The organism is Streptomyces sp. NPDC048462 (genome assembly GCF_043200175.1).
Taxonomy (GTDB): Bacteria; Actinomycetota; Actinomycetes; order Streptomycetales; family Streptomycetaceae; genus Streptomyces.
Genome location: NZ_JBICXG010000009.1, coordinates 1 through 227,648, shown reverse-complemented (window position 1 = coordinate 227,648; position 227,648 = coordinate 1). Strand labels below are relative to the sequence as shown.

Here is a 227,648-nt window from a genome sequence, read left to right as displayed (position 1 = left end):
GGCGAGCACCTCGATGCCCTCCTCCTCCAGGAACGCGGTGAAGCGCGCGGCGATCTCCTCGGGGTACGTCGCGGCCACGGCGACCCGGGCGGCGCCCAGCTTCCGTACCGCGTGGACGTAGCCGATGGAGGTGCTGGAGACGGGTACGCCCAGCGCCCGGGCCACGCCCGCGGCCTGGTCGCGGGCGCCCTGCGGGCCGTACAGGAAGCTGCCGGCGTCGCAGGCCCAGACGACGGACTCGACCCCGGAGCGCTGCAGCTCCTCGGCGCCGGCCGCGAGCCGCCCGGGGGTGCCCAGGGCCCGCAGGGCGTCCTCGCGGTAGGCGTCGTCGGGGCTCTCGGTGTGGTTGATGACGAGTCTGATGGTGCTGTCGAGCAGGATTTCCATCCGCGGGAAGTCGTCCGCGGCGAAATGGCCCGGGTAGAGGAATCCGACGGTCGTCATGTCCACCCTTCCTGTGTGCCGGCTGCTGTCCGGCTGCCTTGCGACTGCCGTCCGGCTGTCTTCTGGAGCTCCCCCGTCTCCGTTCAAGTATTCCCCCATCCGCCCCGGTCATCGCCCCGACCTGTTGACGGGGCCCGGGGCGGCTGCGAGCGTGGGGACGGAGCCCGCCCAGGGCCTCTCGGCCGACGCGGGAGGAATCGTCCCCCATGCCGGAGCCCGTGCTGCTCGTACTGGACGCCGATCCACCGCCCCGGCTCGGCCGGCTGGCCGGACGGGTCCGGGTACGGCACGCCGACGCGGCCGGACTGGCCGCACAGCTCCCCCACGCCGACGTCCTGCTGGTCTGGGACTTCACCTCCGACGCGGTGCGGGAGGCCTGGCCGGGTGACGGGCCGCGACCGGCCTGGGTGCACACGGCGAGCGCGGGCGTGGACCGGCTGCTCTGCCCGGAGCTGGCGGACAGCGACACCGTGGTGACCAACGCGCGGGGCGTCTTCGAGCAGCCGATCGCCGAGTACGTGGCGGGGCTGGTGCTGGCGTTCGCGAAGGACCTGCCCGAGACCCTGGAGCTCCAGCGCGCGCGGCGGTGGCGGCACCGCGAGAGCGTTCCGGTCGCGGGCTCACGTGCCGTGGTCGTCGGCGCCGGGCCGGTCGGGCGGGCGATCACCCGGCTGCTGATGGCGCTGGGCGTCGAGGTGGCGCTGGTGGGCCGCACGGCCCGGCGCACGATCCACGGGGCGGAGGATCTGGACCCGCTGGCGGCGCGGGCCGACTGGGTGATCTGCGCGGCGCCGCTGACCCCTCGGACGCACGGGATGTTCGACAGCCGGTTCTTCGGGCTGATGCAGCCGTCGGCCCGGTTCATCAACGTGGGGCGCGGCCCGATGGTCGTCGAGGACGATCTGGTGGACGCGCTGCGCAGGCGGTGGATCGCCGGTGCGGCGCTCGACGTCTTCGCGACGGAACCCCTCGGCCCGCAGAGCCCGCTGTGGGACGTGCCCGGTCTGGTCGTGTCGCCCCACATGAGCGGCGACACGGTGGGCTGGCGGGACCGGCTGGGCGAACAGTTCGTCACGATGTACGAACTGCGCTCCGCCGGGCAGCCGTTGCCGAACGTGGTGGACAAAAGCCTCGGATACATCCCCGGAACGGATCTCGACGGGTGACCCCAACCCGGCCCGTTCAATGCCGACTTCATCACCCCATTGCGGACATCTGCTGATAACACCCCGTCATCCGTCGCATCCCGCAAGGAAGTACACCCTGCACACATCTCGTCGCGCTCCGCCCAACTTCGGACACGGGAAGGTCACCCTCCGGCCACCGTTCGGTTACATGCGATCTCCTGCTGCATAGACGTACGGGAGCGGGCAGGCGTTCACCCTGTCCGGACTGTTCGACCTTCCAGGAGACTGCGAACCATGGCTGATTTCCCGAACCTGTCCCGCCGGGGCTTTCTCAACCGATCGGCAGCCGTGGGCGGTCTGCTCGTCGTCCCCGGCCTGCTCACCGCTTGCAGCAAGACCGGCGCCGACTCCGCGGACGGCGAGGGAGCCCTCGACAAGCTCCGCAAGCAGGGCTTCGTCCGGGTGGCGTACGCCGACGAGGCCCCGTACGGCTACATGGAGGGCAAGGAGCTCAAGGGCGAGGCGCCCACCCTGCACCGGGAGATCTTCAAGGCCCTGGGTGTCGACGAGCTGCGTCCCACTCTCTCCGAGTGGGACGGACTGATCCCCGGTCTGCAGGCCAGCAAGTACGACGTGGTCAGCGCCGGCATGGCGATCACCCCGGAGCGCTGCGCCAACGCGCTTTTCTCGGAGCCCGAGTTCATCTCGCCGACCGCGATGATGGTGAAGAAGGGCAACCCGAAGAAGATCACCGACCTGGCCTCCGCGAAGGCGGCCGGGATCACCATCGGCGTGATGGCGGGTGCGGTCGAGGGCTCGTACGCCGAGGGCGCGGGCATATCCAAGGACAAGATCAAGACCCTGCAGAAGCCGCAGGACGGCGCGGACGCGGTCAAGGGCGGCCGGGTCGACGCGTTTCTGCTCACCGGCATCTCGCTGCGCTGGCTCGCCAAGACCAACGCGGGCACCGAGGTCACCGACGCCTTCCTGCCGGAGCTCAAGGGGAAGAAGCAGTACAGCCCCGGCGGCGCGGTCTTCCGCAAGGGCAACGAGGAGCTGCGGGACGCCTTCAACCGCGAGCTGAAGAAGATCGTCGCGGACAAGTCACGCTATGTGGAGCTGCTGCGGGACTACGGCTTCGGGGCCTCCGAGCTGCCGCCGACGACGCTGAAGACGGCCGATCTGTGCAAGGGCTGACAGGGACGGAACCCACCGCATGAGTGATTTCTTCTCCGCCTTCATGGACGACCTCCCACAGGTGCGCTCGGGCCTGTGGGTGACGCTGGAGGCCACCGTCTTCGGCGCACTGCTGGCCCTGCTGCTGTCGTTCGTCCTCGGCCTGATGTCGATGAGCCGGCTGCTGCTGTCGCGCGGTGTCTCCCGCGTGGTCGTGGAGTTCTTCCGCGGCACCTCGCTGTACGTCCAGCTGTTCTGGTTCTACTACGCGATGCCGTCGCTGACCGGGTACGAGTTGTCCCCGCTGTTCTGCGGTGTCCTCGCCTTCGGCCTCAACTACGGTGCGTACGGCGCCGAGGTGGTGCGCGGGGCGATCAACTCCGTGCCGCGCGCCCAGTACGAGGCGACGATCGCGCTCAACATGACGCCGCTGCACCGGATGCGCAAGGTGATCCTGCCGCAGGCGTGGGTACAGATGCTCCCCTCCCTCACCAACCTACTGATCCAGCTGCTCAAGTGCACGCCGCTGCTGTGGCTCATCTCGGCGGCCGACCTGATGACCGCCATCGAGAAGCTGCGCAGCCGCACCGGTGAGACCCTCACCGCGTACGTGACGCTGCTGGCCTGCTACTTCGTGCTGGCCTATGCGATGACCCTGCTGATGAACCTGCTGGAGCGGTCCGCCAAACGGCGCCTCGGCCTGGAGACCGGCGGGGGCAGCCTGTTCAAGTCCCGCAGCGCCGTGACCGCCGCAGCCGCCGGAGGTGCCCGGTGAACGAGGGATTCAAGTGGGACGCCGTCGGCGAGGCCCTGCCCCTGCTCCTCCAGGGGTTCAAGATCACTCTGCTGGCCACCCTGCTGGGCACGGTGGTCGCCGCGGTGCTCGGGCTGGTGATCGCGGTCGCCGGACGGGCCCCGAGCCGGCTGGTGACCGTGCCGGTGAAGGTGGTGATGGAGTTCATCCGTTCCACCCCGCTGCTGATCCAGCTCGTCGGCGCCGCCACCGTGTTCAGCTCGGTGGAGCCGCTGTACATCGGCATCGTGGTGCTGGGCATCCACTACGCCACGTACACCTCCGAGGTGTACCGCGCCGGGATCGACAGCGTGCCGAAGGGCCAGTGGGAGGCATGCCGGGCGCTGTCCATGTCGTCCCGGCGGACCTGGCAGGCCGTGATCCTGCCGCAGGCGGTGCGCAACGTGCTGCCCGCCCTCGGGAACTACGCGATCCTGATGTTCAAGGAGACCCCGTTCCTCGCCGTGATCACGGTTCAGGAGATGGTCTTCAAAGCCCGTGAGTACGGGGCCGAGCACTTCGTGTACACCGAGGTGTTCACGCTCGCCGGCCTGATCTTCCTGGTCGCGAGCTACCCGACCTCACTGCTGATGAGAAAGCTGGAGAAGCGCCTTGGCCACTGAACCTCTCCCCCTGCAGAAGACCGCGGCCACGGCCCCCGAGGACGTCGTGCCGGTCTCCACCTCCAAGGACACCGGGCATCCGCTGGTCCGCTTCGACAAGGTGGTCAAGCAGTACGGCGACCATGTCGTCCTCGATCAGCTGGACTTCACGGTCGAGCGCGGCGAGCACGTCACCCTGATCGGGCCCAGCGGTTCGGGCAAGACCACGATCCTGCGGCTGCTGATGACGCTGGAAAAGGTCAGTGACGGCGTGATCCGGATCAACGGCGATCCGCTGACGCACATGACGGCGGCGGACGGTTCACTGAAGCCGGCCTCCGAGAAGCACCTGCGCGAGGCGCGGAAGAAGATCGGGATGGTCTTCCAGCAGTTCAACCTCTTCCCGAACATGAAGGTGCTGCAGAACATCACCGAGGCGCCGGTCAACGTCCTGGGCATGGACCGCGACAAGGCGGAGACCCGGGCCCGGGAGCTGCTCGACCTGGTCGGGCTCTCCGCGAAGGTCGACGCCCACCCCTCCCAGCTCTCCGGCGGCCAGCAGCAGCGGGTCGCGATCGCGCGGGCGCTGGCGATGGAGCCGGAGATCCTGCTCCTGGACGAGGTGACGTCGGCGCTCGACCCGGAGCTGGTGGCCGGTGTCCTGGAACTGCTGAGCGACATCGCGCGCAACACCGACATCACCATGCTCTGTGTGACCCACGAGATGAACTTCGCCCGGGACGTCTCGGAGAAGGTGCTGATGTTCGACGCCGGACGGGTCGTGGAGTCCGGTTCGCCGGAAAAAATCTTCACGGATCCAGAGCACGAACGCACGCGCGAATTCCTCAACGCGGTGCTGTGACCTCGGCATCCGTCGTTCGCCATTGACTCTGGCATATGCCAAGCGAGTGCGCCCCAGTTCGCAGCGCCGGGGCGCACCGCCGAGTCGTCAACACCAGCCCCTGAACAGGGCTTTGGCGGCTATCGTGAGGGCAGAGCTTGCGGTCACAACCTGGTAGGGGGAAACCGTGGCGTTGAAGCCCGAACCGACCGCGCCGTTCCATTCGGTGCAGTACGCCCTTCGTGTTCTCGAAACCGTCTCCAAACACGGCAACGGTGTGACGGACACCCAGATCGCCCGGGAGACGGGGCTGCCCGTCGGGCACCTCGCCTCCCTGCTGCTGATGCTGCGCCGCGAGGGGTACGTCGAGCAGATCGCCGACGGCGCGTACGTGATCGGCGCCTCGCTGCTGCTGCTCGGCTCCGGCGCGGCCCGCAGACAGGCCGTGGAGGTCCGGCTCCAGCAGGCCCTGGTGCAGCTGCGCGACTCGGTCGGCGCGGCGGTCTACATAAGCCGGTACGTGGACGGCGAGATCCGGGTCACCCAGTACGCGGACGGGCCGCGCACCCCGGCGGTCAACGAGTGGGTGGACTTCCGGTCCGCGGCGCACGCCTCGGCGATCGGCAAGTGCCTGCTGACCCAGCTGGACCAGAACGGCCGCCGCGACCACATCTCGCGGCACAAGACCGCACGGCTGACCTCGCGGACGATCACCAGCGAGCAGGTCCTCTTCTCCAAGCTGGACAGCCAGCCCGCGACGGTCCCGGTGCTCGACCTCCAGGAGTACGCGGTCGGCACGGTGTGCGCGGCGGTGCCGCTGACCGCCGGGGCGTCGGCGGGATGCCTGGCGCTCTCGCTGCCCGTCGAGGACGCGCACCGGCTGCGCGAGGCGGCGGACACCCTGAACCGGCGCGCGGCACCGGTGCTGCTGTCCCTGGCCCTCTAGTGCCGCGGCAGCCAAGGTCCGCCCCGTCGCGACGCCCGGCACGCACTCTCGGCGTGCCGGCCGAAAACCCAAGTACATCCAGTACAAGGGCTTCCGGCCGGCACGCCGAGAGCACGCACCTGACGCCGCTCCTTGACGGGCAAACCTTGACTGACGCGGCACTAGGTTCCGTCCGGCGGATCAGGTGACTGCCGGATTTCCGGCTCGTTGTGTCTGGCATGGGGCGGGGTGCGCGGGCACCACCGTGAGTGAGACGGCGGTGCGCTTCGCGCTGCACCGGGGTATTCGGGTGATCGCCACAGCCGGGCCGACCCGGGCCACCGCCCTGGAAGAGATCGGCGCCCAGGTGACCGCCTACGGCGAGGGCATGGCCGAACGCGTCAGCGCCCTGGCCCCGGGCCCCGTGGACCGCGCTCTGGACACCACGCCGGCCGGGGGCCGGATCGACCGCGCCGACCAGCCCAGTCCGGCCGGCGGCTCGCTACCGACCCTGATCGGACTGACCGGGGATCCCGACCGTGTCCTCACTGTCTCGGACTTCGCCGCCGCAGCCGAGCTGGGCGTCCGGATCACCACCGAGATCCGCTACGACCAGATGAACGAGTTCGCCAGGCTCGCCGGCGAAGGCATCCTGGCCGTACCGGTCGCCCGCACCTACACCCTCGACCAGATCCAGGAAGCGGCCAAGCTCAGCCAGTCCCGCCGCCCCGGCGGCAAGCTCATGCTCGTCCTGTGATCACCTTGCCGGCCTGGTCGGGCGAAAGGAGCCCACCCACTCCGATGATCACGCGGTGACCGCACCCGTTGCCGACCAGGGTCCCTGCAAGATCGCGAAATCACACTGGAGTACCAGGCCTGTCCGGCTGGGGGCCTGCGGCCCGGGTCCGCCGGGGGTTGTCATTCGCACCCCTGAGGACCAGGTATTATTTTCGTGTCAGCAGGCGCCGCTAGCTCAGTTGGTTAGAGCAGCTGACTCTTAATCAGCGGGTCCGGGGTTCGAGTCCCTGGCGGCGCACAGACAACGCACGAGGCGGTCTCCGTTCAACGGGGCCGCCTCGTGCGTTTCCGGCGTGCTCCGAGCCCGCCTGTGGACATCTCCTCGGCACAAGATCCGTACTTTCCGTAGTAGCGGACAGGCTCTGTCCGCTATCTCCGCCATCGTGACGTACGCACCGGTCATGTACAGCAGCTCACGGAAGCGGGTCACCATGCGGAAGCGGAAGCCTGAGAACACCACGACCGTCCTCGACAGCCGCGCTCTCAACCGCGCCACCCTCGCCCGTCAGCACCTGCTCACCCGCAGCGACGCGTCCGTGCCCGAGGCGGTGGCCCACCTGTGCGGGCTGCAGGCGCAGGAGCCCCAAGCGCCCTTCACCGGGCTGTGGTCCCGGCTGGCCGGGTTCAGGCCGGAACAGCTGGACGACGCGCTGACCGGCCGCGCGGTGGTGCGCACCCACCTGATGCGCCGCACCGTCCACCTCATCTCCCGCGACGACGCCCTCGCCTGGCGGGCCCGCCACGACGCCATGCTGCGCGGGCGGATGCTGGGCACCTACCGGAGCGAGCTGGCCGGGATCGACCTGGAGGAGCTCGCCGCCGCCGGCCGCGCCGTGATGGCCGACCGGCAGCCCCGCACCATGGCCGAAATCGTTCAGGAGGTTCAGGACCGCTGGCCCGGCCCACCGCGCCGCGTCCTGGGCGAACTGCTCGTCGCCGCGCTCCTCCCGATGGCCCAGCTCCCGCCCCGGGGCCTGTGGCACCGGACCTCCGGGGTGCGCAACCTGCCGCTGGCCGCCTGGCTGGAGCAGGACATCGCCCCGCTGCCGGCCGGGGACACCGGGGACGGCGACCCCGTGGGGCAGCAGCTGCTGCGCCGCTACCTCGCCGCCCACGGGCCCGCCGCGAGCGCGGACCTGCGTGCCTGGTGCGGCCTCGCCGGCCTGCCCGCCGCCGTCAAGGCCATCCGGGAGGAGCTCGTCGCCTTCCGGGACGAGCGCGGCCGCGAGCTGCTCGACCTGCCGGACGCGCCCCGGCCCGACCCCGACACCCCGGCCCCCGTCCGCTTCCTGCCCGCCTTCGACAACGCGATCCTCGGGTACCACGACCGCAGCCGCATCATCGACGCCCCTCACCTCGGCCTGTCCGTCGCGGGCCACCGCGCGGTCCTCGTCGACGGCCGCGTCGCCGCCACCTGGTCCGTGCGCGAGCACCGGCTCCACATCAGCCCGTTCCGCGCCCTCACCACTCAGGAGCGGGAGGCGGTCCACGCCGAGGCGCAGGACCTGTCCGTCTTCCTGGACGAGGGCATCGAGCAGGTACGGCTCGACACCGCCGGCTGACGAGCGCGGCGCGACCGCCAGCCCCACCGATCAGCCCCACCGATCCCGCCCAACCGGCTTCCTCCGAGGCCGGTTTCGTGCTGCCCACGACGATGTACAAATGTTTTACACATCCGTACTAGACAAGCGTTTCATACGCTTGTACATTTCCTGGCATGACAACACCTCCGAGCACCACCACGGCACCCGGCGAGCGCGCCGGCCGCAAGGAGTGGACCGCTTTCGTGGTCCTGCTGCTCCCCCTCCTGCTCGTCTCGATGGACGTCTCCGTCCTCTTCTTCGCGATCCCCTCCATCGACCGGGACCTCGCGCCCAGCGCCACCCAGCAGCTCTGGATCTTCGACGTCTACGGCTTCGCGCTCTCCGGCCTGCTCATCACGATGGGCTCGCTCGGCGACCGGATCGGCCGCCGCAAGCTGCTGATGATCGGCGCCCTCGCCTTCAGCACGGCCTCGGTGGGCGCCGCCTACGCCAGCACCCCGGAGATGCTCATCGCGGCCCGCGCCCTGCTGGGCATCGGTGGTGCGACGCTGATGCCGTCGACGATGGGCCTGGTGCGGAACATGTTCCGCGACGCCGGGCAGCGCAGCCGGGCCGTCGGCATCTGGTCCGGGGCCATGGCGGGCGGGATCGCGCTGGGCTCGGTGCTCAGCGGCGTCATGCTGGAGCACTTCTGGTGGGGCTCGGTCTTCCTGATCAACGTGCCGGCGATGGTGCTGCTGCTGATCCTGGTCCCGGTGCTGGTCCCGGAGTTCAAGGACCCGAAGCCGGGCCGCTTCGACTTCCTCAGCGTGCCGCTGTCGATGGGCTCGGTGCTGCCGGTCATCTACGGGATCAAGGAGACCGCCGCCCACGGCATGGACACACGTAACGCACTGCTCATCGTCGCCGGGCTCGTCATCGGCTGGTTCTTCGTCCGCCGGCAGCGCGGCCGCGACGACGCGATGATCAGCCGGGAGCTGTTCCGGGGCCGAGGCTTCGCCGCCGGGATCGGCCTGAACGCGCTGGCTTCCTTCGCGATGATGGGTTCCGCCTTCTTCACCACCCAGTACCTCCAGTCGGTGCTCGGCATGAGCACGATGGAGGCCTCGCTGTGGAGCCTGGCCCCGTCGCTGGCGGTCGGCGCGGCCGCACCCACCGCCACGGCCGTCGCCCAGCGGGTCGAGCGGAGCCGGGTCATCTGCGCCGGCTTCGTCATCGCGGCGGCCGGCTTCGGCATCCTCGCCCTGTCCGGCACCGACTCCCTGTGGCTGCTGCTCGTCGGATCGGCCGTGATGAGCAGTGGCATCGTGACCGTCATGGCGCTCGTCTCGGACCTGGCGCTGTCCACCAGCCCTCCGGAGAAGGCGAGTTCGGCCGCCTCCCTGCTGGAGACCGGGCAGGAGTTCGGCGGAGCGATGGGGATGGCCCTCCTGGGCGCGGTGGCGACCGCGGTGTACGCCGCCCAGATGCCGGACTCCGCGCCGGACGTGGCCCGCAAGACGCTGCCGGGGGCGCTGTCCACCGGTGACGGTCCGCTGATCTCGCTCGGCCGGGAGGCCTTCGTGCACAGCATGAGTTACGCCTCGGCGGCGGGGGCGCTGCTCCTGCTGGCGGGGGCCGTCCTCGCGGTGACGCGGCTGCGGCAGTCGGTCCTCTCAGACCCCTCCGGCGTCCGATGACAGCAGTCCGGCCCGGCCGTGCTCCTCGAACTCAGCTGTGAGGGAGTTCAGTTGTTTCTCCCCGAACGGTACGTAGGCACCCTCCCGGTCCCGGCACCACACATCGGTCCCGGCCCGAAACCCTTCCAGGCGCAGCCCGACCCGGTGCACCTTGTTCGTCGCGGTCACGGGCATCGTGGGCACGATCCGTACGAACCGGGGCGCCATCTTGGTACCGAGGTCGGGCTGGTCGCGGAGGAAGGCGGCGAAGGCCACCGGATCGAACCGGGCCCCCTCGCGCAGCGCCAGCGCCGCCATGACCTGGTCCCCCGCGACCGGGTCGGGCACCGCGTAGACCGCCACGGCCGCCGCGTCCGCCCAGCGGGCGAGGATGTTCTCGATCATCGCGGCGGCCAGGTTCTCGCTGTCGACCCGGAGCCGGTCCTCGGTGCGGCCGGCGAAGTAGAGGAAGCCGTCGGGGTCGCGGAAGAAGAGGTCGCCGGTCCAGTACCAGCCGCCGCGCACCCGGGCGGCGTCCGCCTCCTCGTTGCGCCAGTAGCCCTCGAAGGGGGTCCGGCCCCGGTTGACGAGCTCCCCTATCGCGGCGGCGCCGTTGAGCAGCTTCCCGCCCTCGTCGAAGACCGCGGCGACCCGCTCCCGGCCGGTCGAGGGGTCGACGACCGCGAGATCGTCCCGGTCCGCGGCCCGGCCGATCGCGCCGGACGGGGTGTCCGGGGTCCGCTGGATCGCGGCGCCGCCCTCCGAGGAGCCGTAGCCCTCGACCAGCCGCACCCCGAACCGCTCCCGGAACCGGGCCGCGTCGACCGCGCCCGCCTCGGTGCCGAAGCCGATCCGCAGCGGGTGATCCCGGTCGTCGGGGCGCTCGGGGGTGGCCAGCAGGTACTGCACGGCGCGGCCGACATAGGTGAAGTAGGTGGCGCCGTGAGCGCGTACGTCGGCGAGGAAGGCGGATGCCGAGAAGCGGCGGCGCAGGGCCACGGCGGCTCCCCCGGCCAGTGCGGGTGCCCAGTCGGCGATCACCGCGTTGCCGTGGAACATCGGCATGCAGATGTAGTGGACGTCCTCGCGGCCGGTCCCGAAGTGCTCGACGAGCGACTGACCGGCCGCGGCGAGGCGCCCCTGGGTGCAGAGCGCGGCCTTGGGCGCACCGGTGGAGCCCGAGGTGAAGTAGAGCAGCATCCGGGTTCCGGGCCCGGGGCGGGCGATGACCGTGTCGCCCGGCTCGGCCCCGGCGTAGGGGGCGAGCAGCGCGGCGTACGCCTCGGTGTCGGTGACCAGCACCCGTACGCCCGGCAGTTCCAGGCCGTCGAGCAGCGGGAGGCGGGAGCGCTCGGTGATCAGCACCCGGCATTCGGTGTGCGTGATGTCGCGGGCCAGTTCGGCGCCGCGACGGGTGGGGTTGATGCCGGCGACGGCGGCCCCGGCCAGGGCCGCCGCGCTCAGCCAGAGCGGGAATTCCGGGGTGTTGTCGAGCAGCACCCCGAGGTGCGGTTCGCTGCCCGCCGGCAGCAGATCCGCCAGGAGCGCGGCCCGTGCGGCAGCGCCCGAGGCGACCTGATGATGACTGAGGACGGTGTCCTCATGTCTCAGTCCCGGCCGGTGGTCGCCCCATTGGCGCTGTACGAGCTCCGCGACGGTGCCTGCGCTCCTCATGGCGCCGCACGGTAACTGACTAAGCGTCAGAACTGAACATCGGAGCACGAGTAGAACGCGTTGGCCGTGTCCGCGATGTTCCAGACGCTCAGGATGATGTGCTTTCCGGTCTTCTGGGTGGGGATGGTGCCCTGCTGGGTCAGCGTGGCGGGCGGCTGCTGGTTGTTGTACGGCACCGTCATGAACGGCTGCGACTCCAGGTCGGAGCGCTTGAGCGGCTTGGTGGGGTCCCAGCCGTTCTTGGTGATGTAGTAGCGGAAGTCCGTGGTGGCGTGGCGGGCGGTGAACTGCCAGCGGAAGCTGAAGCCCTGCCCCGCGGTGACGTTGGTGGCGGGCCAGTTGCCGCCGCGCGGGTCGTCGAGCTGCGCGAACTCGCCGTGACCACCGGAACAGATCGCACCGTCGGCGGGGCCGGCCGCCGGGAAGCCCTTGGGGCCCTCGACGCTCTGCGGCTCCCACTGGATGTTGCCGCAGCCGGTCACCGTGCCGTTGGCACAGAGCTTCTGACGGCTGATGGGGTTGTCGGTGTAGCCGTGGCTGCTGGCACTGCTCGTCGCGAACATCGAGACGCCCGCCACCGCAAGGCCCACCAGGGCCGCACCTGTCTTCTTACGCATTGCTGACGCTCCTCGGATACGTGGGGGAGGTTCCATGAGCACTGCTGCGCGCGTGTCGTGCGGTCTAGACCAAGGCCTAGATTATTGACGGATCATGAACATGTCCAGACCAATGGGAGTCGGATTCCGGTTCACTCCGCACCGGCCTTCCGGACCGTTTCAGGCGCTGTCCCCACCACCGCGTCCGGTGTAGAAGGCAACGGTCAAGTCCTTCACCAGTGACTTCCGTTCGTAGTCGTCGAGCTCCACGAGACCCCGGGCGGTCAGCCGGCTGACGGTGTCGTCCACCGCGTCCACCACCGAAGTCAGCACGCTGTCGCGGTGTTTGGCGTCGATGGCCGCGATCCGGCGCCGCTGCATGGCCGCGGCCACCTCCGGCGCGTACTCGATCCCGGTCGGCTGCGCCGAGTACACCTCGATGCCGACCGGCTCGCAGTCCGCCTTCAGCATCCGGGTCAGCGCGTCCCCGACGGCCTCGGCGTTGCGCAGGGTGTGGGCGTCCTCGTGGAAGGCGTCGGCGGGGAGCTGGGACAGCACCCGGGCCATCGCCGCCTCGACCTGCTCCCGCAGGTACTCCTCGTGGTCCGCGATGCCCAGGGTCGCCCGCACGGTGTCCTCGACCCGCCACACGACGAGGACGACGACCCGCAGGGCCGTGCCGTTCGCGTCCACCGCGGGCAGCGGTTCACTGCGCCAGTGCCGCAGTCGTACGTCGACCCGGCGGCGCAGCAGCAGCGGGCTGACCCACATCAGCCCGGTGCGCCGCACACTGCCCCGGTACTGGCCGAAGAGGGTGAGCACCCAGGCGTACCCGACCCGGCCCCGGGTCAGCCCGCCGAGCGCGAAGAGCACCCCGGTCAGCAGCAGCGCGAGCGCCGCCCAGGCGCCGAGGCCGATGCCGTCGTAGGGGCGCGGGCCGAGCCCGAACCGGGACAGCACCCCGCCCGGCAGCGCACCCGCCCACCACAGGACCCCGCCCGCCGCGGCGAGTGCGCCGAGGGCGGCGAGCAGCGCGGCCCAGCCCGGCAGCGCGGGGCCGGGCCGTTCGTTCAGCCTCGGGTCCGCGACCGGCGCGGGCCTGGTGGAGGGCCGCACCTGCGGGGACCTGGGCACCGGCGGCCGCCGGACACCGGCCGGCTGCTCGCTCCCGGCCGCCCTGCGCACGACGGTGGCGGGCAGTGCGGCGGCGTCCGAGGCGGCCTCGGGGTCGTCGCGGAAGAGCAGGTGCACGGGGATGGAGGCGGTGCGCTCGTTGGCGATAACCGAGTGCCGGCGCCCGGTGTCCACCCGCACCTCGGTGCGCAGTTCGCCCGTGTCGCCGTCGCCGAAGGACAGCGAGAGGGAGGGCCCGAGGTCCCGGCGGGCCGGGGCGAGCCCGGGGCCGGGGAGGAACGGGCCCGCCGCCAGGGCCGGTTGCCCGGAGTCCTGCTGATCGCGTACGCCCCCGCGCGCGTCCTCGCGCGGCTCCGGACCTGCGGCCGCCCCGGAAGGCGGCGCCGGGGCCGCGCCCGGAACCGACACCGATGCCGAGGTCGCGCCGAAGGCGGAGCCCCCGCGTTCGCCCGCGCCGGGCGTCAGGTCGAGCACCAGGTCGACCACGGAGTCCGGCCCGGACCGCGCGACAGGACCGGTCCGGCCGTCCGCCCCCTCTCCCTCTCCCGCTCGCGGAGCCGGTTCCGGCGCCGGCCGGCCGCAGGGCCCGGCCCGGCCCGGCGTCCCGTCCGGCGCGGCCCACTCCCGCACCGGGAGCGCCCCGTACCTCTCCTCGCCGTGCTCCGGGCTGTCCGGGGCCCCGTTCTGTCCGTTCCGTCCGTTCTCCTGGTTCCCGGAGCTGTCCGACACCGTGGATCGCATTCCCGCCTCCGTCATGTGCGTCGTGTCACGCGAAGAGTCGCCGCCAGGTCTCCGGACCCGGATAGCCGTCGGCCTCCGCACCCCGCCAGCCCTGGGCCTTCTGGAAGGCCTCGGCATTGCGCCGGTCCGCCTCGGTCCACCGGGGTCCGGGGCCCGACAGGTAGTACTTGCCGTATCCCTTCTTCACCAACTGTTTCCCGAGCCTGTCGACATGGCTGTTGGACTGACCCGACCGGAAATAGCCCCGGCCGGGGAAGGCGGGCACCCCCTTCGAGCCGCCCTGGCCGCTTCCGCCCGCCGCGGGGATGTCATGGCCGGTACCGCTGGTCAGCAGGCGCCAGGTGTCGGGGCCCGGGATGCCGTCGGCCTCCTTGCCCTTCCAGCCCTGGGCCTTCTGGAACGCCTCGGTCGCCTGCCGGTCGGCGCTGCCCCAGGCGGGCCCGGGGCCGACCTCGTAGAAGCGCTTGCCGCCCCGGGCGACGAGCAGTCTGCCCAGCTGGGTGACGTAGGCGTTGTCGGCACCCGGGCCGAACTTCCCGGCCCCCGGGAACGTCGTCGTCGAGCCGCTGCCGCCGGTCCCGGTGCTGAGCCCCTTGTACCGGTAGGCGACGTAGCTGCCCGAGTTGGTCCAGTACGCCATGGGCGTCGTCTGCTTGCGCGTGTGCGGCGTGGTCTGCTCGTACGCCGTGTAATGGGTGTGGGTGTAGTCCGTCCAGCCGCCGAAGATCGTGACGTGCGAGCCCTTCGAGGGGTCGGCCGGGTTGTGGAAGAGCAGGATGTCGCCGGGCTGGAGATCCTCCCGGGCGATCCGCGTCCCGTACGAGGCGAGGCTGCCGGTCCACTCGTTGCCCGGCAGGTTCCAGGCCATCGACACATAGCCGGAACAGTCCTGCCGGTACCCGTCCGACCAGTACTTGCTCATGCTGTACGGGACCTGAGCGGTGATCCACTTCTTCGCGCGGTTGATGATGTCGGCCCGGCTGGTCTTGCGCAGCGTGGGCGTGTCCGTCTGCGAGGCGGGCGGGCCGGAGGCCCCCGCACCCTGCAACGGGCCGGGCCCGCCCTGCGGACTCTCCGGTCCGGGGTCGGCCGGATCGGCCGCGTCCCCCGGCTCGGCCAGGACCGCCTCCACCGGTACCGCCCCGGCGGCCGGGGCCGGGCCGGCCCCCGGTTCCGGGTCGGCCGGCAGGGCCGGATCGGTCACCGGGGCGGGGTCGGCCGCCGCCGTCGCCGCCTCCGCCAGACCGGCGCTCAGCACCACCCCGGCGGCGGTGACCAGCACCAGCGCGCGCCGCGCGCCGTGCGCGGCCGGATGTCCTCCCTGCCGCGTCGGCAGTGCCGAGGCCGCGGTTCGCCGTTGTACGGCACACCCCGCACAGGTGCAGTCGATGGCGGGCACGTACTCCTCGAAGGCCGGCACAGTCATGCGATTCCCTCCGCAGTTGTCAAGATCTTTGGGAGCATCTGTACGGGCGTCAGTGTCTCAACTCTCCTGACATATCGCATTTTGACGGATAGAAGAGAAAAAACGACCATCCGACAGGCCGGGACGGGCCGGAAATGGTCCGGAGCACCACCCCGGATCGGGTAGAGTTCTCCAGGTCAGCAGGCGCCGCTAGCTCAGTTGGTTAGAGCAGCTGACTCTTAATCAGCGGGTCCGGGGTTCGAGTCCCTGGCGGCGCACGCAAAGTCAAGGCCCCCTCACCACGCGTGAGGGGGCCTTGACTGCTTTCCGGCCCAGCCCCCGGCCCGTTCTCCGGCATCCCGCACAGGTGCCGCACAGCGAATTCTTTGCTCACGCACAGTCTGCCCACGCCCGACGCACAGTAACCAGTTGGTCACCGGGAGGCGCGGGCCCCCTTTGCGGGCACCCCAATTGCCTCCTGTTACGCCTCGGCGTCCTCTCGCCGCAGGGGCCCCTCAAATCGTGCGTATGAGCGGTTAATAGTCCGTTCCACCCTTGCGGTCACGAGCCGAACCGGCCAACCTGTCCGAGGTTCGCCGGTGCCAACCACACCGGCGAACCGGGCAGTTGGGGGCATTAGAGGGGGATGTTCCGGTTGTGTGCGATGCGAGGTGGGGGCCTCGCACATGAGCAAATGCCGAGCAGGCATCATGCAACCGAAGGGCGCCGTTCCGTGTCTCTGGAAGGGTGGCCCACCACTGAGCCGTCGGTCGCGTTCCAGGGGGGTACGCGGCAGGCGAAAGGAACGACCGACCACGCAGCCCCGCCTGCGTGCAGGGGGATGACCCATGACGTCGACGCCGCCAGGCGCCCGGCCGAACAACGACGACCCTTCCCGGACCACGGAGCTTCGGATACCCCCGAAGCTCCGGACCGGGGGCCACGGCCGGCGTCCGAAGAAGGCGCTGCCACGCTACGACTACGAGCACTACAGCCGGCTCGCCGGGCCACTGACCCAGCCCGATCCGGCCAAGCCGTACACCGTTCGCTACCGCTCGCTCCTCTCCCAGGAGCCGCACCGGATACGCGCGGCGCTCCTGCTGGGCGCCGCACCGCTCGTCTCGCTCGGCCTGTTCGCCTGGCTGATGCAGCCCGAGCACTGGACGCAGCGCGACCCGAACCTCAGAGACAACACGCTCCTGATCCTCGACATCGTGATGCTGGTGTCGATCGGCCTGATCGAGCTGTTCCGCACCCTGAACGTGCTGTCCAACGCGCACGCCACCCTGGTCGCGCGCGATCCGGTGCCGGTCGTGCCGGAGAACGGCACCAGGGTCGCCTTCCTCACCTCCTTCGTCCCGGGCAAGGAACCCCTGGAGATGGTGACGAAGACACTGGAGGCAGCCGTCCGCATCCGCCACCGCGGCCTGATGCACGTCTGGCTGCTCGACGAGGGCGACGACCCGGCCGTCAAGGAGGTCTGCCGGCGCCTCGGTGTGCACCACTTCTCCCGCAAGGGCGTGGCGCACTGGAACCAGGCCAAGGGCCCGCACCGGGCGAAGACCAAGCACGGCAACTACAACGCCTGGCTCGACGCGCACGGCGACCGTTACGACTTCTTCGCATCGGTCGACACCGACCACGTCCCGATGCCCAACTACCTGGAGCGGATGCTCGGCTACTTCCGCGACCCGGACGTCGGCTTCGTCATCGGCCCGCAGGTGTACGGCAACTACGACACCTTCGTCACCAAGGCCGCCGAGTCGCAGCAGTTCCTCTTCCACGCGCTGATCCAGCGCGCGGGCAACCGCTACGGTGCCCCGATGTTCGTCGGCACCAGCAACGCGGTGCGGATCTCGGCCCTCAAGCAGATCGGCGGCCTGTACGACTCGATCACCGAGGACATGGCGACCGGCTTCGAGATGCACCGCGCCCGCAACCCGCGCACCGGCCGCAAGTGGCGCTCGGTGTACACCCCGGACGTACTGGCCGTGGGCGAGGGCCCGACCGCGTGGACCGACTTCTTCACCCAGCAGCTGCGCTGGTCGCGCGGGACGTACGAGACGATCCTCAAGCAGTACTGGAAGGGCTTCTTCTCGATGCCCGCGGGCAAGCTCTTCAACTACACCATGATGATCATCTTCTACCCGATGTCCGCCATGAACTGGATCCTGGCGGCCCTCAGTTGCGCCCTGTTCCTGGGCATGGGCGCCTCGGGCGTGCAGATCGACCCGGTCGTCTGGATGATGCTGTACGGCAACGCCTCCGCGCTCCAGATCGGCCTGTACATCTGGAACCGCCGCCACAACGTCTCGCCGCACGAGCCCGAGGGCTCCGGCGGGCTGGCCGGCATGATGATGTCCGCGCTCTCCGCGCCCATCTACGCCCGCTCGCTGATGGACGCCGTGCTGCGCCGCAAGAGCTCGTTCGTGGTCACGCCCAAGGGCGACTCCTCCAGCCCGGACACCCTCTTCGGGACCTTCCGCATCCACCTCTTCTTCATCCTGGTCTTCGCCGGCTCGATCGTGGCCTCGTATCTCCTCGGGCACAGCCATCCCGCGATGCTCACCTGGGCCGCGCTGGCGCTGCTGATCACCTCGGCGCCGGTCTTCGGCTGGCGGTACACCGTGCGGGCGGAGAAGAAGAAGCGCCGCGCGGGGCCACCGCCACCGAGCGGCCCGCCCGCCGGGCAGCAGGACGCCCGGCAGGAGAACACCGGCTGGGCCGGGAACGAACAGACCATGCAGATCGCCCTTGGGGGACGTAAACCATGAAGTACCGTCCGAGCCGCCGTACCCGCCGCATGGCGATCAGTACGGCGGTCGTCCTCGCGCTCGCGGGAGCGAACGGGCCGTGGCTGTACCGCTTCAGCACCGAGCGCTACCACGACTACAAGATCAACCAAGCCGGGTACAAGGCCACCAACGGCCACTGGGACTTCCTGGACATCCCGTCCGAGTACAAGATCAACACGATTCACGCGGCGCTGCTGCACACCGGCAAGGTGCTGCTGGTCGCGGGCTCGGGCAACAACCAGAAGAACTTCGACGCGAAGAGCTTCCGTTCGGTGCTGTGGGACCCGAAGACCAACGGGTTCAAGAACATACCCACGCCCAAGGACATGTTCTGCGCCGGTCACACCCAGCTGCCGGACGGCAAGCTGCTCATAGCCGGCGGCACGAAGCAGTACGAGAAGCTCAAGGGCGACGTCACCAAGGCCGGCGGCCTGATGATCGTCCACAACGAGGACCCGGACAAGCCGATCACGCTTCCGGCGGGCACCAGATTCACCGGCAAGACCAACGGCAGGACCTTCGTCACCAAGGACCCCGTGCTGGTGGAGAAGGCCAAGAAGGTCTTCGACAAGAACACCGGCGCCTTCCTGCGCAACGACCCCGGGCTCGGCCGGATCTACGTCGAGGCGCAGAAGTCCGGTACGAAGTACGAGACGGGCACCGAGGACAACTACCGGATAGCCGGCCTGTCCGGCTCGGACACCCGCAACGTGTACGGGATCGCCCAGAAGCTCGCCCTGGACAAGAAGGACTTCCAGGGCATCCGGGAGGCCTTCGAGTTCGATCCGGTGGCGGAGAAGTACATCACCGTCGACCCGATGAACGAGGCCCGCTGGTACCCGACGCTGACCACGCTCAAGGACGGCAAGGTCCTCGCCATGTCCGGCCTGGACGAGATCGGCCAGATCGTGCCCGGCAAGGACGAGGTCTACGACCCGAAGACCAGGAAGTGGACGTACACCGGCATCGTCCGGAAGTTCCCCACCTATCCGGCGGTCTTCCTCCTCAACGACGGCAAGCTCTTCTACTCCGGCTCGAACGCGGGCTACGGCCCCGCCACCGTCGGCCGCGCGCCCGGTGTCTGGGACCTGGCGACGAACAAGTTCACCAAGATCCCCGGCCTGAGCGACCCGGATCAGATGGAGACCTCGGCGACCGTGCGGCTGCCCCCGGCCCAGGACGAGAAGTTCATGGTGATCGGCGGCGGCGGCGTCGGTGAGTCCGACAAGTCCAGCGAGAAGTCCCGGCTGGTCGACCTCCAGGACGCCGACCCGAAGTTCAAGGACGGCGCGTCCCTGGACGAGGGCACCCGCTATCCCAGCGCGTCCCTGCTCCCGGACGACTCCCTGCTGGTCACCGGCGGCTCCAACGACTACCGGGGCCGCGGCGCCTCCAACGTCCTCCAGGCGCGGCTCTATGACGCGAAGACGGACACGTACGAGCGGGTCGCGGACCCGGCGGTGGGCCGCAACTACCACTCGGGCTCGGTGCTCCTGCCCGACGGCCGGGTGATGATCTTCGGCTCGGACTCGCTCTACTCCGACAAGGCGAACACCCGGCCCGGCGTCTTCGAGCAGCGCATCGAGATCTACACCCCGCCCTACCTCTACCGCGACTCGCGGCCCGAACTGACCGCCGGGCCGAAGGAGATCAAGCGCGGCGGCACGGCGGTGTTCACCACCAACCAGGCGGCGGACATCAAGTCCGCGAAGCTGATGCGGCCGAGCGCGGTCACCCACGTCACGGACACGGACCAGCGCTCCGTGGCCCTGGACCTGAAGAAGACGGACGGCGAGATCTCGGTGACGGTGCCGAAGAACCGGGCGCTGGTGCCGTCCGGCTGGTACATGCTCTTCGTCACCGACGGCAAGGGCACGCCGTCCGAGGGGACGTGGGTCGAGGTGCCGTAGGGCCTACGCGGCAGCGGACGGGGGCTGACCGCCCCTATCCGGTGCCGCGGGCCAGGCCCAGCGCGTACTCGGGCCACCAGTCGCCGGCCTTCGGGCCGCCCCGGCAGTCGCCGTCGGACTCCCCCGGGCGCTTGATCCAGAGGTAGGCGTCGACCAGTTCGTCGCCCGTGGACGTCGTCGGTGTCTCGCCCAGGGCCCGTCCCGGCGGGTTGCACCAGGTCTTCGCGGGATCGCCGCCGGTGTACGGGCCGTTGCCGTTGCGGCTGGTGTCGATGACGAACGGCTTGCCGCCCACCTTCGCGGACAGCCGCTTGCCGAAGTCCTTGCTGACGTCGTTGGTCTGGAAGTTGGAGACGTTCACCGCGAAACCGTCGGCCCTGTCGATGCCCGCCTGGCGCAGGGGCTGGAAGAGCGCGTCCGGCGTGTGCCAGCCCGCGTTGCCCGCGTCCAGGTAGACCTTGGTGCCGGGCAGCTCCTTCAGCCTCTCCACCGCGCCCTTGAGCAGGTCGTAGCGCTCCTCGTGGAACTCCTGCGGGGTGCACCCGTCGACCAGGTGCAGCACCGCGTCCGGCTCCAGGATCACCGTGGCGCCCCGGTCGCCGATGCCCTTGGCGACGCCCTCCAGCCAGGCCCGGTAGGCGTCGCCGTCGGCGGCACCGCCCTTGGAGAACTGTCCGCAGTCGCGGTGCGGGATGTTGTAGAGGACCAGCAGCGCCTCGCGGTCGGCCTTCGCCGCGGCCTCCGTGAAGCCCTTGGCCTCGGCCTCCGGACTGTCCGGGCCGATCCACTCGCCGACCGGCTGCCCCGCGATCTTCCGGACCAGACCGGCGTCCTTCGCGTTGCCGTCCCCGGTGTACCGGGCGACCTGCCGGGCGGCGTTCCCGTCGGGGTTGACCCAGTACGGGTCGGTGCCCTTGGGCTGCTGCCCGATGGCCGCGGGGTTCTTCCCGCCGGAACCCCCCTCGTCCCCGCCGTCACCGGAAGACGAACATCCGGCGAGCAGCAGCACCGCGCCGAGCACGGCCGCACCCGCTCCCCGCATACCGAACCGGCCGTTGTGGCTGGCGTACATCCACTCCCCCTCGGGTGCGACGGCGGTGCACTGTCGCATCGCCGCCCATCCTGGCACAGCGCCTGGCAGCGCCCCGGCCCCTCACCACATCACCGACGAGCCGTTACGGCGGGTTCACCACGCTCTGCCCGACTTGGCCGGGCGCGGAGAGTGACTGGTTATCGACGTACCGTCAGAAAGCAGGTGGGCTTGTCGAGTTCGGCGTCCTACAGTGGGCGTGCGGCGGACGTGGACGCCACCGACCTCCCGTGTCCGCGCCGGGCCACTCCCGCGGCCCGCGCCCCGCGGTCGAGGACCGGCCCGGCCGGCGCCCGGAACACCGGGCGGCCGGCCGGGCCGTGTACACCCGGGGCCGAGGCCGGGCACCGCCCCCGCTACGCCGGCTCCCTGGCCGCCTGCCCGGTCTCGTCGGCCGCCTTCTCCGCGGCCTTCTCCGCCGACTCCTCGCCGGTCAGATACGCCGAGACGACCACGTTCGCGGTGTACGAGTGCGAGGCGCGGTCGTACGTGCCGCCGCAGGTGATCAGCCGGAGCTCGGCCCGGCCGTCCTTGCGGGGCCCGTACGCCTTCTGGGCGTTGAAGCGGGCCCGGGTGAAGACCTGGACGTCGTCGATGGTGAACTCCGCGACGGTGCCGTCGGTCCGGGTCACCTCGACCTTGGCGCCGGGGCGGGCCGCGCTGAGCCCGTAGAAGACGGCCGGCTTGGTCTCGGTGTCGACGTGGCCGACGAACAGCGCCGGCCCCTTGGCGCCGGGCTCGGTGCCGCTGCCGTACCAGCCGACGGTCTGGGGCGTGTCGAAGGACGGCGGTTCGATCGCCCCGTCCCCGTCCAGGCCCCGGGACACGACGGGGGCCCGGATGCCGATCGACGGAATCTCCACGCTCCGCGGCGTCACGCCCTCGATCGGGTCGTGCGCGGGGGGCAGCGGCACGCCGAGCGGGCGTCCGACCGCGGCGACGTCCCCGGTGGTCGGGGCGGAGCCGATGCCGGAGCCGTCGGTGATGCCTCGGCCCCAGAGCCACAGGCCCAGCAGCAGTACGGCCCAGGCCACTCCGGTGAGCAGCCTGCCGTGCCCCGTCGAGCGGTCCGAGGACGACATGTCAGTCGACGGCCGGGCGGCGGCGGCGCGCGCTGCGGAAGGCGACCGCCACGGCGGCCACGGCGGCCAGGGCGAGGCCGACCAACGCGTGGACGGTGCCGGGGCCCTCCTGCCGGGCGGCCTGGTCGGCGAGTACGGCGGTGCCGCCGCCACCCGCGCGGACGGGGGCGACCGGCATGGGCCGGTTGCGGTGGACGACGGTGACGACGCCGGACACCTTGGTGTGCCGGTCGTCCTTGCACACCACCTGGATGTCGTAGTCGCCGGGCTCGGCGTCGGAGCGGATCCGGGCCTCCGCGAAGAGCGTCCGGTCGTCACCGGGCGAGAAGCGCGCCTCGGAGACGAAGGCATCGGAGTTCCCCTTGGCCTCCTTGCCCTTGCAGCCGCCGACCTCCAGGTCGACCTCGCCGCCCGGAGCGATGGAGGACGGGGAGACCGAGAGGGTGGCCCGGGACCGCGAGTCCTGGTCGTGGTCCGAACCGGAATTGGCCAGTGCGACGGAAGCGGGCATCAGGGTCGCCGCAGCCGCTGCGGCGGCACAGAACGTGAGGGGTATTGAACGCATCGTGAACCTCCTTATGGAAGGTTCACGCGTGCGGCGTGTTTCCGCATCCGCAGAGGCCCGGGTACTGGGCCGGTGGAGTGGGCGGGGAGACGGCGCCGGAGCGCCGCTCCCCCGCCCGTGATCAGCCCAGGTCGACGAGGTTCACCAGGTCGGCGATGGAGTCGACCACGGTGGACGGCCGGAACGGGTACCTGTCGATGTCCGCGACCGTGGTGAGCCCGGTGAGCACCAGGAACGTCTGCATGCCCGCCTCCAGGCCGGCCAGCACGTCGGTGTCCATCCGGTCGCCGATCATGGCGCTGGACTCGGAGTGGGCGCCGATCGCGTTGAGCCCGGTGCGCATCATCAGCGGGTTGGGCTTGCCCGCGAAGTACGGGGCCTTGCCGGTCGCCTTGGTGATGAGGGCGGCGACGGACCCGGTGGCGGGCAGCGGGCCCTCGGCGGACGGGCCGGTCTCGTCCGGGTTGGTGCAGATGAAGCGGGCGCCGCCGTTGATCAGCCGGATCGCCTTGGTGAGCGCCTCGAAGGAGTACGTACGGGTCTCCCCGAGCACCACGTAGTCGGGCTCGTGGTCGGTGAGGACGTAGCCGATGTCGTGCAGTGCGGTGGTCAGCCCGGCCTCACCGATGACGTACGCCGTGCCGCCGGGCCGCTGGTCGTCCAGGAACTGGGCGGTGGCCAGCGCGGAGGTCCAGATGTTCTCGACGGGCACGTCGAGGCCCATCCGGTTGAGCCGGGCGTGCAGGTCGCGCGCGGTGTAGATGGAGTTGTTGGTGAGGACCAGGAAGGGCAGCCCGGACTCCCGCAGCCGCTTGATGAAGGCGTCGGCGCCGGGGATCGGGGTCCCCTCGTGGATGAGGACTCCGTCCATGTCGGTGAGCCAGGACGAGATCGGCTTGCGCTCTGCCATGCGGGACTCCTGATGTGCCGTACGCCGGGTGCGGGACGCCGGCGGCACCGCGTTGTGCAGCGCCGGCGTACCCGATTTTAGGGGGTCCTTCCACAGCGGTCCGGCCGCGGCGGTGGATCAGCCGGACGTGATCCTCACACCGTCGACCGCCCAGAACCAGTTGTTGCCCCCTGTGTACCGGAATCGGACCTGGGCGGTGGAGACTCCGGCCGGGACCTGGAGGGCGAGCGACTCGCTCCTGGAGACGGTGTCCGAGGTGTATGTCTTCACGGGGACGGGTGCGGCGCCGTCGTAGGAGACGAGGACCTCGCCCTTCTGCGGGGCCTCCTGGCGGTAGTGGGTGGTGTAGGCGAGGGTGGCGGTGCGGCCGCCGGTGACCGGCCAGGCGGGGCTGATCAGGGTGGAGTCGAAGGTGCCGGTGTAGCTCTTGTCGACCCATTCGTCGCCGTCGGCGACCGCGAAGACGTTCCGGGCCCGGACGTTGTTCTCGCGCCACTGGCCGCGTTCGGCGGCGGTCCAGAACTCGTCGGTGGTGAAGGTCCAGCCGCGCCATTCGGTGACGCCGCCGGTGCCCATCGCGCTGTTGTCGATCGTCCACCCGGCGGGCGGGGTGTGGGTGAAGCCGAGGACCGAGGCTCCGATGCCCGTCTCGTCGGCCCGGGTCCGCAGCTTCGGGCGCAGTGCGTCGAAGGCGTCGGGGGACGGCTGCTGGAGCGGCCGCCCGTCTAGCCCCCAGGCCGGGTCGACGGCTATGCCGAGGTGGGCGAGGGCGGAGACCGCGACGTCGGGCATCTTGATGTCGTAGCGGGTCGAGCCCGCGGTGATGGCGCCGCCGCTCGCGATGAGGAAGGTCTGCCGTTCGGCCGCGCTCGCCCCGCCGTGGCCGCCGGCGTCGGTGTGCCCGTGGTCGGCGGTGATCATGATGAGCCAGTCCTCGGAGCCATAGCCGGCCCGGCCCTTCACCGCCGCGACGAGTTGGCCGACCTGGGTGTCGACGCCGTGGATCGCGTCCAGGTACTGGGTGCTGGCGGCGCCGTAGCTGTGGCCCGCGTGGTCGACGTTGTCGAGGTGGACGAAGACCGCGTCCCGGTTGCCGCCGGCGAGTTCGGCGGCGGCCCGGCTGGTGGTGCCGGTGTCGTACTCGGCGTCCGGGGTGGAGACGCGGGTGTCGACCTTCGCGGAGAAGATCGTGTCGGTGACCGGGTTCCAGGAGGCGACGGCGTACGTGGAGAGCGCGGGCTTGGCCGTCTCGATCCGGGTGAGGAAGTCGGGGTAGCGCGCGAAGTCGTTGCCGGTGAAGGCGTTGTCCTTGACGTGGTGTTTGTCGGGCCAGACGCCCGTGATGATCGTGGACCAGCCGGGGCCGGACAGGGTGGGTGCCATCGGGTCGGCGTAGAGCGGGCTGACGGAGGTGAGGCCGGCCGCCATCAGTGCGTCGAGGTGGGGTGCGTCGGCATCCTTGATCCTGTTCAGCAGGGCTCCGTCCAGGCCGATGACCAGGACCTTGGGGGTGCGGGCCGCGGCGCGGGCGGTCGCCGCGGTGACGAGCGGCGCTGCGGCGGCGATGGCGGCCGCGCTCATGAGGAGCGTGCGGCGGGACATGGCTGAGCTCACGGGAATCCTCCGTCGAAGTGATGGGGGCACACGGGAAGGCGTTCAACTCCCCGCCGGAGTGCGCGGAGTTGAACCTGGGTCCAGACCCGTTATCTTTTCGCGATAATCCGCCGGAGGTCCAGACCCCCGGAGTGAACCGTCCGGGAACGGTCAGCTGCCGGTGGCCGACTTCCACGCGTCCACGTACGAGTCGAGGTTGGCCGCGATGTCCGACCAGTCCGGCTCGAAGACCTCGACCCCCGCCATCAGCTTCGTCAGCGCGACCGCGTTGGCGTCGGCCGCCTCGATGTCCTTGCGGGCGGAGAAGCCGCCGCCGACCGCGCTGACGTCCTTCTGGGCCCGCTCGGCGAGCATGAAGTCGAGCAGCTTCTTGCCGTTGGCACTGTGCGGGGCCTTGCTGACCAGTCCGGCGGCGTAGGGAAGGGCGAAGGTGGTGGGCTTTGAACCGGCCTTCGCGGGGAACCAGATGCCGAGGTTCGGCATGTCCTTGGACTGGGCGTAGTTCATCTGGACGTCGCCGTTGGCGGCCAGCAGTTCGCCCTTGTCGACCTTGGGCGCGAGCTTGCCGGTGGAGGCGGACGGGCCGACGTTGTTGGCCTGGAGCTTCTTCAGGTAGGCCATCGCCTGCTCCTTGCCGCCGAAGTCGTGCATGGCCTTGATGAGTACGGCGGTGCCGTCACCGGCGACTCCGGGGGTGGAGTACTGGACCTTCTCCTTGTACTTCCCGTCCAGCAGGTCCTCCCAGGTGGCGGGCGGGGTCTTCAGCTCCTTCGTGTTGCGGATGAAGCCGAAGTAGTTGTTGACGACGGAGGTCCACTTGGCGTCGGCCGCCTTGTCGGCGCTCTCCACCTGGTCGGAACCGGCCGGTTCGTAGGCCTGGAGGAGGCCCTTGGAGTCGGCCTGCTGGATGAACGGCGGGAGGGTGATCAGTACGTCGGCCTGGGTGTTGGTCTTCTCGCGGACGGCGCGCTGCACCATCTCGCCGGAGCCGCCCTCCACGTACTCGACCTTGATGCCGGTCTTCTTCTCGAAGTCCTTGAAGACCTTGTCGTACCAGCCGTCGCCGTTCTCGCCCTTGAGGCCGTCGGCGCTGTAGACGGTGACGGTCTTCTCGTCGGACGCGGCCGACGAGCCGCCGCAGGCGGACAGCGAGGCGGTGAGGGCGAGCGCGATGGCGCCGGCGGCTGTCGGCTTGAGGTGCTTCTTGCGCATGGGAGTCGTATCTCCTGGAAGAGGTGTCAGACGGGGGAGGTCAGCGGTAGGAGGCTCTGGTGCGGATGCGGGAGACCGCGAACAGCACGAGCAGCGTCGTCGCCATCAGGACCACGGCGACGGCGGCGCCGGTGAAGAGCGAGCCCCGGTCGGTGGCCGCGAAGATCTGCACCGGAAGGGGTGTCCAGTCCGGCGGGTAGAGCATCATCGTGGCGCTCAGCTCGCCCATGGACAGGGCGAAGCAGAGCCCGGCGGCCGCCGTGAGGGACGGCAGCAGGAGCGGCAGCCTGATGCGCCACAGGACGTATCCGGGGCGGGCGCCGAGACTGGCGGCCGCCTGTTCGTACATCGGGTCGAGACGTACTGTCGCGGCCGAAACCGACGCATAGGCGAACGCCGTGACAAGAACGGTGTGCGCCAGGATCACGATCCAGCGCGTGCCGTTGAGCAGCATCGGCGGCTTGCTGAAGGCGACGAGCACGGCGAGCCCGACGACGACGGACGGGACGGCGACCGGCAGCATGAACAGCGCGTCCAGGAACCGCTTCCCGCGCCGCCCGAGCGAGGCCGCGGCGAGCGCCGCCCAGGAGCCGACGATCAGCGCGAGGAGGCTCGCGGTGACGGCGGTGACCAGGCTGGTGGTGAGGGCCTGGAGGGAGTCGCCCGCGGTGGCCGCGTCGTAGTGCTCCAGGGTCGGCCCGGAGGGGAGGGCGCCGGACCAGTTCGTGGCGAACGAGGCGGCGAGCACGACCAGCAGGGGCACCGCGAACAGCGGGACGAACAGCAGCAGGAAGACGGCCCGGACAGCCCATTTCCCGGTACGGCTATGCACCAGCACGGCGGCTCACCACCCGGTACAGGCTGTAGAGGCCGACGGAGATCGCGATGTTGACGACGGCCACGACGCAGGCGGCCGGGTAGTCGGACTCCAGGATCGCCTTGCTGTAGACGAGCATCGGCAGGGTGGTGACGCCCTTCGCGCCGGTGAACAGCACGATGCCGAACTCGTTGAGGCACATCACCAGGACGAGGCTGCCGCCCGCCGCGAGCGCCGGGAGCGCCTCGGGGAGGATCACCTGCCGCACGATGCGAGCCGGTCCGGCGCCCAGCGAGGACGCCACCTCCAGTTGCGCGGTGTCGAGCTGGGAGAACGCGGCGAGCAGCGGGCGCATCACGAACGGGGTGAAGTAGGTGATCTCGGCGAGCAGGACACCCCACGGGGTGGTGAGGAAGTGGAAGGGCCCCTCGGCCGCCCCGGTGGCCCCGGTCCACAGGCCGTTGGCCATCCCGGCGTTGCCGTAGATGAACAGCAGGGCCAGCGTGATCAGGAAGGACGGGAAGGACAGGAAGACGTCGACGAACCGGGCGACGGCCCTGCCGCCGGGGAACGGTACGAAGGCGATGACCATCGCGAGGACGAATCCGAGCACGAGGCAGCCGGCCGTCGCGCCGGCCGCGAGCCAGACGGTGGTGGTGAGCGCCGAGCGGAAGGACGCGGAGGCGAAGACCTCGGTGTACGGGGCGGTGGAGGTACCGCCCTCGTCGGGGCTGAAGGACTGCTGGACGACGAGGAGCAGCGGGTAGAGGAAGACGACGGCGAGCACGGCGACGGGGGGCAGGGCCCAGAGGTTCCGGCCCGTCCGGCGTCCGGAGGCGGCGCCCCTGCCGGAGACGGCCGGCCTGATGTCCCCGGTGACGGCACTAGCCATGGGAGGCCCCCGCCCCGGCGGACACGCCATGTGACGCCCCCGCCCCGGCGGGCAGCAGCACCGCGTCCTCGGCGGCGAAGTGCAGCGTCGCCGTGTCCCCCAGTACGGGCGTCTCCCGCAGCTCACGGACGTCCGCCTTGATGCGGTGCCCGTCGACATCGACGTACAGCCGGTGGGTGGAGCCGCGCCACTGGACCTCGGAGATCGTGCCGGTCAGCGCGTTGGGCCCGGCACCGAGCCCGACCAGGTGCGGCCGGACGCAGAGCGTGGCGGTGACGCCCCCGGCCACCTGGCCGGTCGGTACGGCGAGTGCGTGCCCGGCGAAGTCCACCGTGTCGGCGGGCCCGGCGACGGTGACCGGCAGCAGGTTGGCGTTGCCGACGAACGAGGCGGTGAACTCGGTGCGCGGGCGCCGGTAGAGCTCCTGCGGGGTGTCGCAGTCCCGCAGCCGGGCCCGGTCCATGACGGCGATCCGGTCCGCGAGGGTGAGCGCCTCGACCTGGTCGTGGGTGACGTACAGGATGGAGACGTCGGGCAGTTCCCGGTGCAGCCTGGCCAGTTCGGTGAGCATCCCGGAGCGCAGCTGGGCGTCGAGCGCGGAGAGCGGTTCGTCGAGCAGCAGGACGCCGGGGCGGATGGCCAGCGCGCGGGCGATGGCGACGCGTTGCTGCTGGCCGCCGGAGAGCTCGCGCGGGTAGCGGCGGGCGAAGGCGGCCATGCCGACGAGTTCGAGCGCCTCGGCGACCCGGCCCGGTATCCCGGCCCTGTCGGCCTTCTGCGCCTTCAGGCCGAAGGCCACGTTGTCCTGGACCCGCAGGTGCGGGAAGAGGGCGTAGCTCTGGACGACCATGCCGATGCCGCGCTTGTGCGGCGGCAGGGCGGTGACGTCGCGGTCGCCGATGAAGACCCGTCCGGAGGCGGGCCGGACGAATCCGGCGACGGCGCGCAGGGCGGTCGTCTTGCCGGATCCGGAGGGCCCGAGCAGAGCCATGACCTCGCCGGGTTCCACGGTGAGATCGAGCCCGTCCAGGACGGTGTTCCCGCCGTAGGCGACGCTGACCCGGTCGAACCTGATGCCGCTGCGGACGGCCGGGGCCCCGCCCGTCATGCCTCGGCCCGCGCGATCAGGGCGGGCAGTTCGGCGACGGAGCCCAGCACGTGGGTGGCGCCGCTGCGGGTGAGCCGGTCCTTGTCGTGAGCACCGGTGAGGACGCCCGCGACGATCCCGGCCCCGGAGCGCACGCCGCTGAGCATGTCGTACGAGGTGTCCCCCGCGACGACGGTCCGGCGGACGTCGTCCACCGCGCCGGTGCGCAGGAGTGCGGCCAGGACCATGTCCGGGTAGGGGCGGCCCCGGCCGCCCGCGTCGGCGGGGCAGAGGGTCAGTTCGACGAGGTCCTGCCAGCCGAGCGCGGTGAGGATCGCGTCCTGGGTGGTGCGGGCGAACCCGGTGGACAGGACGACGGTGCGGCCCTCGGCCCGGAGCTGCTCGATGGCCTCGCGGGCGCCCGGGACGGGGGCGATGAGGCCGCCGTCGACCAGTTGTCCGTACGCCTCCTCGAAGGCGGTGTTGGCCCGCTGGGCGAGGGCCTCTCCGTCGAAGAGGTGGCGGAATACGGTGATCTTGGACTCGCCCATGGTGGCGCGGACGTAGTCGAGCTTCTCGGCGTGGCCGGCGGTGCCGGGCCGTACGCCGAGGTGTCCGGCGGCGGCGGAGAAGGCCCGCTCGACGAGGCCGCCGTCGGCGACGGTGGTGCCGGCCATGTCGAGGACGATCAGGTTGTGGGTGTTGTCCGTGGTCAACTTCTTCACCAGCCCAGTTCGTTGGCGGTCGTCTCGGCGATTGCGGGCGAGCAGGTCATGCCTCGGCCGCCTGGTCCGGTGACCAGCCAGACGCCGTCGCGCACCTGCTGGCGGTGGACGACGCGGCCGGTGTCGGTGCACTGGGCGTAGACCCCGGCCCAGCGGTGGCGGATGCGTGGCAGCGGGCGGCCGAGGAGGGTTTCGACGACGCCGGCCAGGTGCTCGTACGGCTCCTCGACGGTGTCGAAGGAGAAGGGGTGCTCGTACTCGTGGGTGTCGCCGATGGTCAGTCCGCCGTCTCGGCGCTGCACCATCAGGAGCTGCATCCGGTGTTCCGAGGCGGTGGCGGCCTGCGGCTGCCCGGCGTTGAGGGCGTCGAGCGCCTCGCCCCGGTAGGCGGGGTAGTAGCGGAAGCTGTCGGCGTCCGCGACGGACGTGGTGAGCTTCTCCCCGAGCGCGTCGGTCTGCATCATCTGAAGGCGGACCCGGCGCACCGGCAGGTCGGGCCCGGCCAGTTCGCGGACGAGCCCGCCGAGCCAGGCGCCGGTGGCCAGGACGACGGCGTCGCCCGTGTGCACGTCGCCGTGGTCGTCGCGGACGGACGCGGCGCCGACCACCTCGCGCACCTCGCGGCCGCCGAGGTAGGTGTACCGGCCGGAGGCCAGCAGCTCCCGCTTCAGGGCAAGTTGGGCGATGCGTGGCTCCACGGCCGCGTCCCGCTCGCACCACAGGGCCGCGCGGAAGCCGCCGCGCAGCGCCGGGTTGACCGCTCGGGCCTCGGCGGCGGTGAGCAGCTTGTAGCCGCGGGCCGCCGCGTCGGGGCGGGCGACGGCCGATTCGGCGACCGCGATCTCCCGTTCGGTCCGCAGCGGGGTGAGCGAACCGCAGGCGCGGAAGCTCAGGTCCGGCACCCGCTCGCCGATGGACTCCCACAGCTCACGGGCGCGGAGTGCGGTCTCCAGCTCCTCGCCACCGGCCCGGCCGCTGACCCATATCTGTCCGAAATTTCGGAGTGACGCTCCGCGTGCCTCGCTCTCGCGCTCGATCTGTACGACCTCGTGGCCGCGGTTCACTGCGTGCCAGGCGTGCATGGTTCCCACCACGCCGGCTCCTACGACGATGACTCTCACGAGGGCAACGCTCCTCGGGACGGGTGACCCGCACGGATCGGTACGGCAACGGGAGGGTGAACTGGACCCCAAACCTGGACTAGACCCGTTGCGCTTCCGTAACCGGAGCTCGCCCGCGCGAGTCCGGTTACGGGCCACCTGGACCGAGGGGGTCAGGCGGGCTGCGGGGCCCGTGGGACCGCCGGCGCGACGGCGGCCCCACGGGTCTCACGCAACACCAGCAGGCCGTTGACCACCATCAGCGTCGCGGTCAGGCAGTGGATGCCGAACGCGATGGCCACGGAGCCGTGGTGGGCCAGCACGGTGGCCATGTCGCCGTACGCGGCGAAGGCCTCCACCAGCAGTGCCCAGCCCAGCGCCCGGCGGTGGCCCGTCAGCAGCAGGATGCCCAGGACCAGCGCCAGGACGATGTCCCGGATCCCCTTGACGATCAGGAAGCCGCCACCGTCGCCGGACGGCCAGCTCGGCAGGCCGAACGTCGGCGCCGTCGCCGCCGGGCTCAGGACGAACTCCGTCCCGAACCAGAGGATGAAGAGGATGAAGGCGGCGGCCAGGACGGTGTTGATCTTCTTCAGCGACATCGTTCGTCTCCCTGGGAGTCGTGGTGAGCCGGGCAAGCCGTGAGCCGTACGGCTCAGACGTCGATCTGCTCGAAGATGTGCGGGTACGACACGACGCCGTCGGGGAACCCGGCCGCCATGCGCTGGAACTCCGGGTTGCCGAAAGCCCTGGCGAGCGCCTCGGTCGACTCCCAGGCCGCGATGTTCATCAGCAGCCGGCTGCCCGCCGTCCCCCTGTGCATCCGCAGGGACACGAATCCCGGCTGAGCCGCCATGAACTCCGCCTGCCGCCGGAAGCGGTCCAGGAACGCCTCGGTGCCGTCCTCCGGGACGAGGAAGGTATTGGCCAGGACGATGGGCCCGGTCGCCTCCTTGAACTGCGCGAACAACGGCGTACTCGGGTCAAGGCTCTGCAGCTCGGTCATCTTCGATACTTCCTCTCGCTGTCGGTTCTCCCGCGGCACCGCGGTCGCCATCGGCCCACGCTTCGAGTCAACGCTTGTTGGCAAACGCTTGTTGGCAAACATAGAGTCGCGCTTCTGTACTGTCAACACGTGTTGGCATATGTTTGTCGGCATGACCGGCACCACGGAGAACCAGCAGGCCGCACGGCGTTCCGACGCCACCCGCGCCGCGATCCTCGCCGCGGCCCGTGAGCGGTTCGCGGCGGACGGCTACGAGAAGGCGACCATCCGGGCCATCGCGCGCGACGCGAAGATCGACCCGTCGATGGTGATGCGCTACTACGGCAACAAGGCGGGTCTGTTCGCGGAGGCCGTCGCGATCGACCCCGGGCTGCCGGACCTGCCCGTCGAACCGGGCGAGACGATCGGCCGCACCCTGGTGCGCCACTTCCTCACCCTGTGGGAGGAGAACGGAGAGCTCACCGCGCTGCTGCGGGTCGGCGCCACCGACCCGGCCGCCGCCGAACGCATGCAGAGCGTGCTGCGCGAGCAGCTGATCCCGATGGCACGCCGGCTGGGCCCCGAGCCGGACCAGGCGCCGTCGCGGGCGGCCCTGTGCTCCTCGACCATGCTGGGGCTCGCGCTGACGCGCTACGTGCTGCGGTTCCCGGCGAGCATGGCGCTCGACCCCGAGGAGATCGTGGACTGGCTCGGACCCACGATCCAGCGGTATCTCACCGCACCCACTCCCTGAAGGACGCCTGGTCCGGCGCGGTGGGGTGAACCGCGCCGGCGCCCCGTCGGTCCCGGGGCCGGCAACGACCGGCTCAGCCGCGGCCGCTCAGGTGGGCGGTGAACGAGAACCGGTCACCCCGGAACAGGGTCCGCACCCGCTCCAGCGGCCGCCCGCCCGCGTCCCGCGAGACCCGGTGGATCAGCAGCATGGGCAGCGCGGGCGGCGTACCGATGAGCAGCGCCTCGCGCGGGGTGGCCAGCACGGTCTCGATGCGCTCGTCCGCGTCGCCGAAGGAGATCCCGAGCCGGTCGCGCAGATAGGCGTAGAACGAGGAGTCGGGGTCGAACTCCCCCGCCAGGTCCGGCGCCCGGGCCACGCTGACGTACGTGCTCTCCAGGCCGACCCGGTCGTCGTCGGCGAGCAGCACCCGCTCCAGGTGCCAGACCGGCTCCCCCCGCTCGGCCCCGATCTCGGCGGCGAGCGCCTCGGGGCAGGGGAAGCGTTCCAGCCCGATGAGATGACGCCCCGGGGTGCGCCCCTGCCTGCGTACGCCCTCCGTGTAGCTGGCGAGGGAGAGCGGCTGCTCCAGCTTGGGGCCCGCGACCACCGTGCCGCGGCCCTGCCGGGCGAGGCGCCCCTCCAGGAGCAGTTCGCGCAGCGCCTGGCGCACGGTCTCGCGCGACACCTCGTAGCGCAGGGCGAGGTCCCGTTCCGGCGGGAGCATGCCGCCCTCGCCCAACTCCTCGATGAGGACGGAGACATGGGCCTTCACGGCGTAGTACTTGGGAATACGGCCGTGCTCCGGGATGCCGGAGCGGATCGGTGCGCCAGGTGCCTGGTCGTGCGGGTAGTCCACGGCCCGATGGTGGCAGACGGACATGAACACGGGTGGACGCCCCGGTGCGCGGTCGGCCGGAAATCAGCGGCGCGCGCGGCGGGTCGGATGGGAGGCCGGCGGCGCACGACGCGTCCCTCCGGACGTCAACGGCGGGCGCGGCGCGTCCGGCGGGACCAGACCACCACGGCTCCGCCGCCGATCAGGAAGCCCGAGACGGTCAGGACCGGCCGGGGCAGCGGCACGGGGATGCCGGTCCTCGCCAGCTCCGGGAGCCCGGCCGGATCCCGGCCCGGTGCGACGGGGCGCGGGGTTCCGGTGGCCCTGCCGCTGGGCCGGGCGCCGTCGGAGAGGCGGCCCGGCCGCTCGGCCGTGCCGTCGCTCTCCCGGCCGGTGCCGTCGCTCTCCCGGCCGGTGCCGTCGCTCTCCCGGCCGGTGCCGTCGCTCTCCCGGCCGGTGCCGTCGCTCTCGCGGCCGGTGCCTCCGGTCTCGTGGCCCTTGCCGACCTCGCCGGTGCCCATCTCGTTCTCCTTGCCGGTCCCGTCACCGTCCAGGCGTGCCCCGCCGTCGTCCTCGACCACGGTGAACAGATAGTCCTCGGACTCGCCGACCCACTCCCCGTCGCTGCCCTTCGGCGCCGTACCGCTGTCGCTCCTGCCTGTGCCGCCCACCGGGTGCTTGCGCTGGACGATCGCGGCGTTGGCGGTGATCCGGCCGGGGCTGGTGTCGGAGGTGAACGCGAGCCTGACCTGGACGGTGACCGTACGTCCCGCGGGCACGGTGAAGCCCGCGAAGGCCTCGTCGCCGGTGCCGCCGAAGACGCCGATGTGCTCGTCCCGGTCGGTCGTCTCCCAGGTGACGCGGTGCTCCACGTCCGGATGGGCGCGCTCGGAGAACTTCAGCTGGATCTGGTCCGAGGTCAGCTGACGGTCCTCGTCGGTGAGGACCAGGACCGGGTGGATGGACCGGCAGGCCTGAGAGGTGGTGTTGGTCAGGTCCAGGAACCAGGTGCCGTAACCGCCGCCGGACGCGTAGGTGCCGGGGCCGCCGTGGATCCGGGTGTCGATCGGGAACTCGGCCGCCTCCGGGTCACCGCAGGCGGGCTGCTGCTCGGCGCCGACGGCGAGCGGTGCGGACACCGCCACCGGCACCGACGACACCGCCGAAGCGGAAGCCGCCAGGGCCGAGGTCGTCGGGGCGGCCGGAGTGGCGGCCGGATTGCGCTGCGGCGCCGCCGACGCGTTCGCCGCCCCGCCGAGCACGACGGCCGGAACGACGCTGGCGGCGGCCAGCCCGAGCGCGAGCCCGTGCCGGGGCCGCCCGGCGAGTGCGGGCGGGGGTGGCGGCGCGGGGTGTTCCGGGGGTGTGGCGGGCGGGGACGGTGTGGGGGGCATGAGGGCGGCCTTCGCTGCTCGCGGAAACGGTCGGCTCGCCCCGGACCCGGAGTTCACCGGTATGAACCCGCGACGCTGCCACGCGCCCCGGACCACTCGCGCGCAGACATGCCGTGAGGCCGCCCGGCCGGCGGCGCGGAACCCCTCGATCAGCCGAGCCGTGACGCGGACACCCGGGGCCGCTGCCCGCGTCCCGTACCTGCTCCTGCTCCTGCTCCTGCTCCTGCTCCTGCTCCTGCTCCTGCTCGGCCGTATCGCCGGTGCCGCCCCGGTCAGGGGCCCCAGCCCCCGTCCCGGTCCGCGTCGTTGCCGCCGACGCGGCCGAACAGGGGGGCCAGGACCAGCTGCGCCGCCCCTTCGGCCACCGGCCGGTCGCCGCCGCCGCCGGCGGTGACGTCCACCGCCGGCACCCCGCCCGCGCCCCCGCGCCGGGCCCGCTCGTCAAGCACCGCGCGCACCCCGCGCACGTATGCGCCCGGGTCGGCCGCGACGGTGCGCCCGCCCAGCACCACCCGGTCGATGTCGAGCAGCGCGACCAGGTTCGCGGCACCGGTGCCGAGCACCCGCGCGGCCTCGGCCACATCGCCCCGGGCCACCGCCGCCAGGCAGAGCGCCTCCAGGCAGCCGCGCCCGCCGCAGCCGCACCGGACCCCGTCCAGCTGCACGGTCTGATGGCCGAACTCACCGGCTCCGGTACGGGCCCCGCGGTGCAGCGCCCCGCCGAGGACCAGCCCCGCACCGAGCCCGGTCCCGAGGTGGAGATAGGCGAAGTCGGCCGGACCCGGCGTCTGGAGGGCGAGCCCGAGGGCGGCGGCGTTGGTGTCCTTGTCGATGGCGACGGGCAGCCCGGTCCGTGCGGCGAGCGCGTCCCCGAGCCGGTAGCCGTCCCACTGCGGGAATCCGGTGACGCGGTGCAGCACCCCGTCCCGGTGGTCGAGCGGCCCCGGCACCGCCGCGCCCACGCCGAGCACGGGCCGGGCCTCGTCGCCGCGCACCTCCGCCACCGCACCGGCGGCGGCCGCGACCACCTCACCGGCCGGGGCGCCGAAGTCCAGCGGAGCCGTACGGCTGCTGACCACCGTGCCCGCGAGGTCGACGAGCACCACGGTCAGCCCGTCGCGGTCCAGGTGGAGCCCCACCGCGTGGCCGGCGTCCGGTACCAGCCGCAGCACGGTCCGGGGCTTGCCGCCCGTGGAGGCGCGGTGGCCCGCCTCGGCGGCCAGCCCCTCGGCCCGCAGCCGGGCGGTGATCTTGCTGACGGCCTGCGGGGTGAGCCCCGTCCGCTCGGCCAGTTCGATGCGGCTGATCCCGCGCTCACCCGCGACCCGCAGCAGGTCCAGCACGAGGGCCGCGTTGTGGCCACGCAGCGTCGGCAGATTGGCGCCGCTATTACTCCTGTTCACGGACCCATTGTCGCTGCCGCTTGCACTTTGGCAACAGCGTTGCCAAAGTGGAGTGCATGACTGCCCACGCGACTCACGAGACCTCCGGCCCGTCCGGGACCCCCCTGCGCGTCGGACTCGTCGGCTACGGCCTGGCGGGTTCCGTCTTCCACGCCCCGCTGATCTCCGCGACCGACGGCCTCGTCCTGGACACGGTCGTCACCTCGAACGAGGAGCGGCGCGAGCAGGCCCGCGCCGAATTCCCCGGCGTACGGTTCGCCGCATCGCCGGACGAGCTGTGGCAGCGCGCGGACGAGCTCGATCTGATCGTGATCGCGTCACCGAACAAGACGCACGTGCCGATCGCCGCCGCCGCGATCAGGGCCGGTCTGCCGGTGGTCGTGGACAAGCCGATCGCCGGTTCGGCCGCCGAGGCCCGGGAGCTGGCGGCGCTGGCCGAGGAGCACGGGGTGCTGCTCTCGGTCTTCCAGAACCGCCGCTGGGACAACGACTTCCTCACCCTGCGCTCGCTGATCGCGGACGGCGAGCTGGGCGAGGTGCAGCGCTTCGAGTCCCGCTTCGAGCGGTGGCGCCCGCAGCCGAAGGGCGGCTGGCGCGAGTCGGGCGACCCGCAGGAGATCGGTGGGCTGCTGTTCGACCTGGGCAGCCATGTCGTCGACCAGGCGCTGGTCCTGTTCGGTCCGGCGGTGCGGGTGTACGCGGAGTCGGACGTGCGCCGGCCGGGCGCGGCGGCCGACGACGACACGTTCCTGGCGATCACCCACGAGAGCGGGGTCCGCTCGCACCTGTACGTCAGCGCGACGACGGCCCAGCTCGGCCCGCGTTTCCGGGTGCTCGGCTCCACCGCCGGCTATGTGAAGTACGGCCTCGACCCCCAGGAGGCCGCCCTGCGCGAGGGTGCCCGCCCCTCGAAGGGCGAGCCGTGGGGCGAGGAGGCCGAGGAGCTGTGGGGCCGGCTCGGCTCGGGTGAGTCCCCGCTCACCGGAGGTGGCGCCCCGGTCCGTACCCGGCCGGGCGACTACCCCGCGTACTACGCGGCAGTCGTCGACGCACTGCGCGGAAAGGGCGAGAACCCGGTGACCGCCCTGCAGGCCGCGGCCGCCCTGGACGTCCTGGAGGCCGCCCGCCGCTCGGCCCGCGAGGGCGTTACGGTCACCCTGCCCACGACTCCCGCACCCGCCACCGAGGAGCAGCCCGCATGAACCCCACCGCTCCGACCATCTCCGAGCTGATCGCTCAGGAGCGCCGGCTGACGCTGCCGCATTTCGGCTACGACGACGCGTACGCGCTCGGCGGACTGCTCGTCACCCTGGCCCGGGAGCGGCACGCACCGGTGGCGATCGACATCCGGCGCGGCACGCAGCAGTTGTTCCACGCCGCGCTGCCCGGTTCGAGCGCGGACAACGACGCCTGGATCGACCGCAAGCGCAGGGTCGTCGAGCGCTACGGAGAGAGCTCCTACCTGGTCGGGACCAGGTTCCGGGCCAAGGGGACGACGTTCGAGGAGGCCTCGCGCCTCAACCTGGACAGGTACGCCGCGCACGGCGGTTCGTTCCCGGTCTCGGTCGAGGGCGCGGGTGTCATCGGCTCGGTCACGGTCTCGGGCCTGCCCCAGGCGGAGGACCACGCGCTGGTGGTCGAGGCCCTGGAACAGTTCGCGACGATGATCGACAACTGACACACCGGAGGGGTGGGCCCCGTCACCGACAGGGCCCACCCCTCCGATCTTTATCCGCGCGCATCAGGCCGACCACACCAGGCCCGTCCGGCGCTTGAGGCCGCCCCTCCAGCCCGTCCGGCGCTTGAGGCCAAAGCGGCCACCCGGGCGCACCCGGACCCCGGGCCCCAACGGCCTAGGCCCCCTTCAGCTCCTGCCGCTGCCGCCCCAGCCCCTCGATCTCGAGCTCGACGACATCCCCCGCCCGGAGGTAGGGCTTCGGCTCGGGCTGCCCCATCGCCACGCCGGCCGGCGTACCGGTGTTGATGACGTCGCCCGGGTACAGGGTCATGAAGTGGCTCAGGTAGCGCACGACCTCGCCGACCGGGAAGATCTGCTCGGCCGTCGTGCCGTCCTGCTTCAGCTCGCCGTTCACCCAGAGCTTCAGCGGCAGCGCCTGCGGGTCGGCCACCTCGTCGGCCGTCACCAGCCACGGCCCCAGCGGGTTGAACGTCTCGCAGTTCTTGCCCTTGTCCCAGGTGCCGCCGCGCTCGATCTGGAACTCGCGCTCGGAGACATCGTGCGCGACCGCGTACCCGGCGACGTGGGCGAGGCCCTCCTCGGCCGAGTCCAGGTACCGGGCGGTGCGGCCGATGACGACCGCGAGCTCGACCTCCCAGTCGGTCTTCACGCTGCCGCGCGGCACGAGCACGGTGTCCTCGGGCCCGACGACGGTGTCGGGAGCCTTGAAGAACAGGATCGGCTCCGCCGGTATCTGCGCGCCGGTCTCCGTGGCGTGGTCGTGGTAGTTCAGCCCGATGCACACGATCTTGCCGATCCGGGCGAGCGGCGGACCCACCCGCAGCCCCTCGGCGTCGAGCACCGGCAGCTCGCCGGGCGCGGCGGCGGCGGCCCGGACCCGGGCCAGCGCGTCCTCGTCGGCGAGCAGTGCGCTGTCGATGTCGGTGACGACTCCCGACAGGTCACGCAGGGTCCCGTCATCGCCCAGCAGTGCCGGACGTTCCGCGCCTGCCGTACCCACACGAAGCAACTTCAACGGTCTGTCTCCCTCGGTCGAGATCGGGCCCGTCGGATGGGTTGCGGCCATCGCAGGCTTGTCCGATCCTCCAAGACATCCGATCACTCCGCAAGACCCTGTTCACACACTGGACCGGCGCACTCGCGCCCCCGATTACGCCGCGGTGGCCATGGCGGCACCGGCGGCCGGCATGTCGCGGTACAGGTAGGCCCGCTCGATCGCGGTCCAGGTGGTGCTGGTGACGACGTACAGCGCGGCGGCCAGCGGCACGAAGGCGACGGTGAAGAGGGTGAAGAAGGACATCAGCGGCATCACCTTGTTCATCGCGCCCATGCCGGGTACCGGCTGTCCGTCCGGACCGGCGGCCGGCGTGACGGGGTTGGCGGCCATCTGCCGCTTCGTCCGCCCGTAGTTGAACGTGGCGACCGCGGCGACGATGACGAACAGTCCCACGTACACGATGCCCTGCGACCCGAACATCCCGCCGTGCGCGATCGCGTCGTGCCAGCGCTCCCCGAGCGGGGCGCCGAACAGCTGGTGGCCGAGGAGTTCGTTCGCGTCGTCGCCGATCTTCTGGCTGGAGAAGACGTGGTAGAGCAGGAAGAAGGCCGGCATCTGGAGCAGGCTGGGCAGGCAGCCGGAGAGCGGCGAGACCTTCTCCTCCTTGTGCAGCTCCATGATCGCCTTCTGCATCCGCTCGGGGTTCTTCTTGTGCTTCTTGCGCAGTTCGGCGATCTGCGGCTGGAGCCGGCGCTGCGCCTTCTGCCCCCGCGCCGCGGCGCGTGACAGGGGGTGCACGGCGAGCCGTACGAGCGCGGTGAACAGCACGATCGCGGCGGCGGTGGACGCGTTCTGGAAGAACGGGTGCAGCAGATCGGCGAAGGCGCCGACCAGGCTGGCGAAAGCGGACATCAGGGCGGACATGGATGAGCCCTCCGGGGGTCTCGTCGTGCCGGGAAGTGGATCAGCTTCGGCATGACGATCCGCGCGGGGCGCCCGCACGTACGCACACGGCGTACGCACCTGGACGAAAGAGGGAGGAGAGGGAGCCCTACGCGGCCGTCAGGAGGACACGGCCGGGGGCTCGGGGCCGCCTGCGCCCCTTGGCGTCGGGGTCTCGTTGCGGCAGGAACGCGGTGCGTTTCTCCCGGTCGCGCATGGCGGTGCGGACCCTGGTCCGGGGCACCGGAACGGCGCAGCGGGCACTGATCACCGAGCAGGCGACGAGCGCCGTACCGGCGGCCGCGGTGGCGGCGAGCGCGACGGCGGCGGAGAGGCTGCCGCCCTCCGCGAGCAGGACCTCGGTGAGGAAGAAGAGCAGCAGCCCGGCGGGGCGGAGCAGCCGGGCGAGGCCACCGCGCACGCGGTTCATGGCACGTGCGTCCATGGGTCCTCCCCCTCTCGCGCTCCTGCGGCCGCATCGTAGAGCGGCACTTCAACCTTTAACCGTTATACACGATCGTTGTCGCCCGGCCCCATACCCGATGAGCGGGACACCGGGCACCCCCTCCCACACCGCCGCCCGCTCTCACCCCACCGCCGCCGGGGACACCACCTCGTCGCTCTCGATCTCGTCGCGCGCCAGCACGTCCTCGTCCGGCCGCTCGTCGCGCTCGCGCGGACCCGCGTACGTCACGGCCAGCGCGACGGCCAGGTTCGCGCCGAGGGCGACGATGCCGGCGTTCACGCCCCACACCGGATCGTTCTCCGTGAAGACGAACCCGCACACCACGGCCACCCCGACGACCAGCCCGCTCATCGCCCCGAGCAGCGTGAGGCGCCGCCACATCAACCCCAGCAGCACCATGGGGAGCAGCTGCGCCATCCCCTCGTACGAGATCAGCGAGAGCCGGACCAGGGTGTTCGGGGCCGTGTACGTGAGCAGCAGGGCCAGGCCGCCCGCGATGACGACGACCACCTGGGCCGCCCCCTTCTGCCGCTGTTCCCAGCGCGGCACGAGCGAGAGCACGCTGCGTCCCCACATCGTGCCGATGACCAGCATGAAGACGGCCATCGGCACGATCGAGGAGAGCGCGGCGGCGACGCCGATGACGCCGACCGACCAGGCCGGCAGCGAGTCCACGACCAGCTTGAAGAGGGCCAGGTTCGACTCGGCCCCGACCAGGCCCGGGACGACGAACAGGGCCGCCATGCCGAGCAGCATCGGGACGAACAGCAGGACGTTGTAGGCGGGCAGCCACATCGCGTTGCGCCGCAGCACGTCAGCGTTCTTCGCGCCGAGGTAGCCGGCGACGGTCGTCGGGAAGATCACGACGGTGAGGGAGTTGAGGAAGGAGGTGGTGATGAACCAGGCCTGCCCGAGGCCGCTGTCCCCGTGCCCGGGGAAGGTCAGCCACTCGCTCTTGTCGGTGACGAGCCGGTCGAGGAAGGGCCCGTAGCCGTCGAAGTAGTGCATCGGTACGTAGACGGCGAGGAAGCCGAGCGTCGCGATCACCATGACGTCCTTCAGCACCGACACCCACGCGCTGCCGCGCAGCCCGCTGACGACGACGAATCCGGTGGTGACGGCGAAGGCGATGAAGTAGGCCCAGTTCAGGCTGATGGCGCCGTAGGAGATGGTCGAGACGACCACGCCCATGCCGGTGATCTGGAGCTGGATGTAGGGGAGCAGGAAGACGGTCGCGAGGACGGCGACGAGCGCGCCGAGCCAGGGCCGGCCGAAGCGGTGGGCCACCATATCGGTGATCCCCACGAGGCCGTGCTTGCGCGCGTAGGCCCAGAGCATCGGCCCGACGACGTAGCCGACGGCGTAGCCGCAGGACATGTACGCCACCACGTACAGGACCGGCGCCCCGTAGTTGTAGCCCCAGCCCGCGGCGCCGAGGTAGCTGAAGCTGGTGTAGCCCTCGCCGGCCATCAGGACCCAGATGAAGACGGTGCCGAGGCTGCGCCCGCCCACCGACCACTCGGCGAGCCCACCGCCCTCGCCGCCGCCCCGGCCGCGCCGCCCGCGTACGGCGAACAGTCCGAGGGCCACCGTGGCGACCATGAAGACCCCGAAGACGGAGGTCGCGACGGCGGCGTTCACCGGCGGTCCCCCCGCCGGGCCAGCCAGACGGCGACGGGGGTCAGGACGGTCGCCCCGAGCAGCCAGAAGAAGAGGAACGGCAGTCCGAGAACGACGGGACGGACCCGGTTCACGAACGGCAGCGCCCCCAGGTAGAGCACGTAGGGAACCAGCAACCACAGCAACTGCGGACGTCGTCTGAGCACGTCAGCGACCCTAGTGACACGGCCCGCCCCGGACACCATCGCCCCGGCGGCCCTCCCGGTATCCCCTCTCCCTCTACCTCCCCCGCACATCCGTCAGCTTCCCCCACACCACCAGCCGGTAGCGGGAGGTGAACTCGGGCGTGCACGTCGTCAACGTCACGTAGGAACCGGCGGCCCGGTACCCGACGTACGGCCTCACGTTGCTGCGGGGGACGGCGGCCACCACCCCGCCGTCCCCCGCACCGGTCTGCGGGAGGGTCTTGTCGACGGTGTACGTGTAGACGGTGTCCCGGGTCTCGACGGTGACGCGGTCGCCGCGGCGCAGCCGGTTGATGTAGCGGAACGGTTCGCCGTGGGTGTTGCGGTGGGCGGCGAGCGCGAAGTTCCCGGCGCCGCCGGGCTGCGCGGTGCCGGGGTAGTGGCCGACGTACCCCTTGTCCAGGACGCCGCTCCGGCTGATGCCCTGGGCGACGGGCGCGGTGAGCCCGATGCGCGGGATCCGGATGACGGCGTAGGCCTGGGACCGGCGGGGCGCGGGGGCATCGGTGGCGGGGGCCGCGCCGCCCGGCTCGTCCTTCCCGTCCCCCGTCTCCCCCGCGTCCCCCGTGGACACCGCTGGGCTGTCCTCCGCAGGCTGCTCCGGCGGGTCCGACGGGGCGGGCGCCGGGTCCGCCCAGTCCTGCTGGAGGGCCTGCACGGTGTGCGCGGCGCCGGCGCGGGCCTGCCGGTTGGTCCACCACAGCTGATGGGCGACGAGCAGCAGCAGGACGACGCCGAGGGTGACCACCACTTCGGCGCTCGTCCACAGCCCGCGCACAGCGGCCCGCCGCCCCCGCGAGTTCCGCTGCACCACCACAGGTATCCGCTTGACCACGGCCCGCACGATAGGGCCAAGCCCCGTAACTCTCCAGAGCTCGAACAACTCTCCGCCTCGCCGCCCTACCGCAGTACGGTGTGGTTCATGCGCCCCGACACGCCTGCCGACCACATCACCGAAGCCGAGCGCCTGCTGCGCACCGCGGCGCGGTACCCCGAGGACCACGAGCCGCTGCTCCTCCAGGCCGCAGCCCATCTGGAGCTGGCCGGTGAGCGCGCCCGCGCCACGACGCTCTACGACGAACTGCTCAGCGCACCCGGAACCGAGCACCCGCACCTGGTCAAGGCACTCAACGCCGCCAACCTGTGGGAGTACGGCCACGAGGCCGAGGCCCGCGCGATCATCGACGGCATCCGCACGGCGGGCCCGCTGGAGGCGGCTCCCTGGGAGATCGCGGCGGAGACCCTGGAGGCCCACGACGAGCTGGAGGCGGCCCACGACTTCTTCTCCACGGCCCTCACCCTGCTCATCGCACCGGGCGAGGAAGTCCCGTACGCCACGCAGTCGTTGCTGACCGGCCGCCACCGGGTCCGCCGGCTGATGGGGGTGCGGCACGACGCCTGGGACGAGCTGGCCGACACCCTGCACACGGCGGCCGTCCCGCTGGACGAGCTCCACGACCCGAAGCGGCTGTGGGCCCTGGGCTCCTCGGACCCGGGCGAGCTGCGCGCCGAGATCACCCGCCTGCGCGCCGAGCTCGGCACCTACCGCACCGCGCTCTCCCGCCCCTTCCCGGTGGCGGTGCTGCACTGGCCGCAGGCCGAACTGGACGAGCTCCTCACCGCGTACCCGGGCCTCGGCAGCGAGTACGCCTCCCACCCGGACCACCTGGCCCGCCTGGAGGCGGCCCTGCGCGACCTCCACGCGACGGGCACCCCGAACCTCGGCATCGTGACGGGCACGGTCCCGTCGTACGAGGCGTTCGCCGCCTCCGAGGCCGCCTCCCCGGCCGACCCGGACCTGCTCCCCCAGTACGCCACCACCCTCGCCGCCCGGGGCCGCGCCGTCCCCTGGCCCCCGGCGCGGAGCGCGGCCTGCTGGTGCGGCACGGGCCGCCCGTACCGGGACTGCCACGGGGGCGCTCTGTAGGGGCGCGCCGCCTGCCCGCTCTGCCTGCCGGGCCGGGGCCCGGCAGGCAGGGGGCGCGACCGGCTGGGTACGATCCCGCCATGCCTGAACTGCAGCGTCTGCGCGCGGACCACGCCCCGGCGCTCCTCGCGTTCGAGCAGGAGAACCGCGCCTTCTTCGCCGCCTCGATCTCGGACCGCGGCGACGACTACTTCGCCCGCTTCGCCGCCCGCCACGAGGCCCTGCTGACCGCACAGGCGGCCGGCACCGACCACTTCCACCTCCTGGTGGCAAAGGACGGCGAGGTGCTGGGCCGCTTCAACCTGATGGACGTGTCGGACGGCACCGCGGACCTGGGCTTCCGCCTGGCGGAGAGGGCGACGGGCCGCGGCCTGGCCACGGCGGCGGTCCACCAGATCTTCGAGCTGAGCGCGACGACGTACGCCCTGACCTCGCTCCGCGCGTCGGCCGCGGTCACCAACACGGCCTCCCGCGCGGTCCTGACCCGGACGGGCTTCGTCCCCACGGGCGAGGAGGTGCTGCTGAGCGGGAAGCGGGGGGTGAGGTACGTACGGACGCTCTCCGGCGAGCCGACCGCCGGCTGCGGCGCACGGTAGCGGAACGGAACCGGCGCACCGGACCGTTCAGGACAGGCTAGGCAGGACCTCTCCGAGCACCGCCACGCCCTCGCTGATGGCGGCGGGCGTGCTCGCCGCGTAGCCGAGGACCACCCCGGGCAGTCGTGCGCCCTGGCTGTGCCATGAGAGCGGGTGGACCTTGACGCCGCACGCGAGCGCGGCGGCGGCGAGCTCGGTGTCGTCGAACTCGGCGTCGAAGGTGATCATCAGGTGCAGGCCCGCCGCGGCCCCGTGCACGACCGCGCCCGGAAGGTGGGCCGTGATCGCGTCGACCATGGCGTCCCGGCGGCGGCAGTGCCGTGTGCGCAGCAGCCTCAATTGGCGTTCCATCTGCCCCGACTCCATGAGCCGGGCCAGCACCTGCTGCGGCAGCGCGGCGTTGCCCAGGTCGGCGAACCGCTTGGCGTCGACGAGGGCGTCCCGGTACTTCGGCGGCGCCAGGACCCAGCCGATCCGCAGCGCGGGGGCGAGGAGCTTGGAAACGCTTCCGGCGTAGCAGACGTGGTGCGGGAGCACGGAGCGCAGGGCGGGGACCGGAGGCCGGTCGTAGCGGTGCTCGGCGTCGTAGTCGTCCTCGATGATCAGTCCGTCGCTCTCCGAAGCCCAGGACATCAGTTCACGGCGCCGTGCACCGCTGAGCACCACGCCGGTCGGGAACTGGTGCGCGGGGGTCAGCAGGACCGCTCGGGCGGCCATGTCGCGCAGTACGTCGATGCGCGCGCCCTGCGAGTCCACCGGCACCGGCGGGGTGTCCAGCCCCTGGTGGCGCAGGTGCTGCCGCGCCCCGAGCGACCCAGGGTCCTCCACGGCGACCGCCGGAACCCCGTCGTCGCGCAGCACCCGTCCGAGCAGGCTCAGTGTCTGCGCGGTGCCGGAGACGATGAGGATGCCGTCGGGGTCCGCCCTGATCGCGCGGTAGCGGGCGAGCCAGTTGGCGATGGCGTGCCGCAGCGCGGGGGTTCCGCGCGGGTCTCCGTACCCGAGGCCGGACGTGGAGAGGCTCGCCAGGGCCGCGCGCTCGGCACGCATCCAGGCCGCTCGCGGAAACGCGGCGAGGTCCGGGGTGCCGGGCGACAGGTCGATGCGGGCGGGTGCCGCCCGCATCCGGTCGAAGACGTCCGGGCCGGGCAGTGCGGCGAACAGCCCACCCGGCGAAGGAGCAGCGGCCGAGGGCGCCTGGGCGGGCGCGGTGGGAGCTGTGGGAGCGGCGACGACGATCGTTCCGTTGCGCCTGTGTCCCGCCGCGTGCCCGTCCTCGATCAGCCGCTGGTACGCCTCCGTGACCACGCCGCGGGACACCCGCAGCTCGGCGGCCAGCACGCGGGTGGCCGGCAGCTTGCTCCCGATCGGCAGCCTGCGGTCCTCGATCGCGAGCCTGAGCTGCTGGGCCAGCCAGGCGGACCGGCCGCCGACCGGCGCGTCGAGGATGTTCAGCTGCAGGAAATCCGACCCGGCAACTATGGACCTGTCAACGGGGTCTCGATTGGACCTGTTCATCGGACCATAATCACAGCAGGGTTTGGTGCATGAACAGAGCGATGTCATCTTCTTCCGCTGTCGGAGCAGCCGACTACGTGCACGGCTACTCCGAACGCGAGGCGGCCCGGCTCGGCGACCAGGCGGACACCCTGGCGGCACTGCTGCACGCGGGCACCGCCTATCCGGCCGGCAGCCGGGTACTGGAGATGGGCTGCGGGGTCGGCGCCCAGACGGTCCACCTCGCCCAGTCCGGCCCGGGGGCCCGGATCACCGCCGTCGACCACAGCGCGGACTCCCTTGCGCAGGCCCGCGCCCGGATCGCGGCCCACGCACCGGAGGCGGACGTGGAGTGGTGCCACGCCGATCTGTTCGACCTCCCCTTCTCCCCCGCGGAGTTCGACCACGTCTTCGTCTGCTTCGTCCTGGAACACCTGCCGGACCCTCGACGGGCACTGGCCGTACTGCGCCGTGTCCTGCGACCCGGTGGCACCATCACCGTGGTCGAAGGGGATCACGGCTCCGCACTCTTCCACCCCGCCAGCGCCCTGGCCCGAGCAGTGATCGACTGCCAGGTCCAACTGCAGTCGGCCGCCGGCGGAGACGCGTTGATCGGCCGGCAGTTACATCCACTGCTGGTTCGCGCCGGATACGACGACATCGCGGTCCGCCCCCGCACGGTGTACGCCGACCGGTCCCGCCCGACGCTGGTCGACGGCTTCACCCGCAACACGTTCATCGCCATGGTCGAAGCGGTCCGCGACGAGGCACTGGCCGCCGGGCTGATGACCGAGGCCGACTGGGACCGGGGAATCACGGACCTGCACCGCACGGCACTGGCCGAGGGGACCTTCCATTACACGTTCTTCAAGGCGGTCGCGGTGAACCGGCCCGACACGGGCCTGCCCGCGCCCGGACGGTAGCCACGGCGCCACGTCCTGCCGGAGAGCCGGAGTGGTTCAGCGGGCAGGAAGTCTGGCTTGGGCCGCATGATCAGGATTTGTCAGTCCTCCTTGATACAACTGCGTAGATAGGTATGGCGATGAGGGGGGCTCGGTCATGTCCAGCCAAGCTGCGCGGGAAGCGGCACCAGTTGCCGGGCTGTACGAAACGTTGATCACCCAACGTCTCGAAGAGCGTATGAAACAGCTCGATGCCGCGGGCTGGCACGCCATCGACGAAGTAGTAGGGGGCGAGTCCACGCCTCACGTCCTCTCCCGCCACATCGCAAGCACAGTGCGCCGAGTACTTCAGGGGCTCACACCGGCGGAGCAGGTACTCACCGCCAACCACATCCTGGAGTCGCTCAACACGCTTGAAGGTGCATCCGAGTGGGTCGACCTGGTCGTCGAAGGACCGCGACAGCTTCTCGCAGTCGCGGAACAGGAAGCTCCTGGCGTCTACGCCATCCGTCCCGCCACTCCGCTCTCTGAGACCGCGCTCATCACCAACTCACCCGAAGATCCAAGCTTGGGTTTCGAGCTACGGGCCGAACTGGCGACGGCGGACCATGTAGACCTGCTGTGCGCCTTCGTGAAGTGGCATGGTCTGCGTGTACTCGAACAGTCGTTGATGTCCGCTCGCGACCGCGGCGTCCCGATCAGAGTTCTGACGACAACATATATCGGTGCCACAGAGCGTCGTGCGCTCGACCGGCTGGTTCGCGAGTTTGGCGCTGAAGTAAAGGTCAACTACGAGCTCCGCTCGACGCGCCTGCACGCCAAGGCATGGCTCTTCCGCCGCGAGAGCGGCTTCGACACCGCGTACGTCGGCAGCTCCAACCTGTCGAAAGCTGCACTCCTCGACGGGCTCGAATGGAACGTACGCCTGTCGTCGGTCGCGACCCCGTCGGTCCTTCGCAAGTTCGAGGCGACCTTCGACGCCTACTGGAGCGAGCGCTCCTTCGAAACGTACGACCCCGACAATGACGCACAGCGACTGGACGAAGCCCTCTCCCACGCCAGCGGGTCCTCCGGTCCGCAGGGGCGCAACGTCATCACCCTCTCTGGCTTGGACGTCCGTCCATACCCCCACCAGCGCGACATGCTGGAACGTCTTGAAGTCGAGCGCACTGTCCACGGGCGGAATCGCAATCTGCTCGTCGCGGCCACCGGAACGGGCAAGACGGTGATGGCCGCCTTGGACTACAAGCACTTGCGGCAGAAGCTCGGACGGGACCCGCGGCTACTCTTCGTGGCTCATCGCAAGGAGATCCTGGAGCAATCACTTCGCGTCTACCAGAATGTACTGGTCGACGCGAACTTCGGTGAGCTCTTCTACAGCGGCGAGGTCCCTGCGGATTGGAACCACGTGTTCGCGAGCGTCCAGTCACTCAACGCGCGCGCTCTGGAGCGCCTCGCCCCGGACCACTTCGACGTCATCGTGATCGATGAGTTCCATCACAGCACGTCCCCGACCTATCGACGCATTGTGGACCACTTCACCCCGCAAGAACTACTCGGCCTCACTGCCACCCCTGAGCGGATGGACGGGCTTAACGTTCAGGATGAGTTCTTTGACGGCCGAATCGCAGCAGAGATGCGACTCTGGGAGGCTCTTGAGAACGAGCTATTGAGCCCGTTCCACTACTTCGGCATCACAGATAACACGGATATGAGCGCAGTCACTTGGAAGCGGGGCGCGTACGACGTTGGCGCTCTCAGCAACCTCTTCACGGGCAACGACGCGCGTGCCCGGCTTGTCGTCAAAGCCGTGAAGGACAAGGTCACCGACCCTGGGACGATGCGCGCCTTGGGCTTCTGCGTCTCGGTGGCGCACGCCCAGTTCATGGCCGGCATCTTCCGCCGCGCTGGACTCAACGCCGCAGCCCTGTCCGGTGAGTCCCCCGCGCACGAGCGCAAGTCCGCGCTCGACGACCTTCGCGCCGGAACACTTCAAGTCATCTTCTCCGTCGACTTGTTTAACGAAGGGCTCGACATCCCGGATGTCGACACCTTGCTCCTACTCCGGCCGACATCAAGCGCCACGGTCTTCCTTCAGCAGCTGGGACGCGGCCTCCGCCGTACAGAGGGCAAGGCTGTACTCACGGTTCTCGACTTCATTGGCCAACACCGCAAGGAATTTCGCTTCGAGGAGCAGTTCCGCGCCCTGACCAACCTGACACGAAACCGTCTCCTGTCAAACATTGAGCGCGACTTCCCCCAGCTGCCTTCTGGCTGCCAGATCATTCTTGAGCCCAAAGCCAAGGCTCTGATCATCGACAACATCCGCAACCAGATCGGCGTTAACGTCACCCAGCTCGCCCGCGAGGTAGCCGCGTATGCGGAGCCTCGACTTGCGGACTATCTCAGGGAGAGCGGTCGAGAGCTTAAGGAGCTCTACCGCGGCAACGGAAACTCATGGACCGGCCTTCTCCGCCGGGCCGGGCTCCTCGACTCGACAGCACCCGACGGCGAGGCAGCGCTATTGAAGCGGGTATCGGCGTTCCTCCACGTCAACGACCCCACCCGCGTGTCGACGTACACCAAGCTGCTCAGCGACGACGCCTCCAGCTACGACAAGCTCAACGTCCAGGAACAGGCTTACGCCCGCATGCTGTTCTTTACCCTCTGGCCCCTGGGGGGCGGCTTCTCGAGCTGCGAAGAAGGCCTTCAGAATCTGGGCAATCAGCGGATGTTTCGGGATGAAGTACGCCAGGTATTGGCATACTCCGTCGGCCTGGCTGACCACCTGCCCATCCCCCTCATCGGCCCACACCGCGGACTCCCATTGGTAGTCCATGCCTCGTACAGCCGTGAAGAGATCCTCACGGCACTGAACGAGTCTTCGTTGGACAACTTCCTGCCCGGGAACTTTCAAGAAGGGGTGAGATGGTGCAAGAACATCCAGACGGATGCTCTCTTCATCACCCTAGAAAAGGACGAAAAGGACTTCTCGCCTGAGACTCGCTACAAGGACTACGCCTTGAACGAGGCTGAATTTCACTGGGAGTCCCAGGGCAGGATCCCTGATACCTCACCAACGGGCATTCGCTACCAGACCCACAAGGAGAGTGGGACGCATGTCCTACTCTTCGTTCGACGCTACAAGAAGACAGACATCGGCGGACCCCACCCATGGATGCTGCTTGGCCCTGCCCAGTACATCAAGCACGCGGGGAGTAAGCCTATGGGGATCACTTGGAGACTCGCGCAAGAGATGCCCGCTGACGTTTTGACATACTCGGCGATCACAGCATGACCACTCAACCGCTCAGAATCCACATCGACTAAAAAGGGTAAAATACATGACAGACCCCACCAGCAATGACGGAAACGGCTACGACGACCTTGACGGCGAAGAGAACGAGTCTTCGGACGACGTCTCCTCAAGTGACGTTCAGAGAGCGGTCGTCACCGACACAGACTGGACAACCGAGACGATCCTCAGCCAATTGCGTCGAGGAAACATCCAGCTCAATCCAAGGTTTCAACGACGTGACGCATGGGACAAGGCCAGAAAAAGTAAATTCATTGAATCACTCATTCTAGGTCTCCCGATCCCCCAAATCGTTCTCGCGGAAGACAAGAAGCGACGGGGGAAGTTCATCGTCCTTGATGGAAAACAACGACTTCTCGCCCTTCGGCAGTTCGCGGCAGGGTCCACTCTTGCCGCATCAGACGAGGAAGAATCGTTCAAGGGTTTCGCTCTTACAAGTGTCAACGTTAGGCATGACCTAGCACGTAAGACTCTAGCTAAAATGGAAACCGACAGCGAACTCGATGACGACCTCAATGCCTTTCTTAACGAAACAATCCGGACCGTCGTTGTCCGCCGGTGGCCGAATGAAGAGTTCTTGAATCTCGTCTTCCTACGCCTCAACACAGGAAGCGTAAAGCTATCCCCTCAAGAGTTGCGTCAGGCGCTTCACCCAGGTGAGTTCACAGACTTCTTGGACGATGCGGCTTCTGATAGCGAGTGGCTACGCAGGGCACTGCGGATCCAGAAGCCTGATTTCCGGATGCGTGATGTCGAAATAATGCTGAGGTATTTCGCATTCCGATACCGACTCAACGAATACACAGGGAACCTGAAGGCATTTCTCGACGGCACAGTAAACCACTTGAACGATGAGTGGGAGAGCGGCCATGAATATATCAAAAAGAGCGCACTAGATTGCGAAGCGGCAATCAAGGTGACCTTCGATATTTTCAGAGAGAACGCATTTTACCGCTGGTCATCAGGAGGATACGAGGGGCGATTCAATCGTGCCGTCTTTGATATCATGACTTACTATTTCTCGAACGCGAAGATCGCCGACGCCGCCCTCCAGCAAAAGAGTGTCGTCGAAACAGCGTTCAAGGAACTCTGCGAAGAGAATCGCCAGTTCGTGGAGTCGATCCAGACGACAACAAAGACGCCAATTGCAACGAGCAGGAGGTTGACGCTGTGGGGAGAGCGACTCCAATCAGCGGTTGGCGAGCCAGTAAAGACACCTAATTTCAACGAAAATCGATTCTTCGCGTAAGGAGATCACAATGTCATCCTTGCGCTATAAGACACTTTCACGAAGAGTCTCCGAGCTGAGAGAGAACCTTCTCCCTCGCGCATTCGACGAGCTCGGCTTGTACTCTGATCGGGTGTACGAACGAACCCGCGGATTCAGGGTCCTCGCGCACGCAGAATTCGAATCGTACGTCGAAGACCGTGCAATCGAAGTTGTGAATAACGCTCACATATCATGGAAGAAAAAGGGTGAAATTCGCCCCTGTCTGCTGGCGTTGATGTCTCACCGAGAATCTAAAATGAGTATCCCAGATTCGATCGCAGACCTTACTGACAGGACGTCCTCAAAGTTCCCGACGCTCAACGCTCGAATCGAGGACGCAAAAGGCATTTACACCACATACGCCAAGAAAAAGAACCACGGAATTAAAGAACGTAATCTACTGCAACTACTCCTGCCTCTTGGTGTAACGAAAGGTGAGATAAGTACTTCTTGGCTAAGCACCACCGAAAGTTGGGCGTCCGAAAGAGGGGAGATCGCACACACCTCTGCCAAGATGCAGGTTCAAATAAACCCTCGAACTGAATTGAATACCGTTCGAGAGATCCTTAGAGGATTCAGAAAAATAGACGATATCCTCAACACTAAATAGTCACCCGAGAACTTACAGGAATGTAGGTTTTCCTAGATTCCCACAGGACCCAGCCGGCTTGACCCGCGGCCATGAGTCGACCTGCGGTTCCCAGCCGAAACGCTCGGGGCCGAGTCTTGGAACCCTCTCCACAAACCCCATTAACGGCCAGATTCGTTGAAACCCTGCGAGTTTAGATAGGCACGGGCACGCCTCGGCTCCATAGTTCCTCTGCATGTTCAGCGAACCGGTCGAACATTCCACCGTCGCCCTGACGGCGAAGGTGGAGCAGCGGCGAATCGTGGCCGACGAGCCGCGCAAGGTGCGGAGTGACCAGCGCCTGCTGGTCGAAGCGGAACACAGACAGAGACACGTGGTTAACGGCATCCTCATGGCTGCTGAACCGGGCTTCCACGTCACCTGAAGCACCCAGGCGGTTCAAGTGCTCAAGGGTGATCCGGACGCGCGTGGAAACGCTCAGAGCAACATCCTCAACCATCTCCCGCTGGCGGGTTACCTCACCGTCCGGATCCCCGAGCAGGAACCTGACGCGGCAGCCCGTATCGGTCTTCCTGCGAAGGGTCTCGACGAAGGCGGGCTGCTCAAGCCAGAGAAAGTAGTTCGTGTAACCGGCCAGGAAGATTTGGTCTGCCGCCCCATCGACCAGGTCACCCCACACGGTCGACGGACACGCGGACCGATAAGGGTAGGACTGAACGAGCTCCCGGTCATGGCCCAACTTCACCCGGTCCTGCACAGCCTTCGGCCAGATCATCTGTTCATCCACCTTCAGCGCCTGACAGGCGTCAGTACGGTTCCTTGCGTGGGGCACCAACTCAGCGTCAGCCAGCCATCGTTCTACTGTTTTCGGCGCCACCCCGATGCAAGCCGCAAGCTTGCGAGGAGACAACCGGGCATCCGACATAGCTGATCGTAGTGCGATGTTCAAGGCATCCCCCTGCGACGTTTGGGCCTTCTTGGAACGTAGCGACAGGACACCCAACTGTTCAGTCACTTCCCCGAGATACGTCCCAAAGGGGCGGCCATCCTTGCGGCCATGAAGAACCCGGAGACAGTGATCACTCAACCCCTCGAGCTCCCCATCCCGCCTGCACCACCGGCGCCGTCCGCCAACTGCGGCGTCTGCTCCGATCTGGCCGAGCAACGGCGAGCAGCCAGGGCCGCAGGCGACTACTCGCGTGCCACCGACGCCTCAGTAGAGATCCGCAGGCACCCTCACGCAGCCCAAGTCGCCCGGTGACCGACGTCGGCCTCCTGCAGTGGCGCAAGGGCTATGCAGCCGCCCTTGCGGCGAGTGATGGGTTGCGGGCAGCCCTGGCAGGGCTGGGCATCCCGGAACGCAACTACCGCAGCATCCGGCCTGCGATGACCTCCGGCGGCAGACCGTACGTCTACCTCGGCATCGTGAACGCAGGAGCCGTCGAAGCAATCACCGCGGCGCTGCTGCACCAACCTGCCAGCACCGGCGAGGAAACGGCATCCGACCAGGACGCGGCCTCGTCACCGCACCCCGGTGCCACCTCCCCGCCCCTTGATCCACCTCGCCGTCGCGCGCTGAGGGAAGAACGCATGGGACCGGCTCAGCAGTAGTGGCAACGCGCCATGGATCGCCTCCTGAGCGAGCCGCCCACGGAGCAGTTGCCCCAAACCTTGACACTGCTCTCTCGCCAAGCGGGAGAGCAGTTGAACTGGTCGTCGGGGAGGGGGAATCCGCCGGCGTGACACGGAGTTCGCCGGTCACGCGCTTGCGGGTGCACCTGCGCGTGAGCCAGTGCCCTCTCTCAACTACGCCCCACAGACGCCGTGATTCCTGAGGCCTTCCCCAGCTGCCCGGATGTCTCACCACCTGATAGCCACCGGTGGCCGCATGCGAAGTCGAGACATCATCACGAAATATCGAGATCGACTACACAGAACCCTCACAACCGCCTTAGGATCTCACCGGCCAGGCGCTCCGAGCAGCACACGCCTCGGAGGCCGACGCGCATCCATGGCGCCGTACACAGTCACGGGCGTCAGGAGCGATCGAGAACAGGAAACAGGGGGTGGCATGTCTCTTCGGGATGCGCCGGGGGCTTCGATATCCAGCGGTGCTCAGGGCATGAAGAGCAGAGGGCCGGCACGCAGGGCGTACGGGGCCCTGGTGGTCGGGCTCATAGCCCTTTCCGTCAGCATCTCGGGGTGCTCCGGTGGAGGCCAAGACACGGTTTCGACCTCGGCTTCCGTTTCGGCTTCTGCGAGCGCTTCGGCATCGGTGTCGCCGTCCGCGACGGCTTCGGCCTCCCCCTCGGAGACTGCCTCGGCGTCTCCGTCCGCCACCGTCGCGGCGTCCCCGTCCGCGACGCCCTCGAAGAAGCCCGTCGTCAGGGCGACTGTGGGCGCCTATGCCGGGTGGAACCTCGGGAAGGCGGTGGCGGACGCTCGCGGGCACCGCGTCAAGTCCGTCTCGTACGTGGACGCGAGTGAGCTGCGGCGTTCCGTGGTGCACACCTCCAACTGGAAGGTGTGCACGCAGCGCCCGTCCGCCGGCACCTACAGCACCTCCACCAAGCTCTCGTTCAAGATCGTGGAGGCGAACGAGTCGTGTGTGCACCCGCCGCGCGCCGCCTCCAGCAGTGCGTCCAGCAGCGGCGGGTCGTCCTCGTCCGGCGGCGGCAGCGGCAGCTCCAGCTCGGGCGGGAGTACGGCGTCGGGCGGCGGTGGCTCCACCACGACGCAGGTGTGCGGCATTCGGTCCAACGCCGACAATTGCTACCGTGCCGGGCAGTTCTGCAGGAACGCCGATGTCGGGGCGACAACCACTGACGCGGCCGGGCGGAAGATCACGTGTGGCTATCAGGCCAGTGCGAACCGGTGGCACTACTGAGGTACCCGCGCGGTACGCCCGGGATCCGGGGGATCATCAGCGTGCCCCGCTCCGAGCTGACCGCGCTCAGCCTGCCATGTGACGCTGCCAGTTCCGGCTGGTCACAGCTGGCTCTGTTGATGAGAACGGGCAGCAGACGTGCGCCACTTCGGGGGAACGGTCTGTGCCCGTTCGGTTCGGGGAGCACCAGGCGAGCGGATCGGGCTCGTAAGGAACCCCGGCCGTTGGCGACACGCCACCAGATGATCTTGCCGCGTACGCCAACGGCGCCGGTCTCGCCCCTGCGGCCCCTCCCTGGGAGGTGCCAGGCGCTCCGCCCCGGGTCCTGTGCGGTGGGGCTGAGCTCTCCGGGTCGACTGCGCCGGGCGGGGCGGGATACGGATCGCGGTTGCTGCCGGCCCCCACCGGCCGGCCGGCCGGCAGACAGGCGAGCAGGGGCCGGCCGCCCGGTGGACATCGAGGTGGGAACCCTCAGCTCAGGCCGTTACCGCAGCCGCAACAGAACCTGGAAGCAGACGGGTTGACGGTGGCGCAGGAGCCGCACGTCTTCTCCTGCCGCAGCGAGGAACCGCACTCGCCGCAGAAGCTCCCGCCGAGCGCCTGCGCCCCGCAGGACGGGCACCGAGGCTGCGCCTGCTGACCGACATTGAGGCCCTGCGTGAGATTCGTGGTCTGGAGCTGGTCCGCGATCTGGCGCCGCCGGGCCTCGGCCTGGAGCTGGGCGATCTCCTCCGTGGCAATGGGGGAGCAGCGGGCACACTGGCCGACCTGGCCGTTCCAGCAGATCTCTCCGCAGACCCAGTCGCCGCACCCTCGGCACTGGTTGAAGCGGTCGGCTATCTCGTTGACGGCGGTGCGCATCGCCTTGTCCTTGGCGGCCGAGTTGGTACCGCGGTCCAGCAATCGGTCAGCGGCGTTGGTGATGTTGGAGAGCGACCCGCCGAAGAGATTGCTCACACCACGCACGAGATTCTGGCCGGTCTCGCGGATGTCACGCTCGAAGGCGGAGCGGTAGCCGTTGCCGCAGCGCTCGCAGTGGAACTCGAACTGGTAGCCCTGCGTGTTGGAGAGGTCGCGGATATTGTCGGTGAACGGAACGGCTTCAGACACGTCTTGTCCCCATTTCTACTTCTACTCTCTGTCTCGATCAACGGGTCGACCGGCGTCGACCCTGCGCAAGCCTCGGCGTCGCCCCGGGCGTCGGCGTCGCGACGGATCGCTGTCAGGGGTCGAGAACCAGCCCCGTGAGCGGTTCGAAGCCGTGCCGGGCGGCGTAGCGGGGACCTTCCATGAGCAGCAGTGTGTTGATCAGCATCCCGCGGCCCATGAATCCGGCGATCTCCGGCTCCGTCGCGCCCGAGGAAGCCAGAAGCTGGTGGATCTCGCCGAACAGGCGTCGCGATTCCTCCCCGATCACCGGCTCACCGGCTGCCGCGGAGAACGCGTGCGCGAAGACGAGCACGGCGGGCCCCTGCCGCAGGACTAGTTCCCGGTAGGCCGAGCCGATGCGGGACGGGTCGAAACCCCCGTCCGCGAGACCGGCACGGAAGGCGCGCAGGACCTTCTCGCCCGAGAACCGGTGGGTCAGTACGAAGAGGTTCCGCTTCGAACGGAACGCCTGCATGACGTACGGCTGCGACACCCCCATCTCAGCAGCCACTTCGGACGTCGAGGTCCCGAAGTAACCACGCCTCGCGAACGCGCGCTCCGCTGCCGCGAGGAGCTCGTCCGAGCGTGCCGGCAACCGCGCCGCACCTCTCACGCCGCCACCCACCCTGCCTCTTCAATCTGGTGGAATATTATCAGCCAATAAGCTCGGACGTCCTGCCTCATGAGTGACCGGATGGACCTGGTGAGCTCTCGTGACCGCCGGCGGCGACGCAACACCGCGAACGCCGCCGACCGGTTGACGGGGAGGTCTCCGCCGTCGGCACGCTCGATCAGCCGCCGACTACTGGACCGGCCTGAAGGACGTGCTCGCCGGACAGGAGCACTACGTCGTCATCGACGTCGGCAACGGGCCCTGGGGCAACTCCGACCCGCCGGCTGGACCGCGCCCACGGCCGCCGCGATCCAGAAGCCGCGCGCCGCCGGATTTGCCTGCACGATCATGGTGGACGCGGCCGGCTGGGGCCAGGACCGACAGGGCGTCATGCGGACAACGCGCAGACGGTCTACGTCGCCGAGGCCACCGGCAAACCTGTTCTTCTCGATCCACATGCACAGCGTCCACCACACCTCCGAGAAGGTCACGGACTACCTCTACGCCTTCGTGAACGCCGGACTACCGCTGGTCGTTGGTGTGTTCGCCGGCCCGGCCGATCCGTAGGGGGATCCGGACGAGGACACCGTGATGGCCACCGCCGAGCGGCTGGGGCTCGGATACATCGCATGGTCGTGGAGCGGCAACACTGACCCGGTCCGCGATCTCCCGATCGGCTTCGACCCTACGCGGCTCAGCTCCTGGGGCGAGCGCGTCTTCCACGGGGCCGACTGCATCGCACGAACTCCCCCGAGGCCACCGTCCACGGAGACGCCACGGGGGACGGCTCCGGGGCCCCGACACGCCCGGCGCTCCGACCGCCTCCGCAGTGACGGACACCTCCGCGACCCTCGGCTGGGCTGCCGCCGCCGACAACGTCGCTGTCACCGGCTAGGAAGTCGTCCGCGTCAGCGGTGGCACGGAGACCGCCGTCGCCTCCATGATCTGATCGGGGCTCGGGGCTCGGGCTGGAGGGATCCCTGTGACGAACGACGGATGCCCTGATCTCCGGGTTCCTGGCCGGAATCGGCTGAGGAGCGGGGTCAGCCCCTCAGTCCGTGACTGAGATGGTCACAATCGTGGTGGCGCGGTCGTACGTCAGGAACAACGCCCCGCTCGCCAGGACCTGGTGATCCGTGAGCGTCCACGCGTTCGGGTCGAACGTGGCCTTGCCGGAGAAGAGCGGAATGCCGGCGCCGAGGGTCATCGGGCTCAGTTTGACGATCAGCGTGTCGATCTCGGAGTACAGGGCGCCCGCGAGCTCACCGCCGCCGACCAGCCAGATGGCCTTGCCCTCCTCCCGCTTCAGCTCCCTGACCCGCGCCACCGGGTCGTCCGCCACGACCTCCACCGAGGGGTCGGGGCTCTCGCCGAGCGTCCGGGAGAACACGAGGTGCCGCAGATGCGGATAGGCGTCGGTCACCCCTGCCCGGAGGCCGACCTCGTAGGACCTGCGCCCTTCCAGGACGGTGTCGAAGTGCCTGCCCGGAGCCGAGATGGACAGCGCGGTACGGGCGGGCCCCGGCAGGGTCTCCGGGTACTCCGCGATCACGTGCGCGATGTAGTCGTCCGGGATCGGCCAGAACCCGTCCGGACCGGTGGGGTCGGCACCGTCCGGGCCGGCAATGAAACCGTCCAGGGTTGAGGCGATGTAGTACACGAGCTTGCGCACGGAGTCCCCTTCGTCCACGGTGGCCGCCACGGGACGGGCGAACCTGCGAGTTCATGATCAAACAGGCCCACCCGTCACGCAACGGGAATCGCGGCTTCCGTGCTCACCCGCGTCGCGGGACGCGGGACGCCGTCAGCAGTGCGGGAGACCGGGCGCCGGGTCCACGTCGGTGAAGACGCGGGACGCCGGGATGTAGCCGTAACTCCCTTGGTCGTCAACGTTGGTGTAGTACCAGACGGTGTTGCCGCCGGCCGCCGGGGATCCGAGTTCTGCGGGGCGGGCCGCGAGCTCCGCACGGATGCCGGTTCGGTACGTGTTCCCCACGCCCGCGTGACGCGCCCGGGATCGAATCGCGTCCCGCAGGCGTGGCCGCTTCGGGCCCGTCCTGGGTGTTTCACGCCCGGCGCGGGCCTCGGCCGCGCAGAGTAGGGCGTATGACGACACCCGCAGAGCTGCTCCGTTCCTTCGCCCGCACCCGCGCCTCGCTCGACGGCGAGGAGGTCACGTACTGGTGGTCCGGCGACGTGTACGCCTGGTCCCCCGACGAGCCCTACCAGCGCGTCTTCGGCTTCGAGGGGCTCAACGTCTCCCGGCTGGTCCAGGATGCCGAGGCCGGTCCTGACGCCTACCAACTGCTCACCCGCGAGGCCGCGTTCTACCTGGACCCCGCCAGCCGCGAGATCCTGGAGACCTGGCAGGACCAGCCCGTGGTGCACGTCTGGAACGACCCGGCGAACCAGAAGTGGCGCCCCTTCCCGATCCCGACGACCGAACTCGGCGGGCAGGTCTGCTTCAGCCTGGAGATCCCGCTCGCCTACCCCTCACCGCTGCCGGTGGCCCAGTACCCCCTCCACTCGGCCGGTGACACGTACAAAGCCCTGGAGCTCTTCCAGTTCTTCGCCGACCGGGCCGACCTGGCCGGCCCGGCGCCCAGCGTCCCGGCCACCATGTCGTGGACCCGTATGTCCCCGTGGCTCCCGTGGATGGCACGCGGTCAGCGGCCGGGCGGGCTCACCTTCCACTGCCGGGGCCGCAAGCTCGGCTCCTACGACGAGGTCCCCGAGCGCACCCGCGCCTACATCGCCGCCCACCAGCCGGAGTTCGCCCACGCCCCGGAGAAGTGGAGCGAGCCGAACGAGACCAGCTGGACGTACTTCCGCAAGCTCAACCCGCCGGAGTAGCCGCCGTCCCGGACCCGGACCCGGAGCCGGAGCCGGAGCCGGATTCGGATTCGGAGCCGGAGCCGGAGCGGACCCGGGCATGGAGGTGCACGTCGTGCCGGCCGTCCGCGTGCAGCCACGCCCCGCGCCGGATGCCCTCCGCCTCGAATCCGGCCTTGACCGCCACCCGGCAGGACGCGTGGTTGGCGGTGGCGTGCTCCAGTTCGACGCGGTGGAAACCGCGCTCGTACAGCGCCCAGCGGGTGGCCACCGATGCCGCCCGGGGACACAGGCCCCGGCCGCGCGCCGACGGAACGATCCAGTAGGCGAGTTCGGCCGTGCCGCCCTGGAGGTCGAAGGACTTCAGGGCGACCCTGCCCAGGAGTGAGTCGCTCTCCGCGTCGGCCAACGCCCAGTGGGCGCCCCTCTCGGAGGGCCATGCGCTCCGCCACTCCTCGATCCAGCCCCGCGCCTCCGCCACCGAGTCGGCCCGCCGCAGGTGCCAGTGCTGGATCGCCGGGTCCAGGAACGCCTCCCGTACCGCTGCGGCGTCGGTGGGCAGCCACGGACGCAGCAGTGCCTCGGCGGTGACGGGCAGGGTGGGCTGGCCGGTCGCGGCCAGTACACCGGCGGGCATCGCGGGAGCAACCAGGTACGGCATGAGGCGAATTGTCACAGACGCGGTTCCGCCGCACCGGCCCGCCCCGGAAGCTCCGGCGCCACCCGGCCCGGATTTGGATAAGGTGCCGTTTCGACAGCAGCGCTCTGCGGGGGAGATACGAGTTCATGAGCGGTCAGCAGCCAAGCGGGGGCAGCGCCTCCCAGGTCTTTCAGCCACTAACCGCCGACGACCCGGCCACCATCGCCGGGTACCGGCTGGCCGCCAAGCTCGGTGCGGGCGGCATGGGCAAGGTGTACCTGTCGTACACGCCCGGCGGGCGGCCCGTGGCCATCAAGGTGATCCGGCCCGAGTTCGGTGAGGACCCCGAGTTCCGGCGGCGGTTCGCCCAGGAGGTGCAGTCCGCACAGCGCGTGCAGGGGCTGTTCACCGCGCCGGTCATCGACGCGGACACCAAGGGCGCCCAGCCGTGGCTGGCCACCGCCTACGTGCCCGGCCCCTCGCTCGCCGACTCGGTCGTCGCGCACGGGGCGCTGCCGGTCGAGGCCGTCCTGCTGCTGATCGCCGGCATGGCCGAGGCGCTCCACGTCATCCACGGCGCGGGCATCGTGCACCGCGACCTCAAGCCGTCCAACGTGCTGCTCGCCGCGGACGGCCCCCGCGTCATCGACTTCGGCATCGCGTACGCGGCCGACGCGACCTCGCTCACCGGCAGCGGCGTCACCATCGGCACCCCGTCGTTCATGGCACCGGAGCAGGCCGCCGGGCGCCGGGTCACCCCGGCCACCGACATCTTCGCCCTCGGGCAGGTCGCGGCGTTCGCGGCGGCGGGGGCGCCCGCCTTCGGTGAAGGGACCTCGCACGGGGTGCTCTACCGGATCGTCCACGAGGAGCCCGACCTCAGCCGAGTTCCGGAACGGCTGATGGAGCTGGTCAGCCGGTGCCTGGCCAAGGACCCGGAGGCCCGGCCGTCGGTCGCCGAGGTGATCGAGCTCTGCCAGACCGCGAACGCGGAAACGGTGCTGCGGCGCCCCGAGGACTGGCTGCCGAGCCCGGTCGCCGCCGACATCACCGTACGAGCGGCGGCCCCGGCCCCCGCCCAGACACCGCCGCCTCCGACCACCGCGCCGACCGCGGCTCCCGGCCCGGCCGCGTACTCGCCGACCACTCCGGCGGCACCGAGCACCCCGCCTCCGGGCTTCGGTCCGGCGCCGACCCCGCCGCCGGGCCAGTACGCCGATACGTCCCAGACCGGCTACCCCCTCCAGGCACCGCACTCGCAGCCGACCCAGCCCACCCACCCGGGCCGGCCGGGTCCGCAGGGCCACCCCGGGCAGCAGTACCCCTCGGGGCCTCAGCCGCATCTCCAGCACCAGAACCCGGCCCACACGTCCGGCCAGTTCCCCGCCCAGGCGCAGACCCACCCCGGGCACGTGCCGCCGCAGGGGCAGCAGACCCACCTCACTCCCCCGCCTCCGAAGCGCCGCGGCGGCCGGATCGCCGTCATCGCCATCGCCGCCGCGCTGGTCTTCGCCATCGCGGGTGCCGGAGCCGCGTACTACGTGCTCAAGGACGACGGGAAGGAGACGCAGAACAACGCCTCCCCGTCGAACAGCACCTCCCCCAAGGCCGAATCCTCGCCGGACGCCGCCGATACGCCGTCGGGCGATGACAAGGCCGGCGAGCCCGATGCCGAGCCGACCCCGCAGGCCGACCCCGAACCCGCCGAGTACAAGTCCATCAACCTCACCGAGGGCTACCACCTGACGCTCGGCGACGAGGACCTCCGGCCGCAGGACGGCGAGGACCAGGGGTACGAACTGTCCTACGACAGCGGCGGTTACCTCGACGCGGAGAGCGAAGGGGGCAAGCTGGTCCTGCTCGATCCGGGACAGGTGGGCTCGCTGGCCGCCTGCCGCGCGGAGACCCGGTTCGCGCAGAACATCCCCGTGGACAAGCTCTCCAAGGGGCGCCAGGTCTGCATCACCACGGGCACGGGCCACATGGGCCTCCTGACGTACCAGGGCCACTCGTCCGAGGACTCACCCAGTACGTACATGACGGTGGACGTGACCGTCTGGCGCAACGCGACGGGCTGAGCGGCCGGGCCCGGCTCAGGGTGTGCGGCGGGTACGGGGAGCGTGACGCGGGGGGACCGGGCCCAGGCCCGGGAGACGGCTACAAGATCGAGTACGTGGAGAAGACGCGCTCCGGGGAGTGGGACTGGCCACGCCCCGGCACGGCGCTGAAGGACGGACCTGGGCGGAGCAGTCCGGAAGGCGCATGAACTCCGGACGGAACAGAAATGAACTGGGCGAGCCGGTCCCCCCGAACGGACTGAGTGAAAGGCCGCAGCACGTGCGCAACGGAAAGCGCAAGAAGAAATGACCACGATTGAACGGCTGTGGGAGGACGAGCACGAGCTTCCCGCCGAGGACGGCCTCTACTTCGCCGACGGGCGTTCCTACGATGTCGCCCTCACCTCCGGAACGCCTGCGGGCCTCACGGTGCTCGAGCCCTTCGACGTCGACGCGATACTGGCGGATGCCCCGTCCTGGGTCTCCGCGGTGAGCGGGCTCGCCGTCGCGGAACTGGGAGACGGGGGGCTCCTGTGGGGCGGCGAGGGCTCGATGGGTGCGGATGGATTCCTCGCCAGGCTGACTGCTGACCGAAAGCTGATCTGGGCGGTCTTCTTCTCGGACTCGAACCCGTTCGACCGGATCCGGGTGTCGGGGCACGTCGCTACGTTCCACTCGACCGCGGAGTTCGAGCTCGCGGTCGACATCGACGATCCCCGGACTCCGGTGGCACGAGAGCCCGTGATCAGCCACTGAAGGCCCGGCCCGTGTCCCGTCCAGGGCGCAGACCTGTCCCGGGCCCTTCCGCCCAGGCGCAGCAGAGCCACCTCACGCCCCCGCCCCGAGGCGCCGCGGCAGCCGGATCGCCGTCATCGTCATCGCGGGCGCCGGAGCCGCGTTCCACCCCGTACGTGCATGACGGTGGACGCGACCTTCTGGCGCGACGCGGGCCAGTGAGGGTGAAGTTGCGCGGGTGAGGGGCGACAGAGCGGATGCTCCCTCTCGGCCCTCACCTGCGGCGCCGGCTACCTCCGCGCCTGCGCCCCGCCCAACAGAGCCCGCTCCACATGGGCCGACACCACCCAGTTCGGCGCGTCCACGATCTCGGAGATCTTCAGGTCCGCCGCCACACTCGCCAGCAGGTAGGCGTCCTCCGGGACGAGGCCCGTCCGGGCCGAGATCTCGTCGATCAGCGCGCGGACCGCGTCCTTCGCCGCCGCCATCAGATGCGGCCCGATGCCCGTCGTGGCCAGGGCGGCGCCGGTCCTGGCGCTGACCGGGTCCGTCTCGATCACCGGGGTGCGGGGCGCCGCGCCCTTGCGGACGTCCACCCGCAGCCGCACCGTCGCCGCCGTCTCCACGCCCGTACCGCAGACCTCGCCGTCGCCCATCGCGGCGTGCGCGTCGCCCGCCGAGAGCAGGGCGCCCGCCACCCCGACGGGCAGGATGAGCCGGGCGCCGGGGCCGATGTGGCGGATGTCCATGTTGCCGCCCCAGCGGCGGGGCGGGATGACCGAGTGCGGTCCCGGCTCGGGCGGCGCGACGCCGATCGTCCCGATCATCGGCACCACCGGGATGCGCAGGCCCGGCAGCAGTTCGGCGTACCCGTCGGCGATCGTCGAGATGCGCAGGTACGGGTCGGGGAAGTCGTCCGTGAGCAGTCCGAATCCGGGCAGGCAGGCCGTCCAGCCCCACTCCCCGACCTGTACGTCGAGGATGTCGACGACCAGCGCGTCACCGGGCTCGGCCCCGGTCACGTACAGGGGGCCGGTGACGGGATTGAGGGTGCCGAAGTCGAGCTCGGCGAGGTCTGCGGCGGTCGACGAGGCGGTCAGCTGACCGCCACCCGCGTCCTGGAACTCCAGGACCGCCTCGTCGCCGGGGGCGAGCGTGGCGACGGGCTTGACCGTCCGGTCCCAGGCGTGGTGCACCTGTCCGCGGTGGATGCTGAAATCACTCATGAACGGCGGGGCCTCCAGGTCGGGTTCGGTGTGGCGTGCGCGGTTGCTGCGGCTCCGCCGATCCTGGCGCGGCCGTGCGGGTTGCACAACACGGCCGGGCTCACGGGCCGGGCTCACGGGCCGGGCTCACGGGCCGGCCGCCGTGGAGCGTGACCCGGATGGCCGTCGGCGAACCGATTCGGCGGTTCCCGTTCGGGTGAGCCGTACAGCGACCGAGTGAACCGGCGGCCCGGCGGGGCCGGTGCCGGGACAGACTCGGGCGGAACGATCTTGCTTCGTTCCGCCCCGGCCTCGAAACGGCCCGAACGGCCCGAACAGCCCGTGCGGCTCGAACGAACCGCACGGCGAACCCCACAAGGAGTGCCCCCACCATGCGACTTCGTACCACTGCGGCCGCCGCCCTCGGCGCCCTCGCGCTCGTCGTCAGTCTCCCCGGCTCCGCGAGCGCGGCCGAAGGCGAGTTCGCCTACACGTACACCACCCCGCTCGGACACCGGCAGGCGGTCGCCCTGCTCGCGCCGCCCAGCCGGGACTGCGTCACCCTGCCCGGAGTCGCGGACCCGAACACCTCGGACCCGGCCGACAAGCCCTGGAACAACACCGATGCGACCGCGACGGTCTTCACCGGCCCGGACTGCACCGGCGACCACTACACCCTGCGCCCCAACGGGGGCAACGCCTCCAGCCGGCTCAAGCTCCGGTCGGTCGTCTTCAGCTGATCCGGCTCCGGGCGGGGCGGGGCGGGGGCGGTGCGGCCGATATCGGCAGGTGCCCGGCCGGCCGCGCAGGTAGGTTGCGGGGATGTCCTCCTCGCCCCGCCTCACCACCGTCACCTCGGACAACGTCGAGGAGGCCTGCGCCCTGCGGGTCCGCCCCGAACAGGACGGGCTCGTGAAACCGGTCGCCTGGTCACTCGCCCAGGCCTACGCCTCGCCCGAGACGGCGTGGCCCCGGCTGATCGTGGACGGTGAGCGGATCGTCGGCTTCGTGATGGCCTTCCTCGACGTGCGTTTCCACCCCGGGCAGCCGGGCGACCGGCCCCGCTCCGGGCTGTGGCGGCTGAACATCGACGCCGGACAACAGACCCGGGGCTACGGCCGGTTCGCGGTGGAGGCCGTCAACGACGAGCTGCGGCGCCGCGGGCAGACACGTACGACCGTCACGTACGTGCCCGGCGCGCACGGGCCCGAGGAGTTCTACCGGAAGCTGGGATTCCGGTCGACCGGTGAGCTGAGCGGCGACCAGGTGGTCGCCGAACTGGAGCTGGAGCCGCTCCCGGCCCCGGTCCCGGCTCGGTGACCTCAGGCCGGGACCGGCCCGCGCAGGGACGGGAATGAGCGGCCGGGTCCGGCGGGTTGTCGGGGCATGTCGACGCCACGCGTGATCCTTCTGCTGTCCGGAAGCCTGCGGTCCGGTTCCTCCAACGAGACGGTGCTGCGCACCGCGCGGGCGGTGACGCCCACTGGGGTGCGGGCCGTGCTCCACGAGGGGCCCGCGGCCCTTCCGCACTTCAACCCCGATGACGACGTCGAGCCGCTGCCGGAACCTGTGGCCCGGCTGCGCGCGGCGATCGACGCGGCCGACGCCCTGCTGATCTGCACCCCGGAGTACGCGGGGACCCTGCCGGGGGCGTTCAAGAACCTCCTCGACTGGACGGTGGGCGGTAGCGAGATCTGCGACAAGCCGGTCGCCTGGGTCAGCGCGGCCGCACCGGGTCGCGGCCTGGGCGCGGAGGCGACGCTGCGCACCGTGCTCGGCTACACGGGCGCCGTCGTCGTCGAGGACGCCTGCGTACGGGTTCCGGTGGACCGGCAGGCGGTCGGCCCGGACGGGATCATCACGGAGGCGGGCGCCCGGGAGCGGCTCGCGAAGGTGCTCGCGGTGCTGGCGGAATCCGCTTCGGACGCGGACGCGGATACGGGGACGGGGACGAAGTAGTCGTCAGCCGTCAGGCCGATTGCGGGCGGCCGGGGTTGTCGGCCAGCAGCGGAAACAGCCTGGTGACCACCGCCACGGCCTCGGCGCCTGCGGGGCGGGCCCCGGGGTGGTCCTCGCGGTCGCGATAGGCAGCCAGCAAGTCACGCACGGAGGAGGCGAGTTCGGCCGTCTCCGCCGGGGTGAGGTGGACGACGGCACTGAAGGACGCGCCCTGCCGCCACCCGGCCGGCGCCCGGTCGCGGTGGCTCAGCCAGTGCTGGTGGCTCTCGTCCTCCAGTCCGCGTGCGAGCGCGTCGAACTCCGCGCCCCTCCCCCGGTCCTGCTGCTCGCCCGAGGGTTCCCAGCGCAGCCGCCACGGCCGCACCCGGCCGCCCTTGTGCGGCGCTTCCTCGATGAGGCCGTGCGCGGCGAGCTGGCGCAGGTGGAACGAGCAGAGTCCGGAGCTGTGGCCGAGGCGGGTGGCGGCCTCGGTGGACGTCACCGTGCCGGCCTCCGCGAGCAGATCGAGCAGGGCTACGCGGACGGGGTGGTCCGGGAGCGGTTTGCGGGCCCGGTACGGCAGGGGCCCCGTGGACTCGGCTTGACGCTTTTCATCGCTCATTTTGCAAAGAGTGCTACTTTGCAAAGCATTCGGTCAAACCGGCCGTCCCGGCCGCCACGCGGCCGACTCCCCTGTGTGCGGAAGGCGTTGGTCATTCCCATGGCCGCTCGGTTCGACGACATCTCGCGGGAACGCCGGGTACACGTGCAGGGCGTACCCGTCGACGCCTTCCCCCGGTTCGCGCCGGAGGCCGAGCGGGGCTCGGTGCGCCGGATCACCGTCGTCGGGGAGGAGGCCCTGCGCCGCCCGTGCCGGGAGGTCACCGAGTTCGGCTCCGCCGGACTCTCGCGGCTGGTCGACGACATGTTCGCCACCAACCAGGTCGCGGAGGGAGCCGGGCTCGCCGCCAACCAGGTCGATGTGGACCTGCGGCTGTTCATGTGGGACATCACGGACGACTGGGGGGTGCGCCATGTCGGGCACATCGCCAATCCGGTCCTGGACGAGGTGCCGCCCGAGGAGCGCAGGCTGGTCGAGGAGTCCGAGGGGTGCCTGTCCGTCCCCGGCCCCTACCGGATGGTGGCCCGGCTGGACCGTACCGTCGCACGCGGCCGGGACAAGGACGGCAATCCGCTGGTGATCGAGGGCCGAGGCTACTTCGCCCGCTGCCTCCAGCACGAGACGGACCACCTGCGCGGCCATCTCTATCTGGACCGGCTGGCGCAGCGGGAGCGGAAGACGGCCCTGCGCGAGATGGCCGCCGCCAAGGACGAGACGTTCGCCCGGCGCGCCGCACTGGCCGCGAAGCTGGGCAAGTGACCGCCCGGCCCGGGGTCAGGGCCGGTCAGCGGTAGTCCTCCGGGTGGCCCTGCATCCAGGTGTTGACGCGGTCGCGGGTGCCGACCAGGTCCTTGAAGTGCTTCTCCAGGTTGGCCGTTGAGGTGTCGCCGGCCAGCGTGGTGCGGAGCTTCGCCGTCCACTCCAGGGGCTCCTTGAAGTGGCCGGGGCCCTGCGGGTCCACCTTCATCGAGGCGTCCAGGCCGGTCAGTTCCTCGTTCACCCGGCCCAGGAAGTAGTCGCAGTCCCCGGTGCCCGGGGTGCAGGTGTCGTTGAGGGTGGCCTGGAGGCCGGCGAAGGCGTCCCGCACCAGCTCGGGTCCGGGCGTCACGTCCGCCGCCGGCACCGCGTCCCCCTCGGCCTCGCCCGTTCCGGCCGGTTGAGCGGCGGCTTCGGCCGATTCCGCCCGGTCGGCCGACTCGTACACCGACGGGGCCACCTGCGGGACGTCACTCCCGGGCCCCTGCGACGTGGTCGCTTCGGTGCAGCCCGCCAGCGCTGTCACCAGGGCCGCCGCCACGGCCAGTGCCGAGGCATGTCTGTGGGCGTGCTTACGGTCTGACACAAGAGGCCCCCTCGTCGGATGGCCCAGACCTTACCTCGGGCCCCGGGCCGCCCAGCCCGTGATCAGCTTCTGGAGCGCGGGGGCGTAGAGGTCGGCGATGTGTTCCGGGGTGGCCAGGGCGCCGGCTCCCTCGCGGTGCAGGCTGAGGGTGGCGCCGAGGCCGAGCAGGTGTCCGGCCAGGAGCTCGGCGCGCAGGGACCGGTCCGGGCCGGAGAGCCGGGCGGTCAGGGCGTCGGTGACCTGTTCGTGGAACCGGTCGCGCAGCAGTGAGCGTTCGTCCTGGTTGCCGAGGGAGAACACCACACGCAGGAGCGGGTCGGACTTGAGCTCGCGGCGCCGGACCACCAGCGTGACGACCATGTGGCGGCCCAGCAGGGCGAGCGGGGCGTCGAACAGTTCGGCGGCGGCCGGGCCGAAGTCGGCCACGGTGTTGAACAGCTCCTCCTTGCGGCCGAAGTGCTTGACCACCAGGGCCGGGCTCACCCCGGCGTCCGCGGCGATCTGGCGGATCGTCACCTCGGCGTACGGGCGCTGCGTGAACGCCCGCCGGGCCGCGCGCAGGATCGCACCCCGTCCGGTGCCCGCGTCCGCGGACCCGGTGGCCGGTGCGGTGGCCTGGCCGCCGGTCATGCGCCCTCCTGGATCTGTGTTGGCCGTACACCGCCTTCGCGGATGTCCGGCGCCTTGCGGCTCTCCTTGACCGTACCCGCCCCGGCCTGCTTGTGGCCCGGCAGGAACAGGGTGACGACCAGGGCGGCGAGCGCCGCCCCCGCCGCGATCACGAAGACCAGCTGGTACGCGTGCAGGGTCGGAGCCGTACGTCCTCCCGCCTGGAACGTGATGTTGGCCAGGACCGCGGCGACCGTCGCACTGCAGAAGGCCTGTCCGATCGACCGCATGAGGGTGTTGAGCCCGTTGGCCGCCCCGGTCTCGCTGACCGGGACTCCGCGCATCACCAGGGCGGGCAGGGCCGAGTAGGCGATCGCCGTGCCCGAGGCGACGACGGTGGCCCCGGCGACGATCAGCCACAGGCTGTGGCTGGTGAAGTAGCGCACCCCGTAGCCGACGGCGATGATCCCGGCCGCCAGCGCGAGGCTGACCTTCGGGCCGCGCCTGGCCGATATCCGGGCCGAGACGGGCGAGAGCGCCACCATCGCCACACCCCCGGGCAGCAGGCACAGCCCGCTGACGACGAGGGAGGCGCCGAGCCCGTAACCGGTGGCCTTCGGCTCCTGCACCATCTGGGCGGTGACCAGCGAGTTCGCGTAGAACGCGAAGCCGATCAGCAGGGCGGCGATGTTGGTGAGCAGCACGGCCGGGCGGGCGGAGACCCGCAGGTCGACCATGGGCGTCGCGACGCGGAGCTCGTACGCGCCCCAGAGCAGCGCCACCACGACGGCCGTCACGAGCAGGCCCACCGTACGGACCGAACCCCAGCCCCAGTCGGCGCCCTGGGTGACCGCGAGCAGCAGGCAGACCAGCGCGGCGGACAGGCCGAGCGCGCCGACGGCGTCGAAGCGGCCCCGGCTGCGCAGCGGGGATTCCGGCACACAGCGCAGGACCAGCGCGATGTCGATGAGTCCGATCACGCCGGAGACCCAGAACATCGTGTGCCATTCGAAGTTCTCGATGACGACGGCGGCGACCGGCAGCCCGACGGCGGCGCCGATCCCGAGCGTGGAGCTCATCAGCGCGACGGCGGACAGGACGCGCTCGGGCGGCAGCTCGTCGCGCAGGATGCTGATGCCCAGTGGTACGACGGCGATCGCCGCACCCTGGAGGGCGCGGCCGGTGATCAGGACCCCGATGTGCGAACTGACCGCGCAGAGCACCGAGCCCACCACCAGCACCGCGAGCGAGGCGACGAGCACCCGCCGCTTGCCGTACATGTCACCGACCCGGCCCAGGACCGGGGTGAAGACCGCGCCGGTGAGGAGCGTGACGGTGACCAGCCAGCTCGCCGCGGCGGGGGTGGCGCCGGTCAGCGCGGGGATGTGCGGGAGCAGCGGGACGACGATCGTCTGCATGACCGCGACCACGACACCGCAGAACGCCAGCACGCCGACGGCGAAGCGGGGGTGCGGGGCCTGGACTGCGGGGGGCGCGGCATCGGCTGGGACGGGTATGTCCGCGGGCATGGCTCTCCGTACGGTGCTCGGCGGCAAGGCGGGGGTGTACGTGCGTTCACCCCCCGGAGTACTAGGGTAAACGCACGTACACCCCCTCGGCGACGGGTCGCCCGAAAGCCGCGTTAGCCTCGGTTCCGGTATCCGGGCCCGAGAAGCGGTACCGGACGACGGACGCGAAGGTGGAGGTGGCCGCGATGGCGAGGATTCCGGCAACGGCAGTGGCGGCGGGCGGACTGGTCGGCGGGTACGCCGTCGCGCGGTGGACCAGGAAGCGTCCGCTGGGCGGGGTCGCCCTCGCCGCCGCGGGCACCGCGGCGGCGTACGAGTGGAACCGGCAGGCCGGGGCGCGGGCCGCCGTCGGGCTGACCACCGCCTACGTCGCCGCCTTCGCGGGATCGCACCCGCTCGCCAAGCGGATCGGGGCGTGGCCCGCGGTCTTCACCGTGGCGGGCACGGTGGCCGCCGCGTCCTGGGCGGTCACGCGGCGCGCGGCCTGATCCCGGGGTGCGGGTGCGCCCGGGGGCGCCCGCACCGGGCGAGGCGCGGGTGCACCCCGGGGGGCGGTTGTCCTCAATCGCCGGACGGGCTTGGAATTGCCGGATCGCCCGGGTCAGCCTCCCAGCGCTCGCGACACCGTGTAGATCGCCAGCCCGGCCAGCGCGCCCACCACCGTGCCGTTGATGCGGATGAACTGCAGGTCGCGGCCGATGTGGGCCTCGATCTTCTTCGAGGTCTGCTCCGCGTCCCAGCCGGCCACCGTGTCGCTGATCAGCGACGTGATCTCCGTCCGGTACGTCGTCACGACGTACACCGCCGCGTCCTCCAGCCAGCCCTCCAGCTTCGCCTGGAGACGGCCGTCCGTCGCCAGCCTGGCGCCCAGGGACATCAGGGAGGCGCGGGCGCGCAGGCGCAGTTCGCTCTGCTCGTCCTCGGCCGCCGCGATGACCATCGTGCGGACCGAGGACCAGGCGGACGCGATGACGTCCTGCACCTCGCCGCGCCCCAGCACCTCCGACTTCAGCCGCTCCACCCGGGCCCGGGTCTCCGAGTCGGTCTGCAGGTCGGCCGCGAAGTCCGTCAGGAACGTGTCGATCGAGCCGCGCGCCGGGTGCCCCGGCATGTCGCGCATCTCCGTGAGGAAGCGCAGCAGTTCCTTGTAGACCCGCTCCCCCACCCGCTTGTCCACGAACCGGGGCGTCCAGCCCGGCGCACCGCCCTGCACCGCGTCCATCACCGAGTCGCCGTGCATCACCAGCCAGTCGTGAGCCCGGACACACACCAGGTCCACCACCTTGCGGTGGCCGCCGTCGGCGACGACCGTCTCCAGCATCTTGCCGAGGCTCGGGCCGACCTCCGCCGCGTTCGCCCGCCGGGTGATCGCCTCACCCACCACGGCCTGCACATCCGAGTCGCGCAGCACGGTCAGCGCACCGCGCAGCGCGGTCGCCAGCTCGGCCGTGACCCGGTCCGCGTGCTCGGGTTCCGCGAGCCACGCCCCGACCTTGCCGCCGATGCCCAGGGAGTGAATCCGCTCCCGTACGACATCGCCCGACAGAAAGTTCTCGCCCACGAAGGAACCGAGAGAGGCCCCGAGCTGGTCCTTCTTGGTGGGAATGATGGCGGTGTGCGGAATCGGCAGGCCGAGCGGACGCTTGAAGAGTGCCGTGACGGCGAACCAGTCGGCCAGCGCACCCACCATGCCCGCCTCGGCGGCCGCGGCGACGAAGCCCGGCCAGCCGCCCACCCCCTCGTTCTTCGCCCAGGTGGCGAGGACGTACACGAGCGCGACCAGCAGAAGGAGGCCCGTGGCCGTGGTCTTCATACGGCGTACGCCGCGACGCTTCTCCTCGTCCGCCGCCGTGTACGCGAACGAGGCCAGGGAGGCGGGGCGGCGGGTCCCCGCGCTCCTGCCGCCCGTGCCCGAAGCCGCGCCTTCGGCCGCCGCCGTACCGGTGTCCCGCTCGCCGGTTCCGGTGTCTTCGATCCGTTCCATCCGCTCCACCCGTCCGCGTACGCATCGTCCCCCGACGCCCCGTACGCATTGTCCTTACCCGACCTACTCCCGGGCCGCACGTTGAGTTCCCCGCGCCCTGCCGCATCATGGAACCGGCCCGCCAACAAAGGAGACACACCGCACATGCCCAGGCGCCAGGGGTACGCCCTGCTCATAGCTCTCGTGACCGGCACCGCCGCGCTCGCCGCCGTCGTGGCGTTCGCCGGCTCGATGCTGTTCTCCGGGCCCCGGGCGAAGGCCTCCGCGTCCGCCGCACCGCAGAGCACGGCCCGGCCGCCGGCGGCTCCGGCGCACTCCACCGGACTCTGGCTCGCCACCTGGGCGGCCGCACCCGTCCTCGGAGCCACCGACCCGAACCACGACCAGGACCTGACCCACCGCACCATCCGCAACGTCGTGCACACCAGCGTCGGCGGCAACGCCGCCCGCATCACCCTCTCCAACCTCTTCGGTACGCGGCCGCTGCTGGTCGACGACGTCACCGTGAACACCCGCCCGGTGACGTTCCGCGGGGCCCCGGCCACCACCATCGGCGTGGGCGGGAAAATCGTCAGCGACCCCGTCGTCGTCCCGGTCGCCGCCGACTCCGACCTCGTCGTCACCCTGCGCACCCCGACCGCCCGGGGCCCGATCACCGTGCACCCCAACAGCCACCAGAGCTCCTACGTGGAGACCGAGCAGGGCACCTGGCGCAGCACCGTCTGGCGCTACCTGACCGCCGTGGACGTGCGCAGCACGACAGCCGCCGGGACCGTCGTCGCGCTCGGTGACTCGCTCACCGCCGGCACCGGGTCCACCACCGACGCGAACAGCCGCTGGCCCGACGTCCTGGCCGACCGGATGAACGGCCGGTACGCGGTGGTGAACCAGGGCATCGGCGGCAACCGCATCCTGCACGACGGCATCGGGCCGCGCGCCCTCGACCGCTTCCGGCGCGATGTGCTGGACGTCAGCGGCGCGAAGACCGTCATCATCGCCCTCGGCATCAACGACGTGCAGGGCTTCCCCCAGCAGACCGACCCGCAGCGGATCACAGACGCCCTGCGCACCATGACGCGGCAGGCCCACGCGCACGGGATGCGGGTCGTCGGCGCGACCCTGATGCCGTACGACGGCTACCGCAGCTGGACCCCCGCGCAGGACGCCGTGCGCAACCGGGTCAACGAGACGATCCGGGCCGGCGGGGTCTTCGACCAGTTCCTGGACTTCGACCGCGAGATGCGCGACCCGGGCCACCCGTACCGGCTGAACCCCGCCTACGACTGCGGTGACCACCTCCACCTGAACGACGCGGGCTACCAGCGTCTGGGCTCCCTGGTGAACCCGGCCGACCTGGTACGCGTCCGGCCGTCGTCCGACGCGCTCTGAGGAACGCCGGGGCGGCGGGGCGGCGACAGGGGGAGAGGGCGGCGAGGCGGGGGCTACCGGCCGACCGCCCCCGTCCCCCCGTCGCCCTTCTCCAGCCGGCCGCGTGAGCGCTCCGCGTCCCGCAGCCGCTGCTTCTCCGCCCTGCTCCGCTTGCGCTCCACGCCCACGCCGCCCATCAGCGCGAAGCCGGTGACCCGCACCCGGGGGGAGTCCGGGGCCGGGACGCCCTCGTCCTTCGTGCTCTCCCCGAAGCCGCCCATGACTCCGATGCCCCGGACCTCGACGTTCAGGTCCGACGGAACCGTCACCTGCATACCGCCCATGATCGCGAAGCAACGGATGACCACCTCACGGTCCTCGAAGTTCGCCTCGCGCAGATCGATCTCACCGCCGCCCCACATCGCGAAGGCGGTGAACTTCCGGCCGACGGTCCAGTTGCCCCGGCGGCGGAACCCGCCCCAGAACGCGAAGGCACCGCCCGACGTCGCGGGCTTGCCCACCCGGTCCGGCCAGCGCGCCATCGAACCGGTCAGGACCTGCCCCGCGGGCGCCACCGGCGCCACCGCCGCGCCGACGGCCGGGAGGTCGCGGACGATCGGCTCCAACTCCCCGTGCGTGCGGGCCTTGTAGGTGGCTTCGAGGCGCTGCTCGAACTCCTCCATCTCCAGCCGGCCCTCGGCCACCGCCTCGCGCAGAGTCTCGGCGATACGTTCACGCTCGGCGTCGGAGGCACGCATGTCCGGAAGTTCGCTAGTCATAGGGCGCAGCCTATTGAAAGCCCGGACTTCCGTCACCGGACCACCTGCCCGCATCCGGCCCCCGCGGCCGAACCGGCGGCCGGTCTACGCGGCCGGCCCCGCATCCGGCCCAGTGGTCGACTGCTTGGCCGGCTGCTTGGTCGACGCGTACATCTTCGCGATCACGGCCTCGATGTCGGGCTCCCGCACCGAGAGATCCACCATCGGGTACTCCGCGGCGATCCGCGCCACCAGGGGCGCCGCCGACGCGGACGCCGGGAACGCCAGCCACTGCCGCGGCCCCTCCACCTTCACCGTGCGCACTGTGGGCTCCGACTCCAGCCGGATCGGCGGGAGTTCGCGCTCCAGATCGACCACCAGCGTCCGCTCGCTCTCCCCCACCTCGTGCAGCCCGGACAACGCCCCGTCGTACATCAGACGGCCGTGGTCGATCACCATCACCCGCCTGCACAACTGCTCGATGTCCGTCAGATCGTGAGTGGTGAGCAGCACCGTCGTACCGCGCTCCGCGTTCAGGTCCCGCAGGAATCCACGCACCTTGGCCTTCGACACCACGTCGAGACCGATCGTCGGCTCGTCGAGGTACAGCACCTCCGGATCGTGCAGCAGGGCCGCCGCGATGTCGCCGCGCATCCGCTGCCCCAGCGAGAGCTGCCGCACCGGGACGTCCAACAGCTCCTCCAGGTCGAGGAGTTCGACGCAGCGCTCCAGGTTGGCCCGGAAGCGGGCGTCGGGCACCCGGTACATCCGGTGGACCAGCCGGTACGAGTCGCGCAGCGGCAGGTCCCACCAGAGCGTGGTGCGCTGCCCGAAGACCACCCCGATCCGGTGCGCCAGCCTCGTACGCTCACGGGAGGGGTCGATGCCCGCCACCCGCAGCGAGCCGCCGCTCGGGGTGAGGATGCCCGTCAGCATCTTGATCGTCGTCGACTTCCCCGCCCCGTTGGGGCCGATGTAGCCGACCATCTCACCGCGCGCCACCCGGAAGCTGATGCCGTCGACGGCCCGCACCTCGCGGCGTTCGCTGCGCAGGAAGCCCGTGCGGCGGCGGACGTCGAAGACCTTCTCCAGACCGTCCAGTTCGATGAAGCTCTCGCCGGTGTCACTGCCGATGCCGGTGTCACTGTCGATGCCCGTGTCACTGTCGATGCCGGTGTCCGTACCCATGTCCGATGCCCCGCCCCGCTCGATGTCCGTCAACTTCCCGTACTCCGGTACGCCCGCAGACCCGCGCGCCAGGCCAGGCCCGCGACCGCCCAGCACAGCGCCGCCACCACCGGCGGCAGGAACGCCACCCAGTCCGGCAGGTCCAGCGGATAGTCCCGGCCCAGCACATACAGGGCCGGCAGCCAGTTCACGAACGCCAGCGGCACGACGAACGTGACCCCGCGCACCAGATCCTGCGCGAAGACCGTCGGCGGGTACTGGAGCAGCGTGTTGCCCCCGTACGTGAAGGAGTTCTGCACCTCCGAGGCGTCCTGCGCGAAGAACTGGAACGCCGCCCCGGCCACGAACACCGCCCCGAAGATCGCCGCCCCGCTCAGCAGCATCAGGGGCACCATCAGCACCCTCGCAACGGTCCAGTCGATGTCCAGGGTCACCAGCGCGTAGCCCAGCACCAGCGCCCCCTGTGTGATCCGCCCCAGCCTGCGCAGCGCGAAGCGGTCCGCCGCCACCTGCGCGATCACCGGAACCGGTCGCACCAGCAGCGTGTCCAGCGTCCCGTCCCGGACCCGCCGGCCCAGCCGGTCCATCGACCCCATCACCAGGTCCGCCAGTCCGAACGCCGTACCCGCTGCCCCGTACAGCAGGGCGATCTCCGGCAGCGTGTAACCGCCCAGCACGTCCACGTGCGAGAACATCAGCATGATCGCGACGAAGTCGAACGCCGTCGCCGCGAAGTTGCCGAACGCCGTCATCACGAACGACGCCCGGTACGCCATCGTCGAGCGCAGCCACATCGCGGCGATCAGCCCGTACGCCCTGACCCCCTCGACCACCCGCGACCGGGACTCGAACACCGCGGCGGGCGCCTCCGCCACGACCGCCTCCAGCGCCTCAGCCACCCTGGACCACCACCCTCCGTGTCGCCGCCGACTGCAACAGCCGCCCCGCCAGCAACAACGCGAGCGCCCAGCCGGCCTGGAACCCGTACGCCTGCACCAGACCCCACCCCGTGCGCTTGCCCAGGAAGACATCCGCGGGCACCTGGAGCAGCGCCGACCACGGCAACGCCCGCGCCACCTCGCCCAGCAGCCCGGGGAACAGGTTCAGCGGCAGCAGCAGCCCGGAGAAGAACATCCCCGCCAGGGACGCGATCTGCGCCACCCCCGCCCCGTCCAGCAGCCAGAACGCGGACAGCGCCACCAGATAGCGGATCGAGAAGCTCACCACGACCCCCAGTCCCACCGAGACCAGGAACGCCGGCCAGATCCCCGGCGAGGTGGGCAGCGCCAGATCGAAGGCCATCGACCCCAGCAGCATCGGCACGATGCCGCGCCCCAGCAGATGGAACGAGGCACGCCCCAGATCGCCTGCCAGCCACCACAGTTGAAGATCGATCGGCCGGTAGAGATCGACCGCGACATCCCCGGTACGGATCCGCTCCACCAGCTCTTCCTCGAAACCGCCGCCCATCATCGCGCACGTCATCAGCAGCGCCTGGCCCAGCCACACGTACGTGAGCGCCTGCGGCATGTCGTAGCCGCCGAGCTGCGGCCGCTCGTCCCACAGCGCCACGTAGGTGTACGCCATGATGAATCCGAAGACGGTGTTGGTGAAGATCCCCGCGACCGTCGCGATCCGATACGTGGCATAGCGCCGGAACCCACCCGCCGCCACCACCGCATAGAGCCGCACCGCACCCCACCCCCCGGTAACGAACGCCGCCCGCGAGCGGCACCAAAGCGCACGAGCCTAGTCCAGCCGGGGCAGCCGCCGCGACCGCTTTTCGGGGCAGATCCGGTGGTTATACCGGAGAAAAGGGCACTATGGGGGAACTGACCGCGGCCGAGGAGTCTGCACCGACATGAGCGACGAGCCACAGCAGCAGAACGGGGACCCCGACCCCAGGGGCTGGCGCCCCAGAGACCTGCCTGCCGACGCTGCCGCCCCCGGAGACGAGCCCGGCCGGACCGGAAGCGACCGGACCGGGGAGACGGGAGAGAGCGGGGAGCCCGGCGGAACCGCGGCGACCGGCGGGACCGCGGCGACCGGCGCCAAGCAGAAGAAGCCCAAACGCCCCAGACGCACGGGCTGGCGCCGCGCACTGCCCACCTGGCGGATGGTGCTCGGCGGCATCCTCCTCATCGCCCTGGTCCTGATCGGCGGCTTCATCGCCGGGTACCAGCTCGTCGACATCCCCTCCGCCAACGCCAGCGCCACCGCCCAGTCCAACGTCTACCTCTACAAGGACGGCAGCGTCATCGCCCGCGACGGCGAGGTCAACCGGGAGAACGTCAAGCTCGCCCAGGTCCCCCGCCCCGTCCAGCACGCCGTCCTCGCCGCCGAGGACCGCGACTTCTACTCCGAACGCGCGGTCGACATCAAGGCGATGTTCCGGGCCGGCTGGAACACCCTGACCGGCAAGGGCAAACAGGGCGGCTCGACCATCACCCAGCAGTACGTCAAGAACTACTACCTGGGCCAGGAACAGACCGTCGGCCGCAAGATCAAGGAGTTCTTCATCGCGATCAAGCTCAACCGCGAGGAATCCAAGAACCAGATCTTCGAGGGCTACCTCAACACCAGCTACTTCGGCCGCAACGCCTACGGCATCCAGGCCGCCGCCCAGGCCTACTACAGCAAGGACATCGGCGACGTCACCACCGCCGAGGGCGCCTACCTCGCCTCCCTGCTCAACGCGCCCAGCGCGTACGACGTCATCACCCACCCCGAGAACAAGGCCGCCGCCGTCGCCCGCTGGAACTACGTACTCGACGGCATGGTCAAGGAGGACTGGCTCGGCGCCGCCGAACGCGCCGCCATGACCTTCCCCCCGCCCGGCCGGGTCAAGCCCGCCAACAGCCTCTCCGGACAGCGCGGCTACATCATCCAGGCCGTCGAGGACTACCTCGTCCGCAACGACGTCCTCGACGAGAAGACCCTCGCCACCCGCGGCTACCGGATCACCACCACGCTGGAGAAGAAGAAGCAGGACGCCCTCGTCGAAGCCGTCGACGACAACGTCATGTCCAAGACGAGCAAAGACCGCAAGGCCGACCGCAACGTCCGCGTCGGCGGCGCCTCCATCGACCCCGCGACCGGCCGCGTCGTCGCCATGTACGGCGGCATCGACTACACCAGGCAGTACGTCAACAACGCGACCCGCACCGACTACCAGGTCGGCTCCACCTTCAAGCCGTTCGTCTTCACCTCAGCCGTCGCCAACGACTCAACCACCCAGGACGGCCGGCGCATCACCCCCACCACCATCTACGACGGCACCAACAAGCGCATGGTCCAGGGCCCCGACGGACCCACCGGCTACGCCCCCGCCAACGAGGACGACAAGAGCTACGGGCCCATCACCGTCAGCACCGCCACCGACAAGTCCGTCAACGCCGTCTACGCCCAGATGGCCCAGGACGTCGGCCCCGGCAAGGTCCGCCAGACCGCCGTCGACCTCGGCATCCCCAAGGACACCCCCGACCTCACGGCGTCCCCGTCGATCGCGCTCGGCCCCTCGACCGCCAGCGTCCTGGACATGACCGACGCCTACGCAACCCTCGCCGGCCACGGCAGACACGGCGCCCACGTCCTCGTCGACAAGGTCACCAAGGACGGCGTGGCCGTCAGACTCCCGGACCGGAGCACCGAACAGGCCGTCAGCCGCCAGGCGGCCGACACCACCACCTCGATCCTGCGGAGCGTCGTCGACGGCGGCACCGGAACCGCCGCCCAGGGCGCCGGCCGTCCCGCCGCCGGCAAGACCGGCACCGCCGAGGAGGACAAGGCCGCCTGGTTCGCCGGCTACACACCCGAACTGGCCACCGTCATCGCCGTCATGGGCCAGGACCCCACCACCGGCGTACAGAAGCCGCTCTACGGCGCGCTCGGGCTGCCCCGCATCAACGGCGGCGGCGCACCGGCCGAGACCTGGGCCCAGTACACCGGCGCCGCGCTGCGCGGCGCCCCCGTCCAGGACTTCACGCTCGACCTGGAGAGCGGCGCCGACGAAACCGAACTGCCCAGCACGCAGAGCAGTTCACCCGGCAACACCCGTCAGCCGTCCCGAACCCCCTCCGGCACCACCTCGAACCCCCCGCCCACCACCCCGTCCACCCCGCAGAGCCCGCCTGCCACCACCGGCACACCCACCGGCGGCACCGATGCCGGAGGCACCGACACCGCAGGCGGCACGGACGGCGGGACCGACGGGGGCACGGACGGGGGCACGGACACCGGGGGCGGCGACAGCGGCGGCGGGGACAACGGCGGAACGGGTAACGGCACGGGCACCGCCGGCGGCCTCCTGGAAGGCGCCCGCGGCACCCGCGCCCCCGGCCGCCTGTAGGCGGTACCCGCGAAGTCCCGCCCGGCCCTCTCCACAGACCGGGCGCTACCCGTCAGTGACCCGAAGTCGCCTTCAGCCCCACGACGGCCACCAGCAGCAGACACACGAAGAAGATCCGGGCGGCCGTCACCGGCTCATGCAGCACCACCATGCCCAGCACCGCCGCACCGGCAGCGCCGATGCCCACCCACACGCCGTACGCCGTACCGATGGGCAGCGTCCGCGCCGCATGGGACAGCAACACCATGCTCGCCACGATCCCGAGACCCGTGAACACACTCGGCCACAGCCGGGTGAACCCCTCGGTGTACTTCATCCCGATCGACCAGGCCACTTCCAGCAGACCGGCGATCACCAGCAGAACCCACGCCATGACAGAACCTCCGACGAGACGAACACGCGAACAACACGGATGCGTCGTCTTTGCGAAGCCCGGTACGGCGCGTCTCGTCGGGGTCCCACCACCGTAGCAAAGAACAGGCAAAAGGCCTGGTGACACCGGTCACCAGGCCTTGCACACCACAATCGGGGCTACAGATACAGGCCGGTCGAATCCACCGAGCCCTCGAACCGGTCCGCCGCCACCGCGTGCAGATCGCGCTCCCGCATCAGCACGTACGCCACCCCCCGCACCTCGACCTCGGCCCGGTCCTCGGGGTCGTACAGCACCCGGTCCCCCGGCTCCACCGTCCGCACGTTCTGGCCGACCGCCACCACCACGGCCCACGCCAGACGGCGGCCGACCGCGGCCGTCGCCGGAATCAGGATGCCCCCGCCGGAACGGCGCTCGCCCTCGGGCGAATCGGACCGGACCAGCACACGGTCGTGCAGCATCCGGATGGGCAGCTTGTCGTCCGCGTTCTCGCTCACGCCCCGCAACCTACCTGGCCGACCCGCCACCACACGCCCGAGGGGGCACCCCGGCCGCTCCCCACGCCGGGTCCGCGCCCCGCCCCCGCTACTTCCTGCGCCGCCCCGCGGACACCGTGAGCAGACCCACCACACCCACCGCGAGCAGCGCCGCCGGAACAACCCGCTCCAGCCGCGGCCTGCCGTCCACCGTCACGAACTGGGCCTTCACGTCCGACACCGTCCGGTTCACCGCGACGAACGCCCGCCCGGCCGTCCGGTCCACGGCCTCGGCGGCCTTCGCCTTCGCGTCACCCATGATCGTCTTCGGGTGCACCCGCACCCCGATCTCATCGAGCACCACCGCGAGCTGCTCACGCCTGGTGATGATGTCCGCCTCGATCTGCGCAGGGCTCCTGGCATCCGACACTGCGCCGCCTCCGTGGTCCTCGTCCGGTAAACCTTCATCGACAGTCTGTCAGCTCGGCCGCCCCCGCACCCGGCGGCACCCCTATTACTCTCGGTCCCGTACACCCCACGTACCAACGAGGAGAACCATGAGCGAGCGACTCAAGACCGGCGACACCGCCCCCGCCTTCACCCTCCCGGACGCCGACGGCAACGACATCGCGCTCGCAGACCACAAGGGCCGCAAAGTCATCGTCTACTTCTACCCGGCGGCTCTTACCCCCGGCTGCACCAAGCAGGCCTGCGACTTCACCGACAACCTCGACCTGCTGGCCGGCGCCGGATACGACGTCATCGGTGTCTCCCCGGACAAGCCCGAGAAGCTCGCCAAGTTCCGCGAGAAGGAGAACCTCAAGGTCACCCTCGTCGGCGACCCGTCCAAGGAGACCCTGGAGGCCTACGGCGCCTTCGGCGAGAAGAAGCTCTACGGCAAAACGGTGACGGGCGTCATCCGCTCCACGGTGGTCGTCGACGAAGAGGGCAAGATCGAGCATGCCTTCTACAACGTCAAGGCCACCGGCCACGTCGCGAAGATCATCAGGGACCTGGGGATCTGACACCGGCAGCCGGCGGCCGGGGATTGGGCCGAATGGCCGAAAAAGTGTGATGGACATCCCAATCTCTCGCCGATTCGGTTTGCGACCGCCATGACCGCGCAGAAGCCTTCCCTGGAACACCCACCGAGGAAAGGACCCGGCCATGGCGGCCTCCGACCCCCATCAGGCGGCCGACCCCGAAGCGGTCAAACGCCATCCCGCCCTCTTCCGCGCCATCCGCAAACGGCAGAATCCCAAGCTGCGGCGGACGGACATCACGGTCACGGACGACCAGGCGGTCAAGCGTGCCGTGAAGGCGGCCTCGCTCGGCAACGCCATGGAGTGGTTCGACTTCGGCATCTACTCCTACATGGCCGCGACCCTGGGTCACGTCTTCTTCCCGGGAGGGAGCGACACCACCCAGCTCCTCTCCTCCTTCGCGACCTTCGCCGTCGCCTTCCTCGTGCGCCCTCTCGGTGGCATGTTCTTCGGCCCGATGGGCGACAAGGTCGGCCGCAAGAAGATCCTCGCCCTCACCATGATCATGATGGCGATCGGCACCTTCGCGATCGGCCTCATCCCCTCGCACGGCTCCATCGGCCTCTGGTCGCCCGTCCTGCTCATCTTCTTCCGGATGCTCCAGGGCTTCTCGACCGGCGGTGAGTACGGCGGCGCGTCCACCTTCATCGCCGAGTACGCCCCCGACAAGCGACGCGGCTACTTCGGCAGCTTCCTCGAATTCGGCACGCTCGCCGGCTACGTCGGGGCCTCGGGTCTGGTCACGCTGCTGTACGCGCTCCTCAACGACACCCAGATGGAGTCCTGGGGCTGGCGCATCCCGTTCCTCGTCGCCGGTCCGCTCGGCCTCGTCGGCCTCTACCTGCGACTGCGCCTGGACGAGACCCCGGCCTTCCAGAAACTGGAGGGCGGCACCGCACACGCCACCGAGGCCGCGGACGGCGTCGAGGTGACCGCGAAGGGCGACCTCGCCAAGATCTTCCGCGACTACTGGCCGACGCTGATCCTCTGCATCTGCCTGGTCGGCGCGTACAACATCACCGACTACATGCTGCTGTCGTACATGCCGACGTACCTCTCCGACGAGCTCGGCTACAGCGAGACCCACGGACTGCTCATCCTGCTCGGCGTCATGGTCTTCCTGATGCTGATCATCAGCCAGGTCGGCAAGCTCTCCGACCACTTCGGCCGCAAGCCGCTCCTGATGACGGGCATGCTGGGCTTCCTGATCTTCTCCCTGCCCGCCTTCCTGCTCATCCGGCAGGGCAGCATTCCGGCCGTCTCCCTCGGCATGCTGATGCTGGGCCTCTCCCTGGTCTGCATGCTCGGGACCATGTCCGCCGCCCTCCCGGCCCTGTTCCCCACCCAGGTCCGCTACGGCTCCCTGTCGGTGGGCTACAACCTGTCGGCGTCGATCTTCGGCGGTACGACGCCGTTCGTCATCACGGCCCTGATCAGCGTCTCGGGCACCAACCTGATGCCGGCGTACTACGCGATGGGCGCGGCCGTGGTCGGCGTCATCGCCGTGGCCTGCATGAAGGAAACGGCCAACAAGCCCCTGGACGGCTCGCCGCCCTCGGTGGAGACGAGCGCGGAGGCGGAGGAACTGGTGCACTCCCAGACACCGGATCCGAAGTTCTGACCCCTGCCCCACGCTGCGCGGCCCGTACGGCTTCACTTCGAAGCGGTACGGGCCGTTCCGCATCTTGTCGGATATCGGACGTGACTCCCCGATAATCGGTTCGTTGATCCGTACGAGGCCACGAACGCGTGGCCGGATGCGGAGGAATCATGCGAGTGAGCTCGTACCCACTAGAGCGACTCTCGGACGCCGTCTCATCATCACGGACGTTGTCCGAGGCCCTGACCAAGCTCGGGGTGGACCCCAAGAGTCCGACCAGGGCCTACCTGAGAGAACGCCTGCGGAAGTTGGGCGTGGACACCGGGCATTTCGAACGCGAGGGCGCTCGCTGGACGAGGGAGAGCCTTGAGCCCGTCGTCGTCGCTTCGAAGAGTGTGAATGAGGTGCTTCGCCGTCTCGGCCTTGAGGTGGTCGGCGGAAACCACACAAATATCAGCCGCCGCATCCGGGCGTACGGCCTGGAAACGTCTCATTTCACCCGGCCCTCACGAGCTGGTATCAAGCAGCATCGCCGGACGCCTCAGGAACTGCTGGTCCACGACGATTCACCCCACGCTCACCGCACACCCGGCGCCCGCCTCAGAGCCGCGATGACAACGCTCGGCGTCGCGGAGCAGTGCGCAATCTGCGGGATCGATCCGGTGTGGTGCGGCCGGCCTCTCCCACTGGAGGTTGACCACATCAACGGCAGGTGGCGGGACAACCGCCTGGAGAATTTGCGGCTTCTGTGCCCCAACTGCCACTCGGCGACCGACACGTATCGCGGGCGCTCCAAGGGGCGCACGCGCTACGGAGCGGACAGCCGATGAGCGACAGGCAGCGGTACACCCGGGAGCGACTCATCCAAGCTGCGGACCGGTGCGCTGACATCGGCGAAGTCATAGCGTTCTTCGGGACACGCCCGTACAGCCAACTCGACCGGTATCTGATCCGCCGGTTCGCTCACTTCGGCATCGACATCTCTCACTTCCGCCAAAAAAGCTCCGACACCGCCAGAACACGGCCGTCGGCCGGGGCACTCCACCAGGCCGTGATGGACTCACGCTCCCTGGCAGAGCTACTGCGCAAGCTCTCACGCCGGGACAACATGCATGAGCGGCATCTGGTGCGCCGGTGGATCGCCGAGGAAGGGCTGTCACTCTCGCATTTCCTTGGGCAAGCACACCAGCGCGGTATGCCGGGCCCGACTCCCGCGAAGCACCCGGACGAAGTGCTGGTGAAGCACGACACCGAGCGTCGGACGAAGACCATGGTCCTGCGGCGAGCCCTTATCGAGGTCGGCGCACCTGAGTGCTGCACAGGATGTGGGACGGAGGCCGTATGGCATGGCAAGCCCATCACCCTGGAGGTCGATCACATCAACGGCGACTGGAGCGATGACCGCGCCGAGAACCTTCGGCTCCTCTGTCCGAACTGCCATGCCATCACCGACACGTGGTGCCGCGGGAGAGCGCGCCGGAAGGTGCAGGCATAGAACTCGCCTGTCGGCGCCCGGTAGCATGTCAGGCGTCCGGCGGCGGTGGTGCAGAGGTGACACAGCAGATTTAGGATCTGTGGCCCGTGAAACGGCTTGAGGGTTCGAATCCCTTCCGCCGCACTGAGCGAAACGGCCTGCGCCCCGGGAGTCGGAGCGCAGGCCGTTCACGTGTCTAAGACTCACCCCACCAGCTCCCGCACCACCGGTACCAGTGCGCGGAACGCCAGGCCCCGGTGGCTGATCGCGTTCTTCTCCGCCGGGGTCAGCTCCGCGCAGGTGCGGGTCTCGCCCTCCGGCTGGAGGATCGGGTCGTAGCCGAAGCCGTGGGTGCCGGACGGGGTGTGGCGCAGGGTGCCGGGCAGGCGGCCCTCGACCACGCGTTCCGTGCCGTCGGGGAGCGCGAGGGCGGCGGCGCAGGCGAAGTGGGCGGCGCGGTGCGGGGCGTCGATGTCGGAGAGCTGGGCGAGGAGCAGGTCGAGGTTGGCCCGGTCGTCGCCGTGGGTGCCGGCCCAGCGGGCGGAGAAGATGCCGGGGGCGCCGCCGAGGACGTCGACGCAGAGGCCGGAGTCGTCGGCGACGGCCGGGTGGCCGGTGGCCTGCGCGAGGGCGTGGGCCTTGAGGAGGGCGTTCTCCGCGAAGGTGACGCCGGTCTCCTTGACGTCGGGAATCTCGGGGTACGCGTCCGCGCCGACGAGTTCGTGGGTGAGGCCTGCGGCGGCGAGGATCGCGTGGAGTTCGGTGATCTTCCCGGCGTTGCGGGTGGCGAGGATGAGGCGGGTCATGGGTCGATTATCGCCGCCTCGGGCATACGCCGATTACGGGGTGCAGACCTTGCCGATCTCCTTGGCCGCGTCGGTGACCGGGGTGATGTCGGGGGTCTCGTCGCCCTTGTCGATGGAGTCGCGGACGTTTCCGACGCCGTTCCGGAGGTCGTCGACGGCCTTGCTGAGGTCGGCGTTGTCGGTCTTGTCCCCGAGGTTGCCGAGTTCCTTCTCGATGTCGTCGAGGGCTTCGGAGGCCTGGCTCGGGTCGTTCGAGGCGTTGGTGACGGCCTGCTGGAGGCTGTTCACGCTGGTGGCGATGGCGTCGGCGGTCTGTACGCAGTCCATCGCCTTGTCGAGGGCGCCGCAGCCGGCTGCCGCGGTGGCGGTGAGCAGTACGGCGGTGACGGCCAGTGCGGTGCGGTGGCGTCGGTGGCGCGCGGCCATGGTGTGGTCCCTCCCCGGGTGCGGATACGCGGACGGGCGCACGGTTCGACCCGTGCGCCCGTACTCGTATCGACGCTGTGCGTGGGGACTTGGTTGCTTCTTTACCTGAGCTGGTGGCTAACCGTGCACGAGCTCGTCAGGCGCCGAGGGTGCGGGTGAGTGCGTCGTTCTGGAACGCGGTGAGGTCGACGCAGCCGGCGGTGGCGAGGTCGAGGAGGGCGTTCAGTTCGGCGCGGTCGAAGGGTTCGGCCTCGGCGGTTCCCTGGACCTCGACGAAGCGGCCGTCGCCGGTGCAGACGACGTTCATGTCGGTCTCGGCGCGGACGTCCTCCTCGTAGCAGAGGTCGAGGAGGGGGGTGCCGTCGACGATGCCGACGCTGATGGCGGAGACGGTGCCGGTCAGCGGCTTGCGGCCGTGCTTGATGATCTTCTTGCCCTGGGCCCAGGTGATGGCGTCGGCGAGGGCGACGTAGGCGCCGGTGATGGCGGCGGTGCGGGTGCCGCCGTCGGCCTGGAGGACGTCGCAGTCCAGGACGATGGTGTTCTCGCCGAGGGCCTTGTAGTCGATGACCGCGCGCAGCGAGCGGCCGATGAGGCGGCTGATCTCGTGGGTGCGGCCACCGATCTTGCCGCGTACGGACTCACGGTCGCCGCGGGTGTTGGTGGAGCGGGGAAGCATGGAGTACTCGGCGGTGACCCATCCTTCGCCGCTGCCCTTGCGCCAGCGCGGGACGCCTTCGGTGACGGAGGCGGTGCAGAAGACTTTGGTGTCGCCGAAGGAGACGAGTACGGATCCTTCGGCGTGCTTGCTCCATCCGCGTTCGATGGTGACGGGGCGGAGCTGGTCGGGGGTGCGGCCGTCGATACGAGACATGGCGGAAGCCTAGCGGCCGGATGACAGGGCCTTTGGCCTGCCGTCCAGGGACTTTCGACATTTACTGTGCAAATGCGATTTTGCTTAATATTTAGAGGTAAATGGTCTTCAATGCAGGAAGGTTTGAATGTCTGTCCCCATGAGCGAGACGATCCGGCCACAGGCCGCACCGCACGTCACCGGGATGGACGGGCTGCCGTTCGCCCAGGTACTGGAGGGTGCGCCGCACGGCGTTCTCGTCGCGTCCGCCGAGCTGGATGCGACGGCGGTGTACGCGAACGAGCGGCTGGCGGAGCTGTTCGGCACTGCGGTGCCGATGGAGCCGGGCGGGCTGGCGCGGGCCGCGACGTCGTTCCATGACCGCAACGGTGAGCCGATGCGGTTCTCCGAGACGCCGCTGGGCATCGCGCTGGGGCTGCGGCGTCCGTCGCGGGCGGAGATGCGGTATCAGCCGGAGGGCCGCCCGGCGCTGTGGCTGGACATCAGCGCGAGTCCCCTCGTCCGCGGTCCGGGCGAGCAGCCGCTGGCGGTCGCGCACGTGCATGACGTCTCGCAGCAGCGGCGCTCGGCCGGTGAGCTGGACGAGGTGAACCGCCGGCTCGCCGAGCAGTTGGAGGACGCGACCTGGGTGCACAGCCTGACCGAGCGGCTGACGGATCACGACACCGTGGACGGCCTGCTGCACCAGGTGCTGGGTGAGGGGGCGCGGCTGTTGCAGGCGGAGATGGGGGTGGCGCGGTTGCGGAGTGAGGACGGCACCTCGATGGAGACGCGTGCGCTGTGCGGGCGGCCGGCGGATGTGCGGGTGGTGCGTGAGGCGATCGCGGCGTTGCAGCCGGGGAAGTTCCTGGTGGACGAGGCCGAGGATGCGGGGGGTGCGCTGATCGTGGAGGACGTGGAGACGGACCCGTCGTGCTCCGCGAGCGTCCGGGCGATGGCGCGGGCGGCGGGTTTTCGCAGTGCCTACGCGTTGGCGTTGAGCACGACGTCGGGCAGGCGGCTGGGCGTGCTGGCGTGGGCGTGGCGCAGGCCCGGACGGCCGACGGTGCGGCAGCGGCAGCTGGTGGGGACGTACTGCCGGTTCGCCGGGCAGATGGTCGAGAACAACATGCTGTACGAGCGTGAGCGCCGGATCGCGGGGACGCTCCAGCAGTCGATGCTGGCGCAGGAGCTGCCGGAGATCGCCGGGGTGCAGATCGCCGCGTGCAGTCTGCCGGGGGCGCGGGGGATGCAGGCCGGGGGCGACTGGTACGACGTGGTGGTGTTGCCCGGCGGCAAGGCGGGTCTCGCGTTGGGCGACGTCATGGGCAAGGGGCTGCGGGCGGCGACGGCGATGGGGCAGTTGCGTACGGCGTTGCGCAGTTACGCGCTGGTGGAGGGCGAGGATCCGGTGGCGGTGCTGACGGATCTGAACGCGTTGAGCCAGGACATGGCCCTGACGGATCTGGCGACGGTGCTGTACCTGACGGTGGGATCCGCAGGAGCGCAGGGCGGTGGTGGCGTCGGCCGGACATTGTCCGCCGTTGCTGGTCGACCATTCGGGGGCGCGGTTCCTGCGTGCGGGGCAGGGCGTGCCGTTGGGTGTGGTCGACGAGTGGGACGCGGAGGCGGACGAGTTCGAGCTGCCGGCGGGAGCGTTGCTGGTGCTGTACACGGACGGCTTGGTGGAGCGGCGCGGGGAGGAGTTGGGGGTGGGACTGGAGCGGTTGCGTGCGGCGGCGTTGGCGGCGCCCTCGGACGTGGGTGACCTGTGCGCGTATCTGGTGGAGGCGTGTCTGGGTGAGAGCGAGGCCACGGACGACGTGGCGATCCTGTCGGTGCGGGTGCGCTGATCGGGTTGTGCGCGGCGCGGAGGCCGGCGCCGGGTGCACCGCAGGCCCCGTCCTGGTGGGACGGGGCCTGCGGGTGTCGGGCCCGGGGCCCGTACGGGTTCAGCGGTGGGTCACATCATGTCTTCGATGTCGGCGGCGATGGGGTCCGCGTCGGTGCCGATGACGACCTGGATCGCGGTGCCCATCTTGACGACGCCGTGGGCGCCGGCGGCCTTGAGCGCGGCTTCGTCGACCTTGCTCGCGTCGATGACCTCGGTGCGGAGGCGGGTGATGCAGCCTTCGACCTCTTCGATGTTGTCGATTCCGCCGAGCCCGGCGACGATCTTCTCAGCCTTGCTGGCCATGGCCTTCTCCCTGGTTCTTCACGTACATGTGACGGCCCACCATGGGTCCGTTTCGTCACGGTAACGCACGGTTGGCCCAACTTCGCGGGCGGGCAGCCGAGCCATCGCCAATGATGACGATCACCGGCGCCCTGCCTTCCGGGCGGGCTCCGCACCGTACCGCAACTGGTCTACACCAGTGTGCAACAACCCCCAATCGCGCCTTGTTCCGGGAGGACGCCGATGAGCTCAAGCAGCGCAGCGATCCCACAGAAGCAGTGGTGGAACGGTCTGTTCCAGGGCCTGCAGAAGATGGGGCGCAGCCTTCAGCTGCCGATCGCCGTGCTGCCTGCGGCGGGCATTCTCAACCGGCTCGGCCAGCCGGACGTGTTCGGTGACGACGGTCTGGGCTGGACCAACCTCGCCAAGGTGTTCGCGGCGGCCGGTGGCGCACTGCTCGACTCGGGGCTCGGTCTTCCGCTGCTGTTCTGTGTCGGCGTGGCGATCGGGATGGCGAAGAAGTCGGACGGTTCGACGGCGCTGGCGGCGGTGACGGGCTTCCTCGTCTACTACGCGGTGCTGCACGCCTTCCCGGTGGACTGCGACGAGGGTTCGACGTTCGTGTCGGGCGGCGTCTGGTTCGGTACGTGCGTCACGGGCGACGCGCAGGTGACGGCGGCCGCGTACCAGAACCCGGGGGTGTTCGGCGGGATCGTGATGGGGCTGATGGCGGCCTGGTTCTGGCAGCGGTACCACCGGGTCAAGCTGGTGGACTGGCTGGGCTTTTTCAACGGCCGCCGACTGGTCCCGATCATCATGGCGTTCGTCGGTCTGGTCTTCGCGGCGTTGTGCGCGTGGCTGTGGCAGCCGGTCGGTGACGGTCTGACCAGCTTCTCCGAGTGGCTGGTGGGCCTGAACTGGCTGGGTTCCGGCATCTTCGGTGTGGCCAACCGCGCGCTGCTCGTGTTCGGTCTTCATCAGTTCCTGAACACGTTCGTCTGGTTCCAGTTCGGTGACTACACGAAGCCCGACGGGACGATGGTGCACGGTGACATCAACCGGTTCCTGGCGGGTGACCCGACCGCGGGGCAGTTCACCACGGGCTTCTTCCCGATCATGATGTTCGCTCTCCCCGCGGCCGCGCTGGCGATCTACCACTGCGCGAAGCCGCATCGCCGCAAGGCGGTCGGGGGTCTGATGGTGTCGGTCGGCCTGACATCGTTCGTGACGGGAATCACGGAGCCGATCGAGTACTCGTTCCTGTTCGTCGCACCCGTGCTGTACGCGATCCACGCGGTGCTGACGGGTGTCTCGATGGCGCTCTCGTGGGCGCTCGGGGTGAAGGACGGCTTCAGCTTCTCGGCGGGCCTGATCGACTACGTCATCAACTGGAGCCTGGCCACCAAACCATGGCTGATCATCCCGATCGGGCTGGGCTTCGCCGTGGTGTACTACGCGATCTTCCGGTTCGCGATCATCAGGTTCAACCTCCAGACCCCGGGCCGGGAGCCCGACGAGGTGGAGGAAGAAATCGAGAGCAACCTCACGAAGTAGCCGCCGGTAAGGGCTTGTAGCCCGTACCGCCAAGGCCCCCGGACCACTCGGTCCGGGGGCCTTCGGCATGTCACGTTGCGTGTGCGATGGCCACTGCGAAGTAGTCGCAAATTGCAGGTTCCTTATCTAACCCTCACCGTGCTAAAACTGGTCTACACCACTCAGTGGTCCAGACCACGTGGCGTTCTGCCGCGTCTATCGAGTCGTCGCCCACCAAAAAACCTGTCCCTGGCGGCGCCTTGCCTACTGGAGGAAGTTGATGAGTACGGCCACCGCCACGGCGGCCCCCGCGAAGAAGCGGGGCTCCGGCCTGTTCCAGGGCCTGCAGAAGGTGGGACGCAGCCTCCAGCTGCCGATCGCCGTGCTGCCGGCCGCGGGCATTCTGCTCCGCCTCGGCCAGCCCGACGTCTTCGGTGACGACGGCCTCGGCTGGCACAAAGTCGCCTCCGTGTTCGCCACCGCGGGTGCGGCGGTCTTCGACAACCTGCCGCTGCTCTTCTGCATCGGTGTCGCGATCGGCTTCGCCAAGAAGTCGGACGGCTCCACCGCCCTGGCAGGCCTCGTCGGCTTCCTGGTCTACAGCAACGTCCTGAAGGCCTTCCCGGTCACCGAAGCGGTGATCCAGAAGGGCGCGGACACCGCGGCGACGTACAACAACCCGGGTGTCCTCGGCGGCATCCTGATGGGTCTCGTCACGGCGATCCTGTGGCAGAAGCTCCACCGCACCAAGCTGGTCGACTGGCTCGGCTTCTTCAACGGCCGCCGTCTCGTCCCGATCGTCATGGCCTTCGTCGGTGTGATCTTCGGTGTGTTCTTCGGCCTGGTCTGGGAACCGATCGGCGACCTCATAGCCGACTTCGGTGAGTGGATGACGGGCCTCGGCTCCTTCGGCGCCGGACTCTTCGGCCTGATCAACCGCGCGCTGCTGCCCGTGGGCATGCACCAGTTCGTCAACACCGTCTCGTGGTTCCAGCTGGGTGACTTCACCGACGCCACGGGCGCCGTCGTGCACGGTGACCTGAACCGCTTCTTCGCCGGTGACCCGACCGCCGGTCAGTTCATGTCGGGCTTCTTCCCGATCATGATGTTCGGCCTCCCGGCCGCCGCCATCGCCATCGCCCACGCCGCTCGCCCCGAGCGCCGCAAGGCCGTGATGGGCATGATGGTCTCCCTCGCGCTGACCTCGTTCGTCACCGGTGTGACCGAGCCGATCGAGTTCTCGTTCATGTTCATCGCGCCCGTGCTCTACGCGATCCACGCCGTCCTGACCGCCATCTCGATGGCCGTCACCTGGGCGCTCGGCGTGCACGCCGGGTTCACGTTCTCGGCCGGCTTCATCGACTACGCGCTGAACTGGAACCTGGCGACCAAGCCGTGGCTGATCATCCCGATCGGCCTCGTCTTCGGAGCGCTCTACTACGTGCTCTTCCGCTTCGCGATCACCAAGTTCAACCTCACCACCCCGGGCCGTGAGCCCGAGGAAGAGGTCGAGGACCTGACCAAGGCGTAAGCCCGGTCGGCCCGTACCCCAAGAGGCCCTCACCTTCCCGGCGGAAGGTGAGGGCCTCTTTGTGCGTACGGGGGCCGGCGTCGCCCCTCGTACGGGGCCGGCGCCGTCAGATCTCGTAGACCGCGCCCGGGACCGCCAGCTCGGTCGGGCCGTCGAAGACCTCGCGGGCGTCGGACAGGTTGCGTCCGGCGTCGGTCCACGGCGGGATGTGGGTGAGGACCAGGCGCCCCACCCCGGCGCGGGCGGCGAGCTCGCCGGCCTGGCGCCCGTTGAGGTGGAGGTCCGGGATGTCCTCCTTGCCGTCCACGAACGACGCCTCGCAGAGGAAGAGGCCGGCGCCCTCGGCCAGCTCGTCCAGGGACTCGCACGGCCCGGTGTCGCCGGAGTACGTGAGCGAGCTGCCGCCGTGCTCGACGCGGATACCGAAGGTCTCGACGGGGTGGCGGAGCTTCTCCGTACGGACCGAGAAGGGGCCGATCTCGAAGGAACCCGGCTTCAGCGTGTGGAAGTCGAAGACCTCGCCCATCGCATGGTCGGACGGGGTGTCGGCATGCGCGGTGGTGAGCCGCTGCTCGGTGCCGTCGGGGCCGTAGACCGGGATCCGGGCCGGGCGTCCGCCCTCGTGCGGGTAGTAGCGGACGACGAAGTAGGCGCACATGTCGATGCAGTGATCGGCATGGAGGTGGCTGAGGAAGATGGCGTCGAGGTCGTAGAGACCGACGTGGCGCTGCAGCTCGCCGAGGGCGCCGTTGCCCATGTCGAGGAGCAGCCTGAAGCCGTCGGCCTCTACGAGGTAGCTCGAGCATGCCGATCCCGCGGACGGGAACGAGCCGGAGCATCCGACGACGGTGAGCTTCATGGAGCGTGAACCTCCGAGAGTGGGAACGGGGAGGGTTCGTGCGGTTCCGTACGTGTGCGTTGAGCGGTTTGTTGAGCGTAAGGCGCGAAAGAGGCGGTCGCTCCTTCGAGGAGTGTCGTTGTGGGGGAACTCACCTGCGCTGTCACCGGTTCGATGGAAGCGCCGGCCCTGGCGGTACCTTCGGGACATGAATATGACCGGCTGGTGGATCGCGTTCGCCCTCGTCCTCCTGCTCGGGCTCGTCGCGGCGCTGAACGACGGGCGCAAGCGTGGCGGCCGGCGGCCGCAGGGGCGCTCCGGCGCACGGTCGCGGCCGCCGGCGGGGCCGGGGCGCGGCAAGAGGCCGGCGGACGGCGGAAAGCCGAGGGCCGGTGAGATCTGGTGGGCCGAGGTGCCGTTCGAGGACGGGCCGGGATCGAAGGACCGGCCGTGTCTCGTGATGTCGGTACGGGGCGGAGTCGCTCGCGTCGCGAAGATCACGAGCAAGGACCACGGGGAGCGCGCTGGGGTGATCGCGCTCCCCCGGGGCACGGTCGGCGACGCGCGGGGGCGGGAAAGTTTCCTGGAGACGGACGAGCTGCGCCGGGTGGCCGTGCGGGACTTCCGGCGACGGGTCGGCGAGCTGGACCCGCAGGTGTGGGAGCGGGTACGAGGTGGCCGCCGGGCCTGACACACGGAAGGGCGGACCGGGGTCCCGGTCCGCCCTTCCGTGTGTGAGGTGCGCTGTCGTGCGCGTGAGGTGCGCCGCTGCGCGTCGCTCGTGCTACGCCCAGAGCTGGCCCTGCAGCGTTTCGATCGCGGCTTCCGTCGTGGGCGCGGTGTAGACGCCCGTCGACAGGTACTTCCAGCCGCCGTCCGCGACGACGAAGACGATGTCGGCGCGCTCACCGGCCTTGACCGCCTTGTTGCCCACGCCGATCGCGGCGTGCAGCGCGGCGCCCGTGGAGACGCCGGCGAAGATGCCCTCCTGCTGGAGGAGTTCGCGGGTGCGGGTGACGGCGTCGGCGGAGCCGACGGAGAAGCGGGTGGTGAGGACCGAGGCGTCGTACAGCTCGGGGACGAAGCCCTCGTCGAGGTTGCGCAGGCCGTAGACCAGGTCGTCGTAGCGCGGCTCGGCGGCGACGATCCTGATGCCCTCGACGTTCTCGCGGAGGTAGCGGCCGACGCCCATGAGGGTGCCCGTGGTGCCGAGGCCGGCCACGAAGTGGGTGATCGAGGGGAGGTCGGTGAGGATCTCCGGGCCGGTGGTGGCGTAGTGGGCGCCCGCGTTGTCGGGGTTGCCGTACTGGTAGAGCATCACCCAGTCCGGGTGCTCCGCCGAGAGCTCCTTGGCGACGCGGACGGCGGTGTTGGAGCCGCCCGCCGCCGGGGAGGCGATGATCTCGGCGCCCCACATGGTGAGGAGGTCGCGCCGTTCCTGAGAGGTGTTCTCGGGCATCACGCAGACGATGCGGTAGCCCTTGAGCCTCGCCGCCATGGCGAGCGAGATGCCGGTGTTGCCGCTGGTGGGTTCGAGGATGGTGCAGCCGGGGGTGAGCCGGCCGTCCTTCTCGGCCTGCTCGACCATGTGGAGCGCGGGGCGGTCCTTGATCGAGCCGGTGGGGTTGCGGTCCTCCAGCTTGGCCCAGATGCGGACGTCGTCCGACGGTGACAGCAGCGGCAGGCGGACGAGCGGGGTGTTGCCCACTGCGGCGAGCGGGCTGTCGTAGCGCATCAGTTCATGCCGCCGGCGACGGCCGGGAGGATGGTGATGCTGTCGCCGTCACTGAGCTTGGTGGAGATGCCGTCGAGGAAGCGGACGTCCTCGTCGTTGAGGTACACGTTCACGAAGCGGCGCAGCTGGTCACCGTCGACGATGCGCTCGCGGATGCCGGTGTGGCGGGTCTCCAGGTCCGTGAAGAGGTCGGCGAGGGTCTCTCCGCTGGCCTCGACGGCCTTGGCGCCGTCGGTGTAGGTGCGGAGGATGGTCGGGATGCGGACCTCGATGGCCATGGCGTGGGCTCCTGTCGAAGCGGAGTGGTGACGGTGGGCGTGGGGCGCGCGGCTCTGCCCCCGCGCGGGGTGGAACGTGTGTGGTGGTGCGGGTGCGGGTGGCGCCCGGCCGGGCGGCGCCTGCCCTCGGCCCGGCTCAGGCCTCGCGGCCGGCGGGCCGGCGGTTCGTACAGATCGCGCTGGAGAGGCGGCACAGATCGACGTGCAGGCGCGCCACGAGCAGCGTGCCCGGCGTCTTGTCGCTCACGTCATGGAGAACCATGGGCTCATCGTATCGATTCCCGGTCCGGAATCTGGAATGTGATCTCACCTGGTGGATGGCGGGCGTTCGACAGGTGGACAGGGCCGGTTCGGCGGCCCTGTCCTGCCGGTGGCGCGGGGGCCGGGGCCGCGGGTCGGGCGGGGTCGGCGGCCGTGGGTCAGGCGGTGTCGGGGGCGCCGGTGATCTCGACGTCCTCCTCGGTGATCTCGCCGTCCACGATGCGGTAAGAGCGGAACTGGAAGGGCCCGGCCCCGTCGGCGTCGGCGGTCGAGACCAGGACGTAGTGGGCGCCCGGTTCGTTGGCGTAGGTGACGTCGGTGCGCGAGGGGTAGGCCTCGGTCGCCGTGTGCGAGTGGTAGACGATCACGGGCTCCTCGTCGCGGTCGTCCATGTCGCGGTAGAGCTTGAGGAGGTCGGCCGAGTCGAACTCGTAGAACGTGGGCGAACGGGCCGCGTTGAGCATGGGGACGAAGCGTTCGGCGCGGCCCGTTCCGGCCGGACCGGCGACCACGCCGCACGCCTCGTCGGGGTGGTCGGCGCGGGAGTGCGCGACGATCTGGTCGTACAGCGCCTGGGTGATGGTCAGCATGGCGCCCAGGATAGGACGACGGGCCACCGCGTACCGAGGAGTGGTACGCGGCGGCCCGCATCATGGACACGGCCCTTGGGGCGGCTGCCCGCAGCAGGGAGGTGCCGGTGTTCTCAGCGGCCGGCGAAGGCCTTGTTCCCGGGGTTGCGGGCCTTGAGGACCAGGTAGGAGACGCCGAGGATCAGGGCCCACAGGGGGGCGCAGTACAGGGAGATCCTGGCGTCCTTGTCGATGCCCATCATCACGATGACCATGCCGATGAAGGCGAGCGCGAAGACGCTGGTGTACGGGGCGCCGGGGGCCCGGAAGCTCGACTGCGGGAGGACTCCGCGGTCGGCCAGCCGGCGGTAGCGGATCTGACTGATCAGGATCATGATCCAGGCCCACATGCCGGAGATGGTGGCGAAGGAGACGACGTAGGTGAAGGCGTCTCCGGGCCACTGGTAGTTGATCCAGACGCCGACGAGCATGAGGGCGGCCGAGACGGTGGTGCCGACGAGCGGGGTGCCGCTCCTGGTCAGCCGGGTGAAGAACTTCGGGCCCTGGCCGTTGAGCGCGAGGTCGCGCAGCATGCGGCCGGTCGAGTACATGCCGGAGTTGCAGGAGGACAGCGCCGCCGTCAGGACGACGAAGTTGACGATGCCCGCGCCGACGCCGAGGCCCATCTTCTGGAAGGCGGCGACGAACGGGGAGACGTCCGGCGAGAACTCGGTCCAGGGGACCACCGAGAGGATCATGACGAGCGCGCCGACGTAGAAGACGGCGATGCGCCAGGGCACCGTGTTGATGGCCTTGGGCAGGACGGTCTTGGGGTCCTTGGACTCGCCTGCGGTGACACCGACCAGTTCGACGGCGAGGAAGGCGAACATCACGATCTGCAGGGTCATCAGGGTGCCCTTGATGCCGTGCGGGAAGAAGCCGCCGTCGGCCCAGAGGTGCGTGACGGACGCGGTGTCGCCGGCGTCGGAGAAGCCGAGGGTGAGGATTCCGGCGCAGATGAGGATCATGCCGACGATGGCGGTGACCTTGACCATCGAGAACCAGAATTCGAGCTCACCGAAGAGCTTCACTGAAATAAGGTTCACGCCGTACAGAATGATGGTGAAGATTAGCGCGGAGACCCATTGCGGAATGTCGAACCAGAACGTCATGTACTGGGCGGCCGCAGTGACTTCGGTGATTCCGGTGACCACCCAGAAAAGCCAGTAGGTCCAGCCGGTGACGAATCCCGCGAAGGGTCCGATGAATTCGCGGGCGTACTCGGAGAACGAACCCGAGACCGGGCGGTACATGAGGAGTTCGCCCAGTGCCCGCATGATGAAGAAGATCACCAGGCCCGCAATGGCGTAGGCCAGGACGAGACTGGGTCCGGCCTTGGCGATGGCCTTGCCGGCGCCGAGGAAAAGGCCGGTGCCGATGGCCCCGCCGATGGCGATCATCTGGATCTGGCGTGCTCCGAGGGCGCGCTGGTAGCCCTCGCCCGAGGTTTCGTCCGCAGCTGTGGCCCGCGGCTCTTCCTGTCCCTCTTCGACTTTCGCCGATGTCATGTGGTGCGCCCTTTCTCCACGCTGATCCGCGCCTTGCGGCTGCGGATCAGTTCCTGATCCCCCCGGATATGGATGGAGTGCCGCCGGTGGTTACCGGTCGATAGCGCCCTCGGGAACAGGGGTGGCGTCCCCGAGTGGTCGTGAAGATTTATCACGGGCACAACGGTGACCCACTGGACATTATGTGGCGCATGCCACAGGAAAAAGGGGACAACGGGGTTCAGCTCACTGCAAAGAAGGCCGAACAGGTGACGTGATCGTTATGAGGATTTGAGCGTCCTCTGAGCGAACACGCCGGGTCCGGCCGGGGCGCCGCGTTACGGCATCAGGGTCTCGATGAGCGTTTCCTGGAGGCCGCCCAGCCAGAGGTAGGCCATGACCATGGGCTTGCGCGGGTCGCTGTCGGGCAGCCGGTAGAGCGAGCCCTCCTCGCCGCCGTCCTCGTCGGAGACCTCCAGGCGGGCGCCGATGGTCAGGCGCAGGTCGTTGAGGGACCCCAGCCAGCTGCGGCACTCGCCGGCGTCGAGCCTGAGCACCGCGCCGCCGTCCCCGACGGGCGAGAGTCCGTCCAGGGTGCGTACGACGACGAGGGCGTCGTCGCGCTTGCGGGTGCGCAGGTCGTTCTCGGTGAAGCGGCGGAACTCGGAGGAGGCGGCGCGCAGTTCGTCGTCCCCGTCGCCGTAGGCCTCGGGGAAGAGCCGGGCCAGGGCGGGGTCGCCGGGCGGTTCGCTGGGGCCCTCGGCAAAGAGCGCGGCGAGCGGGTCCTCGCCCTCGGCGGGTTCGTCGCCGGGGCCGATGAGCTCCAGCAGCTGGACGGCGAGGGAGCGCAGGATCGCGACCTCCACCTCGTCGAGCGCGACGGCCGCGCCGCCGCCGGGAGTGGCCTCGAAGTGGCCGGCCATGGGTTCTCTCCGATGGTGGTCGGGCGTGCGGGGCGGGACAGGGCAGGGCGGAGGGCGTGCGGTGCTAGTGCCGCGTCAGTCAAGGTTTGCCCGTCAAGGAGCGGCGTCAGGTGCGTGCTCTCGGCGTGCCGGCCGGAAGCCCTTGTACTGGATGTACTTGGGTTTTCGGCCGGTGCGGCGAGAGTGCGTGCCGGGCGTCGCGACGGGGCGGACCTTGGCTGACGCGGCACTAGTTGCGGTCCTGGGTGAGGGTGGCCCAGAGCCCGTAACCGTGCATCGCCTGGACGTCGCGCTCCATCTCCTCGCGGCTTCCGCTGGAGACGACGGCGCGGCCCTTCTGGTGGACGTCGAGCATGAGCTTGTGGGCCTTGTCCTTCGAATAGCCGAAGTAGGCCTGGAAGACATAGCTCACGTAGCTCATGAGGTTGACCGGGTCGTTGTGGACCAACGTCACCCAGGGGACGTCGGGCTCGGGGACAACGAGGTTCTCCTCGGCCGATTCGGGACGTTCGATCTCTACGGGGGCGACGCTCACCTACCCCATGCTGCCACCCGGGAGGGGGCATCGCACAAACGGCCCCGGCACCGCGCCGGGCAAACCACCCCCATCTCGTCACTCTGACGAAATAGGGGTAGCATCCCCGGCATGAACTCTGCGGACCTTGGGCGACGGGTCGGTGTGCCCTCGACAGCGCTCTTCACCGACCAGTACGAGCTCACGATGGTGCAGGCCGCGCTGAAGGCCGGCACCGCCGACCGGCGCTCGGTCTTCGAGGCGTTCACCCGCCGGCTGCCCGAGGGGCGGCGCTACGGCGTCGTCGCGGGCACCGGGCGGGTCCTGGACGCGGTCGAGAACTTCCACTTCGACGACGAGATGCTGGCCTTCCTGCGCGACCAGAACGTGGTCGACGGGCCGACGCTCGACTATCTGGCCGATTTCCGCTTCAGCGGGGACATCTGGGGCTACCCGGAGGGCGAGGTGTACTTCCCCGGCTCGCCGATCCTGCGGGCCGAGGGCTCCTTCGCCGAGTGCGTGCTGCTGGAGACGGTGATCCTGTCGATCCTCAACCACGACTCGGCGATCGCCGCCGCGGCCTCGCGGATGTCGTCGGCCGCGGGCGGACGCGGGCTGATCGAGATGGGCGCGCGCCGCACCCACGAGCTGTCGGCGGTGGCCTCGGCCCGTGCCGCGTACGTCGGCGGCTTCGACACCACCTCCGACCTGGCCGCGGGCTTCCGCTACAACATCCCGACCGTCGGGACGAGCGCCCACGCCTTCACCCTGCTGCACGACTCCGAGCGCGACGCGTTCCGGGCCCAGGTCGACTCGCTGGGGCGCGACACGACGCTGCTGGTCGACACGTACGACGTGACGGCGGCGGTCCGTACGGCGGTGGAGGTCGCCGGGACGGAGCTGGGCGCGGTCCGGATCGACTCCGGTGACCTGCTGCTGGTCGCACACCGGGTGCGCCAGCAGCTGGACGAGCTTGGCGCCACGGGCACGAGGATCGTGGTGACCTCGGACCTGGACGAGTACGCCATCGCCTCGCTGGCCGCCGCGCCGGTGGACGCGTACGGGGTCGGCACCCAGCTGGTGACCGGCAGCGGGCAGCCGACCTGCTCGATGGTCTACAAGCTGGTGGCGCGGGCCGCCTCCGCCGACCCGGCGGACCCGCTGCGGCCGGTGGCGAAGAAGTCGCTGGGCGCGAAGACCTCCATCGGCGGCCGCAAGTGGGCGGCGCGCCGGCTGGACGAGGACGGGGTGGCCGAGGCCGAGGTGATCGGCACCGGTCCGGTGCCGCCGGAGCTGGCGGACCGGCAGCTGCTGGTGGAGCTGGTCCGGGGCGGCGAGGTGGTCGCCCGTGAGCCGCTGGACGCGGCCCGGGAGCGGCACATCGCCGCGCGGGCGGGGCTGCCGATGTCCGCGATGCAGCTGTCGCGGGGCGAGCCGGTGATTCCCACCGAGTACCTGTGAAGAGGTGAGCGGCTGCCGGGGCCACCCGGCGGCCGCCGCGTCCCGGATCTCCCCCGAAGCCCGAAGCGCACGGGATGCGCCCCCCGACGGGCTTGATTGTGGGCCCCGAGTCTCTAGGCTCGGGGCCATCCCCGTAACCGTCACTCCCCTCTCCCCCACCGAAGGACACCCGCCATGCACCGCGCCTTGATCGTCGTGGACGTTCAGAACGACTTCTGTGAGGGCGGGAGCCTCGCGGTGGCGGGGGGTGCCGATGTCGCCGCCGCCATCACGGACCTGATCGGTGAGGCCCAGCCCGGCTACCGGCACGTGGTGGCCACCCGTGACCACCACATCGACCCGGGCGGTCACTTCTCCTCGGCGCCGGACTTCGAGCACTCCTGGCCGCCGCACTGCGTGGCCGGTACGGAAGGGGTGGGCTTCCACCCCAATTTCGCGCCCGCGGTCGCCTCCGGGGCCATCGACGCGGTCTTCGACAAGGGCGCGTACGCCGCGGCGTACAGCGGCTTCGAGGGCCTGGACGAGAACGGTGTGGGGCTGGCCGAGTGGCTGCGCGACCGAGGGGTCGACTCGGTCGACGTGGTCGGTATCGCCACCGACCACTGCGTCCGGGCCACCGCGCTGGACGCCGTCCGCGAGGGTTTCACCACGCACGTACTGCTCGATCTGACCGCCGGCGTCACGGCGGCGACCACGGAGCGGGCACTGGCCGAGCTGCGGGAGGCGGGCGTGGCGCTCGCCGGCAAGCCGGTGGTGTAGGCGCCCGGCTGCGAGCCGGCGGGGTGGCGGGCCGGAGCCCGTCAGCTCTGCCGGGCCGGCAGGGCGGGCCTCAGGAGCGCCCGGATCGGGTGCCAGAGTTCCTGGGCCCGCTCGGGTCTCGCGCGCCACAGGACGCCGTCGGGGTGGTGCAGGACGGCGGTGATCTCGTCCGGCGTGGGCGGCTCGGCGTTGCCCCGGAGGTAGACGGCGCGCAGTCCCAGATTGCGCAGCCGGGTCAGTGCGCGGGCCCGGTTCGCCGCGTGCACCAGGACGCGGACCGGGGTGTCCGGACCCACGCTCTGCGCCGGGCTCGCCAAGGTGATCGCCACGACCACGCTCCCGTTGGGCAACTTGCTGAATCCTCCGCCGGCCATACTCCGCACTCCCCCGTGAGACGTCGTGTCAATAAGAAACTGAACAAGAGGCACCTAAACACGATCGGCCGCCGCCCGCTAGAGGGCGACGGCCGATCATGCTCTGACCTGCGGTGATACCGGATTACTTGTGCGAGGAACCAACCCGGACGGTCATCGTGGAGCCGCTGAACGGCTCGCTGATGATCGTGATCCTGGTGTTGGTGTCAGCGACCTGCACGCTTCCGGTCTCGTTCTCCTTGTACCAGTAGGTTCCCCTGTGGTCGTCGAAGACCGGCATGCCGAACTGCGGCTTGATCTTCGTGGCCACGTCACCGTTGTGGAGCGTGAATCCGTCGGTGGGGTACCAGCTGAACGGTGCGTCGAAGGGCTGGATCTTGTTACGGATGACCGTGCCGTCAGCCCACTTCAGCGGCTTGGCGTGCGCGTCGACCGGCAGGATCAGGCCCTTGCCCGGGTGGACCGAGACGTTGTTGTCCTTCTGGGAGGTGTCCCAGAGCCAGATCAGCAGACCGTTCTGGTACGGGTAGTGCTCGACCCAGTCCGGACGGGTGTTGGAGAAGCCGAAGTTGTACGGGCCGACCTTGAGGGTCTGGTCGTAGCTGACGTACTGGCGGTTCTCCGCGAGGTAGTACTGCGGGTAGTCCTTGGTGAACGACTTGCCGACCCGCGAGAAGCCCTTGGCGGTCCAGCCGTTGTCGTCGCCCTCGGCGTTGTCCGTGAAGAGCGCCGCACCGTCGGCGTTGACCGCGATGGTGTCGGCCGCGAAGCCCACACCGCCCGCGCCGCCGTCGGTGGCGTAACGGAAGCGGACGTCGATCTTCTTGCCCGCGTAGGCGTCCAGCGAGTACGAGAGCTTCTGGTACTTGCCGGAGACGTCGGTCAGGGCCGGCTTGTCACTGGCGTCGCGCGGGATGGCCTTGCCGTCGGCGGTGCCGTCGAGCGCGGTCCAGCTGGTGCCGCCGTTGTCGGAGACCTCGGTGTAGAGGTAGTCGTAGTCCGCCTCGATGTCCCACCAGCCGGCGAGGTCGAGGGAGGCCTTGGACTTGCCGGTGAGGTCGACCGGGCGGGACAGGGTGTTGTTGAGGTTGTCACCCATGTCGCTCCACCACTGCTTGGCACCCTCGGCGGGCGCCGTGACGGCGGTGGTGACTTCCTTGTCGGGCAGCGTGACGACGAGCGCCTGCTTGTCCTTGGTGTTGTACTCGGACACGCCCAGCTTGTGGGTGGACTTCGTCGCGGCCTTGGCCTCGCCGTAGTTGAGCCAGCCCAGCTGGAGCTTGTCCCAGGCGGTCATGTCACCGGGCAGGTCACCGATGCTGTTCTTACCGGTGCCGAGCCAGGAGCCCGCCGACATCAGGGACCAGAAACCGACCGAGTTCTCGGCGGTGTTGGTGGTGTCGTAGAGGTCCGGGAGACCGAGGTCGTGGCCGTACTCGTGGGCGAAGACGCCCAGGCCGCCGTTCTCGGGCTGCGCGGTGTAGTCGCCGACCCAGATGCCGGTGTCACCGATCTGGGTGCCGCCGGCCTTGTTGTCGGACGGGCCGGTCGCGCCGGCGTCCGTGCCGTAGGCGTACCAGCGGTGCGCCCAGATGGCGTTGGTGCCCTCGACGCCGCCGCCGGCGGACTCGTCCTCGCCGGCGTGCACGATCTGGAAGTGATCGATGTAGCCGTCGGGCTCGTTGAAGTTGCCGTCACCGTCGAAGTCGTAACGGTCCCACTGGTCGTACTGCGCGAGATCCGTCTTGATCTGCTCGGGCGTACGGCCCTTGGCCTTCTGATCGGCGGCCCAGGCGGTGGTGCCGTCCTTGATCATGTCCCAGGCGCTGGGGCAGTTGGTCGATCCGCAGTAGTTCGAGCCGTAACGGGCCTCGTTGTACGGGACCTTGACCCAGTCGGAGACCTCGCCGTCCACCGAGTAACGCCCGGAGGACGTCTTCTCGTAGTACGTCTTGAGCGAGTTCTTGCCCGCGCCCGTGCCGAAGTACAGGTCCTGGAAGTGGGCCTGGTTGTAATCGGCCTGCCAGGCGGTGCTGTTGTCCTTCTTGGGGTCCGGCTTGGCTATCGTGTTGTGCGCCGGTCCCGGCGTGCCGCCGTACTTCGGGACGGCGGGCTTGGGGCCGTCGCCGTCCGGGTCGAACATGGTCGTGTTGTCGACCTTGTCGCCGAACTCCACCAGGATGGTGAAGATCTTGTCGGTCTTCTCGCGGCCGAGCTCGACGTACTTCTTGTCATCGAGCTTGACGACGTTGGAACCGCCGCGCGTCGAGACCTTCTTGTCGCCGGATATGACCTGTTCGAGCGCGGCCTGACGCTGAGCGTCCTGCTGCTTGCTGAACGGGCCCTCCAGGTTGTGCGCGTTGCCCTCGTTCGACCCCGGGTCCCGGCGGTCGACGGCGGAGGCAGTGGTGCCCGACGCCTTTTCATCAGCCTGAGCGGTGGCGAAGGCGGATGCGGTGGCAGCGGTCGCGGCCATGGCCACGACAACCGCTCCGGTACGAAGCGCCCGTCTATTAATGATCACGTGATGCAGTCCTCCCCGGCGCTCGCGACTGCGGCCTGGGGGTGTGAGAGGGCCGCGCGCGGAAACGCGTCACAAGTGACGACATTCGACCGGAGTTACGCGAGAAAAGACAGACCTTGACTTGAACAGACCAAGTGCACTATGCAGGAGCGCATTTCCGCTATCCGGACGACTGCTCCGCACCCAACCGGCGCGCCGACGAGCCCGATTGGCGGAGAGAATGACTCCGTGCGCCCCCCGTGCACCGGCACTGTGGGTTAGGTCATGCTTACTACCCGTTCCGCGAGGGCATCCACCGTCGTAGAGTCGCTTGACAGTGCGACCGTGTTGAGAGACCGCCCATCCGACGTCCCGAGGACGGATAACGCCATGCCGCGTCCTACTGCTGCACAGCTCTCCTACGGTTCGGTCACCGTTGTCTTCTCGACCCTCGCCATGTTGCTGCTGTCCCGTGCGAGTTCGGACCTCGGCATCGCCGTGATCGCCGCGGCCGGGCTCGCGCTCGGGCTGCTGGTGGCCGTCACCGTGCCCGCTCCGACGCGCCGCCGGACCGCGCCGTCCGGTACCGCGGTCTCCGCGCACCGGGAAGCGGGCCCCGCCCACGAGGCCGAGGGCCGCGACCTGGGCCGCGTACAGCGCACGATCCCGGCCGCACGCGCCTCCGCGCGGATGGGCGAGCACTCGCTGCGCCGCTGACGGGCTGACGATCCGCCCGGCTTGGCTCAGGCGGTGTTCCGGCCGTTGGTGGTGACCACCACCGTCTTGCCCGCCTTGTCCTGCAGTGCCTGCCGGTACGGCTTGTCCGTGAACATCAGCACGATGTTGATCAGCCACCACAGGCACGGGCAGCACAGCAGCGCCGGCAGCCACAGCACCACGGCCCGCAGGAAGGAGCTGCCGGTGTCCGGCACGCTGCCGTCGTTGAGCATCGCGACCCGCAGCTTCAGCAGCCGCTTGCCGGGCGTGCGGCCGTCCTTGTGCGTGAAGTACGTGTCGTACCCGACGTAGATCACCAGGCCGATCAACGACCAGAGCAGCTGATGGCCGCTGTACGTCTGGGCGAAGATGTCGCCGACGCCGTCGTTGCCGTTGTTGTCGTTCGAGACCTCCACCGCGCCGCCCCAGGGCAGGGAGATCAGATACAGCGGGATCGAGATGATCAGGAAGTCGATCAGCCGGGCCAGGATGCGCTTGCCGGGTTCCGCGAGCGGCGGCATGCCCGCCAGCGGATCGGCGGCACCGAACTGGCCTCCGCCGTGGGGGCCGGGGCCGTGCGGCGGGGGCGGCGGCGCGCTGTCGTAGGGCGAGCCCGACGGCGGCTGGGGCTCGTGCGGCTTCTTGAGGAACGGGTCGTCCTCGGGCGGCTGACCGGACGTCGGCTGATCGTTGCTCATGGGGGCAGTGCACCCCGCCGCAGGGGCGCCCGCAACGGCTCAGGTGCTTTCGGGGGAACGGAGACCGCCCGACGGCCCATCACCCGATGAGCCGTCAGCCGTGCGGGTCTCCCGGCCGTACGGGTCTGCCGGCCGCGCGGTTCCTCAGCCGGCCACGAAGGTGCGGGCCGCCTTGTCGTGCCAGCACTGGCGCCACGGCCGGTCGAACAGGCACCACAACACGTTGAGCACGCCGATCGCCAGGAGCCCCAGCACGCCGTAGACCAGCCAGCGGCGCAGGGCGGCACCGAAGGTGGGCGACGAGCCGGACTCGATGTCCCGTACGCCGAGCCCGCAGAGCTTCTTCCCGAGCGTACGGCCCCACTTCGCGGTCGGCACGGCCTCCAGGAGGACACCCAGCACCAGGAACGCGACGAGGACCCCGCCGGCCAGGCCGGCCGTGGTGGAGTCCAGCAGCCAGACGGTGACCGTCTCGCCCGACAGCTTGGCCGCGTCGATCTTCTCGTTGATGTGGTCCGTGGCCCGGGTCGCGAGGGGGAGGGCGACGGCGCCGACGAGCGCGGCCAGCACCACGGTGTCGATGAGCCGGGCGGCGAACCGCTTGCCCAGCGCGGCCGGACGGGCGGCCGACTGGGCCGCCGCCAACTGCTGGAAGTGGTCGTTCACCGGAGGCTTCCAGGGCACGACGGGCTGGTCGGGGCCCTGGGCCTGGTGCTCCTGGTGTTCCTGGTGTTCCTGGCGTGATGCCTGAGGTTGTGGGGTCTGGTGGGGCTGGTTCGGCTGACGGGTCTGGTGGGGCTGACGGGGCTGCTGGGGGGCCTGGGGCTGGTGGGGGGCCTGGGGCTGGTGGGGGGCCTGCGCCTGTCGAGGTGTCTGGGCCTGCTGGGGTGCCTGAGCCTGCTGAGGAAACGCGGGCCCCTGCTGCCCCACGGGGCCCGGTGCGGCCGGCCCCGAGGCCTGCGGGGCTGTCGGGGTGGCAGGCGTGGCCGGGCCGATCGCGCGGATCGTCATCGTGCCCTCGGCGGGCGGCTCCTGCCCATCGCGGTTCCCGCCACCGGGGCGGCCGGAGCGTCCGGACCGGCCGGGGCGGGTGACCCGGATGGCCACGGTGTTCTCCGCCCGGTCACCGCCGTCCCGCATGCCCGGCAGCGCACCGGCGGCCGGGTCCGGAGCCGGGTCCTGCGGCACGGGCAGGCGCGGGTCCGCGGGTACGACGTCGGCACGCGGGCGGAGGGCAGGTGAACGGTCGCCGGAGGAACGGAGCGCCGGGGAACGGTCCCCGGGCGTGTCGGCCACCGGGGAACTGCCCTCGGGCGTACGTGGATCGGGGCCCGGCTCCGCCTGGCCGCCCTGTTGCGCGGGCTGTCCGCCGCCCCAGGAGACGCGGCGGTCGCGCTCGCCGCCGAAGCCGTTCTGCCGGGAGACGTCGGCCTGCCAGGCGGGCGAGGGTTCGGGCCGGACGTCGGCCGGCGGATCCTCGTCGAAGAACATCGGACCGGTCTCGTCCACCGGCGCGGGGCCGGGCCGTTGCGGTTCGGCCGGCTCCGGGGCCGGCCCCGAAGGCATCGCCTCGCCGCTCTGCGGGGCGGGCCTGCTCGTACCGGGCACCCAGGAGGCGCCGTTCCAGTACCGGACGTAGCCGGGAATGGACGGGTCGGGGTAGTAGCCCTCGCGGGGGCTTTCGTCACCGGGTGCCGGGGTTGGGGCGCTCATCACCGTGGTCCCGTATCTCTTCGAGTCTCAGTACAGGGGTCCACATCTACCAGACACCCGCGTACCCCCGTGCCGGTCCGGGTGTTTGGGCCACTTTCCGGTCACGCCAAACTTTTTTCGCCGAAGTCGCGTAATGGATGGCGGGGAGGGCGCTCTCTCCCTGTGAAGGCCGGTCGCGGGACCGGCTCACAGGTCTCGAAAGGACGCCTCATGCACACCGTCGTGGAACGCGAGCTGGAGCTCAAGCTGGTCCTGTCGCCCGAGCGCAGCATCCCCGTGCCGGCCAGGCTGACGTATCGCACCCAGGACCCGTACGCCGTGCACATCACCTTTCACATCGGCTCGGACGCCCCCGTGTACTGGACGTTCGCCCGCGATCTGCTGGTGGAGGGCGCGTTCCGGCCGTGCGGGCACGGGGACGTACGGATCTGGCCGACCAAGATCGAGGGGCGCGGCATCATCTGCGTGGCGCTGACCTCCCCGGACGGCAACGCACTGCTGGAGGTGCCGTCCGCCGCGGTTGCCGCCTGGGTGGAGCGGACGCTGCGGGTGGTTCCGCCGGGCACGGAGTCCGAGCGGCTCGGCATCGACGAGGGCCTTGCCGAGCTGCTCGCGCCGCTGCCGGCCGACGACCTGTGGATGAGCGATCCCTGGCCGTCGGACGACTCGCAGGACGGGGAGAGTTGAGGGGACGGGCCGAGGAGGCGGCGGCCGCGTGGGCCGGGGTTCCGCGCTCAGAACACCTTGCCGGGGTTGAGGAGTCCCAGCGGGTCGAAGGCCTGCTTGATGCCCCGGTGCAGCTCCACGCTCACCTCGCCGAGTTCCCGGGCGAGCCACTCCTTCTTGAGTACGCCCACGCCGTGTTCGCCGGTGATCGTGCCGCCGAGTTCGAGGCCGAGCGCCATGATCTCGTCGAAGGACTCGCGGGCCCGCCGGGACTCGTCGGCGTCGGCCTGGTCGAAACAGACGACGGGGTGGGTGTTGCCGTCGCCCGCATGGGCGCAGACGCCGATGGTGAGGCCGTACTTCTCCGCGATCGCGGCGGTGCCCTCCAGCATGGCGCCGAGCTTGGAGCGCGGTACGCACACGTCGTCGATCATCGTGGCGGACTTGATGGTCTCCAGCGCGGTGAGCGACATCCGCCGGGCCTGGAGCAGCATTTCGGACTCGGCCGCGTCCTCCGCCGGAACGACCTCGGTGGCGCCGGCGGCCGTGCAGAGCTCCGCGACGGCGGCCAGATCGGCGGCCGGGTCGGGTGTGTCGAAGGCGGCGAGCAGGAGCGCCTCGGTGGAGTCGGGGAGGCCCATGTTCGCCATCTTGTTGACGGCTCGGACCGTCGTACGGTCCATCAGTTCGAGGAGTGACGGAGTGTGACCCCGTTCCATGATCGCGCAGATGGCCTCGCAGGCGCCGGCGGCACTCGGGAACTCGGCAGCCAGGGCGAGCTGCCTGGGCGGCTTCGGCTTGAGCGCGAGCACGGCTTTGACAACGATGCCGAGGCTGCCCTCGGAGCCGACGAGGAGCCGGGTGAGGTCGTATCCGGCGACGCCCTTCGCGGTGCGGCGGCCGGTGCTGAGGAGGCGTCCGTCCGCGAGGACGACGTCGAGGCCGAGGACGTATTCGGCGGTGACCCCGTACTTGACGCAGCACAGCCCGCCCGAGGCGGTCCCGATGTTGCCGCCGATGGTGCACATCTCCCAGCTGGAGGGGTCCGGCGGGTAGTAGAGACCGTGCTCGTCGACCGCACGGGACAGCACCGCGTTGACGACGCCGGGTTCCACCACGGCGATCCGGTCGACGGGGCTGATCTCCAGGATGCGGTCCATCTTGATCAGGGAGAGCACGATGCAGCCGTCGGAGGCGTTGGCGGCGCCCGACAGGCCCGTGCGGGCGCCCTGCGGGACGACCGGGACGCGCAGCGCCGTCGCGGTGCGCATGATGTGCTGGACCTGCTCGACAGTGCGTGGGAGCGCGACGACGGCCGGGGTGCCCGCGTCGCAGAAACTCGCCATGTCGTTGGCGTAGGAGGCGGTGATGTCCGGGTCGGTGATCAGGGCCTCGGCCGGGAGCCCCGCACGCAGTAGTTCGAGAAGATCGTCCATGATCCAAGACTCGCACCCGGGCCCATTGGTGTGAACCCGTATGCGCCTGCCATCACAAGACGCGGTGCGATCTTCGTACTGACGCAGAGTGATCGGCATGGACGTCACTCCGCAGCAGCCCCCGGCGGCCCCCGGGCCGGACCACCTCCCCGAGACCCCCGACACCGCCTACGCCCCGCCCTGCGAATCCCCTCCGGCCCTGCCGCCGGACCCCGCGTCCCTGGCCGAGCCGCCGCCGGCCTCGCTGCGCACGACGCTGCGCCGGGCCGCGTTCGGTGTGGTGGCGGGTGCGGTGCTGGTGACGGGTGCGGTGGTCGCCGTGCCCGACGAGGACAAGGACGCGGCGCCGCCGGTGTCCGGTCCGGTGTCGCGGGCGATGACCGCGACGGCGGCCGGCTCGCCCGCCTCGCTCTCCGATCTGACGGCGCTCATCGGGGACCGGCAGGCGTGGGTGGGCACCCATCCTTCGGACGCGCAGTCGTGGGCGGTACTGGGCTCGGCGTACGTGGAGTGGGGGCGGCGGGCGGCGGACCCGGCGTACTACTCCCGCGCCGAGCAGGCGCTGAAGCGCTCGCTGAACGTACAGCCGGGCGACCGGGGGAACGAGGCGGCGTGGGTGGGGCTCGCCTCGCTCGCCAACGCCCGGCACGACTTCGTGACCGCGAAGAAGTGGGGCGAGACGGTACGGGCCCGGCAGCCGAAGCAGTGGACGGTGTACCCGGAGCTGATCGACGCGTACAACGGCCTCGGCGACCGGAAGTCGGCGATCACGGCGGTGGAGAAGTACACGGCGCTGCGGGCCGGGGTGCCCGCGCTGGGCCGGACGGCCGAGATGTACCGCGACCGGGGCTGGCGCGAGGACGCGCTCGCCACCGCGCAGGACGCCGCGAACCGGGCGACGACGCCGGCGGAGAAGGCGGCCTGCCTCTCCCGGCTGGGCGATCTGGCCTGGGAGCGGGGCGAGCCGAAGGAGGCCGTGGCCCAGTACGGGGCGGCGCTGCGCACCGACCGCGCCCACCACGCCTCCCTCGCGGGCCGGGCACGGGCGCTGGCGGCGCTCGGCCGCACCGACGAGGCGCAGCGGGACTACCAGGCGGCGCTGGCCAGGTCCCCTCGGCCCGAGTACCTGCTGGAGCTGGGCGAGTTGTACGAGTCGCTCGGCCTGGACGGGGACTCCGTCAACCACTACTCGCGGCTGCGCAAGGCGCTGTCCCGGGCCCGGACCCAGGGCGTGGACGAGGCCCTGCTCCTCGGCCGCTTCGAGGCCGCCCACGGCGACGCGGACGCGGCGTCGGACCAACTGCGCGCGGAGTGGGACCTCGGGCACCGCAGCGCGGCGGTGGCCGATGCGCTGGGCTGGGCGCTGCACCGCTCGGGCGATTCGGACGCGGCGCTGGAGTACGCGCGGAAGGCGGTCGACACGGGCGGCCAGAACGCGTCGTACGCGTACCACCTGGGCATGGTCCAGGGCGCGTTGCGCGACTTCGGTCCGGCCCGCCGCAACCTGGAGGAGGCGCTGCGCACCAACCCGCAGTTCTCGCCGCTGGACGCCCCGAGGGCCCAGGAGGCCCTGGACACCATGGGCCTGCCGCCCTCGGGCGGCCCCCAGGACATGCAGCCCGCGCCCCCGCCGGCACCGCCGCAGGCCCCGGCCCCCGCGCCGGAGCCGCAACCGTCACGGTCCGCCCCGCCACAGGCCCCGGCCCCGTCCCCCGCACCCCCGAAGCGGGGCGCGGCCGGCCCCCCGGCGACATCTGCGGCCAAGCCCTCGGCGTCGGGGGCGCCGTCGGGGCACTGACGTCCGGCCCGGGCCCGGGCCCGGGCCCGGGGCGGGGGCGGGTTCGGGCCCGGGCCCGGGCCCGGGGCGGGGGCGGGGGCGGGTTCGGGCCCGGGGCGGGGGCGGGGGCGGGTTCGGGCCCGGGGCGGGGGCGGGTTCGGACAGTTCGGCTTTCGGGTGAGGTCGCCTGCCTCGACCGGGTACTGAGGCCGCCACGGGCTCTATCATCAAAGGCATGAACGACACCGTGTACGGTCATTTGCGCAGATTTGCCGCAGAGCTCACCGTGCCTCCCGGTCTGGAGTACCCGGAGATCAGCCACGGCGAGATCGTCATGATGATGTCGCCCGTGAAACGGCACGAGCTCGCCGCGCTGCGCTTGCGGAGGCAGCTCGACGCCCAACTGCCTGATGGCGTGGTCGCCCACACCGGCGGAGACGTCGAGGACCAGGTGCTCGGGATCCTGCGACGCCCCGATGTGATCGTGATCCCTGAATCAGTCCTGGAGGAAGGGGACGAACAGGGCATCGACCCGGCGGACGTCCTCCTTGCCGCAGAGATCGTTTCGCGCTCCAACCCCGAGAACGACTACGTGGGCAAGATGCGCGACTACCCCGCCATGCGCATTCCCCACTACCTGATCGTGGACCCGCGCGCGGGAATCGTCCTGCATCACTGGAAGCCGACCGGCGACGGGGACGACGCCCGCTACGCCAACACCATGGAGTACGCGTTCGGCGACACCGTCAGGGTCGGCGAATGGACCGTCGACACGGGCGTCTTCCTGCGCTACGCGACGGACGCCGGCAAGTAGCCGCCACGGTCGGGGAGTGCGTCCCGGGGCCCGGCCCGCCGCCGCCTTGCTCGTGGGGCCCGGGGCCCGCGCCCGCGGCCCCGTCAGCCTCCTACGACGACGAGCCGGCCGCGTCGCCCACGGCCTAGGCTCGGCCCATGACCGCGTTCGACGACCTCACCCGCCTCATACCTCCGCCGTCGCAGCCCCAGTGGGGGAACGGCGACTGGGGCGAGGTGGAGGCCGCGCTGGCGCTGGAACTCCCCTCGGACTTCAAGCAGTTGGTCGAGTTCTATGGGGCCTACTACTTCTCGGAGTTCCTGACGCCGCTTGCGCCCTTCGGCGGGCGGGACCTGCTCGTCGGCCCGGCGAAGCGGATGCTGGACCAGGAACGCGGCTTCCGGAACAGCAACCCCGACAAGTGCCCGTACCCCTTCTACCCGGAGCCGGGCGGGCTCCTGCCGTGGGCGGGGACCGACAACGGGGACCGGGTGTGCTGGCTCACCGACGGGAAGCCGGACGAGTGGACGGTCGTCTGCTGGAATCCGCGGGGCTGGTACTACGACGCCCATCCGGTGGGCGCGGTCGAGTTTCTGGTCGGCTGGCTGTCGGGTGACATCAGCACCAGTGTCTTCCCCGATGCGGCCGAGTACGCGGCAGATACCGAGGACGACGACGAGGACCAGGACGACGGCGGTTTCGAGGGGTTCGCCGCGAAATAGGGGCCCCATCTAAAAACTTCGCAAGTAACTTGGCAAAGTTACTTGCGAAGTTTTACGTTGGATCCATGCCCACGAACCCCGGACCGCAGCAGTCCGCCGCCACCGCGCAGCGTCTGAACGACTCGATGAAGCGGCTGCGCGCCCGGCTGCGCACGGAGTCCGGGCAGCACTCGACGGGTCTGACCGCCACGCAGCTCGGCGTGCTGGCGGGCGTCGTCCGGGAAGGCCCGGTCACGGCGGCCCGGCTCGCCTCGGTCGAACACGTCAGCGCGCAGGCCATCGCGCAGAGCCTGGCGGTACTCAAGGGCGCCGGCCTCGTCCGCAGCGAGCCCGATCCGCAGGACGGGCGCCGCAAGCTGATGCGCCCCGCCCCCTCCGCGACCGAGCTGATCGAGAAGCTGCTCACGGGGCGCTCGGCCTTCCTGGCGCGCGCCCTGGAGAAGGTCGTGGCGCCGGACGAACTGGCCGACGTGGAGAAGGCGATCGAGCTGCTGGACCGGCTGGCCGCCGCCGACCTCAGCGACGGCAGCATATGAGCGCGCCCGCCACCCGGCCCTTCGCGCCGTCCTTCACCGCCCCGCTCTACGTGGGCTCCGCCCTCAACCCCGTCAACAGCTCCATCATCGCGACGGCCATGGTGCCGATCGCGCACGAGCTGGACGTCCCGGTGGGCGCCACCGGGGTACTGGTCTCCGCGCTCTACCTGGCCAGCGCCGTCGCGCAGCCGACGGCGGGCAAGCTGGCGGAGGTGTTCGGCCCGCGCCGGATCTTCCTGTCCGGCATCGTCCTCGTACTGCTGGGCGGTGTGGTCGGCGGCCTCGGCCAGGACCTGGCGGCGCTGACCGTCTCCCGGGTCCTGATCGGCATCGGTACCTCGGCCGCGTTCCCCTGCTCGATGGTGCTGATCCGGCGCCGCGCCCGGGACGCCGGGCTGGACGGCCCGCCGGGCGGCGTGCTCGGCGGGCTCGCCATCGCGGGCATGGCCACCGCCGCCGTCGGCCCGCCCATCGGCGGGCTCCTGGTCGGGGCCGCAGGCTGGCGCTGGGCCTTCCTGATCAACATCCCGGTCACGCTGATCGCCCTGGTCATGGCCCTGCGCCGGCTGCCCGAGGACCCTCCGTCGGACCGCGCGCACAGGGGGTTGCGCCAGGTCTCCCGCCGGATCGACCTGCCCGGGATCCTCGGCTTCGCGTCGTCGATGACCGCGCTCGTCATCTTCCTGATGAGCCTGCCGGAGGCCCGCTGGGCGGCCCTCGCCGTCTTCGTCCTGGTCGCGGCGCCCACCGCCCGGTGGGAGCTGCGTGCGACGGCGCCGTTCTTCGACTTCCGCCAACTGGCCGCCAACGGCGCCCTGACCCGCACCTACCTGCGCCAGGCGCTCACGCTGCTCGGCGTCTACTCGGTGATGTACGGCCTGACCCAGTGGATGGAGGCCGTCTACGGGCTGTCCACCCTGCAGGCGGGTCTGATGCTGCTGCCGATGGGCGCCGTGTCCGCCCTGCTCTCGCGCCCGCTCGCCCGCCGCAACCTGGTGCGCGGACCGCTGGTCGTCTCGGCGGCGACCATGCTGGTGGGCTCGCTCGGCATCATGCTGCTGACCTCCGGCAGCCCCGCCGTCACGCTGGTCCTGGTGTCCCTGGTCTTCGGCGTCACCAGCGCCACCACCACGATCGGCAACCAGACCGCCCTGTACCTGGCGGCACCACCCGACCAGATCGGAACCGCGTCGGGCCTCTTCCGCACCTTCGGCTACCTCGGCACCATCACCTCCTCGGTGATCGGCAGCATCGTCTTCCGCGACGGTGCGAGCGACCACGGACTGCACCGCCTGGGCCTCGTACTCGTCGCCGCCGGCATCGCCGTCCTGCTGCTCACCACCCTCGACCGCCGGCTGATGCGCCGCCCGGCGGACCACCCCCCGAAGACCACCGACACCGCCCCCCACACCAACGCTGCCGGCACCGAACCGGCGGCAGCCACCCCGCACAAGGAGACCCGCACATGACTATCGACCCCGAGCACACCGCGCTGCTCTCGATGGACTTCCAGCAGGGGGCCCTTTCGCGCATCCCCGACCCCGACGCCCTGATCGACCGGGTCAGTGGCGCCATCGCCGCCGTACGCTCCGCCGGCGGCACCATCGGCCACGTCCGCGTCGCCTTCACCGAGGACGACTGGGCGTCGGCCCCGCAGACCAACAAGACCTTCGGCGCGGTCGCCGCCGCCAAGCTGATGCACCACGAGGACAGCACCACGCAGATCGACGCCCGCCTCGCCCCCGAGGACGGCGACATCGTCGTCCGCAAGATCCGCATCGGCGCGGGCTCCACCACCGACCTCCACGAGCAGCTGCGCGACCGCGGCATCGACACGCTGATCCTGGCCGGGATCAGCACCGGCGGCGTCGTACTGTCCACCCTCACCGACGCCGTGGACCGCGACTACCGGGTGTACGTCCTGTCGGACGGTGTCACCGACCCCGACCCCGAAATCCACCGGGTCCTGGTCGACAAGCTGTTCCCGGCCCGCGCCCACGTCATCGACACGGACGCGCTGCGTACGCTGCTGCCGTCGGCCTGACGGGGGCCCGGGGCCGCCTGTCGGCGCACCGTGACACACTCCTCCCGCACCCTTGGGAGGGAACGGCAGTGAGCAGAACGAAGTGGGCCGCCGTGGCGGCAGCGGTCATCGCGCTCGGAGCCGCGGGCTGCGGCACGGGGGCCGCCGGCGCCGGAGCAACGGCCGGGGGAAAGCCGACGTCGCCCCGCCCCGAGGGCACCGGGCCTCTCACGTACGACGACGTACGCACGGACCTCACCACATCTGCCGCGGACGCAGGCGTTCCGGAGAACGAACCGGGATTCGGGCAGCGCGTGCACGGGGCCCCCTCGGACGGCCCGCCACGGGCGTGCGCCGCCGGATTCAAGGGTTTCGGATCCACGAGCACGCCGTTCGACCTCGTCCGCTTCCAAGCACTGGTGGGCGAGCTGCGCGAGCGCGACTGGCAGCGGTCCCGGGAACGGGATCCCAAGGCCCGGGCCGCCCATGGCGAGACCCGGGTGGTCCTGAAGCAGCGCGGCTGGACTCTGGTAGCGAATTACCTGGACGTCCCGGAGGAAGGCGTGATCACCCTGTCGGGCTTCGAGGACGCGTGCATGGAGAAGGACGGCGAGGACGTGGACCGGCCCGCCTGACCCTACGGGGAGCACACCCACCGCGCGCGGCACGCTCCACGTCCCAGCCCGCCGGGGTGACCGCTCCCATGACCGTCGGACAGGACCCGCATGCCTTGTGCGTCGGCTGCCTCCGCACCCTCGCGGGTGAACGCATCCCCTGACGCCCGCCGACCTGATCTCGCTGCTGGGCAAGGCCGCGCCGGAGCTCGTCTCCCTCCGAGGCCGTCACGCAACCGGCGAGAACACCATCCGCGCAATGGCCGTCAGGATCAGCACCACCGGGATGGCAAACCACCAGCGCCGAAGACGTACAAGTGCGACGACGCCCCCGGTGACCGCGACGGCCAACAGCTCGGCCACCAGAGCGAAGACGGTCATCATCCGGGCGGTGTCCGTGACTGTGCTGCCCCAAGCCGCTCGCCACCCGAGCCGCCGGCCCCGAGCTCATCGACGCCCGGAGCACCCTCGACGCCGCCCGGTGGCGCGAGGCCGGGTGGACGACCCGCGCGCTCGGCTGCCCCTGACCCACCCGCGCCGAGTGATGCGACGGGCGGGCCGGAAACCTCCGGCCCGCCCGTCGCAGTCGCCCCGTACCCCTCAGAGGTTGCCGCGGCGCTCCTGCTCGCGCTCGATCGCCTCGAAGAGGGCCTTGAAGTTGCCCTTGCCGAAGCCCATCGAGCCATGGCGCTCGATCATCTCGAAGAAGACCGTCGGCCGGTCCTGGACCGGCTTGGTGAAGATCTGGAGCAGATAGCCGTCCTCGTCGCGGTCCACGAGGATCTTCTCCTCGCGCAGGGTCTCCACGGGCACCCGGGTCTCGCCCGCCCACTCGCCCAGGGTGTCGTAGTACGAGTCCGGGGTGTCCAGGAACTGGACGCCGGCCGCACGCATCGCGCGTACCGAGGCGACGATGTCGTTCGTGGCGAGCGCGATGTGCTGGACACCGGCGCTGCCGTAGAACTCCAGGTACTCGTCGATCTGGGACTTCTTCTTGGCGACGGCCGGCTCGTTGATCGGGAACTTGACCTTCAGCGTGCCGTCCGCGACCACCTTGGACATGAGCGCGGAGTACTCGGTGGCGATGTCGTCGCCCACGAACTCCTTCATGTTGGTGAAGCCCATGACCTTGTTGTAGAAGCCGACCCACTCGTTCATCCGGCCGAGCTCGACGTTGCCGACGCAGTGGTCGATGGCCTGGAAGGTGCGCTTGGCGGGCGGCTCGACGATGGGGTCGGCCGAGGCGTAGCCGGGGAGGTAGGGGCCGTCGTAGCCGCCGCGCTCCACGAGGGTGTGGCGGGTCTTGCCGTACGTGGCGATGGCGGCCAGGACGACCGTGCCGTGCTCGTCCTTCACCTCGTGCGGCTCGGTCAGGCCGAGGGCGCCGTGCTCGACCGCGTAGGCGTACGCGGCGCGGGCGTCCGGGACCTCGATGGCCAGGTCGACGACGCCGTCGCCGTGCTCGGTGACGTGGTCGGCGAGGAAGCGGCCGTGGTCGGTGGCCGGCTTGATGACGGAGGTGAAGACGAAGCGGGCGGAGCCGGTGGTCAGGACGTAACTGGCCGTCTCGCGGCTGCCGTTCTCCGGTCCGGAGTAGGCGACCAGCTTCATGCCGAAGGCGGTCGAGTAGTAGTGCGCGGCCTGCTTGGCGTTGCCGACGGCGAAGACGACGGCGTCCATTCCCTTGACCGGGAAGGGGTCGGCCTGCCGGGCACTGTCGGGGGTGCTGTGCATCGTCTCAGTCATGCCCGAAGGTTCTCCCCGCTTCGCAAGGTGCGCAACAGTTCGCGAAATCACTGGGCAGCCTGTGCAGTGGATGGCCATGATGGGCGGGCTATCTGTACACACTGACCATCATTACGACGCCCCGGAGGCAGACCTTGGCGATCGACCGGCTGGACGGGCGGCTCATCGTGCTGCTGGCGCGTGAGCCCAGGATCGGCGTACTGGAGGCTTCACGCCGGCTCGGCGTGGCGCGCGGGACGGTGCAGGCACGTCTGGACCGTCTTCAGTCGAATGGCGTCATCCGCGGATTCGGCCCGGACGTGGACCCGGCGGCCCTCGGCTACCCGGTCACCGCCTTCGCGACGCTGGAGATCAAGCAGGGTCAAGGAGCCGACGTACGGGCGCACTTGGGCGGCGTACCGGAGGTGCTCGAACTGCACACGACCACCGGGCACGGCGATATGTTCTGCCGGCTCGTGGCCCGTTCCAACGCGGATCTTCAACGGGTGATCGACCTGGTTGTCGGATTTGATGGCATTGTCCGGGCCTCCACGGCCATCGTCATGGAGAACCCCGTACCCCTGCGCATCATCCCCCTCGTCGAACAGGCGGCGGAGGACATCGACTGAGCCGAGGAGTGCCGAGTTGAGCTTCTGGGAGTATCTGGACAATCGGCACCAGCAGCTGCTCACCGACGCGTTCCAGCACGTCAGCGCAGTGTTCCAGTGCATGGTCATCGCGACGGTGCTGGGCGTCCTGATCGGTGTCGTCAGCTATCGCAGCGGCTGGGGCGGCTCGCTGGCGATCACCTCGACGGCGACCGTCCTGACCATTCCGTCCCTCGCCGCGATCGGCCTGCTGATCCCGCTGGTCGGACTCGGGGTGGCGCCGACCGTGATCACGCTGACGCTGTACGGGCTGCTGCCCATCGTCCGGAACTCCATCGTCGGGCTGCGCGGCGTCGATCCGGCGCTCGTGGACGCGGCGAAGGGCATCGGGATGTCACGGGTCGCCCGGCTCCGCAAGGTGGAACTGCCGCTCGCCTGGCCGCCGATCCTCACCGGCATCCGGGTCTCCACCCAGATGCTGATGGGCATCGCCGCCATCGCCGCGTACGCCTCCGGGCCCGGACTCGGAAACGAGATCTTCCGCGGGATCGCCTCGCTGGGCAGCGCCAACGCGATCAACCAGGTGCTCGCGGGCACGCTCGGCATCGTCGTACTCGCCCTGCTCTTCGACGCCGCGTACGTACTGCTGGGGCGGCTCACCATCCCGAGGGGGATCCGTGTCTGAGACCGCGGCGGAAGCCGAACCGAAGTCCGCCGCCAACGCGACCTCCGGCGCCACCATCCAGCTGGAGAACCTGAGCAAGCTCTACCCGGGCAACCCGAGCCCGGCCGTGGACAACGTCTCGATGGACATCAAGGCCGGCGAGACCGTGATTCTCGTCGGCCCGTCCGGCTGCGGGAAGTCGACGACCCTGAAGATGATCAACCGGCTGATCGAGCCGACCTCCGGCCGGATCAGGATCGGCGACGAGGACGTCACCGACATCGACCCGGTGAAGCTGCGCCGGAAGATCGGGTACGCGATCCAGTCGTCCGGGCTCTTCCCGCACATGACGGTCGCGGAGAACATCGCCCTGGTACCGAAGATGATCGGCTGGTCGAAACCGAAGGTGAAGGACCGGGTCGAGGAGATGCTCGATCTGGTCGGGCTCGATCCGCGCGAGTTCCACGGCCGCTACCCGCGCGCCCTCTCCGGCGGTCAGCAGCAGCGGGTGGGCGTGGCACGGGCGCTGGCCGCCGATCCGCCGGTGCTGCTGATGGACGAGCCGTTCGGCGCGGTCGACCCGATCACCCGCGACCACCTCCAGGACGAGCTGATCCGGCTCCAGCACGAGCTGCACAAGACCATCGTCTTCGTCACCCATGACTTCGACGAGGCGATCAAGCTCGGTGACCGGATCGCCGTGCTGCGCGACCACTCGCACATCGCGCAGTTCGACACCCCGGAGGCCATCCTGACCAACCCGACGGACGACTTCGTCTCGGGCTTCGTCGGGGCCGGCGCGGCGCTGAAGCGGCTCAACCTCACCCGGGTACGGGACGTGGAGATGGCCGAGTTCCCGACGGTCTCGGTCGACGACCCGCTCCAGTCGATCTTCAACAAGCTGGGCAGCGGCCCGCACAACGAGCTGCTGATGCTGGACCGCAGGAGCCGCCCCTACAAGTGGCTGCGGCGCGGCGACCTGATGCGGGCCCGGGGTTCGCTGGCGCGGGCCGGGCAGCTGGTGCACGACACGGTGACCAGGGACGCGACGCTGCACGACGCGCTGGAGGCGGTGCTCACCGACAGCGGCGGCCGGGTCGCGGTGACCGGGCGGCGCGGCGAGTTCATCGGAGTCGTCGACATGCACACCCTGATGAACTCCGTGCACGAGCTGCTGGAGGCCGACCGGCTCACCGCCATCGAGCACCAGCACGAGCTCCAGGAGCTGCGCACCCATGAGGCCGTGCAGGAGCTGGAGGGCGGTGCGGACGTATGACTCCCAGCTCTCGCTCCCCCTCCCCTTCCAGCCCCGGCCCCACCGGTCCGGTCCCCGCGTCCGACCGGGACCGCCCGCCGGGCGAGCACGACGTCAAGGGCCACGCCTTCCGCGACGAGGAGGAGGAGCCCCCTCCCCCGGCCCGGCGGGCCCGCCGGATCACCTGGCGCAAGCTGGTCCTGGTGCCGGCGGCGCTCGGGGTGGTCCTGGTCGTCACCTACGTGTGGATCAACAACGTCCACCTCGACGCCATCGCGGAGAACTCACTCGCGGGCGACACGGTCCAGCTGCGCTGGTGGCAGCACGTCAGGCTGACCGCCATCTCGACCTTCTGGGTGCTGATCATCGCCATCCCGCTGGGCATCGCACTGACCCGGCGGGGGCTGCGCAAGGCCGCCCCGGTGGTCACGGCGATCGCCAACATCGGGCAGGCGACCCCGGCGATCGGTCTGCTGGCGCTGCTGGTGATCTGGCTGGGCATCGGCCCCTCGACCGCGATCACGGGCATGGTGATCTACGCGGTGCTGCCGGTGTTCTCCAACACGGTCGCCGGTCTGAAGGCGATCGAGCCGACCCTGGTGGAGGCCTCGCGCGGCATCGGAATGTCGGCGATGGGGACGCTCACCAAGGTCGAACTGCCACTCGCGGTGCCACTGATCCTGGCCGGGGTACGGACCGCGCTGGTCCTCAACGTGGGCACGGCGACCCTGGCGACGTTCGGGGGCGGCGGCGGGCTCGGGGACCTGATCACCTCGGGCATCCAGACCCAGCGGATGCCGGTGCTGGTGCTCGGCTCCGTACTGACGGTGGTGCTGGCGCTGCTGGTGGACTGGCTGGCCTCGCTGGTCGAGGTGGCGCTGACGCCGCGCGGACTGGAGACGGGGTGATGGGCCCGGTGGGGAAGCGGATGAGTCGCAGGGTGCGAATGAGGGATGGGGTGCCGATGAGGAATGGGGTGCGGACGGGTCTTGTGGTGCGGGCCGGGCAGCGGGTGCGGGTCGGGCTGGTGGGGGCGGTGGCGCTGGCCCTGGCGCTCTCCGGATGCGGCCTCAAGAGCGGGTCCCCGATGGTCGACGACGTGAAGCCGGGGTCCGTGGGCGCGGGCGAGCCGCTGGACGGCGCCTCGCTGACCGTCACCTCGAAGAACTTCAGCGAGAACATCATCCTGGGCCAGATGATCGGCCTGATCTTCAAGGCCGCCGGGGCCGAGGTGCTCGACCGGACGAACCTGCCCGGGTCGATCAGTGCGCGCGAGGCGATCCGCCAGGGCGACGCCGATGCGATGTACGAGTACACGGGCACCGCCTGGATCACCTATCTGGGCCACTCGAAGCCGATCGTCAGCCCACTGAAGCAGTGGGAGGCGGTACGCGACGCGGACCGGACGAACGGGGTGACGTGGCTGCCGCAGTCCACCCTCAACAACACGTACGCGCTCGCCATCAGCAAGAAGAACAACGCGAAGTACCACCTCAAGACGCTCTCCGACGTCGCCGCGCTCTCGAAGAAGGACCCCTCGGCGGTGACGATCTGCGTGGAGAACGAGTTCGCCTCCCGCAACGACGGGCTGCCGGGCATGGCGAAGGCGTACGGGATGTCGATCCCGGGCGGCAACATCAAGAAGATGGACGCCGGGATCGTCTACACACAGGTGTCGAAGTCCAACTCCTGCCTGCTGGGTGAGGTGTTCACCACCGACGGCCGGATCAAGGCGATGGACCTCGACGTGCTGACGGACAACAAGCACTTCTTCCCCAACTACAACGCGGCACCCGCCATCCATACCCCGACCTTCGAGAAGTACCCCGTGATCGCGGCCCTGCTGGACCCGCTCAGCGCGCGGCTGACCACGGAGGTGGCGCAGCAGCTGAACGCCAAGGTGGACGTCGACGGCGACGACCCGCACGAGGTGGCGAAGGACTGGCTGGTCGCGGAGGGGTTCATCAAGGAGGGCTGAGCGCCGCAGGAGCGAGTGGCGTGCGAGCGCCGGACGAGCGTGCCGGACGAGTTCCAAAGAAGATGTTGCAAAGGTACTGTTGCAAAGGCTTCTTTGTAACTCTATGGTTGAGGCATGGCAGACAACGAGGCCGGCCCCAACGGCAGCCCGGACAGCACTCCGGCAGGCACCCTGAACATCCACATGGTCAACGCCCGCACCCTGCGCGGACTGGCCCACCCCCTGCGGCTGCGGCTGCTGAACACCCTCCGGGAGTTCGGGCCGGCCACCGCGTCCGGCCTCGCCGACCGGCTCGGCGAGTCGAGCGGTGCCACCAGCTACCACCTGCGCCAACTCGCCTCGTACGGACTCGTGGAGGACGACCCGGAGCGCGGCAAGGGCCGCGAGCGCTGGTGGAAGGCCATCCACCTGGGCACCGCCTTCGACAGCACCGCCGACTTCCTCCACGACCCCGACCCGGAGGTCCGCGGCGCCATGGGCGTGGTGCTGCACGAGGTCGCCACCGTGCACACCCAGGAGCTGAACACCTGGCTCGGCACCATGCAGGACTGGCCCGAGGAGTGGCTCCGCTCCTACGACCTCAGCGACTTCAAGGTGCGCCTCACGCCCGAACTCTCCCTGGAAATGGCGGAGAAGATCCACGACCTCATCGACAGCTACCGGGACCGGGTCCCGGAGGGCACCGAGGGATCCGCCGTGGTCCGCACCCACCTGCACGTCTTTCCCCGCCCCGCCGAGTGACCGCACGCCGGACCGCACGACCGGCCGCGCGCCCGGCCCACCGACCGATTGGCCTGACCGACCGAGGGGACCACCGAGTCATGCATCCCGAGACGCACCTCCAGCTGCACACCATCCGTTCCGCCGAACTCCAGCGCCACGCTGCCGAGTTCCGCCTGACCCACCCCCGTACCGGCATCGACACCGACGCCACCCCTCCCGCCCCGCGCATGGACATGCGGACCCGACTGGGCTGGACCATGGTCGAGTTGGGCCTGCGCCTGCTGCCGGAGCAGTCCGGCGCGCCCTCCCGCGCCCCTCGACCGGCGTAGTCCGTGGACGGGGGGAAGAACACCCGCAACCGCCTGCCGCTCGTCGTGGTGCTGGCCGCCAACTCCATATCCACCGCAGGTACTTCACTCACCCTGATCGGCGTCCCGTGGTTCGTCCTCGAAACCACGGGCAGCGCGGGCCGGGCCGGGGTCGTCGCCTTCTGCGCGACCCTCCCGATCGTCGTCTCCGCCCTGATCGGCGGGCCCGTCATCGACCGGATCGGCCGGCGCCGGGTCTCCGTCGCCTCCGACACGGTGTGCGGACTCGCCGTCGCGGCGGTGCCGTTGCTCCACTACGCCGACGCGCTCGCCTTCTGGATGCTCTGCGCCCTGATGGCCGTCAACGGGCTGTTCCACACGCCCGGCAACACCGCCCGCTACGTCCTGGTCCCCGACCTCGCCGAACACGCCGGCACCACACTCCCCCGCGCCGCCAGCCTCTTCGACGCGGTCTCGCGCGGGGCCAGGATGGTCGGCGCGGCGCTGGCCGGGGTACTGATCGCGCTGGTCGGCGCGGAGACCGTACTGCTGCTGGACGCGGCCACCTTCCTCACCTCGGCCGCGCTCATCGCGGCAGGGCTGCGGGGCGTGCGCGCGGCCGAGCCGGTCACGACCGCCGAACCGGTCTCGCTGCCCACCTACAAGCGTGAACTGCGCGAGGGCTACGCCTACTTGTTCGGGAACCGGCTGCTGCTGGGCGTCGTGGTGATGGTCCTGTTCATGAACGGGACCGACCAGGGCTGGAACGCCGTACTACTGCCGGTGCACGCCTCGGGCGAACTGGGCGGGGCACGTGACCTGGGGCTGCTCACCGCCCTGTTCGGGGCGGGCGGCCTGACCGGTGCCCTGCTGTACGGGGCGGTGGGACACCGCTACTCGCGGCGGGCCGTGTTCAGCGTCTGCGTGATCCTGTGCGGGGCGCCGAGGTTCCTGGTGGCGGCGCTGACCGGCACGACGTTGCCGCTGGCCGTGACGATGGTGCTGAGCGGGGTCGCGGGCGGCGTCCTGAACCCGATCCTGACGACGGTGATCTACGGCAGCGTCCCCGACGCACTGCGCAGCCGGGTCTCCGGAGCGATCACCGCCGGCTGCGAGCTGGCCATGCCGGTCGGCGGCCTCGCGGCCGGGCTGCTGGTGGAGAGCGCGGGCGCCTCGGACGCGCTGCTGGCGATGGGCGGGTGCTACCTGCTCGCGACGCTGAGCCCGCTGGTCTTCCCGGCCTGGCGGTCGATGGACGACGAACCGGGCGCGGGGACGGGTGAGCCCCCGGGCCCTGCCCGGCCGCCGGTCAGCAGCTCGGGACCTCGCCCCCGTGATCCAGTGCCCGCAACGAGGAAACCGCGCCCTTCAGGGTCGTGACCGGGATCAGCCGGAGCCCGTCGGGGAGCTCGGCGTGCGCCTCCTTGCACTCCGCCTTCGGTACGAGGAAGACGCTCGCCCCGTCCCGGCGGGCCGCCTGGGTCTTCAGGGAGACGCCGCCGACCGCGCCGACCTTGCCGTCCGCCTGGATGGTGCCGGTGCCGGCGATGTTGCGGCCACCGGTGAGATCGCCCCCGGAGCCGTCGCCGTCGAGCTTGTCGACGATCCCGAGCGCGAAGAACAGGCCCGCGCTCGGACCGCCCACATCGGCGAGGTGCAGGGTGACGTCGACGGAGCCGGGCTTCTTGCCGAGGTAGTTCAGCGCCGCGTCCACGGCCGAGTCCTGCGACTGCACCATGTCGTCGAGGTTGTGCTTCTCGATCTCCTTCTCGGAGCCGCCGGTCGGGTACACGGAGTCGCGGGGCATGACCGCCCGGTCCGTGCGGAACCAGCTGTCGATCACGTCACTGATCCCGACTTCGGCGTCGGGTCCGGTCGCCACGATCGTCGTCATCCGCAACTGGCCCTTGGTGGGCCGGGTCGGGGTGCCCTCGATGGTGATCACCGGTGCGCCGTGATCGTCCCCGAGCACGTTCGCCGTCGTACCGGGCTGCGCCAGCGTGAACGGCAGCGGCGCGAAGGCGGCCACTCCGAAGAGGGCGAGCACGGGCAGGGCGCAGAGGGCGAGGGTGCGGGGGCGCGAGAGACGTGTGAGCACCCGCCCAATCTAACCGGCCCCACCTGTGTGGGGCGCGCCACAGCCCGTTGGGCAGAGGGGATACGGCTGCCGCAGGCGCACGGCGGCCGGTCCGGGGCCGTGCAGGGGAGTCCCCGCAGGACGACGAACGGATACCCGGGTCCCTTCGCGTACCCGCCGAACGTTCGTCGTCCGAGGAGACGCCCCGGAGGGGCACCGGACCCCACCCACGAACAGCGGTGCACCCCACGGGGCAACCCGCACAAACCCAGCCCGTCCGGCGCTTGAGGACGGACGGACCCCCGCGCCACACCAAGCCCGTCCGGCGCTTGAGGACGGACCCCCGCGCCCCGGACCCGGGCATGGCCAAGCACCGGGCCCACCCCAGGCACCCGCACCCCGCCGCCCGCGCCTAGCGAAGCGCGTCCGCGACCTCCCGGGCCGCGTCCACGACCCGCGGCCCGACCCGCTCCGGGACCGCGTCCGCCAGCATCACCACACCCACGCTGCCCTCGACCCCCGTGACCCCCATCAGCGCGGCCGCCGCACCGCTCGCCCCGGCCTCCAGCTCGCCGTGGGTGAGGGTGAACGCGGTCTCGCCCACCGGCTTCTGCCGGGCCGCGAGGATCGCGCGGCCCGCGGCGCCCCGGTCGAGCGGGTGACGGAAGCCGGCCCGGTACGCCACGTGGTAGTCCGTCCAGGTCGGTTCGACCACCGCGACGGCCAGCGCGTCCGTGCCGTCCACGAGCGTGAGGTGGGCCGTGGCCCCTATGTCCTCCGCCAGGGAGCGCAGCGCGGGCAGCGCGGCTTCCCGGACGAGCGGATGCACCTGCCGGCCCAGCCGCAGCACGCCCAGGCCGACCCTGGCCCTGCCGCCCAAGTCGCGTCGGATCAGGGTGTGTTGCTCCAGGGTGGCGAGCAGACGGTAGACCACTGTGCGGTTGACGCCGAGTTTGTTGGACAACTCGGTGACCGTCAGTCCGTGGTCGGTGTCGGCAAGCAGTTTGAGGACACGCAGTCCTCGGTCGAGCGTCTGCGAGGTCTCCGCGGTCACGACGCCCTCTCCTCTTTGGTGAGCGGCGGCGGCTGGTTCCCACGGATTGTGCGTCACCGGTCCCAGCGGCGACGCACGGAGAGGCCGCCGGCCTGGCCAAGGCACCGGCTGCGCTCCGCGGCGGCGCTGCCACGGGGCGTTCACATTTTTGGGACAGTAGCGAGCGAGTCCGCTCAGCGGAAGACCTCGTCCAGAATCCGGGCGCCTGCGGAAAAGCGCTTGTGTCTCGCGAGCATAAGTGCCGGTCAGCGGGGCGTCGGCCGGATGGCCCGTATCTACGCGCGTCCATGTCGGCCGACTCCCTCGCGACGCTCCGTACACCAGAGGTGAACCAGCGTTAACTCACCGTGAACAATTGCTGCACGGTTTTACCGTTCACGAGCACTTCGCAGGCCCGGATCGACTTCGTCGCCGGGTCCCGGACGGTGAAGTTGAGGGCGAAGGTGCCGTCGAGGCCGATGATCCGGGTGACGTAGGAGTCGGACGTCTGCCTGCCGTCCGCGGTGCGTCCGGTCACGGAAACCGTGGCGACGGGCGCGAAGCCTCGGCCGCTCACCTGGACCACCGTGCCGACCGGTCCTTCGGGCGGTGAGAGCGCGAACGACGGCCCGGCCGGGACCGTGCCGTCCTGGACGGTGAACACGGCCGTCTCGGTGCGCGGGTTGACGAGGACCTCGCGGACCCGGATCGCGACGGTGTCGGCCGCGTTGACGGTGAACGTCTGCGAGAACGCCCCGTCGAGACCGACCACCTTGGTCCGCACCGGGTCGGAGGTCTGTGAGCCGTTCGCCCGCAGTCCGACGATCGACACGGTCGCCACCTTCGCGAAGCCCTGTCCCAGGACGGTGACCGAGGTGCCCTTCGGGCCGGCCGCCGGGGTGAGGACGAGGTACGTCGGCGAGACGGTCAGCTGGGTGAGGGCCTCCGCGCTGCCGGCGGTGACGCGGAGCGCGTACACGGCGCGCGGGGTGGACCCGGCGACGGTGACCGTGCCGGTGAGCTTGCCGTCGGCGGTGATCCGGAGGGTGGAGCCGCTGATCCGGGCCGCGTCGCAGCCGCTGCCGTCGGCGGCGCACAGCGCGGCGGCCGGGGTGACGCCGGACGGCCAGCCGTCGCCGGAGACGCCGATGGACCCGCCGGGTTTGACCTTGGCCGCGCCTGCGGAGAGCGTCGCGGTGGCCTCGGTCACGGTGAACGGCGTGGTCAGTACGGTCGCCGGGTCATTGCCCTCGTCGACCTGGACCGAGGCGATCGCGGGGTCCGAGACGGTGAAGTCGACGCTGAACTTCCCGTCGGGCCCGCTCTTCACGTAGACGGCGGTGTCGTCGAGGGTCGCCCCGCTCGCGTCGAGGCCGACGGTGTTGATCCACCGGTCCTGGAAGTAGTTGCTCCCGGTGACGGCGATGACGCTGCCGACCGGTCCGCTGCTCCGGGACAGCGCGATCGCGCGGGGCCCGTCGGGGACGTAGGCCCGGACGGTCAGGGGCGCGGTCGCCTCCTTCGTACCGTCGCCGACCTTCACGAGGTACGAGCCGTCCGGCACTGCGCCCGCCCCGGCGAGCACGGCGTTGCCCGTCAGCTGTCCGGAGCCGTCGATCGCGAGGGTGGAACCGGCGAACTTCGCGGGGTCGCAGCCGCCGCCGTCCGCCGCGCAGAGCGACGGTACGGGGGCGGCGGACGGTGTCCACCGGCTGCCCGCCAGGGTGACCGGGGTGGACGGCCGCACCGGGGCGGCCGGCGCGATGAGCGTGGCCGGCTGTCCGGCGCTGCCCTCCACGGTGACGGTGCCGACGGACCCGCCGCCCGCGGTCACGACGCACGGGGTCTCGTAGGTGCCGCCGAGGACCTTCGTACGCGTGAGATTGCGCAGCGGGGTGAAGGAGACCGGGCCGCTCGCGTCGGCGGGGACGATGAAGTCGCCTTCGTACGGCGGGATCTCGATCGGTTTGCCGGACGGGATGTCGAGCGACACCTGGGGTCCGGTGACGGTCACGGTGCCGGTGGCGCCGCCGGACATGGCGAGGTCGAGGCTCGGGGTGGTGGGTACGTCGCTGAGGCTGAGCCCGCTGGTGGCGGGGGACGGGCCGAGCGTCACCCTGGCGTGGACCTTGCCGCCCGGGTCGACGACGTCGGGGGTGAGTTCGACGTTCATCTGCTGCGGCCCGGTCGCCTCGCCCTGGCCGGCCGGCAGGGTGCAGTGCACGGTCGGGGTCACCGTACCGGCGTGCGCGAGGGGGGCCAGGGCGGCGGATCCGCCGGTCCAGACGAGCAGGGTCGTGGCGCCGAGTGCGACGGCACGGCGTAATGCCGGGCCGCCCGGTCTTCTCGTACCGGCGGATCTGCGATGGGCGAACATACGGCTCCTCCAAAGGAAGCGGAATGCGAATGATCCGAATGATGAGAAAGTGAGCACGAAAACGAATGCGGATACGGTACGGAACGGGAAACGCCCGCCCGCTCCATTGCCGTATGGAGCAGACGGGCGTCCGGAAGGGCTTTCCCGGCGACCCCCGTTACAACAAGGTCAGGGTCAGGGTGGCGCTGTAATCTCCGGGCCGGGTGAATTCGGGAACGGTGAGGGTGAGACCGGCATCGGCGTCGAACCGGCCGCCGGTGAACGGACGTGATCCGTCCGGACTCATCCGGCAGAGGCTCGCCGCCCCGCTCCCCAGCGCGGCGGGCGATCCGGCCACCGGCACCCCCACGCTCCCCGCCCGCGCGGTGCAGGCGGGGGTCCACCGCACGGCGTCGGCCGGGATGGTGTTCCCGTCGGCGCTCCTGAAGCCGGTGAGGGTGGCGGTCAGTGACCATCCGCTGTTGACGCCTCGGGCGTCCTCCACCTCGACCCGGTTGAGCCGGGCCTGCTGGGCACCGGTGTCCGTGCCCAGCACCGTGGTGCCGAAGTCGACGGTGTCACCGGCCTGGGTCATGGACAGTGTCCCGGCCCTGACCTCGGTGGTCAGCCGCTGCCCGGCCGTGGAGCCGTCGCCGCCGCCCTCGGTGGTCACCGTGAACGGCAGTGTGCGTACGGTCGCCGGGTCGTTGCCCTCGTCGGCCTGGACGGCGGCCACGGCGTCGGAGATGACGGTGAACTCGACGGCGAAGGTGCCGTCCGCGCCGCTCTTGACGTAGACCGCGCTGTCGTCGAGCCCGGTGCCCGCCGCGTCGAGGCCGATGATGTTGATCCAGCGGTCCGGGTTGTAGTTGCGGCCGCTGACGGTGATCACGCTGCCGACCGGCCCGCTGTCGGACGACAGCGAGATCTCCCGGTTTCCGGCCGCGACGGCCTTGACGGTGAGGGGGGCGGTGGCCTCCTTCGTACCGTCGTTGACCTTCACCTGGTAACCGCCGTCGGGCACCGCCCCGGCCTCGCCGAGGGTCGCGGTGCCGGTGAGCGTTCCGTAGGAGTCGATCCGCAGGGTGTTCGAGGTGAACTTCAGCGGATCGCAGCCGCCACCGCCCGCCGCGCAGAGCGACGGTACGGGGGTGGCGTCCGGGGTCCACCGCGAACCGCGCAGCTTGACCGAGGTGCTGGGCCGCACCGGATCGGCCGGGGCGGTCAGGGTGGCGGGCTCGGAGGTGGTGCCCTCCGCCGTGACGGTGGCGACGCTGCCCACGTCACCGACGACGTCGCACGGTGTCTCGAAGACCGATCCGAGGACCTTGGTCTGGGTGAGGGTGCGGACGGGGGCGAGCGAGATCTCTCCGGAGGCGTCCACCGGGACCAGGAAGTCGCCCTCGTACGCGGGGATCTCGATGGGTTCCCCGGCCGGCACGTCCATGGTGAACTCGGCGCCCCGCACGGTGACGGTGCCGGTGGCCCCGCCGGACATCGCGAGGTCGAGGCTCGGGATGGTCGGCACGTCGTCCAGGGCGATGGCGCTGGTGGCGGGGGACGCCCCGAGCGTCACCCTGGCGTGCACCTTGCCGCCCGGAGCGACGACCGGGGGCGACAGCTCGACGTTCATCTCCTGCGGCCCGGTGGCCTCCCCCTGGCCTGCGGGCAGGGTGCAGTGGACGGTCGGGGTCACCGTGCCGGCCTCGGCCGCTGCCGCCTTCGCGTCGTACGGCGGAAGCGGCGCGGCGGCCCCGACACAGCCCAGCGACAGTACGAAGCAGGCTGCGAGCAGACCGGTCACCCCGGGTCTTCGTCGTCGGATCACCTGACACCCTTTCATGGCCCATTGATTGCGCACATTGAGGAGGTCACGTGCAGAGAAGTCAAGAGAGACCGAATTGATCCTTTCGGAAATGCCCGAAAAGCATTTCGGCACGCGTTTCCCGCGCATCCGTTGACATCTTCGAAGATCACCGTTTCACTGCACCCGACATGCCGGGCCCGGCACGCAGATCCGCAGGCTGGTACCGCTACAGCGAATCTGCGGAATTCAACCGGAAGGAGTTCCACCCGTCATGTCGATCTCCTCACGCCACACCCCGAGCCGAAGACGCCTGCCGCTGGTGGTGGGCGCGGCGTCCGCCGTCGGCGCGATGCTCGCGCTGTCGTCCCCGACGGCCTCGGCCGTCACCCCGCTCACCGCTACGGCGAGCTACGACTGCGGCTCCTGGGGCAGTGGTCTCGCCACCCTGACCGCCGCCGACTCGGGCACGAACAAGACCATCAAGATCACCTCCACGGCGATCACCATGCCGGTCGGCACGAGCGCCGACCCGAACAGCATCACCACGACGCTGAGCCTGACCAAGACCTCGGGCGGCGTCACCAGTCAGGTCCAGTTCTCCGCGAAGACCAACCCCGGCCTGAGCGGCGGCAACCCGATCACCCTCGGCCCGCTGAAGCTCACCTCGGGCACCCTCGCGGCCGGGAACAGCACCAATTCCACGGTGCTGCCCACTCCCCCGACCACCTCCAACTGGTCGCTGCGGATCGTGGCCTCGTCCCCGACGTCGGCCACCGTGCCGTGCGTGGCGACGTCCGTACAGTCCGCGCCATTCGTCTGGTAGCGGCCCGCGCATGACACCGGCCCGGAGCGGGGACGTCTGTCCCCGCTCCGGGCCGGTGCCCGCGCGCCGGTGGCGGCTCACGTCATGCGGGTGGCCCACTCCTGGACCTTCTTGATCCGCTGCTCGATCTGCCCGGCCGTGGCCTCCGCGCTCGGCGGCCCGCCGCAGACCCGCCGCAGCTCGGTGTGGATGACCCCGTGGGGCTTGCCGCTCTGGTGGGTGTAGGCGGACACCATGGTGTTCAGCTGCTTGCGCAGGCTGAGCAGCTGCTTGTGGGTGACCACCGGCCGGTCACCGGCCGGCTTCTCCAGCAGGTCGGCCTCGGAGGCCGGCTTCTGGCGGCTGTGCGCGATCTGCCGGGTCTGCCGCTTCTGGAGCAGCAGCTGCACCTGGTCGGGCTCCAGCAGCCCCGGGATGCCGAGGTAGTCCTGCTCCTCCTCGCTGCCCGGGTGCGCCTGCATGCCGAACTCGGCACCGTCGTACAGCACCCGGTCGAAGACCGCGTCGGATTCGAGGGCCTCGAAGGGCAGCTGCTCCTCGGTCTCCTCGTCCTCCAGCTTCTCCGCGTCGGAGAGGAGCTTGTCCTCCTCCGCGAACGGGTTCTCCTCGTCGCTGCCCTTCTTGGGCTTGTCGAGGACGTGGTCCCGTTCGACCTCCATCTCGTTGGCGAAGTCGAGCAGCATCGGGATCGTCGGCACGAAGACCGAGGCGGTCTCGCCGCGCCTGCGGGAGCGCACGAAGCGGCCGACGGCCTGGGCGAAGAAGAGCGGCGTCGAGATGGTGGTGGCGTACACGCCGACCGCCAGGCGCGGCACGTCGACGCCCTCCGACACCATCCGGACCGCGACCATCCAGCGCGATCCGTCGTCGGTGAACGTGTCGATCCGCTTGGACGCGGCCTTCTCGTCGGACAGGACGACGGTGGCCTTCTCGCCGGTGACCTTCTTGAGGATCTTGGCGTACTCGCGGGCCGACTCCTGGTCGGTCGCGATGACCAGGCCGCCCGCGTCCGGGATGCCCTTGCGGACCTCGGTCAGCCGCTTGTCTGCGGCGCTGAGCACGTTGGGAATCCAGTCGCCGGTGGGCGCCAGCGCGGTGCGCCAGGCCTGCCCGATGGCGTCCTTGGTCATCGGCTCGCCGAGCCGGGCGGCGATCTCGTCACCGGCCTTGGTGCGCCAGCGCATGTTGCCGCTGTAGCTGAGGAAGATCACCGGCCGGACGACGCCGTCGGCCAGCGCGTTGCCGTAGCCGTAGGTGTAGTCGGCCGACGAACGCCGGATGCCGTCGTTGCCCTCCTCGTACGCGACGAAGGGGATCGGATTGGTGTCCGAGCGGAACGGCGTGCCGGTGAGGGCGAGCCGGCGGGTCGCCGGGTCGAACGCCTCCTGGCAGGCCTCGCCCCAGGACTTCGAGTCACCGGCGTGGTGGATCTCGTCGAGGATCACCAGGGTCTTGCGCTGCTCGCAGCGGTTGCGGTGCAGCATCGGGCGGACGCCGACACCCGCGTACGTGACCGCGACCCCGTGGTAGTCCTTGCTCACGGGGCCGGCGCTGTAGTCGGGGTCGAGCTTGATCCCTATCCGGGCGGCGGCCTCCGCCCACTGCTTCTTGAGGTGCTCGGTCGGCGCCACGACGGTGACCTGCTGCACGACATGGTGGTGCAGCAGCCACGACGCCAGGGTCAGCGCGAAGGTGGTCTTGCCTGCGCCGGGGGTCGCGACCGCGAGGAAGTCGCGCGGCTGCTCCTGGATGTACCTCTCGAGGGCGCCCTGCTGCCAGGCTCGCAGCTTGCCGGCCGTACCCCAGGGGGCGCGGCCGGGAAAGGCGGGTGAGAGGTGGTGGGAGGCGGTAGTAGTCACGGTCTCCGGTTCGGGTCTCTCGGGTACGTGGGGTGCTGTCCGCACGGACCGGGACGGGCCCGCACGCGATACGACAACCGGGCCACCCTACCGGGGGGCGGGGTGGAACCCCGTACGAACCAGCCGTGGTTCGACGCCTCTGAGACCCGCTTCACAGAGGGCCGCCTACTTGGCGAACCCAGGCAGCTGCTCCGCGATCTTGGGCATGTCCAGCCCGCCCTGACAGACATCGAGGACGAACCGCTCGGCCTCGTCCACATCGAACGCGGCATCCAGTGGATGTCCGTTCATGTGCAGGAAAACCCAGGTCGCGTACCAGGCGATGCGTTTATTGCCGTCGATGAGCGCATGGTTGCGCGCGAGTGACTCCATCAACGCGGCAGCCTTCTGCCAGACGTCCGGATAGGCGTCCTGTCCGAAGACGCTCGACTGTGGACGGGCCAGTGCCGAGTCGAGCAGCCCGTAGTCACGCACCTCAGCCGTTCCGAGGCGCTCTGCCAGGTTGAGCAGTTCGGGCATGGTGAGGTACTGCATCAGGCGAGCCTCCGGTTGAGCTCCTCACTCGCCTTCAGCACATGTTCCGCCGCCTCGTTGAAGAGGCGTGAGTGTTCGTTTATGGCGGTGATCACCGCATCGTGAGCGAAGGACTGCATACTCCGTCCCTCTGCCTCGGCCCGTGCACGCAGGGCGTCCAGCTCTTCTTCGGTGAACCGCAGATTCAAACCAGCCATGAAATGATGGTACCGCCCAGTACCACGTGGTGCTACGACTCTGCCCGCACCCGCGTAGCCACCCACGCCCCCACCATCGCGACCCCCGCCATCGGCAGGAACACCACCACGAACGCCCCCGGGTGCGAGCCGGAGGCGCCCGCCTCGGCGGCCTCGTGCACGGCCCCCACCGCTCCCCCGCCGAGCGCGCCGAACGCCGCGCCGCCCGCCGCCAGCAGCAGGGCGTTGGAGAGCCCGTCGGAGATCTGCAGGGCCGCGGAGTTCGCCCCGGCCTCGTGGGGCGCGGACAGCTTCAGCAGCAGCACGCTGGTCGACGCGGTCACCGTGCCCATGCCGAGGCAGCCGACCGCCCAGGCCACGGCGACCGTCCAGACCGGCACCCCGTCGATCAGCACGGTGGGCGCCCCCGCGATCGCCACGGCGACCAGCACCATGCCGGCCACCATCAGCCGCTCGCGGTGCGGCTCCAGGCGGCGCCGGGACTGCAGGAACGAACCCAGCGCCCACGTCCCGCCACCGGCCGCGAGCGACAGCCCGGCCATCGTCGGGGACAGGCCGCGCTGAGTGACCAGCATCAGGGGGACGAACGACTCGGCGGCGATGAACGACCCGGCCGCCACCCCGCGCAGCAGCACCACCGAGGGCAGCCCGCGCGCCGCCCGTCCGGTGCCCCGGGGCAGCAGACCGCGCACCGCGGGGACGAGCAGGGCGATCCCCGCGGCGGCGGGCAGCAGCGAGAACCAGTTCCGCTCCTGCCCGGCGTACTGGAGCAGTCCCGCGCCCAGCGAGATGCCCAGCGCGAGCGCGATGCGCCGGCGGTCGAACGGCTCGACGGGCGCCGCCGGGTCGGCGGGCCCGGACGCCATCCGCCGGATCGCGGGCAGCGCGAGCGCCAGCGGGAAGACCACCAGCACCGGGATGCCGACGAAGACCCAGCGCCAGCCCAGGTGCTCGGTCACGCTTCCGGAGGCCAGTGGCCCGACGACGGACGGGATCACCCAGCTCGCGGCGAACCCGGCCATGATGGCGGGCCGCAGCGGCTCCGGGTAGGCCCGGCTGACCACCACGTACAGCGCGACGATCACCAGCCCGCCGCCGAGCCCCTGCACGGCCCGCCCCGCGACGAACATCCACATGGTGCCCGCGGTCCCGGACAGCAGCAGGCCCACCCCGAAGGCGGTGATCCCGGCGGCGAGCGGCCCCAGCGGCCCGCGCCGGTCGGCCCACTGGCCGGAGAGCACCATGGCGAAGAGGCTGGTGGTGAAGTACGCGGAGAACGCGAACGCGTACAGCGGGATGCCGTGCAGCTCGCGCGCGGCGACCGGCATCGCGGTCCCCACGGCGGTGGCCTCGAAGGCGATCAGGAAGACGACGGAGACGATGCCGATGCTGAGTGCCCGGTAGGTCCGCCCGAGGACCCCTTCCGCCGCCGTCGCGGCAACGGCTCTGTGCAGGTCAGCAGCGTCTTCGTGGCCGGCCGAGACCTCGGCGTCAGGCGGTTCCAGGGCGGTCATGAACCCTAGAGTAAGGGGCAAAATCCCCCCTGACCCCTGTCGTGAGTCGCTCCCGTTCTGGTCCCTTGGTCGTAGGACCGGTCGGCCGTTCATGAACGCGGTGTGGCAGTCGCGTTGCGGGACGGCCCGTGCTCTTGGCGGCCGTTGCCACCAGCGCCTACGGTCGGGACCAGAACAACGCACGGCCGTGTGCCCGAGAGGCTCAGGGGCTCGACTGCAACTCGAGTTACACCGGTTCGATTCCGGTCACGGCCTCGGTATACGGAACCGCCCGCCCCCTCGTCCTGACGACGCGGGGGCGGGCGGTTCCATGTGACGGGTCAGTCGGTGAGCGGGGCGTCCGGAACCGGACGGCTGCCGCGCGCCCGGCGCACCGCGTAGGCGACGAGTACGGCGGCCAGGCTCCCGAGGCTGGTGAACAGCTGGGTGCGCTGGTCGCCGATGACGGCCATGGCCACCAGCACCGCGGCGAAGCCGGCCATCACCACCCAGGTCAGGTACGGGAACAGCCACATGCGCAGGGTCAGCCGCTCGGGCGCCTCGCGCTCCAGCCGGCGCCGAGGACGATCAGGACGGCGCTCGGGTCGAGTTCCTCGATGAAGGTGTTGTCCATGCCGCAGTGCGCGTCGTTGGCGGGGAGACGGCGCCCGGCGCGCCTTCCGTCCCGGGTCTTCGCAGGGGCCCCGGCCTTCAGGCCGGGCGGGAATACGATCTCGTGGCTGCTCTGGGGTGATGATCAGAGTGGACGTTCCTGCCGCTCGACGTACTGCCTGACGATGCTCAGCCCTGCCCCGCCTCAGGACCCCGCGAAGGAGGACGGGGACCAGGAACGGCCGTGCACGACTGCCCGGTCGGTGCGGCCGGTGAACTCCTGGCGCAGTTATCGGGAGGAGGCCCTTCCTCACCGACTCCAACGGCACCCACATCCCCAACCCGCGCCATGCCCGCAGGGCCGCCTGCGAACTGGAGGCCGCGCAGCGGGCCCTGTCCCGATTCCCACGCTGCAAAGCCAAGGACCGGACCCGTAACCATCAGCGGGCGGTGGAGAGGGTGGGGGGCCCTGCACGGCAAGGTGCGGCGTCAGCGGCTCGATCACGCGCACAAGACCGCGCTCACCCTGGTCCGCGCGCATGACTTCATCGCGCACGAAGACCTCAGGATCCGCAGCATGAGCAAGGCCCCCGCGCCGAGGCCCGACCCCGATACACCGGGTGTGTTTCTGCCGAACGGGGCGGCGGCCAAGGCCGGGCTGAACCGTTCGATCGCTGATGCCGGACAGGGCGAGGAGGAGTCACGTCGGCGGATATGAGGACGTGCTTCACCCCGCCACCTCCTTCTTCGGTGTCTGCTCCGGCCCCCGCGCGCACAGCGCCACGAGCGCGTCCGCGTGGGAGAGGCCACTCTCCTCGACGACTTCGCGCACGCTCTGGGCCTCGCGGACCATGGCGAGGCGGACCTGTCCGGCGGAATCCGCGCGATAACCGTACACGGCGGGTCTGGGCAGGGAGTTGTAGGAGAAGTGGGACGAGAAGTAGTACGCCCCGGTGTCGTACAGCGCCACCAGGTCCCCGGGCTCCACGGCCGGGAGTTCGCGGGCGCTCGCGGTCAGGTCACCGGCGAAGCAGCAGGGTCCGGCGATGTCCACGACCTGGAGCGGCCCCTCCTTGGGACGGCCCGCCGCGTCGAACACGCCGACGCGCAGGGGCCAGGAGTCCGGCATGAAGACGGTGCGGGTGGCCACCTGGGCACCGGCGTGGGTCACCGCGATCCGCCGGCCGCCGGCCGACTTGGTGTACTCGACGACCGATGCGATGGTGCCGCTCTTCGCCAGCAGCGAGCGGCCGAACTCGGTGACGAGGGTGTAGCGGCCGTCGAAGAGGCCGGGGGCGGCTGCGCGCAGTTCGCTGACGTAGTCGGTGTAGGTGGGGCGGTCGTCCTCACTGTCGAAGTTGACGGGCAGGCCGCCGCCGATGTCGAGGCCGGTGATCCGGGCCTGCCCCAGCTGCTTGTTGATCCGTTCCGCCAGTTCGTACGCGACGCCGACGCCCTGGGCGATGAGCGGCAGCGGACAGCCCTGGGAACCGACGTGTGCGTGCAGGCGGTTGAGCCAGGGGCGCGTGGTGAAGGCGTCGATCACCGCGTCGACGGCTCCCGGGTCGCGCAGCGCGACGCCGAACTTGGACGTCGCGGTGGCCGTGCTCATCGCGCCGATGGCACCGGCGCCGACCTGGGGGTTCACCCGCAGGCCGATGGGCCCGGCGGGCTCGCGGCCGGCCAGCAGCCGGTCGACGCGCTCCAGCTCCTGGAAGTTGTCCAGGTTGATCGCGATGCCGTGCTCCAGGGCGAACTCCAGCTCCTCGACCGTCTTCGCGGGGCTGTCGAACACCAGCCGGTCGTGGCTGAAGCCGGCGGCGAGGGCCTGTTCCAGCTCGCCGGGCGAGGCCACCTCGCAGCCCATACCGGCTTCGGCGAGCAGCCGGAGCACCGGCACCAGGCCGCAGGCCTTGGCCGCGAACGTGTGGTGGACGGTGGCCGGCCCCTGGAACGCCTCGTTCAGCGCGTCCACCGCGGCCAGCACCCCGTCGACGTCGAGCAGGCCGACCAGGGGCGATCCGGGGCCGAGCAGTCCGTCCTCGACGGCACGGGCGAGCGCCGCCTCACGGGCGCGCTTGCGCTGGGGGGCCGGACCGGAAGTCACCTGAACCACACTCCTACGTGATGGGTCGCTCATGCACCGCCCCCGTCGGACCGCGGGCTGTTGTGCTCAGCTTCGGGGTGCGGAGCCCGGCATGTCTTCGTCGTTCGGCACCAGGACCGCCCGGTTCGCGTGTCCGGCCCGACAAGGAAACGATCATGATGACGAAGACCGCCCGCCACCCGGCGGACCGGAACCGGAACCGGAACCAGTACCGGAATCAGGACCGCGGCCGGGCGGGCCCGAGGCGCAGTCCGATCTCCGCCAGCAGCCGCACGGCCGGGTCGGCCAGGTCGACGCCGAACAGCTCCCGGGCCCGGCGCAGCCGGTACCGCAGGGTATTGGGGTGCACGTTGAGCTGTCGCGCGGCGGCGGCCGTGTCGCCGAAGGCGTCGAGGTACGAGGCGACGGACTCGCCGTAACACGCACCGTGCGACCGGTCGTGCTCCAGCATCGCGTGCACCGGCCCCGCCGTCTCCGCCCACAGCGGCTCCACCCGGTCGAGCAGCCGCAGCACCGCCGCCTCGGCCGCGACCTCCTCGTACGACGCCACCGCCGACCCGGCCCCGGCAGGGGGCAGGCGCGCGGCACGCTCCCGGAGCACCCGCACCACCAGCTCCGCGGCGTCCCGGGACGCGGGCAGCTCCGCCAGGTCCGCCACCACGGGCCCGGCTCCGGCGAACACCACACCCCGGGGCACCGAACGGGCCGTCGCCAGCAGGGTGCGCGCGGGGTCCCGCTCGCCGTCCGAGGCCGGGACCAGGACGTACAGCCGCTGCCCGGACCGGGCGGTCACACACCCCGGGCGGTAGGCGGCGGCCCGCAGCGCCAGTACGTCAAGGACCCGCTGCACCCGCTGCCCGGCGTCACCCGGCGCGGGTTCCGGGCCGTCGTGGGCCTCCGCCACCAGCACGGCGTACGGCCGGCCCCGGACGATCCCCACGTCGTGCGCCGGCTGCCCGCTGCCCGCCAGGAGTGCGTGCACCGAACCCTCGCGCGCCCACGCCGCCGCCCGGCCCCAGGTCCGGTGGTGCGACAGGTGCGGGACCGCGGCGCGGGCGGCCGTGCGCAGCGCCGCCACCGCGTCCTCGGCCGGCGGCCGCCCGTCGGCCGCCGCCCAGATCGAGCCGAGCACCTCGGAGCCGTGCCGCACCGCGACGGCCAGCCGCTCGGCGTACCGCTCGTCGGCGGGGAGCCGCACCACGTCGTCGGTGTTCCAGAGCGCCTGGAAGAAGCCGCTCTCGCGCAGTTCGACGACGCGCCAGCGGGGCACCTCCTGGCCGAGGATCGTGAGCCGGCGCATCGGATCGGGCTCGTGGTCCATCCGCGAATAGGCGAGCACCCGCGACTGCGGGTCCTCGATGGTGATCGCGCCGCCGACGAGGTCAGCCACGGTGTTGGCGAGACCCGACAGGTCCCCCAGCCGCAGCCCGTCCACCCCGGCCGCACCCCCGGACCGGTCCGGGACGCTGTGCACCAGCGCCGTCCGCAGCTGCCCGAGCACCTCGGTCCAGCCCTGCCCGGCCCGCCGGGTCAGCAACGCCGTACGCCCGCGCTCCGCCGCCTCCAGCAACGCCGCCCGAGGCCCCCGTGCACCGCGCCGCATCACCACGGCCGCCGCCCCGGCACGGTCGGCGGCGCGCAGCACGTCGACGGCCTCGGGCGAGGCGACCTCCACCCCGACCGCGAGCAGCACCAGCCCGGTGGCCGCCCAGACGTCCTCGTCCCGCTCCTCACCCGGGTCGTGCAGCACCACGTCGGACACCGGTACGCCGGTGCCGAGGGGTGCAGCGACGACGTCGAGCGTCCCGGCGGCGATCAGCGCGAGGAGCTGCGCCAGCGTGGGGCCGCCCTGATCGGCGGCGCGTTCCGTCTCGGAGAGGTGCATCCGCCCATGGTCGCCCCACGCCGCCGGGGCCTGCCATGCCCCCGGTCACTACGGGGCAGCGCTCCGGGCTACTTCCGACGCGGGTCGCCGGAGAACCAGAAGTCCGAATGCTCCCGCGGCATCAGTTCCTCCGTCTTCGGCCCCCCGGCCGGCCAGGCGTCCCCGTTGGATAGGTCATCGGGGAGTCATCGGCACAGCCGAGTCCTGCCGTGACGAAGACGTTGCCGATACTGCCGACTTCCAGGGTGACGACGAGTCCATCGGCGGAAGTGGCCCGGATCCTTGGCATGACCGTTCGGAGTCGACGTCGAAATCCCGGACGCCCTGCTGCTTCCAATATCGCTGGACCTGTTCCAACAACTCGCCGCGACGTTGCTCGGAGACCACAGTGAGGATGTTGCGGCTGCGGGAGATGGTCGTGGTGCCGGTCGGTCTGCCGACGACTTTGTAACCGGCGTCCGTGGCGTCCGCGACCGCGTCCGCGAGTCGGCCCCGGTAGGTGGCGAGCGCTTCACCGGAATGGCTTGGCATCACGGAGCTCCGAGACCCGCATGCTCAGTACCCACCGTTCGCCGAGTAGAGGCCCGGTGGGCTGACGCCTGGAGCGTAGGACCGAGGAACGCCTTCCGGCGCTCCTGGTCCTCGTGGGTGAAGCCCTTGGCGGAGCTACCGACCGCGTCCGCCGTGCTTCCCACCATGCCCGCCAATGAACGCAGCGCCTTCGTCCACGCCTCCATGCAGTCGTCGATCGCCTGGGCTGCCTGGAAACCGGCCAGTCCGCCGACAGCCGCGTCCGTCGGCGTGAACAGGACTTTGATGTCTTCCGGCATGTCGTGGGCAACCTTGCCGGCGGCCTCGCTCGCCTTGTGCACCTCGTGCGAATCGATCCAGAACCCCCCGCGCCGCACCGCCGATCAGTGTGGCCACGTGCGCCCCTTACTCGCTGGTGACCGCAGATTAACCAACGGTCACACCTGGAGCCTGAGTACGCGTACTCAGGCCCGGGGAAGAGCCGTCCCGGAGCACCCGATCCGGTTCAGCTCACAGCGCGTCGGGGCGCCCAAGGGTCACACCATCCGTACGTGGCTCAGGACCCGGCCGCCGCCACCGCTGCCTGGGGCCTGATCGGGAGGCGGTTGATCGGGCGGCCGGTGGCCGAGCGGACCGCGGCGGCCACGGCTGCCGGGGAGGTCACCACGGGGACCGCCGAGGCTGGCTTGGCGCCGAACGGGGCCACCACGTCGCGTTCCTCGACGAGCCTGACGATGCGGATGTCCGGCGCGTCCAGGGAGGTCGGCAGGGCGTAGCCGGTGAGGTCGGGGTGGCGGATCAGGCCGCGGGCGGTGCGGAGGTTCTCCGTCAGGGCGGTGCCGATGCCCTGGGTGACGCCCGCCTCGATCCGGGTCGCCAGCTGGGACGGGTTGAGGACCCGGCCGACGTCCTGGGCCACGGCCATCTCCACGACACGGACCGAGCCGAGCTCGATGTCGACGTCGACGACCGCGCGGATCGCGCAGAAGGCGAGGCCCACGAAGGCGTCGCCCTGGCCGGACTCGTCGAGCGGCTCGGTGGGATGCGGGCGGCACTGGGCGGTGGCCCAGAGTTCCTTGCCGTCCATCGCCTCGGTGACGGTCGTGGAGAGCACCCCGTCATAGCTGGTGATCTTGCCGTCGGCGATCTGGAGCAGCTCGGTCGACATGCCGAACTTGTGGGCCAGCGGCTGGAGCAGCTGGGTGCGGACCATCTTCGCCGCGCGTTCGACCGCTCCGGCGGAGACCCAGGTGTGACGGCCGTGCGTGGCCGGTCCCGCCGGGGGCTGGTCGGTGTCGACGGAGGCCACGTGGACCTCCTCGATGCCCAGGGTCTCCTGGACGACCTGGCGGGCCAGCGTAGAGAAGCCCTGCCCCGTCTCGACGGCGGCGCAGATGACGGTGGCGACCCCGTCGTGGACCCGGACGGTGGCCGTGGAGACCTCGTCGGTGCCCTCGGCGCCGAGCATGTGGACCATGCCCAGCGCGTAGCCGACCCCGCGCCGCACCGCGCCGGGTTCGCCGGCGCCCTCCGGGCCGCCCGGGAGCAGCCAGTCGTCCTCCGGGGAGTCCTTGGGGAGCGAGGGCAGCGGGAAGTCCCGTACCGAGCGCAGGAGTTCGGCCACGGGGGCCGGGCAGGTCACGGTCTGTCCGGTGGGCAGGATGTCGCCGGTGGATAGGGTGTTGCGCAGCCGCAGTTCGGCCGGGTCGATGCCGAGCTTGCCGGCCAGCTTGTCCATCTGGCCCTCGTACGCGGCACAGACCTGCATCGCGCCCTCGCCGCGGACGTGGCCGGACGGCGGGTTGTTCGTACGGACGGCCCAGCCCTCGATGAAGGCGTGCGGGACGACGTAGGGGCCGCAGGCGAACGCGACGGCGGCGGCCAGCGACTCGGACGAGTCGTCGGCGTACGCGCCCGCGTCGAGGAGGATCTGCGCCTCGACCTTCACCAGGCGGCCCTCGGCGTCCGCGTGGTGGCGGTAGCGGAGCAGCGTCGGGTGGCGGTGCGCGTGGCCGAGGAAGGACTCCTCGCGGGTGGCGGCCAGTTTGACCGGGCAGCCGGTGCGCAGGGCGAGCAGCCCCAACGGGAGCTGGAATCCGGGGTCCTCGCGGTCGCCGGTGGCGCCGGGGACGCCGGTCACGACGACCTTCACCCGGTCCGGTTCGAGGCCGAAGCAGGCGGCGGCGAGGTCGCGGTCGGTGTGCGGGTCGGTGGAGGCGGTGTAGATCTCGACGCCGCCGTCGGGGCGGGGTACGGCGAGCCCGGCCTCGGCGCCGATGGGCGCCGGGTCCTGGCGGCCGATGCGGTACAGGCCCTCGACGATGACCTCGCCCACGATCTCCGGGTCGCCGTAGCGCAGCGGGATGTGGCGGATCAGGTTGCCGTCGGGGTGCAGGGGTTCGGCGGCGAAGGCCTTCTCCGGGTCGGTGACCGGTTCCAGTACCTCGTACTCGACGGCGATGGCGGCGGCGGCCAGCCGGGCCGTGTCGGGGTGGTCGGCGGCGACGGCGGCGATCGGCTCGCCGTGGTGGCGGACCAGGTCGGAGGCGAAGACCGGGCGGTCCACGACGCGGCGTCCGTAGGCGCTCTCGCCGGGGACGTCCTCGTGGGTGACGACCGCGCGCACGCCCGGCATTTCGAGGGCGGCGGAGGTGTCGATCGACAGGATGCGGGCATGGGGGTGCGGGGAGCGGAGGACCGCCGCCCAGAGCAGTCCCTCGGCCCACAGGTCGGCGGCGTACGGGAAGGTGCCCTCGGTCTTGGGACGGGCGTCGGCCGGCGGCAGCGAGGCGCCGAGGCCGAACATCGGCTGCTCGCCCTCGGGGCCGTCGGGTCCGTCCAGTGAGGGGATGCTGATCGCCGTGTGGGTCGCGCCGGCCGCGGTGGCTGCGTCGTTGCTCACGCCATGCCTCCGTCCTGCAGATGGGCCTGCACACTACCCGCGCCGGGGGCTGCCTGGTGCGGGATGCGGGCCCCGTCCTGTTCCGCGTCGTGCTCCGCGGCGTCCGGTGCGGGCGCGGAGGCCGCCTCACGGCCCGCGATGACCTCGTTCACGGCGTCGAGCACGCCCCGGTAGCCGGAGCAGCGGCAGAGGTTGCCGCAGAGCGCCTGGCGGGTCTCCAGTTCGCTGGGGGCGTGGTTGCCCTCCAGCAGGTCGTGGACGGTCATCGCCATTCCGGGGATGCAGAAGCCGCACTGGACGGCGCCGCAGTCGGCGAGGGCCCGCTGGACGTCGGACGGTTCGCCGTCGACGGCCAGGCCCTCGACGGTACGGACCTCGCTGCCCGCCGCGGTGGCCGCGGGGACCAGGCAGGAGGCGACGAGCCGGCCGTCCACCTGGACGTTGCAGGCACCGCATTCACCCTGCGAGCAGCCGTCCTTGGCTCCGGCGAGGCCGAGGCGCTCGCGCAGCACGTAGAGCAGCGACTCGCCGATCCAGGCGTCGGTGACGGGCCGGTCGACGCCGTTCACGTGCAGCGCGTACGAGGCGGAGGGGTGCTCGCTGGGCAGGTCGAGCCGGGGGGCCGGAGCCGCGTCGAGGGCGTCGGGGTCGGTGTCGGGCGCGGTGACGTCGAGATCGGTGTCCGTGGCTTCGGGAGCCGGGTCAGCGTCCGCCGGGGCGAGGTCCGTCGCGTCGGGCTCCGTCGCGGCATCGTCCGTGTCCCCGGTGTCCGGCGCATCCTCTGCAGCCGGCTCGGCGTCCGGTCCGGCCGGGCCGGGGTGCTCCATGGCGGGAGCGTCGGAGAGTGGGGGGATGTCGGGGACCGCGGGCTGCGAGGCGTCCTGGTGGGGCGCGTCCGGCGGGACCTCGTGCGTGTCCTCGGGCCCGTCCCCCGCCGCCGCGGTGTCCGGCGCTTCAGGTGCCGTGCCGTGGTCCGTCCCCTGCGGCGGTGCGCTGTCCCCGGCCCCGGGTTCCGGCTCGCGGGTCGCCCAGGGGGCGGGTGCGCCACCGGGCAGGGTGGCCGGCGGGGTCCGGTCGGCGTACCAGCCGGCGGCAAGCGCGGAGGCCGAGAACTCGCCGGACTCCTCCGGGAGATCGCCGTCGGCGACCGGGATCTGCCACTGGCCGGTGTGCCCCGCGGGTTCCGCGGACTCGGCGGACTCCGCGAAGTTCCACTGGCCGGTCTCGGCCCGGTCCTCGCGGTACCGGTCCGGGTACTGCTCCCCGGGCGGCTGCGGCTGGTACGGGGTCTGCGGGTATCCGTACGGCGCCTGCTGCTGGTTCGGGTCGGGCCAGTGCACCGCCTCGGGGGCGGGCTGCTCCGCGTCGGTGCCGTGGTCCGGCCGGTCCTGCCGGCTCGGCGTCTGGACGACCCAGCTGCCGGTGGCCGCGGGGTCGAGCCCGGCGGCCGGGGTCAGCGGCAGGATCATCGGCGGTACGTAGCCCTGGCCGGGGGCGGCCAGCGGGATGTTCGCCAGGTCCTCCGGCGGCAGGTGGACGAAGGCGGTCGCCTCGGCGTCGTAGTCGCCGCTCTGGGGGATCGGCTCCCACCCCCCGTGCTGTTCGGTGTGGTCCTCGTTGCTCACGACAGTGCCCTCCCCAGCGCGCGTCGGGCCAGCGCGGCGACGGTGCGCCGCAGGTGCAGTACGGCGGGGGACAGCGGTGGCGCCTGACCCCCGTCGGCGGGCGGTGGCTCGTCCGGGATGCACGCCGCGGCGACGTACTCGCCGAAGGCGGCCAGCGCGTCGGGCGCCAGGCCCCGTTCGCCGTCCCAGTCGATCAGCGAGGCGATCCAGCGTTCGGCCTCCAGCGGCCGCAGCGGCATCGGCGCGATGGCGCCGACCGCGCAGCGCACGCCGCGCCGGGCCGGGTCGAGGACGATCGCGACGGAGGCGGTGGCGCGGCCGGGGCCGGTGCGGCCGGTGGCCTTGAGGAAGACCTGCGGGGCGTGCAGCAGCGGTACCCGGACGAAGCCGATGAGTTCGGCGGGCTCCAGCATCTCGCGGCCGGCCAGCAGGTGCGAGACCGGGATCTCGCGGCGGGCGCCGTCCGGGCCCGCGATGACCAGCTCGGCCTCCAGCGCGGCCAGGACCGGCAGGGCGTCGCCGGTCGGGGCCGCGGTGGCGATGTTGCCGCCGAGCGTCCCGGCGTTGCGGATCTGGGGCGGGCCCGCGGCGCGCGCGGAGGCGGCCAGGGCCGGGATGAGGGCGGCGAAGTCGGGGCGCCCCATGCGGGCGTGGGTGAGACCGGCGCCCAGGAGAGCGTGGCCGTCCTGGTAGTGCCAGCCGCGGAGTTCACTGATCCGGCCGAGGCCGACCAGCCCGGAGGGGCGCAGGAGGCCCCTGTTGACGGCCGACATCAGGTCCGTGCCGCCCGCCACGGGGACGGCGGCAGGCATGGCGCCGAGTGCCGCCACTGCCTCGTCCAGCGAGGCAGGCAGTGTGACGGACTGCGTCGCCTGCGGTGCTTGCGTGGTCAACCCAGCTGCCCCTTCCCGGTGTCCCGGCTGTCCCGTCTGTTTCGCCGTACGGTACGTGCTCAAAGCCTGGACGTGGCAACTCTGGCACATCTTCGGACCGGCCCGACGCGAGGGTCCGCGAAGGGAGTATCCGTCCCTGGCCAGGGTGATGATCCCGATTCGCACCTCTTCGGAGCAGAGTGCGAATTGCCACTATTCAGCGAGCTTGTACGGCTTATGCCGTTCCACGGGAGGGTTGAACGGAAGAGTTCTGGACGGGAGAGTCCGCGAGGACCGGGAAGGGGGAGGTCTCACACGTTCGGGGGTGTTCCCTCCAGCGGGCGGCCGAGGATGCCGGGCCGCCGCTGCCACGGCAACGGGCCGTCCGCCGGCCGGTAGTCGACGCCCAGCGCGTCCAGCCGCGCGTAGTGCGTGGCCATCCGGCGCTCGAAGTCGGCGAAGTCCCGGTCCGCGGAGGCGGGCAGGGCCGACCAGGCGACCTCCGCGAAGGCGGCCAGCCGCGGGAAGACCTGGTAGTCGACCCGGGCCCGGTTCTGCATGACCTCGGTCCAGACGTTGGCCTGGGTGCCGAGGACGTGCCGGGCCGCATCGTCGGAGAGGCCCGGCGGCACGGGTTCAAAGCGGTAGACGTCCTCCAGGGTGCGCACGTATCCGATCGGCATCGGCTCGTCGGGGCCGCCGTGCTGACGGTGGTCCAGGTAGACCTGCTGCTCGGGGCACATGACGACGTCGTGCCCGGCCTCGGCGGCGGCGATGCCCCCCGCGTAGCCGCGCCACGAGGAGACGGCCGCGCCCTCGGCGAGCCCGCCCTCCAGGATCTCGTCCCAGCCGATGAGGCGGCGCCCCCGCGCGGTGAGCCAGCCGTCGAAGTGCCGGATGAACCAGGACTGCAGCTCGTCCTCGTCGGCCAGGCCCAGCTCCTTGATACGGGCCTGGGCGGCGGGCGACGCCTTCCACTGGTCCTTGGGGCACTCGTCGCCGCCGACGTGGATGAACGGCGAGGTGGCGGCCGGGAAGAGTTCGAGGACCTCCTCGAAGACGCCCTCGAAGAAGCGCAGTGCCTGCTCCGTGGGGGCGAGCACGTTCGGGCTGACGCCCCAGTCGCCCCAGACGGAGAGGGCGCCGGTGTCGATGACGTCGGTGTTGCCGAGCTCCGGGTAGGCGGTGATGGTCGCCTGCGAGTGGCCCGGGATGTCGATCTCGGGGACGACCCGGATGTGCCGGGCCGCGGCGTACGCCACGATCTCGCGGATGTCGTCCTGGGTGTAGAAGCCGCCGTGCGGGGTCTCGTCCCAGAGTTCGGAGGCCCGGTGCCCGTGCTTGGTGCGCGAGCGCCAGGAGGCGGTCTCGGTCAGGCGCGGGTAGCGCTTGATCTCGACGCGCCAGCCCTGGTCGTCGGTGAGGTGGAAGTGGAAGACGTTCAGCTTGTGCGCGGCGAGGAGGTCGAGGTAGCGCAGGACGTCGGTCTTGGGCATGAAGTGCCGTGCCACGTCGAGCATCATGCCGCGCCACGGGAAGCGCGGGCCGTCCTCGATGTCGGTGAACCCGAAGCCGGGACGGGCGCCGTCGTCGACGGGCGCCCGGCGGAACGCCTGCGGGCCCAGCAGCTGACGCAGCGTCTGGGCGCCCCAGAAGACCCCGGCGGGGCTGCCGCCGGTGATCGCGACGCTGTTGCCCGGCAGGGTGGTCAGCCGGTACTCCTCGGGCCCCAGGGCCGGGTCGGTCAGCAGCCGGACGGACTGCTCGGCGCCCTCGGCGCCCGGTGCGAGGGACAGGCCGAAGGCGGCGCCGAGGGTGGCGCGCAGCCAGCGTTCGGTGGTCTCGGTGCCGGGGCCGGCCGTGATGGTGGTGGCCGGGTCCAGGACGAATCCGCACCTGCCCCGGCCGCCGGCGCGCACGGGTGCCGGGATCAGTTCCATGTCCATGACGTCAGTCCTTAACCGCTCCGCCCAGCCCCGAGACCAGACGTCGCTGTACGAGTACGAAGAAGACCAGCACGGGAACGGTCATCACCGTCGAGGCTGCCATGATCCCTCCCCAGTCGTTCTCATCGGGTTTGAAGAAGACCAGCAGCGCCATCGGGAGCGTCGACTGGGAGGTGTCGCTGATGATGAACGACTTCGCGAAGAGGAAGTCGTTCCAGGTCGAGATGAACGAGAAGACGCTGGTCGCCACCAGCCCCGGGAAGACCAGCGGGAAGAGGATCTGCCACAGGAAGCGGGCCCGGCTCGCCCCGTCGATGTACGCGGCCTCCTCCAGCGCGTCCGGGACGGCCTTGACGAAGCCGCGCAGCATCCAGATCGCGAACGGCAGCGAGAACGCCAGGTGCGGCAGGATCAGCGAACCGAGCGTGTTCAGCTGGCCGAAGTCCCGCATCAGGAAGAACAGCGGGATCGTCAGCGCCTCGACCGGCACCATCTGCGCGACCAGGAACATGATCAGCAGGGTGGTGCGGAAGCGGAACCGGAACCGGGTCACCGCCGTCGCCGCCAGGAAGGCGATCAGCGCGGAGACGATGACGACCGTGCCGGCGACGAGCAGGCTGTTGAGGAAGTAGCGCCCGAAGTCCTGCTGCTGGAAGACCCGGCGGAAGGAGTCCAGGGACGGCGACAGCGTCCAGGGCCTGGGGTGCGCGGACTGGACCTCCCCGGCCGGCTTGAAGGCCGAGAGCACCATCCAGTACAGCGGGAAGGCCACGGCGGCGGCGATCAGCAGCGCCGCGGCCTCGGCGGCGAGCCGGCCGGGCCGGCGGACGCGCGACAGGGACGGCAGGCTCACAGTTCCTCCCCCTGGCGCCTCACCAGGCGCAGATAGACCAGCGTGACCGCGAGCAGGATCACCAGCATCACGACGCCGATCGCCGAGCCGAGGCTGTACTGCGAGGACGCGAACGCCTTCTGGTAGGCGTACACGTTGAGCACCAGGTTCTGGCCGGCGATGCCGCCGCCGTTGGTCATGACGTAGATCTGCGTGAAGACCTTGAAGTCCCAGATGATCGACTGGATGGTGACGACGATCAGGATCGGCCGCAGCATCGGTGCCATGACCGACCGCCAGATCCGCCACTGCGAGGCGCCGTCCAGCGCCGCCGCCTCCAGCACCTCGGTGGGGATCGCCCGGATGCCCGCGTACACGGTGACCATCACGAACGGGAACGAGCACCACAGCACTTCGAGGAGCACCAGCGCGAAGGCGCTGTAGCGCCCGTACGTCCAGGAGAAGTCACCGAGCCCCAGTACCCGGTTGACGGGTCCGAAGTCGGCGTCGAAGAGGAAGACCCAGACGGTGGAGCCGGTGATCGCCGGGGTCGCCCAGGCGCCGAGCGCGGCCATCATCAGGGCGAGCCTCGGCAGGGCCCGGACCCGGGTCAGCAGGACGGCCAGCGCGCAGCCGACCAGCAGGGTGGCCAGCACGCACAGGCCCGCAAAGACCACGGTGGCCGCGAGGACCTGCCAGAACTGACTGTCGTGGAAGAGCGTCGCGTAGTTGCCGAACCCCTGGAAGGTGGTCGGTTCGCCGCCGCTGACCTGGGCCTGGGTGTACTCCAGGAAGGAGATCAGGCCGAGTTGGTAGATCGGGTAGACCAGCAGCCCGCCCAGCAGGACGAGCGCGGGCAGGAGGTAGAGCCAGGGGGTCCAGCCGGACCGCCGGGCCGGGGAGACCGAGGGGCGGCGCCGGCGCGGACGGGGAGTGACCCCGCCCGCACCGGGTACGCCCGGCGCCTTGTACGCCGTGCTGTTCGCCGTCATCGTCAGCCCGCGGCGGCGAACGCGGCGTCCATCTTCTTCGCCGCGTCGTCCGAGGCGCCGGCCACGTCCTTACGGCCGCTGACGATCTCCTGGAACATCGTCGGCAGGATCAACGAGGAGTCGATCTGGCCCCAGGCCGCCGACGCGGGGACGAACTTGGCGCCCGCGCTGAGCGTCTTGACGAACGGTTCGACGAACGGCTCCTTCTTCGCTGCCGCGTCCAGCACGTCCGTGTACGTGGGCAGGAAGCCCATCGCGTCGAACATCTTCGCCTGGGTCTCCTTGCCGGTCAGCGACTTCATCAGGTCGACGGCGAGGGTGCGGTGCTTGCTGCTCTTGAGTACGCCGATGTTGTTGCCGCCCGCGAACGCCGGGGCGACGGAGCCCTCGGCGACGCCGGGCAGCGGCACGACCGCGTACTTGCCCTTCACGGTGCCCGCCTCGACGGCCGCGTGGCTGAAGTCGCCGCCGATGGCCATGGCGGCCTTGCCGGAGGCGAAGGCGGTGACGGTCGCGTTGCCGCCCATGGCCGCGCACTTGGCGGCCGGGCAGTTGGTGTCACCGAAGAGCGAGGTGTAGGCGGTGATGCCCTTGCGGGCCTTCTCGCTGTTGATGGCCGCCTTGTACGAGGTCCCGCCGCCCTCGGCGAGTTCGCCGCCGTTGCCCCAGATGAACGGCATCGCGCCGTAGGTGTACGCGCCGCCCACCGCGAGGCCGTAGAGGTCCGGCTTCTTCTTGTGGATCTTCTTGGCGGTGGAGATCAGCTCCGCCTGGGACTTGGGCGCCCCGATGCCGAGGTCCTTGAAGACGTCGGTGCGGTAGTACAGCGCCCGGACGCCGACGAAGAGCGGGGCGCCGTAGATCTTGCCGTCGACCGTCACGGACTGCTTGGCCGTCGGGTCGGTGTCCTTGGCGTCCGCCCAGGCGGCGAACTCCTCGCTGACATCGGCCAGTCCGCCGTCCTTCACGTAGCCGGCGGTATCGGTGTTGCCGTACTCGATCAGGTCGGGGGCGCTCTTGGGGTCGTTGAACGCGGCCTTGACGCGCTGGGCGCGGGTGTCGACGGGTATGTACTCGATCTCGACCTTCGCGCCCTCGTGGGCCTTCCGGAAGCCCGCGACCGCGGCGTCGACGACCTTCTCCTTGGGCTTGTTGCCCACCTCCTGGAACAGCCAGACGCGCAGGGTGCCGGTCTTCTCGTCCCCCTTGGCACCGGTGTCGGAGGTCTGCGGCGCGCAGGCGGTGGCGGTGAGTCCCGCCAGCACAAGCGCCGCAGCCGGGGCGGCAATTCGGGCAGAAAGCTTCATCCGGGACCCCTACCGGTAGGCGTTGCAGCATGCGCAACGCGCGTTTCGTTCTGCACAACTTGCAGGAGGGTAGGTCTAGACGAAGTCGCCGACAAGTGGTCTCAACCACTCTGTGACCCGGGGAAGCAGCCCGTGCAACGCGGCCGGTGCGACGCGGCCCGCCCCGGACGGCAAAGAGCCCCCGGGGCACGCGGCAGCGTGCCCCGGGGGCTCTTCCGGGCAGGTCGGTTCTGCTGGTGCGGACTACTTCTTGTCCTTGCCGCCCTTGCCCTTGTCCTTGTCGCCGCCGGCGCCCATGGATTCGTAGATCTCCTTGCACATGGGGCACACCGGGTACTTCTTGGGGTCGCGCCCCGGCACCCAGACCTTGCCGCACAGCGCCACCACGGGGGTGCCCTCCAGGGCACTCGCCATGATCTTGTCCTTCTGGACGTAATGGGCGTAGCGCTCGTGGTCGCCGTCGCCGTTCGACACCTGTGGCGTCGGCTCCACGAGGGTTCCCGTACCTGCCCCGCGATCGGGCTCAAGAGTGCTCATAACCGCCAAGCGTACTGAAAGCCCGGGGGATCAGTTCAGCGAAGGGTCGTCCGGGTAGGTGGCGACCATGGCCAGTTCGCTGCGCTGACGGCGCAGGACGGCCCTCCAGAGGCTCTCCGGCCGCGGGGACGAGACGTCCCCGGGCTCCGACTCGACGACGTACCAGGCGCCCTCGGAGAGTTCCGCCTCCAGCTGTCCGGGCCCCCAGCCGGCGTATCCGGCGAAGATCCGCAGCGAGCCCAGGGCCGGGGCCAGCAGCTCGGGCGGCGCCTCCAGGTCCACCAGGCCGATCGCCCCGTACACCCGGCGCCAGCCGAGGGGACCCTCGTCGCCGGGGATCACCGCGACGCCCAGCGCGGAGTCCAGGGAGACCGGACCGCCCTGGAAGACGACACCGGGTTCACCGGCCAGACCGGCCCAGGAGGTGAGGATGTCGGCGACGCCGACCGGGGTCGGGCGGTTGAGGACAACACCGAGCGAGCCCTCCTCGTCGTGGTCGAGGAGCAGCACCACCGCGCGGTCGAAATTCGGGTCCGCCAGGGCGGGTGCGGCCACGAGCAGCCGCCCTGTGAGCGAGGACACCTCGGTCATGCCAGAAATGATCCCGCATCTTCGGCTTTCGCGGGGGCCAAGTGGCCCGGCCGCCGCCCCGGGTGCCCGAGCGCAGCTCAGGGCGCACGGGTGCACGAGGAGCGCACGGCCGGGCCCCCATCCGGACGGTGACCCTCCGCAAGATTCAGGAAGCGGAGCGTGTTGTGGCGGATTCATGACGTTCGCGCACCCCCCGCTTTCTTACGGAAGGGGGGCGCGTGGCCATTACCCTTTCGATTGGCCCCCTGCCCGACCACTCCGGAACGCGAGATTCATGACCGGCACAGACGATGTCCTGCTTGTCCACGGCGGAACCCCGCTGGAGGGCGAGATCCGCGTCCGAGGCGCCAAGAACCTGGTGCCGAAGGCAATGGTCGCCGCGCTGCTCGGCAGCGGGCCCAGCCGACTGCGCAACGTCCCCGACATCCGCGACGTGCGGGTGGTGCGCGGACTCCTCCAGCTGCACGGCGTGACCGTCCGTCCGGGTGACGAACCGGGCGAGCTGATCCTTGACCCCACCCACGTCGAGAGCGCGAACGTCGCCGACATCGACGCCCACGCGGGCTCGTCGCGCATCCCGATCCTCTTCTGCGGCCCGCTGCTGCACCGGCTGGGCCACGCGTTCATTCCCGGGCTCGGCGGCTGCGACATCGGCGGCCGGCCCATCGACTTCCACTTCGACGTGCTGCGCCAGTTCGGTGCCACGATCGAGAAGCGGGCCGACGGCCAGTACCTGGAGGCCCCGCAGCGGCTGCGCGGCACCAAGATCCGGCTGCCGTACCCGTCGGTGGGCTCCACCGAGCAGGTGCTGCTGACGGCCGTGCTGGCCGAGGGCGTCACCGAGCTGTCCAACGCGGCCGTCGAGCCGGAGATCGAGGACCTCATCTGCGTACTGCAGAAGATGGGCGCGATCATCTCCATGGACACCGACCGGACCATCCGGATCACCGGTGTGGACCGCCTGGACGGCTACACCCACCGGGCCATCCCGGACCGCCTGGAGGCCGCCTCCTGGGCGTCCGCGGCGCTGGCGACCGAGGGCAACATCTACGTCCACGGGGCGCAGCAGCGCTCGATGATGACGTTCCTGAACACCTTCCGCCGGGTCGGCGGGGCCTTCGAGATCGACGACGAGGGCATCCGGTTCTGGCATCCGGGCGGCGCGCTGAACGCCATCGCGCTGGAGACGGACGTGCACCCCGGTTTCCAGACCGACTGGCAGCAGCCGCTGGTCGTGGCGCTGACGCAGGCCGCAGGCCTGTCGATCGTCCACGAGACGGTGTACGAGTCGCGGCTCGGCTTCACCTCTGCGCTCAACCAGATGGGCGCGCACATCCAGCTCTACCGCGAGTGCCTGGGCGGTTCGGACTGCCGCTTCGGCCAGCGCAACTTCCTGCACTCCGCGGTCGTCTCCGGCCCGACGAAGCTGCAGGGCGCGGATCTGGTCATCCCGGACCTGCGCGGCGGTTTCTCGTACCTGATCGCCGCCCTGGCGGCGCAGGGGACGTCCCGGGTGCACGGGATCGACCTGATCAACCGCGGTTACGAGAACTTCATGGACAAGCTGGAGAAGCTCGGCGCGAAGGTGGAGCTGCCGGGCGGTTCACTCGTCTGAGCGGCGCGGCAGGGCACGGCCGGGGCCGGTTCCCGGGGGCGAAGGCCTCCGGGAACCGGCCCCGGTGCGTTCGGGCGGCTGCCGGACGGCATGCGCGGGCGCCTGTGGAGCCGGACGGAATCGGCCCGTGTGCCCCAGAAGGCACAGAACGGCCCTTCTGCGGCGCGAACGCCGCAGGGCGGCCACCCTTGGTCGGGGTGACCGCCCTGCGTCGTACAAAGGGGTGTTACTTGCCCTTGGCGGCTTCCTTGAGCTTCGAGCCCGCGGAGACCTTCACGCTGTAGCCGGCCGGGATGTTGATCGGGTCGCCGGTCTGCGGGTTACGAGCGGTGCGAGCGGCACGGTGGGTGCGCTCGAAGGTCAGGAAACCGGGAATGGTGACCTTCTCGTCGCCCTTGGCGACGATCTCACCGACGGTCTCGGCGAGCGCGGCCAGCACTGCGTCGGCGTCCTTGCGAGTCACCTCGGCGCGGTCGGCCAGGGCGGCCACCAGCTCACTGCGGTTCATGTTGTTACTCCCGTGTTCTTCTTGCCTGTGAGGCGTGAGATCGAAGCCGATGCTGCCAGGGCACTCGGACAGTCCCCGACTCGGGTCCGTGTGAGAACCCTCGCGCCCCGTGGGGTCTCCCCCCGGACCAAGTCCTTGGGAAAGCATCCTGCCCCCACCTGCGGCGGGAAAGCCAATCCGGCACCCTCCGGAGTCACACGAAAAGCGCCACTGCCTCGTCGTGGTGACGTTCCGTCGACTCCCCGAAAGCGGTCCGCAGCGGGTGCGGGACTCTGCGGGACGCGTCGCCCGCCCACCCTAAAGGGGCGTTTGGGGCGCCGCGACCCGCGACGCGCCGGACATCAGACGGACGTGGGACCCGTCACAGCCGCGCCGGCCGCCTTGGCGGCGTCCCGGACGGCTCCGGCGACCGCTCCGGCGACCTTGTCGTTGAAGACCGACGGGATGATGTAGTTCGCGTTCACCTCGTCCTCGGCGACGACATCGGCGAGGGCGCGCGCGGCGGCGAGCATCATCTCCGTGTTGACGGTGCGGGACTGGGCGTCCAGCAGTCCGCGGAAGACGCCGGGGAAGACCAGGACGTTGTTGATCTGGTTGGGGAAGTCGGAGCGGCCGGTGGCCACGACGGCCGCCGTCTCGCGGGCGACCGAGGGGTCGACCTCGGGGTCCGGGTTCGCGAGCGCGAACACGATCGCACCGTCCGCCATCGCCGCCACGTCGGTCCCGTCCAGGACGTTCGGGGCCGAGACGCCGATGAAGACGTCGGCGCCGACGACGGCCTCCTTGAGGGTGCCGGTGACGGACTCCGGGTTGGTGTTGTCCGCGATCCAGCGCAGCGGCGAGTCGGCGTCGGCGGAGACCAGGTCCTCGCGGCCGGCGTGCACCACTCCGTGGATGTCGGCGACGACCGCGTGCTTGACGCCCGCGGCGAGCAGGAGCTTCAGGATGGCCGTACCGGCCGCTCCGGCGCCGGACATGACGACCCGTACGTCCCCGATGGCCTTGCCCACCACGCGCAGCGCGTTGGTCAGCGAGGCGAGCACGACGATGGCGGTGCCGTGCTGGTCGTCGTGGAAGACCGGGATGTCCAGGGCCTCGCGCAGCCGGGCCTCGATCTCGAAGCAGCGCGGCGCGGAGATGTCCTCCAGGTTGATGCCCGCGAAGCCGGGGGCGATCGCACGGACGATCGCGACGATTTCGTCGGTGTTCTGGGTGTCCAGGCAGATCGGCCAGGCGTCGATGCCGGCGAACCGCTTGAAGAGGGCCGCCTTGCCCTCCATCACCGGGAGCGCGGCCATCGGGCCGATGTTGCCGAGGCCGAGCACCGCGGAGCCGTCCGTCACGACTGCGACGGAGTTTCGCTTGATGGTGAGCCGGCGGGCGTCCTCGGGGTTCTCCGCGATCGCCATGCAGACCCGGGCCACACCGGGGGTGTAGATCATCGAGAGGTCGTCACGGTTGCGGATGGGGTGCTTCGACGCCATCTCGATCTTGCCGCCGAGGTGCATCAGGAACGTACGGTCGGACACCTTGCCGAGGACGACGCCGTCGATGTCGCGCAGACCTTCGACGATCTCGTCGGCGTGCGAGGTGGAGGAAGCCGCGATCGTGACGTCGATCCGGAGCTTGTCGTGGCCGGAAGCGGTCACATCGAGGCCGGTGACCGAACCACCGGAGGACTCCACGGCCGTGGTGAGCTGGGAGACCGCTGTGCCGCTCGCGGGCACCTCCAGCCTGACCGTCATCGAGTACGAGACGCTGGGCGCCGTTGCCATGGCCGAGTCCTTCGCTTTCCTTAGCTTCATTGCTACGCGGCCGGGTCCGCCAACAGGAACAGTCCCGCACACGCCTTCAGATATTCGCACCTACCGGTGGGTAGCCGGTAATGACTGCCGCACTTCGGAAAGTAGTTTCCACCATACGAGATATGAGGGCTCCAGCGGAACCCCTCACGGGTCACCGTCGGGGGCCGCCTCCCGAAGCCCGTGGACCCGTAAACAGAACTCGTGGACCCGTAAACAGAAACAGACCCGCGCCACCGGGGGGTGACGCGGGTCTGTCTTCTTCGGTTGAGCGGCACCGGCCCGCCATGCTCGCCTCGCGGCAAGTGGTCGCTCGAAGCGACTAAGGTTGGGCCCGGGGGCTTGGATCGAGCCGATGCCGACTCCAGGCTAACAAACACCCCGGAGAAGTGATTCCCGCAGTGCGGGTTGACCCGGAAAAGGCTCCCGGCCCGCAGCCGCGGCGGCGGTGCGTCAGTCCCTCAGCAGGTCCGGCACCCCGTCCTCGTCGGGCAGGTCCCGCTCCCCCGAGACGACCGTGAGCTGCTGCGTCGCCCGCGTCAACGCGACGTACAGCACCCGCAGCCCCGCCGGGGACTCGTCCGCGATCTCCGCGGGCGAGACGACCACCGTGGCGTCGTACTCCAGCCCCTTGGCCTCCAGGCTGCCGAGCGCGACCACCCGCTCACCGAGCTCCGCGAGCCACTTGCGGGCCTGCGCACGCCGGTTCATCGCGACGACGACGCCGACGGTGCCGTCCACCTCGCCCAGCAGCCGCCGCGCCTCCTCGCGCACGGTTTCGGCCAGATCGCCGTCCCGTACGGTCTCGAAGCGCGGCCGGACGCCCGTGGAGCGGACGGCGGCCGGTGACTCCATGCCGGGCATCGCGAGCGCGAGGACCTTGGCGGCGAGTTCGGCGATCTCCGCCGGGTTGCGGTAGTTGACGGTCAGGGTGAAGCGGCGGCGCGGCCGGTTGCCGAGCGCCTCGTCACGCGCGGCGGCCGCCTCGTCCGGGTCGGACCAGGAGGACTGGGCCGGGTCCCCGACGATCGTCCAGGTGGCGTGCCGGCCCCGGCGGCCGACCATCCGCCACTGCATGGGCGTGAGGTCCTGCGCCTCGTCGACAATGACGTGCGCGTACTCCGTGCGCTCCGCCGCGAGCCGCTCGGCCCGCTCCCACTGGGTCTCCTCCCGCTGCGGCATCAGCTCCTCCAGACCGGTGAGCTGGTCCAGCGGGTCGAACTCCCGTTTGCGCTTGGGCCGGTTCGGGGTGCCGATCAGATGCTGCAACTCGTCCAGCATCGCCACGTCGTGGACCGACAGCGGCCCGCTCCCCGCGCTGTCGAGGCGCTTCAGGGAGCGCGCGAGCCGGCGCACCTCGCCCTGGTTGAGGGTCCGGCGCGCCCAGCGGGCGAGCCGCTTCTCGTCGGACATCGCGGCGAGCACCCCGCGCGGGGTGAGCTCGGGCCACCAGGCGTTCAGGAACTCGATGAACGGCGTCTCGGTGGAGACGTCCTCGTCGAACGACGAGCGCAGCTCGGCGGCCAGCTCCTGATCCGTGTAGCGGCCCCGGCCGGACGACCTGCTCCACAGCGCGTCCAGCAGCAGTTTGCGGGCGCGCGGGCGCAGCAGGTTGACCGGTGCGGTGCCGCTGAGGACGTTGTTCCGGATGCGCCGGAGCTCGTCCTCGTTCAGCTCGACCCGGGCGCCGAAGGCGACCACCCGCAGCCGGGTGGGCGTGGCGGCCTCCTGCGGGGCCTCCTCCGCGTCCCCGAACGCCAGCTGGCCCGCGTCCTCGGCGGGCGGCCGGACCACCGGCTGCTCCAGCGCCCCGCGGGCCGCCTTGCGCAGCACGTGCAGGATCCGGGAGGAGCCCTTGATCCGGGCGACGGCCGGTTCGTCGTAGGTGGTGGCGCCCTGGATGCCCGCCGCCTCGTCGGACAGCGAGCCGACGGCGCGGATCGCGACCTGGCCCTCCTCGCCGAGCGAGGGCAGCACCCCTTCGGTGTAGGCGACCAGCAGCGGCGTCGGGGAGACGACGAGGATGCCGCCCGCGTACCGCCGCCGGTCCTGGTAGAGCAGGTAGGCGGCCCGGTGCAGGGCGACCGCGGTCTTGCCCGTGCCGGGGCCGCCGGAGACCTCGGTGACCGAGGCGGCGGGCGCCCGGATCACCAGGTCCTGCTCGGCCTGGATGGAGGAGACGATGTCCCGCATGGTGTGGCTGCGGGCCTGTCCGAGCGCCGCCATCAGCGCCCCGTCCCCGACGACGGCGAGCTTCTCGCCGCCCAGGTGCCCGGTCAGCTCGGGGCGCATCAGGTCGTCCTCGACGCCGAGGACCCGGCGGCCCTTGGAGCGGATGACCCGGCGGCGTACCACCCGGCCCGGTTCCTTCGGCGTGGACCGGTAGAAGGGTGCGGCGGCCGGCGCCCGCCAGTCGATGACCAGTGGCGCGTAGTCGGAGTCGAGGACCCCGATCCGGCCGATGTGCAGCGTCTCCGCGATATCGGCGGTGCTGTCCTCCCGTACTGCGTCGTCGGCCGGCTCCACGGAGGTGAACGCGCCGTCGGGGCCGCGCTCGCCGTCCTTGCCGAGCAGCAGGTCGATCCTCCCGAAGAGGAAGTCCTCGAACTCACTGTTCAGCCGGTTGAGGTGGATTCCGGCCCGGAACACCTGGGCGTCGCGTTCGGCGAGTGCTCCCGGTGTCCCGACCTGGCCGCGTTTGACGGCATCACTCATGAGAAATTCCGCCTCGTGGATCTTCTCCTCAAGGCGGTGGTACACACGGTCGAGATGTTCCTGCTCGACACCGATTTCCCGGTCCCGCAACGAATCGACAGCGGCATCCTGCGCGGCCACCGAGACCCCCTTCTGACGTGCATTGGGCAGCCGTCAACCCTATGCGACGCGGGGCCCGTCGCGCACCTGCCACGAGCATGTGATCTTGCCGGGTCCGTGCCGGGTCCGCCGGGCCCGCGCGCCCGCGCCGGCACCGGGCGGTCCGGCCGGGCCCCCGGGAGGTCAGGGCGCCGCGGGCCGCCCGGCCGGGTCCGCGTTGCGCCGCCGGTGCCGGGCGACCCGTTCACGGTTGCCGCACACCTCGCTGGAGCACCAGCGCCTGCGCCGCCCGCGCGAGGTGTCCAGGTAGATCCGGCGGCAGTTGTCGCCCTCGCAGCGGCGCAGCCCGCCCAGGGCCACCGGGTCGGTCAGCAGCTCCACCGCGTCGCGGGCCACGGTGGCGAGCAGTGCCCGGCAGTCGGGTTCGGCGCCGAGCCCGCGCACCAGGGCGCCGCTCCCGGTGCGCACGGCGCGCACGGCGGGCGGCGCCCCGGCGGCGAGCGCGTTGACGCGCTCCAGGGCGCCCTCGGCCGCGCGCCCGCCGAGCTGCGCGGTCAGCAGCCGGTCGACGGCGGTCCTCAGCTGACGGAAGAGCAGCAGCCAGCTGTGGTCCACAGCGGCGAGCCTGGTGCCCTGCGGTACGGCTCCGGAGGCCGTCAGCCAGTGGACGAGCCGCTCGGGCAGGTCCAGCGGGTCGGGGGCGTCGGCGCTGCCGGCCCCGGTCGCCACCAGGTCGAGGCAGAGCCGCCCGGCGTCGAACCGCCAGTCGCACGATCCCTTGCGCGTTGCCATGCGCATGCCACCGCCTTGGGTCCGGCCGACGTCCACCCAAGAGTGCCCGTCCCGCACCCCGCCCGTAACCCCTGCCGCCACCCGGACACCGCGCGGGCGGCGGCGGGCGGGCCCGGAACGCTCAGGTGCCGGAGGGTGCCCCGGTGACCGGGCCGTCGTGCAGGATGCGCTGGAAGAGCCGGTGGTCGCGCCAGTCGCCGTTGATGTGCATGTAGCGCGGGGCCAGCGCGAACTCCTCGAAGCCGCATTTGGCGAGCACCCGCTGCGACGCGACGTTGTCCAGCAGCGTTCCCGCCTGGACGCGGTGCAGCCCCAGCTCGTCCCGGGCCAGGTCGCAGATGAGCCGCACCGCGGTGGTGGCCAGGCCCCGGCCCGCGCACTCGACGTCCACCCAGTAGCCGAGCGAGGCGCTGCGGAACGACCCGAGCACGATGGCGTCGAGGGTGAATCCGCCGACCGCCCGGTCCTCCTCGTCCGCCAGCACCCAGGGCATCACGCGCCCGGCCTCGCGGTCGGCCAGCAGCCCGGCCAGCCGCTCGCGCTGCCCCTGCTCGGTGTAGAAGGCATCGGGGCGCCGGGGCTCCCAGGCACTCATGTACGTACGGCTGCGGGTCAGCGCCGCGGCGAGGGAGGCGGCGTCGGATCCGGTGGCGGGACGGAGCCGTATCTCCGTGTCGAGCCGGTGGATGTCATTGATCATCCCAGCACGGTAACCCGGCACCGCCTCGGCCGTCCCGGGACCTCGCACCGCCTTTGGACGCCCGCGTATGGAGCTGCGCGCCTGAGCGATGGAGCGGGGACGGCCGGACGAATTGACTGGACGCATGACAACCAGCCAGGCCCACCGGCCCGACCACACCCTGCGCCATCTCGTCATCGGTGGCGCCGCCGTCACCACCGGACTCGTCGCGGGCACGTTCTACGTCTTCTCCTGCGCGGTCATGCCCGCCCTCGGCCGCAGCGACGACCGGACCTTCATCGAGGTCATGCAGAACATCAACGACGTCATAGAGAACCCGGTGTTCTTCGCCGGCTTCTTCGGTGCGCTGGTCCTCACCGCGGTGGCCGCCTGGCAGCAGCGCCGCTCCCCCGGCCCGCGCGGCTGGCTCTTCGCCGCGCTCGCGGTGTACACCGTCGCCTTCCTGCTCACCTCGGGCGTCAACGTCCCGCTCAACGACGAGCTCGCGCGGGCCGGCGACCCGGCGCGCATCGCCGACCCGGCCGCCGTACGGGACCGGTTCGAGGACGCGTGGGTCGCCTGGAACGCCGTACGGGCGGTCCTGTGCACCGCCGCGCTCGTCCTCCTGCTGCGGGCCGCCCGCCTGACGGGACGGCAGCTGCCTCAGGAGTCCGCGTACTTGGTGTCCGCCGCCGGGTCCAGGGCCAGTCGGTAGCCGCGCTTGACGACCGTCTGGACGATCCTGGGCACCCCGAGCGCGGTGCGCAGCCGGGCCATGGCCGTCTCCACCGCGTGCTCGTCCGTGCCGCTGCCGGGCAGGGCCCGCAACAGGTCGGCGCGGGCCACCACCCAGCCCGGCCGGCGGGCCAGGGTGTGCAGCAGGGCCATCCCGGCCGGCGGCACCGGGCGCAGCTCGTCGTCGACCAGGACGGCGTGGCCCCGGATCTCGACCCGGTGTCCGGCGATGGGCAACGTACGCGCCCGGCCCGGCAGTTCACGGCAGAGGATCTGGACGAGCGGGCCGAGCCGGAAGCGCTCGGGCTGGACGGTGTCGAGCCCGTGGGCCTGCAACGGCAGGGCGGTGACCGGCCCGACGCAGGCCGATACGACGTCGTCCCGCAGGGCGCCCAGGAGTTCGGGAAGCATGCCGCGCTCCTCGGCGCGGCGCAGCAGCGAGGCCGCGGCGGGGGCGCTGGTGAAGGTGAGCGCGTCCAGGCCGCGTGCGGCGGTGAGGTCGAGGAGCCGGTCGAGCGGGGCGATGTCCTCGGGCGGCATCCAGCGGTAGACGGGTACGCCGATGACCTCGGCGCCCGCCGCCCGGAGCGACTCGACGAAGCCGGGGAGCGGTTCGCCGTGCAGTTGGAGGGCGATGCGGCGGCCCTCGACGCCCTCGGCGAGGAGCCGTTCCAGCACTTCCGCCATGGACTCGGATGCGGGTGACCACGCCTCGGTGAGCCCGGCGGCCCGGACCGCGCCCTTGACCTTGGGGCCGCGCGCCAGCAGTTCGACGCCGCGCAGCCGGTCCAGCAGCTGGGCCCCGATCCCCCAGCCGTCGGCCGCCTCGATCCAGCCCCGGAAGCCGATCGCGGTGGTGGCGATGACCACGTCGGGGACGCTGTCGACGAGTTCCTTGGTGGCGGTGAGGAGTTCGCTGTCGTCGGCGAGCGGCACGATCCGCAGAGCGGGCGCGTGCACCACGGTGGCGCCGCGCCGCCGCAGCAGCGTGGCGAGTTCGTCCGCCCGGCGCGCGGCGGTGACGCCGACCGTGAAGCCCGCGAGGGGCCCGTGCTGTTCGTCGTCGTGCATATGGTCTACCCGGCTCTCGTCCCGCTGCTGCTCGATGGTGCGGAGTACCGAGACTGTCAACGCTGCGTGACAGGCTCGGTTCGCCCGTATTTCCCGCCCGTTACGTCACCGGACCCCGCGAGCCCAGCCTGATCCAAAGGAACGGCCCCTGGGCCATCATCACACCTCCGCGTAGCTGAGCTGCGGCTTCGCCGGGAGGACCGCGGTGCGGCGAAGGTATACCGCCCAGGTGAGCACGGAGCACACCCCGTAGAAGGCCAGGAAGGACCAGAAGGCCGCCGTCCCGGTGCCCGAGCTCTGGAAGGACTGCCGGAAGGCCAGGTTGATGGCCAGCCCGCCGAGTGCGCCGACCGCGCCGATGAGCCCCATGGCCGCCCCGGACAGCCGCCGCCCGTGCGCCGCGGCCTGCTCGCCGCGCAGTCCCAGGGCGATCGCCTTGGCGTGGAAGATGCCCGGGATCATCTTGTACGTCGATCCGTTGCCGAGCCCGCTCAGGACGAAGAGCGCGGTGAAGCCGGTCAGGAAGACGGGCAGCGACTCGATGCCGGAGGCGTACACGACGACGCCGGTCGCCACCGCCATCGCCACGAAGTTCCCCATGGTGATGCGGGCGCCGCCGTACCGGTCGGCCAGCCGGCCGCCGACCGGCCGGATCAGGGAGCCGAGCAGCGGGCCGATGAAGGTGAGCGAGGCGGCCTCCAGCGGGGTCCGGCCGAACTGGGTCTGGAGCACCAGGCCGAAGGCGAAGCTGTAGCCGATGAAGGAGCCGAAGGTGCCGATGTAGAGCACCGCCATGATCCAGGTGTGCGGGTCGCGGACGGCCTTCCCGGCGGCCCCGGTGTCGTTCTGCACGGGCGCCAGGTTGTCCATGAAGTACGCGGCGCACAGCGCGGCGACGACGATCAGCGGGATGTACGCGCCGAGCACGATCCTCGGATGCGCGGCACCCGCCGTCCCGATCACCAGCAGCCCGGCGAGCTGCACCACGGGCACCCCGACGTTGCCGCCGCCCGCGTTGAGCCCGAGCGCCCAGCCCTTCTCGCGCAGCGGGAAGAAGGCGTTGATGTTCGTCATCGAGGAGGCGAAGTTGCCGCCGCCGATACCGGTCAGTGCCGCTACCACCAGGAACGTGGTGTACGAGGTCCCGGGCTCCATCACCACATAGGCGGCGACGGTCGGCACCAGCAGGGTGAACGCGCTGAACACGGTCCAGTTGCGGCCGCCGAACCGGGCCACCGCGAAGGTGTACGGCACCCGCACGACCGCGCCGACCAGCGTCGCGGTCGAGATCAGGAAGAACTTCCCGGCCGGGTCCACCCCGTACTCCGGTCCCATGAACAGGACCATCACCGACCACAGGGTCCAGATCGAGAAACCGACGTGCTCGGAGAGGACGGAGAACCACAGATTCCGGCGGGCGATCCGCTCGCCCTTCTCCCGCCAGAACGTCTCGTCCTCCGGTTCCCACTGCTCGATCCAACGGCCAGCCATCACGCGCCTCCACGGGTCGGGGTGTTGTCCCCGAACCTAGGGAGCGCGCGTTTCGGCGTGGTGCCGTGAGGTGACCGGTGGGCAACCTTGCTCTCACCGGAGCGCGGACGCCCCGGTGAGGGCGGTCACCGGCCGCGCCGCCCGGAGGTCCCGGCCGGCTCCGGCGTGCCGGCTCCGGCGGACCGCCCGCTCGTCCGCTTCGGGGCGCCGTTGGGCCAGAGCCGGGGCCGCCGCTTCGCCGCCACGTCCTCGACCCAGCCGACCGCGACGATCATCACCCCTATCAGGGGCCAGATCAGGATCAGCATCAGCACGTTGTACGAGGCGTCGATGTACGTGCCGAGATGGTCACCGACCCATGGGACGTTCCACAGCTGGTCGATGATCGGCATCGTCGCCATGAACAGCATGTTGTGCCAGAGGTAGATCGTCACGGCCCGGTTGTTGGCCAGGGTGATCGGGCTGTCCCAGCCGGCCAGCCGGCCGGGCAGTTCCCGCCACGAGGGCGCGTACTGGAGCAGTATCGCGCAGAAGCCGAGTGACCAGGTGGCCTGGGCGAGCGGGATCTCGTCGAGGTTCCAGCCCTCCTCGGTGAGGTGTCCGGACGCCCACCAGAGGCCGAAGGCCATGAAGATCGCGGCCGAGGAGACCGAGATGTAGCGCGGGACCTTCTTCAGCAGCCCGTCGTTGTGGGCGAAACCCAGGATCCAGCAGGCACCGAAGGTGCCGAAGTCGACGAGCGCCTCGCCCGTCGCCCCGTCCACGGTGACCAGACCGGTGCCGACGACGGCGGTCAGGCCGATCGGCGCGAGCATCGTCACCCAGGGCAGCCTGCGGAACGCCTTCAGGAGCAGCGGTGAGGCCAGCACGAACCACAGGTAGGCGCGGATGTACCAGAGCGGACCCACCGCCTGCTCGGCCCACGACTGCTCCAGGAACCCGCTCTCGGAGCCGCTCTCCCAGGGGAACGGCGGCGAGCCGACCGGCAGGATGTAGCAGCCGAGCTTCAGGAACCACCAGATGCCCTCCTCCCGCACCGGTTTGAGGCCCATCACGAACATCATCGGTACGACGAGGGCGGCGAACGCCCACATCGGCGGCAGCAGCCTGCGCAGCCGGCCGCGCAGGACGCTCCAGGCCGGCCGGGCCAGCGACCGGGCCATCAGGGAGCCGGCCAGCGCGAACATCACGCCCATGGACGGGAAGAGGATGGTCAGCCAGGCCCAGCCGAAGAGGTGGAAGACGACGACGCGGACCAGCGCGACGGCCCGGAGCAGGTCGAGGTAGCGGTCGCGGCCGCCCGCCTTCGGTGCGGCGGCCACCGGCTCCTTCGCCGCGGCGGCCGGCACCGCGGCACCGGTCTCGGGCGGCAGCGCGGACGGGGCACCGGCGGACGGGTACGGGTACGGCGCCTGCCCGGTGGAGGCGTACGGGGTCTGTCCCCCGGGCCCGTACCCCTGTCCGGCCGGCGGTTGGGGCGTCTGCGCCGGGAACGGCACCGTGTGCGGCTCCCCGGCCGGCTGCTGCGGGTACGCCGAGGGGTGGCTCGGGTGGGTCATGCGACGGGCCTCCGGTCGTTGCTGCTGCCGCGCCGCTGGCTGGGCATCGAGCCGGGCGCCTCCACGACGCCGGTGCGGCGCAGCTTCTGCCAGCGCAGCCGGCCGCCGGTGAGAGCGGTGATCCAGGACTGGAGCAGCACCACGTACATGAGCTGCCGGTAGAGGATCTGCTGGAGGGGCAGCGAGATCAGATGCGTCATGCGTTCCCGGTCGAGCCGGAAGGCGTACGCGGCGCAGACCGCCTGTACGGCGAGGACGCCGAGCCAGGCGACGATCGTCTTCTGGGTGGGCCCGAAGACGATTCCGTACAGCAGGAAGACGTCGATGAGGGGGGCGAGCAGCGGGGCGACGACCATGAACAGGGCGACGAACGGCAGCCCGACGCGGCCGAAGCGGCCGGAGGGTCCGCGATCGAGGACCGCGCGGCGGTGCTTCCAGATGGCCTGCATCGTGCCGTACGACCAGCGGTAGCGCTGCGACCACAGCTGCTGCACGGTCTCCGGCGCCTCGGTCCAGGCACGGGCGTTCTCCGCGTACACGACGCGCCAGCCGTCCCGGTGCAGGCCCATCGTGACGTCGGTGTCCTCGGCGAGGGTGTCCTCGCTCATGCCGCCGATCCGGTCCAGCGCGTCCCGGCGGAACGCCCCGACCGCGCCGGGGATGGTGGGCATGCAGCGCAGCAGGTCGTACATCCGGCGGTCGAGGTTGAAGCCCATCACGTACTCGATGTGCTGCCAGGCCCCGATCATCGAGTCCCGGTTGCCGACCTTGGCGTTGCCCGCGACGGCCCCGACCCCGGGGTCGGCGAAGGGCTGCACGAGCTCGCGGACGGTGGACGGCTCGAAGACGGTGTCGCCGTCCATCATCACGATGATGTCGTGGCGGGCGTGCGCGATGCCGTTGTTGAGGGCGGCGGGCTTGCCTGCGTTGCGCTGGCGCACCACCCGGACGTCTCGCAGCCGCATCGCCTCGACGATGTCGGCGGTGCCGTCCGTGGAGCCGTCGTCGATCACGATGACTTCGACCGGATAGTCACTTGCCACCAGGGAGCGCACCGTGTTGGCGATGCACTCGCGTTCGTTGTACGCGGGCACCAGGACGGTCACCGGGCGGGTGACCGGTTCGCCCCAGCTGAAGCCCCGTTTGCGGACCCGGCGGGCGTGCGCGAAGGAGAGCAGCAGCATCAGCCCGAAGCGGGAGATGACCAGTACCCCGATGACGGCGAGACCGGCGACCATGACATCGGTGATGTGGTCCGAGACGCCGACGGCGTAGACGAACGCCCTGCCCTTCCACAGCGCGAGACCGGTGACCGGGGTGTGCGCGCTGGGGGCGCCGAGGGCGTCGGTGAGGTTGGCGAACTCGTATCCCTCGTCCTGCATCCTGGGCAGGAAGCGGTCGAGCGCGGCCACGGTCTGGGAGCGGTTGCCTCCCGAGTCGTGCATCAGGACGATGGCGCCCTTGCCGTGCTTCGGGGTGGCGTTCTTGATGATGGTGCGGACGCCGGGGCGCTTCCAGTCCTCGCTGTCGGTGTTGTTGACGACGGTGAGGTAGCCGCGGCTGCCGATGTACTGGGTGACCGGCCAGGACTTGTCGTCCATGGCGTCGGCGAACGAGGAGTACGGCGGCCGGAACAGCGAGGTGCGGATTCCGGCCGCGCCGGCCAGCACCAGCTGGTTCTGCGAGAGTTCCCAGTCGATGCGGGTGTGCGACTGGTAGGAGAGGTCGGGATGGTTGAAGGTGTGCAGCCCGACCTCGTGCCCCTCCCTGACCATGCGCTCCACCAGCTCGGGGTAGCGCGAGGCCATGGTGCCGGTGACGAAGAAGACGGCGTGCGCGTCGTACTCCTTGAGCTTGTCGAGCACGCGCGGGGTCCACTCCGGGTCCGGGCCGTCGTCGAAGGTCAGCACGATGTGGTGGTCGGGGATGCGCAGGGTCTTGGCCGGTTCGCTCGCGCTGCGCGCGTCGATGACCGGTCCGCCTTCGAGTACCTGCTCGGGGACCTGATCGGTCGCCGCCGGTGGCTGGATCCGGTGGTCGGCAAGGATTTCGCTGTGCACGTAACCGCGCAGCATCAGCATGGCGAGCAGGGCGACGAGGAGCAGGAACGGCAGCAGATAGCGCATGGGAAGCCTGCGCCGCCGGGTCTGCTTCTTGCGGTTGTGCCTGCCCCGTGTGACGGGGGTGGTCATTTACTGGACGCCTTCTTGCTCTTCCACAGGGGGCTGCGAGGACTCGGCGGGGGGCGGTGTCGTGGGGTCCGACGGCGGTGCCTCGGTGTCGGCGGGAGGCGGTGCGGTGTCGTCGGTGGCCGGGGCGGATGCCGTGGTGCCGGAGGACGGCGCGGTGCCACCGCCACCGCCGCCGGCGGACTCGGACCGGTTCCCGGCCGGTACGACGGCGTCCGGTGCCGAGGAGCCGGTGCCGGACGCCGGGGCGCCGGCGTCGGCGGAACTGCCCGGCACCACGGGGGCACTGCTTCCGGCCACCGGTGCGGACGGCGAGGAGCCGGCCGTCGCGCCGGGGGTCACCGGGGCGCTCACGCTCTCGTCCGGCGCGGGCGACACCTCGACCTCGTCCGCCTTCTTGTGCTCCTCCTGGCCGGAGAGCGGCAGGAACGGAGCGCTGGAGTTGCCCCCGAGCACGGTGCCGACGAGCGTCACCGCGAAGCAGACGCAGACCGCCGCGATCACCCAGCCGAAGCGCCGGAACGTCTTGCTCCGCCGCCCGCTCTCGTCGACGAAGACAGGGCCGTCGGAGCCTTCCGGAGCGCCGGGTTCCGGGAGCAGCTCGGAGAGCTGGCGTCCCAGACCGTCAAGTTGGATGGTGACTTCGTTCGGCTCGTGTGTGTGCCCCGCATGGGCACCTTCACGCCAAGTTTCCACTGGTGTACGCACTTCCCCCACTCAAGATCGGGTGCGCGCAACTGACCGGTTATATGCCGCCGGACCGGGCCCCCACCCTGTCCACGCGCCCCCTACCACAGTGCACCCGGACGATGAATGTAGCGCACGCCGAGGACGCCGCGACCCTACTGTCCGGTGTTGTTCATCATGAGGGGTGCATCTGTTCCACCTCGAACGCCGCCGCACGCCGGGACGCGCGCCCCCGCGCGCCGGTCGTGGCCTGCGGGCCTTCCGGGCAGACAAAAACGAGGACCCCGTTGCCGGTGGCAACGGGGTCCTCGTTCACATGGGAATTGTGGAGATGGCGGGAATCGAACCCGCGTCCAACGGTGCGGAATCAGGGCTTCTCCGAGTGCAGTTCGCTGCGCTTTTCTCGGCCCCGGAGGTCACGCGAACAAGCCTCCGACAGGCCCAGTCACTGTTTGATTTCCTTCAGGGCCCCGTGACCGGGCCTAGAAGTTTAGATCCCTAAATGATGCCAGGATCCGGGTCGGGATCACCCCCGGGCTGACACTCCGCAGAGTCTTCGCTTAGCTGCTAATTAGGCAGCGAGGGCGAAGGCGGAGGAATCGCGCTTGGAATTGGCGATTATTGGTTGCGACATATGGTTAACGAGATCATTGCCGCTTCCTCGACTCGCTTCCCCTGCTTCGACATCCGCTGTCGAAACCGATCATCCCCATGTTGATTTTTCAAAGGTGGTACACACCCCGTGGGGTGCAGTGCCATCGTACGTGACCAACGTGCGCCGATGCCAGCGTATTCCTGGCGGACCGGCCGCCGGCCGCCGTGTCCGGCCCGGTCAGGCGGCCCGCTGGCGGCGGCGCGCCGCCGAGATCGCCCGGTTCGTCTCCCTGGTGTCCTGCTTCTCGCGCAGCGTCTGCCGCTTGTCGTACTCCTTCTTGCCCTTCGCCAGCGCGATCTCGACCTTGACCCGGCCGCTGCGGAAGTACAGGGCGAGCGGCACGATCGTGTGCCCGGTCTCCTGGGACTTCGACTCCAGCTTGTCGATCTCGGCCCGGTGCATCAGCAGCTTGCGCTTGCGCTTGGCCGAGTGGTTGGTCCAGGTGCCCTGGACGTACTCGGGGACGTGGATGTTGTGCAGCCACGCCTCGCCGCCGTCGATCTGCACGAAGCCGTCCACCAGGGAGGCCCGGCCCATGCGCAGCGATTTGACCTCGGTACCCATGAGCACGAGGCCGCACTCGTAGGTGTCGAGGATGGTGTAGTCGTGGCGCGCCTTCTTGTTCTGCGCGATGATCTTGCGCTCTGGGTCCTTTTCCTTAGCCATAGTGCGGCCATTTTCGCACTACGACCCACCCCCGAGGCCACTCAATACCGTCTCGGCCCTCTTCTGGGCCCCCGAGCTCACCGCGAGGTCCGGTGTGATGCCCCGGTCGTCGACGCTGCGGCCCGCCGGAGTGCGGTAGTGGCCCACGGTCAGCTCGGCCACCGATCCGCCCGCGAGCTTGCTCGGCATCTGCACCGAGCCCTTGCCGAAGGTGCGCGAGCCGACCGTGACCGCGCGGCCCCGGTCCTGCAGCGCGCCGGTCAGCAGCTCGGCCGCGCTCATCGTGCCGCCGTCGATCAGGACGACGACGGGGCGCGCGGTGTCGCCCCCGCCGTCCGCGTACAGGGCGCGCTGCTCCCCGTGCACGTCGTAGGTGGCGACCAGGCCGCCGTCCAGGAAGGCGGAGGCCGCGGTGACCGCCTCGGTGACCAGACCGCCGGAGTTGCCGCGCAGGTCCAGCAGCACCCCGGCGCCCGCCGGCGCGTCCCGGACGGCGTCACGGACCCGGGCGCCCGACCCCTTGGTGAAGGAGCCGACCTCGATCAGGACGGCCGCGCCGGCACCGGTCCGGGCAGGGCCGAGCCGCCGCGCGGTGACGGTCTCGGTGGTGAGCCGGGCCCGGTGCAGCGTCTCGGTCCGGCTGACGGACCCCCGCTGCACCCCCAGCACGACGGGGCTCCCGGCGGCGGCGCCCGTACGGTCACCGCGCAGCAGGGCCACCACGTCGGAGACCGGGCGCCGGTCGACCCGGCTGCCGTCGACCGTGCGGATCAGGTCGCCCGAGCGGACACCGGCCCGGTCGGCGGGGCTGCCCGGCTGGACCCGGGCGACGGCGACCAGCCCGTCGGCGGAGCGCCTGGCGGCGATACCGACGCCCGTGTACGAACCGTCGAGGGCCTGCTCGAACTCCTGGTACGCCCGCTCGTCGTAGACCGCGCCCCAGCGGTCCCCGCTGCGGCTGACGACCTCCTCGGCCGCCTCCGTACCGGACTTGCCGTCCGCCACCGCCTCGGCCGCGGCGTCGGCCACCGCGTCGCGGCCGGCGACGGAGGCGACGGGGCGGGTGTCGGTGTCCCGGCCCCGTCCGTCACCGCGGGGCAGCGAACCGGTGGCGGCGCCGGTGGCGAGCACACTCGCGAAAACCAATGTCAGGGCCGCCCCGCGGCAGAGTCCGCGGGGCCCTACACGGTGAACGGGGCCAGACATGGCGCCGAGTCTAGGACAAGCACCCCGGGGCGCACGGGCTGTTGACCGCGCGCCGTACGGGGCGCACGTCACACCTTGAGGTACTTGCGGAGCGCGAAGAGCGCGGCAACCGCGGGCATCAGCAGGCCGATCGCCAGTACCAGCGGCAGCTTGGTGAGGACCGCGTCCCAGCCGATGAAGTCGATCAGGTTCAGCTTGTCCTGCAGCGCGAGACCGCCGTCGATCAGGAAGTAGCGCCCGGCCAGCAGCATCACGCAGGCCAGCACGCCGCCGATCAGACCGGCGAACGCGGCTTCCATGATGAACGGCATCTGGATGTAGAAGCCGGAGGCGCCGACGAGCCGCATGATGCCCGTCTCCCGCCGTCGGCTGAACGCGGACACCCGGACCGTGTTCACGATCAGCATCAGCGCGATGACCAGCATCAGCGCCATCACGAACAGCGCGGCGACGTTCATGCCGTTCATCAGTCCGAAGAGGTTGTCCAGGATGCTTCTCTGGTCCTGGACGGACTGCACCCCGTTGCGGCCGGCGAAGGCGGTGGCGACGACCTTGTACTTCGTCGGGTCGTGCAGCTTGACCCGGAAGGACTCCGGCATCTGGTCCGGCGTGATGTTGCCGGCCATCGGGGAGTCGCCGAACTCCTCCTGGTAGTGCTTGTACGCCTCGTCGGACGACTCGTACGTCACCGTCTCGACGACGTCCATCTTGTTGAGATCGCCCTCGATCTCCTTCTTCTGCTGTGCGGTGACAGCACCCTTGGCGCACTGGACCACCGTCTCCGCGTCCCCCTTGCCGCACAGGTAGATGGAGACGTTGACCTTGTCGTACCAGTAGTCCTTCATCGTGCTGACCTGCTCGCGCATGAGCAGCGCGCCGCCGAACAGGGCAAGCGAGAGGGCGACGGAGACGACGACGGCGAAGGTCATCGTGAGGTTGCGACGGAGGCCGACGCCGATCTCCGACAGGACGAACTGGGCGCGCATGGCGTCCTTTCAGTGCTGGGTGCTCAGTGCTGGTAGCCGTAGACGCCGCGCGCCTGGTCGCGTACGAGACGGCCCTGCTCGAGCTCGATGACGCGTTTGCGCATCTGGTCGACGATGTTCTGGTCATGGGTCGCCATGATCACGGTGGTGCCGGTCCGGTTGATCCGGTCCAGCAGCTTCATGATGCCGACCGAGGTCTGCGGGTCCAGGTTGCCGGTCGGCTCGTCCGCGATCAGCAGCATGGGCCGGTTCACGAAGGCCCGCGCGATCGCCACGCGCTGCTGCTCACCACCGGAGAGCTCACCGGGCATCCGGTCCTCCTTGCCGCCGAGCCCGACGAGGTCGAGGACCTGCGGGACCGCCTTGCGGATCTCGCCGCGCGGCTTGCCGATCACTTCCTGGGCGAACGCCACGTTCTCCGCGACGGTCTTGTTGGGAAGCAGCCGGAAGTCCTGGAATACGGTGCCCAGCTGGCGGCGCATGTGCGGCACCTTCCAGTTGGACATGCGCGCGAGGTCCTTGCCCAGGACGTGGACCATGCCCTGACTGGCGCGCTCCTCACGGAGGATGAGTCGCATGAAGGTGGACTTGCCGGAGCCGGAGGAGCCCACCAGGAAGACGAACTCGCCCTTCTCGATATCGAGAGACACATCCCGTAGAGCGGGACGGCTCTGCCTGGGGTAGGTCTTGGAGACGTTGTCGAATCGGATCACGGATGCACCACGGTCGGCCGGGAGTAGGTGAGCGTGACCATACGCGAACCGGACTGACGCGTGCAGGCGCGCGTACCGGGATGGGCGATTTATGGCGGAACGCAAGCGAGCGCGAACCGGGAGCTTCCGTGACCTGTCCGGCGGGCCGCGCCGAAATCCTCGCGAGCTGGCACAGTGGTAGGGGGAACGGTCGCGTTTCCGTGAGCGTTGTGCGGAGAGAAAGCTTGTGCGGCTCCGCCGCGCGGGAGGAGGAAAGCGCATGACCTATGACCGATTGGTGTGCGCGAACTGTGCGGCGCCCGTGGCCGAGGGCCGCTGCCCCGTGTGCCGGGCCAGCCGTGCGCGGCTGGAGCAGCAGGGACACGGCCAGGGCCCCTTCGGCGGGATGAACCCCATGATGCTGATCGCCCTGCTGGTGGTGCTGCTGTGCGCGCTGGCGCTGCTGGCCCACCAGGCGGCGTGACCGGGAGCGACTGCCCGGCTGCCTGACGCCTGCGGTGGCCGAGCCGCCGCATCTGCCCGTCGCCCCGGGATGCCCATTGCTGCCGGTTCCCGCAGCGGGACGGCGCCGCCGGGCCCCCGATCCCGTTGAGGAGCGTGTTCAGGGCTCTCAGAGGCGCACAAGGGCCACCCGTACGCAGAGGGCCCCGGTCCGCCGAGGCGGACCGGGGCCCTCTGGTCGTACATCTACCGCTTCAGGGCCGTCAGGCGGCCGTGCGGCCGTTCACCAGGCGCGGGAGGATCCGGAAGCCGATGCCTCCGGCGATCATCGTCGCGGCACCGATCAGCAGGAACGTGGTCTCGGCCGCACCGGTCTCGGCGAGCTCGTCCTTGCCCTTGCCCTGCTCGGCCGGCTGGTTGCCGACCGAGTCGGTGTCGGTGTTGTCGGCGCACTCGGCACCGTTCAGGTCGACGGTGCAGGCGCCCGTGTCCCCGGTGGAACCGGTGGAACCCGTGGAGCCCGTCGTGGAGCCCGTGGAACCGGTGGAACCCGTGGAACCGGTGGTCGAGCCCGTGGTGGAACCGGTGCTCGAGCCGTTGGTGGAGCCGTTGGTGGAGCCGTTGGTCGAGCTCCCGGCATCCGTACCGGCGTCGGTACCGGCATCCGTACCCGCGTCCGTGCCGGCGTCGGTCCCGGCATCCGTGCCGGCGTCGGTACCCGCGTCGGTCCCGGCATCCGTACCAGCGTCGGTACCAGCGTCGGTACCAGCGTCGGTCCCGGCATCCGTACCAGCGTCGGTCCCGGCGTCGGTACCAGCGTCGGTCCCGGCATCCGTACCAGCGTCGGTACCAGCGTCAGTCCCGGCGTCCGTACCCGCGTCGGTCCCGGCATCCGTACCAGCATCGGTCCCGGCGTCGGTCCCGGCATCCGTACCGGCATCCGTACCCGCATCGGTACCGGCGTCGGTACCCGCGTCGGTCCCGGCATCCGTACCAGCGTCGGTACCGGCGTCCACGCCGCCGAGCAGGCCGCCGAGCAGGCCGCCGTCGTCACCGCCTTCGCCGTCCTTCGCAGTCACACCGGCGTGGGAATCCCCGCCGGTGAAGGCCTGCGCCGCACCCGCGGCGGTGAGCGAGGCGCCTGCGGCAATGACCGCACTCGCGGCTATCCGCGCGACGCGTACTCGCGTCTTCTTCGTCATGTGCTGCTACCCCCAGTAGCTGTTCTCGTCAATGGAGCAGCCATATGCGGGGCCACGGCCCTGCGGGGTTTGCTCCGAACGCCGGCCGGCGTAGTACCGCGGCCGTGCCGCCCGCCCCCGATCACACCTGTCCCAGACATACGCATGCTGCTCCAGCAGCCTGTCCAGAGTTAAGGACTACGTCAAGGCCGATCCAGGCAATGTGCGCCGTTTTGGAGCCAATTGACCTTCATTCGGCATCAGGACTGTGACGCACTCACCACTCCATCCCCTCAACTCCCGGTCCGGAACGCGAAGGAGCCCGGACGGTGGTGACCGTCCGGGCTCAACTGCTCAGCGAGTGAGGCTACTTCTCGTTCTGCTTGCGCCAGCGGATGCCCGCCTCGACAAAACCGTCGATCTCGCCGTTGAAGACCGCTTCCGGGTTGCCCATCTCGAACTCCGTACGCAGGTCCTTGACCATCTGGTACGGGTGCAGGACGTAGGAGCGCATCTGGTTGCCCCAGGAGTTGCCGCCGTCGCCCTTGAGCGCGTTCATCTTCGCCTGCTCCTCCTGGCGGCGGCGCTCGAGGAGCTTCGCCTGGAGGACGTTCATCGCGGACGCCTTGTTCTGGATCTGCGAGCGCTCGTTCTGGCAGGAGACGACGATGCCCGTCGGCAGGTGGGTCAGCCGGACCGCGGAGTCCGTGGTGTTGACGCCCTGGCCGCCGGGACCGGAGGAGCGGTACACGTCGACGCGGAGCTCGGACTCGTCGATCTCGACGTGGTCCGTCTGCTCGACGACCGGGAGCACCTCGACGCCCGCGAAGGACGTCTGGCGGCGGCCCTGGTTGTCGAAGGGCGAGATCCGGACGAGCCGGTGGGTGCCCTGCTCGACGGAGAGGGTGCCGTAGGCGTACGGGACCTCCACCGTGAAGGTGGTCGACTTGATGCCGGCCTCTTCGGCGTACGCCGTCTCGTAGACCTCGGTCTTGTAGTTGTGCCGCTCGGCCCAGCGCAGGTACATGCGCTGGAGCTTCTCCGCGAAATCGGCCGCGTCGACGCCACCCGCCTCGGCGCGGATGGTGACGAGCGCCTCGCGGGCGTCGTACTCACCGGAGAGGAGGGTGCGGACCTCCATCTCGTCGAGCGCCTTCTTCACGGAGGTGAGCTCGGACTCGGCCTCGGCGAGCGCGTCGGCGTCGCCTTCGTCCTCGGCGAGCTCGAAGAGGACTTCGAGATCGTCGATGCGGCCGCGCAGGGTCTCCGTCTTTCGGACCTCGGCCTGGATGTGCGAAAGCTTGCTGGTGATCTTCTGCGCCGCCTCCGGGTCATCCCAGAGGGACGGCGCCGCCGCCTGCTCCTCGAGCGCGGCGATGTCCGCCCTCAGCGCATCCAGGTCCAGGACGGCCTCGATCGACCCCATGGTCGAGGAGAGGGACTTCAGCTCTTCGGAAATATCGACGACTGCCACGGGTCCAGCGTAACGGCTGTCGGCGCGGACGTTCCTCGGGCCGCGTCATCGCCGCCCCGACGCCCCTTCGCTCAGGGCGTGCCGGGGGCCGAATTCCGGGTGTCCTGGGGGTTCGCCCCCGCGTCGTCGCCGCTCATCGCCAGCCAGCCGCCGACACCGAGTGCCGCGACGAGTATCAATGCCGCCGCACCCAGGGTGATCCGGCGCTTGCGGATGGCCGCCGACTTGTTGCGGGCCGAGCCGGGGCGGGGCCGGCCGGGGGCGCGTGGGGCGCGGGCCGTGCCGCGGGGGCCGCCGGAGAGCTCGTCGGGGGCCGGGACGCGCATGCTCGTGTGGGTGTCCCGGTTGGAGTCGGGGGACGAGCCGGGGACCAGCGGTACGGCGCCGCGGCGGCGGGGCTCCTCGGCCGCCGGGGTGTACTGCTGCTCGTCGTAGCCCTGCCCGTGCTGCTGGGGCTCGGGTTCGTCGTCCGGCTCGTCCACGTCCAGCGGCGGGATACCGGCGAGGTGCGGGAGCTGTTCGCGCAGCCGGGCGGCCAGCTCGGAGGCGCGCAGCCGGGAGGCCGGGGCCTTGGCCAGGCACTGGACCAGCAGCTGCCACAACTCGTCGGGGATGCCGGGGAGCGGGACGACGGTCTCGGTGACATGGCGGCGCAGTACGGCGCCGGGGTGGCCGCCGCCGAAGGGCGTGAAGCCGGCGAGGAGCTCGTACAGCACCGTCGCGAGGGCGTAGATGTCGACGGCGGCGCGCGGCGGGAGACCCTCGACGATCTCGGGGGCCAGGTAGTCCGGCGTCCCGATGATCTTGGTGGCCTTGGTGCGGCGCGGGGTGTCGATCAGCTTGGCCACGCCGAAGTCGGTGAGCAGCGCGGGGTGGGAGTTGCCGGGCCCGAGCGAGCCCTCCATGTCGAGCAGGATGTTCTCCGGCTTGACGTCGCGGTGGACCACCCCGGCGGCGTGCGCGGCGGCGAGTCCGTCCGCGACGTCCGCGACGATGGCGACGGCGGCCTCCGGGGCCAGCCTGCGCTCGCGGTCGAGCCGGGTGCGCAGGTCCGTGCCGCGCACCAGGTCCATGACCAGCGCCAGGTCGGTGCCGTCCACCACGAGGTCGCGGACGGCGACGATGTGCGGATGGTCCAGGCCGAGCAGGGCGGTGCGCTCCTGGACGAACCGGCCGACGAGTTCCTGGTCGGACGCGAGGTCCTCGCGGAGCAGTTTGATGGCGACGGGCCCCTCGGGGCCGTCGCCGAGCCACACCGTGCCGGCGCTGCCGCGCCCCAGGATCTGGTGGGCGGTGTACCGGCTGCCGATATTCCGTGCCAAGACTGCTCCCTCAGCGGCTGGCGATTGGGCCCTCGCGCAACAACCCCCGGTCGACAAAGTTACGCGGCGATCGGGGGGTTGCGTGCCCTGGATGGCGCCAACCTTCACTTCTGCGTACGAATTGCCAGGGAATTGGTTCACAGAAGTCGATATAGCTACAGAATTGACGGGGCGTCCAGGCCGGATCGGCGGCGCCCCGTCCCTGTTCCGTCCTGTCCCGTCAGTTGCCGCTGCCGCCCAGCGCCGAGACCCAGTCGCTGATCTGGCTCGCGGCGTCGCTGATCGCGTGCCAGTAGCTCTCGCCCTGGCCGATCCAGTCCTTCAGCGGGGTGAGTTCCCAGATCAGCCAGCTCGCGACGACGAGCAGGACCAGCGTGAACAGGCAGCCCTTCAGGCAGCCGAGACCGGGGATCTTCATCGGATTGGCGCCGCGCTGCCTCGGCTCGCGGGGCGGGCGCTGAGCAGGCTGCTGGGGTTGCTGCGGCTGCTGCGGCGGCGCGTACTGCTGACGCTGCTGCTGCGGCTGGTACTGCTGTTGCTGAGGCTGGTACTGCTGCTGCTGCGGCTGGTACTGCTGCTGAGGCTGCTGCCGGTTCTGCGGCGGGTACTGCTGCTGGCGGCGCTGCTGTTGCTGTTGCTGTTGCTGCGGCTGGCGCTGGGGGCGGCGGCGCAGCGGGTCCTGGCTCGGGTCGAGGTACTGGACCTGCGTCTGGTCGTTGCGGTCGCGGGCGGCCTGCAGCTGGGACTGCCACGGGTGCGGTCCGTCGGACTGCGGGGCACCCTCGGGCTGCGCCGGGACGGGCGGCATGACCGCGGTGGGGTCGGCGTGGCCGCCGCCCTGGCCGGCGTTGTGCTGCATGACGCTGGTGGCCGCGTTCGGGTCGTACGAGCCGGCGTTGCTCGGCAGCACCTGCGTCGGGTCCGCCGCGCCGGGCGTCTCCGGGACGGCGGTGGGCGCCGGGTCGGGCGCGAGCAGGACGGCCACCCCGTCAGCGGCGGCGATCTGCGCCGAGTTCGCGTGCACGCCGATGCCGGCGGCCACGGTGCGCAGCGCGCGGGCCAGGTTCTCGGCGCTGGGGCGTCGGTCCGGGTCCTTGCTCAGGCAGCGCTCTATGACCGTCCACAGGGGCGCGGGGACCGTGCTGGGGCGGCGCGGCTCCTCGCTGAGGTGGCGCTGCAGGACTTCCAGGGCGGTGCCCCCGGCGAACGGCGGGCGGCCGGTGAGCAGCTCGTAGAGCAGGATCCCGGCACCGTAGATGTCGACCGCGGACGTCTGCGGGCGGCCCTCGGCGGACTCCGGCGCCACGTAGGCCGGGGTGCCGACGAACTCGTGGGTCCGGGTCAGCCCCGGGGAGTCCGCGAGCCGGGCGATGCCGAAGTCGGTGAGCATCGGGTGCATCTCGCCGTCGCGCTCGGAGACCAGCACGTTGGCGGGCTTCAGGTCGCGGTGGACGACGCCGTCGGCGTGACTGGCGGCAAGCGCGTCCGCGATCTGCGCGGTGAGCAGCGAGGCGGCGACCGGCGAGAGCGGGCCGTTGTCGCGAAGGTAGCGGTGCAGGTCGGGGCCGTCGATCAGGTCCATCACCAGGGCGAGGAGGTCTCCCTCCACGACCAGGTCACGGGTGCGCACGATGTTCTCGTGGGTCAGCCGCAGCAGCACGGAGCGCTCGCGCAGGAACCGCATCACGACATCCGCGTCGTTGGCGAGCTCCTCCTTGAGGACCTTGATCGCGACGAGCTCTCCGGGCTGGCCTGTGACGGCCGCCTCGGCGCCCGCGGCCTCGCGCTGGCGGGCGCGCCAGACGGTGCCCGTGGCGCCGCGTCCCAGCGGCTCCTCGAGCAGGTACTTGCTGCCTACCGGCCGCACGTCATGCGCTCCCTGCTGATCGTGGTGCTTGCGGTCCCCCGGATTCCTCCAGGAGTTTCCGGCCCACTCTAGAGCCTGCCCGGGAGTGGGTGACCGACTCCGCCCGGTTGCCGGTTTGTCCGTAATTCCCCGAGGGCCGGGTCTCCGCGCCCGGGGTGCACCGGTTGCGGAGGAAGACGCTCAGTTCGTCACGATGGTTGCCACGGCGAGGGGCGCGCGACGTCTGCGGGCGCCGGCCCGGACCGTGTCGGACGTGCCGGGGAACGGTTCAAGCAGGCACTTTTGTGCGCACAGCAGACCTTTCAAGATCACTTAGCGGTGGCCCCCGGGCGTGTTGTCAGCGGCAGGTGCGAGGATGCCCCCAGCACGGAACCGTGGGGTCGGAGCCCTGCGGTACGTGACGAACCTGTACCGGACGACGCGTCCGTGCCGGGTGGGGGGAATCACAGGGCTTTTCCCCTGCCGGGCACCCCGCGCAGAAGGGACCGCTGACGGCGATGCAGATCCGGCTGACCGTCCTCGCGCCGCGCAGCGGCCAGACCCCGGCGCGCGCCTGCGACGTGCTGGTCACCGCCCCCGCGGGGACGGCACTGGCCACCGTGGCGTCCGGCCTGGCCGCGGCCGTCTCCGGGCCCGACGGCTCCCTCGGCAGCGGCGCGGTCGTGCTGTTCGCCGGGCGGGAGCGGCTCGACGCGCAGCGCAGCGCCCTCGGTGAGCCGCCGCTGGTCGACGGGGCGGTGCTCTCGCTCCAGGCCCCGGGCGAGGACGAGTCGACGGACGACGCCGTTCCGGCGCAGTTGCACGTGATCGCCGGACCGGACGCGGGCGGGGTCCACCTGCTGCACGGCGGGCAGATCCGGATCGGCCGCTCGGCCGAGGCCGATGTGCCGCTCGACGACCCCGACGTCTCGCGGCTGCACTGCGCGGTGACCGTCTCGGACGACGGCCGGGTCTCGGTGGCCGACCTGGGCTCCACCAACGGCACCTCGCTGGACGGCGCCGAGGTCCGCGACCGTCCGGTCCGGCTGAAGCCCGGCGCGCTGCTGCGACTGGGCGAGTCGACGCTCCGGCTGACCTCGGGGGCGCGCACCCCGACGCTGGAAACGGCGCCGGACGGCGAGGGGCATCTGCGGGTGACCAGGGCCCCGGCCGACCCGGACCCCGGTTACGGGGACGGCTCGGGCCACGCGTACAGCGCGGCCGCTCCGCCCGGCCCCGGCGCCCAGACCGAACCCGGCTTCCACGGACACGGACACGGGCACGGATACGGCCACGAGCACGGCACGGACGACGAGGCGGGCGGGCAGGCCATGGCCAGGCCCGGCCCCGGACACCCCGGCCGCCGTCTCGACGAGGAGGCGCCCCGGCGCGGCATAGGCGCCTGGGCCCGCCGGCTCGCGGGCGGCAAGGGCGATCCGGTGCACGAGAGCGCGCCCGACGAGACGGCCGCGCCGGCCCCGGCCCCGGCCACCTTCACCGCGCTGCCCACCGCCCCGGAGGGCACCTGGCCCGACCCGGCCTCCGTACTGCTGACCGCGCTCGGCCCCGGCCCCCGGCTGTGGGAGCGCGGCACCGAGCATCCGGAGGCGCTGGTCGTCCGGCTGGGCACGACCGAGCGGGCCGAGCTGCCCGCCGTGCCGGTGACCGTGGGACTGCGCGAGGCGGGCTCGCTGGGGCTCGCCGGACCGCGGGACCGGCTCATGGGTCTCGCCCGCTCGGCCGTGGCGCAGCTCGCCGCCCTGCACTCCCCCGCCGATCTGGAGATCGTGCTGATCAGCACGGACCGGGCCCGCGGTCTGGACGAGCGCAGGCGCGAGTGGTCCTGGCTCGGCTGGCTGCCGCATCTGCGCCCGATGCACGGCCAGGACTGCCGGCTGCTCCTCGCGTACGACCGTGAGCAGGCCGTCGCCAGGACCACGGAACTGGTGCGCCGGCTGGACGACGGGCCGCTGGGCACCGGCTGGGCCAGCCTGGACCGGGCGACGGTCGCCGAGGCCGCCCGGCACTACGAGGGCCCCTTCACCGTGGTGATCGTGGACGGCGACCCGGGCTCCTCGGCGCTGCGCGAGAACACCGCCCGGCTGGCCTCGGCCGGCGCGGCGGCGGGCATCCATCTGATCTGTCTGGCCGAGACCCCGGCCGCCACCCCCACATCGCCGGTCGCCGCGACCTACGAGGCGGCGTGCCACGCCTCCATCGCGTTCCGGGAGTGCGGGGCGGTGGCGATGCTCAGCGGGGACGTGGCGACGGCCCTGCGGCTGCTGCGCACGGCGGGCGGCCGGGCCGCGGGCCACGGCACGGTCGCCGCGGTGGACGCGGTGTCGGCGCACTGGGCGCAACGATTCGGCCGGGCGCTGGCCCCGCTGCGCGCGGAGGGCCCGTCCGGGCTGCCGGGCCGGCCGGCCGCGGTGGCGCTCCCGCCCTCCGCCCGCCTGCTGGACGAGCTGGGCCTGGCCCGCGCCACCCCGGCATCCCTGATGGCCCGCTGGGCCTCGACGGCGGCGGACCAGCCGGGCGCGACGGTGCGCGGTTCGGGCAGCTGGACGGGCGGCGCGGGCGACGGCGCCCCGGGTCCGCGCGTGGGGGCGCAGCGCACGAGCGCCGAACCCCGCACGGAAGGACCGGGCTCGGGCCGTACCCCCTACCCCGACCGTCAGCGCCCGTACGAAGGCACCGGCTCGGGCCGCACCCCTTACCCCGGCCGTGCGGGCGCGTACGAGCGCGCCGACGGATCCGCCTCCGGCCGCAACCCGCATCCCCGGGTGGGCGGCCAGCGGTACGAGGCGGGGTCCGGGGAGTCGCAGAGTTCACGCACCCTGCCCGGCTCCGACACCCGTGCCTGGGACGGTTCCGCGGATGTGCGGGACAGCGACAGTCTGCGGTCGGCCGGTTCGGGGCGCTCCCCGGGCCGGGTCAGCGGTCCGCGCCAGGGCGACGCCCCGCGGATCGCCACCGCGGACACCGGTCCGCACCCGGCGGTCCGCGCCGACGAGGGCGCCGCCTTCGCGGGACGGCCCGTCGTGGTGCTCGGGGCCGGTCCCCGGGGCCCGGTGAGTGTGGATCTCGCCGACGAGGGGCCGCACCTCCTCATCGAGGGGCCCGGCGGCAGCGGACGCACCGAGCTGCTGAGGGCCGTCGCCGCGTCGCTGGCGGCCGCCGCCCGGCCCGACCGGCTCGGCATCCTGCTGGTCGACGGCGCCGGGGGCGAGCGCGGCGAGAGCCTGCGCCCGTGCACCGAACTCCCGCACGTGTTCACCCACTTGGTAGCCTCCGACCCGGTCAGGATGCGGGAGTTCGCGCAGGCGCTGGGCGCCGAGGTGAAGCGGCGGGCCGAGCTGCTCGGCGGGCTCGGCTTCACCGAGTGGCACGACCGGGCCGACGCGGCCCGGCGGACGGCCGGTCAGCGGCAGCCGAGTGCCCCCGGCGGACAGCACGGTGACGTGGAATCACAGATGAGCGGCACCCTGCAGCTGCGGCCGATGGCCCGGCAGCCGGAGCCCGGCCCGTCACCGCTGCCCAGGCTCGTGGTGCTCGTGGACGACTTCGACGCGCTGATCGCCCCGGCGCTCGGCAGTCCGGGCCGGCCGGCCGCCGGTTCGGTCGTCAGGGCGCTGGAGACCGTGGCCAGGGAGGGCGGCAGGCTCGGTGTCCACCTGGTCGCGACGTCCGCCCGCCCGGACCGCACGGAGGACACCGACCTGGCGCGCGGGGCCCGGCTGCGGGTCGTGCTCGATCCGCCCCGTTCCGGCGCGGTCCCGCCGTCGCCGGACGATCCGGCGCCGGGACGTGGCCGGCTCGGCCATCCGGACGGGCGGGTGACGCCGTTCCAGGGCGGCCGGGTCACGGGCCGCATCCCGCGTACGGCGACGCTGCGGCCCACGGTCGTACCGCTGGAGTGGGAGCGGATGGGCGACCCGCCCACCCGCCGCCCGGTACGCGAACTGGGCAACGGGCCGACCGACCTGGCGCTGCTGGCCAGCGCCCTTGAGCGCGCGGCGCGTTCGGTCAACGCGGCGCCGCTCGCACCACTCGCACCCGCCCACTCCTGAGGGACGACGGGCCGGGAGGTACGGGCCGGTCGTCCCCAATCTCCGTATACCGTCACTGACTTGACGTCACGAGCCCATCACGATCATCGAGTTGGGCCCGATTCCGGTATTGCGGCACCCGGGTGCCGGGCGTAGGACTGTGCGCACACGACCAAGTGAAGAATGACCGGCACCGTCGGGACTCCGGCGGTGCCGGTCGGTGCACGCGCACAGGAGAAACGGGGCAGGGATGCGCACAACGCTTCGGATTCGCAGGGCCGCCATGGTCTTCACAGCCATCGGAGCACTGGCACTCACCGGCTGCGGTGACGACGGTGACGGCGGAAAGGGCAAGGCCGACGGGGGCGGCTCCGAAGGCAGCAAGGACAGCGCGTCGAGCGTCGCACTGCCGAAACTGAACGGCGAGAAGATCTCCGTCGCGGCGGTCTGGACCGGTCCGGAACAAGCCAACTTCGTCAAGGTCCTGAAGGAGTTCGAGAAGCGCACGGGGGCGACGGTCACCTTCGTCCCGGCGCAGGACCCCATCGTCAACTTCCTCGGTACGAAGATCGCGGGCGGCCAGCCGCCGGACGTCGCGATGATCCCCCAGGTCGGCGCGATCCAGCAGGCCGTCGCGAAGAAGTGGGCGAAGCCCGCCGGAGCCGAGGCCAAGGCCCAGCTGGCCAAGAACTACTCCAAGGCCTGGCAGGACCTGGGCGCGGTGGACGGCGCCCAGTACGGCGTGTACTTCAAGGCCGCCAACAAGTCGCTGGTCTGGTACAACGCCAAGGCCTTCGAGAACGCCGGGGCGTCCGAGCCGAAGACCTGGAAGGACTTCATGGCGACCGCCGAGACGGTGTCCGCCTCGGGCGTCACCCCGGTCTCGGTCGCCGGCGCGGACGGCTGGACGCTCACCGACTGGTTCGAGAACATCTACCTCTCCCAGGCGGGCCCGGAGAAGTACGACCAGCTGGCCCAGCACAAGATCAAGTGGACGGACCCGTCCGTCAAGGACGCACTGACCACACTCGGGCAGCTGTTCGGGAAGCCCGCCCTGATCGCGGGCGGCGCCGACGGCGCACTCCAGACCGAGTTCCCGGCATCGGTCACCCAGACCTTCACCGGCGGTGACCAGCCCAAGGGCGCGATGGTCTTCGAGGCCGACTTCGTCGGCGTCAACATCCAGCAGACCAAGGCCAAGATCGGTACGGACGCCAAGGTGTTCCCGTTCCCCGCGGTCGGCGCCGATTCTCCCGTGGTGACCGGCGGGGACGCGGCGGTGGCGCTCAAGGACAGCAAGGGCGCCCAGGCCCTGCTGACCTGGCTGGCCTCGGCCGACGCCGCGAAGATCGCGGCCGAGCAGGGCGGGTTCATCTCGCCCAACAAGACCCTGGACGTGGCCGCTTACCCCAACGAGGTGCAGCGCACGATCGCGAAGGCACTGATCGCGGCCGGTGACGACGTCCGGTTCGACATGTCCGACCAGGCCCCGCAGTCGTTCGGCGGGACGCCCGGCAAGGGTGAGTGGAAGAGCCTCCAGGACTTCCTGAAGAACCCGAAGGACATCGCGGGGACCCAGGCCAAACTGGAGTCCGACGCGGCCAAGGCGTACAAGAGCTGACGGGATGACGACAGCCGCAGCGGGGGGCGCCGACAAGGCGCCCTCCGCCGACACCGGATCCCGCGGCGGGACCTCGGTACCCGCCCCCAGGAAGCCCGGCTCCGGGCAGCCGCCCGTACGCCGGGTGCCCGGCCGCAGAAGCGTGACCGGTACCCGAAGGGTCATCGCGGCGCTCTTTCTGCTGCCCGCGCTGGTGCTGCTCGGCGCGCTCGTGGTGTATCCGATCGTGTACTCCGTCTACCGGTCGTTCTTCGACCAGGCGGGGACCGGATTCGCCGGACTCGACAACTACAAGGCCCTGTTCACCGACGACACCATCCTCACCGCGATCAAGAACAACGCGATCTGGGTCGTCCTGGCACCGACCGTCTCCACCGTGCTCGGCCTGATCTTCGCCGTGCTGACCGAACGGATCCGCTGGGGCACGGCGTTCAAGCTGATCGTCTTCATGCCGATGGCGATCTCGATGCTCGCCGCGGGCATCATCTTCCGGCTGGTGTACGACCAGGCGCCGGAGCGCGGGGTCGCCAACGCGGTGGCGGTGGGCGTGCACGACACGTTCTCCGCCTCGACGGGGTTCCCCAAGGCGCATCCGCTGCCCGTCCACCCGCTGAAGGCGGCCGGCGGCGGTTCCTTCGTGACCAAGACGCCGGTCCGGGCCGGGGAGCCGGTCCAACTGCCTCTGGTCGGGGTGGCGCCCGCGAAGATGCCCGGCGACGCGAAGCCCGCCCGGACCCCCGCGAAGGCGGCCGACGGGAAGATCACCGGCACCGCCTGGCTGGACTTCACCAAGGGCGGCGGCGGCAGGCCCAACGTCATCGACCCCAAGGAGCTGGGGCTCAAGGGCATCAAGGTCGAGGCCGTCAAGGACGGCGACGTGGTCGCCTCGGCAACAGCCGGCGCCGACGGCACGTTCACCCTGCCCGCGGCGGCGGACGGCGCCGAACTCCGGCTCCCGGCCTCCAACTTCAGGGAGCCGTACAACGGCGTCGACTGGCTCGGACCGAGCCTGGTGACGCCCGGCATCATCGGCAGCTACGTCTGGATGTGGGCGGGCTTCGCCATGGTGCTGATCGCGGCCGGCCTGGCGGGCCTGCCGCGCGAACTCCTCGAAGCGGCCCGGGTCGACGGGGCGAACGAGTGGCAGGTGTTCCGCCGGATCACGGTGCCGATGCTCGCCCCGGTCCTCGCGGTGGTACTGGTGACGCTGATGATCAACGTCCTGAAGGTCTTCGACCTGGTCTTCATCATCGCGCCCGGCTCCTCGCAGGACGACGCGAACGTGCTGGCGCTCCAGCTCTACCGGTCCTCGTTCGGCACGGACGCGGACCTCGGGATCGGCAGCGCCATCGCCGTACTCCTGCTGCTGCTGGTGGTCCCGGTGATGCTCTTCAACATCAGGCGGATACGGAAGGAGGGGCGCCGATGACGGCACCCACGGCCACGGCCCCGCCCGCCGGGGCGGGCGACGCCCCGGACACCGGCTCGGCGAAGGCCGGACGGTCGCTCGGCGCCCGGATCGCGGCACGGGCCGGCGGCGGCGTGATGCGGGTCGTCCTGATCCTGGTGGCCCTGTTCTGGCTGATGCCCACCATCGGGCTGCTGCTGTCCTCGCTGCGCAGCGCTGACAAGATCGCGGCGACCGGCTGGTGGAAGGTCTTCACCGTCCCGTCCGAACTGACCTTCGACAACTACCAGCGGCTGCTGGACAATTCGACGATCACCGATTCGCTGTTCAGCACCATCATGATCACCGTCCCGTCGACCGTGCTGGTCGTGGTGATCGGCTCGCTCGCCGGATACGCCTTCGCCTGGATGGAGTTCCCGGGCCGCGACTGGTGGTTCCTGGTCGTGGTGGGGCTGTTGGTCGTCCCGGTGCAGGTGGCGCTGATCCCGGTCTCCAAGCTCTTCGGGACGGTCGGCATCTTCGAGACGACCTTCGGTGTGATCATCTTCCACACCGCCTTCGGACTGCCCTTCGCCATCTTCCTGTTGCGCAACTTCTTCGCGGAGATCCCGCGAGAACTGCTGGAGGCGGCGCGGCTCGACGGAGCGGGCGAGATCCGGCTCTTCACCCGGGTCGTGATGCCGCTGGGCGGTCCGGCGATCGCCTCGCTCGGCATCTTCCAGTTCCTCTGGGTGTGGAACGACATGCTGGTCGCACTGATCTTCGCGGACTCCGACTCGCCGCCGATCACGGTCGCACTCCAGCAGCAGGTAAGGCAGTTCGGCAACAACATCGACGTACTGGCGCCCGGCGCCTTCGTCTCGATGGTGATTCCACTCGCGGTGTTCTTCGCCTTCCAGCGCCAGTTCGTCTCCGGCGTCATGGCGGGTGCGGTCAAGTAGCCGCCGGGCGTGATCCACGCCATCCCGGGGCATGCGCGTCAACCTCCCGGGGCATGCGCGTCAACGCGGGGCAGTCCGACCGGGCACCATGGACTGCCCCGTACGCACGCCCGGGATGCCTCGGCCCGCCGGCGGCGATCCCACGATTGAGTGGTCCCGTGCGCCGCACGGATGTCCAAGGTTCACTCAAGGGTGTGCGTAGTATGACAAGTGGGGCCTTCATGAGCCGCGCGGCCGAGCACCGCGGCCGCCCACCGGGGCCCGGCCCCTGCCTCCCCGCTACCACACCGTTGCCAGCCCCCTGCCCGTCCCGCTGGGCGCTCCGCAGTAACCTGTCTGCGCCCCAGTACGCACAGTCCGAGAAAGAGTCTGTATGCCCCGGCTGAGTGTCATCATCCCCGTCCGCCGCGCCCGAGGAAGCCTGCGCGAGTGCCTGGAGTCGGTGCTCTCGCAGTCCTTCACGGACATCGAGGTGATCGGTGTGGATGACGGCGCTCCGGACGGCTCGGGACTCGTGCTGGACGAGTTCGCCGCACTCGACGGCCGGGTCCGGGCGATCCACCTGGCCGAGGGCTCGGGAGCCCACGGCCGGCGCAACGCGGGCGCCGAGCGGGCCACCGGCGACTACCTCCTGTTTCTGGAGGGTCACTACATCTACCTGCCGGACGCGCTGCGGGAGATCGTGGAAGGGCTGGACGCCGCCGGTGACCCCGACGTGCTGGTCTTCGGCCACCGCAAGCGCCCGTTCCGCGGCAAGACCCGGACGACCCGGTCCCTGGAGCTGCTGAGCGGCATGCCGGCGGGCCCGCACACCCTGGCCGAGCGCAAGGACCTCCTGGACATCGCGCCCGTCTCCTGGAACCGGGCGGTCCGCCGCACCGTCGCCGAGCGCGAGAGCCTGGCCTTCGGGCCCGGCCCGCACGGTGAGCGCATGTACGCGCTCCTGACGCTCGCCGTGGCCGGTTCCGTCGCCACGCTGGGCACCGCCTGTGTCGAGCACCGCCAGCAGCGCTACCTGCCCGGCCTCGCGGACGAGGCGGAGCCCACGGCCGGCTCGACGCCGCTGGAGCTGGTCGACGCCTACGCGGAGCTGATGACGGCCGTCGAGGCGCGCCCGGCCCTGAGCCCGGTGCGCGGGCTGCTCTTCGACCGCGCCGTCCAGGAGCTGCTGTCGGCGTACCCGTCGGTGACCAAGCGCCGCAGGCAGTACGTCAGCGCCGTCGCCGCCTTCCACAGCGCCCACCATCCCGACGGGTTCAAGTTCCCCGGCGGCGCGAAGGGGCTCCGGCCGCAGCTGATGAGCGGCGGGAAGTACGCCGCGCTCGGCGCCCTGGACACCGCGCTGGCCACCCGCCGGAGCCTGCGCTCCGCGCCCACCACCGCGCGGGCGAAGGCGAAGAAGTCGTTCACCGCGCGCTACTACAAGGCGCAGCGCAAGCTTCCGCTGGACCCGAAGCTCGCCGTCTACGCGGCCTACTGGAACCGCGGCGTGAGCTGCAACCCCGAGGCGATCTACCGCAAGGCCCAGGAGCTGGCCCCCGATGTGCACGGGGTCTGGGTGGTGTCGAAGAACCAGGTGGACTCGCTGCCGAAGGGCATCGACTACGTGGTTCCGGGCACGCGCCGCTACTGGTCGGTGCTGGCCCGTGCCACGTACTTCTTCAACAACGTCAACTTCGCCGACCACCTGGTCAAGCGCCCCGGTCAGATCCATGTGATGACGCACCACGGCACCCCGCTGAAGATCATGGGGATGGACCAGCAGAACTACCCGGCCGCCGCCCAGGGGCTCAACTTCGACCGGCTGCTCAAGCGGGTCGACCGGTGGGACTGGAGCGTCTCCGCCAACCCGCACTCGACCGAGGTCTGGTCCCGCGCCTACCCGAGCGCCGCGCGCTCGCTGGAGACGGGCTACCCCCGCAACGACGTCTTCGCGACGGCGACGCAGGAGCAGATCGACAGGATCCGCGAGGGCCTCGGCATCCGTCCGGGGCAGCGCGCCCTGCTGTACGCGCCCACCCACCGCGACTACGAGGCCGGCTTCACCAGCCGTCTCGACCTGGCCCGGTTCTGCGAGGCCGTGGGCCCGGACACCGTGGTGATGGTGCGCGCGCACTACTTCTACGGCGGCGCCGGTCTCCCGGAGAACCCGCAGATCATCGACGTCAGCGACCACCCGAGGATCGAGGACCTCTGCCTCGCGGCCGACGCCCTGGTCACGGACTACTCGTCGGTGATGTTCGACTACGCCCACCTGAACCGCCCGATCGTGGTGCACGCCCCGGACTGGGAGACGTACCGCACGGTCCGCGGCGTGGTCTTCGACCTGCTGTCCGGCAAGCCCGGCGAGACCCCGGGCGCCGTCGCGACGACCACGGACGAGCTGGCCCGCGCGTTCACCGACGGCAGCTGGGACAGCCCGGCGAACGAGGCGCTGCTGAAGGCGTTCCGTGAGCGGTTCTGCCCCTACGACGACGGCCGCGCCGCCGAGCGCGTGGTGCGCCGGGTGATCCTGGGCGAGGAGCCCCGGGCGGCCGAAGCCGCCTGACCACGCCGCGCACTGCGAAGGGTCCGCCCCCGGAGCGCTCCGGGGGCGGACCCTTCGCCGTGCGCGGGCTCAGCCCTGCTGGCCCGCCATGACGGTGGCGAGGCCGACGACCACGAGCAGCGAGCCGCCCCAGGTCCACATCGAGGTCCGCTCGTGCAGCACGGTCGCCCCGGCCAGCACGATCAGCAGGTAGCCGAGCGCGTTGAACGGGTACGCGATGGAGAGCGGCACCTTGGCCAGGGTGGACATCCAGGCGAGGGCGGAGACCGCGAAGACCACCAGGCCGACGACCACCCAGGGGCTGGTGGCGGCCCGCAGGGCGACGGAGCCGCCGTGCTGCCCGGCGGCCGCCGCGGCGCCCTTCATCCCGTGCTTGAGCATGATCTGGCCGCCCGCGGACGAGAACACGGCGAACAGCAGCAGCAGCAGACTGGGAAGGGTCAAGACCTTGCTCCTGACGGGGGCGGCCGGGTTCTCGGACGCGTGGGCCGGGGTGGGTGGGGGGACGGTCGCCTCAGACGCCGACCCGGTCGGCAGGGACGTACTGTCGGTTGAGGATGTCCTGTACATCGACGTGCTCTCCAGCGATGATCGTCTCGGCCGCATGCGGGGTGAGCAGTGCGACGTGCTGATAGCCGAACAGTGTCGGCCGGATCCGGGTCAGCAGCCTCGACAGCCCGCCGAGTACCGACGCGAGCGGGCCGCGCCCGAGCAGCGACCAGAACGGCGCCCCCGTCGAGGCGAGGTCCAGGACGTCGTAGCCCGCGTTGCGTACCGTGCGGCGCAGGCTGGCCCGGGTGAAGAAGCGCAGATGCGTTTCGTCGAGGATGCCCCGGCGGTCGTAGCCGAAGGCCCCGATCGCGACCCGCATCCGTGAGTACCAGTGGCTGAAGTTCGGCACGGACAGCAGCACCTGGCCGCCGGGCCGGAGCACGGTGGCGACCTCGGTGAGCACCCGCTCGGGGCGCGAGAGGTGCTCGATGACGTCCCCGGCGACGACGTAGTCGAAGTCCACGCCGACCTCGGGCGGCAGGCCCTCCTCCAGGTTGGCGAGGTGGAAGTAGGTGCACTTCTCGCGCACCCCGGGCACCTCGACGAAGTCCACCCCGGTCACCTCGTGGCCGAGTGCCTCGAGGCGCTCGGCGAACAGACCGCCGGAGCAGCCGAGGTCCAGGACCCGGCCGGGCGGCAGCTTGCGCATCTTCTCCAGGATGACCGCGTGCGAGGAGCCGTCGCCCTCCTTGAAGGCGTACTCGACGGGCTTCGGGATCCAGGCGCAGGTGCCGAACCCCTTGACCGCCAGGCGGTATTCGATGACGTCCTTGACGACGTCCTTGGCGTACTTCATGCCGTTGACGTAGCAGATCTCGTCGCCGTAGTACGTGGGCACCGGGATCTCCTTGATCCGCATTCCCGCGTCGAGCAGCTGGACGATGATCTGGGTGTCGAAGTCGAAGGCGTCGGTGTTCCGGTCGACCGGCAGCTGCTTCAGCGCCTCGACGCTGTAGGCGCGGTACCCGGAGTGGAATTCGGTCAGCCGCGAACCGAGGAGGCCGTTCTCCAGCCGGGTGAGAACACGGTTGCCGAGCCATTTGTAGAAGGGCATACCACCCTTGAGCGCCTGCCCGGACTTCATCATCCGGGACCCGAACACGGCCTCGCACTCACCGCGTTCGATGGGTGCGACCATTTCGGGGAGCAGTTCCGGGGCGTACTGTCCGTCGCCGTGCAGGAGCACGATGATGTCCAGTCCGTGTGCGGCCGCCAGCGCGTATCCGGCTTTCTGGTTCCCGCCGTATCCGAGGTTCTTGGTGTGCCGCATCACCACGGTCCGCGGCATTCCCTCCGCCTGCGACCAGCGGCAGCCGGCGGTGAAGGTCGCGTCGTGACTCGCGTCGTCGAGAATGAGAATCTCGTCGACCCGGGACCGGAAATCCTCCGGAATCCGGTCGAGGGTCTTCTCCAGCGTTGTCTCCGCGTTGTACGCGACCACCAGGATGCCGATCCTGGGACTCGGGCTTTCCTTCACGGGGCGTTCTCCAGTTGCGCTCGATGCTCGGTGCTGGGGTCGGGAACAGGTCGGTGGGGGGGGGCGGGCCGGGTGCGCGCGGTCAGTTGACGGCGGAGCCGGAACACTGCGAGGTACGGGGGGCGGCGAGCGGCGAGCGCCCGGCGGGGGGCCCCGGAGGCGCGTCAGGACGGCTCGCGAGGATGCGGCGGACGCCGGTGGCGAGGCCGGCCGCGAGGACGAACCAGCCGACGGCGCCCAGCTCCAGGACCGGCTCGCTCCAGCGCACGGCGGAGCGCCCGCTGTAACCGAGTACGGCCGTCAGCCCGACCGCACCGTTGTAGGCGAGCCCTTCCCAGAACCCGAGGACGAACGTTCCGGCGGCCGCCCAGGTCAGGTACTGGAGGCCGGAGGCGGTGGACAGGAGCAGCAGCAGGCCCAGCGTGACGGCGACGACGCCGGGCAGCTGCGCGGGCCGCAGCCACGCGAGCCAGACCCCGGCGGCCACGCAGACCAGCACGAAGAGGAAGTGGCCGCCGCCCTGCATGAACGTGATGACGGACTCCGGCAGCCCGAGTACGTCGGCGAACCGGACGAGCCCCCAGAGGCGGTAGCTGCCGCCCGCGTACTCCAGGACGTTCTCCTTGAGGTGCTGCGGCACGGTCACCAGGACCGGCCCCCAGACCAGCGCGAACAGTGCGCCGAAGCCGGCGGCGAAGCGGACCAGGACGGGCCGGCCGCCGCGCAGCGCGGCGACGAACAGTGCCGGGATCACCACCACCGGAATGAACTTGACGCTGATCGAGAGCGCCGCGGCCACCCCGGCGGCCAGCGGCGACTTCCGGTCGGCCAGCAGATGCGCGGCGGCCAGGGCGAACGCGATGGCGACGGCGTCGGTGTTGCCGTGATAGCCGGAGGTGGCGATCAGGACCGGACTGACGGCGACTCCGACACCGCACAGCACCGCCGTCCACTGGGCGGAGCGCCTGCGGACGATCTCGAACACGAGAATCGCGCAGCAGAAATCGGCGAGGGAGGCGGGTGCCCGGATGAGGGTGGCGAACGACATTCCGAGTTCGGAAAGGCCGTTCAGTGCGAGCAGCATCCAGCCGGCCAGTGGCGGGTGGTTGTAGACGGGAAGTCCGGGCAGCGGGTGTTCGTAGATCCGGACGGGGCCGTACACGGTGACCGCCTTGGCGAATCCCGCGAAAATGCGGACATCGGCCGGGCCCGGCGAATTCGCCGCGATGACCATGCGAGTCAGTAGGCCGGCGGTCGCGGCAATGAGCACAACGGCTCTTGCGCGTCGCACGTCCCAGGATTCGCACCGCATTCGGATACCCATGAAAGCAGAACGTAGCAACCCGGCGACGCTATGCAACGCACCGATGAGCACACTTTTATGGATCGTGGCTCGGATGTGCGGCGAGCCGGCGCAAACACCGAATACACCGAATCACTCGAACGGTTCACACGGTTCGTACAGTCCGTACGTCAGTTTCCGTCCACTGCGGTGCCGCCCCGGGGTTCGTCACACGCCGGTGCCCGGCCGGTACGGGTACCGGCCGGGCACGGGTGCCCCCGCGGGGGCGGCGTTTCGCGCGGGGAGCGGACTACAGCATCCGGTCGACCACCCGGGCGGTCGCGCGGCCGTCGTCGAGGTCGCAGAAGTCCCGCCGAAATGCCTCGTAGGCTTCCGCGTGTCCCGCGATGGCCCGGACCGGGTCGCGCAGGGCGTCGATCAGGTCGTCGGAGCCCGGGATCAGCGGGCCGGGGGCCCGCGTCTCGAAGTCGAAGCTGAATCCGCGCAGCGTGTCGCGGTAGTGCTCCAGGTCGTAGGTGTGGAACAGCATCGGACGGCCGGTCTGGGCGAAGTCGAACATCAGCGAGGAGTAGTCGGTGACCAGCGCGTCGCTGATCAGCATCAGCTCGCCGACGTCCGGGTAGCGCGAGACGTCCCGGACGAATCCGGTGCCGCTGTCCGGGAGCCGGTCGGTGACCATGTAGTGACGGCGCACCAGCAGCACGGTGTCCGCGCCCAGTTCGCGTTCGGCGGCGGCCAGGTCGAGCTGGAGGCCGAGCGAGTAGCGCCCGCCGCCCAGCTGCTGGTCCTCGCGCCAGGTCGGCGCGTACAGCACGACCCGCTTGCCCCTGGGGATCCCGAGCCGCTCCCGTACCGTCTCGGCGACCTTCGTGCGGTCGGCGGCGTGGAAGAGGTCGTTACGGGGATAGCCGCACTCCAGGACCTCGCCCTCGAAGCCGAACGAGCGGCGCAGGACCGGGGTGGAGAAGGTGTTCGGGGAGACCAGGAAGCTCCACTGGCGGGCGCGCTCCCTGAGCGTGCTGATGTAGGCGGCGTTCGCCTGGGCCGTGCCCGCGAGCTCCAGGCCGATCCGCTTGAGCGGGGTGCCGTGCCAGGTCTGGACGACGGTCTGGTCCTCGCGCCGCACGAACCACTCGGGCAGCTGGGTGTTGGTCACGACGTACCGGCTGCGGGCCAGCGCCTCGTGCCAGGCGGCCGAGCCGTGCTCCACGGCGGTGGCGCCCGCGGGGATGACGGCCTGCTGGTCGCGCACCACCCACAGGTGTTCCAGCTCGGTGCCCCTGGAGACCAGTTCCTCGTAGACCGCACGCGGCGAGTCGGAGAACTGGCGGCCGTCGAAGGTGCTGTAGAGCGCCGCCTGACGCAGCGGCGCGGTGCGCTGTACGGCGTAGGCGTCGCTCAGCAGCTTCTTGGCGCGCAGACCGCGCTCGGAGGCGGTGAGCACCGGGGCGGAGACGACCAGGAGCTGGTCGCCGTAGCGCCGCGTGATGGTGTAGTCGCGGCCGGAGAGGGTGCGGGTGGCGGGCAGGGTGCGGAAGGCGGAGGCGGGGATGCGCAGCGCGGTGTCGCCGCTCTCGTCGCCCGCGCCCTTCTCGCGGAAGAAGAAGTACCAGTTGCCCTCGCCCAGCGGGAGCGGGCCACCGGGTCCCTCGACGGCGTCGGGGCGCAGTGCGGCGCGGAAGCGCCGGGCATCGTCGCCGCCGGAGAACTCGACCGGGAAGGTCGTCTCCTCGCGGTGGGCACTGTTCTGGACCACCAGCTCGACGGGGTGTTCGGGGTCCTCGGGGAAGGTGCCCTCCAGGAACAGCTGTCCGTCGTCGGTCCAGCTCGCCAGCTCGACGAAGGGCTGCACGGTGCGGTCGCTGATCTGCAGGTTTCCGCGCGCGCTCGTGACGAAGGCGAGCTCGCGGCGTTCGCCGGTCTCGCCGTCACCGAGCGGGTAGCGGCCGGGCAGCACCGGGCCGGGCACGTCGACCGGCGTCTTCTGGTCCTTGGGGCCGACGAGGTGGACGCTGTAGCCGAGGCTGCTCGGCGTGTCGTCCGCCGGGCGGGCCCCGGTGACGGCCGCGAGCGGGAGCTCGGCGGTGAAGCGGCGCCACCCTGCCGTCGAGGATTCGGTGCCCCCGCCGACCGTGACGGGGACGTCGCAGGCGGCGCCGGTGGCCTTGTGGGTGAGGCCGAGCCGCAGTTCGTCCTTGGCGAGGCGGTCGCGGACCATGCCGGACACCACGACGGTGCCGGCGGTGCCGCCCGCGCGGTGGGTCTCGAACCGGGCGTCGATCCGCTCGGCGTGCAGCACCAGCTTGTCGCCGTCGAAGGCCGGGGCGATGCGGTGGTCCCCGTCCGGCCGGTAGACGGGCGGCGCCACGGTGGCCTCGCGGACGGAGGGGAAGGAGCGGCGCAGCAGGCCGTTCCTGGCGATGCCGATCTCCAGGTTCCAGCTGCGCTGCCTGGGGGTGCCGTCGGCGGCGATACGGAGCTTCGCCGGGTCGATGACCGCCTCGAAGCCCGCCCGGTCGTAGTCGTGCAGGCTCTGGCGGGAGCGCGCGGTGGCCTCCGGCTCGTCGGACCTGCGCAGCCGCAGCGGCACCACATGGCGCCGGCCGGCCCGCAGCCAGCCGATCCGGAACTCGCTGGGTCCCGAACTCACGGGCAGGTTACGGATGTAGGCGTATCCCGTGAGGTGCAGCTTGCCGTCGCGCCACTGCGCGTCCCGCAGCCGGGCGGCGAGCGGGAGGTCGCGGTCGGCCACGCGCAGCATCCGGGCCGGGACCGGCTGCTTCAGTACCGGGTACTCGGCCTGCCGGCGGCGCACGCCGCGTACGGCGAAGGCACCGGGCTCGCGCTTGTCGTAGGCGAGGAGCGCGAGCAGTTCCGCCATGCGGTGTTCGCGCACCAGGTACCACATCAGGCGCAGCCGCAGCGGGAGTCCGTCCAGGACCTTCGGGTCGACCTGGTCGATGAACGCGTTGCAGTGCGTCAGGAAGGCCTCGCGGTACTCCTCGTCGCCGTCGGGGAGCACCTCCATGAAGTACCAGAGGTCGTTGGCGAGGGCGTGCGCCTCGTAGTGGTTCTTGTCGGCGGCCGGGCGGTTCTCCGCGAGGAAGGCGGAGACCCCCTGCACGTGCGTGACGCGGTCGCGGACGCCGCGCACGACGGCCCGGCTGGTGGTGATCGACCCCGGCCGGTCCCGCCAGTGGTAGACGGGGTCCTTCACGATGTCGACGGAGCCGGCCAGGAAGTGGGCCGGCAGCACGACGGGGATGTCCTCGTAGAGCGCGCCGACCGGGAAGGCGAACTCGTGCTTGTCCCAGAAGGAGCGGCGGAAGACCTTGTTGCAGGCGATCCGGTCCCCGAGGAGCTCCGGATCGCGGGAGACGTGGGTGCGCATCCGGGTCGTCGCCATCGGCTTGCGGAACATCGGCGACTGCTGGAGCCTGCCGCCGGCGCGCAGCCGCAGCACGTTGCCGGACGCGAGGTCGGAACCGGTCTCCTCCAGCGCCCCGACGAGCAGTTCGTACGCGTTCGGCGGGATGATGTCGTCGCTGTCGACGAAGGCCAGGTAGCGGCTCTCCGGATCGCAGTTGCGGACACCGGTGTTACGGGCGTGCCCCAGCCCGCCGTTCTGCTGGCTGACCAGCCGGAAGCGGTCGTCCCCCGCGGCGAACTCCGCGGCCAGCGCCGCACTGCCGTCGGTGGACCCGTCGTCGACCATCACCACCTCGAGGTCGGCCATGGTCTGCTCCGCGAGGGACTTCAGACAGTCCGTCAGGAAGAGTTCCACGTTGTAGACGGGGACAACGACACTGAGCCGTGGCGGCATGTGGAGCACGTCCGTTCATCGGGGGCCTGGCTATCCGTATGGCTCAACCGTGAATACGGTCGGGGGTCACCGGTTACGGTCCCGAACGAGTGACTACGCCTGCCCCGTGCTCACCCCGTGGGCAACGCCGATCGGAGGGGGTGACGGCAGTGCCTGGGGCTTCGCCCGGACGATCCTGGCGCACGCTCGGCGCATGCTCCGGACGGCCCGGTGGGCGGCCCGCCAACCACAGTAGCGGATGCCCGGGGACCCCCGAAAAACGCGCTCGAACGCCTCTGTGCGGGACATCACCCCGGTGTACGGAATCGGCCGGCGGGCCCGCGCTCAGCGGGTGAGCGCCGCCACGGCCGAGGCCGCCAGGTCGTCCAGGTACCCCGGCGGCAGCTCGCCCCGGACCACCGCGAGGCGCCAGTAGAGCGGGCCGACGATCAGGTCGAGGGCGCGGTCGGGGTCGCTGTCCCGGGGCAGTTCGCCGCGCGCCACGGCGTCCCGTACGACGACAGCGGCGATGCCCAGCTGCGGGTCGAGGAGCGCGGCCTTGATGGTGTCGGAGATCTCCGGGTTCCGGGCCGCCTCGACGAGCAGGTCCGGGATGACCTGGGAGGCGAGCGGGTGGCGCAGGGCGTAGGCGGCCAGTTCGAGCACGGCGCGCACGTCTCCGTACAGCGAGCCGGTGGCCGGGGCGGGCATGCCCTGCACGGCGACGGCGGAGACCAGGTCGAGGACCAGGTGCAGCTTGGACTTCCAGCGGCGGTAGACCGCCGTCTTGCCGACGCCGGCGCGGCGGGCGATGCCCTCGATGGACATCCGTGCGAAGCCGACCGAGGCCAGCTCCTCGAAGACCGCGCTGCGGATCGCATCGGTGACGTCCTCGCGCAGCACGGCGGCTCCGGCGGGGGCACGGCGGCGGCTTCCCGGGTCGGTGGTCATGGCCAGAATCATAGACCGTCACGACGAAACGGTTGCGTTGCGACGTACTGACGTCCTACCCTCGGCGTTGCGACGATACGGTTCCGTCCCGTCGCTCGTGTGTGTTCCCGCCCCTCGACGAAAGCGATCGTGGTGAGCCAGACAACAGCCCCGGCGGCCCCGGCGACGACGGTGGTCACCCCGCCGGCCACGTCCCCTCCCGTGTACGCCCCTGGAGAGCTCGCAGCCCTGGCCGCCCGGCACGGGCTGACCGTGAGCGGGGCCCGGCCGACCCTTCCCGCCTACGTACGGCAGCTGTGGGGACGGCGGCACTTCATCACGGCGTTCGCCACCGCCAAGCTGACCGCCCAGTACAGCCAGGCGAAGCTCGGCCAGATCTGGCAGATCATGACCCCGCTGCTCAACGCGACGGTCTACTACTTCATCTTCGGCGTCCTGATGAAGACGAAGCACGGCGTCCCGGACTACGTACCGTTCCTGGTCACCGGCGTCTTCATCTGGACCTTCACCAGCAGCTCGATCACCGCGGGCACCCGCGCGATCAGCGGCAACATCGGGCTCGTACGGGCCCTGCACTTCCCGCGCGCCTCGCTGCCGGTCGCACTGGCCCTGCAACAGCTCCAGCAGCTGGTCTTCTCACTGGGCGCACTGGTGGTGATCCTGCTGGTGTTCGGCCAGTACCCGCAGCCCTCATGGCTGCTGGCCCTGCCGGCCCTGGCCCTGCAGGCCGTCTTCAACACCGGCATCTCGATGGTCGTGGCCCGCCTCGCCGCGCGCACCCCGGACATCGCCCAGCTGACCCCGTTCATCCTGCGCACCTGGATGTACGCGTCGGGCGTCATGTGGAGCATCGGCACGATGCTCCAGGGCGACCGGGTGCCGCACGCGGTGAAGCTGGCGCTGGAGATCAATCCGGCCGCCGTCTTCATCGACCTGATGCGGTTTGCCCTCATCGACAGCTTCGACGGCGGACAACTGCCCCCGCACGTGTGGCTCATCACCACCGGCTGGGCGCTGCTGTGCGGCGTCGGCGGATTCATCTACTTCTGGCAGGCCGAGGAGAGTTACGGACGTGGCTGACAGCACTTCGCCCGGAGTACCGACGGTCGTCGTCGACGACGTCCACATCACGTACAAGGTCAACGGCGCCCGCACCGGCAAGGGCAGCGCCACCTCCGCCCTCAGCCGGCTCGCCTCGCGCCGGCAGTCCCCCGGGGTGCGCGAGGTGCACGCCGTGAAGGGGGTCAGCTTCGCCGCGTACAAGGGGGAGGCGATCGGCCTGATCGGCTCCAACGGCTCGGGCAAGTCGACGCTGCTGAAGGCCATCGCCGGACTGCTGCCCGCCACCGCGGGACGCGTCCACACCCAGGGCCAGCCCTCCCTGCTCGGGGTGAACGCAGCGCTCATGAGCGATCTGACCGGCGAGCGCAACGTCGTGCTCGGCGGCCTAGCGATGGGCATGACCCGCGCCGAGATCCGCGAGCGCTACGAGGAGATCGTCGAGTTCTCCGGCATCAACGAGAAGGGCGACTTCATCACCCTGCCGATGCGCACCTACTCCTCCGGCATGGGCGCCCGGCTGCGCTTCTCGATCGCCGCCGCCAAGAACCACGACGTCCTGCTGATCGACGAGGCGCTGTCCACCGGCGACGCCAAGTTCCAGCGCCGCAGCAAGGACCGGATCATCGAACTGCGCGAGCAGGCCGGCACGGTCTTCCTGGTCAGCCACAACAACAAGTCGATCACCGAGACCTGTGACCGGGCGATCTGGCTGGAGGCGGGCACGCTGCGGATGGACGGCCCTGCGAAGGAAGTGGTCGCGGCCTACGAGAAGTTCACCAAGAAGAAGTAAGAAGCAAAAGGACGAGGCGGCCACCGGGCCCACCCGGCAACCGCCTCGTCCTCAGGCCCTACTCCGCTACGCGTGCGTGCGCAGCAGCGTCCGCATCGTCCGCATGGCCACCGACAGGTTCGCCAGGTCGAACGCGTCCGACCCCTGGATCTCCTCCAGCGTGGAGCGCGACCGCGTCAGGATCGCCGCGTTCTTCTCCTCCCACGCCTCGAACCGCTCCTGCGGTGTCGCGGTGGCGTCGCCCACACTCAGCACGTCACCCGTGAGCGCCGCGTGGGCGGCGTACAGGTCCTCGCGGATGGAGGCACGGGCCATCGACTGCCAGCGGTCGGCCCTCGGCAGCTCGATGATCCGGTCCATCAGCTGGGTGATGGACAGCCGGTCGGCGAGGTCGTAGTACACCTCGGCGACGGCCAGCGGCTCCGTGCCGGTACGGTCCGCGATCGCCACGATGTCGAGCGCCGGGAAGGCGGACGAGAATCCGGCGACGCGCTGTGCCAGCTCGTCCGGGACACCCGCCTCGGTGAGCTCGTCCAGGATCGACTGGTACCACTCCTGGTCGGCGCCCATCAGCATCTTGGGCAGCTCGGCCCAGACCTGCTCGACACCGGCCCGGAAGAAGTCGATCGTCCCGGCGATCTCCAGCGGCTGCGGCCGGTTGCCGAGCAGCCAGCGCGAACCGCGCTCGACGAGCCGCCGCGAGTGCAGCCTGATCCGGGTCTGCACCTCGGCGGACACCCGGTTGTCGAGCGCCTCCACGGCATCCCACACCTTGGCCAGCCCGAAGATCTCGCGGGCCGCGACCTGCGTCCGCACGATCTCCTCGATCGAGGCCCCGGTCTCCTCCCGGAGCCGGTGCAGGAACGTCGAACCGCCGCTGTTCACCGTGTCGTTGACCAGGACCGTGGTGATGATCTCGCGCCGCAGCGCGTGCCCGTCGACCGCCTCGGGGAACCGCTCGCGCAGCTGCCTCGGGAAGTAGGCGTGCAGCAGCTTCTGCAGGTACTCGTCGTCCGGCAGGCTGGTGCCGATCAGCTCCTGCGCCGCGGTGATCTTCGTGTAGGCGAGCAGTACGGCCAGCTCGGGCTGGCTGAGCCCCTTGCCGGCGCCGAGCAGCTCGCGGATCTGCCGGTCGGTGGGCAGGAACTCGAGCGCCCGGTCGAGATGGCCGTCGCGGCCCAGCCGGCGCATGAAGCGCTGGTGGGCGTGGAGCAGCGAGGGCGCCTGGGCGACGGCGTTGGCCAAGGCGGTGTTCTGCGCGTAGTTGTTGCGCAGCACCAGATGGCCGATCTCCTCGGTCATCTCGGCCAGCAGCTTGTTGCGCTGCTTGACGGTCATGTCGCCGTCCCGCACCAGGCCGTTGAGCAGGATCTTGATGTTCACCTCGTGGTCGGAGGTGTCGACACCGGCGCTGTTGTCGATCGCGTCGGTGTTGATCCGGCCGCCGGTACGGGCGAACTCGATCCGGCCGAGCTGGGTGGCGCCGAGGTTGCCGCCCTCACCGACGACCCTGGCCCGCAGGTCCTCGCCGTTGACGCGGATCGCGTCGTTGGCCTTGTCACCGACGTCCGCGTTCGACTCGGCGGAGGACTTGATGTACGTACCGATGCCGCCGTTCCACAGCAGGTCGACACGCGCCCGGAGGATCGTCTGCATCAGGTCGGCGGGCGTCATCTTGGTGACCCCCGACTCGATGCCGAGCGCCTCGCGGATGTGCGCGTTGACCGGGATCGACTTGGCGCTGCGCGGGTGGATGCCACCGCCCGCGGAGATCAGTTCCTTCTTGTAGTCGGCCCAGGAACTGCGCGGCAGGTCGAAGAGACGGCGCCGCTCGGCGTACGAGACGGCGGCGTCCGGCTTCGGGTCGATGAAGATGTGCCGGTGGTCGAAGGCCGCGACGAGCCGGATGTGCTCGGAGAGCAGCATGCCGTTGCCGAACACGTCACCCGACATGTCGCCGACGCCGACGACGGTGAAGTCCTCGGTCCGGGTGTCGTGGCCGAGCTCCCGGAAGTGCCGCTCGACGGACACCCAGGCGCCGCGGGCGGTGATGCCCATGCCCTTGTGGTCGTAGCCGGCCGAGCCGCCGGAGGCGAACGCGTCTCCCAGCCAGAAGCCGTACGCGACGGCCACCTCGTTGGCGATGTCGGAGAACTTCGCGGTGCCCTTGTCGGCCGCGACGACGAGGTAGGTGTCGTCCTCGTCGTGCCGGACGACGCCCTTGGGGTGCACGACCTCGCCGGCCACCATGTTGTCGGTGATGTCGAGCAGCGCCGAGATGAAGGTGCGGTACGAGGCGATGCCCTCGGCCAGCCAGGCGTCACGGTCGACGGCCGGGTCGGGGAGCTGCTTGGCGACGAAGCCGCCCTTGGCGCCGACCGGGACGATGACGGTGTTCTTCACCATCTGCGCCTTGACCAGGCCGAGGATCTCCGTACGGAAGTCCTCACGCCGGTCGGACCAGCGCAGACCGCCGCGGGCGACCTTGCCGAAGCGCAGGTGGACGCCCTCGACCCGGGGCGAGTAGACCCAGATCTCGAACGCCGGCCGCGGGGCCGGGAGGTCCGGGATGGACTGCGGGTCGAACTTCATCGACACGTAGTTGTGCGGCTTGCCACTGTCCGCGCGCTGGAAGAAGTTGGTGCGCAGGGTGGCCTTGATGACGGTGAGGAAGGACCGCAGGATGCGGTCCTCGTCGAGCGAGGCGACCTGGTCCAGGGCCCCGTCGAGCTCTTCGAGGAGCCCGTCGGTCAGCTCCGTGCCCGCGCTCTGGCGCTCCGGCGACATCCGGGCCTCGAAGAGCGAGACCAGCAGCCGGGTGGTGTGGACGTTGTTCTGGAGAGTGCTCTCCATGTAGTCCTGGCTGAAGGTCGATCCGGCCTGGCGCAGGTACTTCGCGTAGGCGCGCAGCACCATCGCCTGCCGCCAGTTCAGACCGGCGCTGAGCACCAGGGCGTTGAAACCGTCGTTCTCGGCCTCACCGGTCCAGACGGCGGCGAAGGTCTCCTGGAACCGCTCGCGGGCGTCGTCGGCCAGGTAGCCGCCGTTGCCCGTGCCCTGCGGCATCCGCAGCCCGAAGTCGTAGATCCAGGCGTGCGTACGGTCCGCGCAGCGCAGCTCGTACGGGCGCTCGTCGACGACCTCGACGCCGAGGCGCTGGAGCGCCGGCAGGACGGCGGACAGGGAGACCTGCTCACCGGTCCGGTAGATCTTGAAACGGCGCTCGCCGGGGGCGGAGCCGACCGGCTCGTACAGGCTGAGGGCGAAGTCCCGCTCGTTCTCCTTGAGGGCTTCGAGGTGGACCAGGTCGGCCACGGCGGCACGCGCCGAGTGGTCGGCCTTGTAGCCCTCGGGGAACGAGTGCCCGTACTGGCGCAGCAGTTCGGCCGCGCGCTCCTCGCCGCACTCGGCGTTCAGCGCCTCCTGGAACCCGTCGGCCCAGGAGCGGGCGGCCTCGACGAGCCGGGCCTCGATGCGGTCGGCCTCGGCGTCGGTGAGGGCGGTCAGCTCACTGCCGGGGGCGACCCGGACGACGAAGTGCAGCCTGGAGAGGATCGATTCGGTGTTCCAGGCGGTGAAGTCGACGCTGGTGCCGTTCAGCTCCTCCTTGAGGATGTCGATCAGCCGCAGGCGTACGCCGGTGGTGTACCGGTCGCGCGGCAGGTAGACGATCGCGGAGTAGTAGCGCCCGTACTCGTCCTGGCGCAGGTAGAGCCGGAGCCGGCGCCGCTCCTGGAGGTAGAGCACCGAGGTGACGATGGAGCGCAGCTGGTCGGGCGGCGTCTGGAACAGCTCGTCGCGCGGGTAGGTCTCCAGGATCTGCAGCAGGTCGCGGCCGTCGTGGCTGTTGTACGTGAAGCCCGCGCCCTCCAGCACCTCGGCGACCTTGCGGCGGACGACGGGCACCCGGCGCACGGACTCGGTGTAGGCGGCGGACGAGAACAGTCCCAGGAAGCGGCGCTCACCGATGACGTTGCCCTCGGCGTCGAACTTCTTCACGCCGACGTAGTCGAGGTAGCTGGGGCGGTGCACGGTCGCCCGGCTGTTGGCCTTGGTCAGGATGAGGAGCTTGTGCTCCCTGGCCTTGGCGCGGGCGTCGGCGGGCAGCCGGTCGAAGGACGGGCTGACCGGGTGCGCCTCGTCCTCGGTGTGGTGCGGGTCGGAGCGCAGGATGCCGAGGCCGGTGCCGGGTACGGCGGCCAGGGCGTCGGAGTCCTTCAGCTCGTACTCGCGGTAGCCGAGGAAGGTGAAGTGGTCGGCGGCGAGCCACCGCAGCAGCTCCCTGGCCTCGTTCACCTCGTCGTCGGCGAGGTCGTCGAGCGGTTCGCCGGGCAGGTCGTCGGCGATGCGCAGCGCGGCGTCCCGCATCTTATCCCAGTCCTCGACGGTCTCCCGTACGTCGGACAGCACGCGCAGCAGGTCCGCCTGGATCTGCTTGAGGTCGGCGCGGTCGGACTCGCGGTCGATCTCGACGTGGATCCAGGACTCGACGAGCGCGTCGTGCGGGAGCTCGGCCTTGGCGTCCTTGGCCCCCTTGGCGTTCTTGCGCCCGTTCTGCGGACCGGTCGAGATGCCCGCGCCGTCGGTGAGGACCTCGATCAGCTTGCCGGCCACATCGCGCCGGACGATGACCTGCGGGTGGATCACGACGTGGATGCCGCGCCCCTGGCGGGACAGCTCATTGGTGACGGAGTCGACCAGGAACGGCATGTCGTCCGTGACGACCTCGACGACGGTGTGCGTGCACGTCCAGCCGTTCTCCTCGACGGTCGGGGTGTGCACCCGGACGTTCGCCGTGCCCTGCGGACGGTTCTCCGCGAGGCGGTAGTGCGAGGAGGCGGCGCCGAAGACGTCGACCGGGTCCCGGCCGCCGATGTCCTCCGGAGCGGTGTGGAGGTAGTAGCGCTGGAGGTAGGCGAGCAGTACGTCCTGGCCCGAACGCTCCTGCCCGGCCCCGTCGCCGTTGTCGGCCCCGGTGGCCGCAACGCGCACCCGGGGGGTACCGCCCGGGCCGGCGACACCACCGCCCGGGCTGTTGTCAGCTACCTTGGCGGCCCGTGCGAGCAGCTCGGCCTTGGCTTCGTCCAGCTTGGTCTGCATGTCCTCTGGCTCCTGTCGCGCGCCGTTGCGTGACGTAGGTGAAAAAGACGACGTACCGCCACGACACGGGGTTTCCGGTCCGAGACCGACCGTCACATGGGAGGGCGGCGTCGCGGGGCTCGGCACGCGCATCTGCGGCGTTGTCGTCAATCAGCATGGCTCCGCCATGCCTCGATCCTCCGCCTTGCAGCTGCACGCACCCAGCCCCGCTCCTCACTCCACCCCCCATGTGACGGTCGGTCTGCGTCGACGCTATGCCGCAATGAGAGACGCCCGGGACCTTATTGGCCATTTTTGGCAGTCGGGCCGGGCTGAGGGGATCAGTCGGGGCCCGGGTGCTGTGGCACTCCGGGCGCAGGCCGGGGGCTTCACTGCCCCCGAGGGCTATCGCGCTGATCACGGGGTCCAGGCTATCTCCCCCGCCCCGGTATCCGTCACGAGCCGTATATGTACAAAAGAAAGCCCCGGACTTTGACACTCTGGACAGCGCGCGGAGCCGTGCTGCCGCACTCTGGTATCCGACCCGGTAGCCGGAACCGGCACCCGGCACCGCTGATCCACAACTGGCCGACGAACCGTGGGAGCTCCGCCATGGCACCGAAGATCCTCATCGTCACCGGCGACGCCGCCGAGTCCCTGGAAGTCCTCTACCCCTACCAGCGGCTCCTGGAGGAGGGGTACGAGGTCCACATCGCCGCCCCCACCCGCAAGACGCTCCGCTTCGTGGTCCACGACTTCGAGCCCGGGTTCGACACGTACACGGAGAAGCCCGGCTACACCTGGCCCGCCGACCTGGCCTTCGACGAGGTCGACCCGGACGACTACGTGGCCCTGGTCGTCCCGGGCGGGCGCGCCCCCGAGTACCTCCGCAACGACGCCCGGCTGCGCGAGATCCTCAAGGCGTTCTTCGACACGGACCGCCCGGTGGCCCAGATCTGCCACGGCCCGCTGATGACCGCCGCGGCGGGCGCGCTGAAGGGCCGCCGGGTCACGGCCTACCCCGCGCTGGAACCGGACATGGAGTCGGCCGGAGCCGCCTTCCAGGACGACGAGGTCGTGGTGGACGGCCCCCTGGTCTCGTCCCGCGCCTGGCCGGACCACTCGGCCTGGATGCGTGAGTTCCTGACCGTGCTCCGCGCGAAGGCCCCGGTCACCTGACGGCCGGCCCCGGCTGCCGGCGCTCCCGCCGCTACGCGGCGAGCTGCTGGGCCAGGTCCGCCGCTTCGGCCAGGGTGTCCACGACGGGCACCCCGGCCGCCTCCAGGCTGGCCCGGCTGTGCGAACCGCCGGTGTAGAGCACCGCTCTCGCGCCGACGTGGGCGGCCGCCACCGCGTCGTCCACGGCGTCACCGATGATCACCGCGTGCTCTGCGGATATCCCGTCCAGCGCCGCGAAATGCCGCTCCATGTGCTGTGCCTTGCTGCCGCCGGAGCGCCCGGTGCGGCCGTCGACGCGTACGAAATGCCGCTCTATGCCGTATCCGCGCACCACGGGGACCAGCTCGTCGTGCCCGTACATGCTCAACAGGGACTGGCTCCGGCCGGCCTGCTGCCACTGCGCGAGCAGCTCCGCGGCGCCCGCGGTCAGCCCGCAGCTCCCGCGCTGCTCGGTGTAGTGGCGGTGGAAGACCAGATCCATCTGGTCCCACTCGGTGTCGGTGGGCAGCCGGCCCATCAGCCGTTCGTAGAACCGGGGTATCGGTATGCAGTACATCTCCCGGTACTGCTCCAGGCTGATCGGCGCCACGCCGACCTCCCCGAACGCGGCGTTCGTCGCGCCGACGACCGCGGTGTTGTCATCGAGCAGCGTGCCGTTCCAGTCCCAGACCAGATGTGTGCGGTACTTCCCCTGCGTCCCCATGCCAAGAAAAATACCCGCCGCCACTGACAGACGGCGAGGCGGCGGCCCTCAGCCGATCAGGTTCGGGATCTCCTGGATCCCGAACCACAGCAGCTCGTGGTCCTCGGCGCCGTCCACGGTGAACTGCGCGTCGTCGTCACCCAGGTCCGCCGCCCCCAGCGCGGCCGCGGCCGCCGTGACGTCCTTGTCCGCCTCGTCCGAGTCGACGTGCACCGCGGCCGCCTTCGCCAGCGCCACCGCGGAGGCGATCGTGACCTCACCGAGCGAGGAGGCGTCCAGGATGTGGTCCGGGTCGGCGACCGCGTCCCCGTCCGGCACATCGACCGCCACGACGACGCGACGGCGGGTGGCGCCGGGGTCCCCGGCGATCAGCCGCAGCGACGCGGAGGCGGCCCGGTTGAGCGCCGCGTACTCCAGCTCCTCGATGTCGTCGGAGACGTACCACTCGCGCAGTCCGGGGGTCACCGCGTAGGCGGTGAGCGGGCCGGGGCCCAGTTCGCCCGCCCGGTGCGCCGCTGCGAGCCCGGAGAGGGTCAGGGGGACGTACACGCGCATGGCTTGGCCGCTTTCGTAGTCGGAGACGCCCTCAGGATACGTGCGGCGTCCCCCTTTGGGGTTACGTGTCCCGCCCCCGCCCCGTCCACCCGGCAACCGCCCCTCACCCTGCCCACCCCGCCCCCGCTCCCCTCTCCGGACCCGGTCCACCACCCGGATAGGTGAATTCCGGGTCCGCTCCCCCGGCCCCAGGGACGCTTGCGGCCGGTCCGCCGCCCCCGTAGAAGGTCCACAGCAGAAGTTACCGCCCGGTATTTGCCGGGCCTCTGAGCACGGGGGCGATGAGCAGTGACCATGAACAGGACCCGGCCCGCCGGACGGCACGACGCACGCAGGCCCGAGACCGTCCCCTCGCAACGCCTCCGGACACCCCGGCGCGTCCGCCCCCACCAGTGGTTCGCGGAACGCCTCCTGGCCGTACTCAGCGGCCAGCGCCCCGTCCACTGGATGCTCGGCCACACCATCGGCGAGGCCTACGACCAGCTCGCCGAACTGGCCCCCGCCACCCCGCTCCGGAGCCACGGCACCCGCCCGGTGATCCGCATGTGCCGCGGCGCCCAGCCGGCCCCCGGCGTGGTCGAGGCCTGCGCGAGCATCGCGGCGGGCGAACAGGTCCGGGCCATGGCCTTCCGCCTGGAACAGGGCCCCGACCTCCGCTGGCGCTGCGCGGCGGTGGAACTGGGCAGCGCCCCGGCCCGCCGCCCCTGACCGAAGCGACGCCGGGCTCGCCCCGCCCCAGGGGCCGAGCCCGGCACCACTGCACCCGACGCACCCCGGACCGAAGCAACCTCAACCAGGCCGACAACGACCCCAAGACCCCCCACGGGGCCCCACAAGCCCGACCGCAACCCAAACCGCCCAATCCCTCACCCCACCCACCCACAGGCCCCCACAACCCCACACAGCCCCTCTCTGCCCCACCCCACACACTCCCCTCACCCCCTCCTCCCACCCCACCCCTTCCCAGCCCTCCCGGCCCCCGCTCCGGTCCACCCTTCCCAGCCCGCCGCGCAGCTCCCGCTCCGACCCGCCCCCTTCCAGCCCCTGGGCCCGCCCCGCGCGGGCCCCCCGACCCCGCATCCCCGCCCGGGCACCCTTCCCAGCCCGCCCTGTCACCCCGGGGCTCCGATCCACCCGTCCAGCCCGCCCCCGTCCCCCTCCGGCCGCTACCCGCCCCGTTCCAGCCCGCCTCCCGACCCGCTACGCGCTCCATTCCAGCCCCTCCGGCGTTTGAGGAGCGGGGTCCGGGGCGGAGCCCCGGTTACGGGAAGGAGCGGGCAGGGGACAAGCCCCGCCGCAGGCGCCCCACCGCACCCCACAACACGCCCCACCCCACCACCGCACCCCACACAACGGCCGGGGGGGGGGGCCCCCCCCCGGGGGGGGGCGCGGGGGGGGGCGGGGGGGCGGGGGGGCGGGCGGGGGGGGGGGGGGGCCCCCCCCCCCCCCCCCCCCCCCCCCCCCCCCCCCCCCCCCCCCCCCCCCCCCCCCCCCCCCCCCCCCCCCCCGGGCGGGCCCCCCCCCCCCCCCGGCGCCCCCCCCCCGGCCGTGATCCAGCGATCAGCGCGCGCTACTTCTTGCGGCGCCGCCCACCGCCCCCACTCTTCTGCGCCTTGCGCCGCTCAGCCCGGGTGAGCCCGTCGGACTCCGCACCCGCTCCGACCTCGTCACCGTCGACGTTGGAGAAGTCGCCCTCGACGACACCGCCCTCCCCGTCCACCGTGGGAGCGGAGAAGTGCAGCCGGTCCGGACGCTGCGGAGCGTCGAGCCCCTTCGCCCGGATCTCCGGACGTGCGGCCGGAACGGCGTCCTCCTTGGTGAGCGAGGTCTCCGAGTCCTGCACCGGCACCTCCTCGACCTGCTGCTCGACCTGGACCTCCAGGTTGAACAGGTAGCCGACGGACTCCTCCTTGATGCCCTCCATCATGGCGTTGAACATGTCGAAGCCCTCGCGCTGGTACTCGACCAGCGGGTCCTTCTGCGCCATGGCCCGCAGGCCGATGCCCTCCTGGAGATAGTCCATCTCGTAGAGGTGCTCACGCCACTTGCGGTCCAGCACGGACAGCACCACGCGCCGCTCCAGCTCACGCATGATGTCGGAGCCGAGCGTCTTCTCACGCTCGTCGTACTGCTCGTGGATGTCGTCCTTGACGGACTCCGCGATGAAATCGGCGGTGACCCCGGCGAGATCCCCGGCGGCCTCCTCCAGCTCGGCGACCGTGACCTTCACCGGGTAGAGCTGCTTGAACGCGCCCCACAGCCGGTCCAGGTCCCACTCCTCGGCGAAGCCTTCCGCCGTCTCCTGGCGGATGTAGTCGTCGATCGTGTCGTCCATGAAGTGACGGATCTGGTCCTGGAGGTCCTCGCCCTCGAGCACCCGGCGCCGCTCGCCGTAGATGACCTCACGCTGCCGGTTGAGCACCTCGTCGTACTTCAGGACGTTCTTACGCGTCTCGAAGTTCTGCTGCTCGACCTGCGACTGGGCCGACGCGATCGCCCGCGTCACCATCTTGTTCTCGATCGGGACATCGTCGGGCACGTTGGCCATCGACATCACGCGCTCGACCATCTGCGCCTTGAACAGGCGCATCAGGTCGTCACCCAGCGACAGGTAGAAGCGGGACTCGCCCGGGTCGCCCTGACGGCCGGAACGACCGCGCAGCTGGTTGTCGATACGGCGCGACTCGTGCCGCTCGGTGCCCAGGACGTAGAGCCCGCCGAGGTCCTTGACCTCGTCGTGCTCGGCCTTCACCGCCTGCTCGGCCTTCTCCAGCGCCGCGGGCAGCGCGGCCGCCCACTCCTCGACGTGCTCGACCGGGTCGAGTCCGCGCTGACGCAGATCGGCCTCGGCCAGGTCGTCGGGGTTGCCGCCCAGCTTGATGTCGGTACCGCGGCCCGCCATGTTCGTCGCGACCGTGACGGCGCCCTTGCGGCCGGCCTGCGCGATGATCGGCGCCTCCCGGTCGTGCTGCTTGGCGTTGAGCACCTCGTGCTGCACACCGCGCTTGGAGAGCTGCTGCGAGAGGTACTCGGACTTCTCGACCGAGGTGGTGCCGACCAGGATCGGCTGGCCCTTCTCGTGCTTCTCCGCGATGTCGTCGACGACGGCGGCGAACTTCGCGACCTCGGTGCGGTAGATCAGGTCCGACTGGTCGGCCCGGACCATCGGCCGGTTGGTCGGGATCGGCACCACGCCGAGCTTGTAGATCTGGTGGAACTCGGCGGCCTCGGTCATCGCCGTACCGGTCATGCCGGAGAGCTTGCCGTAGAGGCGGAAGAAGTTCTGCAGGGTGATCGTGGCGAGCGTCTGGTTCTCGTCCTTGATGTCCACCCCTTCCTTCGCCTCGATCGCCTGGTGCATGCCCTCGTTGTAGCGGCGGCCGGCGAGGATACGGCCGGTGTGCTCGTCGACGATCATGACTTCGCCGTCGATGACGACGTAGTCCTTGTCCTTCTTGAAGAGTTCCTTGGCCTTGATGGCGTTGTTGAGGTAACCGACGAGGGGGGTGTTCACCGACTCGTAGAGGTTCTCGATGCCGAGCCAGTCCTCCACCTTCGCGACACCGGGCTCGTGGATCGCGACGGTCCGCTTCTTCTCGTCGACCTCGTAGTCGCCGGTCTCCTCGATGCCCTTGAGCGGGTTGCCCGCCTCGCCCTTGGTCAGCCGGGTGACCAGCTTGGCGAAGTCGCCGTACCACTTGGTGGCCTGGTCGGCGGGACCGGAGATGATCAGCGGGGTACGGGCCTCGTCGACCAGGATCGAGTCGACCTCGTCGACGATCGCGAAGTTGTGGCCACGCTGGACGAGCTCGTCCTGCGACCACGCCATGTTGTCGCGGAGGTAGTCGAAACCGAACTCGTTGTTCGTGCCGTACGTGATGTCGCAGCCGTACTGCTCACGCCGCTGGGCCGGCGTCATGTTGGCGATGATGCAGCCGACGTCCAGCCCGAGGAACTTGTGGACCCGGCCCATCATCTCCGAGTCACGCTCGGCCAGATAATCGTTGACCGTGATCAGGTGCACGCCCTTGCCGGAGAGCGCGTTGAGATACGCGGGCAGCGTGCCGACCAGGGTCTTGCCCTCACCGGTCTTCATCTCGGCCACATAGCCGAGGTGCAGGGCTGCGCCGCCCATCATCTGAACGTCGTAGTGGCGCTGTCCGAGGACTCGCTTGGCGGCCTCACGGACGGTCGCGAATGCTTCGGGAAGCAGGTCGTCCAGGCTCTCGCCGTCCGCGTACCGTTCCTTGTACTCGTCGGTGAGCGCCCGCAGCTCGGCGTCGGAGAGGTTGACGAAGTCCTCTTCGATGGAGCTGACCTGGTCCGCGATGCGGTGCAGTTTGCGCAGGATCTTGCCTTCGCCTGCACGCATGAGCTTGTTGAAGACGGACACTGAGGCTGGTCTCCTTGCCGGTCGGGCCTGGCACTGGGTCGTGTTATGGACTCTGGCGCGGGCACGGCAGGTGGGCCCCACCGCAACGGCCATCGTAAGCGAGGACCCCGCCGCGCCGGGAGGGCTGCCACTGCCTTGAGCTCGCAGTGCCCTGCCGGATCAACGGACGAAGGGCGCCGAAGGTGCCGGGAAGCCCGAAAAGTGCTCGCCCCGTTCCCCGCCCGGTCAGCACAATCCGTACATGGAACCGATCACCCTCGCCACCGACCGCCTGCTGCTGCGGCCCTTCGCCCCGGACGACGCGGACGAGGTGTACGCCGCCTGCCAGGACCCCGGCATCCAGCGCTGGACGGTCGTCCCCTCGCCCTACAGCCGCACCGACGCGGAGCTCTTCACCAGGCAGTTCTCGCCCGACGGCTGGCAGGACGACTCCATGTACAACTTCGCCGTCGTACTGCGTGACGGCGGGGCCCTGACCGGTGCGCTCGGCATCAACCGGCGCAACCAGCCGGGCACCTACGAGGTGGGTTTCTGGACCGCGGGCGAGCACCGCGGCCGCGGCTACATGACGGAAGCGGTGCGCCGCGCCGCACACTGGACCTTCACTTCTCTGGGCGGGGACCGGCTGGAGTGGCGGGCCGAGACCGGCAACGTCCCCTCGCGGGCGGTGGCCCTGCGGGCCGGCTTCCGTATGGAGGGCGACCAGCGCTCCGGACTGCTCAACAAGGGAGTGCGCCGCGATACGTGGACCGGTGCGCTGCTCCCGTCCGACCTCGGTCTGCCGGGGACCTGCGCCTACCTTCCGGCGAGCGGCCCCGTCCGCCCCTGAATACCGCGAAGGCCCGGCCGGACTGTCAGTGCCGCCCTCTAGGGTTCGAGGCATGACGCCTGTGCAGCCTCCCGCAGTCGAACTCTCCGCCGACCAGGCCCGCAGGATCGCCCTGCGCGCCCAGGGCTTCCTCGGTGCCCCCGACCGCCGGGCCGGGGTGCCGGGCGTGCTGCGGCATCTCGGCGCCGTCCAGCTCGACACGATCTCGGTGCTCGCCCGGTCGCACGAGCTGATTCCTTACGCGCGCCTGGGCGCGGTCGGCCGGCGCCCGGTCGAGGACGCGTACTGGTCGGGTGGCCGCGCCTTCGAGTACTGGTCGCACGCTGCGTGCGTCCTGCCGGTCGAGGAGTGGCCGCATTTCGCCTTCCGCCGCCGCGCCTACCGCTCCCGCCCGCAGTGGCACCACGACCTGCCGGACGGCGTGTACGACACGGTGATCAAGCAGCTGAGCGCCGAGGGACCGCTGACGGCGACGGAGCTGGGCGGCGCGAAGAACGGCGGGGAGTGGTGGGACTGGTCGGCGTCGAAGGTCGCCGTCGAGCGGGCCCTGATGTACGGCGAGGTCGTGTGCACCGAGCGGCGCGGCTGGAAGCGGGTCTACGACCTGGCGGAGCGCGCGCTGCCCGCCTCGGTGCTCCACGACGATCTGGACGACGCGGAGTGCGTACGCCGGCTGGTGGCGCTCGCCGGGCAGTCGCTGGGTGTGGGCACGCGCGCTGACATCGCCGATTACCACCGCCTCAGGGCCGAGCAGTTCGACGCGGTGGTCGCGGACTCCGGCCTGGTACCGGTGACGGTACGGGGCTGGACGAAGCCGGCCTGGGCCGATCCGGCGGCGCTGGCCTCGGAGCCGCGCGGCCGGCACCGTACGACGCTGCTGTCGCCGTTCGACTCGCTGGTCTGGGAGCGGGCCCGCACCGAGCGGATCTTCGGCTTCACCCACCGGCTGGAGGCCTACGTTCCCAAGCCCAAGCGGGTCCACGGCTACTTCGCGATGCCCCTGCTGGCGGGCGGCAGGCTTCTGGGCCGGGTCGACCCGGCCCGCGAGGGGACGACGCTGGTCGCCCGGCAGGCCTCCCTGGCGGGCCCGAAGGCCGTGCCGCCGATGGCGGAGGCGCTGGTCGAGGCGGCGTCCTGGGTCGGCTGCACGGATGTCCGGCTGGAGCGAGTCGACGCACCGGAGCTGCGCGGATCGCTCACCCGGGAAATCGCCCGCCTCCTGACATGACTCCAGGCATTCCCAGGGCTTTACCCGGCCCGGTCACCTGATCTCAAGGATTTTCTCCCGCATGGCATAGACCACGGCTTCCATCCGGGAGTGCAGCTGGAGCTTCTCCAGAATGTTGCGGACGTGGTTCTTCACGGTGTTCTCGGAAATGAACAGCTGCTTCGCGATATCGCGATTGTTCATGCCCGTGGCAACCAGTTTGAGGACTTCGAGCTCACGCTCCGTGAGCCGGGGCGCCGGCACCAGCCGGCGTTCGTCGGTCCGCTGGATCATCGACTTGAACTCGGTGAGCAGTTTCGACGCCATGGAAGGGCTGATCTGGGACTGCCCGTCCGCGACCGCGCGGATCGCGGTGGCGACCTCGTCCGTGGAGATCTCCTTGAGGAGGTAGCCGGTGGCGCCCGCCTTGATGGCGTCGTAGAGGTCGGCCTCCTCGTCGCTGATCGTCAGCATGATGATCTTCGCGCTGGGCGCCACCTCCTTGATGGCGGTACAAGCCTCGATGCCGCCGCGTTTGGGCATCCGTACATCCATCAGCACGATGTCGGGCAGCAGATCGGCGGCCTTGTCCACCGCTTCCGACCCGTCCCCGGCCTCACCGACGACCTGGATGTCCTCCTCCTGCGCGAGGACGATCTCCAGCCCCCTGCGGAAGAGGGCATGGTCGTCGACCACGAGGACCCGGATCGGCTCCTTGCGGGAACCACTGTCATCGTCCGTTCCGGTGCGGGCACCGGAAGCAGCGTCGGCATCATTAGCATCGCGCACGGGCCCGAAGGTGTCCGCCATCGTTCCTCCCCCTGAAGGCCATGGCCTGAAGTTCACAAACTGTCCGCCAACGGCAGTTCACAGAGCACCGATTGGCTTGGGCCGCCATGATTTCATGCCTGGACGTCAGAGCGGTGATCCAGTGGTCGCACGCGGGTGCCCCTGGGGGCGCACAAGGCGCTCCAGGGGCACCACGGAGCGGTGGTGTCAGCCGCCGAGCGCCCCGCCCGCGCCGCCCGCCTCGTCGGCGGCCAGCGGGTCGGTCCTCAGGTGGATGACGCCGTAGTCGTACGCGTGCCGCCGGTAGACGACGCTCGGCTCCTTCGTGTCGGAGTCGACGAACAGATAGAAGTCGTGTCCGACCAGTTCCATCTCGTAGAGCGCCTGGTCGAGCGACATGGGTGCCGCGACGTGCGTCTTCTCGCGCATCACCAGCGGTCCTTCGCCCTGCACCTCGAGCGAGCCGATCCTGGTGGTGGGCACGGGCTTCGCCACTTCGTCGGCGATCAGCTCGCCGTCGCCGTTGAACGAAGCCGCTTCAGGCACCACTTCACCGACCTCAGCAGCCGGGGTACGGCCCGAACCGCGACGGCTGTAGCGCTTGTCGTGCTGCTTGCGCAGCCTGGCCTCCAGCTTGCCAGTGGCCAGATCCAGCGCTGCGTACGGGTCGCCTGCGGCCGCTTCCGCCCTGATGACCGGTCCACGCGAGCGGAGCGTGATCTCCACCCGGTCGGAACGGTCGGCCTGACGGGGATTCGGCTCCTTGGACACCTCCACGTCGAGGCTGATCACCTTGCCGTCGAACTTCTGGATCTTGTCCAGCTTCAGCTTCTCGGCCACGTGCTTGCGGAACCGCTCGGGCACCTCGGTCTTGCGGCCCTTGACGACGATGTCCACCCAGAACTCCGTTCCCGGATCGCTCCGCTCAGTGGCGGAGCATCTCCCTTTTGCACCAGGCCCCGGTGGTAACCGGAGCCGCGGACTCGGTGGGTTCCACCTCCTCCTCCCCCGACGGCGAGGTCTGCACCCCACCGAATTTCCGGATCCTTAACTGCTGGTGGGTTACCTGCCCGAAACCTGGTGGTGCATTCGCCGAGGTCTGGCATTCACCATTCCTCACAACCGAACATAGCCTGCTCGGCCACCTGTCGGCACCCGCTACTCGCACGTACCTCCGTTCAGGTCCTTTTACCCACTCACTACCTGCAACGATGCAAGTTCACTTCCAGTTCCGGTTTATTTCGAAGGCGGACGGAGATACTGCGACAACGGCCGCCCGGCACGCTCCGGAACCAGTGCGTTCCGGCCCGCCTGCCCGGTCGATCACCCGTGCCGCCTCGGCCAGCGAGGCCCCCGTCGTGAGCAGGTCGTCGACCAGGACCACCCGCCCGTCGGACAGCAGCCGCGCGCCCCCGGCCACCACCTGCAGCGCCCCCGCGAGATTCGCCCGGCGGTCCCCGGCCCCGAGCCCCGACTGGTCGGCCACCGGACGCCGCTGCCGCAGCACCGCGGCCACCCCGGCCCGGGTGCCCGCACGCCGCAGTTCCGCCGCGGCCGCCAGGGCGATCCGGCGGGTCGGATCGTGTCCTCGTGCCGCCACGGCCCGGCGTGAGGAGGGCACGGGCACGAGCAGCAGCGGTCCGGCATCGGACGGCGGCCCCGCCCCGGCCCGTACGGCGCCCGCCAGCGCCTTGCCGAGTGCCCCGGCCAGGCCCAGCGCACCCCGCTCCTTGTGGGCCAGCAGCAACGCCCGTACCGCGTTCTCGTAGCCGGCGGCGGCGTGCACCGCGGGCAGACCGGCCGGCTCCGGGTCAGGTCTCACCCGGCGGGGCGGCCCGCCGTGGAGCTGTGCGGCACACTCCTCGCACAGCTCGGTCCGCGGTCTGCCGCAGCCCCCACAGGCCACTGGCAGGACCAGTCCGGTGATCTCCCGCCACCACCCGCGCATGACTCCACTGTGCCCCCGCCGGAGCCGCCCGACCACCCCTGTGGAAAACCTGTCCGGGGCCGGCGGACGCGCTCGGGCCGGACGGACCCGGACGCGGTACGGGCGTCAGCCCGGGTAGACCAGCGCCGAGCCCTCCTTGAGGACCGTCTGCCAGTTGTCACCGGGCAGCAGTTTCACTATCCCGTCGCCCTGCGTGTCCGCCATCAGCGGCAACTGCTCGTCGTCCGCCGCGGCGATCGCCCGCACCTGGTTCACCCCGGGCAGCACGCCCGAGGAGGGTGTCGAGCCGTCCGCCTGCACATAGCGGACCTGCTGCACGCCGCCCTGCTCCTTGCCGACCACCACGAGACGGCTGCCGCCCGACCACGACATCGCGGTCACATCCGCCAGCTGCGGCGCGGCCTGGCGCAGGTCCACCACGGAAATCTGCTGCTTGTCCTGGGGGCCATGGCGCTCGATCCGGCCGATCTTCAGCGTCGTGTGGCCGTCGCTCGTCAGCAGCAGTGCGATACGCACTCCGTCCGAGGACAGCCGCAGCCCCTTGATCCGGCTGCCGTTCAGACTGGGCACCGTGACCTCCTGCGGCTTGCCCGCACCCCCGGCGAGCCGCAGCAGCCTGGGATTGTCCGGGTCCCGGTCGGCGACCCAGAGGTCGCCCCTGCCGTCCCAGCTGGGCGCCGTCAGACGGTCCGCCGCACCACTGGCCCCACTCGTCACCGCCGGGGCCGGCAGCTGGCCGTTCTCGGTGATGGAGGCCACGTAGAGCGCGTCACGGTTCTGCGAGAGCGCCGCGGCCAACTGCTCGTCGCGGGCCACGCCCACCTCGCTCACCCGCGCCGGACCGGAACCGAACGGACCGGGCACCGCCTCCGGTTCCCCGCTGCCCTTGGTGCTCCCCGGAATGCGCTGCACATGCCCCTTGGCGTCGACGAAGTACTGACTGTCGGGCCCGCCGGACGAACCGTCGGGGGCGTACTCCTCCGCCTGGTCCGAGCCGAGCACGCACAACGGCGAACCGTCCGAGCGCTGCAGCTCCACCTGTTCGACCCGCGCCGAGGTCAGGTCCCGGAGGGTGAAGAGCACCTGCGAGGCCATCATCCGGCAGGAGCGCTGACCGGTCCCGTCCGCCTTCTTGTTGAGCGGGACCTTCAGTACGTTGCGGTCGTCGGGCGTCAGCGAGATGACGTCCTTCCGCAGCGCCGTCCCGGCAGGGAAGCGTGATCCGACCACCGGCCGCAGCCAGTCGGTCGGGCCTCCCAGGAGGCTGCGGACCGCCTGCGTCACGGTGTCCATACCGGTGGTGGGGTCCGTCCGGTTACGGATGTAGACGGGGTCGGCGACGAGTGTGGACTTCGCCTCGGACAGGCCCGTGGCGAAGTAGAACTTGTTGACGGAACGGTAGAGCCGCTTGAAGTCCGACTGCCCGAGCACCAGGCCGTCCGGCACGGTGTCGATGCGCCACTCCTTGCCGTCCGGCCCGTTGCGCCGCACCAGATGGAGGGTGCTGGAGTATTCCACCGGAGCCAGCGGCTGGTACGCGTTCTGCTCGTCGACCGTCGCCACCTTCTCGCCGGACAGCGTGTAGCTGACCTCGGTGGTGCTGCGGTCGCTCTCGTGGACCGGGCGGTCGCTCCGGTTCGGCGCCTTGGCCAGCACGGTGGTGAGCGCGCTCGGCTTCCAGGACTTCGACGCCTCCGGAGTCAGGTATTTGCGCGTCGTCCGGAAATCGGAGTCGTCACTGGTCATCGACTCCAGGAAGCCGTCGACCACCTCGTTCGGAGTGGCACCGTCACGCGGCGCGACCGCGTACACCTGCACCTGGGAGTCGCCGGGCTGCGAGGCGTCCACGGCCTTGACGTCCCCGGTGACGGGCATCGAGCCGCACGCGGTGAGCAGCAGCGCGCCGCATCCCAGCAACACGGTCAGCCCCGCCGCACGTCCGGGGCCGCCCTGATGACGGTCAGTGCCCACGAGTCGTGTCCTCCCGCCCGGGATCCTGTCCCGGGGAGTCGTTGGAGCCGGGCCGCTCCCCGGCGGGTCGCGGCACCACCCGCGCGCCGTTGCCCGGCAGTGCCGCCGGGTGCACCGAGACCGGTGCGGTCCGGGCGTTCGCGGGTGCGTGGGCCGGCAGCGATGAGCGGTCCGCGCCGGCCGGCTGGGAGGGGACGGCCATCAGCCGGTGCTCGCTGCCCGTGGCCTGCGCGGGGGCCGCGGCCGCCCGCTCCCGGCTCTCCCGGTTGCGCCGCGAGTCCTCGGGCTCCAGCGGTATCGGTGAACCTCGCAGCGGCTCGTCCGCGGTACGCGGCAGTGTCAGCCGGAACTGCGAGCCGCCGCCGGGTTCGCCCCAGGCCTGCAGCCAGCCGCCGTGCAGCCGGGCGTCCTCGACGGCGATGGACAGCCCGAGGCCGGTGCCGCCGGTCGTACGTGCACGGGCCGGGTCGGCCCGCCAGAAACGGTTGAACACCCGGGTCGCCTCGCCGGGCTTCAGGCCCACCCCGTAGTCCCGGACGGCCACCGCGACCGCGCCGCCGGCCACCCCCATCCGCACCACGACATCGCGGCCCTCGCCGTGCTCGACGGCGTTGACGACCAGGTTGCGCAGGACCCGCTCGACGCGTCGTGCGTCGGCCTCCGCTATCACCGGCTGTTCGTCACCGACCACCCTGATCCGGGTGCCCTTGCGCTCGGCCAGCGGCTCGGCGCCACCGATCACCCGCCGCACTACCTGCCGCAGGTCTATCGGCTCGGCCTCCAGTGCCGCGGCTCCCGCGTCGAACCGGCTGATCTCCAGCAGATCGGAGAGCAGCGACTCGAACCGGTCGAGCTGATCGCCGAGCAGCTCCGCGGAGCGGGCCGTGACGGGGTCGAAGTCGACGCGGGCCTCATGGATGACATCGGCGGCCATCCGTACCGTCGTCAGTGGTGTGCGCAGCTCGTGCGAGACGTCCGAGACGAACCGCCGCTGCATCCGGGAGAGCTCCTCCAGCTGCTGGATCTTCAGCTGAAGGCTCTGCGCCATCTTGTTGAAGGCCTCGCCCAGCCGCGCGATGTCGTCCTCGCCGGTGACCTTCATCCGTTCCTGGAGCCGGCCTGCGGAGAGCCGTTCGGCGATCCCGGCCGCCATGCGGACGGGCGTGACGACCTGGCGCACCACGAACCAGGCGATGGCCCCGAGCAGCACGACCACGAACAGGCCCGCGGTGGCCAAGGTGCCCTTGACCAGGGTCAGCGACTTCTCCTCCTGCGTCAGCGGGAAGAGGTAGTACAGCTGGTAGGGGTTGCGGTCGATGTCGTACAGCCGCTTGCCCACGACGAGACCGGGCTGCGACTCCTGCCCGTTCGCGTAACGGATCAGGGAGTAGGTCTGGAACGCTCCGGGGCCCTTGTTCACGGACTCCCGGAGGCTCTGCGGGATGCTCGCCGCCTCGACGCTGCCCGAGCCCCGGGGCGCGCGGGAGCCCTCGTCGGCGCTGAGCGCCACGACGTTGAAGGCGTTCTTCCCGCCACTGGCGAGCTGGTCGACCAGCTCGGTCCGCCAGGAGTTGTTGGCCGTCGTGCCGTCCGCGGCATCGCCGCCCTGCCCGGGAGCAGGGGTGATCGGTGCGTTGGCCTTCTCCTGGGCGGCCGCGAATCCGCCCGCCGCCTGTGTCTGCGCGGCCTTGCCCTTCGCGTCCAGCAGGCCGTTGCGCACCTGCCCGATCACGACCAGGCCCAGCAGCAGCACCACACCGAGCGACATCAGCAGCGTGCCCGCGACGACCCGCAGCTGAAGGTTGCGCCGCCACAGCCGCACCGCCGGCAGCAGCGGACGCCGCACCCAGCGCATCAGCAGTCGCGGCACCGGCCCGCCGGGCGCCCGGTTCTGGAACAACCGGCCGCCCTGCAGGAAGAGCCCGACATGGGACGGCGTGTGACCTGGGCCGGCAGCCCGCTCCGCACGGACTCCCGGCTCCCCGGGCTTCGGAGCAGCGCTACCCAGGGACATGTCAGCTCGGTCCGGCCTTGTAACCGACACCGCGGACCGTCACCACGATCTCCGGCCGCTCCGGGTCCTTCTCGACCTTGGAGCGCAGACGCTGGACATGAACGTTCACCAGCCGGGTGTCAGCGGCGTGGCGGTATCCCCACACCTGCTCAAGCAGTACCTCACGGGTGAAGACCTGCCACGGCTTACGAGCGAGCGCGACCAGCAGGTCGAACTCCAGCGGGGTCAGGGCGATGGACTGCCCGTCCCGCTTCACCGAGTGCCCGGCCACGTCTATGACCAGATCACCAATGGTGAGCTGCTCCGGTGCCGGCTCCTCGGACCTCCGCAAACGTGCCCTGATCCGGGCAACCAACTCCTTAGGTTTGAACGGTTTGACGATGTAGTCGTCGGCCCCGGACTCCAGGCCCACCACCACGTCAACCGTGTCGCTCTTGGCAGTGAGCATGACGATCGGCACACCCGACTCGGCCCTGATCAGCCTGCAGACCTCGATGCCGTCCCTACCGGGCAGCATGAGATCGAGCAGAACCAGGTCCGGCTTCGCCTCACGAAATGCAGCAAGTGCCTTGTCGCCGTCCGCTACGAACGACGGCTCGAATCCCTCACCACGCAGCACAATGCCGAGCATCTCGGCCAGTGCGGTGTCGTCATCGACGACAAGGACGCGTCCCTTCATAATCGACATCATCCCATTAGCTAATCGTTATCTGCGATGACCTGGCACACAGCTCTGCCAGCCCGACCCCTGTGACCGGGGAGATTACGCCCTCCTCCGTGACGATCGCCGTGACCAGCTCCGGCGGCGTGATGTCGAAGGCGGGGTTGTACGCCGGGGATCCCGGTGGTGCCACGATCACGCCACCCGTTTCCCGGCCGACCCCTCCGAATCGAGAAAATGTGACCTCCGTCACTTCCCGTTCGGATCTCTGCTCCACGATGATCGACTCCCCGTCCGCGGTGGCCAGATCCACGGTCGTGGTCGGGGCCACCACGATGAACGGTACGTGGTGATACTTCGCGAGCACCGCCAGCGGATAACTCCCCACCTTGTTGGCCACGGAGCCGTCCGCGGCGATCCGGTCCGCCCCGATGAGTACGGCATCCACCTCACCCGCCGCGAACAGTGACCCCGCGGCGTTGTCCGTGAGCACGCTGTACGCCATGCCGTTGCGAGCCGCCTCGTACGCGGTCAGCCTGGCCCCCTGGAGCAGCGGGCGGGTCTCGTCGACCCACAGCCGCCTCAGCCGGCCCGCCCGGTGCAGGCCGAGCGCCACCGCGAAGGCGGTTCCCTCGCCTCCCGAGACAAGGGCCCCCGTGTTGCAGTGGGTCAGCAGCTGATGCCCGCCGTCGGGGAGCAGCTCGTCCAGGAGGGCGAGCCCGAACCTCGCCATGCGGCCGCTGGCCTCGGCGTCCTCCCGGTGCAGGGCTCTCGCCTCCGTGAGCGCCTCCGCCGCCGCCTGCTCGGGACCTGCCCCCTTCCCGACCGCCGTGCGGTACGCCCCGGCGGCCCGCCGTACGCCGTAGCCGAGGTTCACCGCGGTGGGCCGCGCCTGCTCCAGCAGCTCCGCGGCAGCGTCCACGTCCTGACCGCGTACCGCGGCGAGAGCCACGCCGTAAGCCCCCGCGATACCCAGCAGCGGTGCTCCCCGTACCGCCAGCGTCCGGATCGCCTCCACCAGCGCGGGCACATCGGCACACACCAGCTCGGCCTCTTCCGCGGGCAACCGCGTCTGGTCGAGGAGCACCACCGCAGGACCTTCCGGGGGCTCGTCCCAGCGGAGTACGGAAAGCACGGAGGGAGCGGTGCCCACCGGCGGTTGCGCGTCCTGATCAGCCATCCACCCAGTCTGCCCGGTGAGCCGCCCACAAATGAAGGGACGAAGGAGATGGTGCACCAGGACCGGACCGGTGCAACGCGTGGCACGATGGCTGCCAACCTGCCGCCCCGATGAGCGGACGGGACCGTTAAGGAGCGAGAATGAACGACTCTCCGGGCTGGGCCTCGCCCGGATCTGCCCCCTCCGACGGCCAGGAGGCGGGGATCCCCCGGCCCTCCGAACCTGTCGACGGCAGCGGACCTGCGGGAAACTGGTCTTCCACGCAGCCGCCTGCCGGGCAGTGGTCTCCACCGAGCAGTCCCGGCCCCGGCGCGCCGCCACCCGCCCCCGGCTGGGGCGGCAGGCCGCCAGGTCCCGGCTGGGGCCGGCCGCACGCGGCGCGTCCCGGCGTCATCCCGCTCCGGCCACTGGGCGTCGGCGAGATCCTCGACGGCGCCGTATCCACCATGCGAGCCCACTGGCGCACGGTCCTCGGCCTCACGCTCGCCGTCTCCGTGATCGCCCAGACCGCGCTCATCCTCATACAGCGCTATCTGCTGCCCGATCCCCCTTCGATCGATGCGAACGCGACGGGCTCGGAGGCCCTGCGTCAGGCAGCCGACTCGCTCCGGTCCAGCCTGCTGGACCTTGCCCCGTCCCTGCTCATCACGATGCTCGCCACTATCTTCACCACAGCGGTGCTGACCGTGGTGATCAGCCGCTCGGTGCTCGGCCGCGCCGTCACCCTCTCCGATGCGTGGGCCGAGGCCCGGCCCCGGCTGCTGCCGTTGCTGGGCCTGACGCTGCTGCTGGCTGCCATGGCCGCGGCCATCATGGCCGTAGGGCTCCTCCCCGGCTACCTGCTCGGTGACACGGCAGGTATGGGGCTCGCCTTCCTCGGTCTGCTCGCCGCCTCTGTCGTGCTGGCCTGGCTGCTGACCCGCTTCTGCCTCGCCTCCCCCGCATTGATGCTGGAACGGCAGTCGATCACCGCCTCGATGCGACGCTCCGCCAAACTTGTCCGGGGCGCCTGGTGGCGGACGTTCGGAATCCTGGCCCTCACGTGGCTGCTGACTCTCATCGTGACCGTGGTGATCGGCATTCCGTTCGGCATCATCGCGATCGTCGTGGACGGTGGCGGCATGAGCGCGTTCCTCTCCGACGGCCCCAACAGTTTCGGCTGGCCGTTCCTGATCGTCTCCGGAATCGGTGACGTGATCGTCGCGACGATCACCTACCCGCTCTCCGCGGGCGTCACGGCACTGCTCTACGTGGACCAGCGCATCCGACGCGAGGCACTCGACCTCGAACTCGCCAGGGCAGCGGGCCTGCCGGGCTACGACAACAGGAGCTGACGCCGTGTCGGGGGCGGGCGGTACAGCGGTGGCACGACTGTTGTTCCGGGCGAGCGGCGGCATACCCGTGGACACCCCACGGGTGCCCGCCCGCGAGGCGGCACGGCACGAACTGTCCAAATCGATGTACCACGAGAACGACCCGAACTTCTTCCAACGCGCTCTCGACCAGCTGTGGAAATGGGTCGGTGATCTCCTCTCGTCCGCCTCCGGCGCCGCCATCGGCGGTCCGGCCGGACTGGTTGTACTGGTACTGATCGTCCTCGCCCTGGCCGCCGCACTCTGGTGGCGGCTGGGCACCCCGCAGCGCGGTCCCCGACCGGCGGACGCCCTCTTCGAGAGCGGGCCCCTCGATGCTGCGGAACACCGCACCGCCGCCGCGGCCCACGCATCCGCCGGCCGCTGGAACCAGGCGGTCCAGGAGCGGATGCGCGCCATCGTCCGCTCCCTCGAAGAACGCGCCCTGCTGGACCCGCGCCCCGGCCGCACGGCAGACGAGGCCGCCGCGGAGGCGGGCCGGACGCTCCCCGCGCACGCCACACGCCTGCGTGCGGCCGCCCGGCAGTTCGACGACGTCACATACGGTGGCCGCACCGCCGACCAGCAGGCGTACCAAGCCGTGCTCGCCCTGGACCTGGAGCTCGAGTCCACCAAACCCGAGCTGGCCGGCGCACTTCCGGGAGCTGCCGGATGAGCGTGGTCACCACCGCTTCCTCCTCGGTCTCCCCGACTCCTCGTCAGGTCTGGATCCGCATGCGCGGGCTGCTGCTCGCCGTCCTCGTGCTCGTCGCTGCCGGAATCACTCTCGCGGCCACCCACTCCGGCGATCGCCACGGCCGTCTCGACCCCCGCTCCGCAGACCGCTACGGCAGCCGGGCCGTCGCCGAGCTCCTCAAGGACCGTGGCGTATCCGTCCGTGTCGTCACCACGCTCAAGGGCGCCATGTCCGCGGCCGGTCCGGACACCACGCTGCTCGTCACCGCACCCAACCTGCTGACGCCCTATCAACAACGGACGCTCCGCTCGGCGACCACCGACAGGGCCGGCCGCACCGTACTCCTCGCTGCGGGACCTCTCTCCGTGGGCGTACTGGCCCCCGGCGTCCGGGCGGAGTCCTCCGCGCCGGTGACCACACGCGCCCCCCGATGCTCCCTGGACGCGGCCCGGCAGGCCGGCGAAGTGGAGACGGGCGGTCTGCGATACGCCGCGGACAACCTCGACGCACTCGCCTGCTACCCGGCCGGCGGCCTGCCCACCGTGCTGCTCCTCCGGCACCCGGCAGGGAGCGACACCGTCCTCCTCGGTTCCGCCGACATCCTGTACAACGACCGTCTGGACAGTCAGGGCAACGCCTCGCTGGCCCTTCAACTCCTCGGCTCCCGCTCGCATCTGGTCTGGTACCTCCCCTCACTCGATGACGCTTCCGCCGCAAGCAGCGGTGAGCACAATGCCGGCGGCGCGGGGGACGAGGGCGCGGGCGGCGAGAGCAGCTTCATGGATCTGATCCCCTCGGGCTGGCTGTGGGGCACCCTGCAACTCGCTCTCGCCGCCGCACTTGCCGCCGCCTGGCGGGCGCGCCGCCTGGGCCCCGTAATCGCTGAACGGCTGCCCGTGGCCATTCGCGCCTCCGAGTCCACCGAGGGCCGCGCCCGCCTCCACCGCAAGACCAACGCACGGGACCGGGCAGCCGACTCATTGCGTCACGCCTCGCGCACCCGCGTCGCCCCTCTCGTAGGCGTCTCCCCGCAGGACGCCCATTCCCCCGCTGTCCTCCTCCCCGCCGTCTCCGCACGTCTCAGCACGACCGACAGCGGCCTTCGAGAACTGATCTTCGGCTCGGCTCCTTCCGACGACACCGCACTCGTCCTTCTGGCAGACCAACTCGACTCCCTCGAAAGGGAGGTTCGCACCTCATGACCGCCCCGTCCCCCGTTCCCGCCGGGACAGCCGACACCACCCGGAGCGACGACACGGCACGCGCTTCCCTGGAAGCCCTCCGCTCCGAGATCGCCAAGGCCGTGGTCGGACAGGACCCGGCGGTCACCGGGCTTGTCGTCGCGCTGCTCTGCCGAGGTCACGTCCTGCTCGAAGGTGTCCCGGGCGTGGCCAAGACCCTCCTGGTCCGGGCTCTCGCAGCCTCACTCGAACTCGACACAAAGCGCGTACAGTTCACGCCCGACCTGATGCCGAGCGACGTCACCGGGTCCCTCGTCTACGACGCCCGCACCGCCGAGTTCTCCTTTCAGCAGGGGCCGGTCTTCACCAACCTCCTGCTCGCAGACGAGATCAACCGGACTCCTCCCAAGACCCAGTCCTCCCTCCTGGAGGCGATGGAGGAGCGTCAGGTCACCGTCGACGGAACCCCCCGCCTCCTCCCCGACCCGTTCCTCGTCGCAGCCACCCAGAACCCGGTGGAATACGAGGGCACATACCCGCTCCCCGAAGCCCAGTTGGACCGCTTTCTCCTCAAGCTGACGGTGCCCCTTCCGTCCCGCGCGGACGAGATCGATGTCCTGACCCGGCATGCAGAGGGCTTCAACCCCCGAGATCTCAAGGCAGCGGGCATACGCCCGGTCGCAGGACCAGCTGATCTGGAAGCCGCTCGCACCGCTGTCGCCAGGACCAGCGTCTCGCCCGAGATCGCCGGCTACGTCGTAGATATCTGTCGTGCCACGCGTGATTCCCCCTCGCTCTCCCTCGGAGTCTCACCCCGAGGTACCACCGCTCTGCTCTCCACCGCCCGAGCCTGGGCCTGGCTCACGGGCCGCGACTACGTGATCCCGGACGACGTGAAGGCTCTGGCCCTTCCCACGCTCCGCCACCGCGTCCAGCTCCGCCCCGAGGCGGAGATGGAAGGTGTCACCCCCGACTCCGTCATCACCGCAGTTCTCGCCCAAGTCCCCGTACCCCGATGAGGCGGTGAATTGTGGCGCTTACCGGACGCACCGCATTGCTCGCCGCTCTGGGGTCACTCCCAGTAGGCATCCTGGCCCCGAGCTGGACGGGCATGCTCGCCGTCAACGCCCCGCTGTCTCTAGCAATTCTGTGCGACTACGCCCTGGCTGCGCCAGTGCGTCCGCTCCAGTTCACCCGATCTGGTGATACAACCGTTCGACTCGGTGACAGTGCGGAAGTGCAACTCACCGTAGTCAATCGTTCCCGACGACGGCTGCGTGCACACCTCCGTGACGCCTGGCCTCCCAGCAGTTGGCAACGCGACGAGGAACAGTCCGCGTCCCGCCACAGACTGTCGATCCCGCCGGGCGAACGCCGCCGCATCGCCACACTCCTGCGCCCCACCCGCCGCGGTGACCGACGTGCCGAGCAGATCACTGTCCGCTCGTACGGACCGCTGGGCCTCGTGGCACGCCAGGGCAGTCATCAAGTTCCTTGGACAGTCCGCGTCCTGCCGCCCTTCACCAGCCGCAAACACCTGCCGTCCCGTCTCGCCAGACTGCGGGAACTGGACGGGCGCACCAGCGTCCTGACTCGTGGTGAGGGTACGGAGTTCGACAGTCTTCGCGCCTATGTACCGGGCGACGACACCCGCTCGATCGACTGGCGGGCCTCCGCCCGGCAGTCTGCCGTCGCCGTGCGGACGTGGCGCCCCGAGCGCGACCGCCACATCCTCGTCGTCCTCGATACGGGCCGGACGTCGGCAGGGCGGGTAGGTGATGTCCCTCGCCTCGACGCGGCGATGGACGCGACCCTGCTCCTCACCGCGCTGGCCACCCGAGCGGGCGACCGGGTTGATCTGCTCGCCTACGACCGGCGTGTTCGCGCACGCGTTCAGCGCCGGGCTGCCGGGGAGGCCCTGCCCTCCATGGTGGATGCGATGGCACCGCTCGAACCGGAGCTCGTGGAAACGGATGCGCGGGGCCTCATTGCGACGGCTCTGGCGAGCGCGCCTCGCCGTTCCTTGATCGTGCTGCTGACCAGTCTCGACGCGGCCCCCGTCGAGGAGGGACTGCTGCCGGTCCTGTCCCGCCTGACCCAGCGGCACACTGTGCTGCTGGCAGCTGTCAGCGACCCGCACCTCGAGGACATGGCCGGCGCGAGGGGCACAGTGGACGCGGTTTACGAGGCGGCTGCCGCCGCCCAGGCCAAGGCCCGACGCCGCCGAACTGCGGACCAGCTCCAGCGGCGCGGCGTTGTTGTCGTCGACGCCACTCCTGACACGCTCGCGCCGGCTCTCGCCGACGCCTACCTGGCTCTCAAGGCAGCGGGTCGTCTGTAGCAGGGCCACGGCCGCATCTGATCGGGATCCGTTCTGTGCGAGTACGTCCGGAAATGGACAGAGGGACTCCACGCGGATCCAATCGGACCGATCCTGGTCGGGAACGCAGAAAAGCCCCGTGCCACAAGGGCACGGGGCTTAACTATTAAAAGGAGTTCGGCGGCGTCCTACTCTCCCACAGGGTCCCCCCTGCAGTACCATCGGCGCTGAAAGGCTTAGCTTCCGG

At 70.6% G+C, this 227,648-nt stretch carries 201 protein-coding genes, 4 tRNA genes, 1 other RNA gene, 3 pseudogenes and 1 riboswitch (1 of these 210 running past the window's edge); of the genes and pseudogenes, 85 read left to right on the top strand and 124 right to left on the bottom strand.

The genetic code is table 11. The features are described 5' to 3' along the window. Positions 1–444, bottom strand: partial view of a decarboxylase gene (locus tag ACGFU6_RS18095; RefSeq protein ID WP_393611855.1) — the 5' portion only. It extends 369 nt beyond the left edge of the window; the window shows 444 of its 813 coding nt (coding positions 1–444); it begins with the start codon at positions 442–444; the stop codon falls past the left edge of the window. A gap of 206 nt (positions 445–650) precedes the next feature. Here ACGFU6_RS18095 and ACGFU6_RS18090 point away from each other — a divergent pair, with 206 nt between their 5' ends. From ACGFU6_RS18090 to ACGFU6_RS18045, 10 genes are all read left to right on the top strand, one after another. Beyond that, positions 651–1,610, top strand: a complete 960-nt coding sequence (locus ACGFU6_RS18090) for a D-2-hydroxyacid dehydrogenase (protein ID WP_393611853.1) — start codon at positions 651–653, stop codon at positions 1,608–1,610. Between the two features lie 255 nt (positions 1,611–1,865). Next, positions 1,866–2,768, top strand: coding sequence for an ectoine/hydroxyectoine ABC transporter substrate-binding protein EhuB (gene ehuB, locus ACGFU6_RS18085; RefSeq protein ID WP_393611852.1), 903 nt, complete (start codon positions 1,866–1,868; stop codon positions 2,766–2,768). Between the two features lie 19 nt (positions 2,769–2,787). Then, entirely contained in the window at positions 2,788–3,522 is a 735-nt protein-coding gene (ehuC, locus tag ACGFU6_RS18080; protein ID WP_393611850.1) for an ectoine/hydroxyectoine ABC transporter permease subunit EhuC, read from the top strand. Continuing rightward, positions 3,519–4,163 carry an ectoine/hydroxyectoine ABC transporter permease subunit EhuD gene (gene ehuD, locus ACGFU6_RS18075; protein WP_393611848.1) on the top strand — a complete coding sequence of 215 codons (645 nt, stop codon included), beginning with the start codon at positions 3,519–3,521 and terminating at the stop codon, positions 4,161–4,163. The genes ehuC and ehuD overlap by 4 nt, the downstream gene beginning before the upstream one ends. Next, positions 4,153–5,004, top strand: coding sequence for an ectoine/hydroxyectoine ABC transporter ATP-binding protein EhuA (gene ehuA, locus ACGFU6_RS18070; protein WP_393611846.1), 852 nt, complete (start codon positions 4,153–4,155; stop codon positions 5,002–5,004). The genes ehuD and ehuA overlap by 11 nt, the downstream gene beginning before the upstream one ends. A gap of 166 nt (positions 5,005–5,170) precedes the next feature. After that, entirely contained in the window at positions 5,171–5,929 is a 759-nt protein-coding gene (locus tag ACGFU6_RS18065) for an IclR family transcriptional regulator (protein ID WP_393611844.1), read from the top strand. Positions 5,930–6,173: 244 nt separating this feature from the next. Then, positions 6,174–6,665 carry a zinc-binding dehydrogenase gene (locus ACGFU6_RS18060; protein WP_393611842.1) on the top strand — a complete coding sequence of 164 codons (492 nt, stop codon included), beginning with the start codon at positions 6,174–6,176 and terminating at the stop codon, positions 6,663–6,665. Positions 6,666–6,870: 205 nt separating this feature from the next. Next, positions 6,871–6,944, top strand: a tRNA-Lys gene (locus ACGFU6_RS18055). A 163-nt stretch (positions 6,945–7,107) separates the two neighbouring features. After that, entirely contained in the window at positions 7,108–8,268 is a 1,161-nt protein-coding gene (locus ACGFU6_RS18050; protein ID WP_393611841.1) for a winged helix DNA-binding domain-containing protein, read from the top strand. Positions 8,269–8,423: 155 nt separating this feature from the next. Beyond that, on the top strand, positions 8,424–9,929 hold the full coding sequence (locus ACGFU6_RS18045) for an MFS transporter (protein WP_393611839.1): 1,506 nt from the start codon (positions 8,424–8,426) through the stop codon (positions 9,927–9,929). On the opposite strand, the gene ACGFU6_RS18040 is transcribed toward ACGFU6_RS18045, so the two are convergent. From ACGFU6_RS18040 to ACGFU6_RS18025, 4 genes are all read right to left on the bottom strand, one after another. Next, complete coding sequence (locus tag ACGFU6_RS18040; RefSeq protein ID WP_393611837.1) at positions 9,906–11,582, bottom strand: AMP-binding protein; 1,677 nt, start codon at positions 11,580–11,582, stop codon at positions 9,906–9,908. The genes ACGFU6_RS18045 and ACGFU6_RS18040 overlap by 24 nt on opposite strands. 26 nt (positions 11,583–11,608) lie before the next feature. Continuing rightward, entirely contained in the window at positions 11,609–12,199 is a 591-nt protein-coding gene (locus ACGFU6_RS18035) for a lytic polysaccharide monooxygenase (RefSeq protein ID WP_393611835.1), read from the bottom strand. 159 nt (positions 12,200–12,358) lie between these two features. Then, positions 12,359–14,053, bottom strand: coding sequence for an SPFH domain-containing protein (locus tag ACGFU6_RS18030; protein WP_393611833.1), 1,695 nt, complete (start codon positions 14,051–14,053; stop codon positions 12,359–12,361). Positions 14,054–14,078: 25 nt separating this feature from the next. Then, positions 14,079–15,479 carry a peptidoglycan-binding protein gene (locus ACGFU6_RS18025; protein WP_393611832.1) on the bottom strand — a complete coding sequence of 467 codons (1,401 nt, stop codon included), beginning with the start codon at positions 15,477–15,479 and terminating at the stop codon, positions 14,079–14,081. A 183-nt stretch (positions 15,480–15,662) separates the two neighbouring features. On the opposite strand from ACGFU6_RS18025, the gene ACGFU6_RS18020 reads away from it, so the two are divergent. The 3 genes from ACGFU6_RS18020 to ACGFU6_RS18010 all read left to right on the top strand — a co-directional run bounded on the left by ACGFU6_RS18020 (position 15,663) and on the right by ACGFU6_RS18010 (position 20,163). Continuing rightward, positions 15,663–15,736: transfer RNA gene (locus ACGFU6_RS18020), tRNA-Lys, on the top strand. Between the two features lie 570 nt (positions 15,737–16,306). Continuing rightward, positions 16,307–18,232 (top strand): glycosyltransferase, encoded by a 1,926-nt coding sequence (locus ACGFU6_RS18015; protein ID WP_393611831.1) that lies wholly within the window; start codon positions 16,307–16,309, stop codon positions 18,230–18,232. Beyond that, the gene (locus tag ACGFU6_RS18010) at positions 18,229–20,163 is read left to right on the top strand and encodes a galactose oxidase-like domain-containing protein (protein ID WP_393611830.1); all 1,935 of its coding nucleotides are present in this window, start codon (positions 18,229–18,231) and stop codon (positions 20,161–20,163) included. The genes ACGFU6_RS18015 and ACGFU6_RS18010 overlap by 4 nt, the downstream gene beginning before the upstream one ends. Positions 20,164–20,197: 34 nt before the next feature. On the opposite strand, the gene ACGFU6_RS18005 is transcribed toward ACGFU6_RS18010, so the two are convergent. The 13 genes from ACGFU6_RS18005 to ACGFU6_RS17945 form a co-directional block, all read right to left on the bottom strand. Continuing rightward, positions 20,198–21,235: a glycoside hydrolase family 6 protein gene (locus ACGFU6_RS18005; RefSeq protein ID WP_393611905.1), complete on the bottom strand. Its 1,038-nt coding sequence runs from the start codon at positions 21,233–21,235 to the stop codon at positions 20,198–20,200. 374 nt (positions 21,236–21,609) lie between these two features. Beyond that, complete coding sequence (locus tag ACGFU6_RS18000; RefSeq protein WP_393611828.1) at positions 21,610–22,335, bottom strand: class F sortase; 726 nt, start codon at positions 22,333–22,335, stop codon at positions 21,610–21,612. A 1-nt stretch (position 22,336) separates the two neighbouring features. Then, positions 22,337–22,900, bottom strand: coding sequence for a hypothetical protein (locus tag ACGFU6_RS17995; RefSeq protein WP_393611827.1), 564 nt, complete (start codon positions 22,898–22,900; stop codon positions 22,337–22,339). Positions 22,901–23,021: 121 nt separating this feature from the next. Further along, a complete protein-coding gene (locus tag ACGFU6_RS17990) occupies positions 23,022–23,810 on the bottom strand; it encodes an HAD-IIA family hydrolase (protein WP_123525825.1) in 789 nt (262 codons plus the stop codon). A 117-nt stretch (positions 23,811–23,927) separates the two neighbouring features. Further along, on the bottom strand, positions 23,928–25,412 hold the full coding sequence (locus ACGFU6_RS17985; RefSeq protein WP_393611903.1) for an alkaline phosphatase family protein: 1,485 nt from the start codon (positions 25,410–25,412) through the stop codon (positions 23,928–23,930). 162 nt (positions 25,413–25,574) lie between these two features. Then, a complete protein-coding gene (locus tag ACGFU6_RS17980; protein WP_393611824.1) occupies positions 25,575–26,636 on the bottom strand; it encodes a 2-aminoethylphosphonate ABC transporter substrate-binding protein in 1,062 nt (353 codons plus the stop codon). 40 nt (positions 26,637–26,676) lie between these two features. Next, the gene (locus ACGFU6_RS17975; RefSeq protein WP_393611822.1) at positions 26,677–27,474 is read right to left on the bottom strand and encodes an ABC transporter permease; all 798 of its coding nucleotides are present in this window, start codon (positions 27,472–27,474) and stop codon (positions 26,677–26,679) included. After that, complete coding sequence (locus ACGFU6_RS17970; RefSeq protein WP_393611821.1) at positions 27,461–28,345, bottom strand: 2-aminoethylphosphonate ABC transporter permease subunit; 885 nt, start codon at positions 28,343–28,345, stop codon at positions 27,461–27,463. Before ACGFU6_RS17970 ends, ACGFU6_RS17975 begins: the two co-directional genes overlap by 14 nt. Continuing rightward, complete coding sequence (locus ACGFU6_RS17965) at positions 28,338–29,453, bottom strand: ABC transporter ATP-binding protein (protein WP_393611819.1); 1,116 nt, start codon at positions 29,451–29,453, stop codon at positions 28,338–28,340. The genes ACGFU6_RS17970 and ACGFU6_RS17965 overlap by 8 nt, the downstream gene beginning before the upstream one ends. Next, complete coding sequence (locus ACGFU6_RS17960; RefSeq protein WP_393611817.1) at positions 29,450–30,157, bottom strand: phosphonatase-like hydrolase; 708 nt, start codon at positions 30,155–30,157, stop codon at positions 29,450–29,452. The genes ACGFU6_RS17965 and ACGFU6_RS17960 overlap by 4 nt, the downstream gene beginning before the upstream one ends. Further along, on the bottom strand, positions 30,154–31,278 hold the full coding sequence (locus tag ACGFU6_RS17955) for a TIGR03364 family FAD-dependent oxidoreductase (protein ID WP_393611815.1): 1,125 nt from the start codon (positions 31,276–31,278) through the stop codon (positions 30,154–30,156). The genes ACGFU6_RS17960 and ACGFU6_RS17955 overlap by 4 nt, the downstream gene beginning before the upstream one ends. Before the next feature lie 152 nt (positions 31,279–31,430). Then, positions 31,431–31,859: a DUF4267 domain-containing protein gene (locus ACGFU6_RS17950; protein WP_393611814.1), complete on the bottom strand. Its 429-nt coding sequence runs from the start codon at positions 31,857–31,859 to the stop codon at positions 31,431–31,433. A gap of 53 nt (positions 31,860–31,912) precedes the next feature. After that, on the bottom strand, positions 31,913–32,263 hold the full coding sequence (locus ACGFU6_RS17945) for an antibiotic biosynthesis monooxygenase family protein (RefSeq protein ID WP_393611812.1): 351 nt from the start codon (positions 32,261–32,263) through the stop codon (positions 31,913–31,915). Positions 32,264–32,414: 151 nt separating this feature from the next. Here ACGFU6_RS17945 and ACGFU6_RS17940 point away from each other — a divergent pair, with 151 nt between their 5' ends. Then, positions 32,415–32,996, top strand: a complete 582-nt coding sequence (locus ACGFU6_RS17940) for a TetR family transcriptional regulator (protein ID WP_393611811.1) — start codon at positions 32,415–32,417, stop codon at positions 32,994–32,996. 73 nt (positions 32,997–33,069) lie between these two features. Here the strand turns inward: ACGFU6_RS17940 and ACGFU6_RS17935 are convergent, their stop codons facing one another. The 3 genes from ACGFU6_RS17935 to ACGFU6_RS17925 all read right to left on the bottom strand — a co-directional run bounded on the left by ACGFU6_RS17935 (position 33,070) and on the right by ACGFU6_RS17925 (position 36,610). Beyond that, positions 33,070–33,834: a GntR family transcriptional regulator gene (locus ACGFU6_RS17935; RefSeq protein ID WP_393611810.1), complete on the bottom strand. Its 765-nt coding sequence runs from the start codon at positions 33,832–33,834 to the stop codon at positions 33,070–33,072. A 125-nt stretch (positions 33,835–33,959) separates the two neighbouring features. Then, a complete protein-coding gene (locus ACGFU6_RS17930) occupies positions 33,960–35,207 on the bottom strand; it encodes a hypothetical protein (protein WP_393611809.1) in 1,248 nt (415 codons plus the stop codon). Between the two features lie 272 nt (positions 35,208–35,479). Beyond that, complete coding sequence (locus ACGFU6_RS17925; protein ID WP_393611808.1) at positions 35,480–36,610, bottom strand: ROK family protein; 1,131 nt, start codon at positions 36,608–36,610, stop codon at positions 35,480–35,482. Between the two features lie 56 nt (positions 36,611–36,666). Between ACGFU6_RS17925 and ACGFU6_RS17920 the strand changes: the two genes are divergently transcribed. Both ACGFU6_RS17920 and ACGFU6_RS17915 read left to right on the top strand, forming a co-directional pair. After that, positions 36,667–37,812, top strand: a complete 1,146-nt coding sequence (locus ACGFU6_RS17920) for a Gfo/Idh/MocA family oxidoreductase (RefSeq protein ID WP_393611806.1) — start codon at positions 36,667–36,669, stop codon at positions 37,810–37,812. After that, the gene (locus ACGFU6_RS17915; protein ID WP_393611804.1) at positions 37,809–38,288 is read left to right on the top strand and encodes a heme-degrading domain-containing protein; all 480 of its coding nucleotides are present in this window, start codon (positions 37,809–37,811) and stop codon (positions 38,286–38,288) included. Before ACGFU6_RS17920 ends, ACGFU6_RS17915 begins: the two co-directional genes overlap by 4 nt. 175 nt (positions 38,289–38,463) lie before the next feature. On the opposite strand, the gene ACGFU6_RS17910 is transcribed toward ACGFU6_RS17915, so the two are convergent. From ACGFU6_RS17910 to ACGFU6_RS17885, 6 genes are all read right to left on the bottom strand, one after another. Then, positions 38,464–39,324: a fumarylacetoacetate hydrolase family protein gene (locus tag ACGFU6_RS17910; RefSeq protein WP_393611803.1), complete on the bottom strand. Its 861-nt coding sequence runs from the start codon at positions 39,322–39,324 to the stop codon at positions 38,464–38,466. A gap of 135 nt (positions 39,325–39,459) precedes the next feature. Further along, the gene (locus tag ACGFU6_RS17905; protein WP_393611801.1) at positions 39,460–40,230 is read right to left on the bottom strand and encodes a YidC/Oxa1 family membrane protein insertase; all 771 of its coding nucleotides are present in this window, start codon (positions 40,228–40,230) and stop codon (positions 39,460–39,462) included. Between the two features lie 127 nt (positions 40,231–40,357). Further along, positions 40,358–40,693 carry a DUF6412 domain-containing protein gene (locus tag ACGFU6_RS17900; protein ID WP_393611799.1) on the bottom strand — a complete coding sequence of 112 codons (336 nt, stop codon included), beginning with the start codon at positions 40,691–40,693 and terminating at the stop codon, positions 40,358–40,360. Positions 40,694–40,834: 141 nt separating this feature from the next. Next, a complete protein-coding gene (locus tag ACGFU6_RS17895; RefSeq protein ID WP_393611797.1) occupies positions 40,835–42,355 on the bottom strand; it encodes a sodium:solute symporter in 1,521 nt (506 codons plus the stop codon). Further along, entirely contained in the window at positions 42,352–42,510 is a 159-nt protein-coding gene (locus ACGFU6_RS17890; protein ID WP_390091853.1) for a DUF3311 domain-containing protein, read from the bottom strand. Before ACGFU6_RS17890 ends, ACGFU6_RS17895 begins: the two co-directional genes overlap by 4 nt. A gap of 103 nt (positions 42,511–42,613) precedes the next feature. Next, a complete protein-coding gene (locus ACGFU6_RS17885) occupies positions 42,614–43,414 on the bottom strand; it encodes a class E sortase (protein ID WP_393611796.1) in 801 nt (266 codons plus the stop codon). 87 nt (positions 43,415–43,501) lie between these two features. On the opposite strand from ACGFU6_RS17885, the gene ACGFU6_RS17880 reads away from it, so the two are divergent. Next, the gene (locus tag ACGFU6_RS17880) at positions 43,502–44,506 is read left to right on the top strand and encodes an SEC-C domain-containing protein (RefSeq protein WP_123525810.1); all 1,005 of its coding nucleotides are present in this window, start codon (positions 43,502–43,504) and stop codon (positions 44,504–44,506) included. An 80-nt stretch (positions 44,507–44,586) separates the two neighbouring features. Next, positions 44,587–45,102, top strand: coding sequence for a GNAT family N-acetyltransferase (locus ACGFU6_RS17875; protein ID WP_393611794.1), 516 nt, complete (start codon positions 44,587–44,589; stop codon positions 45,100–45,102). Between the two features lie 27 nt (positions 45,103–45,129). On the opposite strand, the gene ACGFU6_RS17870 is transcribed toward ACGFU6_RS17875, so the two are convergent. Beyond that, complete coding sequence (locus ACGFU6_RS17870; RefSeq protein WP_393611793.1) at positions 45,130–46,620, bottom strand: PLP-dependent aminotransferase family protein; 1,491 nt, start codon at positions 46,618–46,620, stop codon at positions 45,130–45,132. A gap of 41 nt (positions 46,621–46,661) precedes the next feature. Here ACGFU6_RS17870 and ACGFU6_RS17865 point away from each other — a divergent pair, with 41 nt between their 5' ends. The 4 genes from ACGFU6_RS17865 to ACGFU6_RS17850 all read left to right on the top strand — a co-directional run bounded on the left by ACGFU6_RS17865 (position 46,662) and on the right by ACGFU6_RS17850 (position 52,697). Further along, positions 46,662–47,522, top strand: coding sequence for a methyltransferase domain-containing protein (locus ACGFU6_RS17865; RefSeq protein ID WP_393611791.1), 861 nt, complete (start codon positions 46,662–46,664; stop codon positions 47,520–47,522). A gap of 136 nt (positions 47,523–47,658) precedes the next feature. Next, the gene (locus ACGFU6_RS17860) at positions 47,659–50,799 is read left to right on the top strand and encodes a DUF3427 domain-containing protein (RefSeq protein ID WP_393611790.1); all 3,141 of its coding nucleotides are present in this window, start codon (positions 47,659–47,661) and stop codon (positions 50,797–50,799) included. A 46-nt stretch (positions 50,800–50,845) separates the two neighbouring features. Beyond that, positions 50,846–52,066 carry a DUF262 domain-containing protein gene (locus ACGFU6_RS17855; RefSeq protein WP_393611788.1) on the top strand — a complete coding sequence of 407 codons (1,221 nt, stop codon included), beginning with the start codon at positions 50,846–50,848 and terminating at the stop codon, positions 52,064–52,066. A gap of 10 nt (positions 52,067–52,076) precedes the next feature. Further along, positions 52,077–52,697: a HEPN domain-containing protein gene (locus ACGFU6_RS17850; RefSeq protein WP_393611787.1), complete on the top strand. Its 621-nt coding sequence runs from the start codon at positions 52,077–52,079 to the stop codon at positions 52,695–52,697. A gap of 172 nt (positions 52,698–52,869) precedes the next feature. Here ACGFU6_RS17850 and ACGFU6_RS17845 read toward each other — a convergent pair whose 3' ends face one another. Beyond that, on the bottom strand, positions 52,870–53,691 hold the full coding sequence (locus ACGFU6_RS17845) for an XRE family transcriptional regulator (RefSeq protein WP_393611786.1): 822 nt from the start codon (positions 53,689–53,691) through the stop codon (positions 52,870–52,872). 242 nt (positions 53,692–53,933) lie between these two features. Between ACGFU6_RS17845 and ACGFU6_RS17840 the strand changes: the two genes are divergently transcribed. Then, a complete protein-coding gene (locus tag ACGFU6_RS17840) occupies positions 53,934–54,287 on the top strand; it encodes a hypothetical protein (protein ID WP_393611785.1) in 354 nt (117 codons plus the stop codon). Positions 54,288–54,791: 504 nt separating this feature from the next. Here the strand turns inward: ACGFU6_RS17840 and ACGFU6_RS17835 are convergent. From ACGFU6_RS17835 to ACGFU6_RS17820, 4 genes are all read right to left on the bottom strand, one after another. Beyond that, positions 54,792–55,016 (bottom strand): hypothetical protein, encoded by a 225-nt coding sequence (locus tag ACGFU6_RS17835; RefSeq protein WP_393611784.1) that lies wholly within the window; start codon positions 55,014–55,016, stop codon positions 54,792–54,794. A 213-nt stretch (positions 55,017–55,229) separates the two neighbouring features. Next, positions 55,230–55,409 carry a hypothetical protein gene (locus ACGFU6_RS17830; protein WP_393611782.1) on the bottom strand — a complete coding sequence of 60 codons (180 nt, stop codon included), beginning with the start codon at positions 55,407–55,409 and terminating at the stop codon, positions 55,230–55,232. 625 nt (positions 55,410–56,034) lie between these two features. Then, positions 56,035–56,673, bottom strand: a complete 639-nt coding sequence (locus ACGFU6_RS17825; RefSeq protein WP_393611781.1) for a zinc ribbon domain-containing protein — start codon at positions 56,671–56,673, stop codon at positions 56,035–56,037. 112 nt (positions 56,674–56,785) lie between these two features. Then, a complete protein-coding gene (locus ACGFU6_RS17820; protein WP_393611780.1) occupies positions 56,786–57,307 on the bottom strand; it encodes a TetR/AcrR family transcriptional regulator in 522 nt (173 codons plus the stop codon). Positions 57,308–57,474: 167 nt separating this feature from the next. On the opposite strand from ACGFU6_RS17820, the pseudogene ACGFU6_RS17815 reads away from it, so the two are divergent. Continuing rightward, a pseudogene (locus ACGFU6_RS17815) lies at positions 57,475–58,217 on the top strand (cellulase family glycosylhydrolase); the annotation flags it as partial. 159 nt (positions 58,218–58,376) lie between these two features. On the opposite strand, the gene ACGFU6_RS17810 reads toward ACGFU6_RS17815, so the two are convergent. Together ACGFU6_RS17810 and ACGFU6_RS17805 are read right to left on the bottom strand one after the other, a co-directional pair. Continuing rightward, the gene (locus ACGFU6_RS17810) at positions 58,377–58,997 is read right to left on the bottom strand and encodes a dihydrofolate reductase family protein (protein WP_393611779.1); all 621 of its coding nucleotides are present in this window, start codon (positions 58,995–58,997) and stop codon (positions 58,377–58,379) included. A 132-nt stretch (positions 58,998–59,129) separates the two neighbouring features. Continuing rightward, positions 59,130–59,321, bottom strand: a complete 192-nt coding sequence (locus tag ACGFU6_RS17805; protein ID WP_393611777.1) for a hypothetical protein — start codon at positions 59,319–59,321, stop codon at positions 59,130–59,132. Between the two features lie 110 nt (positions 59,322–59,431). On the opposite strand from ACGFU6_RS17805, the gene ACGFU6_RS17800 reads away from it, so the two are divergent. Beyond that, positions 59,432–60,178: a DUF1838 family protein gene (locus ACGFU6_RS17800; protein WP_393611775.1), complete on the top strand. Its 747-nt coding sequence runs from the start codon at positions 59,432–59,434 to the stop codon at positions 60,176–60,178. Here ACGFU6_RS17800 and ACGFU6_RS17795 read toward each other — a convergent pair. After that, positions 60,162–60,818 (bottom strand): GNAT family N-acetyltransferase, encoded by a 657-nt coding sequence (locus tag ACGFU6_RS17795; protein ID WP_393611773.1) that lies wholly within the window; start codon positions 60,816–60,818, stop codon positions 60,162–60,164. The genes ACGFU6_RS17800 and ACGFU6_RS17795 overlap by 17 nt on opposite strands. A 125-nt stretch (positions 60,819–60,943) precedes the next feature. Between ACGFU6_RS17795 and ACGFU6_RS17790 the strand changes: the two genes are divergently transcribed. Both ACGFU6_RS17790 and ACGFU6_RS17785 read left to right on the top strand, forming a co-directional pair. Further along, entirely contained in the window at positions 60,944–62,875 is a 1,932-nt protein-coding gene (locus ACGFU6_RS17790) for a protein kinase (protein WP_393611772.1), read from the top strand. A 285-nt stretch (positions 62,876–63,160) separates the two neighbouring features. Next, positions 63,161–63,610, top strand: coding sequence for a hypothetical protein (locus tag ACGFU6_RS17785; protein ID WP_393611770.1), 450 nt, complete (start codon positions 63,161–63,163; stop codon positions 63,608–63,610). A 269-nt stretch (positions 63,611–63,879) separates the two neighbouring features. Here ACGFU6_RS17785 and ACGFU6_RS17780 read toward each other — a convergent pair whose 3' ends face one another. Next, positions 63,880–64,815 (bottom strand): acetamidase/formamidase family protein, encoded by a 936-nt coding sequence (locus ACGFU6_RS17780; RefSeq protein ID WP_393611769.1) that lies wholly within the window; start codon positions 64,813–64,815, stop codon positions 63,880–63,882. Positions 64,816–65,186: 371 nt separating this feature from the next. Here ACGFU6_RS17780 and ACGFU6_RS17775 point away from each other — a divergent pair, with 371 nt between their 5' ends. The 3 genes from ACGFU6_RS17775 (at position 65,187) to ACGFU6_RS17765 (ending at position 66,753) form a co-directional block, all read left to right on the top strand. Beyond that, on the top strand, positions 65,187–65,534 hold the full coding sequence (locus ACGFU6_RS17775) for a hypothetical protein (protein ID WP_393611768.1): 348 nt from the start codon (positions 65,187–65,189) through the stop codon (positions 65,532–65,534). An 82-nt stretch (positions 65,535–65,616) separates the two neighbouring features. After that, on the top strand, positions 65,617–66,114 hold the full coding sequence (locus ACGFU6_RS17770) for a GNAT family N-acetyltransferase (protein ID WP_393611767.1): 498 nt from the start codon (positions 65,617–65,619) through the stop codon (positions 66,112–66,114). Positions 66,115–66,180: 66 nt separating this feature from the next. Next, the gene (locus ACGFU6_RS17765) at positions 66,181–66,753 is read left to right on the top strand and encodes an NADPH-dependent FMN reductase (protein ID WP_393611765.1); all 573 of its coding nucleotides are present in this window, start codon (positions 66,181–66,183) and stop codon (positions 66,751–66,753) included. 10 nt (positions 66,754–66,763) lie between these two features. Here the strand turns inward: ACGFU6_RS17765 and ACGFU6_RS17760 are convergent, their stop codons facing one another. Next, the gene (locus ACGFU6_RS17760; protein ID WP_393611764.1) at positions 66,764–67,354 is read right to left on the bottom strand and encodes a helix-turn-helix domain-containing protein; all 591 of its coding nucleotides are present in this window, start codon (positions 67,352–67,354) and stop codon (positions 66,764–66,766) included. Positions 67,355–67,453: 99 nt separating this feature from the next. Here ACGFU6_RS17760 and def point away from each other — a divergent pair, with 99 nt between their 5' ends. Beyond that, a complete protein-coding gene (def, locus tag ACGFU6_RS17755; protein ID WP_393611763.1) occupies positions 67,454–68,113 on the top strand; it encodes a peptide deformylase in 660 nt (219 codons plus the stop codon). 25 nt (positions 68,114–68,138) lie between these two features. Here the strand turns inward: def and ACGFU6_RS17750 are convergent, their stop codons facing one another. Genes ACGFU6_RS17750 through ACGFU6_RS17740 form a run of 3 tightly spaced genes read right to left on the bottom strand, consistent with a single transcriptional unit; the run spans position 68,139 to position 70,834 of the window. Then, positions 68,139–68,696, bottom strand: coding sequence for a hypothetical protein (locus ACGFU6_RS17750; protein WP_393611761.1), 558 nt, complete (start codon positions 68,694–68,696; stop codon positions 68,139–68,141). Between the two features lie 30 nt (positions 68,697–68,726). Next, complete coding sequence (locus ACGFU6_RS17745; protein ID WP_393611760.1) at positions 68,727–69,326, bottom strand: TetR family transcriptional regulator; 600 nt, start codon at positions 69,324–69,326, stop codon at positions 68,727–68,729. Beyond that, positions 69,323–70,834: an MFS transporter gene (locus ACGFU6_RS17740; protein WP_393611759.1), complete on the bottom strand. Its 1,512-nt coding sequence runs from the start codon at positions 70,832–70,834 to the stop codon at positions 69,323–69,325. Before ACGFU6_RS17740 ends, ACGFU6_RS17745 begins: the two co-directional genes overlap by 4 nt. Before the next feature lie 185 nt (positions 70,835–71,019). Between ACGFU6_RS17740 and ACGFU6_RS17735 the strand changes: the two genes are divergently transcribed. Next, complete coding sequence (locus tag ACGFU6_RS17735; protein WP_393611758.1) at positions 71,020–71,322, top strand: hypothetical protein; 303 nt, start codon at positions 71,020–71,022, stop codon at positions 71,320–71,322. A gap of 113 nt (positions 71,323–71,435) precedes the next feature. Here the strand turns inward: ACGFU6_RS17735 and ACGFU6_RS17730 are convergent, their stop codons facing one another. Beyond that, the gene (locus tag ACGFU6_RS17730; RefSeq protein WP_393611757.1) at positions 71,436–72,818 is read right to left on the bottom strand and encodes a DUF445 domain-containing protein; all 1,383 of its coding nucleotides are present in this window, start codon (positions 72,816–72,818) and stop codon (positions 71,436–71,438) included. A gap of 144 nt (positions 72,819–72,962) precedes the next feature. On the opposite strand from ACGFU6_RS17730, the gene ACGFU6_RS17725 reads away from it, so the two are divergent. After that, positions 72,963–74,207, top strand: a complete 1,245-nt coding sequence (locus ACGFU6_RS17725) for an SGNH/GDSL hydrolase family protein (RefSeq protein WP_393611755.1) — start codon at positions 72,963–72,965, stop codon at positions 74,205–74,207. A 53-nt stretch (positions 74,208–74,260) separates the two neighbouring features. Here the strand turns inward: ACGFU6_RS17725 and ACGFU6_RS17720 are convergent, their stop codons facing one another. From ACGFU6_RS17720 to ACGFU6_RS17705, 4 genes are all read right to left on the bottom strand, one after another. Beyond that, on the bottom strand, positions 74,261–74,965 hold the full coding sequence (locus ACGFU6_RS17720) for a DUF1707 domain-containing protein (protein WP_393611754.1): 705 nt from the start codon (positions 74,963–74,965) through the stop codon (positions 74,261–74,263). A gap of 84 nt (positions 74,966–75,049) precedes the next feature. Next, complete coding sequence (locus ACGFU6_RS17715) at positions 75,050–76,132, bottom strand: ATP-binding cassette domain-containing protein (RefSeq protein ID WP_393611901.1); 1,083 nt, start codon at positions 76,130–76,132, stop codon at positions 75,050–75,052. 29 nt (positions 76,133–76,161) lie between these two features. Beyond that, positions 76,162–77,031: an ABC transporter permease gene (locus ACGFU6_RS17710; RefSeq protein ID WP_393611753.1), complete on the bottom strand. Its 870-nt coding sequence runs from the start codon at positions 77,029–77,031 to the stop codon at positions 76,162–76,164. Next, positions 77,024–77,824 carry an ABC transporter permease gene (locus tag ACGFU6_RS17705; RefSeq protein ID WP_393611752.1) on the bottom strand — a complete coding sequence of 267 codons (801 nt, stop codon included), beginning with the start codon at positions 77,822–77,824 and terminating at the stop codon, positions 77,024–77,026. Before ACGFU6_RS17705 ends, ACGFU6_RS17710 begins: the two co-directional genes overlap by 8 nt. Positions 77,825–77,993: 169 nt before the next feature. On the opposite strand from ACGFU6_RS17705, the gene ACGFU6_RS17700 reads away from it, so the two are divergent. Continuing rightward, positions 77,994–80,480, top strand: coding sequence for a transglycosylase domain-containing protein (locus ACGFU6_RS17700; RefSeq protein WP_393611751.1), 2,487 nt, complete (start codon positions 77,994–77,996; stop codon positions 80,478–80,480). A 52-nt stretch (positions 80,481–80,532) separates the two neighbouring features. On the opposite strand, the gene ACGFU6_RS17695 is transcribed toward ACGFU6_RS17700, so the two are convergent. From ACGFU6_RS17695 to ACGFU6_RS17685, 3 genes are all read right to left on the bottom strand, one after another. Next, complete coding sequence (locus ACGFU6_RS17695; RefSeq protein ID WP_024491021.1) at positions 80,533–80,853, bottom strand: multidrug efflux SMR transporter; 321 nt, start codon at positions 80,851–80,853, stop codon at positions 80,533–80,535. Positions 80,854–80,891: 38 nt separating this feature from the next. Further along, a riboswitch (guanidine-III (ykkC-III) riboswitch) is annotated at positions 80,892–80,956 on the bottom strand. A gap of 55 nt (positions 80,957–81,011) precedes the next feature. Continuing rightward, a complete protein-coding gene (locus ACGFU6_RS17690; RefSeq protein ID WP_024491022.1) occupies positions 81,012–81,350 on the bottom strand; it encodes a co-chaperone GroES in 339 nt (112 codons plus the stop codon). Positions 81,351–81,438: 88 nt separating this feature from the next. Next, positions 81,439–81,759, bottom strand: coding sequence for a DUF3618 domain-containing protein (locus ACGFU6_RS17685; protein WP_393611750.1), 321 nt, complete (start codon positions 81,757–81,759; stop codon positions 81,439–81,441). Between the two features lie 127 nt (positions 81,760–81,886). On the opposite strand from ACGFU6_RS17685, the gene bcp reads away from it, so the two are divergent. From bcp to ACGFU6_RS17660, 5 genes are all read left to right on the top strand, one after another. Beyond that, positions 81,887–82,354 (top strand): thioredoxin-dependent thiol peroxidase, encoded by a 468-nt coding sequence (bcp, locus tag ACGFU6_RS17680; RefSeq protein ID WP_123525780.1) that lies wholly within the window; start codon positions 81,887–81,889, stop codon positions 82,352–82,354. A 142-nt stretch (positions 82,355–82,496) separates the two neighbouring features. Then, complete coding sequence (proP, locus tag ACGFU6_RS17675; protein WP_393611748.1) at positions 82,497–83,993, top strand: glycine betaine/L-proline transporter ProP; 1,497 nt, start codon at positions 82,497–82,499, stop codon at positions 83,991–83,993. A gap of 149 nt (positions 83,994–84,142) precedes the next feature. Further along, positions 84,143–84,802 (top strand): HNH endonuclease signature motif containing protein, encoded by a 660-nt coding sequence (locus ACGFU6_RS17670; protein ID WP_393611747.1) that lies wholly within the window; start codon positions 84,143–84,145, stop codon positions 84,800–84,802. Continuing rightward, positions 84,799–85,467 carry an HNH endonuclease gene (locus tag ACGFU6_RS17665; protein ID WP_393611746.1) on the top strand — a complete coding sequence of 223 codons (669 nt, stop codon included), beginning with the start codon at positions 84,799–84,801 and terminating at the stop codon, positions 85,465–85,467. Before ACGFU6_RS17670 ends, ACGFU6_RS17665 begins: the two co-directional genes overlap by 4 nt. A gap of 39 nt (positions 85,468–85,506) precedes the next feature. Then, positions 85,507–85,590: transfer RNA gene (locus ACGFU6_RS17660), tRNA-Leu, on the top strand. A gap of 59 nt (positions 85,591–85,649) precedes the next feature. Here the strand turns inward: ACGFU6_RS17660 and rdgB are convergent. The 3 genes from rdgB to rph form a co-directional block, all read right to left on the bottom strand. Next, a complete protein-coding gene (rdgB, locus tag ACGFU6_RS17655) occupies positions 85,650–86,252 on the bottom strand; it encodes an RdgB/HAM1 family non-canonical purine NTP pyrophosphatase (protein WP_393611745.1) in 603 nt (200 codons plus the stop codon). 33 nt (positions 86,253–86,285) lie between these two features. Beyond that, positions 86,286–86,678, bottom strand: a complete 393-nt coding sequence (locus tag ACGFU6_RS17650; protein ID WP_393611744.1) for a hypothetical protein — start codon at positions 86,676–86,678, stop codon at positions 86,286–86,288. A 136-nt stretch (positions 86,679–86,814) separates the two neighbouring features. Then, positions 86,815–87,552: a ribonuclease PH gene (rph, locus tag ACGFU6_RS17645; protein ID WP_393611742.1), complete on the bottom strand. Its 738-nt coding sequence runs from the start codon at positions 87,550–87,552 to the stop codon at positions 86,815–86,817. Between the two features lie 127 nt (positions 87,553–87,679). Between rph and ACGFU6_RS17640 the strand changes: the two are divergent. Continuing rightward, positions 87,680–89,011: pseudogene (locus ACGFU6_RS17640) on the top strand (SpoIIE family protein phosphatase); the annotation flags it as partial. A gap of 34 nt (positions 89,012–89,045) precedes the next feature. Beyond that, positions 89,046–89,384, top strand: coding sequence for a PP2C family protein-serine/threonine phosphatase (locus ACGFU6_RS17635; protein ID WP_393611741.1), 339 nt, complete (start codon positions 89,046–89,048; stop codon positions 89,382–89,384). A 110-nt stretch (positions 89,385–89,494) separates the two neighbouring features. Here the strand turns inward: ACGFU6_RS17635 and ACGFU6_RS17630 are convergent, their stop codons facing one another. Further along, complete coding sequence (locus ACGFU6_RS17630) at positions 89,495–89,728, bottom strand: glucose PTS transporter subunit EIIB (RefSeq protein WP_393611739.1); 234 nt, start codon at positions 89,726–89,728, stop codon at positions 89,495–89,497. A gap of 222 nt (positions 89,729–89,950) precedes the next feature. Between ACGFU6_RS17630 and ACGFU6_RS17625 the strand changes: the two genes are divergently transcribed. After that, positions 89,951–91,261, top strand: a complete 1,311-nt coding sequence (locus ACGFU6_RS17625; protein WP_393611737.1) for a PTS transporter subunit EIIC — start codon at positions 89,951–89,953, stop codon at positions 91,259–91,261. 259 nt (positions 91,262–91,520) lie between these two features. Beyond that, positions 91,521–92,771 carry a PTS transporter subunit EIIC gene (locus ACGFU6_RS17620; protein ID WP_393611736.1) on the top strand — a complete coding sequence of 417 codons (1,251 nt, stop codon included), beginning with the start codon at positions 91,521–91,523 and terminating at the stop codon, positions 92,769–92,771. 106 nt (positions 92,772–92,877) lie between these two features. On the opposite strand, the gene ACGFU6_RS17615 is transcribed toward ACGFU6_RS17620, so the two are convergent. Further along, positions 92,878–93,630, bottom strand: coding sequence for an MBL fold metallo-hydrolase (locus ACGFU6_RS17615; protein WP_393611735.1), 753 nt, complete (start codon positions 93,628–93,630; stop codon positions 92,878–92,880). A 187-nt stretch (positions 93,631–93,817) separates the two neighbouring features. Here ACGFU6_RS17615 and ACGFU6_RS17610 point away from each other — a divergent pair, with 187 nt between their 5' ends. After that, a complete protein-coding gene (locus ACGFU6_RS17610) occupies positions 93,818–94,300 on the top strand; it encodes a type II toxin-antitoxin system PemK/MazF family toxin (protein ID WP_393611733.1) in 483 nt (160 codons plus the stop codon). 93 nt (positions 94,301–94,393) lie between these two features. Here ACGFU6_RS17610 and ACGFU6_RS17605 read toward each other — a convergent pair whose 3' ends face one another. The 7 genes from ACGFU6_RS17605 to clpS form a co-directional block, all read right to left on the bottom strand. Further along, entirely contained in the window at positions 94,394–95,344 is a 951-nt protein-coding gene (locus tag ACGFU6_RS17605) for a PLP-dependent cysteine synthase family protein (RefSeq protein WP_393611732.1), read from the bottom strand. After that, positions 95,344–95,622: a MoaD/ThiS family protein gene (locus ACGFU6_RS17600; RefSeq protein ID WP_123525770.1), complete on the bottom strand. Its 279-nt coding sequence runs from the start codon at positions 95,620–95,622 to the stop codon at positions 95,344–95,346. Before ACGFU6_RS17600 ends, ACGFU6_RS17605 begins: the two co-directional genes overlap by 1 nt. A 136-nt stretch (positions 95,623–95,758) precedes the next feature. Next, positions 95,759–95,884 carry a putative leader peptide gene (locus ACGFU6_RS17595; RefSeq protein WP_260255956.1) on the bottom strand — a complete coding sequence of 42 codons (126 nt, stop codon included), beginning with the start codon at positions 95,882–95,884 and terminating at the stop codon, positions 95,759–95,761. 157 nt (positions 95,885–96,041) lie between these two features. Next, on the bottom strand, positions 96,042–96,473 hold the full coding sequence (locus ACGFU6_RS17590) for a Mov34/MPN/PAD-1 family protein (RefSeq protein WP_393611729.1): 432 nt from the start codon (positions 96,471–96,473) through the stop codon (positions 96,042–96,044). Positions 96,474–96,586: 113 nt separating this feature from the next. Then, positions 96,587–98,020: an amino acid permease gene (locus tag ACGFU6_RS17585; protein ID WP_393611727.1), complete on the bottom strand. Its 1,434-nt coding sequence runs from the start codon at positions 98,018–98,020 to the stop codon at positions 96,587–96,589. A 317-nt stretch (positions 98,021–98,337) separates the two neighbouring features. After that, positions 98,338–98,922 carry a DUF2017 domain-containing protein gene (locus ACGFU6_RS17580; protein ID WP_393611726.1) on the bottom strand — a complete coding sequence of 195 codons (585 nt, stop codon included), beginning with the start codon at positions 98,920–98,922 and terminating at the stop codon, positions 98,338–98,340. 229 nt (positions 98,923–99,151) lie between these two features. Then, positions 99,152–99,457, bottom strand: a complete 306-nt coding sequence (clpS, locus tag ACGFU6_RS17575; protein WP_123525765.1) for an ATP-dependent Clp protease adapter ClpS — start codon at positions 99,455–99,457, stop codon at positions 99,152–99,154. 111 nt (positions 99,458–99,568) lie between these two features. On the opposite strand from clpS, the gene ACGFU6_RS17570 reads away from it, so the two are divergent. Next, on the top strand, positions 99,569–100,897 hold the full coding sequence (locus tag ACGFU6_RS17570; RefSeq protein ID WP_393611725.1) for a nicotinate phosphoribosyltransferase: 1,329 nt from the start codon (positions 99,569–99,571) through the stop codon (positions 100,895–100,897). 174 nt (positions 100,898–101,071) lie between these two features. Continuing rightward, positions 101,072–101,656 (top strand): isochorismatase family protein, encoded by a 585-nt coding sequence (locus ACGFU6_RS17565; protein ID WP_393611724.1) that lies wholly within the window; start codon positions 101,072–101,074, stop codon positions 101,654–101,656. 41 nt (positions 101,657–101,697) lie between these two features. Here ACGFU6_RS17565 and ACGFU6_RS17560 read toward each other — a convergent pair whose 3' ends face one another. Next, a complete protein-coding gene (locus ACGFU6_RS17560; RefSeq protein ID WP_185092333.1) occupies positions 101,698–102,030 on the bottom strand; it encodes a hypothetical protein in 333 nt (110 codons plus the stop codon). A gap of 124 nt (positions 102,031–102,154) precedes the next feature. Then, the gene (locus ACGFU6_RS17555) at positions 102,155–104,554 is read right to left on the bottom strand and encodes an immune inhibitor A domain-containing protein (RefSeq protein WP_393611722.1); all 2,400 of its coding nucleotides are present in this window, start codon (positions 104,552–104,554) and stop codon (positions 102,155–102,157) included. A gap of 369 nt (positions 104,555–104,923) precedes the next feature. On the opposite strand from ACGFU6_RS17555, the gene ACGFU6_RS17550 reads away from it, so the two are divergent. Continuing rightward, positions 104,924–105,250 (top strand): hypothetical protein, encoded by a 327-nt coding sequence (locus ACGFU6_RS17550; RefSeq protein ID WP_393611721.1) that lies wholly within the window; start codon positions 104,924–104,926, stop codon positions 105,248–105,250. Positions 105,251–105,276: 26 nt separating this feature from the next. Here ACGFU6_RS17550 and ACGFU6_RS17545 read toward each other — a convergent pair whose 3' ends face one another. Both ACGFU6_RS17545 and ACGFU6_RS17540 read right to left on the bottom strand, forming a co-directional pair. Further along, the gene (locus tag ACGFU6_RS17545) at positions 105,277–105,948 is read right to left on the bottom strand and encodes an RDD family protein (RefSeq protein ID WP_393611720.1); all 672 of its coding nucleotides are present in this window, start codon (positions 105,946–105,948) and stop codon (positions 105,277–105,279) included. Between the two features lie 144 nt (positions 105,949–106,092). Further along, positions 106,093–107,661: an RDD family protein gene (locus ACGFU6_RS17540; RefSeq protein WP_393611718.1), complete on the bottom strand. Its 1,569-nt coding sequence runs from the start codon at positions 107,659–107,661 to the stop codon at positions 106,093–106,095. Between the two features lie 210 nt (positions 107,662–107,871). Here ACGFU6_RS17540 and ACGFU6_RS17535 point away from each other — a divergent pair, with 210 nt between their 5' ends. Beyond that, positions 107,872–108,348, top strand: coding sequence for an SsgA family sporulation/cell division regulator (locus ACGFU6_RS17535; protein WP_393611717.1), 477 nt, complete (start codon positions 107,872–107,874; stop codon positions 108,346–108,348). A 47-nt stretch (positions 108,349–108,395) separates the two neighbouring features. Here ACGFU6_RS17535 and ACGFU6_RS17530 read toward each other — a convergent pair whose 3' ends face one another. Beyond that, the gene (locus tag ACGFU6_RS17530) at positions 108,396–109,763 is read right to left on the bottom strand and encodes an FAD-binding oxidoreductase (protein ID WP_393611715.1); all 1,368 of its coding nucleotides are present in this window, start codon (positions 109,761–109,763) and stop codon (positions 108,396–108,398) included. Between the two features lie 97 nt (positions 109,764–109,860). On the opposite strand from ACGFU6_RS17530, the gene ACGFU6_RS17525 reads away from it, so the two are divergent. The 7 genes from ACGFU6_RS17525 (at position 109,861) to ACGFU6_RS17495 (ending at position 116,249) form a co-directional block, all read left to right on the top strand. Further along, positions 109,861–111,561 carry a hypothetical protein gene (locus tag ACGFU6_RS17525; RefSeq protein WP_393611713.1) on the top strand — a complete coding sequence of 567 codons (1,701 nt, stop codon included), beginning with the start codon at positions 109,861–109,863 and terminating at the stop codon, positions 111,559–111,561. A 214-nt stretch (positions 111,562–111,775) separates the two neighbouring features. Beyond that, positions 111,776–112,354 (top strand): Uma2 family endonuclease, encoded by a 579-nt coding sequence (locus ACGFU6_RS17520; protein WP_393611712.1) that lies wholly within the window; start codon positions 111,776–111,778, stop codon positions 112,352–112,354. A 137-nt stretch (positions 112,355–112,491) separates the two neighbouring features. Further along, entirely contained in the window at positions 112,492–113,055 is a 564-nt protein-coding gene (locus tag ACGFU6_RS17515) for an SMI1/KNR4 family protein (protein ID WP_393611711.1), read from the top strand. Positions 113,056–113,120: 65 nt separating this feature from the next. Beyond that, positions 113,121–113,591: a MarR family winged helix-turn-helix transcriptional regulator gene (locus tag ACGFU6_RS17510; RefSeq protein ID WP_393611710.1), complete on the top strand. Its 471-nt coding sequence runs from the start codon at positions 113,121–113,123 to the stop codon at positions 113,589–113,591. Then, positions 113,588–115,060 carry an MFS transporter gene (locus ACGFU6_RS17505; protein WP_393611708.1) on the top strand — a complete coding sequence of 491 codons (1,473 nt, stop codon included), beginning with the start codon at positions 113,588–113,590 and terminating at the stop codon, positions 115,058–115,060. The genes ACGFU6_RS17510 and ACGFU6_RS17505 overlap by 4 nt, the downstream gene beginning before the upstream one ends. Next, entirely contained in the window at positions 115,057–115,635 is a 579-nt protein-coding gene (locus ACGFU6_RS17500; protein ID WP_393611707.1) for a cysteine hydrolase family protein, read from the top strand. Before ACGFU6_RS17505 ends, ACGFU6_RS17500 begins: the two co-directional genes overlap by 4 nt. Before the next feature lie 68 nt (positions 115,636–115,703). Next, a complete protein-coding gene (locus tag ACGFU6_RS17495) occupies positions 115,704–116,249 on the top strand; it encodes a hypothetical protein (protein WP_393611706.1) in 546 nt (181 codons plus the stop codon). A gap of 207 nt (positions 116,250–116,456) precedes the next feature. Here the strand turns inward: ACGFU6_RS17495 and ACGFU6_RS17490 are convergent, their stop codons facing one another. Both ACGFU6_RS17490 and hppD read right to left on the bottom strand, forming a co-directional pair. Beyond that, complete coding sequence (locus ACGFU6_RS17490; RefSeq protein WP_393611704.1) at positions 116,457–116,612, bottom strand: hypothetical protein; 156 nt, start codon at positions 116,610–116,612, stop codon at positions 116,457–116,459. Between the two features lie 216 nt (positions 116,613–116,828). Next, a complete protein-coding gene (gene hppD, locus ACGFU6_RS17485; protein WP_393611703.1) occupies positions 116,829–117,974 on the bottom strand; it encodes a 4-hydroxyphenylpyruvate dioxygenase in 1,146 nt (381 codons plus the stop codon). A 134-nt stretch (positions 117,975–118,108) separates the two neighbouring features. Here hppD and ACGFU6_RS17480 point away from each other — a divergent pair, with 134 nt between their 5' ends. The 8 genes from ACGFU6_RS17480 to ACGFU6_RS17445 all read left to right on the top strand — a co-directional run bounded on the left by ACGFU6_RS17480 (position 118,109) and on the right by ACGFU6_RS17445 (position 124,869). Beyond that, positions 118,109–118,582, top strand: coding sequence for an Lrp/AsnC family transcriptional regulator (locus ACGFU6_RS17480; protein ID WP_123525751.1), 474 nt, complete (start codon positions 118,109–118,111; stop codon positions 118,580–118,582). Between the two features lie 16 nt (positions 118,583–118,598). After that, the gene (locus ACGFU6_RS17475) at positions 118,599–119,246 is read left to right on the top strand and encodes an ABC transporter permease (protein ID WP_393611701.1); all 648 of its coding nucleotides are present in this window, start codon (positions 118,599–118,601) and stop codon (positions 119,244–119,246) included. Next, the gene (locus ACGFU6_RS17470; protein WP_393611699.1) at positions 119,239–120,501 is read left to right on the top strand and encodes an ABC transporter ATP-binding protein; all 1,263 of its coding nucleotides are present in this window, start codon (positions 119,239–119,241) and stop codon (positions 120,499–120,501) included. The genes ACGFU6_RS17475 and ACGFU6_RS17470 overlap by 8 nt, the downstream gene beginning before the upstream one ends. Further along, positions 120,498–121,388 (top strand): ABC transporter permease, encoded by an 891-nt coding sequence (locus ACGFU6_RS17465; protein WP_393611697.1) that lies wholly within the window; start codon positions 120,498–120,500, stop codon positions 121,386–121,388. Before ACGFU6_RS17470 ends, ACGFU6_RS17465 begins: the two co-directional genes overlap by 4 nt. Before the next feature lie 56 nt (positions 121,389–121,444). Then, positions 121,445–122,458: a glycine betaine ABC transporter substrate-binding protein gene (locus ACGFU6_RS17460; protein WP_393611899.1), complete on the top strand. Its 1,014-nt coding sequence runs from the start codon at positions 121,445–121,447 to the stop codon at positions 122,456–122,458. A gap of 114 nt (positions 122,459–122,572) precedes the next feature. Further along, complete coding sequence (locus tag ACGFU6_RS17455; protein ID WP_393611696.1) at positions 122,573–123,199, top strand: helix-turn-helix domain-containing protein; 627 nt, start codon at positions 122,573–122,575, stop codon at positions 123,197–123,199. Between the two features lie 80 nt (positions 123,200–123,279). Further along, positions 123,280–123,510, top strand: coding sequence for a hypothetical protein (locus tag ACGFU6_RS17450; RefSeq protein WP_393611694.1), 231 nt, complete (start codon positions 123,280–123,282; stop codon positions 123,508–123,510). Positions 123,511–123,513: 3 nt separating this feature from the next. After that, entirely contained in the window at positions 123,514–124,869 is a 1,356-nt protein-coding gene (locus tag ACGFU6_RS17445; RefSeq protein WP_393611693.1) for an MFS transporter, read from the top strand. Here ACGFU6_RS17445 and ACGFU6_RS17440 read toward each other — a convergent pair. From ACGFU6_RS17440 to ACGFU6_RS17425, 4 genes are all read right to left on the bottom strand, one after another. Next, on the bottom strand, positions 124,799–125,587 hold the full coding sequence (locus ACGFU6_RS17440) for a S16 family serine protease (protein ID WP_393611692.1): 789 nt from the start codon (positions 125,585–125,587) through the stop codon (positions 124,799–124,801). The genes ACGFU6_RS17445 and ACGFU6_RS17440 overlap by 71 nt on opposite strands. Before the next feature lie 391 nt (positions 125,588–125,978). Beyond that, positions 125,979–126,620, bottom strand: coding sequence for an IclR family transcriptional regulator (locus ACGFU6_RS17435; protein WP_024489166.1), 642 nt, complete (start codon positions 126,618–126,620; stop codon positions 125,979–125,981). A 337-nt stretch (positions 126,621–126,957) separates the two neighbouring features. Then, positions 126,958–128,976, bottom strand: a complete 2,019-nt coding sequence (locus tag ACGFU6_RS17430; RefSeq protein ID WP_393611690.1) for a hypothetical protein — start codon at positions 128,974–128,976, stop codon at positions 126,958–126,960. A gap of 157 nt (positions 128,977–129,133) precedes the next feature. After that, positions 129,134–130,759, bottom strand: a complete 1,626-nt coding sequence (locus ACGFU6_RS17425; protein ID WP_393611689.1) for a hypothetical protein — start codon at positions 130,757–130,759, stop codon at positions 129,134–129,136. A gap of 274 nt (positions 130,760–131,033) precedes the next feature. Here ACGFU6_RS17425 and ACGFU6_RS17420 point away from each other — a divergent pair, with 274 nt between their 5' ends. Continuing rightward, positions 131,034–131,585, top strand: coding sequence for a hypothetical protein (locus ACGFU6_RS17420; RefSeq protein WP_393611687.1), 552 nt, complete (start codon positions 131,034–131,036; stop codon positions 131,583–131,585). Positions 131,586–131,662: 77 nt separating this feature from the next. Here the strand turns inward: ACGFU6_RS17420 and ACGFU6_RS17415 are convergent, their stop codons facing one another. The 4 genes from ACGFU6_RS17415 to ACGFU6_RS17400 all read right to left on the bottom strand — a co-directional run bounded on the left by ACGFU6_RS17415 (position 131,663) and on the right by ACGFU6_RS17400 (position 135,689). Beyond that, positions 131,663–133,444 (bottom strand): DEAD/DEAH box helicase, encoded by a 1,782-nt coding sequence (locus tag ACGFU6_RS17415; protein WP_393611686.1) that lies wholly within the window; start codon positions 133,442–133,444, stop codon positions 131,663–131,665. 165 nt (positions 133,445–133,609) lie between these two features. Further along, on the bottom strand, positions 133,610–133,978 hold the full coding sequence (locus ACGFU6_RS17410; RefSeq protein ID WP_393611684.1) for a type II toxin-antitoxin system death-on-curing family toxin: 369 nt from the start codon (positions 133,976–133,978) through the stop codon (positions 133,610–133,612). Next, positions 133,978–134,175: an Arc family DNA-binding protein gene (locus tag ACGFU6_RS17405; RefSeq protein WP_124723270.1), complete on the bottom strand. Its 198-nt coding sequence runs from the start codon at positions 134,173–134,175 to the stop codon at positions 133,978–133,980. Before ACGFU6_RS17405 ends, ACGFU6_RS17410 begins: the two co-directional genes overlap by 1 nt. A gap of 32 nt (positions 134,176–134,207) precedes the next feature. Further along, a complete protein-coding gene (locus ACGFU6_RS17400) occupies positions 134,208–135,689 on the bottom strand; it encodes an MFS transporter (RefSeq protein ID WP_393611682.1) in 1,482 nt (493 codons plus the stop codon). A 183-nt stretch (positions 135,690–135,872) separates the two neighbouring features. Between ACGFU6_RS17400 and ACGFU6_RS17395 the strand changes: the two genes are divergently transcribed. Further along, positions 135,873–135,944 (top strand) — tRNA-Cys (locus tag ACGFU6_RS17395). Between the two features lie 65 nt (positions 135,945–136,009). Here ACGFU6_RS17395 and ACGFU6_RS17390 read toward each other — a convergent pair. Next, positions 136,010–136,204, bottom strand: coding sequence for a hypothetical protein (locus tag ACGFU6_RS17390; protein WP_393611680.1), 195 nt, complete (start codon positions 136,202–136,204; stop codon positions 136,010–136,012). A 376-nt stretch (positions 136,205–136,580) separates the two neighbouring features. Between ACGFU6_RS17390 and ACGFU6_RS17385 the strand changes: the two are divergent. Further along, positions 136,581–136,971 (top strand): annotated as a pseudogene (locus tag ACGFU6_RS17385) (transposase); the annotation flags it as partial. A gap of 36 nt (positions 136,972–137,007) precedes the next feature. Here ACGFU6_RS17385 and ACGFU6_RS17380 read toward each other — a convergent pair. From ACGFU6_RS17380 to ACGFU6_RS17325, 12 genes are all read right to left on the bottom strand, one after another. After that, a complete protein-coding gene (locus ACGFU6_RS17380) occupies positions 137,008–138,420 on the bottom strand; it encodes a diaminopimelate decarboxylase (protein WP_393611679.1) in 1,413 nt (470 codons plus the stop codon). A 184-nt stretch (positions 138,421–138,604) separates the two neighbouring features. Next, on the bottom strand, positions 138,605–140,272 hold the full coding sequence (locus ACGFU6_RS17375; protein ID WP_393611677.1) for a PucR family transcriptional regulator: 1,668 nt from the start codon (positions 140,270–140,272) through the stop codon (positions 138,605–138,607). Between the two features lie 530 nt (positions 140,273–140,802). Next, positions 140,803–141,102, bottom strand: a complete 300-nt coding sequence (locus ACGFU6_RS17370; RefSeq protein ID WP_393611676.1) for a hypothetical protein — start codon at positions 141,100–141,102, stop codon at positions 140,803–140,805. Positions 141,103–141,359: 257 nt separating this feature from the next. After that, positions 141,360–143,705: a xanthine dehydrogenase family protein molybdopterin-binding subunit gene (locus tag ACGFU6_RS17365; protein WP_393611674.1), complete on the bottom strand. Its 2,346-nt coding sequence runs from the start codon at positions 143,703–143,705 to the stop codon at positions 141,360–141,362. Then, positions 143,702–145,330, bottom strand: coding sequence for a 2Fe-2S iron-sulfur cluster-binding protein (locus ACGFU6_RS17360; RefSeq protein WP_393611673.1), 1,629 nt, complete (start codon positions 145,328–145,330; stop codon positions 143,702–143,704). Before ACGFU6_RS17360 ends, ACGFU6_RS17365 begins: the two co-directional genes overlap by 4 nt. Then, positions 145,327–146,223 (bottom strand): FAD binding domain-containing protein, encoded by an 897-nt coding sequence (locus ACGFU6_RS17355; protein WP_393611671.1) that lies wholly within the window; start codon positions 146,221–146,223, stop codon positions 145,327–145,329. The genes ACGFU6_RS17360 and ACGFU6_RS17355 overlap by 4 nt, the downstream gene beginning before the upstream one ends. 290 nt (positions 146,224–146,513) lie before the next feature. After that, entirely contained in the window at positions 146,514–148,148 is a 1,635-nt protein-coding gene (locus ACGFU6_RS17350) for a beta-N-acetylhexosaminidase (RefSeq protein WP_393611670.1), read from the bottom strand. A gap of 4 nt (positions 148,149–148,152) precedes the next feature. Beyond that, positions 148,153–149,001, bottom strand: coding sequence for a carbohydrate ABC transporter permease (locus tag ACGFU6_RS17345; RefSeq protein WP_123525730.1), 849 nt, complete (start codon positions 148,999–149,001; stop codon positions 148,153–148,155). Beyond that, a complete protein-coding gene (locus ACGFU6_RS17340) occupies positions 148,998–149,972 on the bottom strand; it encodes a carbohydrate ABC transporter permease (protein WP_393611669.1) in 975 nt (324 codons plus the stop codon). The genes ACGFU6_RS17345 and ACGFU6_RS17340 overlap by 4 nt, the downstream gene beginning before the upstream one ends. A gap of 2 nt (positions 149,973–149,974) precedes the next feature. Further along, positions 149,975–151,279, bottom strand: coding sequence for an extracellular solute-binding protein (locus ACGFU6_RS17335; RefSeq protein ID WP_393611668.1), 1,305 nt, complete (start codon positions 151,277–151,279; stop codon positions 149,975–149,977). Between the two features lie 243 nt (positions 151,280–151,522). Next, entirely contained in the window at positions 151,523–151,816 is a 294-nt protein-coding gene (locus tag ACGFU6_RS17330) for a DUF3039 domain-containing protein (RefSeq protein WP_073723799.1), read from the bottom strand. Between the two features lie 30 nt (positions 151,817–151,846). After that, complete coding sequence (locus ACGFU6_RS17325; protein ID WP_393611667.1) at positions 151,847–152,407, bottom strand: YqgE/AlgH family protein; 561 nt, start codon at positions 152,405–152,407, stop codon at positions 151,847–151,849. A gap of 274 nt (positions 152,408–152,681) precedes the next feature. On the opposite strand from ACGFU6_RS17325, the gene murA reads away from it, so the two are divergent. Continuing rightward, positions 152,682–154,022, top strand: coding sequence for a UDP-N-acetylglucosamine 1-carboxyvinyltransferase (gene murA, locus ACGFU6_RS17320; protein ID WP_350996665.1), 1,341 nt, complete (start codon positions 152,682–152,684; stop codon positions 154,020–154,022). A 226-nt stretch (positions 154,023–154,248) separates the two neighbouring features. On the opposite strand, the gene ACGFU6_RS17315 is transcribed toward murA, so the two are convergent. The 5 genes from ACGFU6_RS17315 to ACGFU6_RS17295 form a co-directional block, all read right to left on the bottom strand. Further along, entirely contained in the window at positions 154,249–154,530 is a 282-nt protein-coding gene (locus ACGFU6_RS17315) for an HU family DNA-binding protein (protein WP_003968811.1), read from the bottom strand. Between the two features lie 341 nt (positions 154,531–154,871). Beyond that, a complete protein-coding gene (locus tag ACGFU6_RS17310; protein ID WP_393611666.1) occupies positions 154,872–156,305 on the bottom strand; it encodes an NAD-dependent malic enzyme in 1,434 nt (477 codons plus the stop codon). 480 nt (positions 156,306–156,785) lie between these two features. Then, complete coding sequence (locus ACGFU6_RS17305; RefSeq protein WP_393611664.1) at positions 156,786–159,167, bottom strand: HelD family protein; 2,382 nt, start codon at positions 159,165–159,167, stop codon at positions 156,786–156,788. A gap of 162 nt (positions 159,168–159,329) precedes the next feature. Further along, positions 159,330–159,938 (bottom strand): CGNR zinc finger domain-containing protein, encoded by a 609-nt coding sequence (locus ACGFU6_RS17300; protein WP_393611662.1) that lies wholly within the window; start codon positions 159,936–159,938, stop codon positions 159,330–159,332. A gap of 121 nt (positions 159,939–160,059) precedes the next feature. Next, entirely contained in the window at positions 160,060–160,638 is a 579-nt protein-coding gene (locus ACGFU6_RS17295) for a GNAT family N-acetyltransferase (protein ID WP_393611660.1), read from the bottom strand. 124 nt (positions 160,639–160,762) lie between these two features. Between ACGFU6_RS17295 and ACGFU6_RS17290 the strand changes: the two genes are divergently transcribed. Continuing rightward, positions 160,763–161,332, top strand: coding sequence for a DUF1772 domain-containing protein (locus ACGFU6_RS17290; RefSeq protein WP_393611658.1), 570 nt, complete (start codon positions 160,763–160,765; stop codon positions 161,330–161,332). On the opposite strand, the gene ACGFU6_RS17285 is transcribed toward ACGFU6_RS17290, so the two are convergent. The 10 genes from ACGFU6_RS17285 to ftsE all read right to left on the bottom strand — a co-directional run bounded on the left by ACGFU6_RS17285 (position 161,281) and on the right by ftsE (position 172,575). Then, entirely contained in the window at positions 161,281–162,423 is a 1,143-nt protein-coding gene (locus tag ACGFU6_RS17285) for a uroporphyrinogen-III synthase (RefSeq protein WP_393611897.1), read from the bottom strand. The genes ACGFU6_RS17290 and ACGFU6_RS17285 overlap by 52 nt on opposite strands. A 159-nt stretch (positions 162,424–162,582) precedes the next feature. Then, positions 162,583–163,914 carry a nitrate/nitrite transporter gene (locus ACGFU6_RS17280; protein WP_393611656.1) on the bottom strand — a complete coding sequence of 444 codons (1,332 nt, stop codon included), beginning with the start codon at positions 163,912–163,914 and terminating at the stop codon, positions 162,583–162,585. A 125-nt stretch (positions 163,915–164,039) separates the two neighbouring features. Next, entirely contained in the window at positions 164,040–165,473 is a 1,434-nt protein-coding gene (locus ACGFU6_RS17275) for an acyltransferase family protein (RefSeq protein ID WP_393611655.1), read from the bottom strand. Then, positions 165,470–167,665 carry a glycosyltransferase gene (locus ACGFU6_RS17270; RefSeq protein WP_393611653.1) on the bottom strand — a complete coding sequence of 732 codons (2,196 nt, stop codon included), beginning with the start codon at positions 167,663–167,665 and terminating at the stop codon, positions 165,470–165,472. Before ACGFU6_RS17270 ends, ACGFU6_RS17275 begins: the two co-directional genes overlap by 4 nt. Further along, complete coding sequence (locus ACGFU6_RS17265) at positions 167,666–168,358, bottom strand: hypothetical protein (protein ID WP_393611651.1); 693 nt, start codon at positions 168,356–168,358, stop codon at positions 167,666–167,668. It abuts the gene before it with no gap. A 314-nt stretch (positions 168,359–168,672) separates the two neighbouring features. Beyond that, positions 168,673–169,060, bottom strand: a transfer-messenger RNA (tmRNA) gene (ssrA, locus tag ACGFU6_RS17260). A gap of 121 nt (positions 169,061–169,181) precedes the next feature. Beyond that, on the bottom strand, positions 169,182–169,670 hold the full coding sequence (gene smpB, locus ACGFU6_RS17255; protein WP_393611649.1) for an SsrA-binding protein SmpB: 489 nt from the start codon (positions 169,668–169,670) through the stop codon (positions 169,182–169,184). A gap of 18 nt (positions 169,671–169,688) precedes the next feature. Continuing rightward, positions 169,689–170,876: a S41 family peptidase gene (locus ACGFU6_RS17250; protein WP_393611647.1), complete on the bottom strand. Its 1,188-nt coding sequence runs from the start codon at positions 170,874–170,876 to the stop codon at positions 169,689–169,691. Positions 170,877–170,944: 68 nt separating this feature from the next. After that, the gene (gene ftsX, locus ACGFU6_RS17245; RefSeq protein WP_123525714.1) at positions 170,945–171,862 is read right to left on the bottom strand and encodes a permease-like cell division protein FtsX; all 918 of its coding nucleotides are present in this window, start codon (positions 171,860–171,862) and stop codon (positions 170,945–170,947) included. A 23-nt stretch (positions 171,863–171,885) separates the two neighbouring features. Beyond that, positions 171,886–172,575 (bottom strand): cell division ATP-binding protein FtsE, encoded by a 690-nt coding sequence (gene ftsE / locus ACGFU6_RS17240; RefSeq protein ID WP_327337139.1) that lies wholly within the window; start codon positions 172,573–172,575, stop codon positions 171,886–171,888. A gap of 259 nt (positions 172,576–172,834) precedes the next feature. On the opposite strand from ftsE, the gene ACGFU6_RS17235 reads away from it, so the two are divergent. Then, the gene (locus tag ACGFU6_RS17235; protein ID WP_393611645.1) at positions 172,835–173,038 is read left to right on the top strand and encodes a hypothetical protein; all 204 of its coding nucleotides are present in this window, start codon (positions 172,835–172,837) and stop codon (positions 173,036–173,038) included. Positions 173,039–173,279: 241 nt separating this feature from the next. On the opposite strand, the gene ACGFU6_RS17230 is transcribed toward ACGFU6_RS17235, so the two are convergent. The 4 genes from ACGFU6_RS17230 to ACGFU6_RS17215 all read right to left on the bottom strand — a co-directional run bounded on the left by ACGFU6_RS17230 (position 173,280) and on the right by ACGFU6_RS17215 (position 178,860). Continuing rightward, on the bottom strand, positions 173,280–174,218 hold the full coding sequence (locus ACGFU6_RS17230) for a hypothetical protein (RefSeq protein ID WP_393611643.1): 939 nt from the start codon (positions 174,216–174,218) through the stop codon (positions 173,280–173,282). Positions 174,219–174,564: 346 nt separating this feature from the next. Continuing rightward, positions 174,565–175,671: a peptide chain release factor 2 gene (gene prfB / locus ACGFU6_RS17225; protein ID WP_393611641.1), complete on the bottom strand. Its 1,107-nt coding sequence runs from the start codon at positions 175,669–175,671 to the stop codon at positions 174,565–174,567. 71 nt (positions 175,672–175,742) lie between these two features. Beyond that, the gene (locus ACGFU6_RS17220; protein ID WP_393611640.1) at positions 175,743–176,993 is read right to left on the bottom strand and encodes a serine/threonine-protein kinase; all 1,251 of its coding nucleotides are present in this window, start codon (positions 176,991–176,993) and stop codon (positions 175,743–175,745) included. A 220-nt stretch (positions 176,994–177,213) separates the two neighbouring features. After that, on the bottom strand, positions 177,214–178,860 hold the full coding sequence (locus ACGFU6_RS17215) for a protein kinase (protein WP_393611638.1): 1,647 nt from the start codon (positions 178,858–178,860) through the stop codon (positions 177,214–177,216). A gap of 497 nt (positions 178,861–179,357) precedes the next feature. Here ACGFU6_RS17215 and ACGFU6_RS17210 point away from each other — a divergent pair, with 497 nt between their 5' ends. From ACGFU6_RS17210 to ACGFU6_RS17190, 5 genes are all read left to right on the top strand, one after another. After that, complete coding sequence (locus tag ACGFU6_RS17210) at positions 179,358–182,909, top strand: FtsK/SpoIIIE domain-containing protein (protein WP_393611637.1); 3,552 nt, start codon at positions 179,358–179,360, stop codon at positions 182,907–182,909. A gap of 229 nt (positions 182,910–183,138) precedes the next feature. Beyond that, positions 183,139–184,509: an ABC transporter substrate-binding protein gene (locus ACGFU6_RS17205; RefSeq protein ID WP_393611635.1), complete on the top strand. Its 1,371-nt coding sequence runs from the start codon at positions 183,139–183,141 to the stop codon at positions 184,507–184,509. 4 nt (positions 184,510–184,513) lie between these two features. After that, positions 184,514–185,938, top strand: coding sequence for a carbohydrate ABC transporter permease (locus ACGFU6_RS17200; protein ID WP_393611633.1), 1,425 nt, complete (start codon positions 184,514–184,516; stop codon positions 185,936–185,938). Continuing rightward, entirely contained in the window at positions 185,935–186,858 is a 924-nt protein-coding gene (locus tag ACGFU6_RS17195) for a carbohydrate ABC transporter permease (RefSeq protein WP_393611632.1), read from the top strand. Before ACGFU6_RS17200 ends, ACGFU6_RS17195 begins: the two co-directional genes overlap by 4 nt. A gap of 373 nt (positions 186,859–187,231) precedes the next feature. Next, a complete protein-coding gene (locus ACGFU6_RS17190) occupies positions 187,232–189,406 on the top strand; it encodes a CDP-glycerol glycerophosphotransferase family protein (RefSeq protein ID WP_393611631.1) in 2,175 nt (724 codons plus the stop codon). 69 nt (positions 189,407–189,475) lie between these two features. Here the strand turns inward: ACGFU6_RS17190 and ACGFU6_RS17185 are convergent, their stop codons facing one another. From ACGFU6_RS17185 to ACGFU6_RS17165, 5 genes are all read right to left on the bottom strand, one after another. After that, the gene (locus ACGFU6_RS17185) at positions 189,476–189,850 is read right to left on the bottom strand and encodes a hypothetical protein (RefSeq protein ID WP_393611629.1); all 375 of its coding nucleotides are present in this window, start codon (positions 189,848–189,850) and stop codon (positions 189,476–189,478) included. A gap of 70 nt (positions 189,851–189,920) precedes the next feature. Then, positions 189,921–191,435, bottom strand: coding sequence for a methyltransferase domain-containing protein (locus ACGFU6_RS17180; RefSeq protein ID WP_393611628.1), 1,515 nt, complete (start codon positions 191,433–191,435; stop codon positions 189,921–189,923). Between the two features lie 82 nt (positions 191,436–191,517). Next, positions 191,518–192,669, bottom strand: a complete 1,152-nt coding sequence (locus tag ACGFU6_RS17175) for a glycosyltransferase family 39 protein (protein WP_393611626.1) — start codon at positions 192,667–192,669, stop codon at positions 191,518–191,520. A 358-nt stretch (positions 192,670–193,027) separates the two neighbouring features. Then, a complete protein-coding gene (locus ACGFU6_RS17170; RefSeq protein WP_393611625.1) occupies positions 193,028–196,561 on the bottom strand; it encodes a CDP-glycerol glycerophosphotransferase family protein in 3,534 nt (1,177 codons plus the stop codon). A 324-nt stretch (positions 196,562–196,885) separates the two neighbouring features. Then, on the bottom strand, positions 196,886–197,503 hold the full coding sequence (locus ACGFU6_RS17165; protein WP_393611624.1) for a TetR/AcrR family transcriptional regulator: 618 nt from the start codon (positions 197,501–197,503) through the stop codon (positions 196,886–196,888). Positions 197,504–197,620: 117 nt separating this feature from the next. Here ACGFU6_RS17165 and ACGFU6_RS17160 point away from each other — a divergent pair, with 117 nt between their 5' ends. Continuing rightward, entirely contained in the window at positions 197,621–198,571 is a 951-nt protein-coding gene (locus ACGFU6_RS17160) for an ABC transporter permease (RefSeq protein ID WP_393611623.1), read from the top strand. After that, positions 198,564–199,343 carry an ABC transporter ATP-binding protein gene (locus ACGFU6_RS17155; protein ID WP_393611621.1) on the top strand — a complete coding sequence of 260 codons (780 nt, stop codon included), beginning with the start codon at positions 198,564–198,566 and terminating at the stop codon, positions 199,341–199,343. The genes ACGFU6_RS17160 and ACGFU6_RS17155 overlap by 8 nt, the downstream gene beginning before the upstream one ends. 66 nt (positions 199,344–199,409) lie before the next feature. On the opposite strand, the gene ACGFU6_RS17150 is transcribed toward ACGFU6_RS17155, so the two are convergent. Beyond that, positions 199,410–204,443, bottom strand: a complete 5,034-nt coding sequence (locus ACGFU6_RS17150; protein WP_393611619.1) for an NAD-glutamate dehydrogenase — start codon at positions 204,441–204,443, stop codon at positions 199,410–199,412. A 591-nt stretch (positions 204,444–205,034) separates the two neighbouring features. Here ACGFU6_RS17150 and ACGFU6_RS17145 point away from each other — a divergent pair. Next, a complete protein-coding gene (locus ACGFU6_RS17145; RefSeq protein ID WP_393611617.1) occupies positions 205,035–205,601 on the top strand; it encodes a DJ-1/PfpI family protein in 567 nt (188 codons plus the stop codon). 31 nt (positions 205,602–205,632) lie between these two features. Here the strand turns inward: ACGFU6_RS17145 and ACGFU6_RS17140 are convergent, their stop codons facing one another. Continuing rightward, a complete protein-coding gene (locus ACGFU6_RS17140) occupies positions 205,633–206,304 on the bottom strand; it encodes an HAD family hydrolase (protein ID WP_393611616.1) in 672 nt (223 codons plus the stop codon). Between the two features lie 48 nt (positions 206,305–206,352). Then, positions 206,353–206,859 (bottom strand): DUF6912 family protein, encoded by a 507-nt coding sequence (locus ACGFU6_RS17135; protein ID WP_393611614.1) that lies wholly within the window; start codon positions 206,857–206,859, stop codon positions 206,353–206,355. 288 nt (positions 206,860–207,147) lie between these two features. Between ACGFU6_RS17135 and ACGFU6_RS17130 the strand changes: the two genes are divergently transcribed. Beyond that, positions 207,148–207,567 carry an Rv3235 family protein gene (locus ACGFU6_RS17130; RefSeq protein ID WP_393611613.1) on the top strand — a complete coding sequence of 140 codons (420 nt, stop codon included), beginning with the start codon at positions 207,148–207,150 and terminating at the stop codon, positions 207,565–207,567. 862 nt (positions 207,568–208,429) lie between these two features. Here ACGFU6_RS17130 and secA read toward each other — a convergent pair. Further along, complete coding sequence (gene secA, locus ACGFU6_RS17125) at positions 208,430–211,252, bottom strand: preprotein translocase subunit SecA (RefSeq protein WP_393611611.1); 2,823 nt, start codon at positions 211,250–211,252, stop codon at positions 208,430–208,432. Between the two features lie 241 nt (positions 211,253–211,493). Here secA and ACGFU6_RS17120 point away from each other — a divergent pair, with 241 nt between their 5' ends. Then, positions 211,494–212,081: a GNAT family N-acetyltransferase gene (locus ACGFU6_RS17120; RefSeq protein ID WP_393611610.1), complete on the top strand. Its 588-nt coding sequence runs from the start codon at positions 211,494–211,496 to the stop codon at positions 212,079–212,081. Positions 212,082–212,133: 52 nt separating this feature from the next. Continuing rightward, positions 212,134–213,309 carry a winged helix-turn-helix domain-containing protein gene (locus tag ACGFU6_RS17115; protein ID WP_393611609.1) on the top strand — a complete coding sequence of 392 codons (1,176 nt, stop codon included), beginning with the start codon at positions 212,134–212,136 and terminating at the stop codon, positions 213,307–213,309. Between the two features lie 33 nt (positions 213,310–213,342). Here the strand turns inward: ACGFU6_RS17115 and ACGFU6_RS17110 are convergent, their stop codons facing one another. From ACGFU6_RS17110 to mtnA, 7 genes are all read right to left on the bottom strand, one after another. Further along, on the bottom strand, positions 213,343–214,098 hold the full coding sequence (locus ACGFU6_RS17110; RefSeq protein WP_393611607.1) for a response regulator: 756 nt from the start codon (positions 214,096–214,098) through the stop codon (positions 213,343–213,345). Positions 214,099–214,284: 186 nt separating this feature from the next. Beyond that, the gene (hpf, locus tag ACGFU6_RS17105) at positions 214,285–214,974 is read right to left on the bottom strand and encodes a ribosome hibernation-promoting factor, HPF/YfiA family (protein ID WP_073738140.1); all 690 of its coding nucleotides are present in this window, start codon (positions 214,972–214,974) and stop codon (positions 214,285–214,287) included. A gap of 322 nt (positions 214,975–215,296) precedes the next feature. Then, entirely contained in the window at positions 215,297–216,025 is a 729-nt protein-coding gene (locus tag ACGFU6_RS17100; RefSeq protein ID WP_393611605.1) for a ComF family protein, read from the bottom strand. Between the two features lie 105 nt (positions 216,026–216,130). Next, positions 216,131–217,900, bottom strand: a complete 1,770-nt coding sequence (locus tag ACGFU6_RS17095; RefSeq protein ID WP_393611895.1) for an LpqB family beta-propeller domain-containing protein — start codon at positions 217,898–217,900, stop codon at positions 216,131–216,133. 85 nt (positions 217,901–217,985) lie between these two features. Continuing rightward, positions 217,986–220,010: an MtrAB system histidine kinase MtrB gene (gene mtrB / locus ACGFU6_RS17090; RefSeq protein ID WP_393611603.1), complete on the bottom strand. Its 2,025-nt coding sequence runs from the start codon at positions 220,008–220,010 to the stop codon at positions 217,986–217,988. A 1-nt stretch (position 220,011) separates the two neighbouring features. After that, positions 220,012–220,701 carry a two-component system response regulator MtrA gene (gene mtrA, locus ACGFU6_RS17085; RefSeq protein WP_187740742.1) on the bottom strand — a complete coding sequence of 230 codons (690 nt, stop codon included), beginning with the start codon at positions 220,699–220,701 and terminating at the stop codon, positions 220,012–220,014. A gap of 4 nt (positions 220,702–220,705) precedes the next feature. Then, a complete protein-coding gene (mtnA, locus tag ACGFU6_RS17080; protein WP_393611602.1) occupies positions 220,706–221,851 on the bottom strand; it encodes an S-methyl-5-thioribose-1-phosphate isomerase in 1,146 nt (381 codons plus the stop codon). 140 nt (positions 221,852–221,991) lie between these two features. On the opposite strand from mtnA, the gene ACGFU6_RS17075 reads away from it, so the two are divergent. From ACGFU6_RS17075 to ACGFU6_RS17055, 5 genes are read left to right on the top strand one after another with little or no spacing between them, the layout of a single operon-like run. Then, positions 221,992–223,185 (top strand): glycerophosphoryl diester phosphodiesterase membrane domain-containing protein, encoded by a 1,194-nt coding sequence (locus tag ACGFU6_RS17075; protein ID WP_393611600.1) that lies wholly within the window; start codon positions 221,992–221,994, stop codon positions 223,183–223,185. A 4-nt stretch (positions 223,186–223,189) separates the two neighbouring features. Continuing rightward, positions 223,190–223,879 carry a DUF4129 domain-containing protein gene (locus tag ACGFU6_RS17070; protein ID WP_393611598.1) on the top strand — a complete coding sequence of 230 codons (690 nt, stop codon included), beginning with the start codon at positions 223,190–223,192 and terminating at the stop codon, positions 223,877–223,879. Next, entirely contained in the window at positions 223,876–225,102 is a 1,227-nt protein-coding gene (locus ACGFU6_RS17065) for a DUF4350 domain-containing protein (RefSeq protein ID WP_393611596.1), read from the top strand. Before ACGFU6_RS17070 ends, ACGFU6_RS17065 begins: the two co-directional genes overlap by 4 nt. After that, positions 225,099–226,100, top strand: coding sequence for an AAA family ATPase (locus tag ACGFU6_RS17060; RefSeq protein ID WP_393611595.1), 1,002 nt, complete (start codon positions 225,099–225,101; stop codon positions 226,098–226,100). The genes ACGFU6_RS17065 and ACGFU6_RS17060 overlap by 4 nt, the downstream gene beginning before the upstream one ends. Before the next feature lie 11 nt (positions 226,101–226,111). Next, a complete protein-coding gene (locus ACGFU6_RS17055) occupies positions 226,112–227,422 on the top strand; it encodes a DUF58 domain-containing protein (RefSeq protein ID WP_393611593.1) in 1,311 nt (436 codons plus the stop codon). Positions 227,423–227,648 lie beyond the last annotated feature (226 nt).

Excerpts from the sequence above, each read along its gene's own strand:
- ACGFU6_RS18090 (WP_393611853.1), top strand. The coding sequence starts at position 651 with ATGCCGGAGCCCGTGCTGCTCGTACTGGACGCCGATCCACCGCCCCGG.
- ehuB (WP_393611852.1), top strand. The coding sequence starts at position 1,866 with ATGGCTGATTTCCCGAACCTGTCCCGCCGGGGCTTTCTCAACCGATCG.
- ehuC (WP_393611850.1), top strand. The coding sequence starts at position 2,788 with ATGAGTGATTTCTTCTCCGCCTTCATGGACGACCTCCCACAGGTGCGC.
- ACGFU6_RS18050 (WP_393611841.1), top strand. The coding sequence starts at position 7,108 with ATGTACAGCAGCTCACGGAAGCGGGTCACCATGCGGAAGCGGAAGCCT.
- ACGFU6_RS18045 (WP_393611839.1), top strand. The coding sequence starts at position 8,424 with ATGACAACACCTCCGAGCACCACCACGGCACCCGGCGAGCGCGCCGGC.
- ACGFU6_RS18040 (WP_393611837.1), bottom strand. The coding sequence starts at position 11,582 with ATGAGGAGCGCAGGCACCGTCGCGGAGCTCGTACAGCGCCAATGGGGC.
- ACGFU6_RS18035 (WP_393611835.1), bottom strand. The coding sequence starts at position 12,199 with ATGCGTAAGAAGACAGGTGCGGCCCTGGTGGGCCTTGCGGTGGCGGGC.
- ACGFU6_RS18030 (WP_393611833.1), bottom strand. The coding sequence starts at position 14,053 with ATGCGATCCACGGTGTCGGACAGCTCCGGGAACCAGGAGAACGGACGG.
- ACGFU6_RS18025 (WP_393611832.1), bottom strand. The coding sequence starts at position 15,479 with ATGACTGTGCCGGCCTTCGAGGAGTACGTGCCCGCCATCGACTGCACC.
- ACGFU6_RS18015 (WP_393611831.1), top strand. The coding sequence starts at position 16,307 with ATGACGTCGACGCCGCCAGGCGCCCGGCCGAACAACGACGACCCTTCC.
- ACGFU6_RS18010 (WP_393611830.1), top strand. The coding sequence starts at position 18,229 with ATGAAGTACCGTCCGAGCCGCCGTACCCGCCGCATGGCGATCAGTACG.
- ACGFU6_RS18005 (WP_393611905.1), bottom strand. The coding sequence starts at position 21,235 with ATGTACGCCAGCCACAACGGCCGGTTCGGTATGCGGGGAGCGGGTGCG.
- ACGFU6_RS18000 (WP_393611828.1), bottom strand. The coding sequence starts at position 22,335 with ATGTCGTCCTCGGACCGCTCGACGGGGCACGGCAGGCTGCTCACCGGA.
- ACGFU6_RS17995 (WP_393611827.1), bottom strand. The coding sequence starts at position 22,900 with ATGCGTTCAATACCCCTCACGTTCTGTGCCGCCGCAGCGGCTGCGGCG.
- ACGFU6_RS17990 (WP_123525825.1), bottom strand. The coding sequence starts at position 23,810 with ATGGCAGAGCGCAAGCCGATCTCGTCCTGGCTCACCGACATGGACGGA.
- ACGFU6_RS17985 (WP_393611903.1), bottom strand. The coding sequence starts at position 25,412 with ATGTCCCGCCGCACGCTCCTCATGAGCGCGGCCGCCATCGCCGCCGCA.
- ACGFU6_RS17980 (WP_393611824.1), bottom strand. The coding sequence starts at position 26,636 with ATGCGCAAGAAGCACCTCAAGCCGACAGCCGCCGGCGCCATCGCGCTC.
- ACGFU6_RS17970 (WP_393611821.1), bottom strand. The coding sequence starts at position 28,345 with ATGGCTAGTGCCGTCACCGGGGACATCAGGCCGGCCGTCTCCGGCAGG.
- ACGFU6_RS17965 (WP_393611819.1), bottom strand. The coding sequence starts at position 29,453 with ATGACGGGCGGGGCCCCGGCCGTCCGCAGCGGCATCAGGTTCGACCGG.
- ACGFU6_RS17950 (WP_393611814.1), bottom strand. The coding sequence starts at position 31,859 with ATGTCGCTGAAGAAGATCAACACCGTCCTGGCCGCCGCCTTCATCCTC.
- ACGFU6_RS17945 (WP_393611812.1), bottom strand. The coding sequence starts at position 32,263 with ATGACCGAGCTGCAGAGCCTTGACCCGAGTACGCCGTTGTTCGCGCAG.
- ACGFU6_RS17940 (WP_393611811.1), top strand. The coding sequence starts at position 32,415 with ATGACCGGCACCACGGAGAACCAGCAGGCCGCACGGCGTTCCGACGCC.
- ACGFU6_RS17930 (WP_393611809.1), bottom strand. The coding sequence starts at position 35,207 with ATGCCCCCCACACCGTCCCCGCCCGCCACACCCCCGGAACACCCCGCG.
- ACGFU6_RS17920 (WP_393611806.1), top strand. The coding sequence starts at position 36,667 with ATGACTGCCCACGCGACTCACGAGACCTCCGGCCCGTCCGGGACCCCC.
- ACGFU6_RS17915 (WP_393611804.1), top strand. The coding sequence starts at position 37,809 with ATGAACCCCACCGCTCCGACCATCTCCGAGCTGATCGCTCAGGAGCGC.
- ACGFU6_RS17905 (WP_393611801.1), bottom strand. The coding sequence starts at position 40,230 with ATGTCCGCCCTGATGTCCGCTTTCGCCAGCCTGGTCGGCGCCTTCGCC.
- ACGFU6_RS17900 (WP_393611799.1), bottom strand. The coding sequence starts at position 40,693 with ATGGACGCACGTGCCATGAACCGCGTGCGCGGTGGCCTCGCCCGGCTG.
- ACGFU6_RS17880 (WP_123525810.1), top strand. The coding sequence starts at position 43,502 with ATGCGCCCCGACACGCCTGCCGACCACATCACCGAAGCCGAGCGCCTG.
- ACGFU6_RS17875 (WP_393611794.1), top strand. The coding sequence starts at position 44,587 with ATGCCTGAACTGCAGCGTCTGCGCGCGGACCACGCCCCGGCGCTCCTC.
- ACGFU6_RS17870 (WP_393611793.1), bottom strand. The coding sequence starts at position 46,620 with ATGAACAGGTCCAATCGAGACCCCGTTGACAGGTCCATAGTTGCCGGG.
- ACGFU6_RS17865 (WP_393611791.1), top strand. The coding sequence starts at position 46,662 with ATGTCATCTTCTTCCGCTGTCGGAGCAGCCGACTACGTGCACGGCTAC.
- ACGFU6_RS17860 (WP_393611790.1), top strand. The coding sequence starts at position 47,659 with ATGTCCAGCCAAGCTGCGCGGGAAGCGGCACCAGTTGCCGGGCTGTAC.
- ACGFU6_RS17855 (WP_393611788.1), top strand. The coding sequence starts at position 50,846 with ATGACAGACCCCACCAGCAATGACGGAAACGGCTACGACGACCTTGAC.
- ACGFU6_RS17850 (WP_393611787.1), top strand. The coding sequence starts at position 52,077 with ATGTCATCCTTGCGCTATAAGACACTTTCACGAAGAGTCTCCGAGCTG.
- ACGFU6_RS17800 (WP_393611775.1), top strand. The coding sequence starts at position 59,432 with ATGACGACACCCGCAGAGCTGCTCCGTTCCTTCGCCCGCACCCGCGCC.
- ACGFU6_RS17795 (WP_393611773.1), bottom strand. The coding sequence starts at position 60,818 with ATGCCGTACCTGGTTGCTCCCGCGATGCCCGCCGGTGTACTGGCCGCG.
- ACGFU6_RS17790 (WP_393611772.1), top strand. The coding sequence starts at position 60,944 with ATGAGCGGTCAGCAGCCAAGCGGGGGCAGCGCCTCCCAGGTCTTTCAG.
- ACGFU6_RS17785 (WP_393611770.1), top strand. The coding sequence starts at position 63,161 with ATGACCACGATTGAACGGCTGTGGGAGGACGAGCACGAGCTTCCCGCC.
- ACGFU6_RS17780 (WP_393611769.1), bottom strand. The coding sequence starts at position 64,815 with ATGAGTGATTTCAGCATCCACCGCGGACAGGTGCACCACGCCTGGGAC.
- ACGFU6_RS17775 (WP_393611768.1), top strand. The coding sequence starts at position 65,187 with ATGCGACTTCGTACCACTGCGGCCGCCGCCCTCGGCGCCCTCGCGCTC.
- ACGFU6_RS17770 (WP_393611767.1), top strand. The coding sequence starts at position 65,617 with ATGTCCTCCTCGCCCCGCCTCACCACCGTCACCTCGGACAACGTCGAG.
- ACGFU6_RS17765 (WP_393611765.1), top strand. The coding sequence starts at position 66,181 with ATGTCGACGCCACGCGTGATCCTTCTGCTGTCCGGAAGCCTGCGGTCC.
- ACGFU6_RS17760 (WP_393611764.1), bottom strand. The coding sequence starts at position 67,354 with ATGAGCGATGAAAAGCGTCAAGCCGAGTCCACGGGGCCCCTGCCGTAC.
- def (WP_393611763.1), top strand. The coding sequence starts at position 67,454 with ATGGCCGCTCGGTTCGACGACATCTCGCGGGAACGCCGGGTACACGTG.
- ACGFU6_RS17745 (WP_393611760.1), bottom strand. The coding sequence starts at position 69,326 with ATGACCGGCGGCCAGGCCACCGCACCGGCCACCGGGTCCGCGGACGCG.
- ACGFU6_RS17740 (WP_393611759.1), bottom strand. The coding sequence starts at position 70,834 with ATGCCCGCGGACATACCCGTCCCAGCCGATGCCGCGCCCCCCGCAGTC.
- ACGFU6_RS17735 (WP_393611758.1), top strand. The coding sequence starts at position 71,020 with ATGGCGAGGATTCCGGCAACGGCAGTGGCGGCGGGCGGACTGGTCGGC.
- ACGFU6_RS17730 (WP_393611757.1), bottom strand. The coding sequence starts at position 72,818 with ATGGAACGGATCGAAGACACCGGAACCGGCGAGCGGGACACCGGTACG.
- ACGFU6_RS17725 (WP_393611755.1), top strand. The coding sequence starts at position 72,963 with ATGCCCAGGCGCCAGGGGTACGCCCTGCTCATAGCTCTCGTGACCGGC.
- ACGFU6_RS17720 (WP_393611754.1), bottom strand. The coding sequence starts at position 74,965 with ATGACTAGCGAACTTCCGGACATGCGTGCCTCCGACGCCGAGCGTGAA.
- ACGFU6_RS17715 (WP_393611901.1), bottom strand. The coding sequence starts at position 76,132 with ATGGGTACGGACACCGGCATCGACAGTGACACGGGCATCGACAGTGAC.
- ACGFU6_RS17700 (WP_393611751.1), top strand. The coding sequence starts at position 77,994 with ATGAGCGACGAGCCACAGCAGCAGAACGGGGACCCCGACCCCAGGGGC.
- ACGFU6_RS17695 (WP_024491021.1), bottom strand. The coding sequence starts at position 80,853 with ATGGCGTGGGTTCTGCTGGTGATCGCCGGTCTGCTGGAAGTGGCCTGG.
- bcp (WP_123525780.1), top strand. The coding sequence starts at position 81,887 with ATGAGCGAGCGACTCAAGACCGGCGACACCGCCCCCGCCTTCACCCTC.
- proP (WP_393611748.1), top strand. The coding sequence starts at position 82,497 with ATGGCGGCCTCCGACCCCCATCAGGCGGCCGACCCCGAAGCGGTCAAA.
- ACGFU6_RS17670 (WP_393611747.1), top strand. The coding sequence starts at position 84,143 with ATGCGAGTGAGCTCGTACCCACTAGAGCGACTCTCGGACGCCGTCTCA.
- ACGFU6_RS17665 (WP_393611746.1), top strand. The coding sequence starts at position 84,799 with ATGAGCGACAGGCAGCGGTACACCCGGGAGCGACTCATCCAAGCTGCG.
- rdgB (WP_393611745.1), bottom strand. The coding sequence starts at position 86,252 with ATGACCCGCCTCATCCTCGCCACCCGCAACGCCGGGAAGATCACCGAA.
- ACGFU6_RS17650 (WP_393611744.1), bottom strand. The coding sequence starts at position 86,678 with ATGGCCGCGCGCCACCGACGCCACCGCACCGCACTGGCCGTCACCGCC.
- rph (WP_393611742.1), bottom strand. The coding sequence starts at position 87,552 with ATGTCTCGTATCGACGGCCGCACCCCCGACCAGCTCCGCCCCGTCACC.
- ACGFU6_RS17630 (WP_393611739.1), bottom strand. The coding sequence starts at position 89,728 with ATGGCCAGCAAGGCTGAGAAGATCGTCGCCGGGCTCGGCGGAATCGAC.
- ACGFU6_RS17625 (WP_393611737.1), top strand. The coding sequence starts at position 89,951 with ATGAGCTCAAGCAGCGCAGCGATCCCACAGAAGCAGTGGTGGAACGGT.
- ACGFU6_RS17620 (WP_393611736.1), top strand. The coding sequence starts at position 91,521 with ATGAGTACGGCCACCGCCACGGCGGCCCCCGCGAAGAAGCGGGGCTCC.
- ACGFU6_RS17615 (WP_393611735.1), bottom strand. The coding sequence starts at position 93,630 with ATGAAGCTCACCGTCGTCGGATGCTCCGGCTCGTTCCCGTCCGCGGGA.
- ACGFU6_RS17610 (WP_393611733.1), top strand. The coding sequence starts at position 93,818 with ATGAATATGACCGGCTGGTGGATCGCGTTCGCCCTCGTCCTCCTGCTC.
- ACGFU6_RS17605 (WP_393611732.1), bottom strand. The coding sequence starts at position 95,344 with ATGCGCTACGACAGCCCGCTCGCCGCAGTGGGCAACACCCCGCTCGTC.
- ACGFU6_RS17600 (WP_123525770.1), bottom strand. The coding sequence starts at position 95,622 with ATGGCCATCGAGGTCCGCATCCCGACCATCCTCCGCACCTACACCGAC.
- ACGFU6_RS17595 (WP_260255956.1), bottom strand. The coding sequence starts at position 95,884 with ATGGTTCTCCATGACGTGAGCGACAAGACGCCGGGCACGCTGCTCGTG.
- ACGFU6_RS17590 (WP_393611729.1), bottom strand. The coding sequence starts at position 96,473 with ATGCTGACCATCACCCAGGCGCTGTACGACCAGATCGTCGCGCACTCC.
- ACGFU6_RS17585 (WP_393611727.1), bottom strand. The coding sequence starts at position 98,020 with ATGACATCGGCGAAAGTCGAAGAGGGACAGGAAGAGCCGCGGGCCACA.
- ACGFU6_RS17580 (WP_393611726.1), bottom strand. The coding sequence starts at position 98,922 with ATGGCCGGCCACTTCGAGGCCACTCCCGGCGGCGGCGCGGCCGTCGCG.
- ACGFU6_RS17570 (WP_393611725.1), top strand. The coding sequence starts at position 99,569 with ATGAACTCTGCGGACCTTGGGCGACGGGTCGGTGTGCCCTCGACAGCG.
- ACGFU6_RS17565 (WP_393611724.1), top strand. The coding sequence starts at position 101,072 with ATGCACCGCGCCTTGATCGTCGTGGACGTTCAGAACGACTTCTGTGAG.
- ACGFU6_RS17560 (WP_185092333.1), bottom strand. The coding sequence starts at position 102,030 with ATGGCCGGCGGAGGATTCAGCAAGTTGCCCAACGGGAGCGTGGTCGTG.
- ACGFU6_RS17550 (WP_393611721.1), top strand. The coding sequence starts at position 104,924 with ATGCCGCGTCCTACTGCTGCACAGCTCTCCTACGGTTCGGTCACCGTT.
- ACGFU6_RS17545 (WP_393611720.1), bottom strand. The coding sequence starts at position 105,948 with ATGAGCAACGATCAGCCGACGTCCGGTCAGCCGCCCGAGGACGACCCG.
- ACGFU6_RS17540 (WP_393611718.1), bottom strand. The coding sequence starts at position 107,661 with ATGAGCGCCCCAACCCCGGCACCCGGTGACGAAAGCCCCCGCGAGGGC.
- ACGFU6_RS17535 (WP_393611717.1), top strand. The coding sequence starts at position 107,872 with ATGCACACCGTCGTGGAACGCGAGCTGGAGCTCAAGCTGGTCCTGTCG.
- ACGFU6_RS17530 (WP_393611715.1), bottom strand. The coding sequence starts at position 109,763 with ATGGACGATCTTCTCGAACTACTGCGTGCGGGGCTCCCGGCCGAGGCC.
- ACGFU6_RS17525 (WP_393611713.1), top strand. The coding sequence starts at position 109,861 with ATGGACGTCACTCCGCAGCAGCCCCCGGCGGCCCCCGGGCCGGACCAC.
- ACGFU6_RS17520 (WP_393611712.1), top strand. The coding sequence starts at position 111,776 with ATGAACGACACCGTGTACGGTCATTTGCGCAGATTTGCCGCAGAGCTC.
- ACGFU6_RS17515 (WP_393611711.1), top strand. The coding sequence starts at position 112,492 with ATGACCGCGTTCGACGACCTCACCCGCCTCATACCTCCGCCGTCGCAG.
- ACGFU6_RS17510 (WP_393611710.1), top strand. The coding sequence starts at position 113,121 with ATGCCCACGAACCCCGGACCGCAGCAGTCCGCCGCCACCGCGCAGCGT.
- ACGFU6_RS17505 (WP_393611708.1), top strand. The coding sequence starts at position 113,588 with ATGAGCGCGCCCGCCACCCGGCCCTTCGCGCCGTCCTTCACCGCCCCG.
- ACGFU6_RS17500 (WP_393611707.1), top strand. The coding sequence starts at position 115,057 with ATGACTATCGACCCCGAGCACACCGCGCTGCTCTCGATGGACTTCCAG.
- ACGFU6_RS17490 (WP_393611704.1), bottom strand. The coding sequence starts at position 116,612 with ATGATGACCGTCTTCGCTCTGGTGGCCGAGCTGTTGGCCGTCGCGGTC.
- hppD (WP_393611703.1), bottom strand. The coding sequence starts at position 117,974 with ATGACTGAGACGATGCACAGCACCCCCGACAGTGCCCGGCAGGCCGAC.
- ACGFU6_RS17465 (WP_393611697.1), top strand. The coding sequence starts at position 120,498 with ATGACTCCCAGCTCTCGCTCCCCCTCCCCTTCCAGCCCCGGCCCCACC.
- ACGFU6_RS17460 (WP_393611899.1), top strand. The coding sequence starts at position 121,445 with ATGAGGAATGGGGTGCGGACGGGTCTTGTGGTGCGGGCCGGGCAGCGG.
- ACGFU6_RS17455 (WP_393611696.1), top strand. The coding sequence starts at position 122,573 with ATGGCAGACAACGAGGCCGGCCCCAACGGCAGCCCGGACAGCACTCCG.
- ACGFU6_RS17450 (WP_393611694.1), top strand. The coding sequence starts at position 123,280 with ATGCATCCCGAGACGCACCTCCAGCTGCACACCATCCGTTCCGCCGAA.
- ACGFU6_RS17430 (WP_393611690.1), bottom strand. The coding sequence starts at position 128,976 with ATGTTCGCCCATCGCAGATCCGCCGGTACGAGAAGACCGGGCGGCCCG.
- ACGFU6_RS17420 (WP_393611687.1), top strand. The coding sequence starts at position 131,034 with ATGTCGATCTCCTCACGCCACACCCCGAGCCGAAGACGCCTGCCGCTG.
- ACGFU6_RS17410 (WP_393611684.1), bottom strand. The coding sequence starts at position 133,978 with ATGCAGTACCTCACCATGCCCGAACTGCTCAACCTGGCAGAGCGCCTC.
- ACGFU6_RS17405 (WP_124723270.1), bottom strand. The coding sequence starts at position 134,175 with ATGGCTGGTTTGAATCTGCGGTTCACCGAAGAAGAGCTGGACGCCCTG.
- ACGFU6_RS17400 (WP_393611682.1), bottom strand. The coding sequence starts at position 135,689 with ATGACCGCCCTGGAACCGCCTGACGCCGAGGTCTCGGCCGGCCACGAA.
- ACGFU6_RS17390 (WP_393611680.1), bottom strand. The coding sequence starts at position 136,204 with ATGTGGCTGTTCCCGTACCTGACCTGGGTGGTGATGGCCGGCTTCGCC.
- ACGFU6_RS17380 (WP_393611679.1), bottom strand. The coding sequence starts at position 138,420 with ATGAGCGACCCATCACGTAGGAGTGTGGTTCAGGTGACTTCCGGTCCG.
- ACGFU6_RS17375 (WP_393611677.1), bottom strand. The coding sequence starts at position 140,272 with ATGCACCTCTCCGAGACGGAACGCGCCGCCGATCAGGGCGGCCCCACG.
- ACGFU6_RS17370 (WP_393611676.1), bottom strand. The coding sequence starts at position 141,102 with ATGCCGGAAGACATCAAAGTCCTGTTCACGCCGACGGACGCGGCTGTC.
- ACGFU6_RS17350 (WP_393611670.1), bottom strand. The coding sequence starts at position 148,148 with ATGGACATGGAACTGATCCCGGCACCCGTGCGCGCCGGCGGCCGGGGC.
- ACGFU6_RS17340 (WP_393611669.1), bottom strand. The coding sequence starts at position 149,972 with ATGACGGCGAACAGCACGGCGTACAAGGCGCCGGGCGTACCCGGTGCG.
- ACGFU6_RS17335 (WP_393611668.1), bottom strand. The coding sequence starts at position 151,279 with ATGAAGCTTTCTGCCCGAATTGCCGCCCCGGCTGCGGCGCTTGTGCTG.
- ACGFU6_RS17330 (WP_073723799.1), bottom strand. The coding sequence starts at position 151,816 with ATGAGCACTCTTGAGCCCGATCGCGGGGCAGGTACGGGAACCCTCGTG.
- ACGFU6_RS17325 (WP_393611667.1), bottom strand. The coding sequence starts at position 152,407 with ATGACCGAGGTGTCCTCGCTCACAGGGCGGCTGCTCGTGGCCGCACCC.
- murA (WP_350996665.1), top strand. The coding sequence starts at position 152,682 with ATGACCGGCACAGACGATGTCCTGCTTGTCCACGGCGGAACCCCGCTG.
- ACGFU6_RS17315 (WP_003968811.1), bottom strand. The coding sequence starts at position 154,530 with ATGAACCGCAGTGAGCTGGTGGCCGCCCTGGCCGACCGCGCCGAGGTG.
- ACGFU6_RS17310 (WP_393611666.1), bottom strand. The coding sequence starts at position 156,305 with ATGGCAACGGCGCCCAGCGTCTCGTACTCGATGACGGTCAGGCTGGAG.
- ACGFU6_RS17300 (WP_393611662.1), bottom strand. The coding sequence starts at position 159,938 with ATGGCAACGCGCAAGGGATCGTGCGACTGGCGGTTCGACGCCGGGCGG.
- ACGFU6_RS17295 (WP_393611660.1), bottom strand. The coding sequence starts at position 160,638 with ATGATCAATGACATCCACCGGCTCGACACGGAGATACGGCTCCGTCCC.
- ACGFU6_RS17290 (WP_393611658.1), top strand. The coding sequence starts at position 160,763 with ATGACAACCAGCCAGGCCCACCGGCCCGACCACACCCTGCGCCATCTC.
- ACGFU6_RS17285 (WP_393611897.1), bottom strand. The coding sequence starts at position 162,423 with ATGCACGACGACGAACAGCACGGGCCCCTCGCGGGCTTCACGGTCGGC.
- ACGFU6_RS17280 (WP_393611656.1), bottom strand. The coding sequence starts at position 163,914 with ATGGCTGGCCGTTGGATCGAGCAGTGGGAACCGGAGGACGAGACGTTC.
- ACGFU6_RS17275 (WP_393611655.1), bottom strand. The coding sequence starts at position 165,473 with ATGACCCACCCGAGCCACCCCTCGGCGTACCCGCAGCAGCCGGCCGGG.
- ACGFU6_RS17270 (WP_393611653.1), bottom strand. The coding sequence starts at position 167,665 with ATGACCACCCCCGTCACACGGGGCAGGCACAACCGCAAGAAGCAGACC.
- smpB (WP_393611649.1), bottom strand. The coding sequence starts at position 169,670 with ATGGCTAAGGAAAAGGACCCAGAGCGCAAGATCATCGCGCAGAACAAG.
- ACGFU6_RS17250 (WP_393611647.1), bottom strand. The coding sequence starts at position 170,876 with ATGTCTGGCCCCGTTCACCGTGTAGGGCCCCGCGGACTCTGCCGCGGG.
- ftsX (WP_123525714.1), bottom strand. The coding sequence starts at position 171,862 with ATGCGCGCCCAGTTCGTCCTGTCGGAGATCGGCGTCGGCCTCCGTCGC.
- ACGFU6_RS17235 (WP_393611645.1), top strand. The coding sequence starts at position 172,835 with ATGACCTATGACCGATTGGTGTGCGCGAACTGTGCGGCGCCCGTGGCC.
- ACGFU6_RS17230 (WP_393611643.1), bottom strand. The coding sequence starts at position 174,218 with ATGACGAAGAAGACGCGAGTACGCGTCGCGCGGATAGCCGCGAGTGCG.
- ACGFU6_RS17210 (WP_393611637.1), top strand. The coding sequence starts at position 179,358 with ATGCAGATCCGGCTGACCGTCCTCGCGCCGCGCAGCGGCCAGACCCCG.
- ACGFU6_RS17205 (WP_393611635.1), top strand. The coding sequence starts at position 183,139 with ATGCGCACAACGCTTCGGATTCGCAGGGCCGCCATGGTCTTCACAGCC.
- ACGFU6_RS17200 (WP_393611633.1), top strand. The coding sequence starts at position 184,514 with ATGACGACAGCCGCAGCGGGGGGCGCCGACAAGGCGCCCTCCGCCGAC.
- ACGFU6_RS17195 (WP_393611632.1), top strand. The coding sequence starts at position 185,935 with ATGACGGCACCCACGGCCACGGCCCCGCCCGCCGGGGCGGGCGACGCC.
- ACGFU6_RS17190 (WP_393611631.1), top strand. The coding sequence starts at position 187,232 with ATGCCCCGGCTGAGTGTCATCATCCCCGTCCGCCGCGCCCGAGGAAGC.
- ACGFU6_RS17175 (WP_393611626.1), bottom strand. The coding sequence starts at position 192,669 with ATGGTCATCGCGGCGAATTCGCCGGGCCCGGCCGATGTCCGCATTTTC.
- ACGFU6_RS17170 (WP_393611625.1), bottom strand. The coding sequence starts at position 196,561 with ATGCCGCCACGGCTCAGTGTCGTTGTCCCCGTCTACAACGTGGAACTC.
- ACGFU6_RS17165 (WP_393611624.1), bottom strand. The coding sequence starts at position 197,503 with ATGATTCTGGCCATGACCACCGACCCGGGAAGCCGCCGCCGTGCCCCC.
- ACGFU6_RS17150 (WP_393611619.1), bottom strand. The coding sequence starts at position 204,443 with ATGCAGACCAAGCTGGACGAAGCCAAGGCCGAGCTGCTCGCACGGGCC.
- ACGFU6_RS17145 (WP_393611617.1), top strand. The coding sequence starts at position 205,035 with ATGGCACCGAAGATCCTCATCGTCACCGGCGACGCCGCCGAGTCCCTG.
- ACGFU6_RS17140 (WP_393611616.1), bottom strand. The coding sequence starts at position 206,304 with ATGGGGACGCAGGGGAAGTACCGCACACATCTGGTCTGGGACTGGAAC.
- ACGFU6_RS17135 (WP_393611614.1), bottom strand. The coding sequence starts at position 206,859 with ATGCGCGTGTACGTCCCCCTGACCCTCTCCGGGCTCGCAGCGGCGCAC.
- ACGFU6_RS17120 (WP_393611610.1), top strand. The coding sequence starts at position 211,494 with ATGGAACCGATCACCCTCGCCACCGACCGCCTGCTGCTGCGGCCCTTC.
- ACGFU6_RS17115 (WP_393611609.1), top strand. The coding sequence starts at position 212,134 with ATGACGCCTGTGCAGCCTCCCGCAGTCGAACTCTCCGCCGACCAGGCC.
- ACGFU6_RS17110 (WP_393611607.1), bottom strand. The coding sequence starts at position 214,098 with ATGGCGGACACCTTCGGGCCCGTGCGCGATGCTAATGATGCCGACGCT.
- ACGFU6_RS17100 (WP_393611605.1), bottom strand. The coding sequence starts at position 216,025 with ATGCGCGGGTGGTGGCGGGAGATCACCGGACTGGTCCTGCCAGTGGCC.
- ACGFU6_RS17095 (WP_393611895.1), bottom strand. The coding sequence starts at position 217,900 with ATGCCCGTCACCGGGGACGTCAAGGCCGTGGACGCCTCGCAGCCCGGC.
- mtrB (WP_393611603.1), bottom strand. The coding sequence starts at position 220,010 with ATGTCCCTGGGTAGCGCTGCTCCGAAGCCCGGGGAGCCGGGAGTCCGT.
- mtrA (WP_187740742.1), bottom strand. The coding sequence starts at position 220,701 with ATGATGTCGATTATGAAGGGACGCGTCCTTGTCGTCGATGACGACACC.
- mtnA (WP_393611602.1), bottom strand. The coding sequence starts at position 221,851 with ATGGCTGATCAGGACGCGCAACCGCCGGTGGGCACCGCTCCCTCCGTG.
- ACGFU6_RS17075 (WP_393611600.1), top strand. The coding sequence starts at position 221,992 with ATGAACGACTCTCCGGGCTGGGCCTCGCCCGGATCTGCCCCCTCCGAC.
- ACGFU6_RS17065 (WP_393611596.1), top strand. The coding sequence starts at position 223,876 with ATGAGCGTGGTCACCACCGCTTCCTCCTCGGTCTCCCCGACTCCTCGT.
- ACGFU6_RS17060 (WP_393611595.1), top strand. The coding sequence starts at position 225,099 with ATGACCGCCCCGTCCCCCGTTCCCGCCGGGACAGCCGACACCACCCGG.